At 38.4% G+C, this 184,226-nt stretch carries 146 protein-coding genes, 8 tRNA genes and 1 pseudogene; 123 read left to right on the forward strand and 32 right to left on the reverse strand.

Annotated features, from left to right (window positions below; translation table 11 throughout):
- A pseudogene (locus T498_RS16995) lies at positions 1 to 224 on the forward strand (group II intron reverse transcriptase/maturase); the annotation flags it as partial.
- A gap of 88 nt (positions 225 to 312) precedes the next feature.
- On the opposite strand, the gene T498_RS0104955 reads toward T498_RS16995, so the two are convergent.
- On the reverse strand, positions 313 to 1,536 hold the full coding sequence (locus T498_RS0104955; protein WP_028234964.1) for a DUF4317 domain-containing protein: 1,224 nt from the start codon (positions 1,534 to 1,536) through the stop codon (positions 313 to 315).
- 195 nt (positions 1,537 to 1,731) lie between these two features.
- On the opposite strand from T498_RS0104955, the gene T498_RS0104960 reads away from it, so the two are divergent.
- The 17 genes from T498_RS0104960 to T498_RS0105040 all read left to right on the forward strand — a co-directional run bounded on the left by T498_RS0104960 (position 1,732) and on the right by T498_RS0105040 (position 31,141).
- Positions 1,732 to 2,673 carry a LysR family transcriptional regulator gene (locus T498_RS0104960; RefSeq protein ID WP_028234965.1) on the forward strand — a complete coding sequence of 314 codons (942 nt, stop codon included), beginning with the start codon at positions 1,732 to 1,734 and terminating at the stop codon, positions 2,671 to 2,673.
- Positions 2,674 to 2,744: 71 nt separating this feature from the next.
- Positions 2,745 to 3,377: a precorrin-2 dehydrogenase/sirohydrochlorin ferrochelatase family protein gene (locus T498_RS14915; protein WP_036977872.1), complete on the forward strand. Its 633-nt coding sequence runs from the start codon at positions 2,745 to 2,747 to the stop codon at positions 3,375 to 3,377.
- Positions 3,378 to 3,655: 278 nt separating this feature from the next.
- A complete protein-coding gene (locus T498_RS16140; protein ID WP_028234966.1) occupies positions 3,656 to 4,999 on the forward strand; it encodes an HD-GYP domain-containing protein in 1,344 nt (447 codons plus the stop codon).
- An 8-nt stretch (positions 5,000 to 5,007) separates the two neighbouring features.
- Entirely contained in the window at positions 5,008 to 9,807 is a 4,800-nt protein-coding gene (locus tag T498_RS16145) for an ATP-binding protein (protein ID WP_028234967.1), read from the forward strand.
- Positions 9,808 to 9,845: 38 nt separating this feature from the next.
- Positions 9,846 to 11,975 carry an HD domain-containing phosphohydrolase gene (locus T498_RS0104980; protein WP_028234968.1) on the forward strand — a complete coding sequence of 710 codons (2,130 nt, stop codon included), beginning with the start codon at positions 9,846 to 9,848 and terminating at the stop codon, positions 11,973 to 11,975.
- 31 nt (positions 11,976 to 12,006) lie between these two features.
- Entirely contained in the window at positions 12,007 to 16,056 is a 4,050-nt protein-coding gene (locus T498_RS14930) for a hybrid sensor histidine kinase/response regulator (protein WP_051524604.1), read from the forward strand.
- Positions 16,057 to 16,067: 11 nt separating this feature from the next.
- Positions 16,068 to 18,575, forward strand: a complete 2,508-nt coding sequence (locus T498_RS14935) for a response regulator (protein ID WP_081779683.1) — start codon at positions 16,068 to 16,070, stop codon at positions 18,573 to 18,575.
- Positions 18,576 to 18,589: 14 nt separating this feature from the next.
- Complete coding sequence (locus T498_RS16150; RefSeq protein ID WP_051524606.1) at positions 18,590 to 19,348, forward strand: response regulator; 759 nt, start codon at positions 18,590 to 18,592, stop codon at positions 19,346 to 19,348.
- Positions 19,349 to 19,365: 17 nt separating this feature from the next.
- Positions 19,366 to 23,598, forward strand: coding sequence for an ATP-binding protein (locus T498_RS14945; protein ID WP_051524607.1), 4,233 nt, complete (start codon positions 19,366 to 19,368; stop codon positions 23,596 to 23,598).
- 143 nt (positions 23,599 to 23,741) lie between these two features.
- On the forward strand, positions 23,742 to 23,981 hold the full coding sequence (locus T498_RS0105005) for a hypothetical protein (RefSeq protein ID WP_028234969.1): 240 nt from the start codon (positions 23,742 to 23,744) through the stop codon (positions 23,979 to 23,981).
- 30 nt (positions 23,982 to 24,011) lie between these two features.
- The gene (locus tag T498_RS0105010) at positions 24,012 to 24,434 is read left to right on the forward strand and encodes a hypothetical protein (protein ID WP_028234970.1); all 423 of its coding nucleotides are present in this window, start codon (positions 24,012 to 24,014) and stop codon (positions 24,432 to 24,434) included.
- A 4-nt stretch (positions 24,435 to 24,438) separates the two neighbouring features.
- On the forward strand, positions 24,439 to 26,619 hold the full coding sequence (locus T498_RS0105015) for an NHLP family bacteriocin export ABC transporter peptidase/permease/ATPase subunit (RefSeq protein WP_028234971.1): 2,181 nt from the start codon (positions 24,439 to 24,441) through the stop codon (positions 26,617 to 26,619).
- 7 nt (positions 26,620 to 26,626) lie between these two features.
- The gene (locus tag T498_RS0105020) at positions 26,627 to 28,813 is read left to right on the forward strand and encodes an ATP-binding cassette domain-containing protein (protein WP_028234972.1); all 2,187 of its coding nucleotides are present in this window, start codon (positions 26,627 to 26,629) and stop codon (positions 28,811 to 28,813) included.
- A gap of 71 nt (positions 28,814 to 28,884) precedes the next feature.
- Entirely contained in the window at positions 28,885 to 29,073 is a 189-nt protein-coding gene (locus T498_RS0105025; RefSeq protein WP_028234973.1) for a hypothetical protein, read from the forward strand.
- Between the two features lie 44 nt (positions 29,074 to 29,117).
- Positions 29,118 to 29,555, forward strand: coding sequence for an ATP-binding protein (locus T498_RS0105030; RefSeq protein WP_028234974.1), 438 nt, complete (start codon positions 29,118 to 29,120; stop codon positions 29,553 to 29,555).
- A 69-nt stretch (positions 29,556 to 29,624) separates the two neighbouring features.
- Positions 29,625 to 30,839 carry a hypothetical protein gene (locus tag T498_RS0105035; protein WP_028234975.1) on the forward strand — a complete coding sequence of 405 codons (1,215 nt, stop codon included), beginning with the start codon at positions 29,625 to 29,627 and terminating at the stop codon, positions 30,837 to 30,839.
- A gap of 2 nt (positions 30,840 to 30,841) precedes the next feature.
- Entirely contained in the window at positions 30,842 to 31,141 is a 300-nt protein-coding gene (locus tag T498_RS0105040) for an STAS domain-containing protein (protein WP_028234976.1), read from the forward strand.
- Between the two features lie 50 nt (positions 31,142 to 31,191).
- Here the strand turns inward: T498_RS0105040 and T498_RS0105045 are convergent, their stop codons facing one another.
- Positions 31,192 to 32,550 carry a sodium-dependent transporter gene (locus T498_RS0105045; RefSeq protein WP_028234977.1) on the reverse strand — a complete coding sequence of 453 codons (1,359 nt, stop codon included), beginning with the start codon at positions 32,548 to 32,550 and terminating at the stop codon, positions 31,192 to 31,194.
- A gap of 193 nt (positions 32,551 to 32,743) precedes the next feature.
- Here T498_RS0105045 and T498_RS0105050 point away from each other — a divergent pair, with 193 nt between their 5' ends.
- The 16 genes from T498_RS0105050 (at position 32,744) to T498_RS16685 (ending at position 51,150) form a co-directional block, all read left to right on the forward strand.
- Complete coding sequence (locus T498_RS0105050) at positions 32,744 to 33,838, forward strand: ribose-phosphate pyrophosphokinase (RefSeq protein WP_028234978.1); 1,095 nt, start codon at positions 32,744 to 32,746, stop codon at positions 33,836 to 33,838.
- A 4-nt stretch (positions 33,839 to 33,842) separates the two neighbouring features.
- Positions 33,843 to 34,259, forward strand: coding sequence for a hypothetical protein (locus T498_RS0105055; protein ID WP_028234979.1), 417 nt, complete (start codon positions 33,843 to 33,845; stop codon positions 34,257 to 34,259).
- Between the two features lie 30 nt (positions 34,260 to 34,289).
- Positions 34,290 to 35,696 (forward strand): NlpC/P60 family protein, encoded by a 1,407-nt coding sequence (locus tag T498_RS0105060; RefSeq protein ID WP_028234980.1) that lies wholly within the window; start codon positions 34,290 to 34,292, stop codon positions 35,694 to 35,696.
- A 147-nt stretch (positions 35,697 to 35,843) separates the two neighbouring features.
- On the forward strand, positions 35,844 to 36,548 hold the full coding sequence (locus T498_RS0105065; protein WP_028234981.1) for an ABC transporter ATP-binding protein: 705 nt from the start codon (positions 35,844 to 35,846) through the stop codon (positions 36,546 to 36,548).
- 1 nt (position 36,549) lies between these two features.
- On the forward strand, positions 36,550 to 37,998 hold the full coding sequence (locus T498_RS0105070; protein ID WP_028234982.1) for an efflux RND transporter periplasmic adaptor subunit: 1,449 nt from the start codon (positions 36,550 to 36,552) through the stop codon (positions 37,996 to 37,998).
- Between the two features lie 10 nt (positions 37,999 to 38,008).
- Complete coding sequence (locus T498_RS0105075) at positions 38,009 to 40,333, forward strand: ABC transporter permease (protein WP_028234983.1); 2,325 nt, start codon at positions 38,009 to 38,011, stop codon at positions 40,331 to 40,333.
- A gap of 43 nt (positions 40,334 to 40,376) precedes the next feature.
- On the forward strand, positions 40,377 to 41,108 hold the full coding sequence (locus tag T498_RS0105080; protein WP_028234984.1) for a hypothetical protein: 732 nt from the start codon (positions 40,377 to 40,379) through the stop codon (positions 41,106 to 41,108).
- Positions 41,109 to 41,135: 27 nt separating this feature from the next.
- Positions 41,136 to 42,728 carry a PP2C family protein-serine/threonine phosphatase gene (locus tag T498_RS16155; protein ID WP_051524608.1) on the forward strand — a complete coding sequence of 531 codons (1,593 nt, stop codon included), beginning with the start codon at positions 41,136 to 41,138 and terminating at the stop codon, positions 42,726 to 42,728.
- Between the two features lie 9 nt (positions 42,729 to 42,737).
- Entirely contained in the window at positions 42,738 to 43,229 is a 492-nt protein-coding gene (locus tag T498_RS0105090) for a hypothetical protein (RefSeq protein ID WP_028234985.1), read from the forward strand.
- Positions 43,229 to 44,035, forward strand: coding sequence for a response regulator (locus T498_RS0105095; RefSeq protein ID WP_028234986.1), 807 nt, complete (start codon positions 43,229 to 43,231; stop codon positions 44,033 to 44,035). Before T498_RS0105090 ends, T498_RS0105095 begins: the two co-directional genes overlap by 1 nt.
- Complete coding sequence (locus T498_RS0105100) at positions 44,035 to 45,075, forward strand: S66 family peptidase (protein WP_028234987.1); 1,041 nt, start codon at positions 44,035 to 44,037, stop codon at positions 45,073 to 45,075. Before T498_RS0105095 ends, T498_RS0105100 begins: the two co-directional genes overlap by 1 nt.
- A gap of 180 nt (positions 45,076 to 45,255) precedes the next feature.
- On the forward strand, positions 45,256 to 46,554 hold the full coding sequence (gene eno / locus T498_RS0105105; RefSeq protein WP_028234988.1) for a phosphopyruvate hydratase: 1,299 nt from the start codon (positions 45,256 to 45,258) through the stop codon (positions 46,552 to 46,554).
- A gap of 285 nt (positions 46,555 to 46,839) precedes the next feature.
- Entirely contained in the window at positions 46,840 to 48,528 is a 1,689-nt protein-coding gene (locus T498_RS0105110) for a hypothetical protein (RefSeq protein ID WP_028234989.1), read from the forward strand.
- Between the two features lie 93 nt (positions 48,529 to 48,621).
- Positions 48,622 to 50,037: a pyruvate kinase gene (gene pyk, locus T498_RS0105115; RefSeq protein WP_028234990.1), complete on the forward strand. Its 1,416-nt coding sequence runs from the start codon at positions 48,622 to 48,624 to the stop codon at positions 50,035 to 50,037.
- A gap of 806 nt (positions 50,038 to 50,843) precedes the next feature.
- Positions 50,844 to 50,975 (forward strand): hypothetical protein, encoded by a 132-nt coding sequence (locus T498_RS17110; RefSeq protein WP_256380491.1) that lies wholly within the window; start codon positions 50,844 to 50,846, stop codon positions 50,973 to 50,975.
- A gap of 25 nt (positions 50,976 to 51,000) precedes the next feature.
- Positions 51,001 to 51,150, forward strand: coding sequence for a hypothetical protein (locus tag T498_RS16685; protein ID WP_155951020.1), 150 nt, complete (start codon positions 51,001 to 51,003; stop codon positions 51,148 to 51,150).
- 128 nt (positions 51,151 to 51,278) lie between these two features.
- Here the strand turns inward: T498_RS16685 and T498_RS0105130 are convergent, their stop codons facing one another.
- Positions 51,279 to 52,916: an ABC-F family ATP-binding cassette domain-containing protein gene (locus T498_RS0105130; protein ID WP_028234991.1), complete on the reverse strand. Its 1,638-nt coding sequence runs from the start codon at positions 52,914 to 52,916 to the stop codon at positions 51,279 to 51,281.
- 168 nt (positions 52,917 to 53,084) lie between these two features.
- On the opposite strand from T498_RS0105130, the gene T498_RS0105135 reads away from it, so the two are divergent.
- From T498_RS0105135 to hisS, 4 genes are read left to right on the forward strand one after another with little or no spacing between them, the layout of a single operon-like run.
- Positions 53,085 to 55,388 carry a RelA/SpoT family protein gene (locus T498_RS0105135; protein ID WP_028234992.1) on the forward strand — a complete coding sequence of 768 codons (2,304 nt, stop codon included), beginning with the start codon at positions 53,085 to 53,087 and terminating at the stop codon, positions 55,386 to 55,388.
- A gap of 1 nt (position 55,389) precedes the next feature.
- Positions 55,390 to 56,013: an MBL fold metallo-hydrolase gene (locus tag T498_RS0105140; protein ID WP_028234993.1), complete on the forward strand. Its 624-nt coding sequence runs from the start codon at positions 55,390 to 55,392 to the stop codon at positions 56,011 to 56,013.
- Positions 56,010 to 57,449, forward strand: coding sequence for a coproporphyrinogen dehydrogenase HemZ (gene hemZ, locus T498_RS0105145; protein ID WP_036977874.1), 1,440 nt, complete (start codon positions 56,010 to 56,012; stop codon positions 57,447 to 57,449). Before T498_RS0105140 ends, hemZ begins: the two co-directional genes overlap by 4 nt.
- Positions 57,440 to 58,699, forward strand: coding sequence for a histidine--tRNA ligase (gene hisS, locus T498_RS0105150; protein WP_028234995.1), 1,260 nt, complete (start codon positions 57,440 to 57,442; stop codon positions 58,697 to 58,699). Before hemZ ends, hisS begins: the two co-directional genes overlap by 10 nt.
- Positions 58,700 to 58,754: 55 nt before the next feature.
- Here hisS and T498_RS0105155 read toward each other — a convergent pair whose 3' ends face one another.
- Positions 58,755 to 59,837 (reverse strand): PTS transporter subunit IIC, encoded by a 1,083-nt coding sequence (locus T498_RS0105155; protein WP_028234996.1) that lies wholly within the window; start codon positions 59,835 to 59,837, stop codon positions 58,755 to 58,757.
- 157 nt (positions 59,838 to 59,994) lie between these two features.
- Between T498_RS0105155 and T498_RS0105160 the strand changes: the two genes are divergently transcribed.
- From T498_RS0105160 to T498_RS0105220, 13 genes are all read left to right on the forward strand, one after another.
- Positions 59,995 to 60,342 (forward strand): hydrogenase maturation nickel metallochaperone HypA/HybF, encoded by a 348-nt coding sequence (locus T498_RS0105160; RefSeq protein WP_028234997.1) that lies wholly within the window; start codon positions 59,995 to 59,997, stop codon positions 60,340 to 60,342.
- A 9-nt stretch (positions 60,343 to 60,351) separates the two neighbouring features.
- Entirely contained in the window at positions 60,352 to 61,047 is a 696-nt protein-coding gene (locus tag T498_RS0105165; protein WP_028234998.1) for an MgtC/SapB family protein, read from the forward strand.
- An 18-nt stretch (positions 61,048 to 61,065) separates the two neighbouring features.
- Entirely contained in the window at positions 61,066 to 62,643 is a 1,578-nt protein-coding gene (locus T498_RS0105170; protein WP_028234999.1) for a helicase HerA-like domain-containing protein, read from the forward strand.
- A 164-nt stretch (positions 62,644 to 62,807) separates the two neighbouring features.
- Positions 62,808 to 63,425: a DUF3793 family protein gene (locus T498_RS0105175; protein WP_028235000.1), complete on the forward strand. Its 618-nt coding sequence runs from the start codon at positions 62,808 to 62,810 to the stop codon at positions 63,423 to 63,425.
- A 28-nt stretch (positions 63,426 to 63,453) separates the two neighbouring features.
- Entirely contained in the window at positions 63,454 to 63,885 is a 432-nt protein-coding gene (locus tag T498_RS0105180; RefSeq protein WP_028235001.1) for a flavodoxin, read from the forward strand.
- 266 nt (positions 63,886 to 64,151) lie between these two features.
- A tRNA-Pro gene (locus tag T498_RS0105185) sits at positions 64,152 to 64,226 on the forward strand.
- A gap of 21 nt (positions 64,227 to 64,247) precedes the next feature.
- Positions 64,248 to 64,318: transfer RNA gene (locus tag T498_RS0105190), tRNA-Gly, on the forward strand.
- 25 nt (positions 64,319 to 64,343) lie between these two features.
- A tRNA-Arg gene (locus tag T498_RS0105195) sits at positions 64,344 to 64,417 on the forward strand.
- A gap of 12 nt (positions 64,418 to 64,429) precedes the next feature.
- Positions 64,430 to 64,503, forward strand: a tRNA-His gene (locus T498_RS0105200).
- Between the two features lie 46 nt (positions 64,504 to 64,549).
- Positions 64,550 to 64,621 (forward strand) — tRNA-Gln (locus tag T498_RS0105205).
- Positions 64,622 to 64,672: 51 nt separating this feature from the next.
- Positions 64,673 to 64,745: transfer RNA gene (locus tag T498_RS0105210), tRNA-Lys, on the forward strand.
- A gap of 105 nt (positions 64,746 to 64,850) precedes the next feature.
- Positions 64,851 to 66,161: a Na+/H+ antiporter NhaC family protein gene (locus tag T498_RS0105215; RefSeq protein ID WP_028235002.1), complete on the forward strand. Its 1,311-nt coding sequence runs from the start codon at positions 64,851 to 64,853 to the stop codon at positions 66,159 to 66,161.
- A gap of 91 nt (positions 66,162 to 66,252) precedes the next feature.
- Positions 66,253 to 66,750: a shikimate kinase gene (locus T498_RS0105220; protein WP_028235003.1), complete on the forward strand. Its 498-nt coding sequence runs from the start codon at positions 66,253 to 66,255 to the stop codon at positions 66,748 to 66,750.
- 22 nt (positions 66,751 to 66,772) lie between these two features.
- Here T498_RS0105220 and T498_RS0105225 read toward each other — a convergent pair whose 3' ends face one another.
- The gene (locus T498_RS0105225; RefSeq protein ID WP_028235004.1) at positions 66,773 to 67,477 is read right to left on the reverse strand and encodes a hypothetical protein; all 705 of its coding nucleotides are present in this window, start codon (positions 67,475 to 67,477) and stop codon (positions 66,773 to 66,775) included.
- Between the two features lie 203 nt (positions 67,478 to 67,680).
- Here T498_RS0105225 and T498_RS17055 point away from each other — a divergent pair, with 203 nt between their 5' ends.
- The 5 genes from T498_RS17055 to T498_RS0105250 all read left to right on the forward strand — a co-directional run bounded on the left by T498_RS17055 (position 67,681) and on the right by T498_RS0105250 (position 72,233).
- Entirely contained in the window at positions 67,681 to 68,913 is a 1,233-nt protein-coding gene (locus tag T498_RS17055) for a DUF6273 domain-containing protein (protein WP_028235005.1), read from the forward strand.
- A 9-nt stretch (positions 68,914 to 68,922) separates the two neighbouring features.
- The gene (locus tag T498_RS14955; RefSeq protein ID WP_051524609.1) at positions 68,923 to 69,678 is read left to right on the forward strand and encodes a GNAT family N-acetyltransferase; all 756 of its coding nucleotides are present in this window, start codon (positions 68,923 to 68,925) and stop codon (positions 69,676 to 69,678) included.
- 3 nt (positions 69,679 to 69,681) lie between these two features.
- Positions 69,682 to 70,512 (forward strand): AraC family transcriptional regulator, encoded by an 831-nt coding sequence (locus T498_RS0105240; RefSeq protein ID WP_028235006.1) that lies wholly within the window; start codon positions 69,682 to 69,684, stop codon positions 70,510 to 70,512.
- Positions 70,513 to 70,560: 48 nt separating this feature from the next.
- Entirely contained in the window at positions 70,561 to 71,202 is a 642-nt protein-coding gene (locus tag T498_RS0105245; RefSeq protein ID WP_028235007.1) for a peptidoglycan recognition protein family protein, read from the forward strand.
- Positions 71,203 to 71,309: 107 nt separating this feature from the next.
- Positions 71,310 to 72,233 (forward strand): AEC family transporter, encoded by a 924-nt coding sequence (locus tag T498_RS0105250; protein ID WP_028235008.1) that lies wholly within the window; start codon positions 71,310 to 71,312, stop codon positions 72,231 to 72,233.
- A 19-nt stretch (positions 72,234 to 72,252) separates the two neighbouring features.
- Here the strand turns inward: T498_RS0105250 and T498_RS0105255 are convergent, their stop codons facing one another.
- Positions 72,253 to 72,840: an ECF transporter S component gene (locus tag T498_RS0105255; RefSeq protein ID WP_028235009.1), complete on the reverse strand. Its 588-nt coding sequence runs from the start codon at positions 72,838 to 72,840 to the stop codon at positions 72,253 to 72,255.
- A 253-nt stretch (positions 72,841 to 73,093) separates the two neighbouring features.
- Between T498_RS0105255 and T498_RS0105260 the strand changes: the two genes are divergently transcribed.
- The 8 genes from T498_RS0105260 (at position 73,094) to T498_RS0105295 (ending at position 81,807) form a co-directional block, all read left to right on the forward strand.
- Positions 73,094 to 74,578 carry an L-fucose/L-arabinose isomerase family protein gene (locus tag T498_RS0105260; RefSeq protein ID WP_028235010.1) on the forward strand — a complete coding sequence of 495 codons (1,485 nt, stop codon included), beginning with the start codon at positions 73,094 to 73,096 and terminating at the stop codon, positions 74,576 to 74,578.
- A gap of 184 nt (positions 74,579 to 74,762) precedes the next feature.
- The gene (gene xylB / locus T498_RS0105265; RefSeq protein WP_028235011.1) at positions 74,763 to 76,220 is read left to right on the forward strand and encodes a xylulokinase; all 1,458 of its coding nucleotides are present in this window, start codon (positions 74,763 to 74,765) and stop codon (positions 76,218 to 76,220) included.
- A gap of 284 nt (positions 76,221 to 76,504) precedes the next feature.
- A complete protein-coding gene (locus tag T498_RS0105270; RefSeq protein ID WP_028235012.1) occupies positions 76,505 to 77,545 on the forward strand; it encodes a helix-turn-helix transcriptional regulator in 1,041 nt (346 codons plus the stop codon).
- A 147-nt stretch (positions 77,546 to 77,692) separates the two neighbouring features.
- The gene (locus T498_RS0105275) at positions 77,693 to 77,941 is read left to right on the forward strand and encodes a hypothetical protein (RefSeq protein WP_028235013.1); all 249 of its coding nucleotides are present in this window, start codon (positions 77,693 to 77,695) and stop codon (positions 77,939 to 77,941) included.
- 46 nt (positions 77,942 to 77,987) lie between these two features.
- Positions 77,988 to 78,158: a metallophosphoesterase gene (locus tag T498_RS16695; protein WP_155951021.1), complete on the forward strand. Its 171-nt coding sequence runs from the start codon at positions 77,988 to 77,990 to the stop codon at positions 78,156 to 78,158.
- Between the two features lie 222 nt (positions 78,159 to 78,380).
- Entirely contained in the window at positions 78,381 to 79,415 is a 1,035-nt protein-coding gene (locus T498_RS0105285; RefSeq protein WP_028235014.1) for a LacI family DNA-binding transcriptional regulator, read from the forward strand.
- A 36-nt stretch (positions 79,416 to 79,451) separates the two neighbouring features.
- Complete coding sequence (locus T498_RS0105290) at positions 79,452 to 80,657, forward strand: hypothetical protein (protein ID WP_036977876.1); 1,206 nt, start codon at positions 79,452 to 79,454, stop codon at positions 80,655 to 80,657.
- A 121-nt stretch (positions 80,658 to 80,778) separates the two neighbouring features.
- Positions 80,779 to 81,807 (forward strand): LacI family DNA-binding transcriptional regulator, encoded by a 1,029-nt coding sequence (locus T498_RS0105295; protein ID WP_028235016.1) that lies wholly within the window; start codon positions 80,779 to 80,781, stop codon positions 81,805 to 81,807.
- Positions 81,808 to 81,818: 11 nt separating this feature from the next.
- Here T498_RS0105295 and T498_RS16160 read toward each other — a convergent pair whose 3' ends face one another.
- Positions 81,819 to 82,802: a helix-turn-helix domain-containing protein gene (locus tag T498_RS16160; protein ID WP_051524611.1), complete on the reverse strand. Its 984-nt coding sequence runs from the start codon at positions 82,800 to 82,802 to the stop codon at positions 81,819 to 81,821.
- Positions 82,803 to 83,166: 364 nt separating this feature from the next.
- Here T498_RS16160 and T498_RS0105305 point away from each other — a divergent pair, with 364 nt between their 5' ends.
- The 10 genes from T498_RS0105305 to T498_RS0105350 all read left to right on the forward strand — a co-directional run bounded on the left by T498_RS0105305 (position 83,167) and on the right by T498_RS0105350 (position 96,027).
- Positions 83,167 to 84,549, forward strand: coding sequence for an ABC transporter substrate-binding protein (locus T498_RS0105305; RefSeq protein ID WP_028235017.1), 1,383 nt, complete (start codon positions 83,167 to 83,169; stop codon positions 84,547 to 84,549).
- A gap of 68 nt (positions 84,550 to 84,617) precedes the next feature.
- A complete protein-coding gene (locus T498_RS14965; protein WP_051524612.1) occupies positions 84,618 to 85,541 on the forward strand; it encodes a carbohydrate ABC transporter permease in 924 nt (307 codons plus the stop codon).
- A 13-nt stretch (positions 85,542 to 85,554) separates the two neighbouring features.
- Positions 85,555 to 86,403 carry a carbohydrate ABC transporter permease gene (locus T498_RS0105315; protein WP_028235018.1) on the forward strand — a complete coding sequence of 283 codons (849 nt, stop codon included), beginning with the start codon at positions 85,555 to 85,557 and terminating at the stop codon, positions 86,401 to 86,403.
- 3 nt (positions 86,404 to 86,406) lie between these two features.
- Positions 86,407 to 87,576, forward strand: a complete 1,170-nt coding sequence (locus T498_RS0105320) for an AGE family epimerase/isomerase (RefSeq protein ID WP_028235019.1) — start codon at positions 86,407 to 86,409, stop codon at positions 87,574 to 87,576.
- Positions 87,577 to 87,590: 14 nt separating this feature from the next.
- Positions 87,591 to 88,763, forward strand: coding sequence for a glycoside hydrolase family 130 protein (locus T498_RS0105325; protein WP_028235020.1), 1,173 nt, complete (start codon positions 87,591 to 87,593; stop codon positions 88,761 to 88,763).
- 11 nt (positions 88,764 to 88,774) lie between these two features.
- Positions 88,775 to 89,797 (forward strand): glycoside hydrolase family 130 protein, encoded by a 1,023-nt coding sequence (locus T498_RS0105330; RefSeq protein WP_028235021.1) that lies wholly within the window; start codon positions 88,775 to 88,777, stop codon positions 89,795 to 89,797.
- A gap of 30 nt (positions 89,798 to 89,827) precedes the next feature.
- A complete protein-coding gene (locus T498_RS14970; protein WP_036977877.1) occupies positions 89,828 to 90,883 on the forward strand; it encodes a GDSL-type esterase/lipase family protein in 1,056 nt (351 codons plus the stop codon).
- Between the two features lie 2 nt (positions 90,884 to 90,885).
- Positions 90,886 to 92,001 carry an SGNH/GDSL hydrolase family protein gene (locus T498_RS0105340; protein ID WP_028235022.1) on the forward strand — a complete coding sequence of 372 codons (1,116 nt, stop codon included), beginning with the start codon at positions 90,886 to 90,888 and terminating at the stop codon, positions 91,999 to 92,001.
- 11 nt (positions 92,002 to 92,012) lie between these two features.
- Positions 92,013 to 94,376 (forward strand): GH1 family beta-glucosidase, encoded by a 2,364-nt coding sequence (locus T498_RS14975; protein WP_081779685.1) that lies wholly within the window; start codon positions 92,013 to 92,015, stop codon positions 94,374 to 94,376.
- Positions 94,342 to 96,027, forward strand: coding sequence for a phospho-sugar mutase (locus T498_RS0105350; protein ID WP_028235023.1), 1,686 nt, complete (start codon positions 94,342 to 94,344; stop codon positions 96,025 to 96,027). The genes T498_RS14975 and T498_RS0105350 overlap by 35 nt, the downstream gene beginning before the upstream one ends.
- 41 nt (positions 96,028 to 96,068) lie before the next feature.
- On the opposite strand, the gene T498_RS0105355 is transcribed toward T498_RS0105350, so the two are convergent.
- From T498_RS0105355 to T498_RS0105375, 5 genes are all read right to left on the reverse strand, one after another.
- Complete coding sequence (locus T498_RS0105355; RefSeq protein ID WP_028235024.1) at positions 96,069 to 96,671, reverse strand: cytidylate kinase-like family protein; 603 nt, start codon at positions 96,669 to 96,671, stop codon at positions 96,069 to 96,071.
- A gap of 35 nt (positions 96,672 to 96,706) precedes the next feature.
- Entirely contained in the window at positions 96,707 to 97,363 is a 657-nt protein-coding gene (locus tag T498_RS0105360; RefSeq protein ID WP_028235025.1) for a hypothetical protein, read from the reverse strand.
- Positions 97,360 to 98,859 carry a TrkH family potassium uptake protein gene (locus T498_RS0105365; protein ID WP_028235026.1) on the reverse strand — a complete coding sequence of 500 codons (1,500 nt, stop codon included), beginning with the start codon at positions 98,857 to 98,859 and terminating at the stop codon, positions 97,360 to 97,362. Before T498_RS0105365 ends, T498_RS0105360 begins: the two co-directional genes overlap by 4 nt.
- 6 nt (positions 98,860 to 98,865) lie before the next feature.
- Positions 98,866 to 100,254 carry a Trk system potassium transporter TrkA gene (gene trkA / locus T498_RS0105370; protein ID WP_028235027.1) on the reverse strand — a complete coding sequence of 463 codons (1,389 nt, stop codon included), beginning with the start codon at positions 100,252 to 100,254 and terminating at the stop codon, positions 98,866 to 98,868.
- A gap of 77 nt (positions 100,255 to 100,331) precedes the next feature.
- Positions 100,332 to 100,832, reverse strand: a complete 501-nt coding sequence (locus T498_RS0105375) for a hypothetical protein (protein WP_028235028.1) — start codon at positions 100,830 to 100,832, stop codon at positions 100,332 to 100,334.
- Between the two features lie 129 nt (positions 100,833 to 100,961).
- Between T498_RS0105375 and guaA the strand changes: the two genes are divergently transcribed.
- From guaA to T498_RS0105435, 12 genes are all read left to right on the forward strand, one after another.
- The gene (guaA, locus tag T498_RS0105380) at positions 100,962 to 102,509 is read left to right on the forward strand and encodes a glutamine-hydrolyzing GMP synthase (protein WP_028235029.1); all 1,548 of its coding nucleotides are present in this window, start codon (positions 100,962 to 100,964) and stop codon (positions 102,507 to 102,509) included.
- Between the two features lie 538 nt (positions 102,510 to 103,047).
- Positions 103,048 to 103,878 carry a hypothetical protein gene (locus T498_RS14980; protein WP_051524613.1) on the forward strand — a complete coding sequence of 277 codons (831 nt, stop codon included), beginning with the start codon at positions 103,048 to 103,050 and terminating at the stop codon, positions 103,876 to 103,878.
- Between the two features lie 138 nt (positions 103,879 to 104,016).
- On the forward strand, positions 104,017 to 104,661 hold the full coding sequence (locus T498_RS14985) for a YesL family protein (RefSeq protein WP_051524614.1): 645 nt from the start codon (positions 104,017 to 104,019) through the stop codon (positions 104,659 to 104,661).
- Complete coding sequence (locus T498_RS0105395) at positions 104,654 to 106,795, forward strand: glycoside hydrolase family 3 C-terminal domain-containing protein (protein ID WP_028235030.1); 2,142 nt, start codon at positions 104,654 to 104,656, stop codon at positions 106,793 to 106,795. The genes T498_RS14985 and T498_RS0105395 overlap by 8 nt, the downstream gene beginning before the upstream one ends.
- Before the next feature lie 60 nt (positions 106,796 to 106,855).
- Positions 106,856 to 108,553 carry an SGNH/GDSL hydrolase family protein gene (locus tag T498_RS0105400; RefSeq protein ID WP_028235031.1) on the forward strand — a complete coding sequence of 566 codons (1,698 nt, stop codon included), beginning with the start codon at positions 106,856 to 106,858 and terminating at the stop codon, positions 108,551 to 108,553.
- 22 nt (positions 108,554 to 108,575) lie between these two features.
- The gene (locus T498_RS0105405) at positions 108,576 to 110,126 is read left to right on the forward strand and encodes a glycoside hydrolase family 43 protein (protein WP_028235032.1); all 1,551 of its coding nucleotides are present in this window, start codon (positions 108,576 to 108,578) and stop codon (positions 110,124 to 110,126) included.
- 37 nt (positions 110,127 to 110,163) lie between these two features.
- Positions 110,164 to 111,759, forward strand: a complete 1,596-nt coding sequence (locus T498_RS0105410; protein ID WP_197019920.1) for a sensor histidine kinase — start codon at positions 110,164 to 110,166, stop codon at positions 111,757 to 111,759.
- On the forward strand, positions 111,759 to 113,339 hold the full coding sequence (locus tag T498_RS0105415; protein WP_028235034.1) for a response regulator transcription factor: 1,581 nt from the start codon (positions 111,759 to 111,761) through the stop codon (positions 113,337 to 113,339). Before T498_RS0105410 ends, T498_RS0105415 begins: the two co-directional genes overlap by 1 nt.
- 127 nt (positions 113,340 to 113,466) lie before the next feature.
- Positions 113,467 to 115,131 carry an extracellular solute-binding protein gene (locus T498_RS0105420; RefSeq protein WP_028235035.1) on the forward strand — a complete coding sequence of 555 codons (1,665 nt, stop codon included), beginning with the start codon at positions 113,467 to 113,469 and terminating at the stop codon, positions 115,129 to 115,131.
- 115 nt (positions 115,132 to 115,246) lie between these two features.
- A complete protein-coding gene (locus T498_RS0105425) occupies positions 115,247 to 116,167 on the forward strand; it encodes an ABC transporter permease (RefSeq protein ID WP_028235036.1) in 921 nt (306 codons plus the stop codon).
- Between the two features lie 11 nt (positions 116,168 to 116,178).
- The gene (locus T498_RS0105430; RefSeq protein ID WP_081779686.1) at positions 116,179 to 117,144 is read left to right on the forward strand and encodes a carbohydrate ABC transporter permease; all 966 of its coding nucleotides are present in this window, start codon (positions 116,179 to 116,181) and stop codon (positions 117,142 to 117,144) included.
- Positions 117,145 to 117,186: 42 nt separating this feature from the next.
- Positions 117,187 to 118,311, forward strand: a complete 1,125-nt coding sequence (locus T498_RS0105435; RefSeq protein WP_028235038.1) for a glycosyl hydrolase family 8 — start codon at positions 117,187 to 117,189, stop codon at positions 118,309 to 118,311.
- A 62-nt stretch (positions 118,312 to 118,373) separates the two neighbouring features.
- Here T498_RS0105435 and T498_RS0105440 read toward each other — a convergent pair whose 3' ends face one another.
- The gene (locus tag T498_RS0105440; RefSeq protein WP_028235039.1) at positions 118,374 to 119,015 is read right to left on the reverse strand and encodes a DUF4867 family protein; all 642 of its coding nucleotides are present in this window, start codon (positions 119,013 to 119,015) and stop codon (positions 118,374 to 118,376) included.
- A gap of 216 nt (positions 119,016 to 119,231) precedes the next feature.
- On the opposite strand from T498_RS0105440, the gene T498_RS0105445 reads away from it, so the two are divergent.
- On the forward strand, positions 119,232 to 119,582 hold the full coding sequence (locus T498_RS0105445) for an arsenate reductase family protein (RefSeq protein WP_197019921.1): 351 nt from the start codon (positions 119,232 to 119,234) through the stop codon (positions 119,580 to 119,582).
- A 13-nt stretch (positions 119,583 to 119,595) separates the two neighbouring features.
- Here the strand turns inward: T498_RS0105445 and T498_RS14990 are convergent, their stop codons facing one another.
- Positions 119,596 to 120,204, reverse strand: a complete 609-nt coding sequence (locus tag T498_RS14990; protein WP_051524616.1) for an HAD family hydrolase — start codon at positions 120,202 to 120,204, stop codon at positions 119,596 to 119,598.
- 22 nt (positions 120,205 to 120,226) lie between these two features.
- Entirely contained in the window at positions 120,227 to 120,679 is a 453-nt protein-coding gene (locus T498_RS0105455; RefSeq protein WP_028235041.1) for a CYTH domain-containing protein, read from the reverse strand.
- A gap of 194 nt (positions 120,680 to 120,873) precedes the next feature.
- Between T498_RS0105455 and T498_RS14995 the strand changes: the two genes are divergently transcribed.
- On the forward strand, positions 120,874 to 122,409 hold the full coding sequence (locus tag T498_RS14995; RefSeq protein WP_051524617.1) for a DHH family phosphoesterase: 1,536 nt from the start codon (positions 120,874 to 120,876) through the stop codon (positions 122,407 to 122,409).
- 5 nt (positions 122,410 to 122,414) lie between these two features.
- Here the strand turns inward: T498_RS14995 and T498_RS0105465 are convergent, their stop codons facing one another.
- Positions 122,415 to 122,780, reverse strand: coding sequence for a hypothetical protein (locus T498_RS0105465; RefSeq protein WP_028235042.1), 366 nt, complete (start codon positions 122,778 to 122,780; stop codon positions 122,415 to 122,417).
- 110 nt (positions 122,781 to 122,890) lie between these two features.
- Between T498_RS0105465 and pepF the strand changes: the two genes are divergently transcribed.
- From pepF to T498_RS0105530, 13 genes are all read left to right on the forward strand, one after another.
- Complete coding sequence (gene pepF / locus T498_RS0105470; RefSeq protein WP_028235043.1) at positions 122,891 to 124,687, forward strand: oligoendopeptidase F; 1,797 nt, start codon at positions 122,891 to 122,893, stop codon at positions 124,685 to 124,687.
- Between the two features lie 22 nt (positions 124,688 to 124,709).
- On the forward strand, positions 124,710 to 125,687 hold the full coding sequence (locus T498_RS0105475) for a hypothetical protein (protein WP_028235044.1): 978 nt from the start codon (positions 124,710 to 124,712) through the stop codon (positions 125,685 to 125,687).
- Between the two features lie 28 nt (positions 125,688 to 125,715).
- On the forward strand, positions 125,716 to 129,234 hold the full coding sequence (locus T498_RS0105480; protein WP_028235045.1) for a DNA polymerase III subunit alpha: 3,519 nt from the start codon (positions 125,716 to 125,718) through the stop codon (positions 129,232 to 129,234).
- Positions 129,235 to 129,337: 103 nt separating this feature from the next.
- Positions 129,338 to 130,327 carry a 6-phosphofructokinase gene (pfkA, locus tag T498_RS0105485; protein WP_028235046.1) on the forward strand — a complete coding sequence of 330 codons (990 nt, stop codon included), beginning with the start codon at positions 129,338 to 129,340 and terminating at the stop codon, positions 130,325 to 130,327.
- Complete coding sequence (locus tag T498_RS0105490) at positions 130,308 to 131,114, forward strand: TrmH family RNA methyltransferase (RefSeq protein WP_028235047.1); 807 nt, start codon at positions 130,308 to 130,310, stop codon at positions 131,112 to 131,114. Before pfkA ends, T498_RS0105490 begins: the two co-directional genes overlap by 20 nt.
- Positions 131,115 to 131,183: 69 nt before the next feature.
- Positions 131,184 to 131,447 (forward strand): hypothetical protein, encoded by a 264-nt coding sequence (locus tag T498_RS0105495; protein WP_028235048.1) that lies wholly within the window; start codon positions 131,184 to 131,186, stop codon positions 131,445 to 131,447.
- A gap of 83 nt (positions 131,448 to 131,530) precedes the next feature.
- Positions 131,531 to 132,211: a GTP pyrophosphokinase gene (locus T498_RS15000; protein ID WP_036977922.1), complete on the forward strand. Its 681-nt coding sequence runs from the start codon at positions 131,531 to 131,533 to the stop codon at positions 132,209 to 132,211.
- A gap of 2 nt (positions 132,212 to 132,213) precedes the next feature.
- The gene (locus T498_RS0105505; protein ID WP_028235049.1) at positions 132,214 to 133,068 is read left to right on the forward strand and encodes an undecaprenyl-diphosphate phosphatase; all 855 of its coding nucleotides are present in this window, start codon (positions 132,214 to 132,216) and stop codon (positions 133,066 to 133,068) included.
- 3 nt (positions 133,069 to 133,071) lie between these two features.
- The gene (gene hypF, locus T498_RS15005; protein WP_051524618.1) at positions 133,072 to 135,411 is read left to right on the forward strand and encodes a carbamoyltransferase HypF; all 2,340 of its coding nucleotides are present in this window, start codon (positions 133,072 to 133,074) and stop codon (positions 135,409 to 135,411) included.
- A gap of 41 nt (positions 135,412 to 135,452) precedes the next feature.
- On the forward strand, positions 135,453 to 135,662 hold the full coding sequence (locus tag T498_RS0105515) for a HypC/HybG/HupF family hydrogenase formation chaperone (RefSeq protein WP_028235050.1): 210 nt from the start codon (positions 135,453 to 135,455) through the stop codon (positions 135,660 to 135,662).
- Entirely contained in the window at positions 135,662 to 136,705 is a 1,044-nt protein-coding gene (gene hypD, locus T498_RS0105520) for a hydrogenase formation protein HypD (protein WP_051524619.1), read from the forward strand. Before T498_RS0105515 ends, hypD begins: the two co-directional genes overlap by 1 nt.
- Before the next feature lie 9 nt (positions 136,706 to 136,714).
- Positions 136,715 to 137,716, forward strand: a complete 1,002-nt coding sequence (gene hypE / locus T498_RS0105525; RefSeq protein WP_028235052.1) for a hydrogenase expression/formation protein HypE — start codon at positions 136,715 to 136,717, stop codon at positions 137,714 to 137,716.
- Between the two features lie 114 nt (positions 137,717 to 137,830).
- Positions 137,831 to 138,214 carry a response regulator gene (locus T498_RS0105530; protein WP_028235053.1) on the forward strand — a complete coding sequence of 128 codons (384 nt, stop codon included), beginning with the start codon at positions 137,831 to 137,833 and terminating at the stop codon, positions 138,212 to 138,214.
- Positions 138,215 to 139,120: 906 nt separating this feature from the next.
- On the opposite strand, the gene T498_RS15010 is transcribed toward T498_RS0105530, so the two are convergent.
- A complete protein-coding gene (locus T498_RS15010; RefSeq protein ID WP_051524620.1) occupies positions 139,121 to 140,266 on the reverse strand; it encodes a putative glycoside hydrolase in 1,146 nt (381 codons plus the stop codon).
- Positions 140,267 to 140,400: 134 nt separating this feature from the next.
- Here T498_RS15010 and T498_RS0105540 point away from each other — a divergent pair, with 134 nt between their 5' ends.
- From T498_RS0105540 to T498_RS0105580, 9 genes are all read left to right on the forward strand, one after another.
- Complete coding sequence (locus tag T498_RS0105540) at positions 140,401 to 141,552, forward strand: THUMP domain-containing class I SAM-dependent RNA methyltransferase (protein WP_028235054.1); 1,152 nt, start codon at positions 140,401 to 140,403, stop codon at positions 141,550 to 141,552.
- Between the two features lie 4 nt (positions 141,553 to 141,556).
- Positions 141,557 to 143,284, forward strand: coding sequence for a lectin like domain-containing protein (locus T498_RS0105545; protein WP_028235055.1), 1,728 nt, complete (start codon positions 141,557 to 141,559; stop codon positions 143,282 to 143,284).
- Positions 143,285 to 143,310: 26 nt separating this feature from the next.
- Positions 143,311 to 144,375: an N-acetylmuramoyl-L-alanine amidase family protein gene (locus T498_RS0105550; RefSeq protein WP_028235056.1), complete on the forward strand. Its 1,065-nt coding sequence runs from the start codon at positions 143,311 to 143,313 to the stop codon at positions 144,373 to 144,375.
- A gap of 9 nt (positions 144,376 to 144,384) precedes the next feature.
- Positions 144,385 to 144,990: an RdgB/HAM1 family non-canonical purine NTP pyrophosphatase gene (rdgB, locus tag T498_RS0105555; RefSeq protein ID WP_028235057.1), complete on the forward strand. Its 606-nt coding sequence runs from the start codon at positions 144,385 to 144,387 to the stop codon at positions 144,988 to 144,990.
- Positions 144,971 to 145,474 (forward strand): metallophosphoesterase family protein, encoded by a 504-nt coding sequence (locus T498_RS0105560; protein WP_028235058.1) that lies wholly within the window; start codon positions 144,971 to 144,973, stop codon positions 145,472 to 145,474. Before rdgB ends, T498_RS0105560 begins: the two co-directional genes overlap by 20 nt.
- The gene (locus T498_RS15015) at positions 145,464 to 146,978 is read left to right on the forward strand and encodes an ASKHA domain-containing protein (protein ID WP_197019922.1); all 1,515 of its coding nucleotides are present in this window, start codon (positions 145,464 to 145,466) and stop codon (positions 146,976 to 146,978) included. Before T498_RS0105560 ends, T498_RS15015 begins: the two co-directional genes overlap by 11 nt.
- Before the next feature lie 178 nt (positions 146,979 to 147,156).
- Complete coding sequence (locus tag T498_RS17060) at positions 147,157 to 147,456, forward strand: hypothetical protein (RefSeq protein WP_242839207.1); 300 nt, start codon at positions 147,157 to 147,159, stop codon at positions 147,454 to 147,456.
- The gene (locus tag T498_RS15020) at positions 147,390 to 147,941 is read left to right on the forward strand and encodes a DAPG hydrolase family protein (RefSeq protein WP_242839208.1); all 552 of its coding nucleotides are present in this window, start codon (positions 147,390 to 147,392) and stop codon (positions 147,939 to 147,941) included. Before T498_RS17060 ends, T498_RS15020 begins: the two co-directional genes overlap by 67 nt.
- 673 nt (positions 147,942 to 148,614) lie before the next feature.
- Entirely contained in the window at positions 148,615 to 149,829 is a 1,215-nt protein-coding gene (locus T498_RS0105580; protein ID WP_028235060.1) for a PDDEXK nuclease domain-containing protein, read from the forward strand.
- A gap of 173 nt (positions 149,830 to 150,002) precedes the next feature.
- Here the strand turns inward: T498_RS0105580 and T498_RS0105585 are convergent, their stop codons facing one another.
- From T498_RS0105585 to T498_RS15035, 10 genes are all read right to left on the reverse strand, one after another.
- The gene (locus tag T498_RS0105585; protein ID WP_028235061.1) at positions 150,003 to 150,674 is read right to left on the reverse strand and encodes a hypothetical protein; all 672 of its coding nucleotides are present in this window, start codon (positions 150,672 to 150,674) and stop codon (positions 150,003 to 150,005) included.
- A gap of 21 nt (positions 150,675 to 150,695) precedes the next feature.
- Positions 150,696 to 151,472: a hypothetical protein gene (locus T498_RS0105590; protein ID WP_028235062.1), complete on the reverse strand. Its 777-nt coding sequence runs from the start codon at positions 151,470 to 151,472 to the stop codon at positions 150,696 to 150,698.
- 34 nt (positions 151,473 to 151,506) lie between these two features.
- Complete coding sequence (locus T498_RS0105595) at positions 151,507 to 152,082, reverse strand: hypothetical protein (RefSeq protein ID WP_028235063.1); 576 nt, start codon at positions 152,080 to 152,082, stop codon at positions 151,507 to 151,509.
- Positions 152,083 to 152,104: 22 nt separating this feature from the next.
- Positions 152,105 to 152,860 carry a FlxA-like family protein gene (locus T498_RS15025; protein WP_051524621.1) on the reverse strand — a complete coding sequence of 252 codons (756 nt, stop codon included), beginning with the start codon at positions 152,858 to 152,860 and terminating at the stop codon, positions 152,105 to 152,107.
- Between the two features lie 188 nt (positions 152,861 to 153,048).
- Positions 153,049 to 154,437, reverse strand: a complete 1,389-nt coding sequence (locus tag T498_RS0105605; protein ID WP_028235064.1) for a sensor histidine kinase — start codon at positions 154,435 to 154,437, stop codon at positions 153,049 to 153,051.
- The gene (locus T498_RS0105610; protein ID WP_028235065.1) at positions 154,437 to 155,153 is read right to left on the reverse strand and encodes a LytR/AlgR family response regulator transcription factor; all 717 of its coding nucleotides are present in this window, start codon (positions 155,151 to 155,153) and stop codon (positions 154,437 to 154,439) included. The genes T498_RS0105605 and T498_RS0105610 overlap by 1 nt, the downstream gene beginning before the upstream one ends.
- Positions 155,154 to 155,313: 160 nt before the next feature.
- On the reverse strand, positions 155,314 to 155,955 hold the full coding sequence (locus T498_RS15030; RefSeq protein ID WP_051524622.1) for a hypothetical protein: 642 nt from the start codon (positions 155,953 to 155,955) through the stop codon (positions 155,314 to 155,316).
- A gap of 505 nt (positions 155,956 to 156,460) precedes the next feature.
- Positions 156,461 to 156,544 (reverse strand) — tRNA-Leu (locus T498_RS0105620).
- Positions 156,545 to 156,620: 76 nt separating this feature from the next.
- Complete coding sequence (locus T498_RS0105625; protein WP_028235066.1) at positions 156,621 to 157,889, reverse strand: diaminopimelate decarboxylase; 1,269 nt, start codon at positions 157,887 to 157,889, stop codon at positions 156,621 to 156,623.
- On the reverse strand, positions 157,886 to 158,563 hold the full coding sequence (locus T498_RS15035) for a lytic transglycosylase domain-containing protein (RefSeq protein ID WP_051524623.1): 678 nt from the start codon (positions 158,561 to 158,563) through the stop codon (positions 157,886 to 157,888). The genes T498_RS0105625 and T498_RS15035 overlap by 4 nt, the downstream gene beginning before the upstream one ends.
- A 67-nt stretch (positions 158,564 to 158,630) precedes the next feature.
- Between T498_RS15035 and T498_RS0105635 the strand changes: the two genes are divergently transcribed.
- Positions 158,631 to 158,702, forward strand: a tRNA-Thr gene (locus T498_RS0105635).
- A gap of 100 nt (positions 158,703 to 158,802) precedes the next feature.
- Here the strand turns inward: T498_RS0105635 and T498_RS16165 are convergent.
- Positions 158,803 to 161,436 (reverse strand): ATP-binding protein, encoded by a 2,634-nt coding sequence (locus tag T498_RS16165; protein ID WP_197019924.1) that lies wholly within the window; start codon positions 161,434 to 161,436, stop codon positions 158,803 to 158,805.
- Between the two features lie 94 nt (positions 161,437 to 161,530).
- Here T498_RS16165 and T498_RS0105645 point away from each other — a divergent pair, with 94 nt between their 5' ends.
- The 3 genes from T498_RS0105645 to T498_RS0105655 all read left to right on the forward strand — a co-directional run bounded on the left by T498_RS0105645 (position 161,531) and on the right by T498_RS0105655 (position 168,088).
- Positions 161,531 to 162,244 (forward strand): LytR/AlgR family response regulator transcription factor, encoded by a 714-nt coding sequence (locus tag T498_RS0105645; protein ID WP_028235067.1) that lies wholly within the window; start codon positions 161,531 to 161,533, stop codon positions 162,242 to 162,244.
- 138 nt (positions 162,245 to 162,382) lie between these two features.
- Complete coding sequence (locus tag T498_RS0105650; protein ID WP_028235068.1) at positions 162,383 to 164,788, forward strand: hypothetical protein; 2,406 nt, start codon at positions 162,383 to 162,385, stop codon at positions 164,786 to 164,788.
- Positions 164,789 to 165,052: 264 nt separating this feature from the next.
- Positions 165,053 to 168,088 (forward strand): hypothetical protein, encoded by a 3,036-nt coding sequence (locus T498_RS0105655; protein WP_028235069.1) that lies wholly within the window; start codon positions 165,053 to 165,055, stop codon positions 168,086 to 168,088.
- A gap of 70 nt (positions 168,089 to 168,158) precedes the next feature.
- Here T498_RS0105655 and T498_RS0105660 read toward each other — a convergent pair whose 3' ends face one another.
- Both T498_RS0105660 and T498_RS0105665 read right to left on the reverse strand, forming a co-directional pair.
- On the reverse strand, positions 168,159 to 168,683 hold the full coding sequence (locus tag T498_RS0105660) for a flavin reductase (RefSeq protein ID WP_028235070.1): 525 nt from the start codon (positions 168,681 to 168,683) through the stop codon (positions 168,159 to 168,161).
- A 20-nt stretch (positions 168,684 to 168,703) separates the two neighbouring features.
- On the reverse strand, positions 168,704 to 170,536 hold the full coding sequence (locus T498_RS0105665; protein ID WP_207638270.1) for an EAL domain-containing protein: 1,833 nt from the start codon (positions 170,534 to 170,536) through the stop codon (positions 168,704 to 168,706).
- A 325-nt stretch (positions 170,537 to 170,861) separates the two neighbouring features.
- Between T498_RS0105665 and T498_RS0105670 the strand changes: the two genes are divergently transcribed.
- Genes T498_RS0105670 through T498_RS0105690 form a run of 5 tightly spaced genes read left to right on the forward strand, consistent with a single transcriptional unit; the run spans position 170,862 to position 177,515 of the window.
- Positions 170,862 to 171,926, forward strand: a complete 1,065-nt coding sequence (locus tag T498_RS0105670; protein WP_028235080.1) for a branched-chain amino acid aminotransferase — start codon at positions 170,862 to 170,864, stop codon at positions 171,924 to 171,926.
- Entirely contained in the window at positions 171,905 to 174,541 is a 2,637-nt protein-coding gene (locus T498_RS0105675) for a sensor domain-containing phosphodiesterase (RefSeq protein WP_081779690.1), read from the forward strand. Before T498_RS0105670 ends, T498_RS0105675 begins: the two co-directional genes overlap by 22 nt.
- Before the next feature lie 19 nt (positions 174,542 to 174,560).
- On the forward strand, positions 174,561 to 175,823 hold the full coding sequence (gene glyA, locus T498_RS0105680) for a serine hydroxymethyltransferase (RefSeq protein ID WP_028235073.1): 1,263 nt from the start codon (positions 174,561 to 174,563) through the stop codon (positions 175,821 to 175,823).
- 23 nt (positions 175,824 to 175,846) lie between these two features.
- On the forward strand, positions 175,847 to 176,524 hold the full coding sequence (hypB, locus tag T498_RS0105685; RefSeq protein WP_028235074.1) for a hydrogenase nickel incorporation protein HypB: 678 nt from the start codon (positions 175,847 to 175,849) through the stop codon (positions 176,522 to 176,524).
- On the forward strand, positions 176,517 to 177,515 hold the full coding sequence (locus T498_RS0105690; RefSeq protein ID WP_028235075.1) for an alpha/beta hydrolase: 999 nt from the start codon (positions 176,517 to 176,519) through the stop codon (positions 177,513 to 177,515). Before hypB ends, T498_RS0105690 begins: the two co-directional genes overlap by 8 nt.
- A gap of 42 nt (positions 177,516 to 177,557) precedes the next feature.
- Here T498_RS0105690 and T498_RS0105695 read toward each other — a convergent pair whose 3' ends face one another.
- Complete coding sequence (locus tag T498_RS0105695) at positions 177,558 to 178,049, reverse strand: hypothetical protein (RefSeq protein ID WP_028235076.1); 492 nt, start codon at positions 178,047 to 178,049, stop codon at positions 177,558 to 177,560.
- A 252-nt stretch (positions 178,050 to 178,301) separates the two neighbouring features.
- Entirely contained in the window at positions 178,302 to 178,469 is a 168-nt protein-coding gene (locus T498_RS16700) for a hypothetical protein (protein ID WP_155951022.1), read from the reverse strand.
- Positions 178,470 to 178,877: 408 nt separating this feature from the next.
- Here T498_RS16700 and T498_RS15045 point away from each other — a divergent pair, with 408 nt between their 5' ends.
- From T498_RS15045 to T498_RS0105720, 4 genes are all read left to right on the forward strand, one after another.
- On the forward strand, positions 178,878 to 180,395 hold the full coding sequence (locus T498_RS15045) for a hypothetical protein (RefSeq protein WP_197019925.1): 1,518 nt from the start codon (positions 178,878 to 178,880) through the stop codon (positions 180,393 to 180,395).
- Positions 180,396 to 180,434: 39 nt separating this feature from the next.
- Positions 180,435 to 181,958, forward strand: a complete 1,524-nt coding sequence (locus T498_RS0105710) for a response regulator transcription factor (RefSeq protein ID WP_028235077.1) — start codon at positions 180,435 to 180,437, stop codon at positions 181,956 to 181,958.
- 102 nt (positions 181,959 to 182,060) lie between these two features.
- Complete coding sequence (locus T498_RS0105715; RefSeq protein WP_028235078.1) at positions 182,061 to 182,960, forward strand: carbohydrate ABC transporter permease; 900 nt, start codon at positions 182,061 to 182,063, stop codon at positions 182,958 to 182,960.
- A complete protein-coding gene (locus tag T498_RS0105720) occupies positions 182,960 to 183,808 on the forward strand; it encodes a carbohydrate ABC transporter permease (RefSeq protein ID WP_028235079.1) in 849 nt (282 codons plus the stop codon). Before T498_RS0105715 ends, T498_RS0105720 begins: the two co-directional genes overlap by 1 nt.
- Positions 183,809 to 184,226: the final 418 nt, after the last annotated feature.

Here is a 184,226-nt window from a genome sequence, read left to right on the forward strand (position 1 = left end):
TGTGTATATGGAAACAGTGGAAGAAGCCAAAAACTAAAGTACGCAATCTCATAAAGATGGGCGTGCCCAAGGACTTGGCGCTTTTGGCTGGTAACAGTCGGCGCGGACATTGGTTTACCACACATACAGTCGCAGTCAACATGGCAATGACAAAAGAAAGACTGATAAACAGTGGCTTCTATGATTTAGCCACAGCCTATCAGTCTGTGCACGTCAACTATTGAAAGCGCCGTATACCGAACGGTACGTACGGTGCCGTGAGAGGACGGCGGTTAGTCACCGCCTCCTACTCTATTTCAAGCTTTGTTCCCCCTACATCTGAGCTCCATTTACCATGAGTAAATCGGTAGGCTCGATTGGAACGCAAAGGCACTTCTTACCGTCTACGTAAGCTGTAGTGACATCTGCCGCCTTAGCATCAGAAACCTTTACGACGATGTCTGCTTCTTTGCCATCTTCTGTGACACCGCTAACTTCTTTGAGCTGTTTTGTCAAATCTACAACGCGCTCCTTTAGGACATTTTTTTCTACGCGAAGTTCATTGTTTTTGAGGGCTTTTTCATCAAGAATTTCTTCCGCCAAAGGAAGCTGCTCTTCAAAATAGTTTTCAAAATTGGCCTGAATCTTTTCTACCTTAACATCTGAAAGACCAGAATCAGTAAGGATATTAGCAACATCCTGTGGCTCAAGGATGATAGGCTCGTCCTGGCCGAGGCGCTCTGTCTCTACAGTGATAAAATCTGAAAGATTCTGCTGGATATCAAGCTTGGTCTCAAGTGTTTCATCTGTTTCTTCGCCAAGTGCCTGATTTAAAATATTGTTGAAAGCGTTTTTCTTTTGTGTAGTAGTCTTGCGAGAGCCGCAACCGATGCAGTTTTCCCAGAACTCCACATGAGGCTCTTTTGTGTTCTTAGTGTAAGCCAGGCAAGCATGTAAATCAGTTGTGCGTTCAGTAAATGCAGGGAATGTAAATGCTGTATCTACAGGGCCTACAACCCAATCACGATCTCTTGCTCCGATTCTGTTTTCGGCTTCACGATATCCTAAAGCAGCCTTTGAAAGCTGAACAGGACAGATAGCACAGATGATATATTCGTATACTTCTTCAGATTCATCTAATTCAAGATTATCAGTAGTCTTTACAGGAATATCGTAAGTATCGTGGAATAGTACAATAAGATAGTTTCCTACAAAATCGTAAGACTCGATAATTCTGTTGTAGTATTCGATAAGTAGCTTTTCATCCTTAAGGCCAGATTCACGAAGACGCATTAACAAATCGTGACCACTGCCTTCTATTTCTGATTCAGGATCGAAAGGAAGCTCTAAAAGGTTGTTGCCAATAGTACCTGACATTGATTTGTTGGCAATCTCAAGATACTTGTGAAATTCCTCATCCTCAAGATTTAAGAAAGTCTCTTTGAAGGTAAGAACGATTTCTTTGTTGGCGTCAACATAACAACCAACCATCTTATCGAAGTTACAAGAGTCCTTTTTAAACCTGCGTTTTATTTCATTTACTTCTTTTTTATTCATTTAAATTACCTCGATTTCTACAGTGCTCATTTCATTATATTTATAAAAAATATGAAAAGCAATGTGAAATCTGCTGGTATTATTGACAAAGGAACAGTAAAAAAATAATATATAAATACCTACTAAAATGGTGGGTATATTGCGAGCAGCACAATTTACTATTATGTAGTTTTTTAGGACAAAAGGGAGAATGACATGACAATACAACAAGTGCTATATGCTCTAACTATTGAAGAGTGTGGTTCGATGAACAAGGCAGCAGAAAAGCTTTATATTGTACAACCTACACTTACGAGTGCCATACAGGAATTGGAAAATGAAGTTGGCATTACTATTTTTATGCGAACAAATAAGGGAGTTATTGTTACTCCTGAGGGCGCCGAGTTTTTAGAGGATATAAGAGGCTTTTATCGTCAATACGATATAGTAATGCAAAAGTACAAAGATGAAGGCACTTACAAAAGAAAGTTTGGCGTATCCACACAGCACTATACATTTGCTGTAAGAGCATTTGTTGATATGGCAAAAGAATATGATATGAATCAGTTCGACTTTGCCCTTAGAGAGACTACTACACAAAACATTATAAAGGACGTAAGCACTCTTAAAAGTGAAATAGGAGTACTTTATATAAGCGAGCATAATCGCAAGGCTCTTACAAAGCTTTTCAACGAGCACGCAGTAGAGTTTCATCCATTGATTAAGTGCAGAGCCTTTGTGTACCTATGGCATGAGCATCCATTGGCAAAACTTGATTCTATTGGTTTTGAAGATTTGAAAAATTATCCTTGTATGTATTTTGAGCAGGGAGAAAACAGTGAGTATTTGGCTGAAGAAATACTCAGTGAGAATATATATCCTCAGACAATACGTGTTACAGACCGTTCGACTATGCTAAATTTAGTAAAGGCTATGAATGGCTATACTCTTTGTTCTGGAATTATATGGGGCGATTACAATGGCGACGGCTATATTGTTGTGCCATACAGGGAAGACGAGGAAAACCCAAACAGCATTATGGAAATAGGATACATCACTAAAAAGAATGCTGTAATGAGTAAGATAGGTGTTGAATATCTGGAGGAAATAGACAAAGCCCTTGCTCAGATAGACAAATCTGTAATCTACGAAGAATAAGCAGTCTATAATAATTTATACACATTTTTCTGATATAGTTCAGTTTATAAGGGGATTATTAGGAGGGGACTATGGCTTATTTTCCAATGTTTGTAGATTTAACAAATACAAATTGTTTAGTGATTGGCGGTGGAGAAGTAGCTCTTAGAAAAGTCAATGTGCTTTTGGATTTTGGTGCAAAGGTACATGTGATTGCCAGAGAAATATCTATGGAATTGGCAGCTCTGTCAGAGGAGACAGATCATTTGCTTCTTGAGCAAAGAGAGTTTATTCCAGATGACTTACAATCTAGAAAGCTTGTAGTGGTTGCAACCAATGATGAAGAATTCAATGGGCAAGTTGCAATTCTATGTAAAGAAGGTGGCATTCCTGTAAATGTTGTAGATGACCAGGCGAATTGTTCATTTATATTCCCTTCTTACCTAAAGGAACAGAATCTGGTAGGAGCATTTTCTAGTAGCGGAAACAGTCCAGCGCTTACACAATATCTTAGAAATAGAGAAAAGGAAATTCTTACACCAAAGCTTGGCGAGCTAAATGAAATGCTTGGAAGATGGAGAAAGCCTATTACAGAGCTGTTTCCACTTGAAGAAAGCCGCAAGAGTGCATTTGAACAGCTAATTGATTACGCTCTTTGCTATGATGGAATTCCTACCGATGAAGAGGTGGAGGAATTACTTGGCTCAATAAGTATGATTTTATAGATTCTTGAAAAACATCAGTTTTTCAGGAATCGTAAATACCATGAAAATAGATTTATCTATTTTCATGTCCTGCAAAGCAGGATTCTTGCTGGCAATTTCATTGTTCTGTCAGCAAGAAGTCATAAATAAATAGTATTAAACGACTGTGGATTTATCCACAGTCATTTTTTTGAAGAAATGTTTGTGAAAAAACTGTGAAACGTAGGAATTAGCACTGAAAAGTCTTATACTATTTAATAGCTATATCCAATTTTAAATGGTTAAAATGAGGGGGAGTTATGGGGTCACTTCAAGGAATAAGGTTACAGATTAAGCGAGTTTATATCGTACTAGGGGTTTCTTTTGTATTATTATTAATTTCTTTTGTTTTTCATGTTATAAAAATTAATAAATTTAATGCCTTGGAAAGGTATGATACTCCAGATACGGTGTCTATGGATGTTACTGCAGATATACATCCTAGAGGCCTACTTACTGATTCTTGGGAAAAGAATGATGCCTTCGATGGAGTTGTTATCAACGGAAAAATATATGAGGCCACCATAACAAATAATTCTAAAAGCTTACTGGTTGATTGGAAGCTTAGAGTAAATATTGAAGATTCATGCTATATAAATAATTGTTGGAATGGAACAGTAGAAATCCATCAGTTCTCAAATGGTGAGGAAAAGGTTCAAGAAATAGATTTGAGAAACTACAATATTGATGATATAACTCTTAATTATTATCTTGCAGGACAGGATCTTTTGATTCCATTGAATAGTGGTGATTATTTTGTATATCTTCCATACGAAGGAAGTGATTCTGGAGAGGTTCCACTTAAATCAACCGCGGAGTTTTCTGGCGCGGTTAATATCGGTTTCATTTTATATAGCTTAAGTGGGGATAATGATTTATCTGATTATGTAATGAGCTACCATATCAATAAATCGTATTTCGCTGGAACTACAGGAATGATTTTCCTGATCCTACTTCCATTGTGGGCTTTGCTTACAATTGTATGGACGATAATTTCTATTATTATCATGCAGTTTACAAGTACACTTTACATCCAAAATCAGATTATTGATGATATGTTTAATCTTAGCGGTACACTTGCTGATGATAAGGATTACTATCACAAGGAACATTCTTTGCGTGTGGCCAATTATTCAAAAAAGATCGCCGAAGCAATGGGAATGGATAAGCAGGATTGCCAGGTGATTTATTATGGCGCTATGCTTCATAATATTGGAAATTACGCTGTCCCAGAGCGCGTGTTGGAAAAGAGTACTCAGCTTTCTACTGAGGATGAAAAGCTGCTCCAGATTCACACTATCAAGGGAGCAAAGATACTTGAAAATATGAAATCTATACCACAGTCAGCATTGGCTGCAATGTATCATCATGAAAAGTATGATGGAAGTGGTTATCCTATGGGAAAATCAGGGGAGGATATTCCACTTATTGCAAGAATTGTTGCTGTGGCTGATGCCTACGATGATATGATTCATGAGAGGGATTATCGAAGAAAGTACTCAGAGCAGGAAATTAAAAATATATTTAAGGCAAATTCAGGTAAATGGTTTGATCCAATTATCGTAGATATTTTTTTAGAAATTGTAGATTCCATTGAGGAGTAGATTATAAGATGACGAAGTTCGACAGGAAAAAAACTATATATCTGCTGGTGGGCATTATTATAAATGTCGTAGGGAGACTGTTAGCTATTAAAATTCAATTTCCAGGCTTCCTAAACATGACAGGAATAGTGTATGCATCCTATTATGGCGGCGCAGCTGTAGGTAGCCTTGTAGCTATTATTAGCGGCGTTATTTCTGCAATTTTTATTAGAAGAGATATTTACCTTATTTTGGTAGATTTTATTTTTGCTATAGCTGTATTTTTACTTACCAGAAAAAACAGATTTTTTAAAAGATTTTTTTCTGTACTCAGTTACATTTTAGTATTCTCGGCAATAAAGGGTGTCATGTTGATAATGGCATATCCGGCCTTATTCGTTGATGGATTTGATATTTATTTAGTTGATGCATTATTTGATTATCTATTGAACTTCGGCTTGTCATCAGCTACATGTTCGGTTGTAAGCTGTTTTTACATTTGCTTTGCAGATGCATTTGTTGGACTTATGCTGATTTATATTGTCAGAAGAACATACAAGTTCTACATCCGTAAGAAAAATGCTAAGAGATTAAAAAAATCTCTTGGTGCCAAAGTCTCTTTATCAATTCTTATGGCTGCAGTTATTTTATCTTTTGCGCATGCTACAAGCGCTGAAGCAGCTTTAAATGTCAATTTTATTCAAAGAATCTACAACAGTGATAATGGACTTATAGGAGGTTGTGCTAATGCGCTGGCCCAGACTTCAGATGGAAGTATGTGGGTAGGTACTTACGGCGGGTTATACAGATTTAATGGCAAGGAATTCGAATTGTTGGATTCTGTAGATTCCATTAGATCAGTCCAGTGTTTGTATGTTGATTCAGAGGATAATCTTTGGGTTGGTACAAACGGTGCAGGCGTAACAATTCTGGATGATGAAATAAATGTCACTGTAATAAATTCTGATAGTGGATTGCTTTCTAATTCCGTTCGCGCAATTGAGCAGGGAAATGATGGAAGCTATTACATCGGAACCACAGCAGGTCTTTCTATAGTTAGATCCAATGATGTTGGGCTTACTGTTGTAGGCGGTGTAGGTGATATCGGCAACGTTTCAAGAGAGGCAGTTGACCATGAGGGAAATGTTGCTGTGCTTAACACAGTTGGAATTATTTCTGTGTTCTCTGGAAAGGATGCCAATAGATTTGCCACAATCGAGTGCGATGAGGCTACCAGCATCGAATTTGATGGCGAAGGTTCGCTGTATGTAGGCACTGATGTTCAACGCATTTACAAATACGAAAAGGTTGATAGAGAATATGTGTTGGCAGGTACTATAGAAACACCGGGATTTGTTTATATTAATAATATGTATTTCCACGAGAGTGGATATATGTTTATAGCGGCAGATACAGGTATTGGTTCTGTTGCTACTGATGGAACTGTTAACCAGATCAATACAGGAAGTTTCGATAGTTCAGTAGAACAAATCTATGAGGATTATCAAGGCGATTTGTGGTTTACCTCATACAGAAGAGGATTGCTTTGCTTGAGCCATTCCGCATTTACGGATATGTTTGTTGTTTGCAATGTTAAGCCGTCTGTAGCAAATGCGATAATTGAAAAAGACGGCCTGTACTATGTTGGAACAGATGATGGTTTAGTTATTCTTGATTTCGAAAATAGTGATAGTGTTACAAATGAGATAACAGATTTCTATAGCGGCATAAGAGTCCGTACATTAGCGAAGGATAAGGAAGACAATCTGATTATTGCAGGTTATGGCAAAAACCTGATGTGCATAACAAAGGACGGCGAGTTCCGCCAATATATCCGTGATGATCTGCCACAGATTGATGATAGAAAACAAAGATATGTTACTTGCCTTTCAGATGGAAGGGTGATTGTTTCCGGTGAGAATGGTCTCACAATAATTAACAATCACGAAATTGAAAAGACTCTGGTATACGGCGAGGAACTAAAAAACGCAACAATACTTAACGCCTTAGAGTGTGATGATGGAACTATTTTGGCAGGCAGCGATGGTGACGGTATTGTAGTCATTAAGAATGACAAAGTAGAAAGATATGTTAATAAAAATGATGGATTGTGCTCCAGCGTTATTCTTAGAATAGTTGAAGATAAGATGGGCGAAGGGTACTTTGTCATGACTGGCAGTGGACTTTGCTATATGGATAGCGAGTATAAAGTCCGAGAGCTTTCAGGAATACCATTTTTCAACAACTATGATTTATACCAGGATGATAATGGTAATGTATTTATTTTGGGCGGTGCTGGTATTTATGTTGTTAGATACGAGAATCTTATATCTAACGATAGCTCAAATGCTTTTACACTTATAGATTCAAAGGCTGGATTGCCAGGTAGTTTGACAAGTAATGCTTGGAACTATGTTTGCAAAGATAACTGTATTTATTTGTGTGGTAGTACTGGAACTTATTCCCTTAGCATAGATGATTATAAACTGGCTGTAGATTCATATAAGGCAAAAATCACAGGCTTATCACTAGACGGAAATTATTCTAGTATTACAAGTAGAGATACTATTGTAATTCCTAGAGGAACAAGTAAAACTGATATTTATTTTGATTTGAACAACTTTACACCTACAGATCCGTATATACGATACTATATGTCTGGAATAGATACAGAAAAGACAAAGGTTCAGTCCAGCTCTTTAGAGGCTGTATCTTACTACAGAATGCCTTATGGTGATTACCAGTTTCATATTGAGGTTCTAAACGAGGATAACACTGTTATAGAAGAACAGGTTTACAACATCACTAAAGAGAGAGAAGTATTTGAGACTACCTTGTTTAAAATGTACTTCTATTTCATCCTCCTGTTGATAACAATTTCAGTTGTTATTTCAATGGCAAATGGAACCGTATATACGTTAACCAAAAAGCAAAATGTAGAGCATGAAGAAATAGTAAAGAAACTTCAGGCTGAAAAGACAGCAGCTCTTGAAAGGTCTCTTAGAATGGAAGAAGAGGCCAACAAGATGAAATCTGAGTTTTTGGCAAATATGTCTCACGAAATCAGAACACCTATCAATGCCATTATTGGTATGGGAACAATGATTACACGAGAGTCAAAAGAGGACACTACCAAAAAATATGCATGGGATATTCGAAATGCCAGTAAGACATTACTTGCACTTGTTAATGATATCCTTGATTTTTCAAAAATCGAATCAGGCAAGCTGGAATTGGTACTCAGCGATTATGATTTGAGTGTCCTTGTAAATGATTTGTTTAATATGATTCGTCCAAAAGTAAGTGAGAAGAAGCTTGATTTTAATGTGATTATCAATCCGAGAATTCCTCAAAACTTATATGGCGATGATGTAAGAATTGAGCAAATCATGATGAACATTTTAAGCAATGCTGTAAAGTACACGCAGGAAGGTTCTGTTACATTTGAAATGGACTATGAACCTGTTGATGATACAAACATAATGCTTAAAGTTAGTATTTCTGATACAGGTATAGGAATTAAAGAGGAGGATATTGAAAAGCTATTCTCACCATATCAAAGAATTGATGAACATAGAAACAAGAAGGTAGAGGGAACAGGTCTTGGAATGAGTATCACAAAGAGCCTTCTTGAAAAGATGGACAGCAATTTGGAAGTTGTCAGTGAATATGGTAAGGGATCAACATTCTCATTTGCAATTAAGCAGTCATATTCTGGTAGCGATACAATTGGCGATTACAAATTAAAGGCAGAAACAGTTGTTGCTGAGGATGCCGAAGAACAGTTCCATGCACCAGATGCAGTTGCACTTGTAGTTGACGATGTAGAAATGAATCTGATAGTTGCCAAGAATCTGATGAAGAGAACTCAAATAAAAGTTGAGACTGTTGGCTCAGGTCCACAGGCAATAGAGTTATGTCAGCACAAAAAATACGATATCATTTTCCTTGATGCAATGATGCCGGGAATGAGTGGAGAAGAGACATTTGAATCTATAAGAAAGATGTGTCCAGACAACTCCGATACTCCGATAATTGTTCTTACAGCAAATGCAGTTAAGGGGGCAAAAGAACAATATCTTGCTGTTGGTTTTACTGATTATTTATCAAAACCAATTGATGGCATGGAATTAGAAGCAGCACTTGATAAATATCTTCCGGAGGATAAAAAGATATACGATATTACAGTAGCTGCAGACGAGGAAACAAATGATATTACCGAAGATGACGAAGTGGTAAATGCATTGAGAAACATTCCAGAAATGGATGTAGATGCAGGTATTGCAACGGCAGGCGATAAAGATACTTATCTTGTGGTTTGTAGAAGCTTCTATGACACATCAAAAGAACGCATTCAGATGATTAGAGACTACTATGAATCAAAAAATATTAAGGATTATACAATACAGGTACATGCACTAAAATCATCTGCAAGGTTGATTGGAGCTAATGATTTATCCGCAAAGGCGTTAGAGCTTGAACTTGCTGGAAAGGATAATAATTTAGATACAATAACCGCAAATACGGATTCAACCTTGGAGATTTATCAAAGTATTTATAATCAAATGAAGGATGTCTATGGAATAGATGAAGAGTCAAATTCATGTGACGATTCAGACAAAACTCCAATCAGTGAAGAAGAGCTTGAAGATGCTTATGGGGCGCTAAAAGAGTTGATTCCATTGATGGAATATGATGCCATAGAGATGCTTTTTGATGAATTAAAAGACTACAAGCTCCCAGAAAAAGATGAGGAAATCTTCAGCGAACTTAAGAAGGCACTGAAGGTGTTCGATTGGGACAAGATGGAGCAAATATTGAGCATATGATATAATATTTACTAGGTTTTTACGCGAGGGGATTTGGGATGAAGAAGCGAGACAGGAAGGTAGATAAAAATGTAGTTCTAAATATAGTGGCTATAGTTGGTGGTGTAATAATCAACGTATTGTTTGGTTATTTCACATATACGTCAGGTATGCCTATATATTTCGATACTATTGCGACGATAGGTGTTGGAGCAGTATGTGGAATGCTGCCAGGATTTTTGGTTGCTGTATTTACCAATCTGTTTTGTAGCTTTTTCAATCCCTTCGCTATTTATTATGCTATTCTCAGTGTGCTAATAGCAGGCGTTACTGCAATATTTGTTCATCGTAAATATTTCAAAAATAAATTAAGCCTAGTCTTATATATTCTTATTTTAGCTTTAGTTTCAGGGGGACTAGGTTCTGTTATACAGCTGGCACTTATACACCAGCCTCAGTTTGTAGAGGTGGCTCATGCCTCTGAATATCTTTCAAATCATTTAAAACTTAATTTTTTCATTAGCTTTGTTTTAATTAATATTTGTCTAAATATAATCGACAAGGGTATTTCTACTATTGCTGTTGTAGTTGTTCTTAGATTCATTCCAGAAAAGAATTTGGATGGAATATGGGATGTAGGTTGGCAACAGCGTCCCCTTTCTGCAGTTGATATGAAGCGAATGAAGCTGTCATCAAAGAAAAATGGTGGCAAGCTTCAGAGGAGAGTCACTGGAATGCTTGTGGTTGCAGCAGTACTTATTACACTCATCATGGGAATTATCAGTGTTCACTTATTCTATGAGAATGCCAAGGTAAGCTATACGTTAAATGCAATAGGTGCAGCAAAGATGGCATCAAAAGTAATCAATCCAGATAGAGTTGATTCCTACATAAAAAAAGGTAGAGAGTTAGGGGACTATGTTGAGACTGAAAACGCTTTATATGACATTAGAGCCAGCTATGAAGGCGTGGAATATCTCTACGTTCTCAAGATGAGAGATGATGGCTGTCAGGTAGTCTTCGATTTGGAAACACCTGATGTTGAAGCATATGTAAATGGAGATATCATTAAATTTGAAGAGGCCTTTGAACCATATCTTGATGATTTGTTTAGGGGTGAAGAGATAGAGCCAATTGAATCAGATGATTTATCAGGATGGGTTATTACCCAGTACTATCCTGTAAGAAATTCTGCTGGCGAAACAGTATGTTATGCGTGCGCAGATGTAAAGATGAATTATATCTCTGATTATCTTATTGGATATATCATCAAGGTAACTTTAATTTTCTCAGGATTTTTCATGCTGATTCTTGCCTATGGTATGTGGTTATCAAGGTATTTCCTTGTGTATCCAATCAACAGTATGGCATCTTACACTAATGATTTTATGTCAGAGAATGATAATCAGACTGCATTAGAGGAAAATGTTAGAAAGATAAAGGCTCTGGATATTCATACCGGAGATGAAATAGAAAACTTATACAAGGCACTTTGCAGAATGACAGAAGATACTGCAGAGAAGATGCGTGATGTTAGACAGCAGTCTAAGGCTATTAACCAAATGCAAACTGGTCTGATAATCACAATGGCGGACTTGGTGGAAAACCGTGATTCAGATACTGGTTATCATATCCTTAAGACAGCTGATTACGTAAGAATCATTTTGGCAGGTTTACAGAAAAAGGGATATTACGCTAAGAAACTTACACCTAAATTTATTGCCGATGTAGAAATGTCAGCACCATTACATGATATCGGTAAGATTAATATTCCTGATGCGGTGCTAAACAAGCCGGGCAAACTTACAGATGAAGAGTATGAAATCATGAAGACTCATACTACAGCTGGTAAGCAGATTATGGAGAAAGCTATTAGCACAGTTAAAGGTGAGAGCTATTTGAAAGAAGCTAGAAACATGGCGGCTTATCACCATGAAAAATGGGATGGCTCAGGCTATCCAGAAGGATTGAAGGGAGAAGTAATACCGCTATCTGCACGTATCATGGCAGTTGCAGATGTATTCGATGCCCTAACAGCTAGAAGAGTATATAAAGACCCAATGCCATTTGAAAAGGCAATGGGAATTATTGTAAAGGATGCAGGTACACATTTTGATCCAAAATGTGTAGAAGTTTTTGTTGAAGCAGAGAAAGAAGTAAGAAGAGTATTGAGAAAGTATCAAGAATAGCCACATACTTTGCATAGGGGGCAAGAGTTTTATGAAATATATGAGTTGCAAGAGGTTACTTGCTACAATGATGGCATCGTCAGTGATTATAACGATGGCTAGTTTGAATACAGAGGCTAAGAAAAATGTCCAACAAGCGGACGCAGTATCTTCCGCCACGGAGAATCTTGAGAAAAACGGTGGAGGTTATGCGGTTTCCGGCCAGATTGATGGAGTTGGCTATGCCACAAAACTATATGATTCGTCTGATGGACTGCCTACTTCAGATGCCAATTGTGTATTGGCAACCAGCGATGGCTATATCTGGATTGGTAGCTATGGTGGAATTATAAAATACGACGGTTCAACATTTACAAGACAGGATTCTTCTACAGGTCTGACTAACGCCAGAGCTTTGTTCGAGGATAGCCAAGGGCGAATATGGGTTGGTACAAATGATAACGGTATTGTTGTTATAGACGGCGATACTACAAAGCAAATTACTTATAAAGAGGGGCTGCCAGCCTCTACAATTAGAGCGTTCGCCGAAGACGAAAACGGCAACATATTTGTAGGTACAACAGGTGGCGTTTGCTATATTAGCTCGGATTACAAAGTGACAGATTTGGGCGATGAAAGACTTGCTGGTAAATTCGTACAACATCTGTGTACTGATAATGTAGGAAGAATTGTTGGTAATACAAAAGATGGTGACGTATTTATTATCCAAAATGAAATGATAATAAATTACTACGTAAATGCGGATATATTAAAGGACACCATATCTATTGCTTACCCAGATCCTGAAGCTTCCCAGTATTTATATATGGGAACAGATACAGGTATTGTCTACTATGGTTCTATTTCCAGCAATTTAAAAGAACTAACAGAAATAGATTTAAGCGAATATACAACAAAGATTGAAAATATAACCTATGCATGTGGAAGAGTCTGGATAATCGGAGGCAATGTTGTAGGATATCTTGATGCAGATAACAACTTCAATGTTATCGAGAATCTGCCGGTAGATACTGCAATTGAGATGCTCACATCAGATTATCAGGGAGATATATGGCTGGCATCTTCTCGTCAGGGTGTTTGCGAAATTATAACTAGTAATTTCCAAAATATCAGTGAGTTGGCAGGACTTGAGCCAGAGGTAGTAAACACAACATGCAAATATGATGGTGTTTTATATATCGGAACAGATAAAGGCTTAGAGGCTGTAGATGAGGACAATAATGTAGTTACTAATGAACTTACCGATATGCTGGCTGAAACAAGAATCAGATGTATCATGAGAGATCCTGAGGACGGCCTATGGGTATCTAGCTACACAAATGGCTATGGATTAGTTCATTATTCAAATAGTGGAGAGATAACTCTCTACAATGAAGAAAATGGATTTATAGATGATGGAGTAAGATGCACTTCAATTGCTTCAGATGGAACAATTCTGGTAGGTACAAACAAAGGCGTGGCCCTACTCAAAGACGGTGTTGTTACTAGAACAATCACTCCAGCGGATGGGCTTAAAAATGGAGTTTGTCTTACAGTATCCGAAGGATATGATGGGGTAATATATATTGGTACAGACGGTGGTGGTCTATACAGTTATAGTAATGATACGCTAACTCATATAGAGAGAGACGAAGGGCTCACATCAGACGTTATTCTTAAAATCAAACCAGATGCAGACCATGGTGTAAACTGGGTACTCACATCAAATTCAATTGAGTTTATAAGAGATGGAGAAGTATATCCGATAACAACATTCCCATACAATAATAATTTCGATATTGTATGCGATAGCAATGATAACTATTGGGTTTCATCTTCATGTGGTTTGTATTGTGTGGATGCTGAGGCAATGCTTGCAGATCATATTGTTGATTATTCTTTGTACAACAGTGTAAATGGCCTTACCAGCATTCCTACAGCAAATTCATATAGCGATATTGATGCTGAGGGCAATCTTTATATAGCCGGTAGAACAGGAGTTAATCATGTTAACATTAATAATTTCTTTAGGCAGACTAGTGAAATAAGAATCGAAGTAAAAGAAATTACCTATGATGATCAGGCGGTTACTCCAAATGAGGAAGGTGTATATGTGATTCCGGCAGATGCAGGAAGAATTATGATGCGTCCGGCAATTCTTAACTACACTCTTTCTGATCCGATTGTAAAAGTATTTCTTGAGGGGGATGAGAATTCAGGAATAACTGAAGTTCAAAGCGAAGTAGGAGCACTTGAGTACACTGGGCTTGGATATGGAAGTTATGTATTGCATTTGCAGATTGTAGACGAAGTCACAGGCAAAGTATATCAGGACTCAACTTACAATATAGAAAAGAAGCCACATATTTTTGAATTGGCGGTAATCAGAATATTGCTAGCAGCTCTTGTGGCAATCTTAGTTGGATTTATTGTATGGCGTGTAATGACAAGCACAATTATTAGACGTCAATACAAAGAAATTCAAGCGGCGAAGGAAGAGGCAGAAAGAGCCAATAGTGCAAAATCCAGATTCCTTGCCAATATGTCTCACGAGATTCGTACACCAATAAATACCATTATTGGTATGGACGAAATGCTTCTTAGGGAAAACGGAGATGGAGTGGATAAAGGCTACTACATGTCTGTAATCAATTATGCGATAGATATCCGTTCGGCAGCCGAGACACTTTTGGGATTGATTAACGACATTTTAGATTTGTCCAAGATAGAATCTGGAAAGATGCATCTTGTGAATAGCGAATACCGTCCGGCTGATCAGATACGTGGAATGGTTAAGATGATTCGTGTCCGCAGTGAGGAAAAGAATCTAAGCTTTGATTTAGACATAGATGAAAACATTCCTAAAAAGCTATACGGCGATTACGGAAAGATTAAGCAGGTCGTATTAAATCTTCTTACCAATGCTGTTAAGTACACTGAAGAGGGCGGATTTGTTTTAACTATCAAAGTGCTGGAAAAGAAGGGGAATAACTGCAAGCTATTATTCTCTGTTAAGGACACGGGAATTGGTGTTAAGCCAGAGGATATTAAGAAACTGTTTTCTGCTTTTGAAAGACTAGAGGAAGAGAAAAATACTAGTATACAAGGCACAGGGCTTGGCCTTGATATTTCAAGACAGTTTGCAGAATTAATGAATGGCTCACTTACATGTGAGAGTGTTTATGGACAGGGTTCTGAGTTTAAATTTATTGTGGAGCAGGAAATCGTAGTTGATATTCCAATTGGAACATTCAACGAGGATGATGAGGAAATGAGCGCTGGCCCTTATGAACCATTATTTGTTGCTCCGGATGCATCTGTACTTGTTGTTGATGATAATCCTATGAACCTAACGGTTGTAAAGGGACTATTAAAAGAAACTAAAGTATTTGTTACAGTGGTAACTTCTGGACAGGAATGTTTGGAGAAGCTCAAGTTTGGTGAATATGACGTAGTCTTTTTGGATCATCTGATGCCAGGTATGGATGGAATTGAAACCATTGGAAAAATCAGGAATAAATATCCTGATCTGCCAGTTTATGCATTTACGGCAAACACACTGGTTGAAAGTGATGATTTCTACGAGAGCAAGGGCTTTACTGGTTATATTTCAAAGCCAGTGGATGGCCGTGAATTAGAAAAAATAATAAGAAAGCATCTCAGTGATGACATCGTAATGGAAGCAGATAAATGGAAGACTGATTATAGAAATGCAGAGCTTCCAGAAGAATACCTATGGTTGAAATCGGTTGAGGGTATATCTGTTTCGGATGGCATAAGAGCAAATGGCGGGGTTGAGACTTATATAATGTCTGTTAATAACTTCTATGACACTATAGATGACAGCTCTGCTGCTATAGAAACTGCCTATAAAGACGGCGACTTAAAGCTATATACAATAAAGGTCCATGCACTAAAAAGCTCAGCTAGAATTCTAGGTGCTAAAAACCTTAGCCAACTGGCTAAAAGCATAGAAGAGGCTGCACATAATAACAACCTGGAGTTTATAGCAGACCATACTGGTACATTGCTTAAAGAATATAGGGGATTCAAAGAAAAGTTATCTCAAATAAAAAATAGCGAAGCTAGAGAGTTACTTTAGAGGAATAATTAATGGAATTATTAAAAGAAATACAATTAAGTGTGATGCTGTATTTGAGCGGCGCCTGTGGAGTCTTAATGATATTCACCGCAAATACGAAGACCATGACAGCTACACGAAGAAAGGCTTTGCTATATATGCAGGCTGTATCGATGTTGTTGCTCATGTTTGATCGCTATGCGTATATTTTTAGAGGCCAAACAAGTACACTCGGCTATTGGATGGTAAGAATTAGTAATTTTGGTGTATTCTTATTTTCAATAGCTGCTACACATGCTTTTAACTTGTATTTGATAGACTTGTATAGAAAAGAAGATAAACTTAATCGCGTTCCTGTTCAGTTAAGAATAAACGAGATATTATTTACTATCGGTGTTATTCTGCTGGTAATTTCACAGTTTAATGGTTTTTACTATACATTTGATGAAATGAATAGGTACACTCGCGGAAAGGGATTTTATGTTTGCTATATCATTCCGCTTGTGATGCTTACCATTCAATTAGTATCAGTTCTAATGTATAGAAAAGTTTTATCAAAGATAGAGTTTATTCCGGTTTTCTTGTTTGCGATGGTTCCATATATTGCAACCTTGATTCAGATACATGCTTACGGACTCTCGCTTACTAATATTTCCCTTGTTGGAATGGTTGTTCTTTTATATTTCTTTGAGATTAAAAATCTTAATGATTTGGAAGAAGCTAAGAACAAAGCAGAGGCAGCAAATACTGCAAAATCCAGATTCCTTACCAATATTTCACATGAAATTCGTACTCCTATTAATACCATAATGGGTATGAATGAAATGATTTTAAGGGAGGACGCTTCAGAGGTACCTCGTAAATACTATGACACAATTACAGGCTATTCTAAAGATATACAGTCAGCTGCAGATTCATTACTTAGTTTAGTAAATGACATTTTGGATATATCACAAATAGAATCGGGAAATATGCATTTAGATGAGCATGCATATAATCTTAAGGACCTGCTGAAAAATATCGTAAATGCGATAAGAGTTAAGAGCGATGCCAAAGACCTGAAATTCATAGTAAATGTAGATAAAAATTTACCAGAAAAAGTATACGGTGATACTAACAAGATAAAGCAAATTCTTAATAACATTTTGAGCAATGCTATAAAAAATACAGAGGAAGGTGAGATAACCTTTAATGTAGAAATGCTTGAGAGAAAGCAGGAGGATTGTAAAATACGATTCACAGTTGTTGATACTGGAATCGGCATGAAGCCAGAGGAAATAGAAAAAATATTCTCCGCCTTTGAATTGCTTGATGTAGTAAAAAGCAGCAACATCCAAGGTTCAGGACTAGGCATTGATATATCTAGACACTTTGCAAAAATGCTTGGTGGTGTTTTGAAATGCTCTAGTGAATATGGCAGAGGAACTACCTTTACTTTAGAATTGAATCAAAAGGTAGTCGAGAATACTTTGATGGGTGAGTTCGAAGAGCTTGAAAACATACCATCAAAGGGTGCCTACGTGGCAAGATTTGTTGCTCCGGATGCATCGGTACTTGTTGTTGATGATAATCCAATGAATCTTTCTGTAATCCGTGGCTTACTGTCAGCTACAAAAATGTATATCGTAACGGCAGCTTCTGGCGAGGAATGTTTACAAAAGCTGGCTGAATCAAATTACGATATCATCCTTCTTGACCATATGATGCCAGGAATGGATGGTATAGAGACTGTTACAAAGATTAGAGAGAGCGGCAAAGATTTACCAGTCATAGCACTTACTGCAAACTATATCTCTAACGGCGAAGAATTCTATACATCAAGAGGCTTTGATGGATATCTGCCAAAACCGGTTGATGGAGAGACACTTGAAAAAACAATTAGAAAATATCTGCCTAACAATGCTGTTATGGATGTGGATGAGGCAGATTTGCCAGTGCAGGCCATGGTGCTTCCAGATGAATATAGATGGCTGGAAGATGTTGAAGGAATTTCAACAGAGGACGGAATAGTCTACAGCGGTGGAGCTGATGGCTTTATCAATTCTCTTAAAATGTTCTTAGAGACATTGGATGCAAATGTTAATATTATCGACAAGGCATTCAAAGATAAAGATATTAAGTTCTATACAGTTAAGGTACATGCACTGAAAAGTTCTGCAAGAATAATTGGTGCTATGGAATTGTCAGAGCTTGCCAGACAGTTAGAAGAAGCTGGTAAGGGTTATGATTTTGATTTTATAGTAGAAAACAACGACAAATTAATATCAGAATACAAGGCCTTTAAGGATAAGCTGGCGGAATTGATAATAGTTGAAGACGACAGCGATAAGCCTCTTATACCTGAGGATGAATTGGAAGGAGCGCTTGAGGCTCTTAAAGAATTAGCACCACAGATGGATTATGATTCTATTGAAATGGTATTAGAACAGATTCATGAATATCAACTCCCGAAGGATGTAAGTGATTTGATAGTCGAAATAGAAAAGGCATTAAAGACTTTCGATTGGGATAAGATGGAAGAATTATTAAACGATAAATAATCGGAGGAGAAATAATGGGACAGAATAAAATACTTATAATTGGCGAGAAAGAATCATTTATTATAAGGGTGCTGCTGAAAAAATTGGCAGATGCGGATATAGATGCGGTATTTGTGACTCCATCCCTAAATAAAATAAATGAACAGTGGGATGACATTTCACTAATCACATTTTACATGGAAAAGGATGAGCGCCTTGAAGATGAAATCAGAACCTTCCTTGTAGACAAGATGGAAGATGATGACAAGCGCGTAATCCTTATTGGAGAGCCAACAGATACAGAAATAGTTGCACATGGAATACCATCGATATTAATCTACTCCATACTACCTAGACCTCTGGATTATGATAATTTCATCGAGGTTGTCAATTCCTATGGTACTAAGGTTTCAACTGGAGAATTAAAAAAGAGTATTCTGGTTGTAGACGATGATCCAAACTACATGAATCTGGTACGTGAATGGCTTAAGGATACATATAAAGTATCTATGGCTACATCTGGCCTTAGAGCTATAAAGTGGCTGGGAGCTAATAAAGTAGATTTGATTCTACTTGACTATGAAATGCCAATAACAGATGGCCCACAGGTTCTTGAAATGCTTAGAGCGGATCCTGATACAAGGGACATTCCGGTTATGTTTTTAACTGGTAGAGATGATAAAGAAAGCGTTATGTCTGTTATGGCTCTAAAGCCAGAAGGCTATTTCTTAAAGACTATAGGAAAAGAAGAATTACTTAACAAACTAAAAGTCTATTTTGTAACTAAAGAATAAAAAAGAATAGGGCTAATATGAATAAGATGATGCGTAAACTATCGGTTTTTGCTGCATTGCTTGGCTTGACTGTTTTGGGAATTACTACTTCTGTGAATGCAAAAGAAACTGATTCTGAGAACAACAAAGTTCAGATTGGTGGTGGATATGCAGCCACTGGGCAATTAGACCAAATGGGATATTATGCGCAAATTTACGACGCTACCAATGGGCTGCCTACATCTGAAGCTAATTATGTTATGTCCAGCGATGATGGCTTTATCTGGATTTGTGGCTATAGTGGTGTCATAAGATATGATGGCAAATCATTTGTACGTTTTACTGAGCCAGAAGGATTGACCAGTGGTCGAGCTTTATTCGAGGATTCCAGCCATAGAATATGGATAGGAACTAATGATAATGGCGTAATATATTTCGATAGTAATCGCACACCTCATCATATTACAACGGAAGATGGCTTGGCGTCTTCATCAATCAGAACATTCGCTGAGGATAGTGATGGCTGTGTATTTATCGGCACTACTGAGGGAATCAATTATGTTGATGCAGACGGAAACATAGAGCGATTAAATGATGAGCATCTCAATAATAAAAGAATCTTAAGAATGGATGCTGCAAAAGATGGAACTATTTATGGTTACACAAAAGCAGGAGACATTTTTTCATTAAAAGAAGGGGAAGTGCTGTCTTTTTATAAGGCAGGAGAATTGGGTAATAAGAACATCACCAATATTTATGCTGACCCTTCTGATTCAAGCAAAGTCTATATTGGAACAAAATCTGACAAATTATATCATGGCAAGTATGGCGAAAAACTAAATCAGATGGACGAAATAGAGGTTGCGCCACTTGATAATATCAAGTGGATTGAATTTGCCTGTGAAAGAATCTGGGTAGCCTCTGAGAGTAAATTCGGATACCTTGATGAAAATGAAGAATACCATGTTATCAATGATATGCCTATTTCAGGAGGAATCGAAATGCTCACCTCCGATTATCAAGGAAATATCTGGATTGCTTCATCCCTTCAGGGCGTGATGAAACTGGTTGGCAATAATTTTTCTAACATTACAGTTAAAGCCGGGTTAGATAAAGAGATTGTAAACTCAACATGCCTATTAAATGGCGATCTTTACATAGCAACTAATGATGGTCTTAGAATTTTAAAAGACCTTGAAACTCCAATTGAAAACGAGTTGACAGATTATATGGAAGGCTCAAGAATTCGTTGCGTAAATAAGGATGAAGCTGGCAATATTTGGCTGGCATCATTTGCAAATGAACGAGGACTTGTCTGTCAGAAGGCTGATGGCACTATTATTAGCTACACTACAGAAAATGGAATGCCAAGTAATGAGGTGCGCTGCGTTCTGCCTTCTGAAGACGGAAAAACACTGGCAGCGACTAATGGCGGCCTTGCCATTGTTAAGGACGATAAGATTGTAGATGTTTTAGATAGAGAAGATGGAATAAATAATACTGTATTTCTCGACGTTGAGAATGGCAGAAACGGTGAAATATATATAGCAACCGATGGCTCTGGTATATATGTTTACAAAGACGGAAAGGTTGAAACCCTCTCCCTTAAAGATGGCCTGACAAGTGATGTTATCAATAGAGTTAAATGGGATGAGAAAAGACAGATTTATTGGATTGTTACATCAAATTCAATCGAGTATATGAAAGATGGAGTGATTACTTGTGTTAAGTCATTCCCATATAACAATAACGATAATATCTATTTTGATGATAACGACGGATTATGGATACTTGCATCTGACGGAATCTATCAGGTTGACGCTAAAGAAATGCTTGAGGACAATGTTCAAAATTATTGTCATTATTCGATTGCAAATGGACTTAGCAGTTTGCCAATCATGATGGAGTATAGTGATATGGATGAAGATGGCACACTATACATGTCTAGTATGGATGGAGTGTGCGCTGTCAACATTAACAATTATTACAGTAAGGATGTGTGGATAAAGACTGCGGTAACTAATATATATGTTGATAATGAAATCTTAAGTCCTGATGAGAATGGAGTTTACACTATACCTGCTACGAGCGGACGTATACAAATCGTTCCTGCGATTTTAGATTATTCCTTAAACAACCCAATGATAAAGGTTTATCTTGAGGGAACCACTGATTTGGGAGTGACAGATTACAGAGAAAAAATTACAGCTTTAGAGTTTACAGGATTAAGATATGGCAATTACACCCTTCATATACAGGTCCTTGAAAATGGTACACAAAATGTGCTGTATGATACTCAGTTCAAGATAATAAAAGAGCCAAGATTCTTTGAGCGAACTATCGTAAGAGTTTTCATGGTGCTTTTGGGAGCAGCTATGACTGCTTTTGTGGTTTGGTGGATTATGACGCAGACAGTCATTAGAAAGCAATATGTTGAAATCCAGCAGGCAAAGGATGAAGCGGAGCGTGCTAATTCTGCTAAATCCAGATTTTTAGCAAATATGTCTCATGAAATCCGTACTCCTATTAATACCATTATGGGTATGGATGAAATCATTTTGAGAGAGAAGCCTGATGGGGTTCCAAAACCATATTTGATGACAGTTATCAACAGCGCTATGGATATAAGAACTGCATCTGAATCATTGCTAAGCTTAATTAATGAAATCCTTGATATATCAAAAATAGAATCAGGCAAAATGCATCTTGTGGAGCAGGAATATAAGCCTGAGGACCAGCTTCGTACAATAATCACAATGATAAGAGGCAGAAGTGAAGAAAAGGATCTTTACTTTAAAGTAAAGGTAGATGAGACTCTTCCGAAAGTATTATATGGTGATGCTGGAAAGATCAAGCAGATAATACTAAATCTGCTTACAAACGCTGTTAAATACACTGAGTCAGGTGGATTTGAATTAAATGTGCAGGTTGTTAATCGTACAGAAGGAACTTGCGATGTCAGAGTATCTGTAAAGGATACAGGTATTGGTGTCAAAGAGGAGGATCTTGATAAATTATTTACAGCCTATGAACGTCTTGATGAGGAACGAAACAGTGCAATTCAGGGAACAGGTCTAGGCCTTGATATTTCCCGCAGATTTAGTGAACTCATGGGTGGAAACCTTTGGTGTGAAAGTGTATATGGCGAAGGCTCAGAATTCATATTTACATTTACACAGAATATTGTAGACGGTACTGAGATAGGCCACTTTAAGGAAAGAGAGGAAAGTGCTATTGATGGCTTCTACGCACCAAAATTTATTGCACCGGATGGGCATGTTTTAATTGTAGATGATACCCAGATGAATCTTAATGTGTTTACAGCACTGTTAAAGCCAACCCAGATAGATATCACTACAGCTACAAGCGGCGAAGAGTGTCTTGAAAAGGTGAAAAACTTTAAATATCATGTTGTACTTCTTGATCATTTGATGCCTGGTATGGATGGTATAGAAACACTTGAAAAGCTTAGAGAAATAGATCCAGATGTACCTGTTTATGCACTTACTGCAAATACATCTGAAGGTGCAGCAGATTATTATCGTTCTAAGGGATTTAATGGATATCTTTCAAAGCCTATTGATTCTAAGGCTATGGAAGAAACATTAATGAAGCATTTATCAGATGTAATCAAGGAGCGGCCAGCCGAAGAAATTGCGTCTAACGAGCCTACTGAGTTGCCTGATGATATGCTGTGGCTAAAAGAAATAGAGGGAATTGATACTGTGGAAGGAGCAAAAAATTCTGGAGGTATTCCAGTTTATGTTCACAGTATACGAGACTTCTACGAAACTATAGATTTGAACGCCAAAGCTATCAGGGAAGCCTTTGATAAACAGGATTACAAGCTCTACACAGTAAAAGTCCATGCATTAAAGACATCTGCCAGAATAGTGGGTGCACTGGATTTATCCGCTATGGCAGAGCGTTTGGAAGAGGCGGGCAAGAATAGAGAAATAGATTTTATAAATGATAATACTCAAGAGCTGCTAGAGGATTATTTGGAATTTAAAACCAAACTGGCAAAGCTTGCTGAAGACGATAGTAAAGCAGATGATAGCAACAAAACTGAAATCGATATTCAGGAATTACAAAGTGCTTATGATGCACTTAAAGAACTGGTAGACCAAATGGACTACGATGGAGTAGAAATGGTTATTGAGCAGGTGAAGGAATACAAGTTGCCAGATGAGGATGCCAAAAAAATTGCAGAATTATCAAGGCTACTAAAGCTGTTTGATTGGGATGCAATGGAAGAGGTGTTGGGTTAATTTATCTGTGAAATTACTGTGATAAAAGGAGTTGCCTAAGGATAATCAGATATAATAAAAATATTCTTATACATGAATGGTGTGACATTACTGTGACAAGTAGGATGCTATCATAATAAAAAAGAAACAAGGAGGTATTTCATATGGAGCTTAAATTAAACGATTTAGAAAATGTAGTAGGCGGTATTAGCATAGATGAGGGGGACGTAACAGCATACTGTCAGAAGTGCGGTGCTAAGTTAAAGTACAAAAGCCAGAAAAGAGAAGAAGGCGGCAACACAGGTGTGTTTGTATGTGAAAATACAAATTACAAAAATACAGGAAGGCCTTGCCCTAATTTTGGTTTAGTTAAAAGTAACAACGAGGTTAATTTCATGGCGTAATAGCTAAATGAAAGACTAATTGGGGGAGACATGGAAAACAGAATATTTAGAAAAAAAACACTTGAAAGAATATCATCTCCAGAACAATTAACTGACTATCTTAGGGTTACTGCCCCAGGTGTGTGGGTAATACTAACGATAGTGGTATTACTTTTTGTTGGCTTTTTTGCATGGACTGCAGTGGGTACCATAACAACTTATGTTGATGGGAAAGCAGTAGTGACTGGTGGCACGGCTGATATTGTTATCACCGGGACAGAAGAAAATAGTACTATTAACACCGGAATGACTGCTCATATTGCTTCTACGGATTATGTTATTTCTTCTGTAGATACAGATGAATATGGCAGGGCGGTTGCACATACAAAAGTAGATTTGGCAGATGGAACATATGATGCCAGAGTTATAGTAGAACAGATACACCCAATTAAGCTTTTGACAGAAGGCAGGTGAATGAATGGACAGACAGAAGGTTCCACCTACGCTTACAAAAGGTGTTGCAAAGGTACCTGTTATATTACAGCTTGAGGCACTAGAGTGCGGTGCTGCATGCCTCGCTATGATTATGGCTTATTATCGCAAATGGATACCACTGGAGCAGGTAAGACTTGACTGTGGTGTATCCCGTGATGGTTCAAAGGCCAAGAATATTTATAAGGCAGCCCAATCTTACGGATTTGAAGTAAGTGCCTTTAGATTAAGCCCTGAGGAGCTTAAGAAGAATGGAAAGTTTCCGTGTATCATACACTGGAACATGAACCACTTTGTGGTTTTGAATGGTTTTAAAGGTAATAAAGCATATATTAATGACCCAGCTAAAGGTTTAGTGACCGTTAGCTGGGATATTTTCGATGAATCCTTTACTGGAGTTGTGCTTTGTCTTACTCCATCAGATTCCTTTGTTATGGAGGGCAAACAGAAAAGCATAATTGATTTTGCGAAAAAGAGAATGATGGGCACAGGTGGAATGGTTGTGTTTGTAATCATTACTACAGCCCTTGTATATATGTTTGGTGTGTTTGATTCTGTCACATCCAAAATCTTTATTGATAGATTGCTGTCTGGAACGAATCGCAATTGGATATATCCATTTATTCTAATAATGGTAATGATTGCAGTGCTGCAATTGGTTGTTGAATGGATTAAAGCTATTTATTCATATAAGATTAACGGAAAAATGGCAGCCCTTGGCAATTGCTCGTATATGTGGAAGGTGTTAAGTCTCCCAATGGAGTTTTTCTCACAACGTTTTGCTGGGGATATCCAAGGTAGATTACATCTTAATGCATCAATTGCAGGAACTTTGGTAAATACATTTGCCCCTATAGTAATCAATTCAGTGATGATGATTGTATATTTGGCATTAATGTTGGAACAAAGTCCTCTGCTTACTCTTATTGGTGTTAGTACACTGGTAATCAATGCTTTCATAGCCAGAATTATTTCTCAAAAGCGAGTAAATATTTCCAGAGTTCAACTGCGAGATATGGGAAAGCTGGAATCCACCACTGCAAGCGGAATTGAGATGATTGAAACAATAAAATCCAGTGGCGCAGAAAATGGATTTTTTGAGAAGTGGGCAGGATATCAGGCATCTGCCAATGCTCAGTCCGTAAAGGCGGTAAAGACGGATCAGTTTTGGGGAATGCTTCCGGTATTTTTTGACATACTGGCCAACTATATCGTTTTGATACTTGGCGTATATCTTGTAATGGAAGGTAAATTTAGCTTAGGTGCTGTTTTTATGTTCCAGGGTTTGCTTGCGTCATTCACTAGTCCAGCTACTTTACTTATAAATGCGGGCCAGACAATTCAGGAAATGCGTACAAATATGGAACGTGTTGAAGATGTTATGACCTATCCTAATGATATAGCTCTTAAAAGTAGTGTAGATAACTCTACGGAGCATTTATCAAAGCTAAGAGGAAAAGTAGAAATTAAAAATTTGACCTTTGGATATTCAAGGTTAGAAGAACCATTAATAAAAGATTTTTCTTTATCCATTGAACCTGGTGAAAGAGTAGCTATTGTAGGAGCTTCTGGATGTGGCAAATCCACATTGTCTAAGCTGATATCTGGCCTATACCAACCATGGAGTGGCGAGATTTTATTTGATGGAAAACTCAGGTCCCAATACCCTAGAGAGGTTATGACTGGCTCTATAGCCGTGGTTGATCAGGATATCATTTTATTTGAGGATACAATTTCAAATAATATCCGTATGTGGGATGAATCCATCAAACCATTTGAGGTGATTCTAGCAGCTCGTGATGCACAGATACATGATGATATTTTGCGCATGCCAGGAGGATACAATCATAAGATTACTTCTGGAGGAAGAGATTTATCTGGCGGTCAAAGACAGAGAATGGAAATTGCAAGAGTGCTGGCTCAGGACCCGATTATTATTATTTTGGATGAGGCAACAAGCGCACTTGATGCAAAGACCGAATATGAGGTAGTTAAATCTATTAAGGAGAGAGGTATTACTTGCATAGTAATAGCTCACCGTTTATCTACAATACGTGATTGCGATAAAATCATTGTTTTGGAACATGGTGATATCGTAGAAAAGGGAACACATGAGGAACTAATTAAGGCTAATTGTACCTATGCAAATCTTATAGCAAACGAGTGAGGACTATATGAAGAGTTGGTTCGCAGACCAAATTGAAGAGAGAAGAGAAGCTGATAGGCAAGCATTAGAAGATTCCTTTCAGAGAATTGCTCATGTTATTTTAGGCAAACATTCAGCTGAAAAAATTAGCGATGAACAAATTGTAACAAAACAAGAGCTGGATCAAATTCTGAAATATTATCACTATAAGCCTGTAGAAGTATCTGAAAATATAAGCAGTGGCAAAGAGCACATGGATTACTGCTTGAGACACTATGGCCTGATGCGCAGGTCTGTACAGCTTGAAGATGGCTGGTACAAGGACGCCTATGGCCCTATGCTTGGATATTTTCAAGATACAGGAAAGCCGATTGCACTTTTGCCTAATGTTTTTAGTGGGTACTCATACATAGATGAAACTACTGGTGTGAGAGTTAAAATTACAAAGAAAAGGGCAAAGAATTTTTCGAGAAAAGCAATTTGTTTTTACAAGCCGTTGCCACTAAAGGAGCTTGGAATAGGGGATTTGATTTTATTCTTGAAGGATTCTATTACGGCAGGGGATATTTTGCTAATCGCCCTAGCTACTTTTTTAATCAGTTGTGTTGGATTATTGTTGCCAAAGATTACAGTGGCGGTTACAGGTCCTGTCTTAAGCAGCAAAAATTCAACTGCCCTTATTGGTGCAGCAGTATTTATATTCTGTATATCATTGTCCACTCAGCTAATTACGGCTGTTAATGGATTGCTGGTTGCCAGGTTGGAAACTAAGACCTCTGTGGCAGTAGAGTCTTCCATGATGATGCGAATATTGTCATTGCCGGTCAGTTTTCACAGAAAATACAGTCCGGGTGAGTTAAAAGCACGTTCAATGGCTGTTAATGAGTTGTGCGATTTGGTAGAAAAGATGTTTATGACTACAGGATTTTCTGCCATAGCATCACTCATCTACATAACACAGATTTTTAGATATGCACCAACTTTGGTAGTGCCTTCTATCATCATCATTATTTTTACAGTAGTTTTTTCTTTGATGATAACTATACTACAGGTTGGAATAAGCAAAAAGATACGTGAGGAAGAGGCAAAAGAATCAGGACTAACTTATTCAATCATTACAGGAATTCAAAAAATAAAACTTGCGGGAGCAGAAAAACGTATTTTTGCAAAATGGTTAAGTCATTATTCGAAGCTTGCGGAGCTGGTCTATAATCCTCCAACAATATTAAAAATGAGCAATGTTGTTATTACTGGAACTACATTGTTTTCAACTATTATCCTGTATTATTTAGCGATTATAGGAAATGTTTCGCAATCTTCATATTTTGGTTTTATTGCGGCTTATGGCACTGTTATGGCTGCATTTACACAGCTTTCAAGTATAGCCCTTTCAGTTGCACAGATTAAGCCTATTCTTGAAATGTCAGAGCCATTTTTGAAAACAGTGCCTGAAACATCAGAGAATAAAGAGATTGTGACAGAACTGGCAGGAAATGTTGAGTTAGCCCATGTATCATTTAGATATGCCGAAAATACACCATATATATTAGATGATTTTTCGTTAAAGATTAAAGCAGGAGACTACGTGGCGATTGTAGGTCGTACAGGATGTGGTAAATCAACACTGATACGTTTGCTACTGGGATTTGAAACACCGGAAAAGGGTGCAATTTATTACGATGGTCGAGATGTAAGCGAGCTTGATATGGGCTCTTTGAGAAAAAATATTGGAACAGTTACTCAGGATGGTGGATTGTTCCAAGGCGATATTTATTCTAATATCGTAATTACGAAGCCTGATTTGTCTATTGAAGATGCATGGGCGGCTGCAGAGACAGCAAAGATAGCCGAGGACATTAGAAATATGCCTATGGGAATGTTTACTATGATTTCCGAAGGCCAAGGCGGTATATCAGGTGGGCAAAAGCAAAGATTAATGATTGCTAGAGCGGTAGCTCCTAATCCTAAACTGCTTATATTTGATGAAGCAACATCGGCGCTGGACAATGTTACTCAAAAACAGGTTTCGGAAGCACTTGATGAAATGGGATGCACACGTATTGTGGTTGCTCACAGGCTTTCGACCATAAAAAAATGTGACCGAATAGTAGTGATGGATGGTGGCCACATTATTGAGGATGGTACATATGACCAGCTAATAGAGCAAAATGGATTTTTTGCAGAGCTTGTATCCAGACAACGATTGGATTCATAGTTTGTATGACAGTTTTATGACAAAAGGAATGATAGGATATAGCTACAGAAGCAGTTAGAGGAGGAGTTAAAATGACTGAATTAAAGGAATTAAATATTGATGAATTAGAATTTGCAACAGGTGGAACAGGCGGCATTGGTGAAAAAGAGGTAACAGTGAATCATTATTGCACAAATTGCAAAAAGACTACTAAATTTATTGTATTCACTGGAACAAGAGGAAGATGCAAAGAATGCGGCCTCAGAGAGGATAATCTGTAAAAAAATCGTAACTGTATTCTGTAGAAGAGATAAGGAGATATTAAATGAAAAAGACGTTCGAATGTGAAGCAACACTTGAAAATCTAGACAAAGCTACAGCATTCGTTGAGGGGGAGCTTGAAGAGTTGGGCTGTGGTATGAAACAGATGATGCAGCTTACAGTAGCTCTAGAAGAGATATTTGTGAATATTGCTCATTATGCTTATGCAAAGACTGATGCTAATGGAAAACAGATACCCGATACAGGCAGTGGCCCTATGACCTTATCACTGGAAACAGATCAGGAAAATGTATATATGACATTTGAGGACGAAGGTGTATATTACAATCCGCTTGAGAAGGAAGACCCAGATGTGAGCTTATCAGTTGAAGAACGCGAAATCGGCGGGGTGGGGATTTTTATGGTTAAAAAGAGCATGGATGATGTCATATATAAGCGAGAAGGAGAAAAAAATATTCTTACTTTAGTGAAAAAACTGTGAATACTATAATAATTATCTGAAAAAAAGGATATACTATAAATAGACAAAATAATGGGAAAGGGGAGTACGATGCAGTCAGAACATATTAGAATCACGAATTTGCAGAGTCAGTTTGATCGAGTCGAAGATGTGCTTGCTGATTACCTTTTTAGAGTTGGCCTAACGGGGAAGAATGAGACTAGATTTACATTGCTAACTGAAGAGGCACTACGATTGGCAAAATCTATTTCCAATGATGATAATTCAATCGAACTTTGGTTAGAGGGAAATGCTAGAGTTTCGCATATCTGTTTGATGCTTAAGACACAAATTGATGCAAATAAACAAGAGGAATTTCTTTCCGTATCATCGTCTGGCGAAAATAGTGCAGACAAAACATTCTTTGAGGAGCTTAGAGCTTATTTTATTAAGCCAAAGAAACCAACATGGTCATTGGCTGAATATGAAGCAGAGCTAATGAGAAAGAGAGCCCAGGATAAGTATTCCGAGGAAGCATGGGGTAATCTTGAACGTTCCGTTTTGGCAAATCTTGCAGATGATATTGCTGTTGGTGTTAAGGATAATCATGTTTTAATGATTATCACAAAAGATTTTACCAACTCAATCGTTCAGATATCATCCAAGAAGCCTGTTAAGATTTCATCTCAGATATTCTTATCATCAGATGAGGAATCACTGGCAACTGCCTACAGCAAGGTGGATAGCGTAGTAGCGGAGTTAAGCCTTAAGGGCAAGGATTCTTTACGAATGAAGCTACTATTGGAAGAAACCATTGGTATGGTAGAAGAAATGGTTGGCGATTTCACAGCGATGATTTGGGTAGAAAAATACGCAAGTCAATGTGCAGTCAAGTTTGTTGGTACCACGAAAATGGATGCTGACAAGAAATATGAAATGCTTTCATTATCTTCAAGTGGACAGAATGCATTAGTACATGGATTCATGGGCAAGCTAAAAGATATTATTGAAACTGGTATGCTGAATTATGAGAGTGTAATGAAGCTTAATCAGGAATACAATGGCATTACTGTTAACTATGCAGGAATTGGTGCTTACCATGATGTTTCAGTGGCTACTAACCCAACTGCGATGTCAGGCTTTATGTGGTCTATGATTGACTACCGTCAAGCATTGGGCGAGGAGCGAAAAGAAAATGAAGCAATGCAGGCTGCTTGGGATGAGCTTGAGAAATCTATTGTTGCAAGTATTGCGGATGATGTAATTGTAGGAATAAAGAGCAATAAAGTACAGATGACAATGATTTACAAAATGAAGGAGGATTAACTATGTTAAACATCGATCAGAAGAAAGACGGAGCAAATCTTGTTATTGGATTAGAAGGTAGATTAGATACTTCTACAGCACCTCAGCTTGAAACAGCAGTTAATGATGCTATCGCTGGTGTTACAGACTTAAAGTTTGATTTTACAAAGCTTGAGTATATTTCCAGTGCTGGCCTTAGAGTTCTTCTTTCTACACAGAAGATTATGAATAAACAGGGCAAGATGGTAATCAATAACGTATCTGAAGAAGTAATGGAAATCTTTGATGTAACAGGATTCTCTGATATTCTTACAATCGAATAAGACTTAATAAAAATGAGCCAGCTCCTATGAGCTGGCTCTTATAGTTTCTATTAAACAAGTCCTTGAATAATGATAATGAGAATAAGGACAGGAAGAACATATAGTAAATATGGCTTAATTTTAGGCGATATCTTAAGCCCGTTACCTTTATTTGCTTCCTTGAGATAGTTGTCAAATCCCCAACCAGATTTAAGCACACAGAATAGTAAGAATATAAGTGCGCCTGTTGGAAGAAGCAGATTGCTGACAATAAAATCTTCTGAGTCAAGAACGTCTCTTCCACCGATAATGTGTAAATCACTCCAGATGTTGTATCCAAGTATGCAAGGCACGCATGCAACTAGAATAAATACAAGATTGAAAGTGATTGATTTCTTTCTAGACATACCATGATTATCCATAAGGTATGCAACAAGATTTTCAAATACAGCAGTGATAGTTGAAAAGCTTGCAAATGTCATAAATACAAAGAATAATGTACCCCAAATACGTGAACCGTGCATGTTTAAAAAGATCTGAGGTAGGGTAATAAATATAAGTGATGGACCCTGATCTGGCATTACTCCAAATGAGAAACATGCAGGGAAAATAATGAGTCCTGCAAGTAATGCAACAAATGTATCAAGTATACATACTCTGATGGATTCGCCTGCAAGTGAGTTGTCATCATTCATGTAACTACCAAAGATTTCAAGTGAACCAATACCTAAGCTAAGTGTAAAGAATGCCTGATTCATAGCTGACATAATTACTTTGCCAAGACCGATTTCTTTAGCCTTCTTTAAATTAGGATATAGATAGAATTTGAGTCCCTGGCCAGCACCAGAAAGAGTAAATGAATGTACAGCAAGTACTACAATAAGAAGTAATAAACCTGTCATCATAAACTTGTTTACGCGCTCTAGCCCCTTTTCAACGCCAAATGAGAGAACAACAAATCCGACAATAATTGTTATAAAAGTAAATACAACCATTTCTGAAGGGTTGGCAAGCATATCTGTAAATACCTGACCAACTTCATCTGTGCTTACGTTGTCAAAACGGCCTGAGAGGAACTTCCAGCAGTAGTTGAGAATCCATCCAGAAACAACGGTGTAATACATCATTAAAAGGTAGCAGCCCATCATGCAGAAATATCCGTGTAGATGCCATTTATGGCCAGGCTTTTCTAATAATTTGTAGCCCTCAAGGACACTTTGTTTACTTGCTCTACCAACAGCGAATTCCATGGTCATTACCGGTATACCCATGATAATTAAGAAAAGGAGATAGAACAGTACAAATACTGCACCTCCGTTGGCACCGCAAACATATGGGAATTTCCATACATTTCCGATTCCGATAGCGCAGCCAGCGCTTACCATAATGAAGCCTAGACGGCTTGTAAATGCGTCTCGTTTTGAATTCATATATTTGATATTCTCCTTCTAATCAATTTAAGTCAGACCAATACAGTATATCATAAACAGAAAATTAAAGCTTCATAAAATTTAAATGTGAAACCTTTGTGAAATGCGGGGTTTTATGAGACAAATCTATAGAAACGTTGATAGAATGAATCTATAAGGGGAGTTGTAAGTCTAGACAGATTGGAGGGCATTTATGGAAGATAAGCTGGGAATTATTTCATTAGAATCGTTTGAGAAACAAACAGAAAAAATAAATGAAATCCTATGTAAATGGCGCGGCGCCGACAATTACATTATACCAATCAAGTGCCCAAGATTTACCAGTGGAGAGGCCAAAGCTGTAATCGAAAAATCTGTTAGAGATAAGGACTTATACATTTTAGTAGATGTATGCAACAATTCTATAAAGTATAAAATGGACGGAGAGTACAACAGGATGTCCCCGGATGACCATTATCAGGATCTGAAAAGAGTTATCATGGCCTGCAATGGTAAGGCTAGCAAAATAACCGTTATAATGCCATTTTTATACGAAGGTAGACAACATCGCAAAACTACTAGAGAATCTTTGGACTGCGCCATGATGCTAAAGGAAATGGAATTCTTAGGGGTCGATGATATAGTCACATTTGATGCTCATGATTCCAGAATGCAAAATGTTCTTCCTTTAAGCGGAATTGAAAATATTTCTCCAGCGCTCCAGTTTACACAGGCATTCCTGGCAGAATATGAGGATATTAAGTTGGATGCCGAACATCTCATGCTGATTGCTCCTGATGAAGGTGCTACTGAAAGAACAATTTTTTATGCATCATTATTTGGCGTTAATTTAGGTATGTTTTATAAGCGAAGAGATTACGCAAACATCATTGATGGAGTAAATCCTATAGTGGCTCATGATTTTTGCGGAAGTAACCTTAATGGAATGGATGCAATTGTTGTGGATGATATGATTGCTTCAGGTGGAAGCATAATTGACGTTTGCAAGCAGATAAAAGAGCGTGGGGCAAATAGAGTATTCATCTTTTCAACATTTGGTTTATTTACGGCTGGATTTGAAAAACTGGACAAGGCTTATGCTGATGGGCTGTTTGATAGGATTCTTACAACCAATTTGGTTTACCAAAAGCCGGAACTTTTGGAAAAAGAATACTATCTGACCGTAAATATGAATCGCTATATTGCAGCAATCATAGATACATTGAATAAAAAGCAATCAATGCTTGAACTTAGTAAGCCTGAGAAGAAAATCAGGCAAGCTGTAATGAATTATAAAGGGGAGTTCTAAGCTTATGGCAATAAAGTTTAAATACTGTAGAATCCAAGGAAAAGAGCTGGCCAGAAACACCATGACAGGTAAAGGAATATTTAGCATGTTTAATCAAATGCTAACTGATGATGTGATGGACGAGGAGGACACTGAGTTATTCAAAGAAATAGATGCATGGTTTGCAGATGAGCTTCCATGGCCACCACAATGTCAAAGGCAGGAAAAAGTTATTTGTTATTTCAAAACAGAGAATAGCGATATGATGATGAAGATGATTAATCCGCTCCTGTGGCTGCTTGAAAGATACAATCATCCGTATTACGTGGTATACACCAATTTTCCTGGAGAGATTGTATACGAGGATGATTATCAAATTGTTGTGAAGGTGGATGAAAACATCGTAATTGAAGATATACAAGCTAGCTGGTCACCAGAATAGAGGATTGAGTTAAAAAAGTAGGAGGGGTATATGATTGGTAAAAAGATAATGGCGGTATTGCTTGCATCAACTATTATGCTTGGAGGATTTACATTTACAGTTGATGCCAAAGTGAGTACAGAAAGTAAAGTAACAGATGAAATGTGCACAGCAGATTATTGGACATCATTAATGGGGGATTCTGAAAATGTGGTTTTGATGAATCAATCTGCTATAGCAAATTACAATCAGCTGGCATTAAATACACCTGATTGTAACATGCATGACATTGCACATATGGATTCTGGCTATGATGCCACGGCATTGAAAGAAGCACTTGTTGCCGATGTGATAGAACAGATGCCAACCAAGGATACTTATGCTAATGGAGTACAAATTGATCAGTCTGCTTATTACAGCGCAGTGGCTAATTGGGTTCAGAATACAGCATGGGATGGGATGGCATATCCTAAGTATGCATTGGCAGTGCAGCAAACACAAATAAAGGCAATTCCAACAGTGGACTACATTGGCTACAGTGACACAGACTCAGATGATGAAATCATCCTGTCATCAATGCGAGTAAATGAACCATTTTTGGTCAAGCAATGTGCCGTTGTTAATGGCGTAGTTTTCTATTATGGATACTCAAATAATGTTCCTGGATGGGTGCTTGGAAATGATATCGCTTTTTGTGATACAAAAAATGAATGGCTAAATATGTGGCAGACTGACATAGGGGACAGCAATTTTCTTGTTGTAACAGGTGATGAGTTTAGCTTGTCTGAATCTTACTATTCGCCTGCAACATCAAACTTGAAGCTTACAATGGGCACCACACTAAAACTTGTGCCAGAAAACGATGTGCCAAGAAATATTGCTATGCGTGGCACTTGGAACAACTATGTTGTCTACGTCCCAACAAGAGATGCAAATGGTAAAATGGTTAGGCAGATTGCGCTGATTTCTCAGGGCAAGGATGTAAATGTAGGGTATCTGCCATTAACATCAGCAAATGTATTAAAACTTTCTTTCTCATATTTAGGAAATACTTATGGCTGGGGTGGAATGCTGGATTCTGTTGATTGCTCAGCCTATGTCAGAAATGTTTACAAGTGCTTTGGCTTTGAAATGCCTCGAAACACTTCATGGCAGAAAAAGGTTCCTGGCACATTTATCGATGTATCAGCCCTTGACGACGCTACTAAAACAGGCACCATCGCTGGTTGCCTCCCAGGCACACCGCTATACTTCCCAGGCCACACTATGATTTATCTTGGAACAGTAAATGGCACCTGCTATGTAATCAGCGCCTTAGGTTCTGCTTCTGACAGCACCGGCGCCCTTGATGTAAAGGTTCAGAACTCCGTATCAATCACTTCTCTCGATGTCCGCCGAAGAAACGGCAACACCTGGCTTACAAGCGTTGACACCATCGTGGTGCCATGGGCGATATAAGTCTCAAAGAACGCAAGAATAGCAAAAAGCCAACCTCACTGAAACGGAGGTTGGCTTTTTTTAAATCTAAAAAAACTGTGAAGTTTGAGGTTCCCGCTATCAAAATCGTTATACTTAAATAAAAAGTGTATGCGGGGAGGGAACATATTGGGGACTCTAATTAGTTTCGAAAATGTGGGCAAAATTTACCGCACTGGTGATATTGAGTATGAAGCCCTGCACGATGTGAATTTAACAATCGACGAAGGGGAAATGGTTGTTATTTTGGGGCCATCTGGAGCAGGAAAAAGTACGCTGCTTAATATGCTAGGTGGGTTGGATGCTGCCACATCAGGAAAAATCATGTTTGGTGAAAAAGAGGTGACCGCACTTAACGATAAACAGCTAGGTGTTTTTCGTGCGCAAGATGTGGGAATCATTTTTCAGTTTTACAATTTAATACCAACTTTAAATGCTCTTGAAAATGTAGCACTTATTAGTGAGCTTGGAATAGAAATCATGGATCCAAAGGAGGCTTTGGGCTTGGTTGGGCTTGGAGATAAATGGAAGAACTTCCCATCTCAGATGTCCGGTGGACAGCAACAAAGAGTTTCAATTGCTAGAGCGTTAGCCAAAAAGCCAAGACTACTTTTGTGCGATGAACCGACCGGTGCCCTTGATACCAACACAGGTAAAGAGGTCATTAATTTGCTGCAGAAACAAAGTAAAGAGGAACATCGAACAGTTGTAATAGTAACCCATAACGATTTGTTTGCTGAACTGGCTGACAAGATTATAAACGTAAAAAATGGAACGGTTCATAGTGTAGTTATTAACGAGAATCCGAAAACTGTAGATGAGGTGGAGTGGTAATATGGATAAAATCAAAGATCTTTTCAAGAAAAAGAAAAAAGTTATTATTTCCGCATTTGTAGTTCTTTTATGCGTAGTTGGTGCTATTGTATACGCTTTAATCCCAGAGACAATTGCCGTAGAAAAAGTTGCTAAAGGCAATGTGCAGGCTTATGTTTCAGAGGTTGGTAATATTTCGGCAGACGATGCCATAACAATATATTCGCCAGTTTCAGGCAAGGTTTCAGACGTAAAGTTCAAAAATTATGAAAACGTAGCCGCTGGAGATGTTTTGGCAACCTATGATTTGACCACATTCCAGGAAGGTGTGCAGGCAGCTTCTGCAAATAAAAAATACTATCAGGATGGCTATAATGCAGCAGTTTCCAAAAATAATGAATATAAAGATATGCTAAATGTAGCTCAGGTTGAAGGCGAAGCTAATAAGCAAATCTATGCCGGATTACTTGAGTCAAGAGATGAACTTGATATAACAAAGGAAGCAAGAGCACAGGAGATTCAATATCAAATCAATAAACTTGAGGCTCAGCTTGCAACTTTATCAGCTGATTTATCATCTGCTCAAAGTGAACTTAGCTCAGCAGAAGGAGACGATAGAGATGATGCTCAAAGTAGAGTGGATTCTATCTATCATCAAATTGAATCTAACCGAAAAGCAATCATGAGCATTGACACACGAAGCATGACTATTGAAGAATACACAGTTTACCTTGAGGTATTAAGACACCTTGATTTAATCGACAGATTCTGGTCTCAAAATATACAAAACGAATCTATTGCTAAGCAGGCAATCGTTAGTGATTCCCAGATAGCTCAGTATTCAGATTCTATCGAACTTGCAAAGATTCAGGAAACACAGGCTAATCGTGATCTTGAACTTGCTGAACAGGGATTATTATCTTCATGCGGTGGTACTATCGTTCAAAGATTAGTAGATCCAGGTTCTACAGTTACTGCCGGAACACCACTTTTTGTTATTCAGCCAGATTCTGGTTACAAGGTAAAGGTTATGATTTCCAGATTTGATATAGGAAGCGTAGCTGTTGGTCAGAAGGCAGAGGTTATAATTGGTGGTACAACTTACAATGGTGTAGTAAGTGGCATTTCTCCAGTGGCTGAGACAGATTCTTCCAACAAGCCTAAGGTAAAAGTATTTGTAAACATCGAAGATAGCGAAGCAAAGCCTACTATAGGATTAGAGGCAGATGTTAAGATCTTTACAGATGAAAAGAAGGATGTTTTGACAGTAAGTGATACGGCTGTTTATACAGACGATCAGGGAAGCTATGTATATGTTTTAGAGGATGATGTAATCACACGAAAGGACATCACACGTGGAGTATCTGGTGGTGGCAAAGTTGAGATTGTTGACGGATTAAGCGAAAATCAGCAGGTTATCACAGTACCTGTAGCAGAGGACGAAGTAGGAAGCAAACGTGTAGCAGAATAGAGGAGAAGTTATGCTTTTAAGAAAGGTATTAAGAGACCTCAAACGCAATGGGGTGCAGTTTTTATCTATCTTCATAATGACCTTTTTTGCCATGCTGATGTCTGCTGGATTTGATACCGAATATGCTGAGTTTGGTGTTATGGGAAGCCGGTACCTTGAGGAGACCAACTATAAGGACCTTGAGGTGGAAGGCGATGAGTTTGATAATACTCAAATTTCCGCATTGGAAGGAATGGAAGAGATAAAGAGTGTTAATGGCTTAATCCACACAACCGGCAAGACTACACTTGATCAGGAACGTTTGCTTGCCATTTGCTATATTAATGGCAATGACGTATCAAAAATGAAGGTGATTTCCGGTGAAGCATATACTCCTGGAGCAAAAGGTGCCTGGATTGAGGAACGTTTTGCTACACCAATGGGCCTGAAGGTTGGAGATGTAATTAATATCAATACAGAGGGAGTAAATTTTAAGGAAGAAATCAAGGGCATAGTTTATTATCCAGAATATCTATACTACGTACCAAACGAAACATATCCTGAGCCTAATTATGGAACCCACGGATTTGTAGTAATGGATATAAGCGAAGCTCCATATAAAGAGATAAAGTACGATCAGCTAATCATGGATTTGAAAGAAGTTGAAGGCCAATCTCTTACTCTCACTGATAAAGAACGTGATTACATGCTTTATATGAAGGAGAAGGTTGCTGAAAAGCTTGATAACAAGAAGGTAGTAGTTAAAACTAAAGTAGAGGATGATATCTATGATGAGTTTGCAGGAAGCATTGATTCAATGACTGCATTAGGAACTATATTTACAGTACTATTCCTATTGACAGCTGCTTTGGGTATCATCACCACAATGACTCGTATCACCAGCAATCAAAGAGGGCAGATAGGAACCATGAAAGCCCTTGGATTTTCTGATGTAGCAATAACAACCCATTATCTGTCTTATTCTGCAATAGTTACACTAATTGCATCGATACTTGGAACGATTGTTGGAGAGTACACGCTTGGTGCATTTCTTATAGACATCGATATTTACTATTATCAGAATCCATATTACGATCCGCTGTTAACACAGAAGAGCTATATAATGCCTGTAATTGCAATATTGATTGGAGCTGTCACGACCTTTATCTGTACAAGAAAGACATTGGCCGAGAAAGCTGCAGATATCCTTAGACCTGAACCTCCTAAGAATAATTCAATGGGCATATTAGAGCGAAGTAAGACATGGGAAAAGCTTGCTTTTGGCTCACGTTGGAATATCAGAGATGTTGTAAATAATAGGCTTAGAACAGTGATGAGTATAATGGGCATAGCTGTTACTTCGATGCTGATATTTACAGCAGTTGGATTCTATGAAATGCTTGATGGCCAAGCTGGATGGGTATTCACAGACCTTCTGAATACTAATTACAAAATTGTATTTAATAGCGATGCTGATTATGGAACAGTTCTGGATTATTCCAAACAGTATGATGGTCAAATGGTACAATCCATTGACGTTACCGCTTATTCAGACAAAGGTCATAGAGTTCGTCCACTGAGTATAGTCGATGAGGGAAATATTTATCGTTTTCAGGATGAGAATATAGAATTCTTTGAATTGCCTGATGAGGGACTAGTTCTCACAAGTAGACTAAGGGAGACATTCCATGTTGAGGTGGGCGATGAACTGAGATGGCATATGCCTGGAGACGACAAAGAGTATAAGGCTAAAATAGTAAAATTTTGCAAGCTGGGTACTGAACAAGGCCTTATCATGAGCAGAAAAGCTTGGGAAAATATAGAAGGAGATTTCCAGCCTAATATAATTTATACCAACAAAACTGTTCCATCAAAGCTTAAGGATAAAGATGGAATTATTGCTATAAATGATAAAGATATGCTTATAAGGGCTGCAGAAGCGACTGTCGAATCTGGTTATACGATTTCTATTATTTTAATAGTAATTGGTGTAGCAATGGGAACCGTGGTGCTTTATAATTTAGGTGAGCTTTCTTATATTGAAAAAATAAGAGAGATTGCCACAATGAAGGTACTAGGATTTCAATCATTCAATATAAAAATGATTCTATTGCAGCAGAACTTAACGGTAACAGCGTTAGGCGCACTTATTGGAGTGCCGGCAGGCAAGCTTATCCTTATGGAATTAATCGATCTATATTTATTGGATGATATAGATGTAATTATGGAACTGTCTGCAGTGCCGTATGTTGTAGCAGTTATTGGAACGTTCTTTGTTTCAATGATGATTAACTTATTTGTAATTTCTAAGGTAAATGAAATATCTATGGTTGAAGCATTAAAGGGTGTTGAGTAACAACACCCTTGATGTTGTTTTTACACAAGAAGGGGGATAATCAATGAAAAGAAAATTTTTAGGCTTATTTTTAGCAGGAGTGATGATGGCTTCAGTGGTAGGTTGTGGTAACGATAAAGCTGAATCGGATTCTTCTAATGAAGCGACTACTGAAACAGCAGCTGAAGTAGAAAATCAGAAGGCGGATAAAGCAGAGGCTGAAGACACCACTGAGGAGGCAGCTGTACCTACTGAAACATCAATAGAATTTATAAAAGAAATCTCAGAAGAATCGGCGCCAGATATTGATATTGAAGGCTGTGATACATTCACTCAGATTGTGGATAAAAAGCTTGAACCAGGAATGGGATACACAAATATCGATTTTGGCGACACAAATGTTTTAATGGTCTGCAGTGGCACTTATGACAACATGGATGGAAATATGGCAGCTATTGATGCCACAATGTATATCTATAAGGGTGATGAAATCCAGGTGCTTGGAAAGGTATGTTCAGGCGGAACAGCTTATCCACTTTCTACTGATGGCACATATCTATACACAGGTTCTAATCACTGGGTATGTAAATATGCAGTTACAGAAGATGGTGTGAAGATTCTTGAGAAAGCATCTGTGGAATACACTACAGACGGTGCAGAAAACTATTTCTATGAATCAGAGGATGAGGGAGATAATAGCAACTATGATTCAGCAGGAGCAGAGAAAAAACTTAATGATTTATATGATGAAATGTTTGCTTCTGATGTGATTAATTTTGACACAATCGTAGAATAATAGATTGTTAAAGTTGTAAAAGCAGTTATGAAATCTAGTAATAAGAAAAAGAAAAATTGGGGAATCAACAGAAAGGCACTATTATCAATTATCGTATTTACGTTATTGATGAATGTAATCATGTGCATAAGTGGTTCCCTGATTTTTGATAAGGCGATTCAAAAAATATATAACGAGCGCGGATATGTGGTAGCCAATATAATCATGGACGAGATCGACCACGATAAAATCGCAGAATATACATCTACCTGGCAGGCTGACGATTACTATTATGAAATGGTTGATTATCTAAAGGGGATACAGGCCCATTCCAATGCTGCTTATATCTATATAGGGGTTCCTTACGAAGATAAGACAATTAAATATGTTTATGATTCGGGAAGTAATATAGGATTTGTAGATCCAATTGCGGCGCCTTTTGATGAAATTTGGCAGGCATATCAGGAGGGTGTACAGCCAAAAAGCTATTTGGTTAGACATTCCCAGTACGGCTATTTAACTTCTAGCTGTCTTCCTGTAAAGGATAGCTCTGGGAAAGTGGTAGCTTTACTTTTTGTTGATACCAATATGGAAGTCATTCGTACCACTTTGAATAGATTTGCTTTGAACATAAGCATCATTTCATTCATTGTCTTGGGCATATATTGCATTATTAGTTGGCGCGCTATGCGTACGAGTATTATCAAGCCTCTTATGATTATTAAAAATAATCTGAGACTGTTTTCGATAGATACATCATACAAGGATGATACATTGGAAAATATCAATACAAATGATGAGCTTGAGGAGCTTGCCCAATCTGTTAGCAATATGGAAAAAGATATCGTTGAATATATTGACGATATAAAGCGAATCACTGCTGAAAAAGAGAGAATTGGTGTGGAGTTAAACATCGCATCACGCATTCAGGAATCTATGCTTCCAAATGTTTTTCCACCATTTCCTGGCAGGAATGAGTTTGAGATATTTGCAACAATGACTCCGGCCAAAGAAGTAGGTGGAGATTTCTATGATTTCTTCTTCATAGACGATAATCATCTCGCCCTTGTAATGGCTGATGTTTCAGGAAAAGGTATTCCGGCTGCCATATTTATGGCTATCACCAAAACACTCATAAAAAATAGAGCGTTAACAGGTAAGAATCTATCTACCTCAGAAATACTATATGATATCAACAGGCTTTTGTGTGAAGATAATGATGCTGTGTTATTTGTCACAATATGGTGTGCAATCATCGATTTAACAACAGGTAAAGGAATTGCATCAAATGCAGGCCATGAATATCCTGCAATATGTAGAAAGGGCGGAGAGTTTAAGCTTGAGAAGTACAAGCATTCACCAGCTGTTGCCACAATAGATGGAATCAAATTCGAAGAACATGAATTTGAACTAAATCCAGGCGATACACTTTTTGTTTATACAGATGGCGTGGCTGAAGCTACAAGCCTTTGGGATGAGCTTTATGGTCCAGAGAGAATGCTAAAAGCTTTAAATGTCGCCCCAGAAGCTTCACCGGAAATCCTTCTTAAAAATGTGAAGGAGAGCATAGATGATTTTGTCGGCAAAGCATCACAGTTTGACGATATTACAATGCTTGGATTTAGATATCTTGGAAAATAGGAGAAAAATATGATTGATGTTAAATTGTACGAGGCTCTGATTAATTTTGAAGATAGCGAGGAGGCTCAGGACTATTACTATCAGTCCATGGATAAGCTTACAGGCAAATATGCAAAAGATGGTCATGAAGAAACTCTCAGAGAAAAGATTCTAAGGGTGTATGCCACCCTATTTTGTGAGGATACAGCAATGGAAAATGCTCCATATGCCAGTGTTGATGATGTGGCTGACACAGCTGATAGGCTCTACATTGGAAGTGTTGGGTATGATTCTGAACACTGGTATAGAATGAAGCACCATTTTCCTGTCATAGACGAGGATAATTATGATAGATTTGCTGCACTTGTAATTGTAGATCTTAACTGCGGAATGCTTCATGACATGGCTGTAAATGAAAGTAAGACGCTTGTTGTGGGCGAGGCATCACCTCTTAATATGACAAGCGAACAACGCAAAAATCAGAAAACATCTTCCATAAGTTTGGCGGGAGGTGATATCTGATGAGAGTTATGTTTGTTGACGACAAGAAAAAGGACCTTGATGAGCTACTTGAAGTGTCTGAAGACTTGTTTTCAGGAGCTGAAGTAGTATCCTTTGATGATCCTTTGAATGCCCTTGCCATGGCTCGTACATCTGAAATTGATATTGCGATAATAGATACTGATATGTGTGATTTAAGTGGGATTGAGCTTGGAGGCTATTTAAAAGAGCTTAATCCATTTATTAATATTATTTTCACTAGCAACACGACCAATTACGGATTTGAGGCTATGCAGCTTCATGCAAGCGGATACATGTTAAAACCTGTCACAAAAGATAAGGTGAGAGATGAATTGGCGCAGCTTCGATACGCTGAAAAATACAATGACCATAAGCGTGTGTTTGCTCAGACCTTTGGCAATTTTGAGCTATTTGTAGATGGTAAACCAGTGGAATTCAAATACTCAAGAACAAAGGAAATTGTGGCAATTTTGATTAATAATAGAGGGGCACAGACCACCAACGGAGAGATTATTGCATCTCTTTGGGAAGATGATGGAGACCCTGCTAAAAAGCAGTCCTATCTATCAAATCTTCGTCAGGATCTGCAAAATACTTTCACCAAGCTGAAGCTTGAAGGAATCATCCTAAAGCAGCGTGGCAGCATGGCCATTGCAAAAGAAAGAATAGAATGCGATCTATTTGATTGGCTTGAAAAGAAAAATGCATCTAAGTATAAATACTTGGGTGATTATATGAATCAGTATAGCTGGTGTGAATTCTTCCACGCTGAGCTAGATGAAATAAGTTATGACTTGGAGGAATAATGAGATATCCGGCTTTTTTAGAAAATAATGGCACAATTGGGCTTGTGGCACCTTCTTTTGGTTGCACATTTGAGCCATACAAAAGCTGCATGGAGGCAGCGATTAAACGATTTGAAGGTATGGGCTATTCCATCATAGAAGGGCCTAATTGCAGAAAGGATGACGGCATAGGCATCAGCTCAACACCAGCAAATTGTGGCAAGGAGCTGACAGAATACTACTGCTCTGATGATAATGACATATTAATCTCTTGCGGTGGCGGAGAATTGATGTGTGAGATTTTAGATTATATCGATTTTGAGGCAGTGAAGGCAGCAAAGCCAAAATGGTTTTTGGGCTATTCCGATAATACGAATTTCACTTTTTTATTAAATACTATTTGTGATACAGCTTCGATTTATGGCCCATGCATTGGAGGATTTGGAGCAAAGGTATTACATCCAGCTTTAGAAGATACAATCAAAGCTTTTACAGGTAAATTGCAGCAGGTTTCAGGCTACGATAGTTTCGAATTGGAATCTTTAAAGGACGAAGAGCATCCTCTTGAGCCATATAATCTGACTGAGAAAAAAGAACTGCGCCTATTTATGGGAGAGGCAGAAATGAATCGCCTGCCTGAGTTTAAGGGACGTCTTACAGGAGGATGTCTGGATTGCTTGGCAAATCTTGTGGGCACTAAATATGATAACGTAGAGGCATTTAATGAAAAGTATAAAGATGAGGGCGTTATCTGGTTTATAGAAGCCTGCGATTTGAATGTGATGTCAATCAGGCGTGCTCTGTGGAACCTTGATAATGCAGGCTGGTTTAAAAATGCAAAAGGCTTTATCGTTGGACGTCCATGGGCTGCATGGAAGCAGGAGATGATGGGACTTGATCAATATAATGCTGTGACTGGCATTTTAGGAAAATATAATGTACCTATTGTGATGGATGCTGATGTAGGACATCTTCCACCTGCAATGCCTATCATTTCTGGAGCCCTTGGTACTGTAAGCGTGGAAAACAGTAATATAACAATCCAGTACGATTTAATTTAATTATTGAAAGATTTTCTCAATAAGGAAAAATAGTTCATAAAACATTGACGAGAAAATGGAGTTCTGCTAATCTACTTATGGTTAGAATTTACTAACTATGTGTAAATCATTGTGGGACTCCTTTTTTGTTAGTTGCTACCTGACATCAAAGGAGCCACAAACCTATTAAAGGAGGCTTTTATGGATTACTTAGAGATTGAAAAAGTAGTAGGTAGGGAGATTCTTGATTCCAGAGGAAATCCTACAGTTGAATGCGAGGTTACACTTGTAGATGGTACAGTTGGCCGCGGAATGGCTCCATCTGGTGCTTCAACAGGTGAGTTTGAAGCTCTTGAGCTTCGCGACGGCGACAAAAATAGATATTTAGGAAAAGGTGTTACAAAGGCAGTTGCTAATATCAATGGCCCTATCGCAGATGCTATTTGCGGAATGGATGCATCAGACATTTATGCAATCGATGCAGCTATGATTAAGGCAGACGGCACAAAGGATAAGTCAAACTTTGGTGCAAACGCTATTCTTGCAACATCAATTGCATGCTGTAGAGCAGCAGCTACATCACTTGATATTCCGCTATACAGATTCTTAGGCGGTATTCAGGGAACAAAGCTTCCAGTACCAATGATGAACATCTTAAATGGTGGAGCTCATGCAGATAGTGCTGTTGATACACAGGAATTCATGATTATGCCTGTTGGTGCTGAGAGTTTTAGCGAGTGCTTACGCTGGTGTGCTGAGGTATTCCATGCACTTAAGGCTATTCTTAAGGAGATGGGAGATGTTACAGCAGTAGGTGATGAAGGTGGTTTCGCTCCTAACTCACTCAAGAACGATGATGAAGCTATCGAGACAATCTTAAAGGCTATCAAGGCGGCTGGTTTTGAGCCTGGTAAGGATTTTATGATTGCTATGGATGCCGCATCTAGCGAGTGGAAGTCAGAAAAAGGCAAAGGCTTCTATCATCAGCCTAAGTCAGGCAAAGACTTCACAACAGATGAGCTTATTGACCACTGGGCAGCTCTTGTTGACAAGTATCCAATCATCTCTATCGAGGATGGTCTTGATGAGGAAGATTGGGAAGGTTGGCAGAAGATGACAGCTAAGATTGGCCACAAGGTACAGCTCGTAGGTGATGATCTTTTCGTTACTAACACAGAGCGTCTTTCAAAGGGAATTGCAAATGGATGTGGTAACTCAATCCTTATTAAGCTCAATCAGATCGGCTCTGTTTCAGAGACACTTGAAGCTATCAAGATGGCTCACAAGGCTGGCTATACAGCAATCTCTTCTCACAGATCAGGCGAGACAGAGGATACAACAATCGCAGATCTTGCTGTAGCTCTTAACACATGCCAGATTAAGACTGGTGCACCTTCACGTACAGAGCGTGTTGCAAAGTACAATCAGCTTCTTCGAATCGAAGAGCAGCTTGGCGAAGCAGCTTGCTATCCAGGAAAGGATGCATTCAACGTAAAGTAATTTTATAATGGATATTATTGAAAAGTCACTTGGACGGGGCCAAGTGACTTTTTTTGCTTCATAGAAATTACTCTGTAATTCCTATGAAGTAAAAAACAAGCTGCGCTTGAAAGATGTGTCTCGCCGGCATAGGAAGATAATTGCTTACAGCAATTGCCGGCTCGCACTGCTGGAGTTTTGCAGAGCGAAACTCTTTCTTATGGTGGTGCAGGATTGTAAATCTTCCAATAAAGTGATAACTTACCATTATACGAATATTGTTGCGAAAGGGAATGATAAATAATTATGAAAAAAAGAATGGTTGTGCTATTTGTCACATCAGCATTAGTGTGTTTGGCTGCTGGAGGTTGTGGTAAAACAGGAAATTCTACAGGGGCAAAATCAGAAAATGGGAATGTAGTGAGTAATACTGAGGAGGCAAATAAAACAGAGAAGACTGTTGAGCTTAATCAGGATGAGCTGGATGAATTCACAGATTTATTTGATACTGCTGAATATAATGGCTTTTTGGTTACAGCATACAATTCGCCAGAAGAAATCGATTGGAATGAAGTGCTCTTTAACGGCGCAGGAATTGCAAAAGAATCAATTTCGAAATCAGAAAAGAATGCTTACATTCAGGAATATGGCTATGAAATCTACACGGATTTATTGGGAATTCAGGCAGAAGATATTAAGAATTTCATGATGGATTATGCAGGAATAGAGTTTGATGGTGAAAGAGATTTGCCGGATTGGACATATGTTGAGAAGTACGATAGCTACTATGCTCAGCATGGAGACACTAATTATCAGCCTTTTACTTGCACATCAGGAACAAAGACTGGAAACGAATATGTTCTAGAGTTTATCAACGATAATGCTACCAATTATTATGGAGAGGATGAATATCCACTATATCCAAATCGAGAATTGACAGTGGAAAAGACTCAAAACGGATATCAGGTTAAATCTAACGTATACCTATATGAAGTTGGTAATGATCCTAATCAGACATTTGATATAGAGCTTTCCTGGGCAGATGGTACTTGCAGATTTATCACATATCAGGGAGATTCTGCAAAAGAGAAAAGCGCATATATGATCATCACCAATGCTGGGAAAGAATTTGATACTTTAGCATCTTATATGTATCCAGAATATGCAGAGGAACAGTATATGGTCACTGTTGAAGCGGTAGGTGTATTTGACTTTAATGCCGATGGATTAACAGATGTTGCTGTTATAGGAGAGTGCAACGATGGAAATCAACATGTCTTCCTATATAAAGCAGAATCTGATGGAGGTGACTATTACCAATTGTATTTGCAGGATTATATTTCTGAGCAAATAGAGGGAATGGTAACAGGTGACCTTACCATATCAGGTGTAAAGAAAGTCCTTTTAGGCGATAATACTTCTGGAACATACAGTGATTGGAAAGAGGCTTATGCCCAAGTAGCGAAGATTGCGAATTATATAGATAATGTAAGCTTTTCTTTGATTTATCTTGATGAAGATGATACTCCAGAGCTTGTAGTTGATGTAGTAGGGTATTATACTAGTGTATATAGTTTTAAGGATGGCGTAGCCAATCCTATAATAGAAAACTGGGGCTATGGGGCAGGAGGAGTCACAGGATACGATTATTCACCACGTAAAGGCTGTGTGAGAGCATATAACTCAGATTATGCAGGGCTTGAATCGGAGACAAGCTATATCTTTTTGCATGACACTCATATGAGAGCTGATTACACAGAGACTACAAGGCTTTATGACGATCTTAATGACAATGGATATCCAGATGAAAATGAGAGCACTGATGAGGCTCTGGAGAATGCTGCTGGAGCTGTTTTTTACAGCGCTGATGACAAATCTCTTGGCGAGGATGAAATAAAAAATAAAATTAGTGAAATAGAATCTAACTACGAATTTGATACAATATATGGGGAATATCAATATTCAGACTTCTTAGAATATATGCAACAGATGTAATTGGCGGTTTACGAAAAGGCGATTTGGTGTTATTATGGAATGGCTTTTTTAAATTTTAAGTGTGTTGTTAATTAAACATAGAGGAGTTATTGAATGAGAAAGACAAAGATTATTTGTACAATCGGACCTGCTAGTATGAATGAGGAAACTCTTACAGCAATGGCACAGGCTGGAATGAATGTTGCCCGTATGAATTTCTCTCATGGTGATCACGAAGAGCAGGGAATGAAGATGGATTTAGTTAAGAAGGTTCGCAAGAAGCTTAACCTTCCTATCGCTATTCTTCTTGACACAAAGGGTCCAGAGTACCGTATCAAGACATTTAAGGACGGTTCAGTTACTGTAAAAGAAGGTGATACATTTATCTTCACAACAGATGATGTAGAGGGTGATCAGACACGTGTTTCTGTTACTCACAAGAACCTTCACAACGACCTTAACGTTGGTGATACACTTTCAGTTTGTAACGGTATCGTATTCTTTGAGGTTACAGAAATCAAGGGACACGATGTTATCACAAAGTGTACTGCAGGCGGTACTATGAGCAACAAGAAGTCTATGAGCTTCCCTAACAAGGTTATGTCAGGCCCATACCTTTCAGAGCAGGATAAGAAGGATCTTCTTTTCGGTATCGAGAATGATGTTGATTTCGTTGCTGCTTCATTCGTATCTACAAAGCAGGATATGGTTGAGCTTAGAACATTCCTTGATGAGAATGGTGGTAAGGATATCGTTGTTATCGCAAAGATCGAGAATCAGCCAGGTGTTGACAATGTAGAGGAAATCCTTGAAATTGCTAACGGTATCATGGTTGCTCGTGGTGATCTTGGTGTTGAGATTCCATTTGTTAAGCTTCCAGCTGTTCAGAAGGAACTCATTTCTAAGGCACGTTCACTTGGTAAGAGCGTTGTTACAGCTACAGAAATGCTTGAGTCTATGATTACTAATCCACGTCCTACACGTGCTGAAATCTCAGACGTTGCTAACGCTGTATATGATGGAACATCAGCTATCATGCTTTCAGGCGAGTCTGCTCAGGGTAAATTCCCAGTTCAGGCTGTTGCTACAATGGCAGAAATCGCTGAGACTACAGAGAACGATATCAACTACGAAGGACGTTTCCACAAGGAAGATATCGGCATTGCATCTACACCAGATGCTGTTTGCCACTCAACATGCTCAATGGCTATAGATGTTGAGGCAAAGGCTATCGTTGCTTGCACAATGTCAGGTTACACAGCAAAGCGTGTCAGCCGTTTCCGTTGTCCAGTAGATGTTATCGCTATGACAACAGATAAAAAGGTTTGGAGAAGACTTGCACTTAGCTGGGGTGTTACACCAGTTCTTGTTGATAAGTTTAAGTCACTTGATGTTATGTTCTATCATGCAGTATCACGTGTTCAGCAGATGCTTAACCTTAAGAAGGGTGACATGGTAGTTCTTACAGGTGGTCCAATCGATGGTTCTGTAGGAAATACAAATACAATCAAAGTTGAAACTATTCAGTAATAGTTCTACGAAAGAGAACGAAAGAGATGCCTTGTGGCATCTCTTTTTTCGCCTAGGTTAGCGCGATTTCATTGGGACAAATACGAAAAAATGAGAAAAGTAAAGTCACTGAAAATTCACACATTTTACACTATTTACGCATAATTATCAGGTAATATATAATCATCTCGAGAGAGATACAATTTTTTCATAACATTATTCTCCCTTTTGAAAGAGACGCTCCGCTGGCGTCTCTTTCACATTGTGTGGATATTTATAGCGAGGAATTAAGAAGGATATCACTTTACTTATTACGATGCTGCTGATTTACACTTAAAACTGATTCAGGGATGGTTTGCGGGGCGAATTTACTTGGCAATCAACGGATGGTTTGCGGGGCGAATTTATTTGGCAATCAACGGATGCTACTTGTGTTTTTGAATAAAGTTAAAATAGACAAGTAGCATTTCTATATTTTTCATGCTAGTGTGTATTATCTCGGAAGAATCTACTATATTTAATAGGCATATATTATATATGTGTGTATTTGTGGCGTGGGGCATCGGTAGATAACTGCTCAAAATAGGGGAAAACTACTTGTGATTAGCTGGCAGCCAAAATATAACAAGTAACTTTTAAAATATACACCAAAGTTATGCCACACAAGCTTTTTTAGCATGAAAATCATTACACAAGCTAATTGAAAACATGGCTCTGTTTCCAGAGGTAAATATAAAAATAGAAATGTGATTTTGTGTGATACTAGTGTGACAAAAAAAGTGATATAATTTCATTGTAAAATTAAATACGGTGGAGGAGATGAAAAAATGGTAGTAGGACAGATTATTACATGCTGTACATTAGAGGAGGTAATTGGCAAGGCGTTTGAACTGAAAAAACAAGGTATAATAACAGAATTTATATCAGCCTGTTCACTTCGTGTTGTTTGTGTGGGCTAGAAATTGTAGTAAGGGGTATTGAGTAATGGAAGTACAAGAAGACATTGATCTAAAACTAGCAAAGGTTAAGTTAAAGCTTATGCTAGAGGAAGATAAAAGAAGAGCTTTTGGGGAGAAAAAAAGAAGCGCTTCGCAGGGAGAAAAACCGATAACTGTTAACAAAGTATCGGCCTAGTTAAAAATTTGGTATTTTTAAATACGAGTGCCAGCTATGGATTAAATCTGTAGCTGGCTTTTTGTTACTCTTTGTATATGTATAAAAGAGGCCTACGGCTATATGCTGTAGGCCTCTCTATTTACATATTAGTCATCCAATTCTTCAGAAGACATCTCAAGGACTGTACGCTTACGAGCCATTTCATCAGACTCAAGGTACTCATCGTAAGTTGTCATCTTATCGATCATCTGTCCGTTTGGAAGGATTTCGATGATACGGTTAGCTGTTGTCTGCACGATTTCGTGGTCACGAGAAGAGAAGAGGATTACACCTGAGAACTTCTGGAGACCAGTGTTAAGTGCAGTGATTGATTCCATGTCAAGGTGGTCAGTAGGCTCATCTAACATAAGAACGTTTGAATTCTCAATCATCATACGTGAAAGAAGAACTCTAACCTTTTCACCACCGGATAAAACCTTCATTTTCTTTGCGCCGTCATCACCAGCGAAAAGCATACGTCCAAGGAAACCACGAACATAAGTAGCATCCTTGATTTCAGAGAACTGTGTGAGCCAGTCTACAATGAGAAGGTCAGTAGAGAAAATCTCTGTGTTGTCCTTAGGGAAGTAAGACTGTGAAGTAGTAACACCCCACTTGTAGCTTCCTTCATCTGGCTCCATTTCGCCAGCAAGAATCTGGAACAATACTGTCTTTGCACGCTCGTTTGAACCAACGAACGCAATCTTATCTTCACGACCAACATTGAATGAAAGGTGATCGAGAATTAATTCGCCATCAATTGTCTTTGTAAGGTTTTCAACTGAAAGAACCTCGTTTCCGATTTCACGAGCTGGGCGGAAATCGATGTATGGATACTTACGGCTAGAAGGACGGATGTCATCGAGCTGAATCTTCTCTAATGCACGCTTACGAGATGTAGCCTGCTTAGACTTAGAAGCGTTAGCAGAGAATCTCTGGATGAATTCTTGTAATTCCTTAATCTGCTCTTCCTTCTTTTTGTTAGCTTCCTTACGCTGCTGAATGATAAGCTGTGAAGACTGATACCAGAAATCGTAGTTACCAGCGTAAAGCTGAATCTTGCCGTAATCAATATCTGCTGTGTGTGTACAAACCTTATTAAGGAAGTAACGGTCATGGGATACAACGATGACAGTGTTCTCAAAGTTAATAAGGAATTCCTCGAGCCATGCAATAGCATCTAAATCCAAGTGGTTAGTAGGCTCATCGAGAAGAAGAACATCAGGTGAACCAAATAGTGCACGTGCAAGAAGAATCTTGACCTTTAAAGCACCTGGAAGCTCTGACATCTGTGTGTAATGGAATTCTGTGTCTACGCCAAGGCCGTTAAGAAGTGTAGCTGCATCAGATTCTGCATTCCAGCCATCCATCTCGGCAAACTCAGTCTCGAGCTCAGCAGCACGGATACCATCTTCGTCAGAAAAATCTTCCTTCATATATATAGCGTCCTTTTCCTTCATGATATCGTAGAGACGCTGATTACCCATGATAACTGTATCAAGAGCTGTAAACTCATCATACTTGAAGTGATCCTGCTCTAAGAAAGAAAGACGGTTACCAGGGCTCATTGTGATTTCGCCGCTAGTAGGCTCTAACTGACCAGATAAGATTCTTAAGAAAGTAGACTTACCAGCACCGTTGGCACCGATGATACCGTAGCAGTTACCTTCAGTAAATTTGATATTAACCTCTTCGAAAAGGGCTTTTTTACCAAAACGAAGAGTGACATTATTCGCTTGAATCATTTATATAATCCTTTCGAAACAAAAAATATACTATAAAACCTGACATATGATATCAGAAAAATGCAAAAATGTCTAGGAATAGCCTTAACTTTAGGCATTGTGATTGTTGCTTTTTAACTCGTTAAATTATATAATATTTAATAAAAATTTTGGGAAGGTGGTGATATCATGGCAATTCTTAATCAGACCGAGCTTGAGAAACTTGAAAGCAAAGTCGCAATGGATAATCATGGTGTCATTGCTACCACGGATTTTGTTGATCCAGACGAGCTATACAAAGAGCTTATCGACAGGGTTCGTAAGTACCACCCAAACACCGACATTTCTATGATTGAAAAAGGCTACAATCTTGCCCACAAGGCCCACGAGGGTCAGGCGCGCAAGTCTGGAGAGCCTTATATCATCCATCCACTTTGTGTGGCTATTATCCTGGCAGATCTCGAACTAGATAAAGAAACAATCGTTGCGGGTCTTCTTCATGATGTTGTGGAGGACACTATCTACACTAAGGAAGAAATCGCAGCAGAGTTTTCCGAGGAAGTTGCCTTACTTGTTGATGGCGTCACCAAATTGGGCCAGTTAAATTATGATGAGGATAAAGTAGAAATCCAGGCAGAAAATCTCCGTAAGATGTTTCTTGCCATGGCGAAGGATATCCGCGTAATCCTTATCAAGCTTGCTGATAGATTGCACAACATGCGTACACTTAAGTACATGCGCCCAGAAAAGCAAAAAGAGAAGGCCAAGGAGACAATGGAGATTTATGCTCCTTTGGCACAGCGTCTTGGTATCAGCAAGGTGAAGATTGAGCTTGATGACCTTTCTCTTAAGTATCTTGAGCCAGAAGCATACTATGATTTAGTTGAAAAGATTGCTCTTAGAAAAGAGCAGCGTAATGAATACATTAATTCTCTTGTAGAGGATGTTTCTAAGCACATTAAAGCAGCTGAGATTCCTGCTGAAGTATACGGCAGAGCAAAGCATTTCTTTAGTATTTACAAAAAGATGGTTAATCAAAATAAGACCATCGATCAGATATATGATTTATTTGCCGTTCGTATAATCGTTGATTCAATCAAGGACTGTTATGCAGCATTGGGTGTTATCCACGAAATGTACACCCCTATTCCAGGGCGTTTCAAGGATTATATTGCTATGCCTAAGCCTAATATGTACCAATCACTTCACACTACAGTCATTGGTCCAAATGGCTCACCATTCGAAATCCAAATTCGTACATACGAAATGCATCGTACTAGTGAATATGGTATCGCTGCTCACTGGAAATACAAGGAGAGCGGTGAAGGTTCTACAGTAGTTGGCGAAGAGGAAAAGCTTTCATGGCTTCGTGAAATCCTTGAATGGCAGAAAGAAATCTCTGATAACAGGGAGTTTTCATCATTACTGAAGTCTGATCTTAATCTTTTCTCAGACACAGTATTCTGCTTCACACCAAGCGGTGATGTTAAGAACCTGCCTAACGGCTCTACACCTATCGATTTTGCTTACGCTATTCATTCGGCAGTCGGCAATCGTATGATTGGAGCAAAGGTTAATGGTAAGCTTGTTCCTATCGATTACGTCATTCAAAATGGTGACCGAATCGAAATCGTCACATCAGGAAACACTAATGGCCCTAGCCGCGATTGGCTTAACATAGTCAAGAGCTCTCAGGCCAAGAATAAAATAAATCAGTGGTTCCGCAGCCAGTCAAAAGACGAAAATATTGCCAAAGGTAAGGAACTCATTATCAATTCGGCTAAGCAAAAGGGCATAGATTTAGGCGAGGTCAACAAGCCTAAATACCAAGAGCTTATCAAGAATAAATATGGCTTCCATAGCTGGGACGATTGTCTTGCTGCAGTGGGCCAGGGCGCTATAAAAGAAGGCGCTGTTATCAACAGAATGTTTTCTGAATGGCAGAAGGATCATCCTATCAAAGTTAGCGATGAGGATGTTCTTGCTGAGCATTCTGGTGGTAGCGAGAAAATCAAGCCAAAGTCTAAAAACGGTATTACAGTTAGCGGTTTGTACGATGTCTCAGTTCGTTTTTCAAAGTGCTGTAATCCAGTACCAGGTGACGAAATCGTTGGATTTGTCACACGAGGACGAGGTGTGTCTATTCATCGAACAGATTGTATCAATATGATTAATCTGCCTGAGTTCGAAAAGGAAAGACTTATCGAGGCTGAGTGGGCTGCAGGATTTGAAGAAGAGGGCAAGAAAGGCGGCGTATATCTTACCGAGATTAACATTTATGGAAACAATCGTACTGGCTTGCTTGTTGATATCACACGTATTTTCACAGAAAGAGAAATCGATATAGATTCTATACACTCAAAGACTAGCAAGCAGGGTGTTGCTACAATCACTATCAAGTTTGGCACTCAAAGCCGTGAGCAGCTGCGCTCCCTTGTGGAAAAGATTAAGCAGGTTGAGTCTATCATCGATGTAGAAAGACCTAGAGGATAGAATGAAAGTAGGAAAGGTTCTTTTACCGGCTGCAGCTGAAAATTGCTATGTGGCCATTAATGAACAGACTAACGAATCAATAATTATAGATCCAGGCTCAGCAGCAGAACGCATTAAAAATGCTGTTGCTCAGACTGGCACAACACCAGTGGCAATTCTTTTGACACATGGTCATTTTGATCATGCGGGAGAAGCTGCTACAATTGCAAAGGAATACAATATCAAAATATATGCTCATGAAGCTCAAGAGGAGGAACTCAAGAATCCTTCTCTGAACCTTTCTGGAGCAATGTATGGTAGCAGTGAGTCTTATAAGGCAGACTGTTTCCTTAAGGATGATCAGGAAATGGATTTAGCTGGTATGCATTTTAAATGTTTGTTTACTCCTGGTCATACACCTGGTGGTTGTTGTTTTTATTTCCCTGATGCAGGTGTAGTATTCACTGGCGATACACTGTTCTGCGGTTCGGTAGGCAGAACAGATTTCCCTGGCGGCTCAATGAGACAGCTTGTGAATTCAATCCGTTCAAAGCTGATGACGCTACCAGACGATACCATTTGCTATCCAGGCCATAACACGCCTACAACAATTGAAGAAGAGAGGATATACAATCCATACCTATGATATACGTAAGGTTGAATGAAGATAATTTTGAATATGATATTTATTCATTAGTAAAGGCCTTCTATCCAAAGGAGGAGGTGCGAATAGGCACCGAAGCTGCTCCAGAGGATGAAGGGCTTTTATTTTGTATGAATGTGAACTATGAGGATCATAAGCTCACGTTAGATGGCCGAGAGATTGAAATCGATTATTCTAACAGGCCTGATACTAAAAATAGATTAAAGCTTGCTATCTACGAAAGCTTAAGCGCACGCACGGGAAAGACTTTGCCATGGGGCACGCTTACAGGTATTCGTCCTACAAAGATTTCGCTTGGAATGATAGAAAACGGAGCAAGTGATGAGCAGGTCGCAGCCTACATGAAGGAGACTTATCTTACATCTCAGGAAAAGATAGATCTTAGCCTTCAGGTTTCCCATATGGAACATAAGCTGCTATCAAAGATTGATTATGATAATGGTTATTCTGTCTACATTGGCATTCCCTTTTGTCCAAGCACATGCTTGTATTGTTCTTTTACTTCTTACCCAATTGGATTGTGGACTAAAAAGCTGGATGATTATTTAGCAGCTCTTGAAAAGGAAATGGCTTTTACCGCAGAGGCATGTAAGGGAAAGAGTCTTACCACGATTTATATTGGTGGCGGAACACCTACCTCTTTGGACGAAGAGCATATGGAAAAGCTGCTTTCATTGGTAGACAAATACTTCGATACAGAATCATTGCTGGAATACACAATCGAGGCAGGCCGTCCAGATTCAATCACATATGAAAAGCTTCAGGTTATGAAGAATCATCCTGTGACACGAATCTCCATCAATCCACAGACAATGAATCAAAAGACATTGGATTTGATTGGGCGTTTCCACAAGGTAGAGGATATACACAAGGTATTCGGCTGGGCTAGAGAGCTTGGATTCGACAATATCAATATGGACATGATTCTTGGTTTGCCGGGTGAGACAATCGATGATGTGAAATACACATTGGATGAAATCAAGAAGCTGGCTCCTGATAATCTGACAGTACATTCCCTTGCTCTTAAGCATTCTGCTCGATTAAATATAGATAGGGAAGCCTATGATGATTATTTGATTGATAATTCCCAGAGTCATATGGATATTTGTCTTGAGGCAGCAAAAGATATGGGCATGGAACCATATTATTTGTATCGCCAGAAGAATATGGCTGCTAATCTTGAAAACATAGGTTATGCTACTGCTGGCAAAGAGGGGCTTTATAATATCTTGATAATGGAAGAAAAACAAACTATAATGGCACTTGGTTGTGGCACTGCCTGCAAGTTTGTTACAGATCATGGTGCTACAGTTACACGATGTGAAAATGTCAAGGATGTCCAGCTTTACATGGATCGAATTGATGAAATGATAGATAGAAAAAGAGAAAGACTTAGAGAGGATTTAAAATGGCTTTAAACAAGAAACCAGTCAATGGAATGAAGGATATACTTCCATACGAGATGGAAGTAAGAGACTATGTTACTTCAATAATCAAAGAAACATACCGTTCATTTGGATTTACACCTATCGAGACACCAGCTATGGAATCGATTGGCAATCTTTCAAATAAGCAGGGTGGCGAAAACGAAAAGCTTATCTTTAAGGTTATGAAGCGTGGCGAAAAGCTTAATATCCCTGAGGCTCAAAGTGAAGAAGATGTTGTTGATTTTGGTATGAGATACGATCTTACAGTTCCACTTTGCAGATTCTACTCTAATCACGCCAATGAATTAACATCTCCATTCAAGGCACTTCAGATTGGTTCTGTTTGGAGAGCAGATAGACCACAGCGTGGACGTTACAGACAGTTTACACAGTGCGATATCGATATATTGGGCGAGCCAAGCAACCTTGCTGAAATAGAGCTTATTCTTGCTACAACAACTACACTTGGCAGAATCGGATTTAAGAATTTCGAGATTCGTATAAATGAGCGTAGAATTCTTAAGGCTATGGCAGCATATGCTGGATTCGCTGAGGAAGATTACGATTCAATTTTTATCACACTTGATAAGATGGATAAGATAGGTCTTGATGGAGTATCAAAGGAGCTTCTTGAAGCTGGTTACCCACAGGAGTCTATTGATAAATATGTTGAGCTGTTTGGTGCTCTTGAAAATGTCAAGGATGTTGCTGCAGGTATGGATGTTTTACTATCTAAGCTTGGTGAATTCCTTGATGAAGAGGTTGCTGATTGGATGCGTGAAATTGCTACAGCTGTTAATGCAACTAAGGAAGCACAGTTTGAGCTTGTATTCGATCCAACACTTGTTAGAGGTATGAGCTATTATACTGGAACAATTTTCGAAATCGCTATTCCTGAGTTTGGTGGAAGCTGCGGTGGCGGCGGACGTTACGATAAGATGATTGGTAATTTCACAGGACAGAATACACCAGCATGTGGATTCTCAATCGGTTTTGAAAGAATCATTCTTCTTCTTATGGAGCAGGGCTTCAAGGTACCTGGAGCTAATAAGAAGGTAGCTTATTTAGTAGAAAAAGGATATCCAGCAGAGAAGCTTGCAGATGTTATGGCACAGGCAAAGGCTGCACGAGCTGAAGGCCAGACAGTGCTTGTAGTACGAATGAATAAGAATAAAAAGTTCCAGAAGGAACAGCTCTCAAACGAGGGCTATGAAGAATTTGTTGAGTTCTTTAATAGATAAAAATAATCCCCTGTACATATCAATCATTGTGATATGTACAGGGGATTTTGTTGTCTTAATCTAATTTTAAATCTCCGTCGTGGACCCAATTAAGTTGTCTGGCAACAGTGTTGAACAATGGGCAAAGGACAGCTGGAAGCACAAAGCAAATGAGTATGAGGCCTGCCCAATCCATAGTAGTGATTGCTGTCTTTGTGCCAGCAGCAATATCATTAAGCCAGCCTGTGTATACACCAATCTGTCCAACGAAACCGCAGGTTCCCATACCTGAAGAAACAGGTGTACCGTTCATCTCAAGCTTAAATAAGCAAGTGGCAAGTGGACCAGTGATTGCTGAGCAAAGAATTGGTGAAATCCAAATGCGAGGATTCTTGATTATATTTGGCATCTGTAACATGGATGTGCCTATTCCCTGAGAGATAAGGCCGCCCCATTTGTTTTCTTTGAAACTCATTACAGCAAAACCAACCATTTGAGCACAGCAGCCAGCAACGGCAGCACCACCAGCAAGACCTGTAAGCGATAATGCAGCGCAAATTGCGGCAGATGAAATAGGTAATGTAAGAGCGATACCCACAATTACAGATACGAGAATTCCCATGATGAATGGCTGTTTTGTGGTAGCCCACATAATCAATGTTCCAACTGAGCTTGCGGCTTTGCCGAGGGCAGGTGCCCACCAAGCTGATAACCCAACACCTACTGCGATTGTGGCAAGAGGTGTAATTAGAATATCGATTTTTGTTTCTTTTGAAACGGCCTTACCGATTTCTGCTGAAATAATGGCAATAAATAAAACAGCAAGAGGACCGCCGGCTTTACCAAGGGCATTTGAGGCAAATCCTACAGTACTCAGTGAGAATAGTACCAAAGGAGGTGCTTGAAGTGCGTATCCAATAGCAATGGCCATTGCTGGGCCACTCATTGCTGAAGCAAGTCCACCAACGGTATATTCTGCATCACCAACTGTAGCAACAGTAGTGGTCAAAAATCCAATACCAAACTGTGTTCCTATTGTATTGATGATTGTTCCGATTAGAAGTGAACAGAACAAACCTTGGGCCATGGCGCCCAGTGCATCAATAAGGTATCTTTTTACCGAGATTTCGATATTCTTTCTTTTTAAAAACTCTTTCATGACAAACTTTCTCCTAATTTAAAAATACAATTGAATTTATTATAACTAAAGGGCTTGCGTTAGACTAGCAAAAGTTAAGTATTATAAAATGTATTTGTCTATATCACCCATATGAAATAAAATATATGTAATAGATTTGATTTATTGAGGGGAAAATATGCACGAGTTGGCTGTCACAGAATACGTTTATAATATAGTCAAAAAACAGGCTGAGTTGAATAACGTAAACAAAGTAGAAAAGATTAATCTATTGATTGGAGACCAGTGTGACTACGTCCCAGAAATAATAGAAGAATATCTGCAAGTGATGAGTGAAGATTCACTACTTGATGGCGTAAAAGTTTGTGCAAAAATCAAAGAATCAAAGGTGCTCTGTAAAGATTGCGGCGCGCAGTTTACTCGCCATGAGTTTGACGGGAAGTGCCCAAAGTGCGGAAGTGAAAATCTAAAGCTTAATCGTTGCACGGATTTTATAGTCGATAATATTGAGGCATCACAGGAATAGGAGAAAAATATGGTAAATACGGTTATTGATTATTTGCAGGGGAATAGTGATATGGCGGTGGCTATTCGTCTTTTGCTAGCGACTTTCTGCGGCAGTCTGATAGGCTGGGAGCGTGTAGTAAGACGTCATAGTGCAGGAATTAGGACTTTTGCACTTGTGAGCCTTGGGTCTGCAGTTGCAGCAGTGTTAAACATTTATCTTGCTATGATACCGGATATGAATGCTGATGTTAGCCGTATCCCTGCAGGAGTTGTTAGCGGCATAGGCTTCCTTGGCGCAGGAACAATTATTGTAACTGGCAGAAACCAAATCAAGGGACTTACAACGGCAGCCTCGTTGTGGGTGGCATCTTGCATGGGCATGGCTTTTGGCGCAGGGTACATCACGGTAGGTCTTGTGTGTTTTGGTTTTGTGATGGTTGCCAATATCATATTGGTACACGTTAGCCAAAAAATAGAGGAAAACAGCCGTTACGTTAGTTTATATATAGAAGTTGAAGAGACAAACGGTGTCAAAAAGCTTAAAAAGAAGTTTATTGAGCTGGGATATCATATCAGCAGCATGAATAAGACCAAGGACAAGACTTTGTCAGGAAGTGATACAGCGCTTATGATTGAGCTTGATTTTGGTAGAAAGCATTATCATCAGGAACTTATTGATGAGTTGAACAATCTGGATTTTGTCAGTTATCTAGAAGAAGTATAGCGGTAGTGGAGGAACAATATGATTAGAGATGGAAAGATATGGGTAGGAAACACAGAAGCAGGAGAGCCAGTGTACATGCTTCCTAAAATGGCTAATAGACATGGACTTGTTGCAGGTGCAACAGGAACTGGTAAGACAATCACATTAAAGGTGCTTGCGGAATCATTTTCAGATATGGGTGTGCCTGTATTTCTTGCAGATGTTAAAGGCGATATTGCAGGGATGATAAATGCCGGTACTGATAGTGAGGATATGCAAAAGCGAATTGCAAAATTCGGATTAAACGATTATGGATTCAATTTCCACAATTATCCAGTGACATTATGGGATGTATATGGCAAAAATGGAATTCAGGTGCGTACAACTATCACTGAAATTGGACCGCTTTTATTGTCAAGAATTCTAGATTTAAATGAAATGCAAAGCGATATTTTGGCTATTGTATTTAAAATTGCAGATGACAATAATTTAGCGCTTATAGATACTAAAGATTTAAAGTCTATGCTTAATTATGTTTCAGAAAATAATAAGGAATTTGCTGCCGAGTATGGAAAGCTTAGCCCACAGAGCTTGGGCGCTATTCAGCGTGCTGTTGTATCACTGGAAATAGCCGGAGGCGACCAGTTCTTTGGTGAGCCAGCCCTTGATATCCGTGATTGGCTTACAGTTGGCGAGCAGGGCCGCGGCATGATTCATATTCTTGATAGCCAGAATCTTGTTAGCAACGGAACACTTTATTCGTCATTCCTCTTGTGGATGCTTTCTGAACTGTTTGAAATCATGCCAGAGGTTGGAGATTTGGATAAGCCTAAGATGGTATTCTTCTTTGACGAAGCGCACTTGCTATTTAAGGATATGCCAAAAGCATTATTAGATAAAATAGAGCAGGTAGTGAAGCTTATACGTTCTAAGGGCGTTGGTGTCTATTTTATTACCCAGAATCCTCGTGATATTCCAAATGGTGTGTTGGCACAGCTTGGAAATAAGGTGCAGCACGCACTTCATGCATACACACCTACAGAGCAAAAGGCTTTGAAGGCTGCGGCTGATTCATATAGAGAAAATCCTGCGTTTGACACTGCAGAAGTGATTGAAACATTAGGAACAGGAGAGGCTGTAACATCATTCTTACAGGAAGATGGAACGCCTACAATGGTTGAAAAGGTGTCTGTTTTACCACCACAGTCTAGAATGGGTGGAGTAGATGAAGCTACGAGAAATAATGCAATAATGGGAAGCATGCTTTACTCGAAATATGCAAATGCTGTAGATCCTGAATCTGCATACGAATTGCTCCAAAGAATTGGCGCTGAAAAGGCTGAGGCAGCCCAAAAGGCAAAAGAAGAGGCAGAAGTTGCTAAGGCGGCTGCAAAAGAGCAGGCAGCTAAAGAAAAGGCTGCTGAACGTGAAAAAGAGAAGGAGGCTAATCGTAAGAAACGTGCAGCTAAGTCTGTTGGAACAACTGTAGCTGGTACGGTAGGCCGAGAAGTAGGCAAAACAGTTGGTAAAAAATTTGGAGGAAAGTTTGGGCAGACGTTAGGTGGCAACACTGGAGCACAGCTTTTTAGAGGCATTCTTAATACATTGCTAAAATAAAATAATACTTAGGACCATTGGCTTAGCCAGTGGTCTTTTTTTCTCTAGTTGATAGTTTTTATTGATAAGAAAAAAATGTGAAAAAAGTGTTGACTTCAAACCTGCATTAGGTTATGATAACCGCAGTTAGCAATGGCTAACATGACGAGGGGGAAGCTAACATCATGTGTAAAGAAGTTTTTGAAATGATATGTGCCATGGACAGGCGAAAGGTTGAATTACAAATTGTACTACAGTGTGCACCAACTATAGCTGGCCTTAAAACTTCAAATCTTCTTATTGTCCCTAGAGAACAGGAGGATAAAGTTAGATTCGTTTTAAGGTATTCTGGACTTTTGGGGTATCGCCTGGTATATGACAGAAAACGAGTTATCTTCCTTGTATTTAATAAGGATATGCTTATGGCTTATCTTGCAAAAAAGGAAGTGAGAGAATTTCTGGCACAATACGGTTATCGCACTGATGCTTTTGGATATTCTCTTAGATTTTTCCAGGAAAGATATGAAGCTTTTATCCTTAGCAGAAAAGAGTTTCCACATGAGATGGGAGTATTTCTAGGGTATCCATTATGTGATGTGAAAGGCTTCATCACACACGGGGGAGATGAGTTTGAGATATCAGGGTATTGGAAAGTGTACGACAAGGCCGCTGAGAAACAAAAACTATTTGAAAAATTTGATTATGTTAAAGACGAGATGATACGTATGGTTTCCAAGGGATGTTCCGTTAAGGATATAGTATTGGAATATAGCAATGTGTCATCATCTCAAAAAGCAGTTTAGAATTAAACTTATCAAAGGAGAGGTTAACATGAGTAAGGTAAACGTAGTATTTTGGTCACAGTCAGGAAATACAGAAAGTATGGCAAATGCTGTAGGCGCTGGTGTTACAGCAGCTGGCGGCGAGGCTAACGTAGTATATGTTGGCGATGCTTCAATAGATGAACTCAAGCAGGCAAAGGCTTTTGCTCTTGGATGCCCAGCTATGGGTGCAGAGGTGCTTGAGGAAGGCGAGATGGAGCCATTTGTAACAGATTTAGAGGGCTTCGTTTCAGGAAAAACAATTGGTCTTTTCGGCTCATATGGATGGGGCGATGGACAGTGGATGCGCGATTGGGTTGATCGTATGACAGCTGCAGGCGCAACAGTAGTAAACGGTGAGGGCGTGATTTGTCAGGATGCCCCTGATGGAGCAGCAGAAGAAGCTTGTCAGGAACTTGGCAGAGCTTTAGCAGCAGTCTAATTAGGCTGTAGCTCTTACATTTTAAATTACCAATTTCCTTTCCCTGAGTTTCTAACCGGGTTTCTTAGGGAAGTTATTAGACTCCTTTTACAGCCTCCAGGTATGCCAGTGCCTGGAGGTATTTTTAAGAAGTTAGAATATCAGATATTTTTCATTAAATTCTAACAATTAAATTTGAGAAAAGCTGTTGACAAAGGCTTGATTCTCATATATACTCTCTATTGTTCGCGAGAGAGATAAGCACAACGAACAACGCATTAATATATCGGGGTGTGGCTCAGTTTGGCTAGAGCACCTGGTTTGGGACCAGGGGGTCGCAGGTTCGAATCCTGTCACCCCGACTTGAAAATAAATATTAATATGCGGGTGTGGTTCAATGGTAGAACATCAGCCTTCCAAGCTGAATACGTGGGTTCGATTCCCATCACCCGCTTTTTATTTTCTAAGTTTTTGAATATGTGTCAGTAGCTCAGCTGGATAGAGCAACGGCCTTCTAAGCCGTGGGTCGGGGGTTCGAATCCCTTCTGGCACATGTATTTATATGGTGGGTGTGGCACAGCTGGTTAGCGCGTCGGATTGTGGTTCCGAAGGTCGAGGGTTCGAACCCCTCTACCCACCCTGTTGCGGTAGCAACAAAGTAAATAAGGGCATTTAAGTCCTTTGTTGGGCTATCGCCAAGCGGTAAGGCACCAGATTTTGATTCTGGCATTCGCTGGTTCGAATCCAGCTAGCCCAGTTTCGAGTCTATGCCTTTTTATTATGGCAGCTCAGTACACTAATTAAATATGGGGTTGTAGCTCAGTTGGTAGAGCACCTGACTTTTAATCAGGTTGTCGGGAGTTCGAGCCTCCTCAGCCTCAGCAAATGAAAGCCTTCAGATTCGTCTGAAGGCTTTTTTTCTTGTTGAAGAAAACATCATTTATCAGTACAATGTAATCTGAAAAAAATTAAAGGAAATTTAAATAATGAACAAATCGAGTATTAAATCGGAGTCAAATCTTAAGGCTCTACTTCCTATCGCCTTATTTTTGATTTTATATTTAGGCAATGGAATTTACTTTCAGTATATTGCACCTATTGATGGGCAGATGGGATTCTACGTTGTATCAGTAGTTTTGTCTTTTACTTTTGCGTTGATTTTGGCATTTGCCCAGAACAGAGGAAAGAGTTTTGAAGAAAAGATACATATATGTGCATTAGGCATAGGTGATGACAACATTGTCACAATGCTGTTTATTTTTATATTAGCAGGAGCTTTTAGTGGAGTAGCTGGAGAGGCAGGTGGAGCGTCATCTACGGCTAATTTACTACTTAGTATCATTCCAGGTAGGTTTGCTGTGCCAGGCTTGTTTGTCATTGCGTGTCTTATTTCTATGGCTATGGGTACAAGTGTTGGAACAATCTCTGTACTTGTTCCTATTGCCTGTGCAGTTTCTAAAAATGGAGATCTTAGCCTTCCGCTGTGTGTAGGCGTAGTGGTAGGTGGTGCTATGTTTGGAGATAACCTTTCATTTATTTCAGATACTACCATCGCAGCTACTAAAACTCAGGGCATTGATATGAAGGACAAATTCGATGCCAATATAAAAATTGCATTGCCATCAGCTGTCATTACAATGATTGTTCTTGTAATCTATGCAATAAGAACTGGTGGAGCAAGTATAGGCAACTTTGATTATAATATCATGCAGGCCCTGCCATACTTCGTGGTATTGGCTCTGTCTATACTTAGCGTAAATGTATTTTTAGTTTTGCTATTTGGATGCTTTATGTTCATAGTGGTGGGAATGCTTACAGGCTCCCTAACTTATGTGTCTGGCCTTTCTTCCATGGGAGAGGGAATCACAGGAATGTTTGAGACGATGATTGTAACGATTCTTGTTGCATCAGTAGCGGCTCTTATCAGAGAGCATGGTGGATTTGAAGCAATTCTTGCATTGATTAGAAAAAATGCTGACACAAAAATGGGCGGTATGTTTGGAATAGCATTCCTTACTATGTTTATGGATTTAGCTACTGCAAATAACACAGTGGCGATTGTAATTGCCGCTCCAATCGCAAAGCATATCAGTGAAGAATATAACGTTGAGCCTAAAAAGACTGCTTCGTTATTAGATACTTGCTCTTGCATAATGCAGGGAATCATTCCATACGGTGCGCAGCTTTTGGTTGCATCGAATATTGCAAAGATAGCAAGCATCTCACTTATGCCTTATTTAATATATCCATTCGTACTTCTTGTATTCGTGGTTGTGTCTATCTTAAGGGAAAAATAAATTGAAATACTATGGAATTTGTTTGTAGAAATATGTTTTCAATTATGTCATAATACTGCTTAATTTAGATTGTATAAGAGGAGACCGAAGGATGAAAAACAACATTGTTTTGATTGGAATGCCAGGAGTAGGAAAGAGTACTTTAGGGGTTGTGCTTGCTAAGGAGTTAGGTTTTGAGTTTGTTGACGCTGATTTGCTTATCCAGAAGCGCGAAAAACGTCTCTTAAAGGAAATAATTGCCGAAGAGGGAATAGATGGTTTCCTTAAGATAGAAAACGACGTAAATGCCACAATAAGCGTAGATAAAACTGTTGTAGCAACAGGCGGTAGTGTTATCTATGGTAGTGAGGCCATGGAACATCTTAAAGAGATTGGAACAGTGGTATATTTAAAGCTGGATTATGATACTTTGGATAGCCGATTGGGAAGTCTTAAGGGACGCGGCGTTGTTCTTAAAGATGGACAGAATCTCAGAAGTCTATATGAGGAAAGAATTCCTCTTTATGAGAAATATGCAGATGTAATAGTTGATGAAGGTGGCCTTGATCTAGAGGCTACATTAAAAAAAGTTCTCGATGCCATCAAGTAGATGGCACGGGAACTTTTTTTACTTATCTTTCAGACATTTTTTTGTAGTTTGTTTTAATTAGCCACTGCTGGTCAATTATTTTAGTCTCTTCGCCGAAATTAATATAGAGGCTAACAGATGAAGCACCCTTTTCGATGTTTGTGATAGTACCCTCACCGAATTTAGGATGATTAACAACATCGCCTATATCGTATTTGATTTTAGCATTTTCCATTTTTTTATAAGCGCGTTGAGTGCGATATGTATCAAGCATCTGAACCTGTTTGTGGTCGACGCTTGGTCGTGTCAAAAGTGAATCAAAATCAACCTTTTTTAGGCTTTGACCTTCAACATAGTAGTCAGATGGAATAGCTCCGATTAGACTGCAGCAATATTTCCATGCGCTACCGTGAACGCCAGGCTGCCAGGTATACTCCTGAGGGATTGGGATATTTCTTGTCATGTAGTGAGCATACTCGTGCTTGTATAAGTTCATTCTATCTTCTTTGGAAAGTTGCTCGTTAAGGCAGAACCCAATAAAGAATAGTGAAAACTGGAAGTGTTCATCATCATCTGCTGATGGTGGCATATAAGATCCTAATGCTTTTTCATCCATACCGAAAGTGATAGGGACTTCGGCACCATGAAGACCAAGCTTATGGTCTAAAACTGAATAGAGGGCAGTGATTTCTGCTCTAAGAATTGGCTCTTCATCGTGAAGCATTTTAAACATTTGTTGTTTTGTCATTGTAACTCCTTAGTAATAAAAAATTCGTCAACAGAGAATTAGTATAGCAACTAAAAATCATCTTTTCAATTGGAAAAAGGTGAGATATTTGCGGGAAGAAATGGTGTTTTATTTGTTAAATCTTTCGTAATTGTTTGACTTTAAAAATACGTAAGCATAGTATAAAAATATAAAGGAAAGTGTCAGCTTTTTGGGGTATGAGTATGAAAAAAACTATTTATAAATTGAGGGTAATATTAGCGTTTTCGCTTGCTGTTTTTATGGCAGTGAGTCTTCTTGGAATATCATTTGATTCGCAAGCTGCAAAAAAGAAAAAATCAACTGGATCATATGCTGAAGGCGATGATGTAGCTTTTGGTAGATTGGATGGTACCGTCATGAGCTGGACTATCCTCAAATATGATGAAACTACCAAAGTGGCATTTGTGGTAGCAAGGAAGCCTCTCACTTCATACACGATAAAATCCTATAGACAAGCGATAGAAAAGAATTATATTAACACAGGCACAAAAGCCGGCTATGTTCGTTGGTCTGAGAACTACTGGCGTGGATGGTGCAACGAAGTATTCTATAAGGAAAACTTTACAGATGAAGAGCGAGAGAAGATTCAAAAGACTACGCTCACAAGCGAAGCGGCTAAGGCCAGTCTTATGAATTTTTATCATGATACATCTTTGGATGCATATTATACTGCAAACGGAAAAAAGAACTCACTGTACATGGATATTTATGAGAGCCAGACAACTAGCTCAGATTATATCTTTTTCCTATCGTCAGATGAATACACTGAATTTAAGGACAACATGAAGTTTGAGACAGGGTACAGTTGGCCACTCCGCACCAATGCATATGATGATCCTAACCAAGGCTTGTTTGTGGATGACAGCACTGGATTAATCAATAGAAATTACTATTATTCAGGTGATGGTATTAGGCCAGCGATGTATGTACAGCTTGGCGACCCAGAAGAGACTACGGAAGATAGCTCGAATTCTTCATCTACTTCAAATAAGACTAGCACGACTAGCTCTACTGCCAGCACTACCTCTACTTCAAAGAACGATGCACAGGCAACCACTACTGCCAGCACTACTAATACAGCGACAAATACTGCAGCAAGCTCAACTAACACTACTGTAAAAAAGAAGAGCTATGCTAATAATGGCACGAATATAGGAAACATTAATCTGCCTGACGATTCATCATATTCTATGACAGTAGGCGCAACGGCGCAGGCTGCTATTGATATGGAGTATTTAAATAGTACAGATAAAGAGTATACTGTAACATATAAGTCTTCCAATGCTAACGTATTTACGGTAGACTCAAGTGGAAAGCTTACAGCGGTAGGTTCAGGCACGGCTAATCTGACCGTTAGGATGAAAAAATCAAATGGTAAAATTTATACAATGTCATGTCGTATAGATGTTGCCTAGGAGTATACTTTGATACAGGAACAGTTTCTGAAAAATAAAATAATTGTTAACAGCTTAGATGAATTACAGCCTGACTATGAATGCGGCACCCTTGTGCTAGCCTCTAGCCAGGCTGTTATTGATGAGTGCAATGATAGAGGAATTCCTGTTGTAGGAGTGGAATCGGGCAATGGGAAACATTTGAATTGCTCGCAAATCATTATAGATGCGGAGCAAGTTGAAGATGAGGACTACGAGCGTATGTATCGAAGATGTGTTGGAGAGCCATGGCATATCGCATATACGAATCGATGCATAATAAGAGAGTATAAAGAGTCTGATTTAGATGCCCTGTTCGAACTATATGCTCAGCCGCATATGACAGATTATATGGAGCCGCTTTTTGATTATGAAGAAGAACTTCAATATGAAAGAAACTATATTGAGTACATATACAAACTATATGGCTTTGGAATGTGGTTGATTTTTGATAAATCCACAGGTAAACTGATTGGTAGAGCAGGAATCGAAGTGCGAGAATCCTGCGACAGAGATAATCAGGCAGAACTAGGCTTTGCGATTTCTTATTTTAGATGGCATGAAGGATTGGCTTTTGAAGTTTGCTCTAAAATTATAGAGATAGCAAAGACGGAATATGATCTCACAAGCCTTATAGCTAGATGTGATTCAAAGAACCTAGCAAGCGTAGGATTGCTTACAAAACTGGGGTTTTCACATGTAGGCTTCGAATCTGATGGAGATATGCGTTTTTTCAGGGAGATTTAATGTATGAATTTAAAAGAGTATCAACACGAAGTCGTTGTTACTGATGAGGGCTTACCATTCAAGCTCTTTGCGTTTGAAGGACAGGATGGTGGCTACGTCAGGGACAAGCATTGGCATCGTTCTATAGAAATTTTTGCTGTTTGGGAAGGTAAGCTGGAATTTACTTTACACGGTAAAAGATTCCCATTAAGTGATGGCGAATTTGTTATTGTAAATAGTAATGAGGTTCACAGTATTGCGGCGCCAGAGCCTAACAAGACAGTCGTCTTACAAATTCCTCAGGATACTTTTGCAGATTATTTTACAGATGACCAGTTCATCTGGTTTTCTCATGGCGACAGGGAAACTGACCACCGTGTGTTCACCCTTTTGCAGGAAATGTACTTAATCAATACCAATGGTGAGGAAGCTAACAAATTACAGGTTCTAAGCCTTTACTATGAATTGCTATATATTCTTGTAACTAAGTACAGAAAGTTCAACGTAAATGAGGAAATCCTAAAGAATAATAAGCAAATCAAAAAGCTTTCAAACATAACAAGGTATATGAAGGATCATTATGCTGAGAGCATAACACTTGAGTCCATGGCGGAGCAATTCAACTATTCGCCGTCCTATCTGTCTAGAATGTTTCAGAAGCATGCGGGAATTAATTTCAAGGATTATCTGCTTGGAATCAGATTGGAGCATGCAGTTAGGGAATTGGAAGAAACTAATGGGCAGATTGTAGATATTGCATTAGGAAATGGCTTTCCGAATTCTAAGGCATTTTCAAATGCCTTCAGAGATAAGTATGGCTTGCTTCCAAGCGAGTATCGCAAGCGTTCAGAATAAGAGAAAACGGATAGAGATTGAGAAAAATAACTAGAAAGAAGGAACAAAATGTATTCTCAATCAAGAAGAAAAAGACGCCGCAGGCGCAAAAAGAGAACTTCAAGATTTCTATTTTTGATTTTAGAAATCATACTATTAGTAGTTCTATTATATGTGGCTTATCAGGTACTTAGTCAAAAGGACCCAATAGAGGTTGCGCATAGTATCGAAGAAAATGGAGATTATCCAGAGTGGATAGATGTACAGTATATTGATGAAGGAAATCCATCCAGAGTAGGAGAGCAATTGGATGGAATAAACGATATAGTGATTCACTACGTAGGAAATCCTGGCACAACAGCACAACAAAATAGAGATTTTTACAATCACATGGATTCAAATGTGTGCTCCCATTTCGTGGTGGGAATTGATGGTGAAGTGATTCAGTGTCTTCCCCTTTATGAAAAATCTGAGGCTAGCAATGACAGAAATCACGACACCATTTCTATCGAAGTTTGTCATCCGGATGAAGAGGGCAAATTCACTGATGAGTCGTACCAATCTCTGATAAAACTTGTAGATTGGCTAATGGATGAGTTCGATTTAGATACAGACCATGTGATAAGACACTACGATGTAACAGGCAAGGAATGCCCTAGGTATTATGTAAGAAATGAAGATGCCTGGGAGCAGTTTAAACGGGATTTGTAGATTAGAAGGATAAATTAATTATCAATGAGGCGGTGGGAAAAATCCGCCTCATTTTTATTTGAATTTTGATAGAATATAATAGATGCTGATTATTGGAGGAGAATGTTTTGATAAGCATATTACTTGCAAAAAAGATTGTAGAGTTTTTTATATTTATTTTGTTTGGTTTCTTAATGGTGCGCTGTCATATACTAAAATCGGAAGATTCAGAGATTGTCACAAAGCTATGTATTTATCTTATGACACCTGCAATCATCATAAACGCATTTCAAATAGAGGCTACAGGAAATGTGGTAAAAGGATTAGGTCTTGCCTTCATAAATGCGATATTGATTCATGTGATTTGCATAGTTTTAGCACGTATTTATAGCAAGCTTACAAATGCAACAGAGGTAGAACGAGCATCTATCATCTACTCTAATGGAGGCAATTTGATAGTTCCAATAGTTGGAGCAATATTAGGTGATGAATGGGTAGTGTATTCGGCAGCTTTTGTTGCAGTGTTTAATATTTTCGTATGGACTCATGGAAGAAGCATCTTTACAAATGAAAGTCAAATCCCATGGAAGAAGATTCTACTTAATGTAAACATTTTATCTATAGTAGTAGGGCTTGTAATGTTGATATTCAAATTCCAATTTACAGGGATTGCTGCTGGAGTGATTTCTTCACTTGCAGATATGGTGGGCCCTGTATCAATGATCATTGTGGGAATGGTTATTGGTGGAATGAAATTGGGGGAGCTTTTCACCAACAATAGAATATGGGGAGTGATTGCCATGAGACTAATCATCTGCCCATTAGTGATTATGATAATAATGAGATTGCTTCCGATTGAATCATGGCTGACAGGCGGAAAGACAGTAATGCTTGTTTCTTTTTTAGCAGCATGTGCTCCTTGTGCAGCCACGATTAATCAGTTTGCAATTCTTTATTCGAAAGATTCGAAATATGCAAGTGCAATAAATGTATTGTCTACGTTATTGTGTATCATAACAATGCCTCTTATGGTGTATTGTTTTCAAAAATGAGATACAGTAATTGCACTATCTAGTTTGTGTGTCGCAATGGGATGAGGTTTGCTTTATAAAGTACTGGACGTAAAGCGTTAAATAAAATTACGCTGGCAACCGCATTTATCACAGCATTGATTATAGTTGCATATGTAGTAACGGCCACAAGAGCGTCGATTGCAGCAGTGGCTTTTTCAGCATTTGGAGTCAGTAAGGTGTACCATACATATTTGAGTGTAGGTTCGAAAACGCAGTTGAAACCAAGTCCCGCAACAGCAGCAATTATTGACCATCTTATAACATAAGCATTGTCATGCGACTCGGAAATCTTTGCAATTTTGTGGGCCACGAGGCCTACAATCAATCCGATGACAAGCTTAGTAATAAATGTTCTTGGAGAAGATTCAGCATACCCAGATAGAATATCTGCTAAAGCAAGTCCAATTGCACCAGACAATCCACCATATAATCCGCCTATGAGCAATGCGGCAAGTACAACAAATGCATTGCCTAAATGAACCTTAGTACTATTGGCGTTAATCGCAGGAAACACCGCGTAGCCCACGTAGCATAAAGCAGCCATTAATCCAGATATTGTTAGTTTTGTAATGTTATCGTTTCTCATAATATCCTCCTTTGTAACTTGGTTTATTGGAAAAGATACTATAATAAAGCTGACATTAATAAAAGTGATAGATTTGAGAAAAATTTAAGGGACAGATGTATAAGCGAGTGTTTTCAATTAAAATGTCAAAAAAGTGACATCACATAGTAAAGATTTAAAAGTCTCTGTCGGGATTATTTTGATAATATTTCATTATCAGATGACCGACAGAGATTTTTTATTTCGGAGAGGTTTGTAAAAGGAGGATATTACAATGAACAACATGCCAAATGTAAAAATTGGTGTAGTAGCAGTTTCACGTGACTGCTTTCCAGAAAGCTTATCAGTAGACAGAAGAAAGGCACTTATCGCTGCATATACAAAGAAGTACGGAGCTGATCATATTTATGAGTGTCCAGTATGTATCGTTGAGAGCGAGATTCACATGGTACAGGCTCTTGAGGATATCAAGAAAGCTGGATGTAACGCACTTTGCGTATACCTTGGAAACTTTGGCCCAGAAATTTCTGAGACACTTCTTGCAAAGCACTTTGATGGACCTAAGATGTTTATTGCAGCAGCAGAAGAGTCAGGTAACAGCCTTCTTGATGGTAGAGGAGATGCTTACTGCGGTATGCTTAACGCATCTTACAACCTTCAGCTTCGTAATGTAAAGGCTTACATTCCAGAGTATCCAGTAGGTGATGCTGAGGATTGTGCAGATATGATTCATGAGTTCGAGCCAATTGCTCGTGCCGTAATCGCACTTTCAGATCTTAAGATTATCAGCTTTGGTCCAAGACCAATGAACTTCCTTGCTTGTAATGCACCAATCAAGCAGCTTTACAACCTTGGTGTTGAAATCGAGGAGAACTCAGAGCTTGATCTTTTCGAAGCATTCAACAAGCACGCTGGTGATAGCCGTATCCCAGAGGTTGTTGCAGATATGGAGAAGGAGCTTGGCGCTGGCAACAAGAAGCCAGAGGTTCTTGAGAAGCTTGCTCAGTACGAGCTTACACTTAAGGATTGGGTTCGTGATCACAAGGGATATCGTAAATACGTAGCAATCGCTGGCAAGTGCTGGCCTGCATTCCAGACACAGTTTGGTTTTGTTCCTTGCTATGTAAACTCTCGTCTTACAGGTGAAGGAATCCCTGTATCATGTGAGGTTGATATCTATGGATGTCTTTCAGAGTTCATCGGAACAGTTGTATCAGAGGATGTTGTAACACTTCTCGATATCAACAACTCAGTACCAAAGGATATGTACAACGAGGAAATCAAGGGTAAGACAGATTACACACTTGAGGATACATTCATGGGATTCCACTGCGGAAATACATGCTCTAGAAAGCTTGCATTCTGTGAGATGAGAAACCAGAAGATCATGGCTAGAGCACTTCCTGTAGAGGTTACAAACGGAACACTTGAAGGTGATATTGCTCCAGGTGAAATCACATTCTACAGACTTCAGTCTACAGCTGACAACAAGCTTCGTGCTTACATTGCACAGGGTGAAGTTCTTGATGTTCGTACAAAGTCATTCGGTTCAATCGGTGTATTTGCAATCCCTGAGATGGGACGCTTCTATCGTCACTGGTTAATCGAGAAGGGATTCCCACATCACGGAGCTGTTGCATTCGGTCACTTCGGAAAGTCACTCTTCGAGGTATTCAAGTACATCGGAGTTGATGTAGACGAAATCGGATACAACCAGCCTGCAGGCGTAAGATATCCTACAGAGAATCCATGGAGATAATTTAAACTGAGATGTGACTGACTTGAAGGTTAGCATGCTCCCGCAGGCCACCTTCCATACTCGGTCAAGGGAACCCTCCCGCCCGGTGTAGGTCCCTCCCTTGACCGGTATGGAGCCTTCCTGCTCGCGCTGCTTAGTCTATGAGTCAGTCACTTTTTATTTATATGAATAGGAGATTATAGTTATGTATTATATCGGAGTTGATTTAGGAACTTCTGCAGTTAAGCTACTCCTGATGTCAGGGGATGGCACGATTGCAAAAATCGTTTCAAAAGAATACGCTCTTAGCTTCCCACATCCAGGTTGGTCTGAGCAGAAGCCAGAGGACTGGTGGACACAGGTAGTAGCTGGTATTAAGGAGCTTACTTCAGAGGTTGATAAGAGCCAGGTAGCAGGTATCAGTTTCGGTGGTCAGATGCATGGCCTTGTTACTCTTGATGCTAATGACAATGTTATCCGTCCAGCAATTCTTTGGAATGATGGTCGTACAGGAAAAGAGACAGAGTACTTAAATACAGTAATCGGAAAGGATAAGCTTTCTCAGTATACAGCAAACATCGCTTTTGCTGGTTTTACAGCTCCAAAGATTCTTTGGATGCAGGAGAATGAGCCAGATCTTTGGGCTAAGGTTGCAAAGATTATGCTTCCTAAGGATTACATCGCTTACAAGCTTTCAGGAAGCTTCTGCACAGATTATTCTGATGCCAGCGGTATGCTTCTTCTCGATGTAAAGAACAGATGCTGGAGCAAAGAGATGATGGATATTTGCAAGGTATCTGAGTCTCAGCTTCCAAAGCTTTATGAGAGCTACGAAGTAGTAGGAACAATCAAACCAGAAGTAGCAGCAGAGCTTGGCTTTACAAATGATGTTAAGATTATTGCAGGTGCTGGAGATAACGCTGCAGCAGCTGTTGGTACTGGTACAGTTGGAGAGGGCAAGTGTAACCTTTCTATCGGTACATCTGGTACAATTTTCATCTCTAGCAAGAACTTTACAGTAGACCCTGCTAATGCTCTTCACTCATTTGATCACGCTGATGGTGGCTATCACCTTATGGGATGTATGCTTTCAGCTGCATCATGCAATAAGTGGTGGATGGATGAAATCCTTAAGACAAAGGATTATCCAGCAGAGCAGGCAGGCATCAAGAATCTTGGTGAGAACCGTGTATTCTACCTTCCATACCTTATGGGAGAGCGTAGCCCACACAACAACCCAGATGCACGTGCTATGTTCATCGGAATGTCTATGGACACAACTCGTGAGGATATGACACAGGCAGTTCTTGAAGGTGTTGCTTTCGGTCTTCGTGATTCACTTGAAGTTGCACGTAGCCAGGGCATCGTTATTGAGCGTTCTAAGATTTGCGGTGGTGGTGCAAAGTCTCCATTATGGCAGCAGATTATCGCTTCAGTTATGAACCTTAAGCTTGATATCTTAGAGAACGAGGAAGGCCCAGGACTTGGTGGTGCTATCCTTGCAGCAGTTGGCTGTGGTGAGTACGCATCAGTTGAAGAGGCTTGCGATAAGCTTGTAAAGGTTAAGACTACAGTTGAACCTGATCCAGAATTAATTCGTAAATACGAAGAAAGATATCAGGAATTCAAGAAGCTTTACCCAACAGTAAAGACATTATTTTAAAATAGAATAACACATTAAAATAGAATCATAATAAGATGAAAAAATGGGACAGGTCATTTGTGATCAATGTCATTAAGTTAAGATGACGAAACCAAAGATCTCAGTATTAGAAATAATACTGGGGTCTTTTTATGGGGACTGTTGATGACAATGGGGTTAGCTTTACGAAGATGTATTAGATTGACAAAGTTATTAAAAGTTATTAAACTTATTATAAGTTATTAAAAGTTATTAAACTTTATAAAAGTTATTAAAACTTATTAAACTTTGTGAAAGGGAACACTATGTCTAATCCATTTAATATCAGTTTTGGTAAAGAGCCAGCCAGATTAATTGCTAGAACGTCTCAGGTGAAAAAGGTAATAGATACATTTAACAGTGAACATCCATCTACCCAGGCATATATGATTACTGGAGTTAGGGGATATGGTAAGACAGTTACTATGACATACATTGAACATGAACTTGCCAAAGATGATACTTGGATTACGGTACCACTAAATCCTAATATGGATTTACTAGAGGCTTTGGCTGCACACTTGTGTGAGAATAAAATATTAGCCGCGGCTTTCACTAAAGCAGACATAAATGTTTCAGCTTTTGGAATAAGTGCAAGCATCGGTTCTGATAGACCGGCAGCTACCGTGGAGGTTCAGCTTATAAAGATGCTTAAGGTCGTAAAGAAGCTTGGCAAAAAGGTTCTTATAACAATAGATGAAGTTGTTAAAAACGATAATCTGATTGCATTTGCATCATCTTTTCAGACCTTCATACGAGAAGATTATCCTGTGTTTTTGCTTATGACAGGACTTTTTGAAAATATACGAAACCTTCAGAATGAGAACACTTTAACCTTCTTATATAGAACTCCAAGAATTGATTTAAAGCCCCTTGGAATTGTTGGAATGGCTAACAATTATAAAGAGGTTTTTGATATTACTTCTGACGAAGCAGAAGAGATGGCTAGATTTACAAAAGGATATCCATATGCCTTTCAAACTCTTGGGTATTTAAAATGGGAGAACAATCAATCATTGGGAAATCTTATCCCAGAGTTTGACGGTATGATGGAAGATTTTGTTTATGAAAAAATATGGTCTGAATTATCTGAAGGAGACAAGAAGGTAATTCAAGCTATTTCAAAAAATGGTGGTGTTATGAAAACAAAAGATATTCAGACTGCGACTGGAAATACTTCTAGTAGTTTTTCTACATATCGCAAGCGCTTGAATGAAAAAGGTTTGATTGATGTCTCAGATTATGGTCAGGCGAAACTTACGCTACCTAGATTTGGAGAAATCGTAAATGCTTGGGGAGAAATATAAATTAAGAAACGAATAGATTTGACCAGCTGGAAATTTATCCAGCTGGTTTTTGTATTCGTGAAATTTACGAAGGTAGAAAAAAGAACCTTGTATACTGTTTATATCAATTAATGATTTATTAAAAAGATATTGCAGAAAGGAAAATTTATGAATGCAAAGCAAGTAATTGAATTTGTTAATGAGTATGTGAAAGAAAAGAGAAGTTTATTCATCAGACCATCTGAATCGTTCGAAGTAATTGAGGATGATATGCTATTGTTCAACAAAGTGTTTGATTTGGCACAGGAGATAGCACCATTTGACGAATGGCGAGATGACACAGATAGAATGTTTTGGATTAATGAAGAGAATGAGTGGTTTTATTTATATCTCGCGGAATGGCTATTTATGCAATGAGTGATATTCATGGGATGTATGAGCCTTTTATTAGAAGAAAAAACAATTGAACAATTTGGAATCTGTAAAAGCCGGCAAAGATAAATTGATACTCTTAGGAGATTATATTGATATTGGTAACAATAGTTTCAAGGTCCTAAAAACTATATATGAACTTCAAAAAGAAGTCGGCGCTGATAACATGATTGTTCTGATTGGCAATCATGACAAACTGTGATCTGTCCCTTTTTGAATCTATAACCTTGAGCAAATCTAATATGCTATGCTAAAATGCAAATGTAAGGGTGCAAATGTAAAGTAAAAAGTGACAAAAACTATGCATTTGCCTCTTGTATTTATTGTTGAAATAAAAAATCGTTTGTATAATTCCTTTTAAAGACGTCTTTAAATCAATGAAAAGGAGAAAAGGATAGTATTAGAAGGGTGAAAGGATAGTATTATGGCGAAGAAAGCTGTAACTCAAAGTAGAATAGCAGATGCTCTTGGGGTATCTAGAAACACAGTGTCAAAGGCTTTGAATAACGAAATTGGAGTATCAGAGGAGCTTAGGAAGAAAATCCGCGATACGGCTATTGAAATGGGATACAACAAGCTTATAGTTTTAGACGAAAAAGGTGGCATTTATAAACAAAATATTGCTTTGGTATGCATTGGAAATGCTCTTGTTGATAGCTATTGGAATTCATTTATAGTGGCTTTAGACAAGCGGCTTAAGAGTCTGAATTACAATATGACCTTGTGCTTTTTAGAGGAAGAGGATGACAAAAATCTTCGTATTCCAGATAATCTATCTTCAAGCTATGTTGCTGGAATAGTTTTTATTGGTGTTTGTACAAAGGCATTTGCTAAGAGGTTGATGCAGTTAAAAATACCAACAGTGTTTATTGATACTTTCTGGGATGTAGATATTAACAATCTATTTTCAGATACACTTCTTATAGATAATTACCACTCTGTATATGAGATTACCACCCGTTTGATAAAAGACGGTCATAAACGTATTGGATTTTTGGGGGATATTTACACCTGTAAAAGCTATTACGAGAGATTTATGGGATATAAGGATGCTCTCAGAGATAACAACATCCAATATGATGAAAAGCTATGTGCCATGGGAGAAAACATTGCAGGCACATATACAGATGAGAATTATTTTTATAAGCTGTTTAAGGCTATGGATATAAAGCCTACTGCCATGGTTTGTTGCAACGATAGATATGCTATGCAGTTTATGATTAGCATAAAAACTGGTGGCTATCAAGTGCCACAGGATATTGCTGTCGCAGGGTTTGATAATCTGAAGGAATCGACATATTTTTATCCAACCCTTACTACTGTTGAGGGCAATAGAACTCAACTGGGGAATCGTGCCGCTGAGCAAATTGTTAAGCGTATCAAATTTCCGGCTGAGCAATTTGAATTAGTAAGATTACAATCAACACCTATTTATAGAGATAGCACAAAGCATAAATAATATCTTTATCTTCTATACTTTTCTTAAATCAATCACATGGAAAAACTAAAAATTGAATTTTCGTCTGAACCAGTCATTGAACCTAAAAAGGGATGTGACTGGGCGGACACAATGGTGCTTAATCCTGCGTTATTTTTGGATGATGATGGAAAGACTATTCACATGCTTTTTCGAGCTACGGGACCTTGGCCAAAGAAGAACCTTAAGGGGGTTTCTGACCCATATCCTATTTTTTTAGGATATGCCCAAAGTACCGACTTAGGAGATAGCTTTCAAGCAGATTTCAGCAGACCTGCTCTTGCCCCTGCACTTGAATATGATAAAGAGAAAATGTTTATCGTAAATACGATAGGAGAAAAGGTTATAAATTTCGCCAATGGTTGCGTTGAGGATCCTAGAATTTTTACAGTAGAAGGTAAAACTTATCTAACGGTAGCGTCTCGACTTTTCCCACCCGGACCATATTGGGAAAAGGATGCCAGAAGAGACAATCTGCCTGATTGGGTTTTTGAGGATGAAACTGCTGTTGAAGTATGCGCAAGAAGAAATGATACAGTAACTGTTTTGTTCGAGCTCAATGTAGATAGATTAAAGGCTGGGGATTATGAGAAAGCTTTTACCTATGTTTGTCCTCTGACAGATGGTGCCTTAAGTGACAATAGAGATGTTTTTTTCTTTCCTAAAAGATTTAAAATCAATGGAAAAATGCAGCTTTTAATGCTCCATCGACCAGACAATCCAAGCAAGTTTGAAGGCGTTACTGATGTGACGACTCCTTCCATTATGCTTGCAGCAGCAGAGACATTTGAGGATTTTGCTACTGGAAAGGCAACAAATGTACTTCTTGCAACAAGCAAATTTGACTGGGAATCGGAACGAGTAGGCGCAAGCTTTCCACCTATAGACCTTGGAGAAGGAAAATGGTTAGTATCATACCATGGCAAGCAATTGCCAGACTATGGGTACACACAATCATTCATGATTCTTCAAGAACAGGAGGATGACTTCCCTAAAATCATTCATAGAATGTCTGATAGATTAATCTATGCAAAACAGGATTGGGAGCTTCCTGATAAATTCCCATGTCCATGTATTTTTACCACAGGGGCTGTAGTAGTGGATGACACTCTTATAATGGGATACGGAGCTGCTGATCAAAAGATTGGTATAGCAAAGGTTTCGTTATCAGTACTTGTTGAATATGTAAAATTATTTGACGCAGAGGGGGTAAAGAGTAATTAATTTGTTGAAATTAAATTAAAATTAGTTAAATTATGATATATTTGATTTAAAATTAGCTAATTAAATGTTATACTTTTTCTAAACTATAATAGATTATCTTTAATAGGATAGGAGTAGAGAGATGGCAAAAAGCGTAAAGCTAGCAGATATTGCTAAGGAATTAGGTGTAAGTGCTGTTACAGTTTCTAAGGCATTATCGGGGCAGAAGGGTGTCAGTGAGGAAATGCGAGAGAAAATTGTGGAGCTGGCAGATGAGTTGGGCTATAAGCAGCCTTCTGCAAATAAAAAGCAGGAACAGTCTTCTAAAAGCTTTAATATTGCAGTTATAGTACATGAGCGTTATTTGGATAAATATGACTCCTTCTATCTTAGGCTTTACCAAAAAATAGCTGCAAGCACCGCTTCATTGGGATGTTTGTCACTTATGGAAGTGGTCAGCTTTGATGCAGAAAGAGACTGCAAAATTCCAATGGTTATAGATGAAAATAAAGCTGATGGATTTATCTTTATAGGTAAATTCTCCAAGGAATATATTCATAATATAAATAAGCAGGTGCCACAGGCTTTATGTGTATATCTAGATTCCAGTGATGCCAGACTAAATGTGGATTCTGTTATTTCAGATAGCTTTTATGGAGCCTATTATCTGACAAATTATCTCTTTGAAATGGGACATACTGAGATTGGTTTTTTTGGTAATGTTATGGCTACAAGCTCCATAACTGATAGATATTTAGGTTATGCCAAATCCCTTATGGAGCATGGAAGGGATATTGAAAAGAATTGGATTATAGATGATAGAAGTGAGGAAAGTGGATTTATGTATTCCTCGGATGAAATCACTCTTCCAAAAATTCTTCCCACAGCTTTTGTTTGTAACTGTGATTTGGCAGCCAGCACAATGATTAAGAGACTGGAAAATGAAGGGTATAAAGTACCTGAGGATTTTTCAGTAGTTGGTTATGATAATTTTCTGTTCCCAGGTCTCTGCGATGTAGAGCTTACTACTTACGAAGTTGATATGGATGAAATGGTTCGTATGTGCCTGGATTTGCTTATTAAAAAGCTGGAAGGAAAGCCATATAAAAAGGGTATAAATATTGTTGAGGGCAAACTTATAGTAAGAGCAAGTGTTAATCCTAAACGTTAGTATTTAGATAATTAGCTAAAGGTTTCTAGTGTAGGGAATAGAATGTTCTCGCTGGAACCTGTTCCTAAATGAGACTGGCGATACTTTAATGGAGTATCGCCAGTTTGGCGTTTAAATAGATTTATAAAATGAGTGGTGTTCTCGATTCCCACTTCACATCCTATAGATACGATGGTTTCATCGGTTTCCAATAGAAATTCCTTTGCTTTATCTATCCTTACCTTATTTAAATATTTTAATGGCGAAGTCTCATAATAAATTGAGAATTCGCGACAAAGTCGATATTTACTGATTTTTAGCTCTTCCTGCAGTGAATCTAGTGTGTGATTTTCATAATACCTTGTATCCAATATTCTTTTAAGCTTTGCAATGTGCAAAGGAATGTTATTAGAAAAAGGATCATTGGGTTGACTGGTTGTGAGCAATCTTACAAAAACGTATTGAAACATAATAGATTCCATATACAAATTGCTTCTTTCTGTGGTTCTAAGAAAGTAGTTTAGCTTTTCTAAGCTGTTGACAATAAATGAATGTAGTTCAAATTTATTATAATAAAAGTATTCATTGCCTTGTTGACTAATGATTTCCTTACAGTAGCTGTCTACCGCGGAACCGCTAATAAAATATAGATAAAGAGAGAGCTCTCTGCTGATAGTTTTTAGTTTATAGCTATTGTTTTTGTATGCTAAAAGAGCAGTCTTTTCTGGACATTGAATGGTTTGTAAGTCATTTCCGAATTCAAGCTTTCCAGAAGCTACATATGCACAGATATAGTAATCTCCGGTGTTGATAATATATTCTATATTTCTATCATAATAGACAGCCCCTCCAAAACAGATATAAGGAAGAGTGTCATCTAATTTATTCTTTGGGTTTTTTCTAAAATTTTCCATGTGAATACATGATGGAAGCTTACCATCAATCATAGCAGGTCTTATTAAATCAATATGATTATGAAGAAAATCCACCTCTTCTGTACTGAAATAGTTATTCATTCTTAACGCTTCTCCTTATCTAAATAGGAGTTCTTGCTGACTTAACAATGATATTGCCAGCAAGAATCCTGCTTTTTCCTTAAACATCCCTCGAAAAGACATCATTATTAGCTAAAAATTAACTGATATAAACTAAAAATGATTAATTGCTAAGTTAAAATATTCTTAATTCGGATTAATATTAGCATAAATTACTAATTATTTCTGGTTATAATTGTCATATTTATCAAAAATAGTCCTAAAAACAATAATAAATGATTTAATGCAATAATAATAGATGATTAATTTATCTGAGTCAATATAATTAAATTAAGTTAACAAAAAGTTAACAGAAATGACCGAACTATTTAGGAGGTAATGGAAAGTGAGAAAGAAGAAAGTATTGGCGGTTTTATTAGCAGGTGCAATGCTTGCTACAGCAACGGGCTGCTCTTCGTCAAAGGGAGGTGATGGAAGCAGTCAGACAGGTGGAGATTTAAAACAATATGCAGATATTGTTTTGGGAGAAGACTTTACCGATCTTGACGCAACAATCACGATGTTCAATAACAGAACAGATTTGGATTCTGACGAATATGGCGGGGTAACATGGAAGGAATACCTTGCAGAATTCAATAAGCTTTATCCAAATATTAAGGTGGAAATCACTACAGATACAAATTATGCAGAGGACTCTCTGACACATCTTCAGTCAGGTGATTATGAAACCATTATGGGTATCCCACATATTGATAAGTCAGACTATAGCACATATTTCTTGTCATATGGAGATTTTGACACAATGAGCCAGCAAATCAATTATGCTGAGGAAAGAATGTATGACCAAGAAGTTTACGGTGTTCCTTTCACAGCAACAGCTCAGGGAATCGTCTATAACAAGAAGGTATTTGAGGAGGCCGGTATAACAGAGCTTCCAACAACTCCAGAAGAATTTTTAGCCGATCTTAAGATTATTAAGGAAAATACAGATGCAATTCCGCTGTACACAAACTATGCAGCAGGATGGACAATGGGTGTGTGGGATATGTACACAGGCATAAGTGCTACAGGTGATTCTACATATAGAAATCAGAAGATGCTTCACACAGCAAATCCATTTAAGGATACAGGCGATTCGACTCATCCATATGCGGTTTACAAGATTCTTTATGATGCAGTTGCCGAAGGATTAACAGAGGATGATTATACAACCACCGATTGGGAAGGTTGCAAAGGTATGATGAATAATGGTGAAATTGCATGCATGGTTCTTGGTTCATGGGCAGTACCACAGATTAAAGGAGCTGGACCAAATGTAGATGATATTGGATACATGGCATTCCCTATCACTGTAGATGGAAAGCAGTATGCTGTAGCAAGTGCAGATTATTGCTTTGGAATAAATGTAAATGCGCCTACAGATGAACAGCAGGCAGCAATCATTTTTGTTAAGTGGATGGCTGAGGAATCTGGATATTCATATAACGAGACTGGACTTCCTATTGCAAAGAAAAATACAGAAACACAGCTTTCATTTGATGGAGTTGAATTCCTTAATGATGCACCAGCGGTAGAGGGTGAAGAAGACTTGCTCAACGAGCTTAACGCTGAATCAGAGCTAAATGTAAATAATGGTGGAGACACTAAGATTCAGGAGATTATAGAGCATGCATCTATCGGAGATATGACATTTGATGAAATCATGAAAGATTGGAATGAAAGATGGTCAGAAGCTCAGGAGGTTTGTGGAGCAAGCATAGACTATTAATATGAAATTTTTCGGGAGGGCCGAAACGTGGCTCTCCCTATAAAAGGAGTTTATTAGGAGGAATTTTTATGGCGACCGCGCTTGGCAATTCTAAAAAATGGATAAAGAGTAGAAAGGGGCAACAGCTTTTAATCTGTGTTGGGTTCACTGTGATTCCTCTATTTTTACTTTTTTTATTCACATATCTTCCGTTTGGGCAGATGGTGAAATTTAGTTTTTATAAAATGAAATATTCCACCCCTGTAGATAAGAGAGTGTTTGTAGGGTGGAGAAATTATTTGGATGTATTTAGCAGAAAGGATTGCTTTGGAGCATTAAAGCTCAGTGTGTATTACTGCATCGGAGCACTTATTCAGTTAGTATTATCTCTTTATTTGGCGACAGTTTTAAGTTTCAAGGTTAAAGCTGGAAATCTATTTAAGGGACTTATGTTTTTCCCTTACTTAATCAGTGGTATTGCAATTGGTTTTATTTTTAAGTTTTTCTACACTAGAGGATTCGTGTTTGATACATTGCTTCAGACACTTGGTATAAATATTGAAAGTCTACCATACTGGCTGAAAGATCAGGCTGTTAATAACTGGTCTTTGGTTGCAACATCAGTATGGAGATATTTTGGTCAGAATATGGTTCTTTTCATAGGAGCAATAATGTCAGTTGACGCTGAACTATATGAGGCTGCTCAATTAGATGGTGCTAATAGATTCCAACAATTTAAGCATATTATTTTGCCTAGCATCAAGACGATTGTTACTTTGAATATTATTCTTTCTATTTCAGGATCACTTTCAGCATTTGAGCCACCTTATGTAATTACAGGCGGTGCAAATGGTACAGGAACATATTTTGTAGTAATGAATGAAATTGCCCACACTAGCCAGAAGGTTGGGTTAGCCAGCGCAATGGCAGTGGTGCTACTAATGCTTATTTTCGGAGTTACTATTCTTCAAAAGCTATTCTTTAAATATGTTTTTAGAAATGTGGACAAATAAGAGGTGGAAAAATATGAAAAGAAATCATTTAAATTTAAAGTCAGCGATAATAATTGTTCTTAAATATTTCTCCCTGTTATTCTTTGGTTTTGTTGCAGTAATACCGGTTATATCCTGCATCATTACTGCTTTCAAAACCTCAGAAGAGTATCAGAACACAAGCGTAATGACTTTACCAAAAAGTTGGCTGAACTTTGATAACTTTATAAAAGCATATACAACAGCAAACATGGGCAGAGCTTTTATTAATTCCCTGATCGTTATGGTATGCGTTCTCATAGTATCGATTATCGTCGGAACTCAGCTTGCTTATGTACTTAATAGATTTAAGTTTCCAGGTAATACACTTATAAGAAATCTGTTTTTGTTTGCTTCATTACTCCCCGGTGTAGCCATGCAGGTAACTGTATACAATATTATGTCTTCCCTCGGATTAATAAATCATTTGTATGGCTACATCATAATGATGTGTGGAACGGATGTAATTTCAATATACATTTTTATACAGTTTATGGAAAACATACCGGTTTCTCTTGATGAATCGGCTATCATCGATGGAGCATCATATTGGACTATTTATTGGAAGATTATGTTGCCACTGCTAAAGCCGGCAATTGTAACATCGTGCATCCTTAAGGGGGTGGGGGTATACAACGAATACTATGCTGCAAACCTTTATCTTCAGGATAAGGATTTACATACTATTGCAACTTCACTTTATACATTCGTTGGCCCAATGGGAAGTCAATACAATCTAATTTGTGCAGGCGTTTTGATTTCGCTTCTTCCAGCATTGATTGTATTTATCATATTCCAAAAGCAGATTTACAGTGGAATTACAGCTGGAGCGGTAAAGGGGTAGGAAATGTTTGTTGAAGAAATTAAAAAAGATTTGATTGAGGATATTATCCCTTTTTGGGAAGGTCTAAAAGACGATGATAACGGAGGATTTTATGGGTATTTAAGCTATGATTTAGAGCTTAATAAGGAGGCCGAAAAGGGCTGCATTTTAAATAGTAGAATCACCTGGTTTTTTGCCAATGCATATATACACTTAAAAGGCAAAAAGCTATTAGATTGTGCGAAGCATGGATATAAATTTATGACAGAAAAATGCTTTGACGGGGAAAATGGAGGTGTGTTCTGGTCATTAGATTATAAAGGGAATCCTCTAGACACCACAAAGCATACTTACAACCAGGCATTTGCTATTTACGCATTATGTGCTTATTACGAGGCTACAAAAGAAACAGTGGCTCTTGATAAGGCTTTGGAACTTTTTAGAATAATCGAGGATAAATGTACCGATGAATATGGATATTTGGAGGCATTTACAATCGATTTCAAGCCAGAGTCTAATGAAAAGCTATCTGAAAATGGAGTAATGGCAGAAAAGACTATGAATACTTTGCTGCATGTGTTGGAAGGATACACACAGTTGTACAAAGTATCAAAAGACAATGAGGTTCTTAAGTGCATTAACAGGATAATGGAGATTATTGAAAAGCATATCTATAATCCAAAGCTTAAGCGTCAGGAAGTGTTCTTTGATAAAAAGTACAATTCGATTCTAGATTTACATTCTTTTGGACACGATATAGAAACAGCATGGCTTGTGGATAGGGCACTTGAAATTGTTGGTGATAATAAGCTTACAGAGCGCATTTCTAATATTACTAAAGCTCTTGCATACAAAACTTACGAGGTGGCGTTCAATGGACATTCATTTGCAAATGAATGTGAAAAAGGTGTAGTTAATGAACATCGTATCTGGTGGGTTCAGGCAGAGGCTGTAGTAGGTTTTATTAATGCATGGCAAAAGACTGGTGATATTAAATTCTTGGAAGCCGCCAAGGCAGAATGGAATTTCATTAAAGAAAATGTAATTGATAAAAGATCTGGTTCTGAGTGGTACTGGGAAGTAGATGCTGATGGAAAGCCATTCGCAGACAGACCAATAGTGGAACCATGGAAATGTCCATATCATAACGGCAGAATGTGCTTTGAGATTATGGATAGGGCAAAAAGTTTATAAGTAGGAGATTTCTAATGTTACACGAAAGATACTATGTTGAAAAGGAAAAACAGGAAGAATTTCTAAATAGAAAAAACGTTAAATCAGATTTTTATAACGGTATTTATGATCGCTACGTATATCCGGTATTAACAAGAGAACATATTCCACTCACTTGGAGATATGATCTTAACCCAGAAACAAATCCATATTTTATGGAACGTCTCGGAATTAATGCCGTGATGAATTCTGGGGCAATTTACCTAAATGGAAAGTATTACCTTATAGCTCGTATAGAGGGCAATGATAGGAAGTCATTCTTTGGAGTTGCAGAAAGTGATAACGGAATTGATGGATTTAAGTTCTGGGATTATCCAATTCTTCTTGATGATGTATGTCCAGAGGAAACTAATGTGTATGATATGCGTCTGACACAGCATGAGGATGGTTATATATATGGAGTATTCTGCTCTGAAAGCAAGGATACATCTGTAAATGATTTATCAGCAGCTGTTGCAGCAGCAGGTATTGTCCGCACTAAGGATTTAAAGACTTGGGAGAGACTTGATAATCTTACAACTCTTAGAAGTCCACAGCAGAGAAATGTTGTTCTTCACCCTGAGTTTGTAGATGGAAAATATGCTTTCTATACACGTCCAATGGATGATTTTATTGATACAGGAAGTGGAAGTGGTATTGGTTTTGGTCTTTGCGATGACATTACACACGCTGTTATCGACGAAGAAAAGATGACAAGCATCAGAAAGTATCACACTATCACAGAGGCAAAAAATGGTGCGGGTGCTACACCTATTAAAACGGATAAATGCTGGCTTCACATTGCTCATGGTGTAAGAAATACTGCAGCGGGGCTTCGTTATGTAATCTATGCTTTTGCGACAGATTTAAAAGACCCTAGCAAGGTAATCGCTGAGCCATCGGGGCTTTTGATTGGGCCAAGAGGCGAAGAGCGAGTTGGTGATGTTTCAAATGTAGTATTTACAAACGGTGCCATCGTTAACGAAAAAAATGAGCTTTTCATTTATTATGCATCAAGTGACACAAGAATGCATGTAGCTACAACAACAATTGATAAGATTCTTGATTATGTATTCAACACTCCAAAGGACCCTGAGAGGTCTGTAGAGTGCGTAGCTCAAAGATGCGAATTAATAAAAAAGAACTTAGAGTTTTTAAATAATAACTAAAGGAGAGAATAATGGGAAAGTATACAATGATTAGCCCTGAAGTAAAGAATGTACCTTGGCAGGATAAGCCACAAGGGCTTAAAGGAGCACCAATCTGGAGATATGATGAGAATCCTATCATCGATAGAAATCCAATTGAAGGTGTTGCAAGAATTTTTAATAGTGCAGTTATGCCTTACGGCGATGAGTTCATCGGAGTATTCAGAGGTGAGCAGACAAACGGAATTCCTTATATCTATTTAGGCCACAGCAAGGATGCAATTCACTGGGACTTCGATCCAGAGAAGATTCCATTTGAGGATGAGGATGGAAAGCCATTTATGCCAAAGTATGCTTATGACCCACGACTTGTAAAGGTTGAGGATGCATATTACATCATTTGGTGCCAGGATTTTTACGGTGCATCAATCGGTGTAGCTAAGACAACTGATTTCAAGAAGTTTGTACGTCTTGAAAATCCATTCATTCCATTTAATAGAAATGCAGTTTTATTCCCAAGAAAGATTAACGGAAATTATGTGATGCTTTCACGACCATCGGATAGTGGACATACACCATTTGGAGATATTTTCCTTAGCGAGAGTCCTGATATGGTTTACTGGGGCAAGCACAGACATGTAATGGGGAAAGGCTCAGAATGGTGGGAGTCAGTAAAAATTGGCGGTGGTGCTGCTCCAATCGAGACATCAGAGGGATGGCTTCTTTTCTATCATGGCGTTTCAGGTACATGCAATGGTTTTGTTTATTCAATCGGTGGTGCAATACTTGATATTGATAATCCATCAATTGTTAAGTACCGCTGTGAGAATTTCTTACTTACACCAGAGCAGTGGTATGAGGAGCGTGGGTTTGTTCCTAATGTATGTTTCCCATGTGCAACAATCCACGATTCAGTTACAGGAAAGATTGCTCTTTATTACGGAGCAGCAGATAGCTATGTAGGCCTTGCATTTACAAATCTCGATGAGATTATCGACTACATCAAGGATCACAGCGTTGTAACTGAAGAAGATACAGAAATCGGAAGAAGATAATTTAATGATATACAAGGGAAGGTAAGAGATATGTTTATTAAGTTTGATAATGAATTCTTGGAATATAGTGGAAGGATTGATTATGAGGCTGATAAATCAATATTTACCTTCCCTTGTTCTTATGTAAAGGTAAAGTTTAAAGGCTGTTATTTAAAAGCAATTGTTGATAACAAACATCTATATTGGGATAACTATTTAGGCATTATTGTCGATGGCAAACAGTCTAAAGTTAAGCTTTTAAATGTGGATGGAAAACAAGAAATAGAGCTTGTTAATATGCAAGATTTGGCTGAGCATGAAGTAATGATCTTCAAAAGGCAAGATAGTTGTCATGAGCTGGGATTTTATGGATTTGAAGCAGATGATGCTGCTACATTAATTAAGCTTCCTAGTAAGCCACAGTTAAAGCTGGAGGTTTATGGAGATAGCGTATCTGCAGGAGAGGTTTCAGAAGCTACAGATTATGTTGGAAAGCCTGATCCTCAGTGGCATCAAGGAGAGCTTTCAAATAGTTACTATTCGTATGCGTGGCTTACAGCTAGAAAACTGAATGCACAGCTTCATGATATTGCTCAAGGTGGGATAGCTCTTTTAGATAATACTGGTTGGTTTAATGAACCTGACTATATAGGAATGGAATCTGTATACAATAAAGTGCGTTATAATCCAGCCTTTGGCGAGGAAATTAAATGGGATTTCAGTAAATATACACCGGATGTAGTCATAGTAGCTATAGGACAAAATGATAATCATCCTGTTGATTATATGGCTAAAGATTATCAGTGCCAGCAGGCTAAAAACTGGAGAGAACATTATCGTAAATACGTATTAACACTGAAAACAATTTATCCCAATGCTCATATAGTTTTGTGCACAACTATTTTGGAGCATCATAAAAACTGGGATATTTCTATAGATGAAATCTGCAAGGAAATTGCGGATGATAAGGTACATCATTTCCTTTTTGAAAATAATGGCGCGGGTACGCCAGGACATATAAGGATACAGGAAGCAGAAAGAATGTCTGATGAACTTGTAGAGTTTATTAAAGGATTAGGAATTTCTGGCTTTAGAAGAGGCGAATAATTATGAAAGAATTTGTTAATTACAAAGATAGTATAAGTAATAGAGGGAATCTGTTCAGACTAAAGCAGGTAATGAAAAAAGCAAATGCTAAGCAGGATATTACCGTTGGATTTATTGGAGGTTCCATTACACAAGGATCGTTAGCAACTTCGGGCAGTAACTGCTATGCCTGGAAAGTTTTTGAGTGGTGGAAGGAGAACTTTAAGGAAACCAACTTTAAATATGTAAATGCAGGAATTGGAGGAACAACTTCTCATTTTGCAGCAGCCAGAGTGGAGTCAGACTTGCTTCAGGCCAAACCGGATTTAGTATTTGTTGAGTTTTCTGTAAATGATGATAGCAATGAACATTTTCTAGAAACCTACGAAGGGCTTGTGAGACATATTTATCTGAGCGAGAGTGCCCCGGCTGTAGTGCTAATAAGCAATGTGTTTTATGATACGGGAGCAAATGCGCAACTTCAACATTCAAAGGTGGCTCGCTATTATGAGCTTCCTCTTATCAGTATGCAAAGTGCAATTTATCCGGCTGTGAGAGATGGAAAAATTTTAGCCAGAGATATTACTCCTGATGATTTGCACCCAAACGATATGGGGCATGAGCTTGTGTCATCTGTGATTAAATTCTTTCTAGATAGGACTTTACAGGAGGTATTGATTGGAGAACAGCCAGCCTTTGAAAAGGGAACAATTCCTCGCCCAATCACGGCTAATACATACGAAAATGCCATCAGAATAGATAATAGAAATTATGAAGCAAAGTGCAATGGATTTGTAGTGGATGAAAGTGACCAACATGATATAACAGATTGCTTTAAGAATGGATGGCTTTCAAATGGTGAAAAAAGTGCAATTGAGTTTGAAGTTGAGTGTAGTGGTGTTGCTGTTCAGTATCGTAAATACGTATCAAAAAATGCACCGATAGCTACTGTTTTAGTGGATGGTGTAATTGGTGCCACACTAGATGCAAACTTCAATGAGACATGGGGGGATAAGTTGGAACTTACTACAGTATTTGAGCATAAGGAATACCAGAAACACAAAATAGCAATTGTAATTGAAACGGGTATTGATAGTAAGAATCCATTTAACTTGGTTTCTTTGATTTTGGCTAGATAGGAAGTGAAAGTATGTTTAAAAAAGATTTTGTATGGGGTGTTGCAAGCAGTGCATATCAGGTAGAAGGTACAGACCCTAATGACGGAAGAGGAGAAGTAATCTGGGACGATTTCCTTGCCGAAGGAAATGGCTATGCTAATCAGACCGCAGAAGTATCCTGTGATCATATGCATCGTTATAAGGAAGACTATGCTCTTATGAAAAACATGGGGATTAAGGCCTATAGATTTTCATTGAACTGGTCAAGAATTTTGCCAGAAGGTACTGGAAAAGTAAATCAGAAGGCTATAGATATGTATAGAGATATGATTCTCACTATGAAGCAAAATGGTATAGAACCATATATCACATTGTTTCATTGGGAATTTCCTAAAGCTCTATATCATAAAGGTGGTTGGCTAAATTCAGAGGTGGTAGATTGGTTTGGAGAGTATGCAAAGATAGTTTCTGAAAATTTTACAGACATATGTACTAATTTTATTACCTTTAACGAGCCTCAATGTGTGGTGCTTTTAGGTCATATGACAGGGGTTCATGCACCTGGAATTAAGGTATCAATCAAGGATTCCTTCTTAATTGCTCACAATCTTCTTAAGGCACATGGAAAAGGTGTTATTAATCTTAGAAAATATGCAAAACAGGACATTAAAATTGGATTTGCACCAACAGGTGGAGTAGCTTATCCATATACTGATTCACCAGAAGATATAGAGGCGGCTAGGAAGGTTTACTTTGGATTCGAAAATCCAATAGAGGAATGGGCATGGAATATTTCATGGTTTTCAGATCCTGTTTTCTTAGGTCGTTATCCAGAGGAAGGCTTAAAGAAATTTGCAGATTATCTTCCAGAAATTACAGAGGAGGACATGGATCTTATTCATCAGCCTATAGATTTTATGGGCCAGAACATATACAACGGATACTATATTCGAAGTGGAGAAAATGGTAAGCCTGAGTATGTTGATAGAGAAGTTGGAAGTCCTGTTACAGCTGTGGATTGGCCTGTTACACCTAGAGCTTTTTATTATGGAATCAAGTTTTTAACAGAGAGATATCCATATCCTTTGTATATTACAGAAAACGGTATGGCTTGCCACGATAATATATCTATTGATGGACGAGTTCATGATTTTGACCGGATTACATTTTTGGATGAATATATCAGTGAAATGCAAAGAGCAGTGGATGAAGGTGCAGATGTAAGAGGCTACTTCTGTTGGACATTCCTTGACAACCTTGAGTGGGAAAAGGGCTTTAAGGAACGCTTTGGACTGGTATACGTTGATTATCATAATCAGCGAAGAATTGTAAAGGATTCAGGATATTGGTACAAACGTCTTATAGAGACTAACGGCATGAGCCTATCCGTAAATACGATAAATAAACAAATTCTGTTCCTGGACCCAGTATGCACTCATAATATTTGGGGAGGTTCAAAACTTCATGATGATTTTGGATATAAGGAAGAGGGACAGGATGTAGGCGAGTGCTGGGGTATTTCTGCTCACCCAAATGGTGATGGAAAAAACAAATATGGACCATATGAGGGGTGGAAGCTATCGGAGCTGTGGGAAAAGCATCCTGAGGTGTTTGGAAATCTTGATTTAGATAGATTCCCACTTTTGGTTAAGCTGATAGACGCAAGAGATGATCTTAGTATTCAGGTTCATCCGGATGATAGCTATGCTAAGGTACATGAAAATGGCAGCTTCGGAAAGACAGAGTGTTGGTATGTATTGGATTGTCCGGAGGATGCAAGCCTTGTAATTGGACATAATGCATCTTCGAAGGAAGAGCTTGAGTCGATGATTGAGAAAGGCAAATGGAACGATTTGATTAGAGAGATTCCTGTTAGAAAGGGAGATTTTATTCAGATTGATCCTGGTACTGTTCATGCTATTAAGGGCGGTCTTCTTATTCTTGAGACTCAGCAGAATAGTGATATTACTTATCGTGTATACGATTATGATAGATTATCGAATGGAAAGCCACGTGAACTACATATTAAGCAGAGTGAGGATGTTATAACAGTTCCGGCAAAGGATCCAGCAAAGTGCGTGATTCACACAGGAAATTCTATTACAAATGAATTGGTCCCATTATATAGCTGTGATTTTTACAGTGTGTTCCATCTCAATCTTGATGGTGATATTTCCTTTAGACAGAAATATCCATTTTTGAATATGACTGTTACAGACGGAAGTGGAATAATTAATGGACAGCCAATCAAAAAGGGAGATAATTTTATCATTCCGAATGATTTTGGCAGAGTGGAAATTACAGGAAAGCTGCAGGCTGTATTGTCGACAGCAGATAGAATTAAGGAAAAGGGGGAAGAAAATGAGTTATATAGAGACTTACGAAGTGTGGTGTAACGCGGCTACCGAAGATAAAGATGTTGTAGATGAATTAAAACAAATTGCTGGAGATGAAGCAAGGATTGAAGATGCTTTTTATAGAAATCTTGCCTTTGGCACAGGGGGACTTCGAGGAGTAATTGGCGCAGGCACTAACAGAATGAATATTTACACTGTTAGAAAAGCATCTCAGGGATTGGCCAATTATGTTATCAAGAATTTTGATGTGCAAGATAGAAAAATTGCCATTAGCTTTGATTCCAGAATAAAAGCTGATTTATTTGCAAAGACGGCAGCTTCTGTTTTTGCAGCAAATGGCATTAAGGTTTTTATTTATTCAGAATTAATGCCAACTCCTTGCCTTTCGTACGCGGTAAGAGCGCTAAATTGTGCAGCAGGAATAATGGTTACAGCTTCTCATAATCCATCTAAATACAACGGCTATAAGGTATATGGTTCTGATGGTTGTCAGATTACAACAGAAGCTGCAGCAGAAATACTAGAGGAAATAGAAAATGTTGATACTTTTGAGACAGTTAAAACGATTGATTATGAGACTGCATTACAAAATGGTAATGTGGCGTATATAGCAGATAACGTATATACGGATTTTATAAATGAGGTGTTGGGACAGAGCCTTGTGAGCTCAGAGGAGATAAATAAGGATGTAGCAATCGTGTATTCTCCGTTAAATGGTACTGGTTTAAAACCTGTAACTAGAGCTTTAAAGGAAGCTGGCTACACAAATATCACATTGGTTGAGGAGCAGAAGAATCCAGATGGAAACTTCCCAACCTGCCCTTATCCTAATCCAGAGATTAAGGAAGCCATGGCTCTTGGTATGGAATATGCTAAGAAATGCAATGCAGATCTTTTACTTGCTACAGATCCTGACTGCGATAGAGTAGGCATTGCTGTTAAAAATTCTAAGGGTGAGTATGTGCTTTTGACTGGCAATCAGACAGGTTGTTTGCTATTGGATTACGTGTGTTCAATGCGTATGAAGAATGGCACTATGCCACAGGATGCAGAAGTTGTAAAGACTATTGTTACTACTGATTTAGGTGAGCAGATTGCGGCAAATTATGGTGTTAAGACTGTAAATGTGCTTACAGGTTTTAAGTTTATAGGTGAAGAAATTGGTCTTCTTGAAAAGAAGGAAAAAGCTGATTCCTACATATTCGGATTCGAGGAAAGCTATGGCTACCTTAGTGGTTCATATGTGAGAGATAAGGATGCCGTTGATGGTGCGTTTCTGATTTGCGAGATGTTTGCTTACTACAAGACTCGTGGTATCAGTTTGCTTGATAAACTTGAAGAACTATATGCTAAGTATGGATATTGCCTTAATACATTACATTCGTACGAATTTGAAGGCTCTTCAGGGCTGGAAAAGATGCAGAATATAATGGCAGTAATGCGAGATGATATGCCAGAAATTGGTGGTGTCAAAGTCGTGAGAGTAAATGATTATCTTAAGGGAATAGATGGATTACCAAAATCAGATGTAATTAAATTCTATCTTGATGGAAATGGTTCGGTGGTAGTTAGACCTTCAGGTACAGAGCCAAAGATGAAAGTTTACATTTCAATCACAGCATCAAATGAAGATAGCGCTAGAGTTAAGGAGCAAGCTATAGTGGCTTTTATGGAGCAATTCCTTAGTTAACTAAAAAATAGCATCGCAAATGCGATGCTATTTTGCTTATTCTATTCTGGAAATGCATTTGCAAGTTCACATATTGTCTTTACACACATTTCTTCACCAAGCGAACCACTGTCTAGGATAACATCATATTCTCTGAAATCACCCCAGTTTTTATCTGTGTAATACTTGTAGTATGTTTTACGCTGCTTATCTTTTTTTGCAAGACGTTTTTCGATACTAACGTTTTCGATATTCTCGTAGCGCTCTAAAACACGTTTCTTACGGTGTTCCATATCGGCATGAATCATAACGTTCATGCAGCGCACACCTTCTTTTCTAAGGATATAATCTGCGCATCTACCAACAATTACACAAGGTCCTTTGCTGGCGCAATCTAGGATTACTTTCTTCTGAGCTATGAAAATTTCATCCTGAGGACTTTGGAAATACATTGTACCTGCTGCAGATATATCAAACCACATTGCAGTTGAAGATGTGTATTCGCCCTGAGTCTCTATCAGTTCTTTTGCGTAGCCGCTTTCAACAGCTACACGATTTACAATTTCACCATCATAAAATGGGATATTTAACTGCTTTGCAACAGCTTCTCCAATGCTATGACCGCCGCTGCCGAATTCTCTTGAGATAGTAATTACTGGATACATAGTGGCCCCCTCCAATCATTTTTCTTATTTATAGTTTAAAAAAAATCGCATAAAAAGTCAAAAAGAGTCTTATTTGTCTGATTATTTATGCAGGCTTCCTGTTCAGCCATTTCTCCTGAATCGCCACAGATATCAACACCAATAATCTGCCTGTTTGAAAGGATTTGTGAAATATAATCTTTCATTTTATCTAGTGTCATATCACCCTGATCCCAATCAGTGATAGCATGGTCAGTGCTTAACACATCTTTATCTATTGATACGTAGATTGGCATATCAGTAGGAATAGTAGATATGTCTGGAACATCTCCAACGCCGAAAGTGTAGACGTTCTTCATATGTGGAAGTGTTTCTGACGCTTCAAGCACCCATCCTCCGCAGGATGTAATATCACCAAAACTAGGAGGCTGATTGTCTGGGTGATGATCAAATAGTATTAGATTAAAATCGGTCTCTATTTTTGATAACCAGAGAAGGGAGAGATAGTGATAGTTTCCCGAATCTATAAAATGAATTCCATTTACAGAGGCAACGTCCATTTGTTTTAGAATCTTGGCTTTTGCCTCATCATCAAGATAACAGCGTGTGCCCTCTAAATCTTTGAAATCCATAATGTTTAAATTTTCAATTGAATTGTAAAATGACTGATGCTCGTATGCATCAGTCATCTTCATTAAAGTTGTCATTATCATTTTTTTAAAATTTTTCCTGCATTTTTTAGTTCTTTGCAACGTCTCTTAGAGAACAAATCTTTCCATATCACTGGATGGAAGAGCATAAGTATTGGGAATAATTCAAGTCGTCCTGCAAGCATATCAAATATCAAAACAAGCTTTGATACATCTGAGAAGAATGCAAAATTGGCCGCTGGACCAACTAAACTCATACCAGGTCCAATGTTGCTCATTGTAGCAATGACTGCAGTAAAGATTGTTGAAAAATCTAAGTTCTCAAATGAAAGTATAAATACGCTTACGAAAAATGTAAGCATAAATGTACCGAAAAATACATTGTTTGAACGGATTGTGTCATGTGTTACAGGCTTACCATCAAGGATTGTCTTTCTGACGCTGCGTGGATGAATATAGCTGATAAGCTCTTTGTGAACAGCTTTGCCCATAAGCACGAATCTCGATACCTTGATTCCACCACCAGTGGAACCGGCACATGCACCAATAAACATTAACAGTACAAGCACACAACGGCTAGTCTGAGGCCATACAGCAAAATCCGCAGTTGAAAATCCAGTAGAGGACTGGATAGATGTAACTTGGAATGCTGCTTTTGTAAGGGCGTCAAATAAACCAGCACTGCTGCCTAAAATATTGAATGTAATGATTCCAATTGATGTCAAAGTTAGAAAAGTGTACATTTTAACTTCTTCCATCTTAAATGCTTCTTTTACATGATGGAACATAATACAGTAATAGAAGTTAAAGTTAACACCGAAAATAAACATAAATATAGCAACTATCCACTGACATTTAACATTGAATGCTGCAATACTGTTAGCATATATTCCAAAGCCTCCAGTTCCAGCTGTTGCAATTCCAGTGTTGATTGCTTCGAATGGTGTCATTCCTGCTAAAAGCAAAAGAATAATTTCTAAAGCTGTAAGACCAAGATAAATTAAATAAAGCATCTGTGCGGTATTTCTTAACTTTGGAACAAGCTTTCCAACTGATGGACCTGGGGATTCAGCCTTCATAAGATTGAACTGAGAGCCATCTCCACCAGCAAGAGGGATTACTGTAAGTAAGAATACCAATACACCCATACCACCGACAAGGTGAGTGAAGCTTCGCCAAAAAAGAGAAGCATGGGTGAGTCGCTCTACATTATCAACAATGGATGCCCCAGTAGTAGTAAAGCCTGATACAGACTCAAACAGTGCATCGATATAGTGAGGGATTTCTCCGGTGATGTAAAGTGGAAGCGCACCAATTACTGATAGCACAACCCAGGATGCACCTGTGCAGAAGAAACCATCTTTTAAATAAAATGAATGATTCTTTGGTTTGAAGTAGCTGTTTGCAATGCCTATTATGAGGCAAGGAAAAGCAACAATCGCGTAATCAAACCAAACTGGCTCATGGTATATAAAGGCTACAAGTACTGGCAGCATCAAAAACAATCCCATAAAGCCCACAACATATCCTAAAATAAAACGTATAACGGAATGATTCATATCTGACTACCTCAAAGTATCTTGTATTGTGGCAAATCCAGTGTGGGTGGTGACAACCATTACTGTATCGCCAACCTCTATTGTGTCTGAACCACTTGGAATGATGATTGTACCATTGCGGTTAATAAATGCAATAAGCACATTATCCTTAAATTGAAGAACTGAAAACGGTACGCCAGTAGCTTTAGACTTTTCGCTGATATTAAACTCAATTGCCTCAACCTGTTGATCGAATAAGTGAGACAGGGTAAGTATATCGTTGCCATCGCCAGACGCGCTTTTTGCACGGACATAAGCTATGATAGATTCAGCTGTAATGTGGCGAGGATAGATAATTGAACCAAGATTCAACTGGGATATAACGTTGTCGAAATTGATTCTATTTACTTTGGTGATAACCTTGGCATTACTAACTTGATTAGCATAAAGAGTCAATAATATGTTTTCCTCATCAATACCTGTAAGAGGAACAAAACTTTCTACATATTCTATACCTTCTTCTCGAAGTAAAGCCTCGTCGCCGCCGTCGCCATTAATGATTGTTGCCTTTGGCAGAGCAATAGAAAGCTCTTCGCAACGTGTTTTATCTCTTTCAATGATTCGGACAGAGATTTTGGCCTGCAAAAGAAGTTTTGCTAAATAGTAGGAAGCTTTGCCTCCTCCTACGATAAGACAATCTTTTACCTGTCGTGTCTTAAATCCGATTTCATTTAAGAATGTACGGGCAAATCTTCTTGCACCAACGGCACAGACAATATCATTGGCCTTTAAAATATAATCACCAGTAGGGATGATAACCTCATCCTCGTGCTTTACAGCTGTGATAAGCACTTTGCTTGAAATGTTTGAACTTAAGTCTCTTATTGTAAGACCATCAAGTACGTTGCCGTCTTCAATTTTGAACTCAACAAGCTCAGCCTGGCCGTGAGCGAATGATGAAACCTCGAGAGTAGATGGCAGTGAGAGAATTGAAGAAATCTCTCTTGCAGCTTCTAGCTCTGGGTTAATAATCATTACAAGACCAAGCTTCTCCTGTAAATATGAAATTTCCTTTGAGTAATCTGGATTACGAACTCTGGCTATTGAAGCACAGTCGCCCACCTGTTTAGCGATTGTGCAGCATAGGAGATTTAGTTCGTCTGAATTGGTAACTGCAATTATGAGATCAGCGTCTTTGATACCTGCCTCTACCTGAATACTGTAGCTGGCACCATTACCTTTGATACCCATAATGTCATATAGATTTGTAAGATAGTCTATTCTATCTTGATGTTGATCGATAATTACGATATCATGCCCCTCTTTGGAGAGTCTATCAACAAGAGTACGACCGACTTTTCCGCATCCAACGATTATTATTTTTAGTCCTCGTTTTGAGGATCTGTTAAAAACCATTTTATTGCCTCCGAATATAATGATAGGGCACAAATATACCCATTCATACTCTAGTCCAAAAGGGGAAAAAGTTCAAGTCATAAACGGACATCAACCTTACGTGTTATCCTTTTGGCAGCATCATAAACTTCTTTTAGGTATTTGGAATCGTTATCAAAGAACTTTGAAAACTTTTCTGCCGAGTAAGTTTTTGAGGCTTTATCATAAAGTGACATAGTTCCAGTCTTATCTACACTAATGCCTATTTTTTGCAGCTCAGAAGAATATTCATTATTTAGTCTTTTTAGTTTTGATACAGCATTGCGCACAGAAGTGTCGCCAGCACCATATTTGTTTGCAGAAGTGATAGCATTGTTCATGGTATCTGTAAAGGCCTGGAGCTTTTCTTGAATCTGATCTTTGGTAGCGCTTTCGAAATCGTATTCTTCAAGCTTTCTGACGGCATTGCGCAAAGCACTGGCATCAGCCATTGAAAGCGTACCAGTACTGGCAGCTTTTCTAGTAGCTCCGGTAGCCACAGAAGAATAGCTGTGATAAAACATTCTTAAACTTAATGAACTAGTTGCTGCAATATTCATAAAAACTCCTTTGTGTAGACTTCTAATTATTGTATCGAATAAAATCCTATTTAATTAAGGTTTTGGTTGAAGAAATCGAATAATTCTTATATACTTAATGAAATTAAAAAAGGAATTAAAGGAGCGTCTATGAATCAGGAGAAAATCATCGTTATTGATTTTGGCGGTCAGTACAATCAGCTTGTAGCCCGTCGTGTAAGAGAATGTAATGTCTACTGTGAAATCTATTCTTATCGTACCCCAATTCAGCAGATAAAAGAAATGAATCCAAAGGGAATCATCTTAACAGGTGGTCCTAATTCATGTTATGAAGAAGGTGCGCCTACATACACTAAGGAATTGTTCGAGTTAGGCATTCCAGTGTTAGGTCTTTGCTATGGTGCACAGCTTATGATGCATGTACTTGGAGGCAAAGTAGAAAAGGCACCAGTACGTGAATATGGAAAGACTGACACATTTATTGATGGTGCAAAAAACACATTATTCGCTGGGGTTGAGGATTCAACAGTTGTTTGGATGAGTCATTTTGATTACATCTCGGCAGTAGCACCAGGATTTGAGATTATTGCTCATACAGCAGATTGTCCAGTTGCTGCAGCTGCTAACGAGGCTAAAAAGCTTTACGCTATTCAGTTCCATCCAGAAGTACTTCACACTGTAAAAGGTAAGGAAATACTTCATAATTATGTTAGAAACATTTGTGAAACAGCTGGCACATGGCGCATGGATTCCTTTGTAGAGCAGACTATCGGAGAAATTCGAGAGAGAGTTGGCGACGGTAAAGTACTTCTTGCTCTTTCTGGCGGTGTTGATTCATCAGTACTTGCGGCCCTTCTTGCTAAGGCTATTGGCAAACAGCTCACTTGCGTATTTGTAGACCACGGTCTTCTTCGTAAAAACGAAGGCGACGAGGTTGAAAGCGTATTTGGCGAGGCTGGTTCATTTGACATTAACTTCGTTCGTGTAAATGCAGCAGAGCGTTACTACGCAAAGCTTGCAGGTGTTACAGAGCCAGAGCAGAAGCGTAAGATTATCGGTGAGGAATTTATCCGTGTGTTTGAGGAAGAGGCTAAAAAGATTGGTACTGTAGACTTCTTGGCTCAGGGTACTATTTACCCAGACGTTGTTGAGTCAGGCCTAGGCGGTGAGTCAGTTGTTATCAAGTCTCACCACAACGTAGGCGGTCTTCCTGATTATGTTGATTTCAAGGAAATCATCGAGCCACTTCGTAACCTTTTCAAGGATGAGGTTCGTAAGGTTGGTTTAGAGCTTGGCCTTCCAGAATACCTTGTATTCCGTCAGCCATTCCCAGGACCAGGTCTTGGTATCCGCATCATTGGTGAAGTTACAGCAGAAAAGGTTCGCATAGTTCAAGATGCTGATTATATTTATCGTACTGAGCTTGCTGAGGCAGGACTTAAGAAGCTTCCTGATCAGTATTTCGCAGCCCTTTCAAACATGCGCTCAGTAGGCGTTATGGGTGACGAGCGTACTTACGACTACGCAGTAGTCCTTCGTGCAGTTGAAACTATCGATTTCATGACAGCAGAGGCTTCTGAAATCCCATTTGAAGTACTTCAGCGAGTTATGAGCCGTATCATAAACGAGGTTAAGGGAGTTAACCGCGTAATGTATGATTTGACAAGCAAGCCACCTGGAACAGTGGAATTAGAATAATTATTTAAAGCCATGAAAACATTGCAGTTGCAATGTTTCCATGGCTTTTTTGTTTTCAAAGAGTATACAGCACCAATAGAATTGGAAGTGTATGTTGACATTTGGGAATCCAAGCGTTATATTATTCACTATCATTTGTTCTTTTACAATAATATATCACATTTATGGCAGGTTATTTCATTTCGCCATATTATCCCGTTGTGTTTTTTTTAGTATTTTTGTTATTTTTTTGCGCGATGCAACCCATTGGCAGTTTTATTAACTTTGGGATGATTGCAATATTTTAGGTATGCAACCCATTTGTTTGAAAAACTTGTTTGGGATGCATAGTTGAATTAGTAGATGCATCCCATATGAGAAAAAAAGCTAATAGGGATGACTCCAGTGATGCTTAAGTGGTGTTGTAGAGGGGAAATCAGAGACTTTTTTGGTAAATACATGAAATCTATGCAACCCAAAAGCATAAAAAGCGTAAATGGGATGCATAGTGAAAAAATAAAATAATTTTCATGCATCCCAAAAGTAAAAAAAAGAAAAAATGGATGATTTTAGAAAGGAATTAAAGGAGAGATTGAGAAATTATAGGAAAGAGCTAGAAGCGCAGTTAAGAGAACTAGATGTTTTGATAAAACAAAATGAGAAGTATCTGGCAAAACTAAGTAATCTACCAGAGTATGGAGTAAAAGCTACAACTGTGCGAGGCTGTCAGCAATACTATTTGATAGATAAAGAAACTGGAAAGCGTGAATATGCAGGGCTACCAAAATTAAAGCTTGTAAAAAAATTGATTCAGAGGGATTATGCAATAGCAGTAGATAAGAAATTAGTTGAGTTGAGGAAGAAATTAAGCAAATTTATTGCAAATTATGATTCCAGTGAAATTGAAGATGTATATGAGAAGTTGTCTGAGGCTAGAAAGAGCGTTATCGTTCCAATAATAGAGCCAAATGAAGCTTATATATATAGATGGATTGAGGCTCATCCTGGAAATCAAAACCCATTTCCAGAAGAAGGTTTATACAAGACAAATCGTGGAGAGATGGTTCGCTCTAAATCAGAAAAGATTATCGCGGATGCATTGGAAAAGTATAATGTGCCATATCAATACGAGCCTATGCTTGAGCTTGGATATAATACAATTTATCCTGATTTTGTAGTCCTAAATCTAAGAACACGAAAGACCGTATATTGGGAACATTTAGGCTTGGTTTCGGATATAGAGTATGCTACGAAGAATTTTAAGAAACTCCAAGACTATGAAAGAAATGGTTTTGTTTTAGGTAGAGATTTGATCACGACTATGGAGTCTGCTGATACACCAATTGATGTTAAGCTTGTTGAAGAGAAAATAAAAGAGTTTTTGTTGTAGGTTGGCAATATATAGAAGCATGAGAAAATACATAAGAAGCATGACTATAATTTATCCCACTATTATCTACAGTTTATCTGTAGATAGTAGTGGGATTATTTTTTAAAATTTGAATAGCAAGTAAAAGGAGAAGTATTTATGAGTTTTTTTAGACCTGACAGTGAGTTTATGGAATTCTTAGGCAAGGTAACAGACTATATTATTATTAACATACTTACATTAGTTTTTTCTTTGCCAATAATTACCATCGGGGCTGCTCATACAGCAAAATTCTACACTTCAATGAAGATGGCTAGAGGTGAGGAACCTAGTGCAGTGAAAAGCTATTTTAAATCATTTAAAGAGAATTTTGTACAGATAACGATTGCTTGGATTGTTGTATTAATCATTGGAATTGTTTTAGCACTTGATTGGTACAATGTTTTCTATGGGATTGGTAAGAATATGCCGTTTATAGGAAAGGCTGCTTTAGGAGTAATAAGTTTTGTTGCATGGTCGGTAGCGTATTGCATGTTTGTATTTGAAGCTAGATTTAAGGTGACACTTAAAGAACTATTTAAGGCTTCGATGGTAATGGCACTTTTAAACTTTCCAAGAATGGTGTTGATTTTTATAGTGACTTTTTTGCCTTACATAATATGTGCATGGTATATCAGCTGGGGACTGGCTATATGGATTTTATGTACCACAGTGTCACTATATTATATTAGTAGAGAATTCAATCATCAGCTTGAAATGGTTCAGGTAAATGATTCTACAGATGGAGGGGAATGTAATGAATAAGGAAACAATGAAGCGAGCTAAAGAGTTAGTTTCCCAAATGACAATAGAGGAAAAATGCTCACAGATGCTCTATCATGCGGCAGCTATTGAGAGGCTTGGGATTCCTAGATATAACTGGTGGAATGAAGCACTTCATGGTGTTGCAAGAGCTGGTGATGCCACAGTATTTCCACAGGCTATAGGTCTTGGCGCTACATTTGACGAAGAGTTGGTTCAGGCAATCGGTGATGTTACATCTACCGAGGGACGAGCAAAGTTCAATCAGTTGTCTAAGCACGATGACAGAGACATCTACAAGGGTCTTACCTATTGGGCTCCAAATGTGAATATCTTCAGGGATCCAAGATGGGGACGTGGACATGAAACTTATGGTGAGGATCCTTATCTGACAGGCCAGCTTGGCATGGCTTATGTTAAGGGACTTCAGGGAGATGATTTGGATAATCCAAAATCTGCGGCTTGCGCAAAGCATTTTGCTGTTCATTCAGGGCCAGAGGCCGATAGACATCATTTTGATGCTAAGGTTAATGACCAGGATTTGTATGATACATATCTCTATGCTTTCAAGCGCCTTGTTAAGGATGCCAAGGTTGAGGCTGTAATGGGAGCTTACAACAGAGTTAATGGTGAGCCAGCCTGTGGCAGCAAGAGATTGCTTAAGGATATCCTAAGAGGAGATTGGGGCTTTGAAGGTCACGTGGTTTCAGATTGCTGGGCAATCAGAGATTTCCACGAGAATCATAAGGTGACCACTTGTGAGGTGGAATCTGCAGCCCTTGCTGTTAATAACGGCTGTGATTTGAACTGCGGTTGTGTATATGAAAAGCTTCTCTATGCATATAAAGCTGGTCTTGTTACAGAAGATACAATTACAGAATCTGTAGAAAGATTAATAGAGCTTCGCCTTCGCCTTGGAACACTTCCAGAGCGAGGAAGCAAATATGATGATGTGCCATACGAGATGGTTGAATGCAAGGAACACAAGGAGCTATCGATTGAAGCTGCTAAACGTTCTATGGTGCTTCTTAAGAATGATGGAATTCTTCCACTTAAAAAAGATGATATCAAAACAATCGGAGTGATTGGACCAAACTCAAACTCAAGAATTGCACTTGTTGGAAACTATGAGGGCATTTCTTCTGAATATATCACAGTGCTTGAAGGCATTCAGCACTATGTTGGAGAAGATGTGCGAGTATTCCATTCCGATGGCACCCCTCTTTGGAAGGATAGAATGCATGTGCTTTCGGAGGCAAGAGATACATTTGCAGAGGCTATGACAGTTGCTGAACATTCAGATGTTGTAGTTCTTGCGATGGGCCTTGATTCCACAATTGAGGGCGAGGAAGGCGATGCTGGAAACGAGTTTGGTAGTGGAGACAAGAAGGGATTGAAGCTTCCAGGCTTGCAGCAGGAGCTCGTTGAGAAGATTACAGCTATAGGAAAGCCTGTGGTACTTCTTGTTCTTGCAGGTTCTGCACTTGATCTAAGATGGGCAGACGAAAACGTAAATGCGATAATCCAGTGCTGGTATCCAGGAGCAAGAGGTGGAAAAGCTATTGCAGAAGTTCTATTTGGAGAAGATAGTCCATCTGGAAAACTTCCACTTACCTTCTATAAATCAGATAAAGATTTGCCTGATTTTAAGGATTACTCAATGGAAGGCCGCACTTATAGATACTTTAAAGGGACACCACTTTATCCATTTGGCTATGGACTTAGTTATTCTAAGGTTGAGTATCTAGATGCTTCAATTGATAAGAATGAAGGTCAGATTGGCGATACATTTACAGTAAAAGTTAATGTAAAGAATGTTGGTGACTATGCTATTCATGAAACAGTGCAGTTGTATGTTAAGGATTTAGAGGCGAGCACAAGGGTTGCTAATTTTACATTAAGAGGAATAAAGAAAGCTCATTTGCTTCCAAATGAAACAAAGAATGTAAGCTTTGAATTAAATGCTAGGGACTTTGCAATAATTGATGAAAATGGAAGATGCATTGTTGAACCGGGTGCCTTTAAAATTTACGTAGGAGGACAACAGCCTGACGCAAGAAGCACTGAGCTTACAGGAATTAAATGCGATGAATTTGAAGTCGTTCTTAAGGGAGAGGTTACAGAAGTAGAATATTAGTATTAAGCTTTCATGCTTATATATTAAATAGCCGCTTAAGGCTAAAAGGAGGATAATGTAATGGAGATAGTGAAAGCTCCAACAGATCCAGAAAAGAGTAGACCATATTTTTACATAATAAAAGATAAAGAGGTTGTCACTCAGGCCGATGAAAACGGAAAAGGAGTTGCTTATCTATATCAGAGCGATGGCAGAATGGTCAGCTCCGCTGGATTTACAGGAAATGTCACAGATGAAAAAGAATTAAAGCTTCTTGAGACGGTTGATGGTTTTAAAGAACTGATTCATTCTGTTGGCGTTTCAATTGAAATGGAGGACAAAGATAAGCAGGCTGAATTTGTATTTCAAATGTATGGTAAAAAAGATTTATATGGTGGCGGAGCAAACTTAACTACTATTGTAAATACGAATTCAAAAGAAGAAAGAATTAAGCTTTCGGAAGTGAACTGGAAGCAGGATGATGATATTCCAGGGCAAATCATAATCCATACTGATGCACCAAATCAGAAGGCATATCTTTCAGTTAGATTCTTTTTAAATGATGGGTTTGATGCACCAGAACAGGTGGAAGATAAGCCGGTAGATATAAGCTCAGCTGCATATAACCATATGATTGAACAATCGCTTGTGCACCTGGGAAATACCAAGCGTCTCGTAGAAGCTATAAATAGAGCAAAGGCAGGAAAAGATGTAAATATCTGCTACATTGGAGGTTCTATTACTCAAGGCGCGGGAGCAACGCCAATCAATACAGAGTGCTATGCATACAAATCTTTTCTTGGATTTAAAGAGCTTATGGGCGCTGGTGATAACATCCACTATGTTAAGGCGGGTGTAGGCGGTACACCTTCAGAGCTTGGAATGATTCGCTTTGAAAGAGATGTGTTAAGAGACGGCACAGTTTCACCTGATATTGTTGTTATAGAATTTGCAGTAAATGATGATGGAGATGAGACAAAGGGAAAATGCTATGAAAGCCTTGTTAGAAAGGCGTTGAAGCTTCCAAGTGAGCCGGCGGTAATGCTTATGTTCTCAGTATTTTCAGATGATTATAATCTGCAAGATAGGCTTGCGCCTGTGGGATTTAGATATGATTTGCCAATGGTGAGTGTAAAGAATGCTGTTACACCACAGTTTTACGATAGAGAGAATAGGATTCTCACAAAGAATCAATATTTCTACGACATGTTCCACCCAACAAACCTAGGTCATAAAATCATGGCAGATTGTCTAATAAACATAATGAAAAAGGCAATCGAAAAAGAGCCGGATGCTGAATACAATCCAGCTTATGAGGATGCACCAGCAATAGGAAATACATTTGATGATGTTATTCTTGTGGATAAGAAAGATAATATAGATTTGGTCTATGTACAACCAGGTGGATTCGTATATACGGATGAGGTCCTTCAGTCCGTGGAGATGGATTTAGATTTAAGTCTCACAGGCGAGTTCCCATACAATTGGATGTATGATGGTGGAAAAGGCAGTGATGCTCCATTTGAAATGGATGTGGAATGCAAGTCGCTGGTAATCATAATGAAAGATTCAGGAGAGGTTGATGCTGCCACAGCAAAGGTTTATGTGGATGGCAAGTTCGTTCGTGACCTTGATCCATACGTAAATCGCTGGTGTCACTGCAACCCACTCATCGTAATCGACGAGCCTGTAACTGGTAAGCATCACCTAGAGGTTCGCGTCGACAAAGACGACATACGTAACAAGTTCACAATCTTAGGATTTGGATTAGTTAGATAGAGAGAAAGAATAGAGGTAAAATATGGTAAAAGCACACAACCCAATACTTAAGGGATTTTATCCCGATCCATCTGCCTGTCGAGTAGGAGATGATTTTTATATTGCTTGCTCCAGTTTTGTATATGCTCCTGGAGTTCCAATTTTTCATAGTAAGGACCTTGCTCATTGGGAGCAGATAGGACATGTTTTAGATAGAGAAAGCCAGCTCCCTGTAAGCGGTGAAATTTCACGAGGTATCTTTGCTCCTACAATCCGTGAGCACAAAGGTACTTTCTATATGATAACTACAAATGTAAGTTATGGTGGTAATTTTATAGTTACAGCAAAGGACCCAGCAGGTCCATGGTCAGAGCCTTATTATCTAGGCGATGATGCTCCTGGCATCGACCCATCACTTTTCTTTGATGACGATGACAGATGCTACTATGTTGGCACCCGCCCAAATCCAGATGGAGTTCGTTATAATGGCGATTGGGAAATCTGGGTTCAGGAGTTAGATTTAAATACCATGAAGCTCACAGGTGAGTCTATGGCAATCTGGAAGGGCGCAGTGAAAGATGTTATTTGGCCAGAAGGTCCACACCTTTATAAAAAGGATGGCTATTACTATCTGCTTCACGCTGAAGGTGGCACCGGCCCAGAACATGCTATTTCTGTAGCACGCTCTAAGGAATTGTTTAAATGGTTTGAGGGGTGCCCAAGAAATCCTATTTTCACGCATAGAAATCTTGGCAAGGATTATCCAATTATTTACGCAGGTCATGGAGACCTTTTGGATGATAAAGATGGCAACTGGTACATAGTAATGCTTGCATCACGTCCTTGTGAAAAGCACTGCAGTCTTGGACGCGAAACATTTCTTGCAAAAGTGATTTGGGAAGATGGATGGCCAGTGATTAATCCAGGTATTGGAAAGCTTACAGATGAGATCGAGATTCCATTAGATGAGCATGCTTTTCCTACCGAAAATGAATGGAGTGACCAGCTTCATTTCTTCACAGATAAGTTGGATGACCGCTTGGTTGGAATTGAAAAAAGAAATGCCGATATTTATTCACTTAATGAACGTCCAGGATTTTTGAGACTATTTACTCGCCCAGAAAAGGCTGAAGAAATGTGTTATCCTTCTTATTTGGGATTGCGTCAGAAGGATTATTCATTTAAGGTAAATGTAGGAGTTGACTTTACTCCAGAAAATGAAAATGAATGTGGCGGAATAATGCTATTCCAAAATCATGCAAATCATCTGATTTTAGAAATTGTAAACAGGGGCGGAAAGAAACTTGTTCAAGTTCGTAAATGCGTTAAAGAAACTGAAGAAGTAAGTGCGACTTGCGATGCGCCAGAAGGAGTAGTTACTCTTGAACTTCAGGTTGAGCATCAAAAAGCAAAGGCCTATTTAGTTTCTGATAATAAATATATTCTTATGGAAGATGAAATAGATTTGTTACCATACACAACAGAAGAAGCAGGTGGATTTGTTGGTTGCACTGTTGGAATGTATACTTCTTCAAATGGAAATCGAAGTAAGAATCATTGTGATTTTGCATGGCTCACAGTAGAAAAAATATAAATATATAAATAATAGGGTGTAATTAATGGGTTTTCGAATGTTTTTTAGCAAAATTGCTGAGAGGGCAAATAAGAGTAAAAGAAGCTTGATGCTTATATACACTATCTTTGTCATAATTCCTATTTTGTTAATAGATGGACTGGTGGTTTCCGGGGTGTACCGTGCCGAGGAAGCTACCCAGGAACATCTTATGGAAAACGAAGCAAATGCCATTAATTACACTTTTTTTAATCAGGTGGATCAGGCTGCCAAACTGGGAAATGCTTTGTATAGCAGCTTTTATGTGGATAGATTTTTAAATGAGGAATACACCTCTAATCTTGATTATTACAATCATTATCAGAAGTTTTTTGAAGATACTTTGCTCAAGATAGTCGAAGGCCAATCAGGGCTTAATTTCTCTATTTATTTAGACAACGACACCATTACAAACGGTGGTGAGTTTCAAAAAATAGAAAAGGCATATGATGCTGATTGGTATAAATATATGGAAGCTTCCAATAGAAATAAAGGACTTTTCTTTGGAAGAAGAAAACTTGCAGATGGTAAAACAGTTAGAACCATTTATTATTTCCAGCGTCTAAATTATTATAACAGCAAGTCAAATAATTTCGTGCTTATTATAATCGACTACGGAAAATGTTCTGATAGTCTTGCAAATATGAATTTTGAAAATAGTGCATATATTTGCGATAGCAACAGAATCATAATGACTAACAGCAAATATAGCAATGTAAATAAAGATTACGATAAAAAAGATGACAGTCTTAGAATTGACTACAGACAAGAATTTAAGGTCTATGGGCAGGATCTTACTATAGAGATAGTGAATAAGAATAACCTATTCATAAGTGTAATGAAAAGAAGATGGTACCATTTCTTGTTCTTAATTCTTGTGAATATGAGTCTGCCACTATTTGTAAGTAGCCTTATGAATTCTTCATACCAAAATAAGCTTAAGGAACAGGAAACATTTGTTGCCAGAAAAAATGCTGAGCTTCTTGCACTCCATAGCCAGATTAATCCACATTTCCTTTTCAATGCTCTTGAAAGTATACGAATGCATTCGCTTTTAAAGAAGGAAACTGAGACATCTGAAATGGTAGAAAGGCTTGCTAAGCTTCAGCGCCAGTACACTGAGTGGGATGAGGATGCTGTGACAATTGCTCAGGAAGTGGAGTTCGTTAAGGCCTATCTTGAATTGCAGAAGTATCGTTTCGGTGATAGACTATCTTTCGATGTAGATATTGATGATGAATGCATGAATTTGTTGATACCAAAGCTTACTATTGTAACCTTTGTGGAAAATGCGTGCGTTCATGGTATAGAAAGTAAAATTACACCAGGATGGATTTTTGTTAGAGCTTCTTCTGATGATGAGTTTATGACTCTTGAGATTGAAGATACAGGAAATGGAATGAATGAGGAAGATAGAAAAAATCTTCTTCGCAGAATGAGATTTGCTAATATCGAAATGCTCAAAGAAAAGGGAAGAGTTGGTATTATTAATGCTTGCCTCAGGCTCAAGATGATATCAGATGAGGAAACTAGCTTTAATCTTGATTCTGAACCAGGCACAGGTACACTTGTGCAAATAAAAGTTCCAGTGAAATATTTAAAGGGGTTACACTAATGTTAGAAGTTTTATTAGTTGATGATGAACCATTCATACTCCAGGGATTACAGCTTTTAATAGATTGGGAAAAAGAGGGCTATCATATTGCTACTGCTAGTAACGGGCAGGATGCATTGGATTATATCAAAGATAACACAGTGGATTTGATTATTGCAGATATAAAGATGCCTGTTATGTCAGGACTAGACCTTTTAAAAGCACTTAGGACAGAATTAAAAAAAGATACATATTTTGTTATTCTCAGTGGTTATGCTGAATTTGGCTATGCGCAGGAAGCTTTGCGCTACGATTGTGCAGATTACATTTTAAAACCTGTTGAAAAGGAGCAGTTGCTGTCAATTCTTACACGGGTATCGGCTTTAAATACTGAGAAGACATCTCACAAGCGAGATGTTATGAAGAAGGAAAAGGCTTATATGGAGCGTACCCTGATGCATCTTTTAAGTGGTAAATACGATGCATCTGAGTTGGATTATCTTAAAGATAAGACGAATATAAGTGAAGAAAAATGCTATGTTGAAATTCAGCTAGATGATCAAACTAGTGGTGAGGAGACTCTTGATGTAGATAAAAAGCAGCAGATTGGAAAGGTTTATGCAGCAGCTTGTGACTATCTTAAAGAAGACGCCATTTTCTGTATTCGCGATATTTCAGATAGTGAGCAGGTTTTTGATATTGGTTTTATTTACAGCGAAAGCATGGGACAAAAACTACAGCTTACTTCAGAGGAGTATCTTGAATCATTTTTAGATTATATGATGGCTAATACCGGCTTGGCTCTTACTATGTTTGTGGGAAAGGATGTTGCTGATATTCGAAATATTTCAAAATCCTATGGTACTGCCAATATGCTGCATTCGCTTCAAGGATTTAGAGAAAAGAAAAACATATATTTTTATAATAAAGAATACAAGGTTGGGGAGTCTGGGCTCATCATTTGTAAGAAAGAGTTAGATGCCTTAATCGTTGCAATAGAGCGAGGCGAGCATGTAGAAATTCGTAAATGCGTAGACGATTTTTATGAGGAAATGCAAAAGACTGGAATGACACATGCCACAATGACATTAAATATAAATTACCTTTTATTCCAGCTTATACATCTTGCAAGTGAACTTGATAGTGAGGTTAATCAAGAAGAAATTCTTCGTATTATCTCAGTAAGTACATCTGATGATGGCACAAGTAGAGGTGGTAAAACACATCTTTGCAGAATGTCTTATGCATATGGAGAGTACTTAAGTCAATTACGCAAAAACGTATCAAGAGGTGTACTTGGCGATGTAGAAGAGGAGATAAAAAAGAACTATGCATCAAATCTTACACTGAAGGATTTAAGTGAAAAATATTTTGTTAATTCAGCATATTTAGGTCAGCTTTTTAGAAAGAAATATGGCTGTTCATTTAAGGATTATTTAAACAAAAAACGTATTGAAGAGGCTACAAACTTACTTCGTAAAACCGATATGAAAATATATGAAGTGGCTGAGGCTGTGGGTTATAAAGACGTTGATTATTTTGTTAACAAGTTTATAGAAGCTATGGGCTGCACACCTACGAAGTATAAAAAGAATATTTAAGATGACTCAAAGAAAGGGGGAGAAATTATAAAAATTTCTCCCCCTTTTATCTATACTTTATCCGATGAATTGTACCTTATACTGGCATAGAATATTACCATAACAAAGGAAAAACAGGAGGGTTTCTATGAAAAAGAAAATTGTTAGCGCTGTGCTTTGCGTTGCAATGCTCTCTACCATGTTTGCTGGATGCGGTAAGCAAAATGGCGGAGTAGTAAACAAAGATGGCATCAAAGAATTTACAGCATTCTTTGCAGTGCCTGGCTCAGAAATCAATGATGACAACGAAATTCAGCAGCTTATTGCAGAGAAGACTGGCTGTAAAGTAAAGGAATCATGGCTGACTGGTCAGACAGCAGAAGAAGCAATTGGTACACTTATTGCAGGTGGTGAATATCCAGATTTTGTTGATGCTGGTAATAGTTCAGTTCAGATGTATGAAGCTGGCGCACTTGTACCACTTGATGATTATATTGACAATTATCCAAATATTAAGGAATTCTTTACAGAGCAAGAGTGGGATGCACTTCGTCAGAGTGACGGACATATTTATTGGATTCCACAGTTCTCTAATATATACGGAGAGGAACGCGCATGTGTTCATAATGACGAAGCCTTCTGGATTCAGGCAAGAGTTCTTGAATGGGCTGGATATCCAAAGGTAGAGACACTTGATGAGTACTTTGACTTAATTGAATCATACAATGAAGCAAATCCAACAATGGAGGATGGAACTGAGAATATTCCTTATACAATTCTCTGTGATGACTGGAGATATTTCTGCTTAGAGAATGCACCACAGTTCCTCGATGGTTATCCAAATGATGGTTCGGTTATTGTAGATCCTGATAAGCTTGAGATTATCGATTACAACACAACTCCAACAGCAAAGAGGTATTTCCAGAAATTAAATGAAGAGTACAAAAAGGGGATTGTAGATCCTGAGTCATTCACACAGACATATGACGAGTACATAGCTAAGATTTCTTCAGGCCGTGTACTCGGTATGGTAGATCAGTGGTGGGATTTCGCATATAACGGCGAAGATGCAATTAAAGCAGCTGGACTTGATGAGCAGGGCTGCCAGTATGTACCACTTCCAATCACAATTGATAAAGGCATGAAGAATCAGTGGCACAACTCAGGCGGAGTACAAAATGTTTCAGCAGGTCTTGCAATTACAACATCTTGCCAAGATGTTGAAGGTGCACTTCAGTTTATAGATGATCTTTTAGGTCAGGATATTCATGATTTAAGATTCTGGGGTGTAGAAGGAGAAGATTATCTTGTAGATGATAATGGACTCTATTATCGAACACCTGAGATGAGAAAGCAGGCATCAGATACAGCATATAAGGCTTCACACTTATGTACATACTCATATTTCCCACAGTACATTGGTACAAGTCGTGATGGTAAGAATGCTATGAGAGCAGAGGAGCAAGAAGGCGAATTCTTTGATGGACTTTCAGAGCCAATTAAGAAGTGCTTTGAAGCATATGGCGTAAAGACATATGTTGAAATGCTTGGAACAACACCAGCTCCTGGATCTTGGTATCCAATGTATACATATTCAAGCACACTTACAACATCTACACCTGGTGGAGTGGCATGGGCTAAGATGGGTGAGATTAAACATCAGTATCTTCCAAAAGTAGTTATGTCAGAAGACTTCGAACAAGGTTGGAAAGAATACATGAAGGTATACAAGGAATGCAAGCCTGAAGATTTCATTTCAGAGATGCAGACAGAGCTTGATCGAAGAATGGAAGAAGCAGCTAAATATGAGTAGCATTTTGCTTATATTAAAAAGGTAGAGATATAAACCCCTAGAGGGCACTATATCAAAAGGTGCCCTCTATATTTTTACCCAAAATTACCATTTAGTACCTTATCGGGAGGAAAATATGACTAAAAAGAAATCCTTTAATATGGTTGATTTTAAGCACCAGAAAGTACTTATTTTCTGGGCTGCAGTAATTACTGCATACGGCTTTATTTTCTATTATCTGCCACTTGTTGGATGGGTAATGGCATTTCAAAATTATAAACCTGTAACTGGTCTTTTACATTCACAGTTTGTAGGTTTAGAGAAGTTTAAATTATTGTTCTCGGACGTAGCATTCCTTAGAGTTATACGTAACACTTTGGCAATGGGAATTATTAATCTTGTAGTTACTTTCGTTATGGCTATTGTATTTGCCATTCTATTAAATGAAATGGCGAGCAAGGGTGGCAAGAAAGTAGTACAAACAATTTCATACTTACCTCACTTCCTTTCATGGATCATCGTTACAGGCATACTTCACGATGCTCTTTCTGGAACAGGTATAATCAACACACTTTTACTTCATTTTGGTTGTATTTCACAGCCAATAAACTTTTTTGCACATGAACGTTATTTCTGGCCAATAGTCGCTTTCGCAAATGTTTGGAAGGAAACTGGCTGGAATGCAATTATATACTTAGCAGCTATCACATCTATTGATCCTTCTTTATATGAGGCTGCTGCTATTGATGGTGCAGGAAGATGGGAAAAAATAAAAAATGTTACACTTCCAGGCATCAAGCCAACTATTATGATTCTTCTTCTTATGAATGTTGGTAATGTACTTAATGCAGGCTTCGAAATTCAGTATTTGCTGGGAAATGGATTAGTACAGAATGTATCTCAGACAATCGATATTTATGTATTGAAATGGGGTATTAGCCAGGGCGATTACTCAATTGGTACAGCCGCAGGTATTTTCAAGAGCGTGGTTTCCATAGTCCTTATTGTAGTATTTAACAATATTGCAAAACGACACGGCGAAGAAAGATTATTCTAGGAGGTGTGAAAATGAATCAAAATTCAAATGTTGCTTGCACCATCCAGAATAAGGAGGGTTTTAAAGTGAAAATAGGTACAGGAACAAAATCACATAAGAAAATATCAGCTGGTGATTTAACTTTTAGAATTTGCAATGGCATATTTATGATTGTATTTGTGATAGTAACATTATATCCAGTAATAAATACGCTAGCTATTTCTTTAAACGATGGTACCGATGCACTTCGTGGTGGTATTTATTTGGTGCCTCGAGTATTTACTTGGAAAAACTATGAGACAGTACTTGCAAAAGATAACCTTATCACAGGAGCAGTTATCACTGTTGCCAGAACGATTATAGGTACACTACTTGCACTTATCACAAATGCAATACTTGCATTTATTGTTAGTCGTAAAAATTTTATGTTCTCAAAGCAGGTTTCGTTGTTTTGGGTAATCACAATGTATGTTAATGGCGGATTGATTCCTACATTCCTCCTATATAAATCAATTGGATTGACCAATAGTTTTGCTGTATATGTTATTCCTGGAATGATATCTGCTTTTAACATGCTTGTCATTAGGACATACATGAAAGGTATTCCAATCAGCTTGGAAGAATCTGCACAGTTAGACGGAGCTGGCTACACAACTATTTTCCTAAAAATTATTTCTCCATTATGTAAGCCAGTTTACGCTACTGTTGCACTTTTTGTGGCAGTAGGTCAGTGGAACTCATGGTTCGACGCAATGCTCTATAACAGAATGGCATCTGAATACACAACATTACAGTATGAGTTAATGAAACTCCTTTCTTCAGTTTCAAATCAGAGTTCATCAGCAGAAGCTATGAAGAATGCTGGTGAGGGCTCTGTTACACCTACATCTGTTAGAGCTGCTGCGACAATAATCACAATGCTTCCAATTATATGTATATACCCATTCTTACAAAAATATTTTGTAACTGGACTGACACTAGGTGGTGTTAAGGAATAAGCAAATAGGAGGCCCCACTTTAGTGGGAAGCGTAAATTATTTATGACTTATAGAAATGTTTTTTTAGAGATAGGCAAATCCCCAGCCGAAATAGAGCAAAGGGTAAACGATACATTTAACGAGATTTTCTATGGAGCTGACCGTTTTTTTGAGACAACAGAGGACGGCTCTATGGGATATCTTGTGGATACAGGTAATAACGACACACGTACAGAAGGAATATCCTATGGAATGATGATGTGTGTTCAGATGAACAAGAAAAAGGAATTCGACCAGCTTTGGAAGTGGGCTATGACAAACATGTATCTTGAAGATGGTGAAAATAAGGGATACTTTGCATGGTCAGTAGATCAAAGCGGTAGAAAAAATGCCGATGGACCAGCACCTGATGGCGAAGAGTTTTTCGCAATGGCGTTAATATTCGCAAGTCATCGTTGGGGTGATGGCGAAGGCATCTACAACTATGGCTTGAAAGCTAAAGAGCTTTTAAGAGTGTGCCTTCATCATGAAGAAATGTATGGAGGCCACAATATGTGGAATGAGGATGGGTTGATTAAGTTCGTACCTGGACTTGAGTTTACAGATCCGTCCTATCATCTTCCTCACTTTTATGATTTATTTGCAAAAAACTGCTTCGACGAAGACAAAGAGCTTTGGAAAAAATGTGCAGCAGCAAGTCGCGAATATCTCAAAAAAGCTTGCCATCCTGTTACAGGTCTCTCCCCAGAATATAGTTATTATAATGGCAAGCCTTATCCAGACCATGAACATTTCGGTGGAAGACATGACTGGTTTTATAGCGATGCATATAGGACTATAGCAAATATTGGCCTTGATTATGAATGGGCTGATAAGAACACCGACTTTGGAAAATGGTGTAAAAATACTGCCAACAATCTTCAAATGTTTTTCGAAAGCCTCCCAATCGATAAACGTAGAGGAATTTATGAGATTGATGGGACAGTACTTGAGGGAACGGCTCTTCATCCTGTTGGCTTAGCTGCTACAATAGCTCAAGCTAGTTTAGCAGCGGATGGAGAGATTGCTCTCAAGGCAGTAGAGGAGTTTTGGAATACACCTCTTCGTAGCGGTGAAAGACGCTACTTTGACAATTGTTTGTATCTTTTCGCTATGTTGGCACTTAGCGGAAATTATCGTATATGGTAATTTTTCTTCTTCATTCCTTCAAAAAAGAGGCCATGCTGGATTGCATGGCCTCAATTCTTTATTTAAATGTCTTTTGCGATATCAATGTTTTCGCCGGTGATACCTACCCAAGCTCCGTTCTTTGCTTCAGAACTTTCAGCATGAGCAAGTAACCATTTGTTTGTAGCTGTCAAAAGCTTATCTTCCTGGTTGCCTGGTGTAAACTGTGGCATTCCAACGTTTGTGCCCTTTGGTAATCCAACTAATACCTGGAAGCCTGAATCCTTGTGAGCCTGACATGGAGCATAGTGAAGAGCTGTAGCGTATACTTCAACCATAACACCCTTTGGTACAAGGAAAGCCTTTACCTTGCTTGAATCAAGTTTGTAATCGACGATTTCCTCTCTTTTAGCAAGAAGAAGGATGAAATCAGTTGCACCTAAGTTGATTTCGCTTGAACGATGATATTCAAGACAGTTGAGCTTTGTGTTGTGACCATTGCACCAACCAAACTGCATAGGCGAACCACCAAAAAGCGAATTTGTGATTTTGTCAGAAGCAGCAAGGTCCTGAAGAGCTTTTTCCTCGGCAACATAGTCTGTGCCATCAGGAATAGGAGTGTTATCTCTTAAAGCTTCCATAATCTGCTTTTTTTCATCATCGTATCCTTCGATAATTCTACCGTAATTGGTAAATTCTGGGTCTGTTACTTTTAAAATTTCCATAAGAATCCTCCTAATACATAAAGTTACTAAAATACTATAATGCTTAAGAGATTTTGTCGTATAAATAATTTAACAATTAGTGGTCAAAAATTGTTATTTAAAAAGTCCTTTTGAAATAGGAACTCATTTGGAACAAAATACTCATCTCTTTGTGTACTTTCCTTGTAGATTGCCTTTTCCTATTTTATAATAGTTAATTATAAGGAGGGTTCGATTATGAAGGTGTACTGTTACGATAGATGTACAACATGCAAAAAAGCTTTGAAGTGGCTTGATGATAATAGTATCAAGTACCAGCTTATTGATATCAAAGGAAATAATCCAGACAAAGATACTATTAAAGCGGCCTATGAGAAAAGTGGGCAGCCACTAAAGAAGTTTTTTAATACAAGCGGGCAACTATATAGAGGAATGGAATTATCCAAGAAATTGCCAGATATGAGCGAGGATGAACAGCTTAATCTTTTGGCATCTGACGGAATGCTTGTAAAAAGACCTCTAGTAATTGGAGATGATTTTGTTTTGCTTGGATTTAAAGAAGCAGAATGGCAGGAAAGGTTGTTTTAAGGGCTGATTGATGTCATTTTAAAAGTGCCTCTAATTCTTTTACTGCTATTTCGTGATTCTTATCCTTTGCGTGTACAGCGTTTAAGCCGCATTCTCTGGCACCGATAATATTTCGCTCAGTGTCATCAATAAATACACATTCACTTGGGACAAGATTGTATTTTTCTATGATACGGTTGTAGATTGCATGGTCAGGTTTTATAAGCTTTTCTTCATAGGAAAAGACTCCGCCATCAAGCATTGGAAGAAAATCCAGCTGCTTGGCAGCAAGCTGTCTCAAATGAGAAGACCAGTTTGAAAGATATAATAACTGATAGCCTCGATTTTTTAATTCCGTAATCCAGTCCTTGGCAAAATCGTATTGCCAAAGAGCATCGCCACAAGTGTCCCAGAAATGAATGATTTCATCGCGAATTTCAGGGGCATCTTTGGTGAATAATTCTACTAGTTCATCGTTTGTGAGAACGCCTCTATCTACCTCGTCCCATTTGTGATTGCCAAAAATATTAGCTTTAATCTTCTCAACTAATTCTATATTTGAGTTGAATTCTTTCATTAAATAAGCAGTCCAGTCATAGCCCACTAGAACTCCGCCTATATCAAAAATAATTGTCTTAATCATGTTGCCTCCTAAAATTAGCTTATTATTCAGCAAAAGGGTTGCCGAAAATCATATTGGAATTATGATAGCGTCTGTCGTTTGTGACGTCTTCACCAAACCAAGCAGGAGGTGTGAAACTATTTGCCTCTTCTTCGTTTGGAAATTCAACTTCCGCCATAATGAGCCCTGCCATGTGACCTTCAAATATATCTAGTTCTATAGTGTAAGGGTCTAGTGGAATAAAATAGCGCTTTTTGGTGATAAGATTGCCATCAATCTTTTCGGCCAGATGCTTGTAGCCTTCTTCTGAAATATTGGCTTCTATTTCTTCACGGGCCATAAGACCGCTACCCTTGTATGTAAGAATATATTTATCACCTTTTTTTCTAATTCTAACAACAGGCTGAGTGCTTAAATAGCCTTGTTCAATTTCGGTAAATTTATATTTTGATAAATCAGGTAATTCTTTGATTAGGAATTTTCTTTCAATCTCCATGCTTAGTACCTCCAAACAATAATAATAGCATAGCAATATGTCTTAGAAAATATTTTTGTCTGAAATGCAAGACTTTTTACATCTACGAATGACAAATTATATTCATTCTTTTATAATGAAGACATGTAAGTGTCTAAAGCTTTTTGTCGCTTACTTTGGGGTAAAGGTTTTTGGTTATTTCGGAGGATACGCATTTGAAGCTTTCACAGTTATTAGAGTTTAATAATATAATTGTACAGTGCCATAATAATCCTGATGCAGATGCACTTGCGGCAGGCTTGGCTGTGGTGAAATATCTCAAGAGTCATAAGAAAAATGTTAAGTTTGTCTATGGCGGTAATTTTGAGATTGCCAAAAGCAACCTGAAGCTAATGTTGGCAGACCTTGATATCAAAATTCATCATGTTAGATATCAGGAGCAGCTTAGTGAGCTTTTGGATATTGATGCAGATGAAAATCCAGATGTTATCATTACTGTGGATAGCCAATATGGTGAAGGAAATATTCAAAAGTTTATTGCGAAGAATATCGCAATCATAGACCATCATCAGGTAAGTAGCTTTTTGCCTGAGCTTTCAGAGGTTCGCTCTTATCAAGCCAGCTGTGCAACAGTGGTGTGGGATATGCTTCGTGCAGAGAATTATCCTGTAGAAGCTGATATAAAATTGTCTACAGCGCTGTATTATGGACTGATGACCGATAGTAATAACTTTTCGGAGTTACATCATCCTCTGGACATGGATATGCGAGACGAGCTTAATTACAGCACGTCACAGATTACCAAATTTAAAAATTCTAATATTTCACAGGAAGAGCTTAGAATAGCTGGAATTGCTCTTTTAGGTTCTGAGTATTACAGTGAGAATCATTATTCGATAGTTAAATCTGATCCTTGCGACCCAAATGTACTTGGCATTATTTCAGATATGCTTTTGGAAGTTGAAGATGTGGATTGTTGTCTGGTTTACTCTATTCACGAGGGCGGCATCAAAATATCTGTTAGAAGCTGTGTCAGAGAAGTAAAGGCTGATGAGCTTGCCAGATTTATATGCGCAGGAGTCGGAGATGGCGGTGGCCATTTGATAAAAGCTGGAGGTTCTATACGAAGAAGGCTTTTGGAGCTTCAGGAACTTGATTATACAGCCCCAACAATTCAACAATTCTTTAGAGAAAGGATGCATGAATATTTCTTGAATAACGAAATTATATATGCAGATAAATATCAGGCTGATATAAGCTCAATGGTTAAATATAGAAAAAAACGCCTACACGTGGGCTTCGTGAAGGCTACTGATGTTATGCCTGCATCTACTAAGACAATAGTTCGTACACTTGAAGGTGATGTTGAGCTTGATATAAGCGATGACACTATTATTGCTATAGGAATCCAAGGTGAAGTATACCCAATGTCACTCAAGGATTTTGAAAAGAAATATCAGGTGGAAGACACTGAGTATGTATATCCAGGAGAGTATGCTCCTACAATAAAGGATGTTATTAATGGAGTAAGCAAAGAAATTTTGCCGTATGCCCACAGCTGTGTATCCGTGGGCACCAGCGAAATATATGCAAAAGAAATTACGACTCGTACCAAGGTCTTTACCAAGTGGGATCCAGAACACTATTATCTCGGTAAGCCTGGTGATTATATGGCTGTGTCTGCGACAGACACTTCCGATGTCTACATTATCGAGCGAGACATCTTTGGAAAAACATACGATAAAATATAAAGCATTTAGAAGGATACGATGGAGAACCCATCCTTTAGTCCCTGTACCTGCAAATAAGATTTTACATCTAGTACGCGTTTGGTAAGCTTGTGACCAGTTTGGGTGAATCCATCGGATTCTACTTCGTTAAATGTGATATCATTTCCATCTTCAATACCACGTCTATCTGTGATGTGATATTTCACAATTCCACTTGCAATTCTAGCAAATTCTTCTTTTGATATAATTACGCTAACTTCAGTATTTCCACCGGCAGCACCTGTTTTCAAGGTGTTAGTATCAGCGAAAAATTGACGACCTAATTCATCCTCTTTATTTCCGTTCATAGCTTGATTTAGTCCCATTATAAGGGCTTCTCTGTTATCTGCCATGGGTACCTCCTTATGTGTTTAATCTTGTGGATAATAGCATTTTCATAATACAATGTATCTTTGAAGAATCTGTGATAGAATAATGAAAGATTAGCTTGGAGGAATGGACTATGGCGAAAGAACTAATTTCCAGGGAACAGGTGAAAATTGAAGACACCTGGAACCTTAATGATTTATATAAAAACGATGATGATTGGGAGGGGGATATTGCTCTTATCAATGAAAAAGTGGCATTGATAAAAGACTACGAAGGTAAGGTGTGCCAATCGGCATCATCACTTCTTACAGTCTTAGAAAATGCAGCAGTTGCTTCTGAAAAACTTGAAAAAGCATATAGTTATGCAGCCCGTCTTTTTGATCAGGATCAAGGAAATACAAAGCATCAGGGGATGAATGCTAGGATGTTTTCTCTGATGGCAGGGATTGGCTCTGAATTAGCCTTTATAGATCCAGAAATACTGGCTTGTGATGAAAAGAAGCTGGAGCAGTTTTACAAGGATGAGCCAGCGCTTGAACTATATAGAAAGCAAATCCATGAAATACAAAGATTAAAGGCTCATACACTTTCGGCTGAAATGGAAAAGGTTGTGGCATTAACAGCTGAGATGTCCAACACTCCTGGGGAAGTTTACGAGGCATTTACAAATGTAGATATTACTTTCCCAACAATTAAGGACGAATCTGGTGAAGACGTGGTAATTACAAATGGACGTTTTGTTCCATTGTTGATGTCTTCAAACAGGCAGGTCAGAGAGGATGCGTTCCATGCATATTATGGAAGAATGAAGGAGTTTATCAACACCTTTGCGGCTTCTTATAACGGTGAAGTAAAGCAGCGCATTTTTCATTCTCGTGTGAGAAATTATAGCTCTAATTTAGAGGCTGCAGTAGATGGAAATAATGTCTCTCCTGAGGTTTACGAGAATCTTGTGAGTACCGTAAATGCGAATTTGGATAAGCTGCATGGGTACGTTTCTTTAAGAAAAAAGTGCTTGGGTGTGGATGAGCTACACATGTATGATATCTACACTCCGATGATTTCAGATGTGGCAAAGTCAGTGAGCTATAAAGAGGCTCAAGAGACTATTTTAAAAGCTCTTGCGGTGCTTGGAGAAGATTATGTTGCACTCCTAAAAGAAGGCTTTTCAAATCGTTGGATTGATGTATATGAAAATAAAGGCAAACGGGGTGGAGCATACTCTGCAACAGCATATGGATGCCATCCTTATATGCTCTTAAACTACAACGATACATTTGATGATATGTTTACAGTAGCACATGAAATGGGACATTCAATGCATTCTCATTATTCAAACAGTGCACAGCCATATATCTATTCCAACTACAAAATTTTTGTAGCTGAGGTGGCATCTACCTGCAATGAGATTTTACTTTTGGAATATCTGCTTAAAAACTGTGATGATAAAAAGGAACGAGCATATCTTCTTAATCATTATTTGGATAGCTTTAAAGGCACAGTTTATCGCCAGACTCAGTTTGCAGAGTTTGAAAAGATTACGAATGAAATGGTGGAAAATGGAGAGTCATTGAACGCTGAAAATTTATCGTCCCTATATAAGGACATAAATGAGCGTTATTATGGTCTAGATATGATTTCGGATGATGAAATTGCATATGAATGGGCTCGTATTCCTCATTTCTATTACAATTTTTATGTATATCAGTATGCAACATCATTCTGTGCCGCAGTTGCTATTGCAGAAATGATTCTTACTGAAGGTGATGAGGCGGTTGCCCGCTACAAGAAGTTTTTATCATCAGGATGTACGGATGCGCCAGTTGAGTTACTTAAGATAGCCGGAGTTGATTTGACTACACCGGCACCTATAGAGGCTGCATTGCGCAAAATGGGAGAGATAGTAGAAGAGCTGGCAGAGCTGGTATAAAATCGTTTGCGAGGATAATGTTATGGCGAAAGCAAAATTTTGGGTGATAGAAGGTGTTAATGAAGTTATAAAGGGGTATTATACTGCCGGAAAGGGTAAGACAGCAGCTATCGAAAGCATCGATGGAAAGGTCTACGAGCTTAGATGTCAGTTTAAGGGGTACACATCTGAAAGCGAAGCCTGTCAGGCGCTTAAAGGTAGTGGCGCTGCTTCAAAAGTAGCGTCTTCTTCTGGCAGTAGCTTTAGTTTTGAACCAGGCACCTACATAGGCTCCGATGAAGTTGGTAAAATCGAGCCTTTAAAGCAGGTTATGGTAGTGGCTGTTTATGCATCAGCAGATAAGTTTGCAGCATTAAACGAGCTGGGGGTTGATGATTCCAAAAAGCTTAAAAATAAAATAGGTGCCATTGGCAAGGAACTTACAGGCTTTGAATCTTACACTGATATAGAATCAGGCAAGGTTTATGAAAACGAAAAATACGGCTTGGCGTTTTGCCCGGTAATACTTACCAGTGCCCAGTATAATGCAAAGCATGATATCATGAATGCCAATGAGGCTCTTACAGAGTTGCACAACGCAGCTAATATGACACTTTATAATCATCTCAAGAGCAAGAACATCCAGATAAAGGGATTTATCATCGATGATTATATGAATGGTTATGGAGATAAAAAGTTTAAATCATATCTTGATAATCTATCTGGAATCACTGAAAAGATTACAGATCAGGCCGGGCTGTTGGCTCATTTTGAAAAGAAAGCAGATGGCATATATAAAGAAATAGTTGGTACGGCATCAGATATTTGTGCATACATGGATTTACTTTGGCAGGAATATCTCAATGCTAAGTACGGAATGGAACTAGATTATGGAAATGATGTAAAGACAAAAGCTACACTCATCCAATCCTTTAATAGGATTAAAGAAATCGATGAGGATATGCTTGACGTCAAGCATACACAGACATACGAAGACTGGAAAAAAATAACAGGAAATTGATATTCCAAAACAGAAAGAGGTTATAAATTTGAGTTTTGTACATCTACACACACATACTGAATATTCACTTTTGGATGGTTCCAATAAAATCAAATCCTACGTAAAAAAGTGTTTGGACATGGGCATGACAGCAGCAGCTATCACTGACCATGGAAATATGTACGGTGTCACTAAGTTTTATGATGAGTGTATGGCGCAGGGGCTCAAGCCTGTTATTGGCTGCGAAGTATATGTGGCTCCCGGTTCCAGATTTGATAGAGAAATGGTGAAGGGTGAGGATAGATACTATCACCTTATTTTGCTTGCAGAAAATGATATTGGTTATCACAACCTTATGAAGATTGTTTCTGTTGGATATGTGGAAGGCTTCTACTACAAGCCTCGTGTAGATTTTGCAACAATCGAAAAATATCACGAGGGCATCATCTGTCTTTCTGCCTGCCTTGCGGGAGAGGTGGCAAGAGCACTTGCCAGAGGCGACTATGAAGAAGCAAAAAAAGTTGCAATACAGTATAGAGACTGCTTCGGTGCAAATAATTATTTCCTTGAAATGCAAGATCATGGAATAGCGGAGCAAAAGGATGTTAATCAGGGATTGCTCAGACTTTCAAAAGAGACGGGGATTCCACTTGTAGCCACAAACGACTGTCACTATACCAACAAGGAAGATGCATATAGTCACGATGTTCTGCTTTGCATCCAGACAGCTGCCAAGCTGGAAGACGTGGATAGAATGCGTTTTGAAACAGAAGAGTTCTACGTAAAATCTGAGGAAGAAATGCTTGAGTTATTCCCTTATGCGAAGGATGCAGTATATCGTACGCAGGAAATAGCAGATAGATGTAATGTAGAGATTCAGTATCATATTGCAGGTTTGCCACCATTTGCAGTGCCTGAAGGATATGATGCATGGACATACCTCAACAAGCTGTGCTTTGACGGCTTGAAAGAACGCTATGGTGATGATTCAAAGCTCTACGAGGAACGCCTTACCTACGAGCTTAACACCATCAGAGAGATGGGCTATGTTGAATATTTTCTTATTGTTTGGGATTTTATAAATTATGCAAGAACACACGGCATTCCAGTTGGCCCAGGAAGAGGTTCTGCAGCAGGTTCGCTGATTAGTTACACAACAGGAATCACAGATATAGACCCTATGAAATACAATCTGGTATTTGAGCGATTCTTAAATCCAGAGCGTGTTTCCATGCCTGATATTGATACGGACTTCGATCCAGAAGGAAGAGAAGAGGTTATCGACTACGTTCGAAAGAAATATGGAGATGATTGCGTTACTCAGATTGTTACTTTCGGTACACTTAAGCCAAAGAGCGTTGTGCAGGATGTAGGTAGGGTAATGGGACTTCCAATCCCTTACACTAACAGCATTAAAAAGCTTATCCCGGATGTTATTCCAGATAAAAAGGTTACTATCGAAACAGCTTTACAATACAGCGGTGAGCTTAAGGCTTTATACGAAAGTGACCCACAGGTAAAGCAGCTTCTTGATATTTGTAAAAGCTTGGAAGGTCTTCCTAGAAACACTGGAGTACATGCTGCTGGTGTAGTTATTTCAGGAAAGCCTACTGACGAATATATGCCTCTTGCACTTGGCAAGGGAGATGTCATTATCACTCAATACGAAAAAGAAGTTATTGAGGATATTGGTCTTTTAAAGATGGATTTCCTTGGTCTTCGAAACCTTACTGTAATTAATGACACAATCAAGCAGGTAGAGAAAAACTATGGCGTAAAGCTTGATATGCACGAGATTGATTACAATGATAAAGGCGTTATGGAGCTCTTCGCAGAAGGCAAGACTGATGGTGTATTCCAGTTTGAATCACCAGGAATGAAGAACCTTCTTAAGCAATTAAATCCGACTCAAATCGGAGATTTAATTTTGGCCAATGCCGTTTATCGTCCAGGTCCAATGGATTTCATTCCTAACATCATTGATTGTAAAAATACTGGCAAGCAGTCACCTTTTATAGAGCGATTCCCTATCTTGAAGGATGTGCTTTCAGATACTTATGGATTCCCGGTTTACCAGGAACAGGTTATGCAAATCATGACTACCTGCGCCGGCTACACAATGGGTCGAGCTGATAATGTTCGTCGAATGATGAGCAAGAAAAAGAGAGATAAGCTGGCAGCAGAGCGTCCTGCATTTGTACAGGGATGCTTTGATAAAAATGGCATTTCTGCAGAAGAAGCAGATTGGCTTTTTGATCAGCTTATGCCATTCGCTGAGTACGGTTTCAATAAATCTCATGCTGCGGCTTATTCCTATGTTGCGGTTCAGACTGCTTACCTTAAAAAGTACTATCGTTTGGAATACATGGCTGCCCTTATGACATCAGTTCTTAACAGCAGTACAAAAATTGCAGCATATATAGCTGAATGTAGAGAGTCTGGAATCGAATTATTACCTCCGGATGTTAATTATGGTGAGGCAGATTTTTCTGTAGATAATGGCAAGATTCGCTATGGTCTTTCTGCAATCAAATCTGTAGGAAGTAACACAGTCGAAGCTATTATTTATGACCGTGAGCAAAACGGCATGTACCGAGATCTTGAGGATTTTATCAAGCGTGTTACAAAATACGATGCTAACAAGCGTACAATTGAAAACCTCATAAAAGCAGGTGCATTAGATACATTAGATGGAAACAGACATCAAAAGACCCTTATCTATTCGCAGATAATGGATTCAATTAATAAAGAACGTAAGACTTCAATGGAAGGCCAGATGTCTTTATTTGATTTTGCAAGTGAAGAACAAAAAGAAGATTTGAAAATTACACTTCCAGATGCTGAAGAGTTTCCTAGAGAAGTGAAGCTGGCTTTTGAAAAAGAGCTAATGGGAGTTTACGTTAGTGGACATCCTTTGGATGAATATATTCCAATCCTCCAAAAGAATGTCACTGCTCATGCGATTGAGTTTGCTGCAAAGGGCGAATCCGAAGAAGAAGGCTTTAACATGGAAGAGGACAACAATGACACTTCAATAAAGGATGGTGATGAAGTTGTTATTGGAGGTATCGTAACCAAATCAGAGCTTAAATATTCTGGAAAGGGCAATGCCTATGGCAACATAGTACTAGAAGATCTTACAGGATCTGCTAAGGTCCTTGCATTCTCTAAGACTTACGATAGAGTGCGCCCACTAGTAGCTGAAGGAAGCAAGGTGTTTATTAAGGGCAGGGTTCAGAGCGATGATGAGCGTGAAGCTGTGCTTATTTGCTCAGACGTTAAATCATTTGATGACTGTAAACGTGAAATATGGATTCAGTTTAAAAACAAGGAAGTATATGGCACAGAAGAACCAAAACTGCTTAGCGCTATTCGAAATATGGACGGAAATGATGGTCTGTGCATTTATCTCGTGGAAGAGAAGGCAATCAAGAGAATGGGCGCCAATTACAGCGTAGAGGCTTCCGCTGAAAACATATCTACTCTTCAAGAATTGTTTGGCGAGGAAAACGTTAAGGTGGTTGAAAAGAAAATAGAGTTTGCTTCCAATGGCAAAAAATTTCGCTAATCAGCTCAAATTTTGTATGTTTTTATATTGAAAACACTAACAAAAGAGGATAAAATAGATTGGAATTGTTATGAAGAGGGATTGATTTAGGAGGATTTATCAAATGGCAGATAAGGTAAACACAATAGGTGTTCTTACATCCGGTGGCGACGCTCCTGGTATGAACGCTGCAATTCGTGCGGTTGTTCGTCAGGCTATTGCTAGAGGAAAGACAGTAAAGGGAATTAGAAGGGGCTACGCAGGATTATTATCTGGCGAGATTATAGATATGAACGCTCATAGCGTTTCTGAGACTATTCAGCGAGGCGGTACTATTCTTCAGACAGCTCGTTGTTTAGAGATGCTTGATCCTGAATATCAGGAAAAGGCTGCTATGAAGTGCCGTGAGGCAGGCATTGATGGACTTGTTGTTATTGGTGGTGACGGTTCATTCAAGGGTGCACAGAAGATTTCACATTTCGGTATCAATACAATCGGCCTTCCAGGCACAATCGATCTTGATATCGCATGTACAGAATATACAATCGGTTTCGATACAGCTGTTAACACAGCTATGGAAGCTATCGATAAGGTTCGTGATACATCTACATCACACGAGCGTTGTTCTATCATCGAGGTTATGGGACGTGGCGCTGGTTATATCGCTCTTTGGTGCGGTATTGCTAACGGTGCTGAGGATGTTCTTCTTCCAGAGAGATACGATTATGATGAACAGAGACTTGTAAATCATATCATCGAAGGACGTAAGAAGGGTAAGCAGCATCATATCATTATCAATGCTGAAGGTATCGGTCATTCTACTTCAATGGCTAAGCGTATCGAGGCAGCTACAGGTATTGAGACACGTGCTACAATCCTTGGTCACATGCAGCGTGGTGGTTCACCTACATGTAAGGATCGTGTATACGCATCTACAATGGGTGCTATGGCAGTTGATCTTCTTTGCGAAGGCAAGACAAATAGAGTAGTTGGTTACAGACATGGTGAGTTCGTTGATTTTGATATCGATGAAGCTCTTGCTATGAAGAAGGACGTTGACGAATATCAATATCAGATTTGCAAATCTTTGAACAATGATTACAAGTACGAATAATAATCAAATCAAAAATATAATTGCACTTAACAAAAAAGCCAGAGAGCGTAAAGCTCAAAGGCTTTTTGTGGTTGAGGGTATCAGAGCTGTGGCGGAAGTGCCAGGTGAATTGCTTACTGCAGTTTATTACGTGGAAGGGTTCGCTAATACAGATGAAGGAAAAGCCTTCCTTAAGGAGCTTTCATCAAGAGCGTCTCAAGCTTCAATAGAAGAAGTGGCTACATCGGTTTTTAAATCCATGTGTGATACGGTTACACCTCAGGGAGTTCTTGCTGTTGTTAAGATGCAGGATTTCTCATTAGAGGATGTGCTAGGAACTTCTACAGGAAAGCCTGCACATATTGTCATTTTAGAGACACTGCAGGATCCAGGCAATATGGGGACAATCATCCGTACAGCAGAGGGCGCAGGTGCTACCGGTATTATCATTAATTCTACATCGGTAGATTTATACTCACCTAAGGTTGTCCGTTCAACCATGGGCAGCATTTTTAGGGTGCCACATATCATAGTGCAGGATTTAGCATCTACTATCAAAGCTATTGAGGATGAGCATGGCGTAGCAGTCTACGCTGCTCATTTAAAAGGCGATAGGTATTATGATGAAATGGATTTTACAGGGCCTACTGCTTTTATGATTGGAAACGAAGGCAATGGTCTTAGTGATGATATATCTAAGATGGCTACAAGCTATCTTAAGATACCAATGGAAGGCAAGCTGGAATCCCTTAACGCATCAGTTGCGGCAAGCTTGCTTATGTATGAAACTCATCGACAGAGAAAATAATGACTAAGATAAATGTCAATGCAAATTGGCATTTATTTTTTGTCAATTGTAGTTTAGAGGATTGAATATATGCGAATATGGTTTAAATCGTGGAAAGATAATCACATGCTTCATGACTTTATGGTGGAGGATGATTCAGAAGAAACTCGCACACACAAGATTTTTAACGCAGTTGATAAGGCTTGTTATGAGTTTGATACAAGTAAGCCAGTGTGGTTTGATTCTACCATCCGAGAGTTCAAAAGACATGGTAAGGCTAGGTTTAATAGCGACAATTTTGTAGACGAAATACCTTTCGATTACCTGGAGATTCATGTTATTGAAGAGGATTAGATAATAAATAATAATTCTTCAGGATTTTGTGGTATTATATATAGTGAAATAATTTGGGGAGGTGATTCACTGTGGATTTAGGTATGTTTCCTGATGATGGTGTAAATTCATGGAACACTGTCATGTTATTGTATGAATCAGCTATTAAAAAATTCCGTACAAAGGTTGAGATTCTTAATGATGAATTTCAGCAGGTACATCAATACAATCCAATTGAATACATTAAGACTAGAGTTAAAACTCCTGAGAGCATAGTCAAGAAACTTAAAAAGAATGGGTACGAGATCTCTATACCTAACATGATTGAGCATTGTAATGATATAGCAGGTGTTAGAATAGTGTGCTCGTTCACATCAGATATTTACCAAATTGCTGAAATGATTGGTAGACAGACTGATGTTACAGTAGTTTCAATAAAGGATTACATCAAAAATCCTAAGCCATCTGGATATAAGAGTTACCATATGTTGGTGACTATTCCTATATATCTTTCAGATAAGACGGTTGATACAAAAGTAGAGATTCAGATTCGTACGATCGGAATGGATTTCTGGGCAAGTCTTGAGCACAAGATTTATTACAAATTTGAAGGTAATGCACCAGAATATATCAGCCGCGACTTGCGAGAGTGTTCTGAAATTGTATCTATGATGGATACTAAGATGCTTCAGCTTAATAATGCTATCATGCAGACAAAGCTTGAAGAGCAGGAAAAGATGCTAGAAGAAAAACGACATAAGAACAACTGGAAGGAAAATATTTAAGCATGCTAGAAATATTAAAGGCAATACTATTTGGTGTAGTGGAAGGAATCACAGAATGGCTTCCTATTAGTAGCACAGGCCATATGATTCTTTTGGATGAAATCGTAAAGCTCAATGTATCAGAAGAGTTTTACAGCATGTTTCAGGTAGTTATACAGCTTGGAGCAATACTTGCTGTAGTGCTTATCTTTTGGAATAAGATATGGCCATTCGGCAAAAAGGATAATAAAGCGCCTTTAGCAAAATCCGGATTAGGCGCATGGATTAAGACAGATATTTTTGTATTATGGTTTCACATATTAGTTTCCTGTGTGCCAGCGGCTGTTGTAGGTTTATTATGGGATGATCTCTTCGAAGAGCTATTCTACAACTACACAACAGTTGCTATTATGCTTATCATTTTTGGTGTGGCATTTATTATCGTTGAGAACATGAAAGCTGGCCATAAAGCAAAGATAAATGCGGTGGCAGATATCACTTACACTACAGCATTACTGATTGGTATATTCCAGTTAATTGCAGCTATATTCCCTGGAACATCTCGTTCAGGCGCTACTATAGTAGGTGCACTTTTGATTGGTGTTTCTCGTACAGTTGCTGCAGAGTACACATTTTATCTTGCGATTCCAGTTATGTTTGGCGCAAGTTTGTTAAAGATATTAAAGTTTGGATTTAGTTTCAGTGGCATGGAAGCTGCTATCTTACTAGTTGGTATGGTGGTAGCGTTCATCGTTTCCATGTTTGTTATTAAATTCTTGATGGGATATATTAAAAAGCACGATTTCAAAGTGTTTGGTTGGTATAGAATAGTTCTAGGAATTATTGTATTAGCTTGTGGTATAGCAGGATTAATTTAAAACATGATAAAGAAGTTTGTTGTTAAGGGGCTGGTCCAAGGAATTGGATTCCGCCCCTTTGTTGCAAGATTGGCAGATGAACTGAATATAGATGGCTGGGTTAGAAACACAGGTGGAATAGTTACTATACTCGCAGCTGGAAATGAATCCTCGATTAATATGTTACGAATTCGAATCCAGGATGAAGTACCTACTGGAGGTTTCATTACCTGTATAGAAGAGGTGAAGGTTGATTCCTATATAGGAGAGGAGTGTACAGGCTTTGAGATACTTGAGTCGGATAGGGACGAGCAGGCAAATCTACCGTTAATTCCTGCAGATATAGCAACTTGTGATAAATGTAAAGCAGAATTGTTTGATCCTGCGAATAGGCGCTATCTGCATCCTTTTATAAGCTGCACATTATGCGGTCCAAGGTATTCTATCATTGAAAAGCTTCCATATGACCGAGATACAATCACAATGGATGATTTTGATATGTGTGATAATTGTAGAAATGAGTATCTGGGAAGACTGGATAGACGTCGCCATGCCCAAACAATTGCCTGCAAAAAGTGTGGTCCGAGGCTTAAATTTACCCATATTGGTGGTGATGCAGGAAATCCTGCAAAAAATGTCGTTCACAGAAAGTTCACAGGTAAATATTTAGAAAATTATAATAGCGATAATTATGCCATAAGCCAGGCTATAGAGCTTATAAAAAGTGGTGGTATTTTGGCAGTAAAGGATATAGGTGGTTATCACCTGGCCTGCAATCCATATGATGAGGGGGCAGTTGCGGCTCTTAGAAAACTAAAGCATCGCGAGGCAAAGGCTTTTGCTGTTATGTTTGAAAATACAGAGCAGATTAGAGCAAACTGTTTTGTGAATGAACAGGAGCAAATGTTTTTAGAAAGCAGTGCCAGGCCTATTGTTTTATTAAAAGCTAAATCTGATGCAGAAAAAACGCTGGCCTTTAATGTCTGCAATGATAGTCCTAATATAGGGGCTATGTTGCCATGTAATCCGCTCCAGATGATTTTATCCCACGAACTTGGACCTCTTGTAATGACAAGTGGAAATGCAAGTGGAGATGTGCTTGAGACAGATGATGAGAAAATGATACAGTGGCTGGAGGAAAGGCATGCATCAGGAGATATGGACGATATTTCTTTAGGTATTCTTAGCCATAATAGAAGGATTCTTCGTCCTATGGACGATTCTGTTATGAAAGTAGTATGTGGCCTGCAGCAGTTCATCAGAAGGGCTAGAGGTTTTGTGCCAAATCCTATTTCAGTGGATATTAAAGGAGAGGTGTTTGCTGCAGGTGGAGATCTAAAATCGAGCTTCTGCTATGTAAAAAATGGTTTGGCTTATGTATCCCAATATCTTGGAGATTTAAATACTGTCAGTTGCCAAAACTTTTATAAGAATGAAAAGAAGGCGATGGAAACAATATTTGGATTTGCTCCAAAGCGTTTGGTTGTTGATAAACACCCAGGCTATTTTAGCAGAACTACAAATAACGTATATGCGATAGATGATAAGTTGCCAATATGCGAAGTGCAGCATCACAAAGCCCATGTTGCATCGGTGATTGCCGAGCATAAACTCAAAGGACCTGTACTTGGATTTGCATTTGATGGTACAGGCTATGGTGATGACGGAACAATATGGGGAAGCGAAACGTTTTTATGGAATGGTTCAGATGAAATGGAAAGAGTGGCGCATCTTGCCCCTGTAAAATTAATCGGTGGTGATGAAGGGGCCAGAAACTGTGACACGATACTGTCGGGATTTTTGCAACACTATGGACTTAATGAACATGACCCAAATCCAAATAAATCCATAATAGGTGCTGCTATTAACAACAATATAAATGTAGTGACATCTACATCAATGGGAAGACTATTTGATGCAGTATCTGCAATGCTTGATATATGCCATTACAATTCCTATGAGGGGCAGGCACCGGTAGAACTGGAAAATCTTGCAGCTAAAACTGATGGTGCTCTTGAGCTTCAGATAGGTGTAGATGGAGATTGTAAAGAGCTGTTTATTAGTATCGTAAATGCGATAAATAATGGTGCAGATAAAGCTTCAATTGCCAGAGGATTTATTTATGCTGTTTCTGATTATATTGTGGCAGTGGCCAAAAATAATGGAATAAGGCAGATTGTCTTGTCTGGTGGAACATTTCTTAACAGTATTTTGTTAGAGAGAACGATTAGTAATCTGAAGCAATTAAGGTTTGAAACATACATTTCAGAACAGCTGCCACCAGGTGATGGCGGAATATGTGTGGGACAGGCTTATTTGTCCCAGTATGATTCAAGTATTTCAGATCAAAACAGGAATCTATGATAAACTGTAAAAGACGATAATAATAAAAAGGTGGGGGAATTATGTGTGTAGCAATACCAGGATTGGTTAAGAAATTAAAGGATGGTAAAGTTACTGTAGATTTTAATGGTAATGAAGTAGAAGCCTATGCAGGGCTTGTTAACGTAAAAGAAGGGGACTATGCTTTGGTCCATGCGGGCTGCGTTATTCAGACTTTGAAAAAGAGCGAGGCAGAGGAGATAATCGAGCTTATGGGAGGTCTGGAAGGCTAATGGAGATTTCTGATGTAGTAGACTTTTTAAGAAACTATGATGGTAGGAGCCTCAGACTAATGGAGGTATGCGGCAGTCATACCCATGCTATTGCAACTCATGGTATCAGGGATATTTTATCACCTAAAATTGAGCTTATTTCAGGGCCAGGATGCCCGGTGTGTGTGACGCCTACAGCCTATGTCGACAGGCTGATAGAGCTGAGCTTAATGCCGGATACCACAGTAGTTACCTTTGGTGATTTGTTAAGAGTTCCAGGCTCTAAGGAGAGCCTAAATGAGGCAAAGGGCCACGGCGGTTCAGTGGAGATGGTTTATTCTCCTATGGACGTCTTAGCGCTTGCTTCAGCTCATCCTGAGAAAAATTATGTGTTTGCAGCAGTCGGTTTTGAAACTACAGCTCCAGTGTACACATTGCTCTTGGACAACGCGGTGGCAAAGAACCTTAAGAACATCAAAATTTTGACAGCCCTAAAGACTATGCCAGGAGCTATTTCATATCTATGTGACAATGGTGCGATGATAGACGGATTTATAGCACCAGGACACGTTAGTGCAATAACTGGAGCAGATTATTTTAATGGATTGGCAGAAAAATATCAGATTCCATTTGTAGTATCGGGCTTTGGGGATAAAGAGCTGGTGATTGCTATATATGGACTGGTTCAGATGGTTATCAATAATCAACCTCAGGTCAAGAATTTCTATACATCTGTGGTAGATGCCACCGAAAATAAAATCATTACATCTCAGCTTAATAAGTATTTTGAACCAGCAGACGTTGTATGGCGAGGAATGGGAGTAATACCACATTCTGGATTGGTTTTAAAAAAGGAATTTGCAAGGTTTGATGCTGGCAGCGTTGGTTTAGATGAGGATAACAAGAAAAATAAAGCATGCCGTTGTGGAGAAATACTGATGGGCAAGGCCTCGCCTGTGGATTGTCCGCTATTTGGAAAAGTATGTACTCCAATGACACCTGAGGGAGCCTGCATGGTTTCAGAAGAAGGCAGCTGCTTCAATGCTTATCTTGTAAGACGATAGGAGAATGACATGGACAAGATTATTATGGAGCATGGCTCTGGTGGTCGTGCTACAGGGAATTTGATAAGAGAGATTTTTGAGTCTCAGTTTGATAGTGATGTTTTATCAGAAATGGAAGATGCAGCTGTAGTACCTGGGGATGCAACTATAGCAATGACTACTGATAGCTTTGTAGTCACTCCACTGGAGTTTCCGGGAGGAGATATCGGGCGCTTATGCATATGTGGTACAGTAAATGATCTTTGCATGCGAGGTGCCACTCCAAAGTACATTACCTGCGGATTCATTCTAGAGGAAGGAGCTGATATAGCCACTCTAAGAAGAATCGTAAAATCTATGGCAGACACCGCTAAAGAGGCAGGAGTAAAAATTGTTGCAGGAGACACCAAAGTAATTGAGGGAAATGGTGGAATCTATATTAATACTGCTGGTGTAGGATTTGTTCCAAAAGGAATAGATATAAAGGCTAAAAATGCTGCTGTTGATGATGTTATTATTGTTTCAGGGAATGTAGGTGACCATCATGCTACAGTGCTTAGCCAGAGAATGGGAATCAAAAACTCTATAGTAAGCGATAATGCCCCTTTGCAGGAAATGGTAGGCAAGCTTATCGAACAGAATATCCCTGTGCATGTGCTTAGAGATGTTACAAGAGGTGGACTTGCCACAGTATTAAAGGAGTTGGCTTTAGCATCAGGGCTATGCTTCAATCTTAGCCAAGACAAGATTCCTGTTGACCCACAGGTCAAATCATTCTGCGGCTTGTTGGGACTAGATCCTCTTTATATGGGGAATGAAGGCAAGCTGGTTGCTATTGTACCAAGGGATTTTGGCCAGGCTGCGGTAGATGTGATTCGCAGCTGTAAATATGGTGAAAATGCCTGCATTATAGGAAATATTGATAACCCAAGTGATGACACTGAACGCGGTGCACTTATTATAAAGACCAACATTGGTGGCCGAAGATTTTTAGATATTCTTCAAGGCGAAGGATTGCCTAGAATTTGCTAGTTTTCAATCATAAGAGCAAAATTTTTTAACATAAAATTCATACTTAGATTCATAGTACCATGATATAATAAACCTAATCCATCCATTAACAATAAAAGGTGAGGAGGATTTCTTTTGGGAAAAACAGTACTTATTGTTGACGACTCAAAATTTATGCGAGCTGTTGTCAGAGGTGAAGTTGAAAGAAATGGCTGCACAGTTGTAGCAGAGGCTGACTGTAGCGATGCAGCAGTTGAGAGATACAAAGAGTTTAAGCCTGATATAGTTACAATGGACATTACAATGACTGTAGATGGACACACTATAGGTAGGAGCTCAAACGGTATTGATGCAATCAAACAGATTGTTGATTACGATCCAGAAGCCAAAATACTTGTAGTTAGTGCGATGGGGCAGAAGTGTTATGTTATTGAAGCAATCGAGGCTGGAGCTAAGGATTTTGTTATTAAACCTTTTGATGAGGTTCGTTTCGCTGAGGCGTTAGCACATTTCAAATGAAAACTGAATATTACGCACCCTGTTACTTTCGTAGCAGGGTGTTTTTCTGTTTATAGATAATTCATTGTTACCATTCACAGTTTGTTTTGTGGTGACGCCCTCAACTCTGGCGGCGGCCTCTACTATACACATGGCGCATTGCAAGAATATTGCGTTTTTCTAATGGGCCATTTATGCATCTTTATTTACATGTGTCTTTTGCAGGCCTGTACAATTTTGAAAAAAGTTTTTAGTTGGCGGACACAAAGCATAGAATAATTTGTACTTCTAAGACTGAAGGGGACTTGGTTGATTTTGGAGCGAGCTTAGTAACATAAAAGCAGGTTTTGCAATATATAAGCATGCGCTGCCATGGACGGCAGCGCAAGTGGTCACTTAAAACACGATGTTGAATGTGCCACGGTGATTATATATGCAAAACCTGCTTTGTCATGTTACTTAGCAAGCGTAATATGAAACCAAGTCCCCTCAGCCTGAGAAGTACATTAAAACTTAAGTGTCCGCCACCTAAAAAACATTTTTCAAAATGGTTCATTCCGCAACAAGACACATGTGCGATGCATAAATTTGGCCCATAAGAATAACAGCAATATTCGCAAAATCACGCCATGTGTATAGTGGAGGCCGCCACCAGGGTTGAGGGCGTCCAATGTTATTGGCAACTGTGAATGATAACACTGTAATTAGCCCAATAAATGGAAAATGGGTTGTGTGCAATGGAAACTCGATGCACGCAACCCGAAAACAGCATACTGCCCTATGAAGTAAAAAAGACCGAGAATTCGGTCTTTTTGAGGGGAGTATAAATAATTAATAAGGGTATAACTAGGAAACTCCTAGCTACGAGAAGAATTATAATATATAAATATATGCATTGCAATAAAAATATTCAAAATATTTTTGCAATTAGTGTTCTAGGCCATCAGCGCTGTAATTGCTCTTGGAGTTCCAGAGTATCCATTCGTCGTAGCCAGCATCATAGACAGCCTGAATTTGCTTGCGGATTGCAGCGCCATCATACTCAATATAGCCTTCAACCCAAGAGGCACTAAAAGCTTGGAGCCAAGGGCGGATTACGGCACAGTCTTTATTATCCACATCAGAAAGAAGATTAGTGGAGCCGTTGAGGGCTGCGTAAATGGTTTCGTATGGTGCAGCATCAGGCACATCTAGTCCAAATTCTCCGGCAGCATAGTGGGAAGGATAAATCATTGGGCAGAGAGCATCTAAAGATGATGCTAGGCTTTTATAATCCTGGCCTACATGCACTGCGTCTACTTCACTTTTTATTATGGTTCCGAAAACATCGGCAGTAACAGGCATATCTTTTGCGTGAAGCTCACTGCATGCTTTCGAGAGAAATGCTTCAATATATTCCTGCCTGTTGTCGTCATTTACCTCTGCTCCATATATAGCGGAATCAGAGTTGGCGGTAACAGGAAATCTTACGTAGTCAAATTGTATTTCGTCAAATCCTAAGTCGCAACAAGTATTTGCAATGCTGATGTTGTAATCCCAAACTTCTTCCTTGCATGGGTTTACCCAAGGATTTTCCCAGGCGTCGGTTACAGGCTCGCCGGTGTCAGTGTATAGAGCTAAATCAGGGCGAACAGTTGCAAGTGTCGGGTCTTTAAAGCAAGGGATACGTGCAATGACGTATATATCGTTAGCCTTTAGCTTTTGCATAAGGGCGTTTATGTCACCTATGTATGGCACGCAGGCGCCTGTTGCGATGACATCGGGATTATCCATCTTAAAAGTGATATTTCCATTATCATCTTTGACATCTAGAACAATTGCGTTTAACTCAGTGTCATTTATTAGTTGAATTATTTCATCTATGCGTTCAGTGCCGGCTGTGGGGCCAGTAACATAGATTCCACGGACCTTGGTGTGGGAATTTTTCCATGAGCTATGGTTGAAACCTGTATCGATATTTGTTGCTGCGACAATCTCGTCTTTGATTTCGGTTATGGTGTTGTTGCGGATACCTACATATGCGCATAGTGAGATGCCCGCTAAAATAGCTATTACTGATACAAATTTTTTCATTTTTTCTCCCATCATTCTCAATGTTTGTAATAATGATACAACATTTTCGCATATAATAGGAAGCAAATGTGGAAGGAAAAGGGGAAAATCGCTATAATAGAAAAGTACAATGTTTTTTAGATAGAAAGAAGTTTATGAAGAATAATATTTTTACAATCAGTTGCCCATGTCACTTTGGACTTGAGGCGCCACTTAAAAGAGAAATCTATGATTTAGGATACGATATCACAGAGGTTACAGATGGTCGTGTAACCTTTACTGGTGATGCAGAAGCCATTTGTAGGGCCAACATACATCTTAGAACTGCAGAGAGAGTTTTAATTGAAATAGGCAGATTTAAGGCTACCACATTCGAAGAGCTTTTTCAGGGAATCAAGGCTCTTCCTTGGGAAGATTATATTCCTAAGAATGGTAAGTTTTGGGTTACAAAGGCTACATCTGTTAAGAGTAAGCTGTTTTCTTTGACAGACATTCAGCGAATAGTAAAAAAGGCTATGGCTGAGCGCATGAAATCTTACTACGATATTGATTGGTTAAAAGAAGATGGGGCAGATTATCCTGGAAGAATCTTCTTACTAAAGGATGAAGTTGTGGTGACCCTTGATTCGACAGGTGTTCCACTTCACAAAAGAGGCTACAGAACATACACAAGCAAGGCTCCGCTTTCTGAGACAATGGCTGCGGCCTTGATTCAGCTTACACCTTGGCATCCAGATAGGATTTTAGTTGATCCATTCTGTGGCTCAGGTACCTTTTTGATTGAGGCAGCAATGATGGCCTGTCATATAGCACCTGGACTAAATAGAGATTTTACATCCATGGATTGGGACAATCTTATTGATGGTCAGACTTGGAAGGATTGCTTTGATGAAGCAAGAGCGGAAGTCGACACTAATGTGGATTGCGATTTGCAGGGATTTGATATAGATCCAGAAATGGTTAAGATAGCAAGACTCAATGCAAAGCAGGCAGGAGTTGATCATCTCATTCATTTTCAGACAAGAGATGTGGGAGAGCTTCGCCATCCGAAAAAATACGGATTTATTCTTACCAATCCACCATATGGCGAGAGACTTGAGGAAAAGGAAGCATTGCCAGAGTTATATGGCAAGCTTGGACAGGCATTCAAGGGATTGGATAGCTGGTCTATGTATGTTATTACAAGTTATGAGGATGCGCCAAAGTCTATTGGGCGCAAAGCAGATAAGAACCGTAAGATTTACAATGGAATGATAAAGACTTATTTCTACCAGTTTTTAGGACCTAAACCAAAGAAGAAGGACTAAATTAATGAAACTTTCCAAGAGATATGTGCTGTTTGCTATTTTTATAGTATTCACCTTAGTTTGGAAATTGAATAATTGGAACGATAGGTATTCAGCGGTCGAGACATTTAGAGGTGCGCAGCTTAACGAAGATGTTTTGTATCCTCTCATGTCCAAGAATCTTAACGACTCCAGTCAGTTAAAGATTTACATTAATGGACAGCAGTACTCGAATACTCAGGCCTATGCAATGCTCGATGATTCACTTACACCTGTTGGCTCTTTAGAATTTATTCGTACAGTGCTAAAGGGCTCTGCTTTCATGGAAGATGATAACAGTGCGGTGGTGCAGGTTACAAATGATATCTACGAATTTGTAGAGGGCAATTCAACTGCCACAGAAAATGGTGATGATGTTGAGCTTGAATGCATTCCCTCAATTCATTTGGGAGAGTTGTATATTGGCATAGAGGATTTGTGCAATGTTTTCGGCTATAAATATGAGTACGATAAGAGCACTTATACTGTTACTATTGAGTACGATAAAGAGCCGATATTGCCTAAGAAATATGATTTGCGTGATGTCAAAAGGGTTAGCACAATCCGTAATCAAGGTTCCACAGCAACATGTTGGGCATGCGCTTCACTAGAGGCATTGGAATCATCATTGCTTCCAGCAAAAAGCTATCTGTTTTCTGTGGATTCAATGATTAAAGACAACAGCTTTGGATTGGATGAATCTGTCGGTGGAAAATACACCATGGCGCTTGCATATTTATTGGCATGGCAAGGGCCTGTCCTTGAAAATGAGGTAGAGCAGGCTGCTTTAAAAGATGAAAACTACCAGCAGGTTCATTTACAGGAAGCTCATTTTTATGATTCGGAGAATTTGGACGAGATAAAGCAAGCTGTATATCAGTACGGTGGAGTTTCGTCATCTATATATGCTAGTGTATCTTCTTCTAATCTAACACGTTCTAGCAGCTATAATCGCTTGACCAATTCATATTGCTATGTGGGCAATTCTAAACCAAATCACGATGTGGTTATTATAGGTTGGGATGATACATATCCTGCAGAAAGCTTCAGTGAAAAGGTGCCAGGGGATGGTGCTTTCATTTGTCAAAACAGTTGGGGTACTGGATTTGGTGATGATGGAGTTTTCTACATATCATACTACGACTCTAACATAGGTAATCAGGCTGTATCTTATGTCAAAATCGATACTAATAACACATACAGCTATATCTATCAGAGCGATTTATGTGGATGGGTAGGCCAGATTGGATACAACAAGCAATGGGCATATGGCGCTAATACATTTGTTGCTGAAAGTGACCAGCAGATAGAAGCAGCCGGTTTCTATGCCTTAGGCGAGAACACAAGCTATCAGCTTTATTTTGTATCTAATTATGAAAATACAAGCACCTTATCTGACAAGGAATTAGTTGCATCAGGCACTTTGCAGGATAAGGGATATTACACTATTAAGTTTAATTCTGCTAAAGCTGTTCAAGAAGGAGAGAGCTTTGCAATAGTTTTATATGTCAACACTCCAGATACCAAACGTCCGTTAGCAGTTGAGTATGCTACAGACAAAATGACAGAGGCAGTTGATATTACAGATGGAAAAGGTTTTATTAGTAATAATGGGTTAGACTGGGAGAACGTTGAAGACGCGGTAAAGTCTAATCTTTGCATAAAAGCATATGCAAACAATATTGTGGAGGTATACGAAGCAGACGTCAAATAACAGATGTCGAATGTTTTAATGGCAAAATGGAACAGAAGGTGATGGGCGCCTTTACGGCGATTATACTTGCGGTAGCGATAGCCATGAGCTGTATTTTGATATATGTGCCTAATATGCACATGATTGCCCTAAGAATAGAGGACAATAAATTAAAGGGTGGAAGAATATCTGTTATGGATATGCTTAAATCTAGTTCAGAAGAATTAGAGACTGAGGGGGAGGCAACCCGTGAATCAGTACTTAAGGGGCACCAAATTAGATTATTACTGCCTAAAAATGTTACAAGTGCAAGTGTAGATATTGAAAATATTTACGTTAATAAAACTATCGTAATTACGATAAATGGAATTGGTAAAGATTATTTCAGTGAATATCCAATGCGTGGTTCATCAGATAATATTGTTGATGTGACTTACGACAGTGAGGATTTAGTTGGAGTTATAGAGATTACGCTTGATGATATACGTGAGGTAAAGATGACCGCCGAGGGGGAAAGCGTTTATCTTGATTTTATTGACCCACATGAAATATATGATTATGTTGTTGTAGTCGATGCGGGACATGGAGGAAATGTTCCTGGCGCAACAAAGGGTGGGGTTTATGAAAAGGATCTTAACCTTGGCATTGTTCTTGAATTAAAGAAGCTTTTCGATAGAAATGATAAAAACATAGGCGTTTATTACACCAGAACTGATGACACGAATCCTACATTTGCTAACAGAGTAGGGCTTGCAAATGATTCAGAGGCGGATTTATTCTTGTCTGTACACAATAACTCTACAGCTTCGGGGCGAATGTCTTCAATCAACGGAACTGAAGTCATGTATGAAGGAGGAGATTCATCAGGCGAGTCTAAAAAGTTCGCATCAATCTGTCTAAACCATCTGTTGGTAGAGTTGGATTCTAAATCCAAAGGAACAGTGGTTGGAGATGAAGTATACATCATCAGAATGTCGAAGCCGCCGGTGGCTTTAGTTGAAGTTGGTTTTATGACAAATCAAAGGGAGCTTGATTTGTTGCAGGACAGCGAATACCAGAGAAAAGCAGCTCAGGCTTTATACGATTCTGTTCTTGAATATTTACAATTATAAGGAGATAAAATGAAGATTATTTTTGCAACAGGTAATGCTAATAAAATGCGTGAAATCCGAGAGATTCTTGGAGAGGAAAAATACGAAATCAAGTCCATGAAGGAAGCTGGCATTGACTGCGATATTGTGGAAAATGGAACTACTTTCGAAGAGAATTCTCTGATAAAAGCAAGAGCGATTGCAAATTTGGCAAAGGATGCGGTTATTCTTGCAGATGATAGTGGCTTAGAAATAGATGCTTTGAACAAGGAACCGGGCATTTATTCTGCTAGATATATGGGTGAGGACACATCTTACGATATTAAGAATGCTAATCTGATTGAGCGTCTGAATGGCGTAGAAGAAAAGGACCGCAGTGCTCGTTTTGTATGTGCAGTAGCCGCAGTTTTCCCTGATGGAACAGAAAAATGTGTCAGAGGAACAATTGAAGGCTACATAGGTTATGAGCCAATGGGCGAAAATGGCTTTGGCTATGATCCTATTTTCTATCTATGGGACAAAAAGGTTAGTACAGCCAGCTTATCTCCAGAAGATAAAAATGCAATTAGCCACAGAGGCAAGGCTTTAAGAATGATGAAGGAAGAAATTGAAAAGTATGAAAATATTGGTTGTTAGTGACACACATGGCAAATCAGAAAATCTTAGGGATGCAATAGAGATTGAAAAGCCAGATTTGATTTATCATCTTGGAGATGGACAGGGTGTGGAAGATAATCTTTGGATGATGAGCGAGGCTCCTGCCGAATGTGTATGCGGCAACTGTGATTGGGGCACAAATCTTCCATCTGAAGTAGTTCTTGAAGTAGGCAAGCATGTAATCTTATTGACACACGGACATTATTACGGAGTGAATTATGGCTACGAGAGGATTGCAGCAGCAGCTCATGAAAAGGGCTGCGATGTTGTTCTTTATGGTCACACTCACGTTCCAACAATTGATCATTATGAGGATTTGATTATAGCAAATCCTGGAAGTATAGCATTTCCAAGGCAAAATAGTCATGAACACACTTACATGACAATTTTGTTAGATAATGAAGGTGAATTCAAAATGGATTTACATTCGTTAGAGGAATATGATAGGGCTTATGGAAATTAAGATAGTTATTGTAGGTGTCGAGCCTCAAAAGGAATATGTATTGAGGACAGATGGTCCTATAAGTTTTGTGGATGCCATGGAGCAGCTGGGACTTAGTTTTTATCGCCCATGCGGTGGCATAGGAAGATGTTTGAGCTGCGCAATTAAATTTGCTTATGGCATGCCTCAGATGACTTCTGACGATGAAAGAGCATTAGACTTTTCTGACATGCGCGCAGGATGGAGATTAGGGTGCAAGTGCGTAATAACTCGTGATTGCAAGATTGAAGTCCCTGCGTCTCTAGCTTCTGAAATCACTTCTGTCATTGCAGACGAGCTTTCCGAAGATGAGGATTTGAATAAAAGAGATATAGGAATCGCTGTTGATATTGGTACTACCACACTTGCAACAGCGGTTATAGACGTGCATACTGGCAAGATTCTTCGCCAAAGAAATTGCACCAATACCCAGCTAAAATTTGGCTCTGATGTTATGACACGAGTTAAGGCGGCTATTGATGGGCATGGCGAGGAATTAAAAAATTGTGTGCGTGATGACCTTACAAAACTTGGCAAGGAGATACTTGGCGAGGATTTCATGATGAACAAAATAGTGTTCAGTGGAAACACTATTATGACGCATTTGTTACTGGGGCTTACTGTAGACGGACTTGCAAAATATCCATTTGTCCCACACACATTAGACAGCGTTAGCTTTGTGGAAAAAGGCAGAAATATTTTCTTCATGCCGGGGATAAGTGCATTTGTTGGCGGCGATATCGTTTCGGGATTATATTATCTTAAAATGAAAGCCATAGATAAAAAAAGAGAAAATGAAAAATTCTTACTGGTTGATTTAGGAACGAATGCTGAGATAGTATACTTTGATGGTCAGACATATTTTTGTACTTCTGCTTCTGCTGGCCCAGCATTGGAAGGTGCGAGCTTAAGCTGTGGTGTCGCATCAGTGCGCGGCGCAATCAATCATTTAAGTATAAATAATGGCAAATGTTCATTTACTACAATTGGTGGTGAGGCACCTATTGGTCTTTGCGGTAGTGGTGTAATAGATTTAGTTCATGAACTTCATAGAAATAAGCTCATTGATGATGGAGGCTTACTCATCTCAAAATATGCTGAAGAAGGATATCCGGTCACAGAAAATATAATCATGACGGGGGAAGATATTCAACAGGTGTTACTTGCAAAGTCAGCTATATGCTCGGCGATAGAGCTCCTTATAAAGGAAGCTGGCGCTTCTATTGATGACATTGAACATCTTTATGTATCAGGAGGATTAGGGGCTTCTATAGGCATTTGGGCGGCTTCTGGAATAAGAATATTTCCACCAGAGCTTATCAACAAGTTTGAAGCTGTTGGAAATTCTTCATTACATGGTGATATTGAATATATAATACACGGAGATACGGAAATGTTAGAGGATATACGAGCAAATGCCAAAGTGGTAATCCTCAACGATAACCCAGAGTTTGAACGATTATTTATAGAAAATTTAAAATTGTAGATTTAAGGGCTTGAGGCATTAGCACTCAAAACGGTAGATTTGTTTTACATGGATTTAGATATTATTTTTTGATAGTATCTGAATCTTTTTTTCACAAAAAATAAATAATATTTTGATAGTATCCAAATATTCCAATCAGACTGACATTCCCATAAATGTAGGAAGGAGTACGGGGATTATGAAAGTTGCAGTGTCAAAGGAAGAAAGAAGCTTATCTTATTATAAATACTATGAAAAAGAACTGGCAGAGATTCCACAAGAAAAAATAGATATTTTAAATGGTGGGGCTTCTCAAAAATCGATTGTTCCATTAAGCGAGAAAAACTTATATTTAAGTGGCGATGACAGCGAGTATTGTCAGATAGGCTATGGCACAATGTCAGATGGATTGGCTTTTGTAATGAAACATATATGCCTAAAGTTACACCTGAAATGCTTGACTGGTGGTTCCCTTGGCATAGTGTGGGTTCTGATTTAAGATACAAAATCTGGGATCCTGAAGATCACTATTTCGCAAGAGTTGATATGGCGGACTACGTTATAGATACAAATGTTCCAATGGATCAAAAAACTTGGGGCGTAAGTCACTACATTATTGAAGATATAGGCTTTGGTCCAGATTTTCTCAAACTTAATTTCAAGAGACCTAAAGATTTTGGATATGATGAGTCCATTATTGGAACAGAAAAGTGTACGTCTTTAGTATGTGCAGTTGGGGAAGGTAATTGTGCAGCTGCGATGACTCACAAATGGTATCCATACAAGGATGGGGTGATGTTCTGCTCTAGATTCTGGGTTGGTGTAATAATGACAGAAAGTGGTGAGCTTATTAATGGTATGCCTGAGGGGATAAGTGTACCGCTACAGGTCCCAAAGAACCTTTATGCTCACAACATTAAGGAGTTTACTAACCTAGCATCTTTCCTACCACAGATATATGTTGAGAATAAAGATAACTTCTAAATCAAAAGAAATATATGTGGTTATCCTTGGTGGCATTGTTAGAATATCAGTTAAGATTAGTATATTATGACTTCTTGTGGGCTACTTAAGGAAAAAGCCCACAAGAACTTGGCTTTGCCAAGCAATATTTTCTTGCAGAAAATATTGGTCTTTGTCCGGTTCTTGATTTTCTGAGGAAAATCAAAAACCTATCACAACTAAACCAACGTGAGCACTTTGTGGGAAGATTTGTGATATAAATTAGCTAATATTGGGGAAATTCTATCGCAAGAAAGCTAGAAGAGCTTATACATTCATTGCTTTGTGATAAATATGAGAGAAATTCAGAATATTTGTATCGCAAAAGTCTCGAGAAGCCGCAGATACTCGTTGAGTTGTGATAAAACAGTAGATAATTAGATACACAAGAGGAAGGATATATGTATTCACTAAAAAAGTGGCCTAGCAAAGCTAGACCACTTTTAATTTATGCCGGCTGCGGGACTTGAACCTTAAACAGGGTTCACAAATACTATAAAATCAAGGAGGAAAAGCATGTCGGAAGTCTCGTTGCCCTTTTGGTTGCCTTTTTTATATTCATATGAAGCTCATGAAAATATGAAAAATAATCTATTTGCCAATGGCTAAGGCCTGATATAAAATTTATGCTATAAGAATTTAGGAGGCATTTTTAATGACCGATAACAATATGAATAAACCAAGGGTTGTGAAATCACATGATCTTACTCTTGATAAAGATTATACAGAATGGATAATTGATCTTAAACAACGATATCGTAACTCTCAGGTTAAAGCTGCTGTTAAAGTAAATTCAGAGCAATTACTCTTTAACTGGCAGCTTGGCAGAGATTTAGTTATAAGAAAAGCTGAGGAAAAGTGGGGCACAGGTATCGTTGAGCAAATCAGTTTAGATTTGCAAGCAGAGTTTCCAAATGTAAAAGGTTTTTCTGCCCGCAACTTATGGAATATGAAAAAATGGTACACTTTCTATTCCACAAATGATTCTTTTGAATCTACAATCAGACAGTTAGATTCAATTCTTGATAATAATCAAAAACTGCAACAAGTTGCTGCAGAAATACACGAGACCTGTTCATCTGCAAAACTGCAACAGGCTGTTGCAGAAATTGAGTTTCCAACTGTTTTTAGTTTTGTTCCTTGGGGACATCACATCGAAATCATAACTAAATGCAAGGATATAGATGAAGCTTTATTTTACATAAAACGAACTATAGAGCGTGGTCTTAGCCGATCGGCGCTGGATGATTGCATTAGAGCAGATTTATTTCATACTTCAGGTGCGGCTCTTACAAATTTCTCAGAGAAGCTTCCTGATGCTCAAGGAAAAATCGCTCAGGAGATTCTTAAAAGCAATTATGATTTAGGTTTTGTTACATTACCAGAGGGCTATGACGAAACTGATTTAGAAAATGTTATAGAAACACGCATGACACGATTCCTGCTGGAACTTGGAGAGGGCTGGGCCTTTATAGGAAGGCAAAAAGAAATAATTATAGCCGGAAAAACACGAAAAATTGATTTGCTTTTCTATCATATATACCTACGTTGTTATGTAGTTATAGAATTAAAAGTTACTTCTTTTGACCCAGAACATGCAGGCAAATTGAACTTTTACGTAAATGCGGTGAATGAATTTATACGAAAAGATAGTGATAATCCTACAATTGGCCTTTTAATCTGTAAAGATATGGATAAAACTGAGGTACAATTAGCATTTCAAGGTATAACTACTCCAATGGGTGTTGCTACATATGAGAATGTCAAAATTAAAGAGATACAGGAACACTTGCCTACAACTGAACAAATACAGCAGCAGATAGAAATAGCTGAAGAAGAATATAAGCAGAGGCAACAACAGGATAAATGATTAACATAGAAATACAATACAAAAAATGACTCCCCGATAACTGGAAAGAAATGTACGACAGAATTAATTACTTGTAATTATGTATTTTTGAAATCAATTGATGTTTGCCTAACATAAAACAACGGTTTGTGCAGCTTTGATACTGAACAAACCGTTGTTATTTTATTATCAGTTTACTTGCTAACATATACTGTATTCTCATTAATCACTTCCTTAGATTCGCTTTCCTTCGCCTTAAAATAATTATCAAAGAGCGAATCCGCAGCATCCATGGTTTGTTGGCAAATAGAAGGTAGTTTTCTTCCCCAAGACTTACCTGCTAAACCAAATCCTTTATGCATTGCCTTTTGCATTTCATGCATTTTTTCTACATCATCACCAGCTAATGCGCTAGCAAAATCAAAAAGTCTCTGTGACGTTTGTTTTACGCCCCAATAACCATCTTCTCCAATATCAGCCTGAGCTTTTGCTTTGGTGGCAGCATCAACTTTGAAATTGCCGCCAGCTAACATTCGCCAAAAGCTGTCATCATTTGCTTTTCCAAATGTTCCAACTTGTCCTGAAATAGTCTTATTAACTAATTCAAGCATCTGCTGCTTCTGCTTTTCCATATTATCCTTTAATTGTTGTACTAGGGCAGCGCGGTCCTCTTTGCTCATCTTATTGATTTTGTATGAACCCGTTTCAGTTTTATCACCCTTTTCGTATGTAACCCCTTCATCATTCGATTTTTTATTTATACTGTTTATTCTTACTGGTGTTTCTGTATTCTCAATATTACTAGGTTCATTTGAAGTTAAAGCTGTAGGTGTTACATTTGAAATTCCATTTATATCCATACCCATAATAAATACCTCCATACAAAACTATTCTTTGAAGTCATACTTACTTTTTACTAAGTCATTTAGAGAATTAGAATAGCGTCCTTGTTTGTTATAAGAGCTTCCTACACCAGCAGCATTCGCAATTGAATTTCCCTTATTCATTAATTGCGAAGCATATGAATTATGGCCAGTGAATAGCGATTTAAGGGCTCCTATATCAGCCTTTTTTAACTGGTCCACATCTAACGAAAGCTTATTTCCCTTTCCAATATATATTCCTACTTTGTTAAGAGTTTTCTGATGTGCGGAAGTTGTTTTTGTCATCCACGCACCATTTCGTAAAACGCTTTTAGTGTTGGAATTACCTGCAGCTTCAACAGTACTGTTATAGTCTTCAATAAATGCATTTAAAGCCTTCTCAATATCCGACCAGTTATAATCTGATTTAGCTTTTTCTTCTCCTGTTAATTCATCTTTTTCTGTAATTGTTTTTTGTTCCCATAAGGATGCACTCATGAGCCTTTCAGAAGATTTGGATAAAGCACTTGCTGCTTCAGCCATTGCAGTTAACTTAGCCGAAGAGTCTTTTCCGGCATTGGCTTTCTGGGCTTTGTCCTGTGCATAATAAGCCTTCATTAGCTTTCCGTAAGTTCCACTTTTGATGAGTGAATAGTCGGATAGACTAAATGATCCACTGGAAACTTTAGGTGCTGATGCACTTAACCCATCTAAGAAATTATTTGAATAGTTTTGATTGTTCACGTTGTAGTTCTCGTCGAAATACTTGTGATTTGATACATAGTCGCTAATCCTTGCCATAATAATCGACCTCCTTGTCTATAACCCAATCCTTTTAAATACGATAATCAAATGGTATATAATTCACAGGAATCCTCTTTTCCTGTTCAAGTTTTTCTAACTCTTCTTCAGTCAGCATCATCTGATTCAACTCATCCTCGGATAGTATCTCTTCTGATGATTGCTGTAAGTCTTCAACCATTTCCTCAGTAACTTCTTCAACTGCATCTGTAAGATTATCCATTAATTCGTCAAGCAATCCGTCATTCTCAACGCCAGTTGCTTCTTCAATCATATCTTCACGACGCTCTTCAGGAGTCTTAGGTTCATTCTTTTCAGCAGCCTCAGCAATCTTTTCTGCGAGTTCCTGAGCCTCATCAAATACATGAAACATTTGAGCATTGTTGTATTCTATTTTTGCTGCCGCAATCTGATCCTCATATCCATGAAACATAGCAAGCTTTTTGGCGATTTCATCAATTGTGTCCGCTTTCATATTTTTCAGATTTTCTTTTTGCTGCTCAAAGAATGCTATTTTATTGTCCCTCTCTGCTTGTCTATTTAATCTATCTTGCGTACTTTTTAATCCAAGATTACCTAATAAATCTATGCCCTGTAACTTTATATTCATAGGCAAATCCTCCTAGAATGTTTTACAACAACTCATCAATATTGTTACCAACAGGGGTATCTGGATTAATCTCAACTCCCTCTGGAATTGAGTTGTCTACAGTAGCTTCACGCTGTTCTTTATTTGAATTAGTTGATTTATCTGCAATTTCATCATTATTATTTTCAGCAGCCTTATCTAATTCTTTATCTGCTCGATTTAATACTTCCAGCTGAGCTGATTCTATATCCCTATTTCTAGATTCAATATTAGCAAGTTGTTCCTGTTTCTTTTCTACATCTTTGCCTCTGGCAGAATCTAGTTTGATTTCTGTTTCAAGAATGCCTGCTTCGCCTTTCAGATTGGCCTTAACAGCGCCCCCTGCTTCAACTTGATTTATAGCACTATCTGCTGATATAAGAGCTTTCATACTAGCTGTAGAAATTCCTTTTGCAGCTTTAGATGATTTAGCTGTTTGTTTGCCTCCAAGCATATCCTCCATAGACGAGCCTTTGCTCTGTCTGTTTTCTTTCTTCTGCTCAATTTGATGTTGGCGTAATTGATTTTGCAAATCAGTTATTTGCTTTTGAATTTCTTGACGTTTTTTCATTTTTTCATCTATGGACATTTCTTTATCTTCGCCAAGAGATTGAAGCTGTTCTTTAGCATTATTTATCTGCTCTTGAAGGCTTTTACTATACGAATCCATCTGTTGATTTTGGTTTAGCTGGAATGTAGTACTGGATTTATGCAATTCACTTATATTATTCATATTGATATTCATAGAAACTGTCCCCATACTTTAACCCTCCTTGGTATAAATTCGAAATCCTTTTCTTATAAAAACTGATACTTATAGCTTTCTATAATCGCTATCGACTATGAATTTTTCAATCTAAACCCATTTGATGTGGACTGCATCTAATATGATGTGAATAGCACTAAAAAAGCCTGCTGCATTTCTGCAACAGGCACCATTCTATATTCTTATCCAACAAACATTATGTTGAGCACAAACCATAACCCATCATTTTCACTGAATTGCTTAATTTCAATATCACCATTGTATTTTCTGGCGATCTCCCTTATGTTACGTACACCAAATCCATGGCCATCGTCATTCTTTATTGAAATAGGAATACCTTCTTCATCAATCTGAGCCTTTTTATCAGACTTATTCTTAATGCTAATAATGTAAACATTTTCTCGTTCAACAGATGTTATCTCTACATATGGCTCATTAACACTAAGTGAGGCTTCATAGGCATTTTGTATGGCATTTGTAAGAACCACACACATTTCAAATGGATTAACGGCTACATTACTTGGATATTTTAAGGATGTCTTTAGTGTTATGCCATTATCAGCAAACCTATCTACAAACTCTGATATTGCAATATCAGTTACGGCATTTCCAGTTTTAGCAGATGGAACTATATTCTTATATGTCTCTTCCCAATTACCAAGATAATCCCTTAGTTCCTGATACTTTTCTGTCTCCAAAAGACCTTTCATTACAGCCATATGATTGCCTGTATCATGACGTAAGGCTCTCATCTGTTGATATACAGTCTCAATTTGACCTACATACTTTTTGCTATCTTCGATCTGTTTAGCCAACACACGATTAGCATATTCTATTTCCTTGTTAGCCTTTATGCTCTGATAAAAGTAAAGTGTAACACAAAGCGTTAAATAAGCCATTATGCAAAACAGTATGCGATACATATTGCCTGGAATATTAGCCTTGATGCTTCCGTTTTCAATGCCATCAAACCATAGCATATAGTACGAATAAATAATTCGTGTAGCAAGGAAGATGCTTATACATGGAATTAATAACATAATCAGTTCCTTCCAAGATAGGTCTTCTTGCTTATTTTTATATGTTTTTAGAAGCAGCTTGATAGAGAAGAAAAGTAGCAATAAAGCTAATCCATACTCGACAATCGTTGATACAACATATTCAGCTACAATTGCAGGGATGCTTTCTCTAAATAATTTAAAGTTAAAAACAAAATCCCTTTCATAAAAACCAAGCTCAGTGAATATTTCCAAGCTTAACCATCTAATGATAAAAAAGCTAACACACAGAAATATTTTCTGCATAAGATTTCTTTTTTCATCTAAATAGAAAAGAATCACGCCAACAAAAAACAATGAAAAAATCGAGATTGTTAGTCTTATTCCATTTTGGACATCAATATGCCTTAGTATACAGTCTGTAATCCATTCGAAAACTACTGCATAATAAACTGACTTCATATTTTTTACAAACGGCCTGAGCCAATATATAAATAACACAGAAGTAATTATGCAATATATCTCGATTACAATATTCATAAAATAATTAAAGAATGCATCAGACACCATCATCACAATCCTCTTGTATTAAATGATAAATAAGCTCTTACCAAATCTTGATACTTGCCTCGGGCAACAGGTATTTCTTCGCCAGCCACTTTTACGATTTTGGAATTATAAGATTGAATTGCGTAAAGATTAATCAGATATGCCCTATGAACCCTAAAAAAGTCATTTCCAACAGTATTCTCTAAATCTGTCATTCGTCCATAGTATTCAATCTCATCATTATCCCTCATGTGAAGCACAATTCTACGGTTAAATACCTCAGCAAATGCAATTTCTGATATAGAAACACTTCGGCTTAATCCATTGGCTTTGATTATAAATGACTTATTATCAGGCACTACTGGCGTTACTCTAGTTTGTCTATGTATTATTTCTTCAATGGCTGCATGCAACACCTCGTTTAACTTATTTTTATCAATGGGTTTAACAAGATAGTTAAAAGCTCTCACATCGAAGGCATTAAAAACATATTCCTCCAAAGCAGTAACAAAGATAATCACTGCATCACTTCCATTAGCGCGGACTTGCTTAGCGAGCTCCATGCCATCAATTCCAGGCATCTGTATATCTAGAAACAGAATGTCAGGATTATATTCTGCTTCCAATAAATCCTCAGCAGATTCATAGCATTTAACGATGGCATCTGTAATCTCATCAGAAATGCTTTTTGCTATGAAATCTCTTATATATTTTTCATCATCACATATTGCAATTTTCATTTCCACCCCCACTGTATATACGAATATTATAGCTGATTTTACGATATATATACCTTGCCTATTGCGTGAAACGCAGTTTTTTTGTTGTGAAATGAATATATTGAGTTAGAAAAAAGGAATTATGGCTGTTATACCATAATCCCTAAATAAGAAAAAGTAGTTACGCTTTTAAATCAAAAGAAGTTTTTCCATTACTACCAAAAATGTTTTCTGTAATCGCCCTTAAATCAGTTCCCATGCCAATATATTCTTGCATCTCAAGCGTTCTGTTTTGTAGCTTCTCTAGTCTTTGCTTTTCCTCAGCCTCTTTTTCTTTCTTTTTCTTAAGTCGTCTTTTTTCATTTTTGCTATGAGCTGCTCTAGCTTCATCAGCCTTACGTTTTGCATTCTCACGTGCGATTTTACCATCAGGATCATTTGTACAGGCACTTGTCATGGTAATCTCACCATTAGAATCATATTCTATTGTCATAAACGTCATAACGGGACTACCTGGCATATTTTTTGTGAATGCAACACTTCTTTTAACACACTCATTTGTCACAGCAAGATTCTCTTCAAGAAAAGCAGCTTTTTGAGGATCCTTATTGCACTTTTCAAGAAATGCGCTAGAAACCGTCACTGTTACAGGTACTCCATACATATTTTTAGTCCCCGTATTCATTTCAGGATATTTTTCTTGAAGATATTTTGAATAATCATTTATATTCTTAAACCCTGTTTTTATCTCCTCGTGCCTTGTCACATATGGAGTAGATGTTTTGAGTTCCATTATCTGAGAGGTTACCCCGCATACATCCATAGTAGTCAACTCCTTTCAATCTCTTTCTAGTAATATCGGATACAGGTTAATCCGATATAGTCAATATGTTGTGAAACGTAAGGAAGCTGATGTGAATTGTATTTATTTTGAATTTAGCTCTAATGTGTGTTCATAGTAGTTTATACAATTATCACACTGATTGGATCGAGGCTACATATCTTCATTAGCTTGTGATAAATTTGGAAGAATATATGCTGGATTTTATCACAAGCTTAACGAAAAAACGTTTGTCTTAGCCTTTCTTGTGATATAAATCTGAGAATAATTGGGGAAATTCTATCGCAAGAAAGCTAGAAGAGCTTATACATTCATTGCTTTGTGATAAATATGAGAGAAATTCAGAATATTTGTATCGCAAAAGTCTTGAGAAGCCGCAGATACTCGTTGATTTGTGATAAAACAGTAGATAATTAGATATACAAGAGGAAGGATATATGTATTCACTAAAAAAGTGGCCTAGCAAAGCTAGACCACTTTTAATTTATGCCGGCTGCGGGACTTGAACCCGCACGATGTTGCCATCAACAGATTTTGAGTCTGCCTCGTCTGCCAATTCCGACAAGCCGGCGTCCGAAGTATAGTATACTAAAAGGGGTTCACTTTTTCAACAATAAAATGAAAAAGTTAGCCCCTTTTTTACTGATTTATTTTAGAATTCCATCAACGACTCCAAGCCCATCAAAAGTAGCAAGATAGTCTTTAATTGTTTCTGGTCGACGAATCAATTTAAAGCTTCCATCTTCCTTCAATAAAACCTCGGCGCTCTTGAGTTTTCCGTTGTAGTTGTATCCCATAGAATAGCCGTGTGCACCAGTGTCATGGATGAAGAGGATGTCGCCCATGTCAATCTTAGGAAGCTGGCGGTCAACTGCAAATTTATCGCAGTTTTCACAAAGTGAACCAGTGACATCATATACGTGATCCTCTGGGGCATTTTCTTTGCCAAGTACTGTGACATGATGATATGAACCGTAAACTGCTGGACGCATTAAATCAACAGCGCAAGCATCTACACCGATGTATTCTTTGTAGATGTGCTTTTCGTGAATAGCTGTAGTAACAAGTCCACCATATGGTCCCATCATAAAGCGTCCCATTTCTGTAAAGATTGAAACATCTGAAAGTCCTGCAGGAACTAGTATTTCATCGAATGCTTTATGAACACCTTCGCCGATTACTGCAATATCGTTTGGCTTTTGATCAGGGCGATATGCAATGCCGACACCACCTGAAAGATTAACAAAAGAAATTTCAATACCTGTTTTTTCTTTGAGCTCAACGATAAGCTCGAAAAGTGTCTTTGCAAGTGCAGGGTAGTAGTCGTTAGTAACAGTGTTTGATACTAAGAATGCGTGAATACCAAATTCTTCTACACCTTTATCTCTGAGAATCTGGTAAGCTTCAAAAATCTGCTCTTTAGTCATGCCGTATTTGCTGTCGCCAGGATTGTCCATAATTCCATTAGAAAGCTCATAGATACCACCTGGATTAAAACGGCAGCACATTTTCTTTGGAAAATGTCCAACAGACTCTTCGTAGAAATCGATATGTGTAAAATCATCAAGGTTAACAATTACACCCAAATCATCTGCGTATTTGAATTCGCTTGCAGGTGTGTCATTAGATGAAAACATAATGTCGTCACCTTTGAATCCAAGTTCGTTGGAAAGAGCTAATTCAACATATGAAGCGCAATCAACGCCGCAACCTTCTTCTTGTAAAATTTTAAGAATAAATGGATTTGGATTTGCCTTTACTGCGAAATATTCTTTGAAGCCTTTGTTCCAAGAGAAGGCTTTGTTTACAGCTCTGGCATTTTCGCGAATACCCTTCTCGTCATAGATGTTAAATGGAGTAGGGATGGTTTGTGTGATTTCTTGAATCTTAGATTTTGTAACAAATGGGGTTTTCATAAGTAATTCATCTCCGCTAGTGTGTTTCTTAATACTGCATAGTTCTCGGTTTCAGGCATTTGGCGCAGAAGTGATTTCAAATCTGCTTCGATTTCTTCTTTCGTAGCTGAGCTTGAAATGTAATTTGCATATGGCACGTTTGCTCCGCGCTTCATTATTGCCTTAATGTTTTTGACATAACTTTGAGTCTCGCCATATGGTGGTACACCATCATACATATCCACTACACTGCTACCGGCATTATAGGCAGCTAAAGCCTTGTCTACATTGCCATTGTATTGCTTGAGCTTTTGGGCAATGTATTTAGCGCCTGCCATAATATTCTCGTAGGCATCAAATGGATGCTCGAGGCCAAGCTCGCCAGCTGTTGCAGGCATAATCTGCATTATACCCATAGCACCAGAGCGGCTGACAGCGTCAGGATTAAAGCCTGATTCCTGCTCAGCCATAGCTGTCAACAAATCATAGCTAACCCCGTATTTCTGGCTCGCTTCAATAAAGATGTCCTTGTAAGATGTAGCAGTTTTAGTGGTGTCTGCTACAGTCTTTTGATTAAGGGCTCTTTCAAAGGTGTCGCTAGTGGATGTAACCTTTTTGGCTGTACTTTTAGTAGGCCCTTCGATAACCTCTTCATAGGTTACCTGAGAACCTGAATCTACCACCGAAATTTTCATACTCGTCCCCTTATCGGCTTGACATTAGTTGCCAACTTTGATATCCTTTTTCTTGCTGAAAAAGCAAGCTGGTATGGCTCAGAGGTAGAGCACTTCCTTGGTAAGGAAGGGGTCACGGGTTCAATTCCCGTTACCAGCTTTTTTTTTGTACCCAAAATTCCGTTACCAGCTTTTGATATTTAGATACACTTTATCACATTAAAGTGAAGATGTAAACTAGATTTTGCTCAATTAAAATTCTAAGCGTTTTTCAGCACATTCTTTAGCTTATCAAGTAATTCCCCGTATTCTTTCATTACATCATCATGATGTTCCTTTATATAATCATAACGATTTTCTTTAACAGCAAATTCCAATTCCTTGGCAGCAGCAGATAGTGGCGCAGCGCCAATAGTGAGAGATGTTCCTTTTAGAGAGTGGGCAACGATTTGATAGTTTGGCCAATCTTCTTTTGCTAGGAAATCTGAAAGGGCTGGGCGCTTATCCTCTGTCACATAGGTTGTAAGAATTTGTTTATAAAAATCTTCATCACCAGCAGCAAACTCAAGACCTGCATTTGTATCAATAAAGCTAAGTGCATTTACCCAATTGCTGTGAGAGACAGGCTCATTAATGGCAGATTGAGTATCAGGGTTTTCGTTTCTAATAATTAACTCTGCAGGTAGATGCTTAAGCACCATGTTCTCCAAATCCAGAGGACGGATTGGCTTTGACAGATAATCAGTAAAACCACTCTCCAGATACTTTTGATCAGCACCCATCATTGCGTTTGCTGTAAGCATAATGATAGGCGTGTTCTTGTTAGGGCTCTGAGGGTTGGCCTTAAGTCTGTTAAGAACCTCAATACCGTCCATCTCAGGCATCATGTGATCTAAGAATACAATATCGTAATGCTCTTTGTTAAGCATAGATAATGCTTCAGCACCGCTAAGCGCCAAATCAATAGTGATTTCAGTCTTTTTCAACAGTCCAACAAAAACATCTAAGTTCATTTGAACATCATCAACAGATAAGATTCGAGCCTTTGGTGCAGTAAAGCTTGAGTGATACTTGGCAGTTTTATTATTGTAGTTCTCTGAAATATTACCAATAGGAGTGCTGTTTACTACAATTTGAGGAATCTCTATCGTAAATACGGTACCTTGACCATAAACACTCTCTACATTGATGACACCATGTAAAAGAGAGACAAGGTTTTTAGTGATAGATAGTCCTAAACCAGAGCCTTGAATAGTTCTGTTGCGAGACAGCTCAAAGCGCTGGAAATTCTCAAATAAATGTGGAAGATCTTCTTTTTTAATACCGATGCCACTGTCAATTACCTTTAGAACTAAAATGATTGTATTGTTGTTTGCATTTTTGAAGCTCACATCAAGCATGATAGTTCCGCCGTTAGGTGTGTACTTAACAGCATTTGAAAGCAGGTTTGAAATAATCTGCTTAATACGAACTTCATCCCCCTCGAGAACTGTTGGCATAGTAGGATCGCATTTTGCTGAAAGATTTTGCTTCTTTTCAAGTGTCAGATTTAAGAACATACTGTAGCAATCTGAAATCAAATCGTTGACATGATATTCATCTGTAACAACTTCCAATTTTCCAGATTCAATCTTTGAGAAATCTAATACGTCATTGATTAATGATGTAAGATTTCTAGATGCAATTTTAATGTTATCAGCATATTTTAAGATGGTTTCATCAGTACATTCTCTACGAATTAATTCATCCATACCAGAAATAATATTGATAGGGGTACGAATCTCATGAGAAATGTTGCTGATAAACTCAGATTTAGCTCTGTTTGCAGCCTGTGCTTCTTCGATAAGACGATTTTCCTCAGTAAGATCGGTGGCAACAAGGATGTAACACATAGGCTCGTTATTGCGGTCCATCTTACATGAGAAATTAACAAGAGTAACTTTATCAGTGACAACGGATGTGAGCCTGTAGTCTATAGCGATTCCTTCGGTGGCTTTTTCGAACATTTTTAGAGGCTCACCGCTGTTTAATTTGAAGATTTCTTTTAGACGAATACGATGAGGCTCTTTGTTAAGGCCTAAAAGATTATTAGCATATTCGTTTGAAAGATTTAGGTGATAGTTAGTGTCAAAAACAAGTAGTCCTGTACCTAAAGTTGAAAAAATATCACGGCTAATACTATTTACAGTGATATAGAAAGTCATGTAGTTGTTGGCACCGGTGAAAAATACAACGAAGGCTAGACATATGCCAATGCAGTAGAAGATGTGAGAAAAGCTAATGTCGTGAGTGGTTTTTAGCACATCAGGAACTGCTGAAAATAAAAAGATAAAGTTAGATATAAAAGCAAATAAAACAAGGCGTCTTTCTCTGCGGTATTTTGAACTGAAAGCCCAAACAATACCAATAGTAGATAGACATATAGCAAAAACAATAAGATAAGTATAGTGGAAAATGTGACGATATGGATCGGAACGTGTGTAGCCAGTAAATGTAGCATAGCGGATAAAAGTATCTGTATCAGGATGGCCATAAATAACTACATCGAATATGGCTGCAATAGAAGCAAGACCGATAATAAGGTATTCTGCAATATGGCTGAAATTAAGGCAGCTGGTAATAAGCAAGAGCTCTGCAACCAAATAGATATCAATACCTATGAGTCCAATAAGGCGAAAATAGTATGCTAAATGAAGGTTAGTGCTTAGAGACATTGTAGCGTAACCCATACAACACAAACCATTGCCTATTGAAATTAAAAGAACTGAGTATTTAAAAAAGCCCCTAGTATGACGCTCTCGTCGTAGAAAGCTGGCACCTAGATGCATAGATGATGCTCCTGCTATGAGGAGTACGATATTAATATATAGTACGTTGTCTAAAAATTTTTCCATATGCATATTATATAAAATATTCACTTTATTTTCATTATCAAGTTGTTATAATTGTGGTATTATTTTTCTATAAGATTAAATTAAGGGGATAATTATGAGAGTAGCAGTTATTGATGACGAAAGTATTTTTCGAATGCAATTAAAAATGATGGTGGAGAGAGTATCTGCTAATAAGGCTATTCCAATCGAGGTTGAAGAATTCGCCAGCGGGCCAGATTTCATTTCAGTACTATCAGAAAGAAGATTCGATATTGTATTTATGGATATTTTCATGCCTGGTATGGATGGAATAGAAACCTCTAAAAAGCTTAGACAAAAGACTGAGCGTACTTTCCTTATTTTCATGACAGCTTCAGATGGACATTATCCTGATGCATTTTCGCTACATGCATTTGACTATGTGACTAAACCATTTAATCTGGAAAGAATTGATCAGGTGCTTACAGAGGTTATAGAGCATACACCGATGGATGAGACATTTATTAAAGTGTCTACAGGCTCTCTTGAGGAACGCATCTATCTTAAGGATATTATTTCAGTTACAACAGATGGTCATTATTTGGAGATTAATAAGTCCGATGATGGCTCTACCCGTGTCAGACTTACCTCTGGTGAGTTTTTACAAATGACAGGTTCCGATAAAAGGTTTTTAATGATTAACCGTGGAATTATCATCAATATGGACTTTATCGATTACGTGGATAATGGTGATGTACACATGGATGATAAAACAGTATTTCCAATATCTGCCAGAAAAGTTTCTGAGATATCTCAGCAGATAAAAGATTATCAATTTAGCACGAGATAAGTGAAAAAAATAAGCTAGAAGTGATTGTTTTGCCAAATTCAGTTAAATTTTGCCAAAACACTTGCTTCTAGTTTTTTTTCTGTTAATCTATATAAAGAGAAAAAATCGTCACTTTTGATAGAAAGGGTAATAATTGTTATGAAACGTTGTGCAGTTAAGGCCGCGGCTCTTAGTCTGTCTACAATTTCATTAGCAAGTACGGTTACATTTCCGGTACACGCCCAGGCTCCAGAGGAATCTGAGAGCCTTGTTTTCGTATCTGAAGATAATTCCGAAACCCTGCAGGCTGCAAGTGAGCAGCAAGTGACAAATGATGCTGCAGATACGTCACAGCTTTTAGATTCCCTTGAACCGGTGGAAGGTGCTGTGTCAGAGGAAGATATTCCAAATATCGAGGAAACAGTAGGGGCTACTGAAAACATTGAAAAGGCCAAAGATGCTATGGACGAATCAGAAGCTATGGCCAAAGAGGCGAGTGAATCAGTAGCAGAAATAACCGAAGAGACTAAACAATCTACGGGCCAGGCAGTTGAAACTGCAACTGAAGCGGCGACAGTGATATCAGACGAAAATACCACAGAAGCCGAAGCCGAGGCAATTATTGGTGATGCAGAAAAGACAGTCGATCAGGCTGAAGTAGATTATATCTCAGCAGAAGATGCATACAATAAAAAATTAGAAGAATACCAGGCTGCAAAAGAAGATTACGAGACAGCAGTTGCGGCATATAATTCAAATAAAGAAAAAGCAAATGCTGACCTTGCAGCAGCTCAGGAAAAGCTAGATGCGGCAAAAGAAAAGCTTGATGCTTTAGAAAAGCAGCTAGAGGCAGCTCAAAAGGATTTGGTAGATGCGGGAGCTACAGCGATAATTTCTGCCGATGACAATAAATCTACCGACGTTGCAGCATATGTTGCTTCAGTCGTTCAATACTACTACGCTCCAAAGATGCTTTTAGCAGAAGGAGAGCAAATACAGAACTTCGTAGTAAGCGATACATCCGCAGAGTATGTGACAATTACTTATGATGTGTACGATGTAGATGGCAATTTTGTTCGCTCTACAAAAGCTGATTATGGTTTTGATGTAGATAAAGCAACTGGAGAAATCCGTATATACGATAATAAATTAGAGTATACATATACAGATGCTAATGGAAAAGAAGTCGTTCTAAGTAAGGAAGACGCTGAAAAACTTAAGGATGGATTGGTGGAGATTGACAGTTATTGGACTGCAACAGGTTTCTATATTCCAAGATATTCAGCAGATTATCATTATACAGGAACTATTCCTGCTAAGGACTATAGTGATTCAAAAGCTATCAAGCAAGGCAACGATGCTGCCAAAGCAGCATATAGTGATGGAACTAAATACTATAATGCAGATGCATCCTTTGTGAGCGGAACCAGATCATCAGGCGACTATCTTGAAAAATATGATTTAAATCTCAATTACAAGGTTAGTTATGATCAGGTTGTTTACAGGCGGTTTAAGGTTGGTGGCTACACTCAGTCATATTCCGATGCAGTTGCAGATATTGTTGCAAATGGAGGAATAGTAATAAGCACTGAGGCAGAATACAATCGAGGTATCATAAGATACGTTGAAGGAATTGCAATCAGTGATGCTATCAAATCTGGAAAGTATAGTTCGTATTCAGAAGCACTTGCAGCAGTGAAGCAGGAAGCCCTTAATAATAAGGGTGTTGTAGGAATTGATTCAAGCAATTCTCCACTTGATATATCAGAACAGCCGGTGTATGCGAAGGTTGAAAAGGCCTACAACAACATATTCAGTAGTTTTAATAGCAACTATTCAGAATATGTTGCAGAGCTCAGAACAAAGCTTTCAGGCTATAGTGAGTCACTTCAAACAGTGGCAAAAGCTAAGGAAGAATATTCTGCGGCCAGTGAGAAAGTTGCAGATTTAAGGCAGCAGATTTCCAAATTAAATGCTGCAGATGATATTACAGCAGCTGCTACTATCACAAAGCTTGAGATTGAGCTAGAAAAAGCTGAAGCAAATTATAAACAGGCTAAAGAAAATCTTGATAATGCTAAGGCGGCACTAGCTGATGCTAAAACAACATTCGATTCTCGTTTTAATAATGACGTTGAGGAAGAGATTGTTGAGGAGATTGTTGAAGCAGATGCTGATACATCTGATGAATCATCTGGTGCTTCAACTGTAACAGAAATTGCACCTGCTGTAGTTCTTCCAGAGGTGATTCTCCCAGAGGAAATCCTTGAGGAGATTGAAGAAGTGGAAGATGACGACGATGATTCTGATTCTTCGGATAATGGTGGCGGAGAATCTGTTGCTGAGGAAGAGGAAGTTCCTGAAGAAGTTCCTGCTGAAATTCCACCAGAAACAGAAGAGATTCCAGAAGAGGAAGCACCTGCAGGTGTTACAATCGCAGGATTGCTTGCAAGAGGCAAGTGGTTTGTTGGTCTTGCAGGAGTTTCAACAGCCGGCGTTGGTGTGGCGGTCATTGAAGCAAAAAGACGTGCAGCAATAAAGATTATTGATAAGCTTAGTCAATAGAATTTAAATATTAAGAGGATTTAGTAATCGTAGTATGATACGGTGCTAATCCTCTTTTTTTATGCGCTAAAATAACAATTCTCTACAGGCCGATTTGTAGATATTTCTAAATTAGGAAAATTATTATTTGCCAGATTTAGTTCATTCCTGCCAATCCGTTGAATCACCCTATTTTTCAATGTTATAAATGATGACAGGTTCATAGATTGTTCACAGTTTGTGTATTGCAAATGTGAGCCAAAATGAAAGAGAGGGTGTATAAATATGAAAAGGAATGTAGTAAAGGCTATGTCTGTAGGTTTATCTGCAATCACAATTGCAGGGTCATTAAACTTAACAGCATTAGCAGATGAGGCAGATGCAACTTCGCAGGAGTCAACAGAGGCTTCTAGTGAATCATCAGATGCATCAGACGCAAGTCAGGAAGCTGGAGAAACACAGGAGTCTCTAACACCAGTTACTGATTATGTCAGAGAGAAAGCAGATGAAATTGCTCCAGTAGCTGAAGCCCAGACAGAGGCAGCACCAGCAATACCAGCAGATGACGTTGAGCCAGTGAGCGATGCAGGTGTTCCTGCAGAAGAAGCAGGCCAGGCAGCTCCTCAAGAGGAAGAAGTACCTACAGTTGATGGTTATATGCAGGAAGCTTCAGATGCTCTTAATAATTTAGCAAATGAGACAGAAGTTGTTGAAAAGGCCAACGATGATGTTGTAAAGGCTGATGGCGCAGCTCAGGCAGCTGAAGAAAAAGCAGCAGGATCTGCAAATGATGCTGATGCAGCAGCTACAAAGGCTCTTGATTCAGCTACTCAGGAAGATATAGATGCAGCAGCAACTGCAATTGCAACAGCAAAAACTGATTTGCAGGCAGCAGAAACAGCAGCTCAAACTGCAGAAACAAAGCTTCAGACAGCTAAAAATGAGCTTGTAAAATTATTTGAAGCTAACGGTATAAAGGATGTAAAAGATGAGGATTTAGATATACTTCTTCAGGCATTAAATGGAGAGGATGTATCTTCTGATTTATTAGATACTTTAGATGGAAATACAAAGAAAGCTGTTGTTGCAGCAGCAAATGCACTTGCTTTAGCAAAGACAGAGGCTGAAACAGCTGCAAGTGATAAGGCAGCAGCAGAGCAGGAACTTACAAGATTAGTAGGAGAGGATCTTCTTACAAAGATTGCATTACAGAAGGAAACAGTTTCTTCTGATGCTTGTACAGATGAGGATGTTGCAGAGCTTGCAAGACTTACATATGAGTATTATCTTTCTCAGAAAGTGGAAGGTTTTGTACAGGGCTCACTTACTCTTACACTTGTAACTAAGGATGCTGATGGCAATGATTTGAAGAAATCTGAATATTATTATCAGGCATCATATAAGGTTAAGGGTGTAGATGAAGATGGTAATGATGTTGAGACAGCTAAAGATGCAACAATTAATTACTTTGTAAATGAAAGCAAAGACATCGCTATTGTTGAAAAGATAATTACAGATGGTGTTATCGATGAGACAAATATTATTAAACCTGCGAAAGAAGGTCAGGAAGCTATACCTGAAAGCTGGAAGACAGTAGGCGGTAAGGAATTTGAATCAACAGAGACAACTCATACAGTTGATATTGATGCAAACGATGCTAGCAAAGGCTTCTATGCAATTGATACAAGCAAAGAGCCTGTAAATGTTGGTACTACAGACAGTGTTGCAACAGTAGTAGCTGGCAATGTAACTACATCATATGAAGCAACTGGTGAAGCTCATAATCCAACATATGCGTATGAGGCATATACAGTTACTGGTGGATATGAGCAGAAGACTGGACCTCAAAACAAAGAAATTAAATATTCGTGGGATATGTATAGTGAGGTTGAGGATTTAGTTAGCCAAGGATACAGTGTAAAAGTTACATATACACATCTATTCTCTGGTAAAACAGAAGAGGTTAGTATTAATGGTAATAACACTTGGCAGGAAATAAAGGCGTTCCTAAAAGGCTTAGTTGGAATTAGTTCTTACACTGTATCTACAACAAATACAATCGATGACACTACAAAGCCAATCACACATGATGAAGATGGTGTATGGGAGACAGTTACTCAGGATTATGTAAAGACTGTTACAACCACAACAAATCATAGTGTTGATACTAAAGATAATAAGGTTGATGACGAAGCAACAGCGAATGCTGCGATGGAGGCTAAAAAGCAGGAATTAATTAATGCAGGATATAAAAATGTTAGTGGTACAGTTAAAGATAATGGTGCATGGTTCTCTTGGAATAGGAGATATTATTATGTAATCTCTTATGATGAGGTAACAACAACTACATCAACAGAAACAAAGGTAATCTCAAAGAAGCAGTACGCAGCAGATAAATTTACAGAATACAACCCTGGTCAGCTTGCACAAGATCCAGAAGATGCAGTATATGGAACAAAGACCACATATGTAAATGGAACTACAACTCTTCAGACAGCATCTGGAATCGATACTACAGCAGCTAAAGAAAACTATGATGCTACAAAGGCTGTAGCAGAGGATCAGGATACAGTTGATGCTAAGAATGCAAAGGTTACAGTAATAGCTGGCAATGTAGAATCTGTAATTGATGCAATCAAGAAGGTGATTACTCTTAATTCAGATTACACATTAAAGCAGAATTCATTAGCTACAATTAGAGATATTGTTAATGGCGCATCTGACAATTACACAGCAGCTGTTGAGAAAAAAGCAGCTAATGATGCAGCTAACAATAATGAAAACCAAAACGGAACAACTGATGAAACAGGTGGCACAACAGGCGGTACAACAGAAGGAACAACAGGTGGCACAACAGGTGGTACAACAGGCGGTACAACAGGCGGCACAACAGGTGGTACAACAGGCGGTACAACAACAGCTACTACAGTAGCTACAGCACCTACAGCTATCGCAGATGCTCAGGTTCCATTGGCAGGCCCAGTTGCAAATAATGCAAATGCGCTAAACACAACAAATACTGCAAACAGAGCTAGAAGAAATGCTAATGTTAATGCAGACGCTGATGCAAACACAAATGCAGAGGGCGAAGATACTACAACAATCGCAGATGATGCTACACCACTTGCAGGCGATACTGTTAAGCCTGAAAAGGATGATAAAGAGGATATAAAGACAATAGAAGATGAAGAGACAGCTAAGGCTGGCGGCGAGAAGAAGAACATTCTTGCAGATGCATGGTGGGCTTGGATTCTCCTTATCATTGCAGTAATCGTAGGTGTAACAACTTACACAAAGAAAAAGCTTGAAAAAGACAAATAAAAATAGTCAGTAAAAATGAGGGCTGGTGATTAATTCACTGGCCCTCTCTTTTACGTGGATAATAAAATAACTAACGTGCTCTAATGTCTAAAATCTCTCCAATATACATTGTGTGGAAGTCATCTAAGTGACGCTCTGTATATTTCTCCTTTAGAATATCTGGATCTAATACAGTGTTTTCTGTCATTGGTACAGCTGCGATTTTGCGGCATAGTATGATGAAGTTTGCTTCGTCGATATATGGTGCATTTAACGCATGCTCAATATGAACGTGGCAAAGTTTAAGCTTGTCTTCATTTCGTCCGCTAATTTGATTTAAAACTTTCATCAACTGCACGTTATTTTTTTCTGACATATCAAAGAAGCATGCAGAAAAGTATTCAGACTCATCTATTAATTCCTTTGTATATCTGGTGTTTCGCAAAAACATATATACTACATTTTTGCCCCAAAGATGACCAACACCACCGTTGAAGGATGAAGTGGCATTAACTTTGTCTCCAGCTTCAGCAACGATTGCAATGCCATCATTTGCCAATTTTGTAAAAGGATTCCATTCTAACATATCGATTGGGTAAGGTTGAAATGTGTGCATATTCTTCTCCTTTTCGTGAATTAAAGATTATTGGTCTGAACAAAACGTAAATATTCGTGCTCAGGTAATGGTTTAGAGAAATAGTATCCCTGGATATAATCGACACCAAGATTTTTCATTTCTTCTAACTCATTTTCAGTCTCAATACCTTCGGCGATAATCTTTATGCCAAGGGAATGGGCCATTTCTATAACAGTAGTTACGATTGCCTGTGCGCGCTTATTCTTAAAGTATTCTTCAGAAAGATGTTTATCAAGCTTTACGATATTGACAGGCATATCGATGATATAGTTTAGGTTAGAACTTCCTGAACCAAAATCATCAAGTGAGAAGGTTAAACCATGCTCTATAAGTTTGTTCATATTATTAAGTAGGTTTTCTTTGCTGCTTAAAGAGCTTGTTTCAGTGATTTCTAAATTGATTAAGTTTGGAGAGACACTGTGCTTATCCAGTAGTTCCAAAAATCTTGAAACAAATACGGGACTTTCGCCCTGCTTTACAGAAAGGTTTAATTCGATTCTTTCAATCCCAAGGCGTTCTATACGATAAGTTCTAAGGAAGGAAAGAACTTTTCTATAAATGCTGTCGGATAAAGGAATAATTCTTCCAGTTTCCTCTACAATAGGAATAAACTCATTTGGATATACTAAAGTTCCGTCAGATAATCTGATACGAACTAAAGCTTCAGCACCTGTAAATTTGCCAAGTGATATATCGTAAATTGGTTGATAGTGCACCTCAATACGATCATGTTCCATTGCCTCAATAACCATTTTCTCAACCTGTTTGTTATGCTTAAGCTGTCGAATGGTTTCTGAATCTACTATGATTTCATTCTTGTTAACAGCGTTTTGATTTGTAGGAACCAAGCCAGACAAAAGCATTAATAGCTCGTCCGCATTCTCTGCAATATTGCTGTTAGGAATGATTGTATAGGTTGGATTGAGTAGAGTTATAGCATTTTCTACGTTAGGATCATCCTCAACTGATTGAAAATAGGTACCAATTTTAAATTTGGTACTTTCCATAAAATCTGTATTATCAAATACAAGAAGGAAATATCCTTCAGCTGTATCAAATACGCGGGCTGTATCTATGCTGAACAAAAATTCCGAAAGCATTTCGATAGTTTTTCGAAGAAGCTTTGTTTCGGTGTGGGCATCGGCCATTGTCCTAAAGGAAATCATCATCATCGAGAAGTTGATTTTGTGTTGATAGAGATAATCAAAATAATCTCTAATAACCGCCGAACTAAAATGGCCGGTACGTCTTGAAATCGCCCCAAGAGGATTTTCTAGCTCAAAGTACATGACAAGGGCTCCAAGACAGGCTGCAAAACTTACTATTAAGTATTTAGGCCTAATGTACTGAATGATGGCTGAAATGCTCCAAATGGCCATCCAAAACAGTAATGCGTTTATCTTTCCACGCTTTAGGTGTGCGCGAAGTATGAAGGTGGCAGCAACAATTGAAATAATGTATACAGCCACTAGTATATATGTTGCAAGTGCAGCCGTCCCATATGAATAAAGCACTTCTCCATTGTAGTAATAGTCAAGTGGGAGAGTGGCTGTAAATACCAAACCACAGAAATACAAATATCGATATGTCTGTCCTAGCATTTTTTCATGTTTGCTGCCCATTGTGTCTAAAATATCTGAAATCGTATACCTTAGTGCGGAAAAGGCTACTGTCTGTAGTGATAAAAGATAAAGCTTGCAAACTGTCAGTACAACATAAGGGTTGTATCTGGTAGAGTTTACTATAAAGTGGCAGGACGCCATATCCAATATTACGCAACCTAAAATGACATATATAGTTGTAATGAAGCGGCGCTCTGAACTAAGTCCCATAGTAGGCTGTCTCTTATAAAAAAAGATAAGCATTACTATGATGACAAGGCCGCATACTTGAGTAGAAATATTCATAAAAAAGGCCCTGCGGTAATAAATATTCGCTGCTATTTATAGCAAAAAATTCACTATATTGGCAGTTACAAATATTATAGCATTCCAATTTGGACCATTCTGTGAAAACTCAGAAAGTTCAGAGAATGTTCAAAAAGAAAAATTTAGCAATTTAATGTGTTAAAGTGTTGACTGATAGAAATAAAAGTTAGATAATAGAACAAATGTAAATTAAAGTTTAATAAATATATTATCTATGCGGAGGCAAAAGATGGAAATCAGATTTGAAAAAAGGGAGCAATTAAAGGCAAAACCAGATTGGAATAATCTTGGATTCGGAAAGTACATGACAGATTACATGTTTATCTGTGATTGGGACCGTGAAATCGGTTGGCATGACGCAAGAATCGTGCCAGAGGGCCCTATCGAGCTTGATCCAGCATGTATGACATTACACTATGCACAAGAGACTTTCGAAGGTATGAAGGCATACAGAAGAGAAGACGGCAAGATTCAGCTCTTCAGACCAGAGATGAATGCTAAGAGAATGATCAATTCTAATGAGAGACTTTGCATGCCAGCCTTCCCAGTAGATGATTTTGTACAGGCAGTAAAAGCCTTAGTTAAGACAGAGGAAGCTTGGGTTCCATCTGAAAAGGATACTTCATTATATATAAGACCATTTATGTTCGCTACAGAGGCAGCACTTGGTGTACACATGGCTAAATCATACAAGTTTATGATTCTTTGTTGTCCAGTTGGTGCATATTATGCCACAGGTCTTGACCCAGTTAAGATTTTAGTAGAAAATGAATTAGTGCGAGCAGTAGCAGGTGGTACTGGATTCACTAAGTGCGGTGGAAACTACGCTGGTTCTATTGCAGGACAGGTTAAGGCTGAAAAGCTTGGTTATTCTCAGGTTCTTTGGCTCGACGGAAACGAGAGAAAGTACGTTGAGGAAGTAGGAACAATGAACATCATGTTTAAGATTGATGGCGAGATTTGGACCGCTCCTACAGTAGGCACAGTTCTTCCAGGCGTTACTAGAGATTCAATGATTCATCTTCTTAGAGACTGGGGTTACACAGTCAGAGAAGAGCGTCTTGCTATTGATGATCTTATGAAGGCTGGACATGATGGAAAGCTTGAGGAGGTCTTCGGCACAGGAACAGCAGCGGTTATCTCTCCAGTTGGTGAACTTCGATACAAGGATGACGTTGTTGTAATAAATGGAGGAAAGACCGGCGAGCTTACCCAAAAGCTTTACGATACTCTTACAGGTATCCAGTGGGGTAGACTCGAGGACAAGTATGGATGGACACAGGTTATAGAGTAAATTCAGAATTAGAAATTAAAAATGAAGATATGAAGTCTATGCAGGATGCATTTTGTAAATCTAACGACATTTACTTAATGTGTATCAGCAAGGCTCGTGGACAAATCACATCCTTCTCAGGCTCTAAGGCTGAGGAGGATTTTGTTGATGCTAATTTTAAATCTGAGCTACGACGCGAAATAATGGACTCTTTCATAGATGGAAATGTAGAGAACATTATTGAGCGTTTTGGTAGCAAGGATTATCTTATGTACAAAGGCGTTGCTATTCGTGGCAATGAAGGACATTTCCTTGGCGTATGGCTGTGCTTTGGAATTGATAAAGATACTCTTCCAGACACAGTTGAGTTGCCAGAGGGCTTAAATGTAACTACACGAGTTGCCTTTGACAAATCAATTCTTTTATTAGAAACTCTCACAAAATATTATTTTGCTGAAAAAATTAAAACCCAGGCATTAAAAAAACAATTAAATGACGAGAAGAATAACGAGTACGAGATTAAATACAAGCTTAAGAAGAACGAAATCATGACAGAAATCTTGCGCATGATGGAGTCGGATAATTCCTTCTCAAAGATTTCTGAGGACATATTGCAGGAAGCTGGCAAGTATATGGTTTGTTCCAATACGGCATTGCTCCAAATATCAGAAAATGGCATTAATGTTGATATGATTTCGGAATGGAGTGATACTGAGGAGGATGCTTTAATAGCAAAGTTCCAGGAGATTCCTTTGGTAGAGCTTCCATTTATGAATGGCAAGCCATACACCATTTCTTCAGATGCCAATCTTCCAGAAGCATTTGAAATATTTTTCATCAAGTATGGAATCAGAGCAGCAATTTTTTTGCCTATCAATGTTAATGATTCAGCAGCTATGTATTTATGCTTCCTGTCATTGGGCAAGGATAGAAATTGGAGTGTAGATGATTTGCGTTTTGCAAACGACATCAAAAGAATTCTGCACACAATTCTTCTCAAGAAGATTACAACAAATTCTCTTGCAAGTTCTTATAATGCCTTAGAAGCTATACTACAAAATGCTGGATATGGCGTTGTGGTAGTAGATTTGGCGCAAAAGCAAATGCTATACACCAACGATACATTTGGCATTATGTTTGATAATGAATTAGATAGAGCAGCTATTCAGGAAATTGTTTTCGATGAAAAGTATAATCTACCTGAGCTTAATGGATATGCCGCAAATGCCTCTGGCAAATGGTTTGACATATCTATCAATTCACTTAAGTGGGTAGATGGTCGTGATGCAAGAATGCTCACTTTCTACGACATCACTGATTTAAGACTCTATCAGAAAAAGGTTGAAAAACAGGCCCAGGAGGATACTCTTACAGGGCTTTACAATAGACAGGCCTGCGAAAAGGATATATCAATGGAGTTCCATGTTGCCAAGAAGCTTAAAAAGAAGTTTGCAGTGCTGATGGTGGACTTGGACGATTTTACAAGTGTCAATGAAGGCATGGGATATAAAGTCGGTGACGATTTACTAGAGTATGTGGCTCATAGTATTAATGATATTTCTTATATTAAGGGCAAATGCTATCGTGTTGGCGGCGATGAATTCGCAGTATTGGTAGAGCACGATAATTACGATAATCTCGAATTCATAATCAAGAGAATTATGAATTTGTTTGAAAATCCTTGGACATTAAATGGACAGGATTATTACTGCACAATGAGCATGGGATGCGTAAAGGCACCTGAAGATGTAGAGGATGCTACAGATATCCTCACTCGTCTTAACATCGCAGTTCATAGTGCTAAAAACAATGGCAAGAATAGTGTTGAATTTTACAATGAAAAGTCAAAGGCTGTTGCCACAGAAAAGGTCAAAATGGATCAGGCTCTGCGCAAGGCTGTAGATGATGGCTGCAAGGAATTTGAAGTCTACTTCCAGCCGGTTATGGAGTTTGTTGACGGCGTTTCAAGATGCTGTGGAGCAGAGGCCTTAGTCAGATGGAATTCACCTGAATACGGAATGGTTTTACCAGACCAATTCATTATAAATGCAGAGCAGTCACGTATGATTGTTGCAATAGGCTATCATGTGCTGGAGGAGGCTGTTAGGGCTTGTAAGCACTGGAATGATTTTGGTCATCCAGAGTACAAGGTAAATATCAATCTTTCCGTTGTTCAGCTTACACAAAACGATATATTAGAAAAAATTAAATCAGTGATAGATGATACATCTATTGATCCTAAAAATATTACCTTTGAAGTTACCGAATCACTTGCCATAGAGGATATGGATTTGATGATTAAGATACTTAAATCTATCCGCAAGCTTGGCTGTAGAGTTGCACTTGATGATTTCGGAACAGGTTATTCGTCACTAAATTATATAAGGACAATGCCTATTGATACAATCAAGATTGATAGAGCGTTTGTGTCTGATATGAATAAGGATAATTTTTCTGAAGTGTTTGTAAAAACTATTTCTGAGCTTGCTGATTCTCTCAATGTAGATGTATGTGTTGAGGGCGTCGAGGTCAACGAACAGGTTAACATGATAGGAAGATTTTCCGTTAATCTTGCACAGGGTTACTACTTCGATAAGCCGCTTGAAAAAGCAGACTTTGAGAAGAAATATTTATAAAAGAAAGGTATAGGGAATAATGTACACATTAAAGGACATCAGAAACACAGATCCAGAGATTGCTGAGGCTATTGTTAAAGAGTTTAACCGTCAGGCAGAGCACATTGAGCTTATTGCTTCTGAGAACTGGGTGTCTCCAGCAGTTATGTCTGCTATGGGCTCAGTACTTACTAATAAGTACGCAGAAGGTTATCCAGGAAAGCGCTACTACGGTGGTTGTGAGGAAGTTGACGTTGTAGAAGAGCTTGCAATCGCTAGAGCAAAAGAGCTTTTTGGTTGCGAATATGTTAATGTACAGCCACATTCAGGTGCTCAGGCAAACATGGCTGTTCAGTTTGCTGTATTACAGCCAGGCGACACAGTTATGGGTATGAACCTTGATCACGGCGGACATTTAACACATGGTTCAAAGGCCAACTTCTCTGGTACATATTTCAATATTGTCCCTTATGGAGTTAATGATAATGGTTTCATCGATTATGATGAGGTTGAAAGAATTGCTCTTGAGTGCAAGCCAAAGATGATTATTGCAGGTGCTTCTGCTTATTGTCGTAAGATTGACTTCAAGAGATTCAGAGAAATCTGTGATAAGGTCGGAGCTGTATTATTTGTAGATATGGCACACATTGCCGGTCTTGTTGCAGCAGGTGTACATGAAAGCCCTGTTCCATATGCAGATATCGTTACAACTACAACTCACAAGACACTTAGAGGCCCAAGAGGCGGTATGATTATGGCTACAGCTGAAGCCAATGAGAAGTACAACTTTAACAAGGCTGTATTCCCAGGTATTCAGGGTGGCCCTCTTATGCATGTAATTGCTGGTAAGGCAGTATGCTTCAAAGAGGCTTTATCACCAAGCTTCAAGGAATATGGCAATCAGATAGTTAAGAATGCTCAGGCTCTTTGCGAAGGACTTAAGTCTAGAGGAATCAAGATTGTTTCTGACGGAACAGACAATCACCTTATGCTTATCGATTTAACACCTTTTGAGTTAACAGGAAAGGTTGTTGAAAAGCTTTTGGACGAGGCTCACATTACTGCTAATAAGAACACTATTCCTAACGACCCTAAGTCACCATTTGTTACATCTGGTATTCGTCTTGGAACACCAGCAGCTACTACACGTGGACTTAAAGAAGATGATTTTGATAAGGTAGCTGAGGCAATCTCTATTGTTATTAAAGAGCAGGAAGCTGGCGTAGAGAAGGCTCGTGCTATCATTAAAAAGCTTACTGACAAGTATCCACTTCCAGGTGAGGCTGAGTTTGTAACAGAATAATCGTTTTCAATTTGGGAGCAATTATGCTAGATTACAAAATTATCGAAGTTAAACAAAGTATCTTTGAAGATAATGATGCTGATGCAAAAAAGCTCAGAGCTGAGATTAAGGAGCAGAATACATTTTTAGTCAATCTAATGTCTGCTCCTGGCTCAGGCAAGACTAGCACATTATGTCAGACTATAGCCCGTCTTAATGGTGATATGAGCATAGGTGTAATGGAGGCGGACATCGATTCAGATGTTGATGCTGCCACTATTACAAAGGCTGGTGCTAAAGCAATTCAGATTCATACTGGAGGCATGTGCCACCTGGATGCAGATATGACTCGCCAAGGTCTTCGAGAGCTTGGAACAGAGGAACTGGATTTAGTTTTTCTTGAGAATGTAGGCAATCTGGTATGTCCAGCGGAGTTTGACACTGGAGCATCAAAAAATGTTATGATTTTATCGGTTCCAGAGGGAGATGACAAGCCACTAAAATATCCACTTATGTTTTCTGTTTGCGATGTGGTACTTATTAATAAGTGTGATACACTTCCTGTATTCTCAGATTTCTCGAAAACGCTAGTTGAAGAAAGAATCCACAAGCTAAATCCTAGTGCTTTAGTCATTTTTATCTCCGCAAAGACTGGAGAGGGCATGGACCAATGGATAGATTGGTTAAGGGGAGAAGTAGCTAATTGGAGGCAGCATGAATAAAATTTACTTATTCGCCAATGGTTTTGGTGAAACAATACGAACTCTTATAGTTGCATATTTCATCCTTACTTTAGTATTTACCATTTATTCTATTGCTAGAATGTACTATATAGAGCATCGTTCCAATGATGTAAAGGCAGGAAGAGCAAGAGTAAAAGCCCTTCAGGCAAATGGACGCTTAATGCAATTTCCTGTTTACTCTATGGAAGAGATGGCAAAAGATAAACATAAGCGCGATGTAAAGCTTACATTTTTCCCATCAGATAATCCTAAGGATCAGCGCTTCTTAATGATTCTTCCAGGCGGGGGATATGCACATCTTTGCACAAAGCAGGAGGGATATCCTGTTGCAGCTGCCCTTAACAGAATGGGAGTGAATGCATTTGTACTTGAATACAGAACAGGTCGTGACTGCGAGCCTTTTGCACCAATGGAAGATTTGGGTACAGCTCTTACATTTATTCAGAATAACCTTGAAAGATTCGATGTGGTTATGGATGGATATGGTTTGCTAGGATTTTCTGCCGGAGGCAACTTAGCAGGAATTTTTGCAAGCAAAGAGCATGGATTTGCAGATTATGAAGTGCCTAAACCAGCTACAGTAATTTTAGGTTATCCATGGACTTGCGTTAATGATTGGCTTCACCATCCTTATTGGAACATTTGGATTGGACTTCTTGGAATATGGCTTAGCAATCGTGGAAGCTTCCACATGTTTGGCCTAAGACATATTAGAAAGGGGAGAGAGCTTTTAGATGTTCAGAAATACATCGATGAGAGTTACCCACCTACATTTATGTATTCGGGCTCGTGGGACGTGTTGGTTCCTGCAAGCCGTCATGCTGATGTCTTTGATACCGCTCTTGAAAAGAACGGCATTAAGCATATATATGAAAAATACTTTGGTGTACCTCATGGCATTGGTCTTGGGCTACACACAAAAGCTGAAGGCTGGCTTGATAGAGCAGTTGAATTTTGGAATGAACAATAAAAAAATCCAGTTAGGTAAAATTCCTAACTGGATTTTTTATATTTATGCGGCTTTCTTATTAGCTTCTGATACTTCGTTTGTCTTCTTTTCACGGAAAATGCTACGGAAGATAAGTCTTACAAATGGTCCACAGTAGAATAACTGATAGAGAAGAGCCATAGGGAAATTCATAGCCCAAGTCTGTACCCAAGTACCAAATGTCTTTGTGTCTTTGAAAAGGATAGTAGCTACAAGGCTCATTACTGGACACATGATGCAGCAAATGCAAATTGAAATAGCATATGTGATGAACTGAGGTCTATCTGTTGGACGAACGACTGTAAAAGCAAGGCCTTTTGCAATCTTACCAACAATGAAGAACTCTAAGATAAATGCGATAGGCACCATGATTGGAAGCTCATGTACTGCGGCTATAAAAGTGGCTCCTGAAACACCTCCCATGTTAAGCGCTACATTGTAAACAACCATTCCATAAACCATAATGGTTGCCATAATAATAGTATAAACTACATCCTGAAATTTGTTTTTTGGCATAAAAAAATCCTCCTTTAGATAATGAATAACAGAAATAAAAAAGTGTTGTTCGTTATCTTCCAGAGGAAGTGCGTTTCCAATTTAACCATATTATTTAATTGCGAAAGCAATTGTAACATGATTTTGAACAAAATGTAAGTGTAAAATTTGTTAATTTTTTTAACTGCCTATGGCAATCTGCTCGCATTCATAAAATATGTAAGCTTCGCTTACTAGAACGCTGCGAGATTGCTTGCAGCAATCTGCTCGCATTCATATTATTCCTAAATTCTTTATTAATTCATCATAGGATTCTGTGGTCATCATATATTTACTTCCATCTGAGGTGCATACAGTATGATTGACGGGTTCCACTGCAGTCACCTGCTGTAAATTAATGTAAACGAATTCCCCGGATACAGTTGTAATCTCAAAAAACATCTAATCACCCTCCTCATTTTTTATATTATGTGGACATTATAACTAGAAAATGTTTCAGCATTGTGAAATTAGATAGAACAGCGATAGAACAGCCGTTAAATTCCTGTGTAGCCCAGCTTCAACCTAAGATTTTTCTTGTGGTTTGCGATTTTAAAGCACAGATTAAAGATATTTTCTTTTTTCCTTTTATAATATGAATACTTTTGCCGCTGATTATTTAATTCACAGGTCTTAAAGTGGAGAAAAAACTGTGAATAATCTGGGGTAAAGCGGTGAAATTGTGGTATGCTATATTCCTCTTCATTACACATTTTGCAAATCATAAGGTAACTGTCATCTTATATTCACCTAACCTACAGATTTTATTGGTAAAAATAGTTTATCAATTGAAAGAGATGGAGGGACAGTATGAAACATAAATTATTATCCAAGCTTTTAGTAGGAACAATGGCTGCATCCATGGTATTTGTAGGCTGCGGTTCAAATGCAGATTCTACGGCAGAATCAGTTGAAGTGGCAGACGAAGCAGCCGCTTCTGAAGATGGCGCGTCAGCCACAGCGACCACAACTGCGCTTACAAGAGATGACATAACAATTAACGAAACAATTGAAAACTCAGAAGACGGCGCTCATGCAATTGAGGCTTCTGGTACAGAAGACAGCTATAGTAATGTAGAAGTTATTAAGACTGGCGACTCTGATCTAGGGGATGAAGCAGATTTCTATGGAGATAATGCAGCGGTATTTGCAACAGATGGAGCAACACTGGATTTATCTGAAATTGTTGTAGATACAAATGGAACTCATGCCAATGCTGTGTATAGCTATGGTGAAGGAACTACAGTAAATATTTCAGATTCCTATATTACAACAGCAGGTAATTGCTCTGGCGGTCTTATGACAACAGGCGGAGGCACAATGAATGCCAGCAACCTTATTATAGAAACAAGTGGTAACTCATCTGCGGCTATTCGTTCAGATAGAGGTGGCGGCACAGTAACAGTTACTGGAGGAAACTATACTACATCAGGAACAGGTTCGCCGGTAATCTATTCCACAGCAGATATTACAGTTTCAGATGCAACACTTACATCAACAGCATCTCAGGGCGTTGTTGTTGAAGGCGATAACTCTGCTACTTTAAATAATGTAGTGCTAAACGCAGATAATAATACAAAGAACAGTGATAACTCTGATTATTATCAGGCAGTAATGATTTATCAGTCTATGTCTGGTGATGCAGATGAGGGAAAAGCTGAGTTTTCTCTAGTTGATAGTACACTCAACAACGAAAACGGCGATATTTTCTTCATTACTAATACAGTAGCAGACATTAATCTTGAAAATTCTACAATAGTCAATAATGATGACACAGGAGTCTTGCTTAGAGCTTCAACTGCAGGCTGGGGAAATGAAGGAAGCAATGGCGGTCAGGTCAATGTTTATGCCGTAAGCCAGGCCTTAGATGGAGATATGGTGGTAGATGATGTATCTGCAATGAATCTTTATTTAAGGGATGCCTCTAACTATACAGGTGCTATCAATGCAGATGGCGAAGCCGGAGAAGTTTATGTAGAAATCACAGATGGTTCAACATGGACTCTAACAGGTGATTCATATATTACAGCCCTTAGCTGCGATACAGATAGCATTAACTTAAATGGCTATAAGCTTTACATCAATGGCGAGGAATATACAGAAGGCTCTGAATCAACAGGCGAGGCAATTGAGCTTACTAGTGGAAGTGGATCAGGTGCACCAGATGGAGCAATGCCAGAGGGCGGAGCACCAAACGGTGAAATGCCAAGTGGCGAGAAGCCATCTGGAGAAGCACCAAGTGGTGAGAAACCCGATGGTGAGGCCCCAAGCGGTGAGAAGCCTAGTGATGCAAAAAATAAGAAACTGTTGAAGTTCTTCATGCTTTGAATATACTTTTAATTAAGACTTTATTTATTGGGAGAAGGTATGAAGGTACTTATAGTTGAGGACGAAATTAGGATTCGAGAGGGGCTTGTAAAACTAATAGAAAAAATTGATAGTGAATTTGAAGTTGTGGGCGAGGCTGTTGATGGGGCCAGTGGTCTTGAGATGTGCAAAGAGCAACAGCCAGATATAATCATTACTGATATTAAAATGCCTAAAATGGATGGACTTCAGATGCTTTCAGAAATATATGGTTCAGGCCTAAAGTCGAAAGCGATTGTCATCAGTGCATATTCGGAATTCGAATATGCAAGGGGGGCTATGAAATTAGGGGTTACAGAGTACTTACTCAAGCCTATATCGCTTATGGATTTTTCAAAGGCTATAAACAATATTGCGGAACAAATATATGAGGACAGAAGAAAAAAGCCTGAGCAGGTGGGAACACTTGAACAAATAGTAAGAGACATAATGTTTGGGCACACAAAGGTTTCTTCTGAAACAATCGATTATTTGGATAATGTTTATGGCATAGATAAGAATCAAAAGTTCCTAATAATATGTGCTTACATGGGGAACTCTTTTGATGAGAAGAGGGAGTTAGGATACAAATTTTTACGACAGGCCTTTTCCGGTTACAAGGATATTAAATATACATTGCTGGAATCCCAGTATCATAAGTCTATTGTTATGTTGCTGTATTCTTATGAAGATGGTCATGATATAGAGCGCTTTATACAATATCAGCTCTTAAATCAGGCTGGCGGAGATTTGGTTATAGGCTGTGAAGAGATTACCGGACTGGATTCGTTGACGGTTGGATTGAGCGATTTGTATCCATACATGGACTGGAACATTTCTTTTGAGGAAGGCATAGTTATTTCTTATCCAAAGATTACACATGTGCAAACAACAATTTGCATTTATCCTATTGAGCAGGAAAATGAAATCAAATCAGCAATTTTTGCACGCGACGAAAAACGAGTACGACAAGTCTTTAACAGATTCCATGAGTCATTTAAAGATGGTAAGATTTACAACCCAAGAGAATTAAAAGAGTGCTATGTTCGTTTTCTATGGACTGTTTTGGAAGTAGGAAAGGAATCGGGCTGTAGAGCCGAAGGAACAATCCAAAGGCAAAAGCTGCTTGATAAGATAATGAATTCCAAGACAACTCAAGAGCTGGATGATATATGCAATGAAGTTCTATCATCCTATGAGTTTACAGAGCAAAAGACTACCTCAAATCATCTGGTGGTTAGAAAAGCTGAAGGATTAATACATGAATTCTATAATACTGGCATTACGCTGGATGAGATTGCAGGTAAGCTAAATATTACTCCAGAATATCTTGGTACTCAGTTCCACAAGGAGACTGGAAAAACTTACAGTGCATATATTAAAGATTATCGAATAACAAAAGCAAAGGAGCTTTTAATCAGTACAAGTTTAAAACTATATGAAATAGCAGATAAGGTTGGATATCAGGATCCTAAGTATTTCAGTAAAGTGTTTAGAGAAGTGACAGGCCAGCTCCCTGCTGAATATAGAAGAACAATTAAATAATCGTCCTTTGATAATTCCTCTTTTTTTAGATTTGTCACATTTTGTATTTTTGCTAATGAAAATACAATAAATGTGACAAACAAAGAAGGAGGAATTTTTATTATGAAAAAAATAAAGGAATTCTTTAGATATGACAACATTGGCCTGCTGTTTATCTTACCGGCATTTATCTATATGGCTGTATTTGTTGGATATCCAATTTTAAGCAATATTGGATTGAGCTTTCAGGATGTATCTGTAAGAAATCTTGCAAATGGGGATAAGCACATTATTGGTCTTGCAAATTATGTAGAGATATTCTCAGATGAGGTATTTAGAAAGTCGCTGTTAAATACATTGATATTCACAGTTGCCTGCCTTGTATTTCAATTTCTAATTGGTTTCTTTTTGGCACTATTCTTTAACAAGAGATTTAAAATTGCAAAGCCTGTCAGGGGCCTTCTCATGATTCCATGGATGATGCCTATGACAGTTACAGCGCTTATGTTTAAATTTATGTTTTCAACAGATGTTGGAATTATAAACTATATTTTAAAGAGTATTGGCGCTATAAATGAAAATATTGAATGGCTAACAACACCAGGTACTGCTATGGCAGCAGTAGTAATCGCAAATATTTGGATTGGTATTCCATTCAACACAATTCTTCTTTCCACAGGTCTTACTACCATTCCACAGGAGCTTTATGAGAGCGCATCGGTGGATGGGGCTAACAAGTTTCAAAAGCTAATTAACATTACATTACCTCTTCTAAGACCTACAATCGAATCTATTCTGGTATTAGGATTCATTTATACATTCAAAGTATATGATTTGGTATATGTAATGACAGAAGGTGGACCTGTTAATTCAACACACCTTTTATCAACCTATTCATACAAGTTATCATTTGATATGTTCCAATATAGCAAGGGCTCAGCCGTAGCAAATGTATTGTTTGTAATATTGCTGTTAGTTGGAATGGTTTATATAAAAATAACAATGAAGGGAGAGGAAGAATAATGGAATCAGAAAAGAGATTAAGTAAAAGAGAAAATACTATTTGCTGTGTGTTAGCGTTAATTCTTTTGATAATACTTTTATTTCCTTTGTTTTGGACATTTATTACATCTTTAAAAACAGAAAAGGAAATATTCCAGATACCACCAACCTGGTATCCACATGTACTTAATACAAAATCATATGCAGCGCAAATTGAAAATGGCGATTTCAATATGTTTTCTTCATTCTTCAATAGCTTTGCAATTTCAATAGGGGCAATGCTAATTGCTGTAATGCTTGCTGTGCCAGCTTCTTATGCTATTGCAAGATATAGATTTAAGGGAAGAAAGTTTATGCTTTTATTCTTCCTTGTAAGCCAAATGTTACCAGTATCAGTGTTGCTTACACCAATGTTTATTATGTTTAAAGGCATAAATGTTTACAACACATGGGCATCAGCTATTTTGGCAGATGCAACAATAGGAATTCCTTTTTCTGTGCTGATTTTGAAAAACTATTTTGCATCTATTCCTGCAGCTTTAGAGGAAGCAGCATATATTGACGGATGTACCCGATTATCTGCCTTCTTTAGAATATTGGTACCTGTAGCAAAACCAGGTGTTATCGTATGTGCGGTATTCTCTTTCTTATACGCCTGGGGCGATTTAGCTTATGGTATGACTTTTATTTTGGATCAGAAAAAGCGCCCTATCACAGCCGGAATTTTCAACTTTATGGGCCAGTACGGTACTAAATGGAGTTACCTTACGGCATTCGCAATCGTTGCCATTATTCCAGTAGTGCTTATATTTGTATTCATGCAGAAATATATTATAAGCGGAATGACAAATGGTGCTGTTAAAGGATAAAAAAAGACAGATTGAATAATATCATTCTTGCGGATTAGCGGTAGTATTATTAAGATTAAATCAGGAGTTTTGCATTGCAAATCTCCTGATTTTTCGATGTGCGCCTAGCGGCGCACGTTTCTAACGGGTTCAAGTCCCGAATCCACCCGGTAGTGGGAAGGATATAGCCGAAGGCAAGGGTGTCCGCCGCGAGGTGGAATCTGAAGGAAGCTGGATGTGGGGAACATACTAACCCACGGGCAAATCTCCGGTCTGACGTACAGAAATCTCATACGAGGTTATGCATGAGGGTAAGGCTGCATCACAAGTCGAAGCCCAATAACTACACGGAATCATGCATGATAAATGAGGCAGATAGATGGAGAGGAAGAAACGTGTGGTACCTAGGGAGGTCTGTGTGAAACGCTCCGAAAGGAGT

The organism is Pseudobutyrivibrio sp. MD2005 (assembly GCF_000621865.1).
Classification (GTDB): Bacteria; Bacillota; Clostridia; order Lachnospirales; family Lachnospiraceae; genus Pseudobutyrivibrio.

Coding starts and splice junctions, on each gene's coding strand:
- T498_RS0104955 (WP_028234964.1), bottom strand. CDS start 1,536: ATGAATAAAAAAGAAGTAAATGAAATAAAACGCAGGTTTAAAAAGGAC.
- T498_RS0104960 (WP_028234965.1), top strand. CDS start 1,732: ATGACAATACAACAAGTGCTATATGCTCTAACTATTGAAGAGTGTGGT.
- T498_RS14915 (WP_036977872.1), top strand. CDS start 2,745: ATGGCTTATTTTCCAATGTTTGTAGATTTAACAAATACAAATTGTTTA.
- T498_RS16140 (WP_028234966.1), top strand. CDS start 3,656: ATGGGGTCACTTCAAGGAATAAGGTTACAGATTAAGCGAGTTTATATC.
- T498_RS16145 (WP_028234967.1), top strand. CDS start 5,008: ATGACGAAGTTCGACAGGAAAAAAACTATATATCTGCTGGTGGGCATT.
- T498_RS0104980 (WP_028234968.1), top strand. CDS start 9,846: ATGAAGAAGCGAGACAGGAAGGTAGATAAAAATGTAGTTCTAAATATA.
- T498_RS14930 (WP_051524604.1), top strand. CDS start 12,007: ATGAAATATATGAGTTGCAAGAGGTTACTTGCTACAATGATGGCATCG.
- T498_RS14935 (WP_081779683.1), top strand. CDS start 16,068: ATGGAATTATTAAAAGAAATACAATTAAGTGTGATGCTGTATTTGAGC.
- T498_RS16150 (WP_051524606.1), top strand. CDS start 18,590: ATGGGACAGAATAAAATACTTATAATTGGCGAGAAAGAATCATTTATT.
- T498_RS14945 (WP_051524607.1), top strand. CDS start 19,366: ATGAATAAGATGATGCGTAAACTATCGGTTTTTGCTGCATTGCTTGGC.
- T498_RS0105005 (WP_028234969.1), top strand. CDS start 23,742: ATGGAGCTTAAATTAAACGATTTAGAAAATGTAGTAGGCGGTATTAGC.
- T498_RS0105010 (WP_028234970.1), top strand. CDS start 24,012: ATGGAAAACAGAATATTTAGAAAAAAAACACTTGAAAGAATATCATCT.
- T498_RS0105015 (WP_028234971.1), top strand. CDS start 24,439: ATGGACAGACAGAAGGTTCCACCTACGCTTACAAAAGGTGTTGCAAAG.
- T498_RS0105020 (WP_028234972.1), top strand. CDS start 26,627: ATGAAGAGTTGGTTCGCAGACCAAATTGAAGAGAGAAGAGAAGCTGAT.
- T498_RS0105025 (WP_028234973.1), top strand. CDS start 28,885: ATGACTGAATTAAAGGAATTAAATATTGATGAATTAGAATTTGCAACA.
- T498_RS0105030 (WP_028234974.1), top strand. CDS start 29,118: ATGAAAAAGACGTTCGAATGTGAAGCAACACTTGAAAATCTAGACAAA.
- T498_RS0105035 (WP_028234975.1), top strand. CDS start 29,625: ATGCAGTCAGAACATATTAGAATCACGAATTTGCAGAGTCAGTTTGAT.
- T498_RS0105040 (WP_028234976.1), top strand. CDS start 30,842: ATGTTAAACATCGATCAGAAGAAAGACGGAGCAAATCTTGTTATTGGA.
- T498_RS0105045 (WP_028234977.1), bottom strand. CDS start 32,550: ATGAATTCAAAACGAGACGCATTTACAAGCCGTCTAGGCTTCATTATG.
- T498_RS0105050 (WP_028234978.1), top strand. CDS start 32,744: ATGGAAGATAAGCTGGGAATTATTTCATTAGAATCGTTTGAGAAACAA.
- T498_RS0105055 (WP_028234979.1), top strand. CDS start 33,843: ATGGCAATAAAGTTTAAATACTGTAGAATCCAAGGAAAAGAGCTGGCC.
- T498_RS0105060 (WP_028234980.1), top strand. CDS start 34,290: ATGATTGGTAAAAAGATAATGGCGGTATTGCTTGCATCAACTATTATG.
- T498_RS0105070 (WP_028234982.1), top strand. CDS start 36,550: ATGGATAAAATCAAAGATCTTTTCAAGAAAAAGAAAAAAGTTATTATT.
- T498_RS0105075 (WP_028234983.1), top strand. CDS start 38,009: ATGCTTTTAAGAAAGGTATTAAGAGACCTCAAACGCAATGGGGTGCAG.
- T498_RS0105080 (WP_028234984.1), top strand. CDS start 40,377: ATGAAAAGAAAATTTTTAGGCTTATTTTTAGCAGGAGTGATGATGGCT.
- T498_RS16155 (WP_051524608.1), top strand. CDS start 41,136: ATGAAATCTAGTAATAAGAAAAAGAAAAATTGGGGAATCAACAGAAAG.
- T498_RS0105090 (WP_028234985.1), top strand. CDS start 42,738: ATGATTGATGTTAAATTGTACGAGGCTCTGATTAATTTTGAAGATAGC.
- T498_RS0105095 (WP_028234986.1), top strand. CDS start 43,229: ATGAGAGTTATGTTTGTTGACGACAAGAAAAAGGACCTTGATGAGCTA.
- T498_RS0105100 (WP_028234987.1), top strand. CDS start 44,035: ATGAGATATCCGGCTTTTTTAGAAAATAATGGCACAATTGGGCTTGTG.
- eno (WP_028234988.1), top strand. CDS start 45,256: ATGGATTACTTAGAGATTGAAAAAGTAGTAGGTAGGGAGATTCTTGAT.
- T498_RS0105110 (WP_028234989.1), top strand. CDS start 46,840: ATGAAAAAAAGAATGGTTGTGCTATTTGTCACATCAGCATTAGTGTGT.
- pyk (WP_028234990.1), top strand. CDS start 48,622: ATGAGAAAGACAAAGATTATTTGTACAATCGGACCTGCTAGTATGAAT.
- T498_RS17110 (WP_256380491.1), top strand. CDS start 50,844: ATGGTAGTAGGACAGATTATTACATGCTGTACATTAGAGGAGGTAATT.
- T498_RS16685 (WP_155951020.1), top strand. CDS start 51,001: ATGGAAGTACAAGAAGACATTGATCTAAAACTAGCAAAGGTTAAGTTA.
- T498_RS0105130 (WP_028234991.1), bottom strand. CDS start 52,916: ATGATTCAAGCGAATAATGTCACTCTTCGTTTTGGTAAAAAAGCCCTT.
- T498_RS0105135 (WP_028234992.1), top strand. CDS start 53,085: ATGGCAATTCTTAATCAGACCGAGCTTGAGAAACTTGAAAGCAAAGTC.
- T498_RS0105140 (WP_028234993.1), top strand. CDS start 55,390: ATGAAAGTAGGAAAGGTTCTTTTACCGGCTGCAGCTGAAAATTGCTAT.
- hemZ (WP_036977874.1), top strand. CDS start 56,010: ATGATATACGTAAGGTTGAATGAAGATAATTTTGAATATGATATTTAT.
- hisS (WP_028234995.1), top strand. CDS start 57,440: ATGGCTTTAAACAAGAAACCAGTCAATGGAATGAAGGATATACTTCCA.
- T498_RS0105155 (WP_028234996.1), bottom strand. CDS start 59,837: ATGAAAGAGTTTTTAAAAAGAAAGAATATCGAAATCTCGGTAAAAAGA.
- T498_RS0105160 (WP_028234997.1), top strand. CDS start 59,995: ATGCACGAGTTGGCTGTCACAGAATACGTTTATAATATAGTCAAAAAA.
- T498_RS0105165 (WP_028234998.1), top strand. CDS start 60,352: ATGGTAAATACGGTTATTGATTATTTGCAGGGGAATAGTGATATGGCG.
- T498_RS0105170 (WP_028234999.1), top strand. CDS start 61,066: ATGATTAGAGATGGAAAGATATGGGTAGGAAACACAGAAGCAGGAGAG.
- T498_RS0105175 (WP_028235000.1), top strand. CDS start 62,808: ATGTGTAAAGAAGTTTTTGAAATGATATGTGCCATGGACAGGCGAAAG.
- T498_RS0105180 (WP_028235001.1), top strand. CDS start 63,454: ATGAGTAAGGTAAACGTAGTATTTTGGTCACAGTCAGGAAATACAGAA.
- T498_RS0105215 (WP_028235002.1), top strand. CDS start 64,851: ATGAACAAATCGAGTATTAAATCGGAGTCAAATCTTAAGGCTCTACTT.
- T498_RS0105220 (WP_028235003.1), top strand. CDS start 66,253: ATGAAAAACAACATTGTTTTGATTGGAATGCCAGGAGTAGGAAAGAGT.
- T498_RS0105225 (WP_028235004.1), bottom strand. CDS start 67,477: ATGACAAAACAACAAATGTTTAAAATGCTTCACGATGAAGAGCCAATT.
- T498_RS17055 (WP_028235005.1), top strand. CDS start 67,681: ATGAAAAAAACTATTTATAAATTGAGGGTAATATTAGCGTTTTCGCTT.
- T498_RS0105240 (WP_028235006.1), top strand. CDS start 69,682: ATGAATTTAAAAGAGTATCAACACGAAGTCGTTGTTACTGATGAGGGC.
- T498_RS0105245 (WP_028235007.1), top strand. CDS start 70,561: ATGTATTCTCAATCAAGAAGAAAAAGACGCCGCAGGCGCAAAAAGAGA.
- T498_RS0105255 (WP_028235009.1), bottom strand. CDS start 72,840: ATGAGAAACGATAACATTACAAAACTAACAATATCTGGATTAATGGCT.
- T498_RS0105260 (WP_028235010.1), top strand. CDS start 73,094: ATGAACAACATGCCAAATGTAAAAATTGGTGTAGTAGCAGTTTCACGT.
- xylB (WP_028235011.1), top strand. CDS start 74,763: ATGTATTATATCGGAGTTGATTTAGGAACTTCTGCAGTTAAGCTACTC.
- T498_RS0105270 (WP_028235012.1), top strand. CDS start 76,505: ATGTCTAATCCATTTAATATCAGTTTTGGTAAAGAGCCAGCCAGATTA.
- T498_RS0105275 (WP_028235013.1), top strand. CDS start 77,693: ATGAATGCAAAGCAAGTAATTGAATTTGTTAATGAGTATGTGAAAGAA.
- T498_RS0105285 (WP_028235014.1), top strand. CDS start 78,381: ATGGCGAAGAAAGCTGTAACTCAAAGTAGAATAGCAGATGCTCTTGGG.
- T498_RS0105290 (WP_036977876.1), top strand. CDS start 79,452: ATGGAAAAACTAAAAATTGAATTTTCGTCTGAACCAGTCATTGAACCT.
- T498_RS0105295 (WP_028235016.1), top strand. CDS start 80,779: ATGGCAAAAAGCGTAAAGCTAGCAGATATTGCTAAGGAATTAGGTGTA.
- T498_RS16160 (WP_051524611.1), bottom strand. CDS start 82,802: ATGAATAACTATTTCAGTACAGAAGAGGTGGATTTTCTTCATAATCAT.
- T498_RS14965 (WP_051524612.1), top strand. CDS start 84,618: ATGGCGACCGCGCTTGGCAATTCTAAAAAATGGATAAAGAGTAGAAAG.
- T498_RS0105315 (WP_028235018.1), top strand. CDS start 85,555: ATGAAAAGAAATCATTTAAATTTAAAGTCAGCGATAATAATTGTTCTT.
- T498_RS0105320 (WP_028235019.1), top strand. CDS start 86,407: ATGTTTGTTGAAGAAATTAAAAAAGATTTGATTGAGGATATTATCCCT.
- T498_RS0105325 (WP_028235020.1), top strand. CDS start 87,591: ATGTTACACGAAAGATACTATGTTGAAAAGGAAAAACAGGAAGAATTT.
- T498_RS0105330 (WP_028235021.1), top strand. CDS start 88,775: ATGGGAAAGTATACAATGATTAGCCCTGAAGTAAAGAATGTACCTTGG.
- T498_RS14970 (WP_036977877.1), top strand. CDS start 89,828: ATGTTTATTAAGTTTGATAATGAATTCTTGGAATATAGTGGAAGGATT.
- T498_RS0105340 (WP_028235022.1), top strand. CDS start 90,886: ATGAAAGAATTTGTTAATTACAAAGATAGTATAAGTAATAGAGGGAAT.
- T498_RS14975 (WP_081779685.1), top strand. CDS start 92,013: ATGTTTAAAAAAGATTTTGTATGGGGTGTTGCAAGCAGTGCATATCAG.
- T498_RS0105350 (WP_028235023.1), top strand. CDS start 94,342: ATGAGTTATATAGAGACTTACGAAGTGTGGTGTAACGCGGCTACCGAA.
- T498_RS0105355 (WP_028235024.1), bottom strand. CDS start 96,671: ATGTATCCAGTAATTACTATCTCAAGAGAATTCGGCAGCGGCGGTCAT.
- T498_RS0105360 (WP_028235025.1), bottom strand. CDS start 97,363: ATGATAATGACAACTTTAATGAAGATGACTGATGCATACGAGCATCAG.
- T498_RS0105365 (WP_028235026.1), bottom strand. CDS start 98,859: ATGAATCATTCCGTTATACGTTTTATTTTAGGATATGTTGTGGGCTTT.
- trkA (WP_028235027.1), bottom strand. CDS start 100,254: ATGGTTTTTAACAGATCCTCAAAACGAGGACTAAAAATAATAATCGTT.
- T498_RS0105375 (WP_028235028.1), bottom strand. CDS start 100,832: ATGAATATTGCAGCAACTAGTTCATTAAGTTTAAGAATGTTTTATCAC.
- guaA (WP_028235029.1), top strand. CDS start 100,962: ATGAATCAGGAGAAAATCATCGTTATTGATTTTGGCGGTCAGTACAAT.
- T498_RS14980 (WP_051524613.1), top strand. CDS start 103,048: ATGGATGATTTTAGAAAGGAATTAAAGGAGAGATTGAGAAATTATAGG.
- T498_RS14985 (WP_051524614.1), top strand. CDS start 104,017: ATGAGTTTTTTTAGACCTGACAGTGAGTTTATGGAATTCTTAGGCAAG.
- T498_RS0105395 (WP_028235030.1), top strand. CDS start 104,654: ATGAATAAGGAAACAATGAAGCGAGCTAAAGAGTTAGTTTCCCAAATG.
- T498_RS0105400 (WP_028235031.1), top strand. CDS start 106,856: ATGGAGATAGTGAAAGCTCCAACAGATCCAGAAAAGAGTAGACCATAT.
- T498_RS0105405 (WP_028235032.1), top strand. CDS start 108,576: ATGGTAAAAGCACACAACCCAATACTTAAGGGATTTTATCCCGATCCA.
- T498_RS0105410 (WP_197019920.1), top strand. CDS start 110,164: ATGTTTTTTAGCAAAATTGCTGAGAGGGCAAATAAGAGTAAAAGAAGC.
- T498_RS0105415 (WP_028235034.1), top strand. CDS start 111,759: ATGTTAGAAGTTTTATTAGTTGATGATGAACCATTCATACTCCAGGGA.
- T498_RS0105420 (WP_028235035.1), top strand. CDS start 113,467: ATGAAAAAGAAAATTGTTAGCGCTGTGCTTTGCGTTGCAATGCTCTCT.
- T498_RS0105425 (WP_028235036.1), top strand. CDS start 115,247: ATGACTAAAAAGAAATCCTTTAATATGGTTGATTTTAAGCACCAGAAA.
- T498_RS0105430 (WP_081779686.1), top strand. CDS start 116,179: ATGAATCAAAATTCAAATGTTGCTTGCACCATCCAGAATAAGGAGGGT.
- T498_RS0105435 (WP_028235038.1), top strand. CDS start 117,187: ATGACTTATAGAAATGTTTTTTTAGAGATAGGCAAATCCCCAGCCGAA.
- T498_RS0105440 (WP_028235039.1), bottom strand. CDS start 119,015: ATGGAAATTTTAAAAGTAACAGACCCAGAATTTACCAATTACGGTAGA.
- T498_RS0105445 (WP_197019921.1), top strand. CDS start 119,232: ATGAAGGTGTACTGTTACGATAGATGTACAACATGCAAAAAAGCTTTG.
- T498_RS14990 (WP_051524616.1), bottom strand. CDS start 120,204: ATGATTAAGACAATTATTTTTGATATAGGCGGAGTTCTAGTGGGCTAT.
- T498_RS0105455 (WP_028235041.1), bottom strand. CDS start 120,679: ATGGAGATTGAAAGAAAATTCCTAATCAAAGAATTACCTGATTTATCA.
- T498_RS0105465 (WP_028235042.1), bottom strand. CDS start 122,780: ATGGCAGATAACAGAGAAGCCCTTATAATGGGACTAAATCAAGCTATG.
- pepF (WP_028235043.1), top strand. CDS start 122,891: ATGGCGAAAGAACTAATTTCCAGGGAACAGGTGAAAATTGAAGACACC.
- T498_RS0105475 (WP_028235044.1), top strand. CDS start 124,710: ATGGCGAAAGCAAAATTTTGGGTGATAGAAGGTGTTAATGAAGTTATA.
- pfkA (WP_028235046.1), top strand. CDS start 129,338: ATGGCAGATAAGGTAAACACAATAGGTGTTCTTACATCCGGTGGCGAC.
- T498_RS0105490 (WP_028235047.1), top strand. CDS start 130,308: ATGATTACAAGTACGAATAATAATCAAATCAAAAATATAATTGCACTT.
- T498_RS0105495 (WP_028235048.1), top strand. CDS start 131,184: ATGCGAATATGGTTTAAATCGTGGAAAGATAATCACATGCTTCATGAC.
- T498_RS15000 (WP_036977922.1), top strand. CDS start 131,531: ATGTTTCCTGATGATGGTGTAAATTCATGGAACACTGTCATGTTATTG.
- T498_RS0105505 (WP_028235049.1), top strand. CDS start 132,214: ATGCTAGAAATATTAAAGGCAATACTATTTGGTGTAGTGGAAGGAATC.
- hypF (WP_051524618.1), top strand. CDS start 133,072: ATGATAAAGAAGTTTGTTGTTAAGGGGCTGGTCCAAGGAATTGGATTC.
- T498_RS0105515 (WP_028235050.1), top strand. CDS start 135,453: ATGTGTGTAGCAATACCAGGATTGGTTAAGAAATTAAAGGATGGTAAA.
- hypD (WP_051524619.1), top strand. CDS start 135,662: ATGGAGATTTCTGATGTAGTAGACTTTTTAAGAAACTATGATGGTAGG.
- hypE (WP_028235052.1), top strand. CDS start 136,715: ATGGACAAGATTATTATGGAGCATGGCTCTGGTGGTCGTGCTACAGGG.
- T498_RS15010 (WP_051524620.1), bottom strand. CDS start 140,266: ATGAAAAAATTTGTATCAGTAATAGCTATTTTAGCGGGCATCTCACTA.
- T498_RS0105540 (WP_028235054.1), top strand. CDS start 140,401: ATGAAGAATAATATTTTTACAATCAGTTGCCCATGTCACTTTGGACTT.
- T498_RS0105545 (WP_028235055.1), top strand. CDS start 141,557: ATGAAACTTTCCAAGAGATATGTGCTGTTTGCTATTTTTATAGTATTC.
- T498_RS0105550 (WP_028235056.1), top strand. CDS start 143,311: ATGGAACAGAAGGTGATGGGCGCCTTTACGGCGATTATACTTGCGGTA.
- rdgB (WP_028235057.1), top strand. CDS start 144,385: ATGAAGATTATTTTTGCAACAGGTAATGCTAATAAAATGCGTGAAATC.
- T498_RS0105560 (WP_028235058.1), top strand. CDS start 144,971: ATGAAAATATTGGTTGTTAGTGACACACATGGCAAATCAGAAAATCTT.
- T498_RS15015 (WP_197019922.1), top strand. CDS start 145,464: ATGGAAATTAAGATAGTTATTGTAGGTGTCGAGCCTCAAAAGGAATAT.
- T498_RS17060 (WP_242839207.1), top strand. CDS start 147,157: ATGAAAGTTGCAGTGTCAAAGGAAGAAAGAAGCTTATCTTATTATAAA.
- T498_RS15020 (WP_242839208.1), top strand. CDS start 147,390: ATGCCTAAAGTTACACCTGAAATGCTTGACTGGTGGTTCCCTTGGCAT.
- T498_RS0105580 (WP_028235060.1), top strand. CDS start 148,615: ATGACCGATAACAATATGAATAAACCAAGGGTTGTGAAATCACATGAT.
- T498_RS0105585 (WP_028235061.1), bottom strand. CDS start 150,674: ATGGGTATGGATATAAATGGAATTTCAAATGTAACACCTACAGCTTTA.
- T498_RS0105590 (WP_028235062.1), bottom strand. CDS start 151,472: ATGGCAAGGATTAGCGACTATGTATCAAATCACAAGTATTTCGACGAG.
- T498_RS0105595 (WP_028235063.1), bottom strand. CDS start 152,082: ATGAATATAAAGTTACAGGGCATAGATTTATTAGGTAATCTTGGATTA.
- T498_RS15025 (WP_051524621.1), bottom strand. CDS start 152,860: ATGGGGACAGTTTCTATGAATATCAATATGAATAATATAAGTGAATTG.
- T498_RS0105605 (WP_028235064.1), bottom strand. CDS start 154,437: ATGATGGTGTCTGATGCATTCTTTAATTATTTTATGAATATTGTAATC.
- T498_RS0105610 (WP_028235065.1), bottom strand. CDS start 155,153: ATGAAAATTGCAATATGTGATGATGAAAAATATATAAGAGATTTCATA.
- T498_RS15030 (WP_051524622.1), bottom strand. CDS start 155,955: ATGGATGTATGCGGGGTAACCTCTCAGATAATGGAACTCAAAACATCT.
- T498_RS0105625 (WP_028235066.1), bottom strand. CDS start 157,889: ATGAAAACCCCATTTGTTACAAAATCTAAGATTCAAGAAATCACACAA.
- T498_RS15035 (WP_051524623.1), bottom strand. CDS start 158,563: ATGAAAATTTCGGTGGTAGATTCAGGTTCTCAGGTAACCTATGAAGAG.
- T498_RS16165 (WP_197019924.1), bottom strand. CDS start 161,436: ATGGAAAAATTTTTAGACAACGTACTATATATTAATATCGTACTCCTC.
- T498_RS0105645 (WP_028235067.1), top strand. CDS start 161,531: ATGAGAGTAGCAGTTATTGATGACGAAAGTATTTTTCGAATGCAATTA.
- T498_RS0105650 (WP_028235068.1), top strand. CDS start 162,383: ATGAAACGTTGTGCAGTTAAGGCCGCGGCTCTTAGTCTGTCTACAATT.
- T498_RS0105655 (WP_028235069.1), top strand. CDS start 165,053: ATGAAAAGGAATGTAGTAAAGGCTATGTCTGTAGGTTTATCTGCAATC.
- T498_RS0105660 (WP_028235070.1), bottom strand. CDS start 168,683: ATGCACACATTTCAACCTTACCCAATCGATATGTTAGAATGGAATCCT.
- T498_RS0105665 (WP_207638270.1), bottom strand. CDS start 170,536: ATGGGACTTAGTTCAGAGCGCCGCTTCATTACAACTATATATGTCATT.
- T498_RS0105670 (WP_028235080.1), top strand. CDS start 170,862: ATGGAAATCAGATTTGAAAAAAGGGAGCAATTAAAGGCAAAACCAGAT.
- T498_RS0105675 (WP_081779690.1), top strand. CDS start 171,905: ATGGACACAGGTTATAGAGTAAATTCAGAATTAGAAATTAAAAATGAA.
- glyA (WP_028235073.1), top strand. CDS start 174,561: ATGTACACATTAAAGGACATCAGAAACACAGATCCAGAGATTGCTGAG.
- hypB (WP_028235074.1), top strand. CDS start 175,847: ATGCTAGATTACAAAATTATCGAAGTTAAACAAAGTATCTTTGAAGAT.
- T498_RS0105690 (WP_028235075.1), top strand. CDS start 176,517: ATGAATAAAATTTACTTATTCGCCAATGGTTTTGGTGAAACAATACGA.
- T498_RS0105695 (WP_028235076.1), bottom strand. CDS start 178,049: ATGCCAAAAAACAAATTTCAGGATGTAGTTTATACTATTATTATGGCA.
- T498_RS16700 (WP_155951022.1), bottom strand. CDS start 178,469: ATGTTTTTTGAGATTACAACTGTATCCGGGGAATTCGTTTACATTAAT.
- T498_RS15045 (WP_197019925.1), top strand. CDS start 178,878: ATGAAACATAAATTATTATCCAAGCTTTTAGTAGGAACAATGGCTGCA.
- T498_RS0105710 (WP_028235077.1), top strand. CDS start 180,435: ATGAAGGTACTTATAGTTGAGGACGAAATTAGGATTCGAGAGGGGCTT.
- T498_RS0105715 (WP_028235078.1), top strand. CDS start 182,061: ATGAAAAAAATAAAGGAATTCTTTAGATATGACAACATTGGCCTGCTG.
- T498_RS0105720 (WP_028235079.1), top strand. CDS start 182,960: ATGGAATCAGAAAAGAGATTAAGTAAAAGAGAAAATACTATTTGCTGT.